The sequence below is a fragment of the Adhaeribacter arboris genome (assembly GCF_003023845.1).
GTDB lineage: Bacteria > Bacteroidota > Bacteroidia > Cytophagales > Hymenobacteraceae > Adhaeribacter > Adhaeribacter arboris.
The window spans coordinates 921100-1151785 of sequence record NZ_PYFT01000001.1; the positions used below are offsets into that span (position 1 = coordinate 921100).

At 41.9% G+C, this 230686-nt stretch carries 167 protein-coding genes and 2 pseudogenes (2 of these 169 running past the window's edge); 85 read left to right on the top strand and 84 right to left on the bottom strand.

What is annotated here, in order from left to right; genetic code table 11:
• The 3 genes from AHMF7605_RS03970 to AHMF7605_RS03980 all read left to right on the top strand — a co-directional run.
• Positions 1 to 1157: the final stretch of a DUF5916 domain-containing protein gene (locus tag AHMF7605_RS03970; protein WP_106926658.1), read on the top strand. Its footprint begins 1507 nt before the window's first position; 1157 of the gene's 2664 nt are visible here — the last part of the coding sequence; the start codon falls outside the window, past its left edge; its stop codon occupies positions 1155 to 1157.
• A 444-nt stretch (positions 1158 to 1601) separates the two neighbouring features.
• A complete protein-coding gene (locus AHMF7605_RS03975) occupies positions 1602 to 3398 on the top strand; it encodes a glycoside hydrolase family 9 protein (RefSeq protein WP_106926660.1) in 1797 nt (598 codons plus the stop codon).
• Positions 3399 to 3714: 316 nt separating this feature from the next.
• The gene (locus AHMF7605_RS03980; RefSeq protein WP_199200192.1) at positions 3715 to 5205 is read left to right on the top strand and encodes a glycoside hydrolase family 43 protein; all 1491 of its coding nucleotides are present in this window, start codon (positions 3715 to 3717) and stop codon (positions 5203 to 5205) included.
• Positions 5206 to 5383: 178 nt separating this feature from the next.
• Here AHMF7605_RS03980 and AHMF7605_RS03985 read toward each other — a convergent pair whose 3' ends face one another.
• Together AHMF7605_RS03985 and speD are read right to left on the bottom strand one after the other, a co-directional pair.
• Positions 5384 to 6229 (bottom strand): phytanoyl-CoA dioxygenase family protein, encoded by an 846-nt coding sequence (locus AHMF7605_RS03985; RefSeq protein ID WP_106926662.1) that lies wholly within the window; start codon positions 6227 to 6229, stop codon positions 5384 to 5386.
• 230 nt (positions 6230 to 6459) lie between these two features.
• Positions 6460 to 6870, bottom strand: coding sequence for an adenosylmethionine decarboxylase (speD, locus tag AHMF7605_RS03990; protein ID WP_106933338.1), 411 nt, complete (start codon positions 6868 to 6870; stop codon positions 6460 to 6462).
• A 346-nt stretch (positions 6871 to 7216) separates the two neighbouring features.
• Here speD and AHMF7605_RS03995 point away from each other — a divergent pair, with 346 nt between their 5' ends.
• The 8 genes from AHMF7605_RS03995 to AHMF7605_RS04030 all read left to right on the top strand — a co-directional run bounded on the left by AHMF7605_RS03995 (position 7217) and on the right by AHMF7605_RS04030 (position 17006).
• Positions 7217 to 7885, top strand: a complete 669-nt coding sequence (locus AHMF7605_RS03995; protein WP_106926664.1) for a DUF4178 domain-containing protein — start codon at positions 7217 to 7219, stop codon at positions 7883 to 7885.
• Complete coding sequence (locus tag AHMF7605_RS04000) at positions 7872 to 9176, top strand: DUF4178 domain-containing protein (protein ID WP_106926667.1); 1305 nt, start codon at positions 7872 to 7874, stop codon at positions 9174 to 9176. The genes AHMF7605_RS03995 and AHMF7605_RS04000 overlap by 14 nt, the downstream gene beginning before the upstream one ends.
• A gap of 6 nt (positions 9177 to 9182) precedes the next feature.
• Positions 9183 to 9371: a hypothetical protein gene (locus AHMF7605_RS04005; RefSeq protein ID WP_106926669.1), complete on the top strand. Its 189-nt coding sequence runs from the start codon at positions 9183 to 9185 to the stop codon at positions 9369 to 9371.
• An 8-nt stretch (positions 9372 to 9379) separates the two neighbouring features.
• Complete coding sequence (locus AHMF7605_RS04010) at positions 9380 to 9598, top strand: DUF350 domain-containing protein (protein ID WP_106933339.1); 219 nt, start codon at positions 9380 to 9382, stop codon at positions 9596 to 9598.
• Between the two features lie 9 nt (positions 9599 to 9607).
• Positions 9608 to 11119 (top strand): polyamine aminopropyltransferase, encoded by a 1512-nt coding sequence (locus tag AHMF7605_RS04015; protein ID WP_106926671.1) that lies wholly within the window; start codon positions 9608 to 9610, stop codon positions 11117 to 11119.
• A 4-nt stretch (positions 11120 to 11123) separates the two neighbouring features.
• Positions 11124 to 12761 (top strand): NAD(P)/FAD-dependent oxidoreductase, encoded by a 1638-nt coding sequence (locus AHMF7605_RS04020; protein WP_158267450.1) that lies wholly within the window; start codon positions 11124 to 11126, stop codon positions 12759 to 12761.
• Complete coding sequence (locus tag AHMF7605_RS04025; RefSeq protein WP_106926675.1) at positions 12754 to 13842, top strand: hypothetical protein; 1089 nt, start codon at positions 12754 to 12756, stop codon at positions 13840 to 13842. Before AHMF7605_RS04020 ends, AHMF7605_RS04025 begins: the two co-directional genes overlap by 8 nt.
• Positions 13843 to 14372: 530 nt before the next feature.
• Entirely contained in the window at positions 14373 to 17006 is a 2634-nt protein-coding gene (locus AHMF7605_RS04030; protein WP_106926677.1) for a DUF7133 domain-containing protein, read from the top strand.
• Between the two features lie 554 nt (positions 17007 to 17560).
• On the opposite strand, the gene AHMF7605_RS04035 is transcribed toward AHMF7605_RS04030, so the two are convergent.
• From AHMF7605_RS04035 to AHMF7605_RS04045, 3 genes are all read right to left on the bottom strand, one after another.
• Positions 17561 to 19735, bottom strand: a complete 2175-nt coding sequence (locus AHMF7605_RS04035) for a TonB-dependent receptor (RefSeq protein ID WP_106926679.1) — start codon at positions 19733 to 19735, stop codon at positions 17561 to 17563.
• A gap of 71 nt (positions 19736 to 19806) precedes the next feature.
• The gene (locus AHMF7605_RS04040; protein WP_146153512.1) at positions 19807 to 20133 is read right to left on the bottom strand and encodes a DUF6660 family protein; all 327 of its coding nucleotides are present in this window, start codon (positions 20131 to 20133) and stop codon (positions 19807 to 19809) included.
• A 148-nt stretch (positions 20134 to 20281) separates the two neighbouring features.
• Positions 20282 to 22549: a heavy metal translocating P-type ATPase gene (locus AHMF7605_RS04045; protein ID WP_394336187.1), complete on the bottom strand. Its 2268-nt coding sequence runs from the start codon at positions 22547 to 22549 to the stop codon at positions 20282 to 20284.
• Positions 22550 to 22739: 190 nt separating this feature from the next.
• Between AHMF7605_RS04045 and AHMF7605_RS04050 the strand changes: the two genes are divergently transcribed.
• Together AHMF7605_RS04050 and AHMF7605_RS04055 are read left to right on the top strand one after the other, a co-directional pair.
• The gene (locus AHMF7605_RS04050) at positions 22740 to 23825 is read left to right on the top strand and encodes a sialidase family protein (protein ID WP_158267451.1); all 1086 of its coding nucleotides are present in this window, start codon (positions 22740 to 22742) and stop codon (positions 23823 to 23825) included.
• A 41-nt stretch (positions 23826 to 23866) separates the two neighbouring features.
• Complete coding sequence (locus AHMF7605_RS04055) at positions 23867 to 24196, top strand: hypothetical protein (RefSeq protein ID WP_106926685.1); 330 nt, start codon at positions 23867 to 23869, stop codon at positions 24194 to 24196.
• Between the two features lie 91 nt (positions 24197 to 24287).
• Here AHMF7605_RS04055 and AHMF7605_RS04060 read toward each other — a convergent pair whose 3' ends face one another.
• Both AHMF7605_RS04060 and AHMF7605_RS04065 read right to left on the bottom strand, forming a co-directional pair.
• Positions 24288 to 25136 (bottom strand): transglutaminase-like domain-containing protein, encoded by an 849-nt coding sequence (locus AHMF7605_RS04060; RefSeq protein WP_106926687.1) that lies wholly within the window; start codon positions 25134 to 25136, stop codon positions 24288 to 24290.
• Between the two features lie 209 nt (positions 25137 to 25345).
• Positions 25346 to 26089 carry a peptidase gene (locus AHMF7605_RS04065; protein ID WP_106926689.1) on the bottom strand — a complete coding sequence of 248 codons (744 nt, stop codon included), beginning with the start codon at positions 26087 to 26089 and terminating at the stop codon, positions 25346 to 25348.
• 444 nt (positions 26090 to 26533) lie between these two features.
• Between AHMF7605_RS04065 and AHMF7605_RS04070 the strand changes: the two genes are divergently transcribed.
• The 5 genes from AHMF7605_RS04070 (at position 26534) to AHMF7605_RS04090 (ending at position 37218) form a co-directional block, all read left to right on the top strand.
• Positions 26534 to 28276, top strand: a complete 1743-nt coding sequence (locus AHMF7605_RS04070; protein WP_106926691.1) for a GMC family oxidoreductase — start codon at positions 26534 to 26536, stop codon at positions 28274 to 28276.
• 31 nt (positions 28277 to 28307) lie between these two features.
• Complete coding sequence (locus AHMF7605_RS04075; RefSeq protein ID WP_106926693.1) at positions 28308 to 29015, top strand: gluconate 2-dehydrogenase subunit 3 family protein; 708 nt, start codon at positions 28308 to 28310, stop codon at positions 29013 to 29015.
• Between the two features lie 100 nt (positions 29016 to 29115).
• Positions 29116 to 30831: an FAD-dependent oxidoreductase gene (locus AHMF7605_RS04080; RefSeq protein ID WP_106926695.1), complete on the top strand. Its 1716-nt coding sequence runs from the start codon at positions 29116 to 29118 to the stop codon at positions 30829 to 30831.
• 174 nt (positions 30832 to 31005) lie between these two features.
• On the top strand, positions 31006 to 34122 hold the full coding sequence (locus tag AHMF7605_RS04085; protein ID WP_106926697.1) for a PQQ-dependent sugar dehydrogenase: 3117 nt from the start codon (positions 31006 to 31008) through the stop codon (positions 34120 to 34122).
• Positions 34123 to 34263: 141 nt separating this feature from the next.
• The gene (locus tag AHMF7605_RS04090; protein WP_106926699.1) at positions 34264 to 37218 is read left to right on the top strand and encodes an ELWxxDGT repeat protein; all 2955 of its coding nucleotides are present in this window, start codon (positions 34264 to 34266) and stop codon (positions 37216 to 37218) included.
• 87 nt (positions 37219 to 37305) lie between these two features.
• Here AHMF7605_RS04090 and AHMF7605_RS04095 read toward each other — a convergent pair whose 3' ends face one another.
• The 7 genes from AHMF7605_RS04095 to AHMF7605_RS04125 all read right to left on the bottom strand — a co-directional run bounded on the left by AHMF7605_RS04095 (position 37306) and on the right by AHMF7605_RS04125 (position 44593).
• Entirely contained in the window at positions 37306 to 38184 is an 879-nt protein-coding gene (locus AHMF7605_RS04095; RefSeq protein ID WP_106926701.1) for a PhzF family phenazine biosynthesis protein, read from the bottom strand.
• A 197-nt stretch (positions 38185 to 38381) separates the two neighbouring features.
• Positions 38382 to 39026, bottom strand: coding sequence for an NADPH-dependent F420 reductase (locus AHMF7605_RS04100; protein WP_106926703.1), 645 nt, complete (start codon positions 39024 to 39026; stop codon positions 38382 to 38384).
• Between the two features lie 103 nt (positions 39027 to 39129).
• The gene (locus AHMF7605_RS04105; RefSeq protein WP_106926705.1) at positions 39130 to 39666 is read right to left on the bottom strand and encodes a sigma-70 family RNA polymerase sigma factor; all 537 of its coding nucleotides are present in this window, start codon (positions 39664 to 39666) and stop codon (positions 39130 to 39132) included.
• 208 nt (positions 39667 to 39874) lie between these two features.
• Complete coding sequence (locus AHMF7605_RS04110; RefSeq protein WP_106926707.1) at positions 39875 to 40903, bottom strand: S41 family peptidase; 1029 nt, start codon at positions 40901 to 40903, stop codon at positions 39875 to 39877.
• 89 nt (positions 40904 to 40992) lie between these two features.
• Positions 40993 to 41805 (bottom strand): hypothetical protein, encoded by an 813-nt coding sequence (locus AHMF7605_RS04115; protein WP_106926709.1) that lies wholly within the window; start codon positions 41803 to 41805, stop codon positions 40993 to 40995.
• A 132-nt stretch (positions 41806 to 41937) separates the two neighbouring features.
• Positions 41938 to 43638: a serine hydrolase domain-containing protein gene (locus AHMF7605_RS04120; protein WP_106926711.1), complete on the bottom strand. Its 1701-nt coding sequence runs from the start codon at positions 43636 to 43638 to the stop codon at positions 41938 to 41940.
• Positions 43639 to 43750: 112 nt separating this feature from the next.
• Positions 43751 to 44593 (bottom strand): LytR/AlgR family response regulator transcription factor, encoded by an 843-nt coding sequence (locus tag AHMF7605_RS04125; protein ID WP_106926713.1) that lies wholly within the window; start codon positions 44591 to 44593, stop codon positions 43751 to 43753.
• Positions 44594 to 45001: 408 nt separating this feature from the next.
• Here AHMF7605_RS04125 and AHMF7605_RS04130 point away from each other — a divergent pair, with 408 nt between their 5' ends.
• Positions 45002 to 46432: a tail fiber domain-containing protein gene (locus AHMF7605_RS04130; RefSeq protein WP_106926715.1), complete on the top strand. Its 1431-nt coding sequence runs from the start codon at positions 45002 to 45004 to the stop codon at positions 46430 to 46432.
• A gap of 87 nt (positions 46433 to 46519) precedes the next feature.
• Here the strand turns inward: AHMF7605_RS04130 and AHMF7605_RS04135 are convergent, their stop codons facing one another.
• The 6 genes from AHMF7605_RS04135 to AHMF7605_RS04160 all read right to left on the bottom strand — a co-directional run bounded on the left by AHMF7605_RS04135 (position 46520) and on the right by AHMF7605_RS04160 (position 53517).
• On the bottom strand, positions 46520 to 47257 hold the full coding sequence (locus tag AHMF7605_RS04135; RefSeq protein WP_106926717.1) for a head GIN domain-containing protein: 738 nt from the start codon (positions 47255 to 47257) through the stop codon (positions 46520 to 46522).
• 226 nt (positions 47258 to 47483) lie between these two features.
• A complete protein-coding gene (locus tag AHMF7605_RS04140) occupies positions 47484 to 48371 on the bottom strand; it encodes a Cif family virulence factor (protein ID WP_106926719.1) in 888 nt (295 codons plus the stop codon).
• Positions 48372 to 48635: 264 nt separating this feature from the next.
• The gene (locus tag AHMF7605_RS04145; protein WP_106926721.1) at positions 48636 to 49667 is read right to left on the bottom strand and encodes a S41 family peptidase; all 1032 of its coding nucleotides are present in this window, start codon (positions 49665 to 49667) and stop codon (positions 48636 to 48638) included.
• 21 nt (positions 49668 to 49688) lie between these two features.
• Complete coding sequence (locus tag AHMF7605_RS04150; protein ID WP_106926723.1) at positions 49689 to 50525, bottom strand: hypothetical protein; 837 nt, start codon at positions 50523 to 50525, stop codon at positions 49689 to 49691.
• A 117-nt stretch (positions 50526 to 50642) separates the two neighbouring features.
• Positions 50643 to 52154, bottom strand: a complete 1512-nt coding sequence (locus AHMF7605_RS04155; RefSeq protein WP_106926725.1) for a S41 family peptidase — start codon at positions 52152 to 52154, stop codon at positions 50643 to 50645.
• 103 nt (positions 52155 to 52257) lie between these two features.
• Positions 52258 to 53517, bottom strand: a complete 1260-nt coding sequence (locus AHMF7605_RS04160) for a helix-turn-helix domain-containing protein (protein ID WP_106926727.1) — start codon at positions 53515 to 53517, stop codon at positions 52258 to 52260.
• Between the two features lie 278 nt (positions 53518 to 53795).
• Here AHMF7605_RS04160 and AHMF7605_RS04165 point away from each other — a divergent pair, with 278 nt between their 5' ends.
• The 6 genes from AHMF7605_RS04165 to AHMF7605_RS04190 all read left to right on the top strand — a co-directional run bounded on the left by AHMF7605_RS04165 (position 53796) and on the right by AHMF7605_RS04190 (position 59357).
• The gene (locus AHMF7605_RS04165; protein WP_106926729.1) at positions 53796 to 54509 is read left to right on the top strand and encodes a sulfotransferase-like domain-containing protein; all 714 of its coding nucleotides are present in this window, start codon (positions 53796 to 53798) and stop codon (positions 54507 to 54509) included.
• A gap of 2 nt (positions 54510 to 54511) precedes the next feature.
• Entirely contained in the window at positions 54512 to 55414 is a 903-nt protein-coding gene (locus AHMF7605_RS04170; RefSeq protein ID WP_106926731.1) for an aminotransferase class IV, read from the top strand.
• Between the two features lie 204 nt (positions 55415 to 55618).
• Positions 55619 to 56326, top strand: coding sequence for an orotidine 5'-phosphate decarboxylase / HUMPS family protein (locus tag AHMF7605_RS04175; protein ID WP_106926733.1), 708 nt, complete (start codon positions 55619 to 55621; stop codon positions 56324 to 56326).
• Positions 56327 to 56484: 158 nt separating this feature from the next.
• Entirely contained in the window at positions 56485 to 57510 is a 1026-nt protein-coding gene (locus AHMF7605_RS04180; protein ID WP_106926734.1) for a zinc-binding dehydrogenase, read from the top strand.
• Positions 57511 to 57512: 2 nt separating this feature from the next.
• A complete protein-coding gene (locus AHMF7605_RS04185; protein ID WP_106926737.1) occupies positions 57513 to 58328 on the top strand; it encodes an SDR family NAD(P)-dependent oxidoreductase in 816 nt (271 codons plus the stop codon).
• 135 nt (positions 58329 to 58463) lie between these two features.
• A complete protein-coding gene (locus AHMF7605_RS04190; RefSeq protein WP_106926739.1) occupies positions 58464 to 59357 on the top strand; it encodes a sugar phosphate isomerase/epimerase family protein in 894 nt (297 codons plus the stop codon).
• Positions 59358 to 59832: 475 nt separating this feature from the next.
• Here AHMF7605_RS04190 and AHMF7605_RS04200 read toward each other — a convergent pair whose 3' ends face one another.
• Entirely contained in the window at positions 59833 to 60954 is a 1122-nt protein-coding gene (locus tag AHMF7605_RS04200) for an acyltransferase family protein (RefSeq protein WP_106926743.1), read from the bottom strand.
• A 323-nt stretch (positions 60955 to 61277) separates the two neighbouring features.
• Between AHMF7605_RS04200 and AHMF7605_RS04205 the strand changes: the two genes are divergently transcribed.
• The 4 genes from AHMF7605_RS04205 to AHMF7605_RS04220 all read left to right on the top strand — a co-directional run bounded on the left by AHMF7605_RS04205 (position 61278) and on the right by AHMF7605_RS04220 (position 65057).
• On the top strand, positions 61278 to 62342 hold the full coding sequence (locus AHMF7605_RS04205; RefSeq protein ID WP_106926745.1) for an oxidoreductase: 1065 nt from the start codon (positions 61278 to 61280) through the stop codon (positions 62340 to 62342).
• A 241-nt stretch (positions 62343 to 62583) separates the two neighbouring features.
• Positions 62584 to 63351 (top strand): type I methionyl aminopeptidase, encoded by a 768-nt coding sequence (map, locus tag AHMF7605_RS04210; protein ID WP_106926747.1) that lies wholly within the window; start codon positions 62584 to 62586, stop codon positions 63349 to 63351.
• 331 nt (positions 63352 to 63682) lie between these two features.
• On the top strand, positions 63683 to 64336 hold the full coding sequence (locus AHMF7605_RS30900) for a DUF1801 domain-containing protein (protein WP_106926749.1): 654 nt from the start codon (positions 63683 to 63685) through the stop codon (positions 64334 to 64336).
• A gap of 130 nt (positions 64337 to 64466) precedes the next feature.
• Positions 64467 to 65057 (top strand): hypothetical protein, encoded by a 591-nt coding sequence (locus tag AHMF7605_RS04220; protein WP_106926751.1) that lies wholly within the window; start codon positions 64467 to 64469, stop codon positions 65055 to 65057.
• Between the two features lie 64 nt (positions 65058 to 65121).
• On the opposite strand, the gene AHMF7605_RS04225 is transcribed toward AHMF7605_RS04220, so the two are convergent.
• From AHMF7605_RS04225 to AHMF7605_RS04235, 3 genes are all read right to left on the bottom strand, one after another.
• Positions 65122 to 66036 carry a sugar phosphate isomerase/epimerase family protein gene (locus AHMF7605_RS04225; protein WP_106926753.1) on the bottom strand — a complete coding sequence of 305 codons (915 nt, stop codon included), beginning with the start codon at positions 66034 to 66036 and terminating at the stop codon, positions 65122 to 65124.
• A gap of 84 nt (positions 66037 to 66120) precedes the next feature.
• Positions 66121 to 66855, bottom strand: a complete 735-nt coding sequence (locus AHMF7605_RS04230) for a YqjF family protein (RefSeq protein WP_106926755.1) — start codon at positions 66853 to 66855, stop codon at positions 66121 to 66123.
• Positions 66856 to 66883: 28 nt separating this feature from the next.
• Positions 66884 to 68305 carry a Gfo/Idh/MocA family protein gene (locus AHMF7605_RS04235; protein WP_106926757.1) on the bottom strand — a complete coding sequence of 474 codons (1422 nt, stop codon included), beginning with the start codon at positions 68303 to 68305 and terminating at the stop codon, positions 66884 to 66886.
• A gap of 333 nt (positions 68306 to 68638) precedes the next feature.
• On the opposite strand from AHMF7605_RS04235, the gene AHMF7605_RS04240 reads away from it, so the two are divergent.
• Positions 68639 to 70087: a Gfo/Idh/MocA family protein gene (locus tag AHMF7605_RS04240; RefSeq protein ID WP_106926759.1), complete on the top strand. Its 1449-nt coding sequence runs from the start codon at positions 68639 to 68641 to the stop codon at positions 70085 to 70087.
• A gap of 4 nt (positions 70088 to 70091) precedes the next feature.
• On the opposite strand, the gene AHMF7605_RS04245 is transcribed toward AHMF7605_RS04240, so the two are convergent.
• Positions 70092 to 73064 carry an AsmA-like C-terminal region-containing protein gene (locus AHMF7605_RS04245; RefSeq protein WP_106926761.1) on the bottom strand — a complete coding sequence of 991 codons (2973 nt, stop codon included), beginning with the start codon at positions 73062 to 73064 and terminating at the stop codon, positions 70092 to 70094.
• A 303-nt stretch (positions 73065 to 73367) separates the two neighbouring features.
• On the opposite strand from AHMF7605_RS04245, the gene AHMF7605_RS04250 reads away from it, so the two are divergent.
• Positions 73368 to 74531 (top strand): hypothetical protein, encoded by a 1164-nt coding sequence (locus AHMF7605_RS04250; protein ID WP_106926763.1) that lies wholly within the window; start codon positions 73368 to 73370, stop codon positions 74529 to 74531.
• Between the two features lie 610 nt (positions 74532 to 75141).
• Entirely contained in the window at positions 75142 to 76788 is a 1647-nt protein-coding gene (locus AHMF7605_RS04255; RefSeq protein WP_158267452.1) for a PAS domain-containing sensor histidine kinase, read from the top strand.
• Between the two features lie 193 nt (positions 76789 to 76981).
• Here the strand turns inward: AHMF7605_RS04255 and argH are convergent, their stop codons facing one another.
• From argH to AHMF7605_RS04305, 10 genes are all read right to left on the bottom strand, one after another.
• Entirely contained in the window at positions 76982 to 78316 is a 1335-nt protein-coding gene (gene argH, locus AHMF7605_RS04260) for an argininosuccinate lyase (RefSeq protein WP_233218936.1), read from the bottom strand.
• 160 nt (positions 78317 to 78476) lie between these two features.
• A complete protein-coding gene (locus tag AHMF7605_RS04265; protein WP_106926769.1) occupies positions 78477 to 79544 on the bottom strand; it encodes a M20 family metallo-hydrolase in 1068 nt (355 codons plus the stop codon).
• Between the two features lie 113 nt (positions 79545 to 79657).
• On the bottom strand, positions 79658 to 80482 hold the full coding sequence (proC, locus tag AHMF7605_RS04270; protein ID WP_106926771.1) for a pyrroline-5-carboxylate reductase: 825 nt from the start codon (positions 80480 to 80482) through the stop codon (positions 79658 to 79660).
• Positions 80483 to 80622: 140 nt separating this feature from the next.
• Positions 80623 to 81417 (bottom strand): acetylglutamate kinase, encoded by a 795-nt coding sequence (gene argB, locus AHMF7605_RS04275; RefSeq protein ID WP_106926773.1) that lies wholly within the window; start codon positions 81415 to 81417, stop codon positions 80623 to 80625.
• An 8-nt stretch (positions 81418 to 81425) separates the two neighbouring features.
• Complete coding sequence (locus AHMF7605_RS04280; RefSeq protein WP_106926775.1) at positions 81426 to 82379, bottom strand: Rossmann-fold NAD(P)-binding domain-containing protein; 954 nt, start codon at positions 82377 to 82379, stop codon at positions 81426 to 81428.
• A complete protein-coding gene (locus AHMF7605_RS04285) occupies positions 82376 to 83518 on the bottom strand; it encodes an aspartate aminotransferase family protein (RefSeq protein WP_106926777.1) in 1143 nt (380 codons plus the stop codon). Before AHMF7605_RS04285 ends, AHMF7605_RS04280 begins: the two co-directional genes overlap by 4 nt.
• A 187-nt stretch (positions 83519 to 83705) precedes the next feature.
• Positions 83706 to 83867: a four helix bundle protein gene (locus AHMF7605_RS30435; protein ID WP_233218937.1), complete on the bottom strand. Its 162-nt coding sequence runs from the start codon at positions 83865 to 83867 to the stop codon at positions 83706 to 83708.
• Between the two features lie 76 nt (positions 83868 to 83943).
• The gene (argC, locus tag AHMF7605_RS04295; protein WP_106926779.1) at positions 83944 to 84930 is read right to left on the bottom strand and encodes an N-acetyl-gamma-glutamyl-phosphate reductase; all 987 of its coding nucleotides are present in this window, start codon (positions 84928 to 84930) and stop codon (positions 83944 to 83946) included.
• A gap of 1 nt (position 84931) precedes the next feature.
• Positions 84932 to 86119: an argininosuccinate synthase gene (locus tag AHMF7605_RS04300; RefSeq protein WP_106926781.1), complete on the bottom strand. Its 1188-nt coding sequence runs from the start codon at positions 86117 to 86119 to the stop codon at positions 84932 to 84934.
• Between the two features lie 113 nt (positions 86120 to 86232).
• Positions 86233 to 86883 (bottom strand): GNAT family N-acetyltransferase, encoded by a 651-nt coding sequence (locus tag AHMF7605_RS04305; RefSeq protein ID WP_233218938.1) that lies wholly within the window; start codon positions 86881 to 86883, stop codon positions 86233 to 86235.
• Between the two features lie 607 nt (positions 86884 to 87490).
• On the opposite strand from AHMF7605_RS04305, the gene AHMF7605_RS04310 reads away from it, so the two are divergent.
• The gene (locus AHMF7605_RS04310; RefSeq protein WP_106926783.1) at positions 87491 to 88342 is read left to right on the top strand and encodes a prephenate dehydrogenase; all 852 of its coding nucleotides are present in this window, start codon (positions 87491 to 87493) and stop codon (positions 88340 to 88342) included.
• A gap of 133 nt (positions 88343 to 88475) precedes the next feature.
• Here the strand turns inward: AHMF7605_RS04310 and AHMF7605_RS04315 are convergent, their stop codons facing one another.
• Positions 88476 to 88907, bottom strand: a complete 432-nt coding sequence (locus tag AHMF7605_RS04315; protein ID WP_106926785.1) for a QcrA and Rieske domain-containing protein — start codon at positions 88905 to 88907, stop codon at positions 88476 to 88478.
• Between the two features lie 428 nt (positions 88908 to 89335).
• Here AHMF7605_RS04315 and AHMF7605_RS04320 point away from each other — a divergent pair, with 428 nt between their 5' ends.
• The 7 genes from AHMF7605_RS04320 (at position 89336) to AHMF7605_RS04350 (ending at position 102121) form a co-directional block, all read left to right on the top strand.
• Positions 89336 to 89560 (top strand): hypothetical protein, encoded by a 225-nt coding sequence (locus AHMF7605_RS04320; protein ID WP_146153513.1) that lies wholly within the window; start codon positions 89336 to 89338, stop codon positions 89558 to 89560.
• 80 nt (positions 89561 to 89640) lie between these two features.
• Positions 89641 to 92178 carry a DNA gyrase subunit A gene (gyrA, locus tag AHMF7605_RS04325; RefSeq protein WP_106926789.1) on the top strand — a complete coding sequence of 846 codons (2538 nt, stop codon included), beginning with the start codon at positions 89641 to 89643 and terminating at the stop codon, positions 92176 to 92178.
• Between the two features lie 41 nt (positions 92179 to 92219).
• Positions 92220 to 93356: a tetratricopeptide repeat protein gene (locus AHMF7605_RS04330; protein ID WP_106926791.1), complete on the top strand. Its 1137-nt coding sequence runs from the start codon at positions 92220 to 92222 to the stop codon at positions 93354 to 93356.
• A gap of 374 nt (positions 93357 to 93730) precedes the next feature.
• Positions 93731 to 95776 carry a M13 family metallopeptidase gene (locus AHMF7605_RS04335; protein WP_106926793.1) on the top strand — a complete coding sequence of 682 codons (2046 nt, stop codon included), beginning with the start codon at positions 93731 to 93733 and terminating at the stop codon, positions 95774 to 95776.
• A gap of 249 nt (positions 95777 to 96025) precedes the next feature.
• Positions 96026 to 97408: a c-type cytochrome domain-containing protein gene (locus AHMF7605_RS04340; protein WP_106926795.1), complete on the top strand. Its 1383-nt coding sequence runs from the start codon at positions 96026 to 96028 to the stop codon at positions 97406 to 97408.
• A 10-nt stretch (positions 97409 to 97418) separates the two neighbouring features.
• Positions 97419 to 100661, top strand: a complete 3243-nt coding sequence (locus AHMF7605_RS04345; RefSeq protein ID WP_199200193.1) for a DUF1553 domain-containing protein — start codon at positions 97419 to 97421, stop codon at positions 100659 to 100661.
• Positions 100662 to 100672: 11 nt separating this feature from the next.
• Entirely contained in the window at positions 100673 to 102121 is a 1449-nt protein-coding gene (locus AHMF7605_RS04350) for a DUF1501 domain-containing protein (RefSeq protein ID WP_106926797.1), read from the top strand.
• 117 nt (positions 102122 to 102238) lie between these two features.
• On the opposite strand, the gene AHMF7605_RS04355 is transcribed toward AHMF7605_RS04350, so the two are convergent.
• Complete coding sequence (locus AHMF7605_RS04355) at positions 102239 to 102724, bottom strand: DUF6702 family protein (RefSeq protein ID WP_106926799.1); 486 nt, start codon at positions 102722 to 102724, stop codon at positions 102239 to 102241.
• A 68-nt stretch (positions 102725 to 102792) separates the two neighbouring features.
• Between AHMF7605_RS04355 and AHMF7605_RS04360 the strand changes: the two genes are divergently transcribed.
• Both AHMF7605_RS04360 and AHMF7605_RS04365 read left to right on the top strand, forming a co-directional pair.
• Positions 102793 to 103380: a HupE/UreJ family protein gene (locus AHMF7605_RS04360; protein ID WP_106926801.1), complete on the top strand. Its 588-nt coding sequence runs from the start codon at positions 102793 to 102795 to the stop codon at positions 103378 to 103380.
• A gap of 16 nt (positions 103381 to 103396) precedes the next feature.
• Positions 103397 to 105751, top strand: a complete 2355-nt coding sequence (locus AHMF7605_RS04365) for a M1 family metallopeptidase (protein WP_106926803.1) — start codon at positions 103397 to 103399, stop codon at positions 105749 to 105751.
• A gap of 113 nt (positions 105752 to 105864) precedes the next feature.
• Here AHMF7605_RS04365 and AHMF7605_RS04370 read toward each other — a convergent pair whose 3' ends face one another.
• A complete protein-coding gene (locus AHMF7605_RS04370; protein WP_106926805.1) occupies positions 105865 to 106392 on the bottom strand; it encodes a dihydrofolate reductase family protein in 528 nt (175 codons plus the stop codon).
• Between the two features lie 347 nt (positions 106393 to 106739).
• Here AHMF7605_RS04370 and AHMF7605_RS04375 point away from each other — a divergent pair, with 347 nt between their 5' ends.
• From AHMF7605_RS04375 to AHMF7605_RS04390, 4 genes are all read left to right on the top strand, one after another.
• Positions 106740 to 107792 (top strand): NAD-dependent epimerase/dehydratase family protein, encoded by a 1053-nt coding sequence (locus AHMF7605_RS04375; RefSeq protein WP_106926806.1) that lies wholly within the window; start codon positions 106740 to 106742, stop codon positions 107790 to 107792.
• A 59-nt stretch (positions 107793 to 107851) separates the two neighbouring features.
• Entirely contained in the window at positions 107852 to 108619 is a 768-nt protein-coding gene (locus AHMF7605_RS04380; protein WP_106926808.1) for a glycosyltransferase, read from the top strand.
• On the top strand, positions 108612 to 109310 hold the full coding sequence (locus AHMF7605_RS04385; RefSeq protein ID WP_106926810.1) for a lipid-A-disaccharide synthase N-terminal domain-containing protein: 699 nt from the start codon (positions 108612 to 108614) through the stop codon (positions 109308 to 109310). The genes AHMF7605_RS04380 and AHMF7605_RS04385 overlap by 8 nt, the downstream gene beginning before the upstream one ends.
• 70 nt (positions 109311 to 109380) lie before the next feature.
• A complete protein-coding gene (locus AHMF7605_RS04390; protein ID WP_106926812.1) occupies positions 109381 to 111027 on the top strand; it encodes an ArnT family glycosyltransferase in 1647 nt (548 codons plus the stop codon).
• 10 nt (positions 111028 to 111037) lie between these two features.
• On the opposite strand, the gene AHMF7605_RS04395 is transcribed toward AHMF7605_RS04390, so the two are convergent.
• From AHMF7605_RS04395 to AHMF7605_RS04405, 3 genes are all read right to left on the bottom strand, one after another.
• Positions 111038 to 111895 carry an AraC family transcriptional regulator gene (locus AHMF7605_RS04395; protein WP_106926814.1) on the bottom strand — a complete coding sequence of 286 codons (858 nt, stop codon included), beginning with the start codon at positions 111893 to 111895 and terminating at the stop codon, positions 111038 to 111040.
• Positions 111896 to 112309: 414 nt separating this feature from the next.
• Positions 112310 to 112618 (bottom strand): hypothetical protein, encoded by a 309-nt coding sequence (locus AHMF7605_RS04400; RefSeq protein WP_146153514.1) that lies wholly within the window; start codon positions 112616 to 112618, stop codon positions 112310 to 112312.
• A 186-nt stretch (positions 112619 to 112804) separates the two neighbouring features.
• The gene (locus AHMF7605_RS04405; RefSeq protein WP_106926818.1) at positions 112805 to 113608 is read right to left on the bottom strand and encodes a phosphatidylinositol-specific phospholipase C/glycerophosphodiester phosphodiesterase family protein; all 804 of its coding nucleotides are present in this window, start codon (positions 113606 to 113608) and stop codon (positions 112805 to 112807) included.
• 440 nt (positions 113609 to 114048) lie between these two features.
• Here AHMF7605_RS04405 and AHMF7605_RS04410 point away from each other — a divergent pair, with 440 nt between their 5' ends.
• The 13 genes from AHMF7605_RS04410 (at position 114049) to AHMF7605_RS04470 (ending at position 135240) form a co-directional block, all read left to right on the top strand.
• Positions 114049 to 114897, top strand: a complete 849-nt coding sequence (locus tag AHMF7605_RS04410) for an Rpn family recombination-promoting nuclease/putative transposase (RefSeq protein ID WP_106926819.1) — start codon at positions 114049 to 114051, stop codon at positions 114895 to 114897.
• A gap of 300 nt (positions 114898 to 115197) precedes the next feature.
• Entirely contained in the window at positions 115198 to 117969 is a 2772-nt protein-coding gene (locus tag AHMF7605_RS04415; RefSeq protein ID WP_106926821.1) for a hybrid sensor histidine kinase/response regulator transcription factor, read from the top strand.
• A gap of 706 nt (positions 117970 to 118675) precedes the next feature.
• The gene (locus tag AHMF7605_RS04420) at positions 118676 to 120010 is read left to right on the top strand and encodes a sugar porter family MFS transporter (RefSeq protein ID WP_106926823.1); all 1335 of its coding nucleotides are present in this window, start codon (positions 118676 to 118678) and stop codon (positions 120008 to 120010) included.
• A gap of 133 nt (positions 120011 to 120143) precedes the next feature.
• Complete coding sequence (locus AHMF7605_RS04425; RefSeq protein ID WP_106926825.1) at positions 120144 to 121022, top strand: carbohydrate kinase family protein; 879 nt, start codon at positions 120144 to 120146, stop codon at positions 121020 to 121022.
• A gap of 59 nt (positions 121023 to 121081) precedes the next feature.
• Positions 121082 to 124234, top strand: a complete 3153-nt coding sequence (locus AHMF7605_RS04430) for a SusC/RagA family TonB-linked outer membrane protein (protein WP_106926827.1) — start codon at positions 121082 to 121084, stop codon at positions 124232 to 124234.
• A gap of 21 nt (positions 124235 to 124255) precedes the next feature.
• Positions 124256 to 125986 (top strand): RagB/SusD family nutrient uptake outer membrane protein, encoded by a 1731-nt coding sequence (locus AHMF7605_RS04435; RefSeq protein ID WP_106926829.1) that lies wholly within the window; start codon positions 124256 to 124258, stop codon positions 125984 to 125986.
• A gap of 475 nt (positions 125987 to 126461) precedes the next feature.
• The gene (locus tag AHMF7605_RS04440) at positions 126462 to 128165 is read left to right on the top strand and encodes a glycoside hydrolase family 32 protein (protein ID WP_106926831.1); all 1704 of its coding nucleotides are present in this window, start codon (positions 126462 to 126464) and stop codon (positions 128163 to 128165) included.
• A 375-nt stretch (positions 128166 to 128540) separates the two neighbouring features.
• The gene (locus tag AHMF7605_RS04445) at positions 128541 to 130145 is read left to right on the top strand and encodes a glycoside hydrolase family 32 protein (RefSeq protein ID WP_106926833.1); all 1605 of its coding nucleotides are present in this window, start codon (positions 128541 to 128543) and stop codon (positions 130143 to 130145) included.
• Between the two features lie 121 nt (positions 130146 to 130266).
• Complete coding sequence (locus AHMF7605_RS04450) at positions 130267 to 131349, top strand: DKNYY domain-containing protein (protein ID WP_146153515.1); 1083 nt, start codon at positions 130267 to 130269, stop codon at positions 131347 to 131349.
• 203 nt (positions 131350 to 131552) lie between these two features.
• Entirely contained in the window at positions 131553 to 132533 is a 981-nt protein-coding gene (locus tag AHMF7605_RS04455; RefSeq protein ID WP_106926837.1) for an alpha/beta fold hydrolase, read from the top strand.
• 175 nt (positions 132534 to 132708) lie between these two features.
• A complete protein-coding gene (locus AHMF7605_RS04460; RefSeq protein WP_146153516.1) occupies positions 132709 to 133404 on the top strand; it encodes a hypothetical protein in 696 nt (231 codons plus the stop codon).
• Positions 133405 to 133514: 110 nt separating this feature from the next.
• On the top strand, positions 133515 to 134378 hold the full coding sequence (locus AHMF7605_RS04465) for a DUF433 domain-containing protein (RefSeq protein ID WP_262512381.1): 864 nt from the start codon (positions 133515 to 133517) through the stop codon (positions 134376 to 134378).
• Between the two features lie 259 nt (positions 134379 to 134637).
• Positions 134638 to 135240, top strand: coding sequence for a hypothetical protein (locus AHMF7605_RS04470; RefSeq protein WP_199200195.1), 603 nt, complete (start codon positions 134638 to 134640; stop codon positions 135238 to 135240).
• A 334-nt stretch (positions 135241 to 135574) separates the two neighbouring features.
• On the opposite strand, the pseudogene AHMF7605_RS31075 reads toward AHMF7605_RS04470, so the two are convergent.
• Positions 135575 to 135718: pseudogene (locus AHMF7605_RS31075) on the bottom strand (hypothetical protein); the annotation flags it as partial.
• A gap of 73 nt (positions 135719 to 135791) precedes the next feature.
• On the opposite strand from AHMF7605_RS31075, the gene AHMF7605_RS04475 reads away from it, so the two are divergent.
• The 3 genes from AHMF7605_RS04475 to AHMF7605_RS04485 all read left to right on the top strand — a co-directional run bounded on the left by AHMF7605_RS04475 (position 135792) and on the right by AHMF7605_RS04485 (position 138327).
• Positions 135792 to 136367: a DUF1572 family protein gene (locus AHMF7605_RS04475; protein WP_106926845.1), complete on the top strand. Its 576-nt coding sequence runs from the start codon at positions 135792 to 135794 to the stop codon at positions 136365 to 136367.
• Between the two features lie 140 nt (positions 136368 to 136507).
• Positions 136508 to 137029, top strand: coding sequence for a DinB family protein (locus tag AHMF7605_RS04480; RefSeq protein ID WP_106926847.1), 522 nt, complete (start codon positions 136508 to 136510; stop codon positions 137027 to 137029).
• A gap of 281 nt (positions 137030 to 137310) precedes the next feature.
• Positions 137311 to 138327 carry a GntR family transcriptional regulator gene (locus AHMF7605_RS04485; RefSeq protein WP_106926849.1) on the top strand — a complete coding sequence of 339 codons (1017 nt, stop codon included), beginning with the start codon at positions 137311 to 137313 and terminating at the stop codon, positions 138325 to 138327.
• Positions 138328 to 138496: 169 nt separating this feature from the next.
• Here AHMF7605_RS04485 and rhaM read toward each other — a convergent pair whose 3' ends face one another.
• Positions 138497 to 138811, bottom strand: coding sequence for an L-rhamnose mutarotase (rhaM, locus tag AHMF7605_RS04490; protein WP_199200196.1), 315 nt, complete (start codon positions 138809 to 138811; stop codon positions 138497 to 138499).
• A 659-nt stretch (positions 138812 to 139470) separates the two neighbouring features.
• On the opposite strand from rhaM, the gene AHMF7605_RS04495 reads away from it, so the two are divergent.
• A complete protein-coding gene (locus tag AHMF7605_RS04495; RefSeq protein WP_233218940.1) occupies positions 139471 to 142206 on the top strand; it encodes a c-type cytochrome in 2736 nt (911 codons plus the stop codon).
• Between the two features lie 465 nt (positions 142207 to 142671).
• On the opposite strand, the gene AHMF7605_RS04500 is transcribed toward AHMF7605_RS04495, so the two are convergent.
• Positions 142672 to 143550 (bottom strand): hypothetical protein, encoded by an 879-nt coding sequence (locus AHMF7605_RS04500; RefSeq protein ID WP_106926853.1) that lies wholly within the window; start codon positions 143548 to 143550, stop codon positions 142672 to 142674.
• 331 nt (positions 143551 to 143881) lie between these two features.
• Here AHMF7605_RS04500 and AHMF7605_RS04505 point away from each other — a divergent pair, with 331 nt between their 5' ends.
• Positions 143882 to 144769, top strand: coding sequence for a DUF7133 domain-containing protein (locus AHMF7605_RS04505; RefSeq protein ID WP_106926855.1), 888 nt, complete (start codon positions 143882 to 143884; stop codon positions 144767 to 144769).
• On the top strand, positions 144745 to 146136 hold the full coding sequence (locus AHMF7605_RS04510) for a DUF7133 domain-containing protein (RefSeq protein ID WP_106926857.1): 1392 nt from the start codon (positions 144745 to 144747) through the stop codon (positions 146134 to 146136). The genes AHMF7605_RS04505 and AHMF7605_RS04510 overlap by 25 nt, the downstream gene beginning before the upstream one ends.
• Positions 146137 to 146339: 203 nt before the next feature.
• On the opposite strand, the gene AHMF7605_RS04515 is transcribed toward AHMF7605_RS04510, so the two are convergent.
• The 10 genes from AHMF7605_RS04515 to AHMF7605_RS04560 all read right to left on the bottom strand — a co-directional run bounded on the left by AHMF7605_RS04515 (position 146340) and on the right by AHMF7605_RS04560 (position 165158).
• Entirely contained in the window at positions 146340 to 147308 is a 969-nt protein-coding gene (locus AHMF7605_RS04515) for a 6-bladed beta-propeller (RefSeq protein ID WP_394336231.1), read from the bottom strand.
• Between the two features lie 322 nt (positions 147309 to 147630).
• Positions 147631 to 149097, bottom strand: a complete 1467-nt coding sequence (locus AHMF7605_RS04520) for a DUF1501 domain-containing protein (protein WP_106926861.1) — start codon at positions 149095 to 149097, stop codon at positions 147631 to 147633.
• A 237-nt stretch (positions 149098 to 149334) separates the two neighbouring features.
• On the bottom strand, positions 149335 to 151839 hold the full coding sequence (locus tag AHMF7605_RS04525; RefSeq protein ID WP_106926863.1) for a DUF1549 domain-containing protein: 2505 nt from the start codon (positions 151837 to 151839) through the stop codon (positions 149335 to 149337).
• Positions 151840 to 151929: 90 nt separating this feature from the next.
• On the bottom strand, positions 151930 to 153435 hold the full coding sequence (locus AHMF7605_RS04530) for a RagB/SusD family nutrient uptake outer membrane protein (RefSeq protein WP_106926865.1): 1506 nt from the start codon (positions 153433 to 153435) through the stop codon (positions 151930 to 151932).
• Between the two features lie 11 nt (positions 153436 to 153446).
• Positions 153447 to 156506, bottom strand: coding sequence for a SusC/RagA family TonB-linked outer membrane protein (locus tag AHMF7605_RS04535; protein WP_233218941.1), 3060 nt, complete (start codon positions 156504 to 156506; stop codon positions 153447 to 153449).
• 542 nt (positions 156507 to 157048) lie between these two features.
• Positions 157049 to 159223, bottom strand: a complete 2175-nt coding sequence (locus AHMF7605_RS04540) for a c-type cytochrome domain-containing protein (RefSeq protein WP_106926869.1) — start codon at positions 159221 to 159223, stop codon at positions 157049 to 157051.
• Between the two features lie 107 nt (positions 159224 to 159330).
• Positions 159331 to 159564 (bottom strand): hypothetical protein, encoded by a 234-nt coding sequence (locus tag AHMF7605_RS04545; protein ID WP_146153517.1) that lies wholly within the window; start codon positions 159562 to 159564, stop codon positions 159331 to 159333.
• A gap of 280 nt (positions 159565 to 159844) precedes the next feature.
• Positions 159845 to 161299: a DUF1501 domain-containing protein gene (locus AHMF7605_RS04550; protein WP_106926872.1), complete on the bottom strand. Its 1455-nt coding sequence runs from the start codon at positions 161297 to 161299 to the stop codon at positions 159845 to 159847.
• Positions 161300 to 161302: 3 nt separating this feature from the next.
• Positions 161303 to 163618 carry a PSD1 and planctomycete cytochrome C domain-containing protein gene (locus AHMF7605_RS04555; RefSeq protein ID WP_106926874.1) on the bottom strand — a complete coding sequence of 772 codons (2316 nt, stop codon included), beginning with the start codon at positions 163616 to 163618 and terminating at the stop codon, positions 161303 to 161305.
• Between the two features lie 367 nt (positions 163619 to 163985).
• Positions 163986 to 165158, bottom strand: coding sequence for an FG-GAP repeat domain-containing protein (locus tag AHMF7605_RS04560; RefSeq protein WP_106926876.1), 1173 nt, complete (start codon positions 165156 to 165158; stop codon positions 163986 to 163988).
• Positions 165159 to 165646: 488 nt separating this feature from the next.
• Between AHMF7605_RS04560 and AHMF7605_RS04565 the strand changes: the two genes are divergently transcribed.
• Entirely contained in the window at positions 165647 to 166432 is a 786-nt protein-coding gene (locus AHMF7605_RS04565; protein ID WP_106926878.1) for a 3-keto-disaccharide hydrolase, read from the top strand.
• Positions 166433 to 166942: 510 nt separating this feature from the next.
• On the opposite strand, the gene AHMF7605_RS04570 is transcribed toward AHMF7605_RS04565, so the two are convergent.
• The 10 genes from AHMF7605_RS04570 to rhaT all read right to left on the bottom strand — a co-directional run bounded on the left by AHMF7605_RS04570 (position 166943) and on the right by rhaT (position 183732).
• A complete protein-coding gene (locus AHMF7605_RS04570) occupies positions 166943 to 168106 on the bottom strand; it encodes a Gfo/Idh/MocA family protein (RefSeq protein ID WP_106926880.1) in 1164 nt (387 codons plus the stop codon).
• A gap of 6 nt (positions 168107 to 168112) precedes the next feature.
• Entirely contained in the window at positions 168113 to 169189 is a 1077-nt protein-coding gene (locus AHMF7605_RS04575) for a sugar phosphate isomerase/epimerase family protein (RefSeq protein ID WP_106926882.1), read from the bottom strand.
• A gap of 165 nt (positions 169190 to 169354) precedes the next feature.
• Entirely contained in the window at positions 169355 to 170578 is a 1224-nt protein-coding gene (locus tag AHMF7605_RS04580) for a class I mannose-6-phosphate isomerase (RefSeq protein WP_106926884.1), read from the bottom strand.
• Between the two features lie 15 nt (positions 170579 to 170593).
• The gene (locus AHMF7605_RS04585; protein ID WP_106926886.1) at positions 170594 to 171664 is read right to left on the bottom strand and encodes an aldose 1-epimerase family protein; all 1071 of its coding nucleotides are present in this window, start codon (positions 171662 to 171664) and stop codon (positions 170594 to 170596) included.
• 360 nt (positions 171665 to 172024) lie between these two features.
• Positions 172025 to 173521, bottom strand: coding sequence for a RagB/SusD family nutrient uptake outer membrane protein (locus AHMF7605_RS04590; protein WP_106926888.1), 1497 nt, complete (start codon positions 173519 to 173521; stop codon positions 172025 to 172027).
• Between the two features lie 55 nt (positions 173522 to 173576).
• A complete protein-coding gene (locus tag AHMF7605_RS04595; protein ID WP_106926890.1) occupies positions 173577 to 176666 on the bottom strand; it encodes a SusC/RagA family TonB-linked outer membrane protein in 3090 nt (1029 codons plus the stop codon).
• 719 nt (positions 176667 to 177385) lie between these two features.
• Positions 177386 to 178705, bottom strand: a complete 1320-nt coding sequence (locus AHMF7605_RS04605) for an FGGY-family carbohydrate kinase (protein ID WP_106926893.1) — start codon at positions 178703 to 178705, stop codon at positions 177386 to 177388.
• A 60-nt stretch (positions 178706 to 178765) separates the two neighbouring features.
• The gene (locus AHMF7605_RS04610; protein WP_106926895.1) at positions 178766 to 180049 is read right to left on the bottom strand and encodes a TIM barrel protein; all 1284 of its coding nucleotides are present in this window, start codon (positions 180047 to 180049) and stop codon (positions 178766 to 178768) included.
• Between the two features lie 229 nt (positions 180050 to 180278).
• Entirely contained in the window at positions 180279 to 182411 is a 2133-nt protein-coding gene (locus AHMF7605_RS04615) for a bifunctional aldolase/short-chain dehydrogenase (protein ID WP_233218942.1), read from the bottom strand.
• A gap of 250 nt (positions 182412 to 182661) precedes the next feature.
• Positions 182662 to 183732 carry an L-rhamnose/proton symporter RhaT gene (gene rhaT / locus AHMF7605_RS04620; protein ID WP_106926897.1) on the bottom strand — a complete coding sequence of 357 codons (1071 nt, stop codon included), beginning with the start codon at positions 183730 to 183732 and terminating at the stop codon, positions 182662 to 182664.
• Between the two features lie 513 nt (positions 183733 to 184245).
• Between rhaT and AHMF7605_RS04625 the strand changes: the two genes are divergently transcribed.
• Entirely contained in the window at positions 184246 to 184806 is a 561-nt protein-coding gene (locus AHMF7605_RS04625) for a hypothetical protein (RefSeq protein ID WP_106926899.1), read from the top strand.
• 387 nt (positions 184807 to 185193) lie between these two features.
• On the opposite strand, the gene AHMF7605_RS04630 is transcribed toward AHMF7605_RS04625, so the two are convergent.
• The 3 genes from AHMF7605_RS04630 to AHMF7605_RS04640 all read right to left on the bottom strand — a co-directional run bounded on the left by AHMF7605_RS04630 (position 185194) and on the right by AHMF7605_RS04640 (position 191125).
• Positions 185194 to 186267, bottom strand: a complete 1074-nt coding sequence (locus tag AHMF7605_RS04630; protein WP_146153518.1) for a LacI family DNA-binding transcriptional regulator — start codon at positions 186265 to 186267, stop codon at positions 185194 to 185196.
• 183 nt (positions 186268 to 186450) lie between these two features.
• Complete coding sequence (locus AHMF7605_RS04635; RefSeq protein ID WP_106926903.1) at positions 186451 to 188043, bottom strand: SusD/RagB family nutrient-binding outer membrane lipoprotein; 1593 nt, start codon at positions 188041 to 188043, stop codon at positions 186451 to 186453.
• A 7-nt stretch (positions 188044 to 188050) separates the two neighbouring features.
• Positions 188051 to 191125 carry a SusC/RagA family TonB-linked outer membrane protein gene (locus AHMF7605_RS04640; RefSeq protein WP_233218943.1) on the bottom strand — a complete coding sequence of 1025 codons (3075 nt, stop codon included), beginning with the start codon at positions 191123 to 191125 and terminating at the stop codon, positions 188051 to 188053.
• A 736-nt stretch (positions 191126 to 191861) separates the two neighbouring features.
• Between AHMF7605_RS04640 and AHMF7605_RS04645 the strand changes: the two genes are divergently transcribed.
• The 5 genes from AHMF7605_RS04645 to AHMF7605_RS04665 all read left to right on the top strand — a co-directional run bounded on the left by AHMF7605_RS04645 (position 191862) and on the right by AHMF7605_RS04665 (position 197443).
• Positions 191862 to 193301, top strand: coding sequence for an alpha-L-fucosidase (locus AHMF7605_RS04645; protein ID WP_106926907.1), 1440 nt, complete (start codon positions 191862 to 191864; stop codon positions 193299 to 193301).
• Positions 193302 to 193393: 92 nt separating this feature from the next.
• Positions 193394 to 194266 (top strand): ROK family protein, encoded by an 873-nt coding sequence (locus tag AHMF7605_RS04650; protein WP_106926909.1) that lies wholly within the window; start codon positions 193394 to 193396, stop codon positions 194264 to 194266.
• A 200-nt stretch (positions 194267 to 194466) separates the two neighbouring features.
• Positions 194467 to 195489, top strand: coding sequence for a carbohydrate-binding family 9-like protein (locus tag AHMF7605_RS04655; RefSeq protein WP_146153519.1), 1023 nt, complete (start codon positions 194467 to 194469; stop codon positions 195487 to 195489).
• 282 nt (positions 195490 to 195771) lie between these two features.
• Complete coding sequence (locus AHMF7605_RS04660) at positions 195772 to 196800, top strand: N(4)-(beta-N-acetylglucosaminyl)-L-asparaginase (protein WP_199200197.1); 1029 nt, start codon at positions 195772 to 195774, stop codon at positions 196798 to 196800.
• A gap of 226 nt (positions 196801 to 197026) precedes the next feature.
• Complete coding sequence (locus AHMF7605_RS04665) at positions 197027 to 197443, top strand: response regulator (RefSeq protein ID WP_106926913.1); 417 nt, start codon at positions 197027 to 197029, stop codon at positions 197441 to 197443.
• 16 nt (positions 197444 to 197459) lie between these two features.
• Here AHMF7605_RS04665 and AHMF7605_RS04670 read toward each other — a convergent pair whose 3' ends face one another.
• The 10 genes and pseudogenes from AHMF7605_RS04670 to AHMF7605_RS04715 form a co-directional block, all read right to left on the bottom strand.
• Complete coding sequence (locus AHMF7605_RS04670) at positions 197460 to 198347, bottom strand: ATP-grasp domain-containing protein (protein ID WP_106926915.1); 888 nt, start codon at positions 198345 to 198347, stop codon at positions 197460 to 197462.
• A gap of 52 nt (positions 198348 to 198399) precedes the next feature.
• Entirely contained in the window at positions 198400 to 199185 is a 786-nt protein-coding gene (locus AHMF7605_RS04675; protein WP_106926917.1) for an SDR family oxidoreductase, read from the bottom strand.
• Between the two features lie 31 nt (positions 199186 to 199216).
• Positions 199217 to 200263, bottom strand: coding sequence for a patatin-like phospholipase family protein (locus tag AHMF7605_RS04680; RefSeq protein ID WP_106926919.1), 1047 nt, complete (start codon positions 200261 to 200263; stop codon positions 199217 to 199219).
• 842 nt (positions 200264 to 201105) lie between these two features.
• Entirely contained in the window at positions 201106 to 202206 is a 1101-nt protein-coding gene (locus AHMF7605_RS04685; RefSeq protein WP_106926921.1) for an AMP-binding protein, read from the bottom strand.
• Between the two features lie 222 nt (positions 202207 to 202428).
• Positions 202429 to 203252: pseudogene (gene menB / locus AHMF7605_RS04690) on the bottom strand (1,4-dihydroxy-2-naphthoyl-CoA synthase).
• 183 nt (positions 203253 to 203435) lie between these two features.
• Positions 203436 to 203951 carry a DoxX family protein gene (locus AHMF7605_RS04695; RefSeq protein ID WP_106926923.1) on the bottom strand — a complete coding sequence of 172 codons (516 nt, stop codon included), beginning with the start codon at positions 203949 to 203951 and terminating at the stop codon, positions 203436 to 203438.
• 41 nt (positions 203952 to 203992) lie between these two features.
• Positions 203993 to 204430 (bottom strand): DoxX family protein, encoded by a 438-nt coding sequence (locus AHMF7605_RS04700; protein WP_106926925.1) that lies wholly within the window; start codon positions 204428 to 204430, stop codon positions 203993 to 203995.
• A gap of 75 nt (positions 204431 to 204505) precedes the next feature.
• Positions 204506 to 206203: a 2-succinyl-5-enolpyruvyl-6-hydroxy-3-cyclohexene-1-carboxylic-acid synthase gene (menD, locus tag AHMF7605_RS04705; RefSeq protein ID WP_106926927.1), complete on the bottom strand. Its 1698-nt coding sequence runs from the start codon at positions 206201 to 206203 to the stop codon at positions 204506 to 204508.
• 2 nt (positions 206204 to 206205) lie between these two features.
• Positions 206206 to 207417, bottom strand: a complete 1212-nt coding sequence (locus AHMF7605_RS04710) for a chorismate-binding protein (RefSeq protein WP_233218944.1) — start codon at positions 207415 to 207417, stop codon at positions 206206 to 206208.
• 221 nt (positions 207418 to 207638) lie between these two features.
• Positions 207639 to 208109, bottom strand: a complete 471-nt coding sequence (locus AHMF7605_RS04715; RefSeq protein WP_317046495.1) for a hotdog fold thioesterase — start codon at positions 208107 to 208109, stop codon at positions 207639 to 207641.
• Positions 208110 to 208126: 17 nt separating this feature from the next.
• Between AHMF7605_RS04715 and AHMF7605_RS04720 the strand changes: the two genes are divergently transcribed.
• The 3 genes from AHMF7605_RS04720 to AHMF7605_RS04730 all read left to right on the top strand — a co-directional run bounded on the left by AHMF7605_RS04720 (position 208127) and on the right by AHMF7605_RS04730 (position 211450).
• The gene (locus AHMF7605_RS04720) at positions 208127 to 208750 is read left to right on the top strand and encodes a histidine phosphatase family protein (RefSeq protein WP_106926931.1); all 624 of its coding nucleotides are present in this window, start codon (positions 208127 to 208129) and stop codon (positions 208748 to 208750) included.
• Between the two features lie 276 nt (positions 208751 to 209026).
• Positions 209027 to 210766 (top strand): pyruvate dehydrogenase complex dihydrolipoamide acetyltransferase, encoded by a 1740-nt coding sequence (locus AHMF7605_RS04725; protein WP_106926933.1) that lies wholly within the window; start codon positions 209027 to 209029, stop codon positions 210764 to 210766.
• A 138-nt stretch (positions 210767 to 210904) separates the two neighbouring features.
• Positions 210905 to 211450 carry an NADPH-dependent FMN reductase gene (locus AHMF7605_RS04730; RefSeq protein ID WP_106926936.1) on the top strand — a complete coding sequence of 182 codons (546 nt, stop codon included), beginning with the start codon at positions 210905 to 210907 and terminating at the stop codon, positions 211448 to 211450.
• Positions 211451 to 211500: 50 nt separating this feature from the next.
• Here AHMF7605_RS04730 and AHMF7605_RS04735 read toward each other — a convergent pair whose 3' ends face one another.
• Positions 211501 to 212040: a hypothetical protein gene (locus AHMF7605_RS04735; RefSeq protein WP_106926938.1), complete on the bottom strand. Its 540-nt coding sequence runs from the start codon at positions 212038 to 212040 to the stop codon at positions 211501 to 211503.
• A 50-nt stretch (positions 212041 to 212090) separates the two neighbouring features.
• Positions 212091 to 212318, bottom strand: coding sequence for a hypothetical protein (locus tag AHMF7605_RS04740; RefSeq protein WP_106926940.1), 228 nt, complete (start codon positions 212316 to 212318; stop codon positions 212091 to 212093).
• Positions 212319 to 212402: 84 nt separating this feature from the next.
• On the opposite strand from AHMF7605_RS04740, the gene hslV reads away from it, so the two are divergent.
• The 6 genes from hslV to AHMF7605_RS04770 all read left to right on the top strand — a co-directional run bounded on the left by hslV (position 212403) and on the right by AHMF7605_RS04770 (position 218614).
• Entirely contained in the window at positions 212403 to 212951 is a 549-nt protein-coding gene (gene hslV / locus AHMF7605_RS04745; protein ID WP_106926943.1) for an ATP-dependent protease subunit HslV, read from the top strand.
• Positions 212952 to 213078: 127 nt separating this feature from the next.
• Positions 213079 to 214050 (top strand): deoxyhypusine synthase family protein, encoded by a 972-nt coding sequence (locus AHMF7605_RS04750; RefSeq protein ID WP_106926945.1) that lies wholly within the window; start codon positions 213079 to 213081, stop codon positions 214048 to 214050.
• 98 nt (positions 214051 to 214148) lie between these two features.
• The gene (locus AHMF7605_RS04755; RefSeq protein WP_106926947.1) at positions 214149 to 215429 is read left to right on the top strand and encodes an outer membrane beta-barrel protein; all 1281 of its coding nucleotides are present in this window, start codon (positions 214149 to 214151) and stop codon (positions 215427 to 215429) included.
• Between the two features lie 196 nt (positions 215430 to 215625).
• Positions 215626 to 216915, top strand: a complete 1290-nt coding sequence (locus AHMF7605_RS04760) for an outer membrane beta-barrel protein (protein WP_106926949.1) — start codon at positions 215626 to 215628, stop codon at positions 216913 to 216915.
• A 34-nt stretch (positions 216916 to 216949) separates the two neighbouring features.
• A complete protein-coding gene (locus tag AHMF7605_RS04765) occupies positions 216950 to 217519 on the top strand; it encodes a YdeI/OmpD-associated family protein (RefSeq protein ID WP_106926951.1) in 570 nt (189 codons plus the stop codon).
• Between the two features lie 102 nt (positions 217520 to 217621).
• Entirely contained in the window at positions 217622 to 218614 is a 993-nt protein-coding gene (locus AHMF7605_RS04770) for a glycosyltransferase family 2 protein (protein WP_106926953.1), read from the top strand.
• A gap of 114 nt (positions 218615 to 218728) precedes the next feature.
• Here AHMF7605_RS04770 and AHMF7605_RS04775 read toward each other — a convergent pair whose 3' ends face one another.
• Both AHMF7605_RS04775 and AHMF7605_RS04780 read right to left on the bottom strand, forming a co-directional pair.
• A complete protein-coding gene (locus AHMF7605_RS04775; RefSeq protein WP_106926955.1) occupies positions 218729 to 219991 on the bottom strand; it encodes a glycosyltransferase in 1263 nt (420 codons plus the stop codon).
• A 467-nt stretch (positions 219992 to 220458) separates the two neighbouring features.
• On the bottom strand, positions 220459 to 221016 hold the full coding sequence (locus tag AHMF7605_RS04780) for a 2'-5' RNA ligase family protein (protein ID WP_106926957.1): 558 nt from the start codon (positions 221014 to 221016) through the stop codon (positions 220459 to 220461).
• Between the two features lie 218 nt (positions 221017 to 221234).
• Between AHMF7605_RS04780 and AHMF7605_RS04785 the strand changes: the two genes are divergently transcribed.
• The 3 genes from AHMF7605_RS04785 to AHMF7605_RS04795 all read left to right on the top strand — a co-directional run bounded on the left by AHMF7605_RS04785 (position 221235) and on the right by AHMF7605_RS04795 (position 226364).
• A complete protein-coding gene (locus AHMF7605_RS04785; protein ID WP_106933347.1) occupies positions 221235 to 223178 on the top strand; it encodes an ABC-F family ATP-binding cassette domain-containing protein in 1944 nt (647 codons plus the stop codon).
• Positions 223179 to 223225: 47 nt separating this feature from the next.
• Positions 223226 to 224584, top strand: a complete 1359-nt coding sequence (locus tag AHMF7605_RS04790; RefSeq protein WP_106926959.1) for a type IX secretion system plug protein — start codon at positions 223226 to 223228, stop codon at positions 224582 to 224584.
• A gap of 121 nt (positions 224585 to 224705) precedes the next feature.
• Positions 224706 to 226364: a S8 family peptidase gene (locus AHMF7605_RS04795; RefSeq protein WP_106926961.1), complete on the top strand. Its 1659-nt coding sequence runs from the start codon at positions 224706 to 224708 to the stop codon at positions 226362 to 226364.
• 165 nt (positions 226365 to 226529) lie between these two features.
• On the opposite strand, the gene AHMF7605_RS04800 is transcribed toward AHMF7605_RS04795, so the two are convergent.
• Positions 226530 to 226922 (bottom strand): VOC family protein, encoded by a 393-nt coding sequence (locus AHMF7605_RS04800; RefSeq protein ID WP_106926963.1) that lies wholly within the window; start codon positions 226920 to 226922, stop codon positions 226530 to 226532.
• Positions 226923 to 227248: 326 nt separating this feature from the next.
• Between AHMF7605_RS04800 and AHMF7605_RS04805 the strand changes: the two genes are divergently transcribed.
• Positions 227249 to 228967 (top strand): Kelch repeat-containing protein, encoded by a 1719-nt coding sequence (locus AHMF7605_RS04805; RefSeq protein ID WP_106926965.1) that lies wholly within the window; start codon positions 227249 to 227251, stop codon positions 228965 to 228967.
• Between the two features lie 89 nt (positions 228968 to 229056).
• Here AHMF7605_RS04805 and ychF read toward each other — a convergent pair whose 3' ends face one another.
• Positions 229057 to 230154 carry a redox-regulated ATPase YchF gene (ychF, locus tag AHMF7605_RS04810; protein ID WP_106926967.1) on the bottom strand — a complete coding sequence of 366 codons (1098 nt, stop codon included), beginning with the start codon at positions 230152 to 230154 and terminating at the stop codon, positions 229057 to 229059.
• Between the two features lie 262 nt (positions 230155 to 230416).
• On the bottom strand, positions 230417 to 230686 hold the 3' portion of the coding sequence (locus AHMF7605_RS04815; RefSeq protein ID WP_106926969.1) for a hypothetical protein. It continues 168 nt past the right edge of the window; the window shows 270 of its 438 coding nt (coding positions 169–438); its start codon lies off the right edge, out of view; it ends in the stop codon at positions 230417 to 230419.

A 230686-nucleotide genomic window follows, 5' to 3' on the forward strand; every position in this document is an offset into this window, starting at 1 on the left:
GACCCAATGCCCGCGAAGTAGCCGTAGATAGTAACCGCACTTCCCTGGCGGGCACGGGAGGTACTTTCCGGTTTGGTAAAATTGGCGGTAAAACGGGTAAAATGGGCCAGGTATTAAGATTTGAAACCGGCGTAACCTTGCGCTCGCCCGGTCTGGAACTAAATGATATTGGATTTATGCTTACCGCCAACGAAATTAATCATTTTACCTGGGCGGGGCTTCATTATCAAAAACCGTTTTCTATTTTCCGGAGTGCCCGTTTAAATTATAACCATTGGGCTCGCTGGGATTATGGGGGTAAGTTTATTTATCAGGCTTTTAATTTTAATTCGCACGCTACCTTTAAAAATTACTGGCAAACGGGTATGGGTTTAACCTGGAATACTTTTGATATATCCAATAACGCCCTGCGAGGAGCTTCCTCCATTCGTCGCCCGCCTGGTTTAGGCAACTTCTTTTACGTAGTTTCCGACACCCGTAAAAAATTCTACACTGTTTTAGAAACTTTTAATTTCTGGGGATTTGGCAATACAGTGAAAGGAAATAATATAGATTTAACCACTACTTTTCAACCCATAAATGCCTTGCGCATAAGTTTAAGCGGCAGCTACTCGTATAACTGGCGCCGGCAAGACCAGTACGTGAGCGATGTAACCTTTCATAACCTCAATCGCACCATTGTGGGGCAAGTAGCCCAGAAAACCCTGCGTTTTACCGGCCGCATCAGTTACAACATTACTCCAGATTTAACCTTGCAATATTACGGACAGCCCTACATTACTCGCCCGATTTACGACAACTTTGCCTATGTTTCTAATCCATTGGCCCGCCAGTACGATGATCGTTTTCAGGTTTTGGATAGAAGCCAGATGAGTTTTAAGGACGATGAATACCAGGTAGACGAAGATAAAGACGGAACCCCGGATTATAGTTTCAGTAAACCGGATTTTAATTTTGTGCAGTTTCGCTCTAATCTAGTGGCTCGCTGGGAATACCGGGCCGGTTCCGAATTATACCTGGTTTGGTCGCAGGGTAATACGCCGGATGCGGACGCCGATTTAAATACTCCCTTGGCTAATAGTTTATGGAACAATGCTTTTGCCGAACAGTCGCGCAATATTTTCTTAATTAAATGGACCTACCGGTTTTTACGTTAGAGTAAATTAGTTCTTTTTTCGACTTTAAGTTACTAAGGTGAACTAGTAATTGAATAAGTTTTAATTTCTTGAAACTTAACAAAAGTATCCATTATAATATTGAACCTGTTTATAAATAGGATTAATCAAGTGAAGTTCACCATTCAAAGTTGCTAAGTTTTAAATATATCGCGAGCGTCTTTGCTCGTGAGAAATATCGTCTGGCCTCCCCGAAATACTGCGGAATTTGCCACTGGCCGGTAGAAACATGCTCTGAAGTTTTACAAATAGACTTTTGCGCTCGCCCGGCCAGAGGCCTACCAAACGGTTAGGCACGAGCGAGGCGTGCTCGCGCCAGCTTATATTACTAGAGTTCAGGGAGGAAGATATGAAACAAAAATTCAGATTGAATACTACCAGTATTTGCTTTATTTTTTAGATTGGTGCTTCACCCAAAAAACACCCATGAACTCGCCGGTACAGAAAAGACTTTATTTTATTCTTTTTTTCCTCTCAATTTTTCTGATAAATGTAACGACTGCCCAGGCGGAAGAGCAAACCTGGATCCGGATTAATCAGTTGGGTTATTTGCCGGAAGGCGTTAAAGTAGCCGTATGGTGTTCTAAGCAAAACCAGGAAATTAATGAATTTGAACTGGTAAATGCTCGCACGAATAAAGTAGTTTACCGGGGTGCCGCTGGTAAAGCTTTTGGCGCCTATGGACCTTTTTCGCAAACGTATCGGCTTTCCTTCTCTGATTTTAATAAAACGGGCCGGTATTATTTACGAGTGAATCAAGCCCGCTCTCCGGCATTTAAGATCAACAAAGACGTATATAAAGGCACCGCTGATTTTTGTTTGCGTTATATGCGGCAGCAACGTTCCGGTTTTAATCCCTTTTTGCAGGATAGTTGCCATACCCACGATGGTTATACCTTATATGGTCCCATGTCGGACAGCACCCACGTAGATGTAGTAGGCGGCTGGCACGATGCCAGCGATTATTTACAGTATGCCGCTACTTCGGCCAACGCTACCTACCATTTGCTCTTAGCATACCGCGATTTTGCGCCGGTATTTACCGATCATTATTTAGCCAACGGCTTAAAAGGTAAAAATAAACAAGCGGATATTGTCGACGAAGCCCGGTGGGGTTTGGATTGGCTCTTGAAAATGCATCCTAAAGCTGATTGGATGTTTAACCAGATTGCCGACGATCGCGACCATTCTGGCATGCGCCTCCCGAAAGAAGATAGTGCTTATGGGAGGGGCTACGAACGTCCGGTTTATTTTATTAACGGCGAGCCGCAGCAAAGAGGAAAATTTTTAAATAATACCACCGGTACTTCTTCTACCGCGGCTAAATTTTCGGGCGCTTTTGCTCTCGGCGCTCAAGTTTTCCAGCAAAAAGATCAGGTTTATAGTCAGCTTTTAAACCAAAAATCTGTATCGGCTTATGCTTTTGCTTTAAAGAAACCAGGAGTTACCCAAACGGCTTCCGTTAAGGCACCCTACATTTACGCCGAAGATAATTGGGTAGATGATATGGAACTGGCCGCTACCTGGCAAAACCGTTTAGAAGATGCCTTCAATTACGCGAAGCAAGAACCTATTACGCCCTGGTTGGGCACCGATACGGCTAAGCATTACCAATACTATCCGTTTATTAACCTAGGGCATTATGAATTAGCTAGTCGGCTTCCAGAAAATTCCCAAAAAACTGTAATCGGGTATTACCAACAAGGCATTAACCGGGTGTGGGCAAAAGCGCAGCACAATGCTTTTTACCGGGGAGTACCCTTTATTTGGTGCAGCAATAATTTAACTACTTCTTTTGCGCTGCAATGTTATTGGTACCGGAATTTAACCAACGACGCTCAATTTTTAGAATTGGAACAAGCTAATATTGACTGGCTTTTGGGGCTAAATCCCTGGGGAACTTCCATGGTGTACGGCTTGCCGGCTAAAGGCGATACGCCCGTAGATCCGCATTCGTCCTTAACCCATTTAAAAAATTATCCCACTGATGGCGGCTTGATTGATGGTCCGGTTTACGGTCAGATTTTTAAAAATCTTCTCGGCATTCAACTGTACAATCCCGATGAGTACGCGGCCTTTCAGAGTGACCTGGTGGTGTACCACGATGATTTTGGTGATTATTCCACGAACGAACCCACTATGGATGGAACCGCTTCCCTGGTTTATCTTTTGGCTGCCCAGGAAAGTGAAGGGAAAAAAGCAAAAAGAAGAAATCGAAAATAATCAATAGAAATGCTGGAAGGAGTTTTGGAGAGTTGGAATTGAAAACGTAACAATTATTAGAGTATGTTTTGAATGATTGGTTTCTTCACGGATGAGTTTAGCCTATTTCAGCCAGCTAATAATTTATTTCTACGTAAAGAAAAACTAAATCGAACCTCAAGTTCAACTTCAAATTATCAGAGCAGGTTGCAAATTCGTGCAACCTTATTTAAAAAATAAAGCTTTTGTTAAGCCGCAATGTTTTTTCAGGGAAATAGAATTTCTATTTAAAATCCTGATTTTGGCCGGAAAACTTATTGGTTAATCTTGATAAAAAATGCAGCTGCAAGAAACAAGCTCCGCAGACAAAATTTCCGAAATAAAACTGACTTCTCCCGCTGGAATACCCTTTCCTTTTACCATCCAAATAAGGGAAGAATTAAACGCGCCTACTAAACTGTTTTCCTTTACGGTAATCGGGCAAGATTCTTTAACCAACGAAAGGAAAACCTGCCATTACCAACTAGACGAGCGAAACCATAAAGCGTATTTAAACTTTTTTGAAAAATTAGCCTTGGATTTCGGATTACGTTTGCCCCAGAACCGCCAACAGGTGAAAGCTAATCCTCAGTTTAAGGCGGCTTACCGGGAGGTGTTAAGTAAAAATTTGCACCCGCAAATGCTGTATGGTTTCGGCGATCCGGCGGTAATCCGGGTGCCGGAGCAATCTAATCCAGCGGAGGCGCTTTATTACCTGCTTTCAACTTCAAACGATGCGCCGCACGCTTTTCCGATTATTCGCTCGCGCAATTTGCTGGATTGGGAATTCGTGGATTTTGTTTTTCCGGAAGACCAGAAACCTAACTGGGCGGCAAACGACGAATTGGTGAGCGATTATTGGGCGCCGGAAATGCACCACATTAGCGGAAAATTTCACGTTTATTTTGTGGCCCGTGACAAAGAAACCCGGGAACTTTGCATTGGCGTAGCCAAATCTTCCTTACCTGAAGGTCCATTTGTGGCCGATGCTAAACCGGTGATAAAAGGAAATGTGATTGACCCGCACGTTTTTGTGCAGGACGACGGGACGGCTTTTTTGTTCTGGAAAGAAGATAATAACGATGTCTGGCCCGGTAAATTAATTAGTTTTCTTCAGGAATATCCCCTTTTTATACCGGCCTTATTTGAGGAAAAAGAAGACCAGATTACTGCTTCTTTTATCGCCTCCTTGTGGCCCTGGGTGCGAAAGCTGGAGCCCATGGAGCGTTTTTTATTTAACCAGGTATTCATTGAAGCGGTAATTGCCAGGTATTTGTTTTTCTACGATCGTCTTACGGTTTTACGAGCGAATCAGTCCGAGCCTATCCAGGAGCAGATACAAACCATTCAACAATTCATGAAAACGCCCATGTTCGCTCAGCCTTTATCGTCGGATGGTTCCAGCCGGGTAGGAGAACGAACTAAAATTATCGAGAATGATCTGGCCTGGGAAGCGCATTTGGTGGAAGGAATGTGGGTGACCAAGCACCAAAATAAGTTTTACCTGTTTTATGCCGGCAACGATTTCTCCACCGATCAATACGGAATAGGAGTGGCCATAGCCGACTCACTTTTAGGGCCTTACCGGAAAATGCCGCAACCTTTTCTTCAATCTACAACGGAGTGGTGGGCGCCGGGCCACCCTTCGGTAGTACTTGCCCCGGATGGTAAGCCGCACCTGTTTTTGCACGCGTACTTCCCGGAAAAAGCCGGCTATAAACAATTCCGGGCGCTGCTTTCGGTGCCCATAATTTTTGAAGGAAACCGGGTAGTATTAGGTGCGGTATAAACCAAAAAACTGCCGGCAACAGAAAAATATTAATTCTTTTTTCAGCTATTTCTCTGGTTAATTCATTTAATCTAATTGGAAGAAATAGCCTTAACTTAATTTACCGATAATGAGTCATATATAAGAGTAAGTCTAGTATCTGAAATCTTGATACTAGTAGCTTACTACTTAAATCTGTTTAAGCTTCGCCCATCATTAAACCTTCAATGGTATGAGCCTGGTAAATAGGTTCCAGTTTATCTACCAGTCGGTAAGTAAGATGTTCCTTTAAACTTTCCGGTATTTGTTCGAAATAAGCTCTGGTAATTTGTAAATCATGGCGTTCGGCATTTCTGGCGGTAGGAGAATCGACGCCTAACACCAAAGCGGGCCGTGGCTTATTTGAATAATTAGCCGTTCCGCGGTGAATAGTTAAAGCCGAACGAGCGGAAATATCCCCCATTTGCGGCATTTTCCGTTGCGCTCGCTCTTTATACCGGGCATAGCTTGCTTTCGAAGGAAACATTTCGTGCTCAAAGTTAATGGGCAAATCCCACTGGGTGCCCGGCGCAATTTCAAACGGTCCCATGTCTTCGGTTACATCAACGGTAGTAAGATTAAAAGCCAAAGAATTTAAACGACGTCCGATAATGGTATCTTCCGGGGCCGGAAAATCGCGGTGCCAGGGTTGGTCCATGGCTCCCGGATTAGGAATATCAAAGCCAATTTCCACAATTTTGTAGTCCGGACCTAGGACCGCCTCACTAACGGCGGTAACCCAAGGGTGCGTCGCCAACTCCACAAAGCCCCGGATATCTTCCGGGTGAATCTCCACGTAATGTCGCTTCGGGCCGCGCCCAACCGCCCCTCCGGGGCGCTTTAAAGCAGCCTCGTACAAGGGCCAAATATCTTCATCTAATTGCTGAACCCATTTCCGGCTAAATGCCCCTTTTAAGGCAATAATCCCATCGCCGTACAAACCTCCCATTATCTGGGCGACATCGTATTTTGCCACTGCCGGGTTTATAACTTTTTCTGCTAGCATCCTCTAAAACTTTAAATTTTACAACTAATCAGCTTTCCATTCACCTTAGGTTCCCGGAATATTTTACAACGCTACTTTTTTAACGCCGCTGTATGGCTTAGGTTACGAGTAACATAATCTAAAACCGGCCGGAAAGTAAATGGTGTCCGGATAAAATTTCGTTCAGAGCACTGCGGGTAAAAGATGTTTTAAAGAAAAAAGTGATAAAAATGTGCCCGCACCAGCTTTTATTATTTTTCCGGTATTCGGGTAATTACGGCCGCTTCTTGTTGGTGTATACTTTCGTTTTGGTTATAAACGCGCCGGCTTATTTCTTCTGCTTGCAGCAAAACCAGGTTAGGAAGTTTATTTTGTAATAGTTGGATAATGGCAGATAAGTTGATTTTCCCTTTGCAGGTGAAAATATCGATGCAGAATAATTCTTTTTCCGGCCACGTATGAATGCTGATATGCGATTCGGCCAACAAGAGCATGGCGGTAAGACCCTGCGGATGAAATTTTTTGTAATTACGGCTAATTACCTGAAAGTCGCATACAACCCTAATATCTTCCAGCAGCTGCAAGGTAAACTCCGGGTCTTCTAACTTCTGAAAGTCAGAAACACTACAATCCAATAAATATGTAAGAGGTTCAAAAGCCATTAATTGAGCGCGCCGAATGAAGAACAAATATAAATTATTCTGCCGGAAGACGGCGGTATTTTAATATTTTTATGGTTCTATGTTCTTAAATTAAGTATTTTGTTATTTCTTACAACAAAAATCTTTGGTTAAGTAAGTTGAAATTCATTTTTTTGAAAGATAAGAGAATGGAAAACCACTTTCTCATTATCACTTTAAAAACGAATACAAAGGGTAACAATTCATATGAAATAAGATTATTTAAATCTAATGTTCCGTCAACTATAATAGGACGAGTTGTTTAACCTATAATAGGCGGATATGCATGAAATTACAACTGTGAACTGTGAACTGTGAACTATGAACTATGGACTATGAACTAAATACTAGTATGTTTTACCAGACCAAAGTACCTTTTTCGTGTTCGCAATGTGATCGCCCGCTCCAGTTTAAATCGGAATTTAGTGTTGGCCTTATTTGTCCGGAGTGCCAAACGGTTTCGCGGCGGGTACAATTAGAATCGAATACCCTGGATAAAATGGAAGCCGTGCGCGAAGATATGAGTGTAATTCGTTTGGGTACCACGGGTAGTTTTGAGGAAACAAGTTTTGAGGTTATTGGCCGGATACAGTACTTTTTTCAGGAAACTTACCGGAATCATTGGTTTTTGCATTTTAACAACGGTACTTCGGGTTGGCTGGGCGACTGGGCCGGGAATTATAGCATCTTTAAAATAGTAAAAGAAACGCGGCAAACTTTTGAGAATCCGGTAATAACCAAAAAAATACAAATTAATAATTCCGATTACTTTCTGGAAAAAATTGATGTTAGTTTTAAGGTGATGGCAGAAGGAGAACTACCCGGTTTTTATTTAAATAACGAAAAATTTATTCGCCTGGAGTTTAACAATTTGAATGGCGGATTGGCTTTGGCGCACGTTTTTACCAAAAACCAACTAGAGGCTTTTACCGGCCAATACGTAGAAGTAGGCGATTTACAATTTCAAAATTTCCGGCAGCATCATGATTGGGCATGAGGTAAAAGATCAAGATCAGCTTCCCGGGCAAATGACGATAGCCTGTCCGCATTGTCAGCAACCAGTCAGGTTGGTGACCTATGCTCAAGCTATATACGTAGCCTGCGGTTCCTGCCACAAATTATTTCGGACCCGGGAAAAAACCTTGGTGGTGCAGAAGCAATTTCAGTCTAAAAACGAGAAAATTCCGCTTTTGCCTCTCCGCAAAAAAGGCCGTTTAGCCGAGGTAGTTTACGCAATAGTGGGTTTTGTTAGCTACAAAGAAGAAAATTACGCTTATTACTGGCGGGAATACGTGTTGTTTAATCCGGTGCACGGTTATGCTTTTTTGGCCGAGTACGATGGGCATTGGAATTTTTTCCGGTTTATTTCCGATTATTCGCACGGTAAAACTCACCTGTATTCTTTCTATTACAATGGGCATGAATTTAAATTGTACAATAAATACAAGACCCATGTGCTATACGCCGAAGGAGAGTTTTTCTGGGATCTTATGGATGAAAGCGGCCATTACACCGAATACGTGGCTCCGCCTTATATGATGACCCGCCTCATCGCGAATAATGAAATAACCTGGTTGTTGGGCGAGTATTTAGAGCCGGAAATGGTGAAAGAAGCATTTAATCTTACCCATGATTTGCCGGTTCCAGCGGGAATTGGCGCTTCGGAGCCTTTTTCCAGCAGTTTTTCGTTTAATTTTTTAAAAGTAATTGTATTAGTTACTACTCTATTTTTGATTTTCTGCCAGGCTATCATCGTTAAAAGCAGCAAAGAAGTAGTGCTCGCCGATACCACTTTTAACTTACCCGAATCTTATGTAAGCAATACTTTAACGCCGCTGGCGGGTCCTACTATTACCATAAATCAAAATTGGGCGGGTACGTCTAACCTGGAGTTCACGCTTTATGCGCCGGTAAGTAATAACTGGTTATCAACGGGTATTACTTTAGTTAATACCCGAACCCACCAGGAATATGATTTCGAGATGGGGGTAGAGCATTACAGTGGTTACGAAGGTGGAGAAAGCTGGTCGGAGGGCAGTCAGCAGACTAAAAAATTGATTTCGGCTTTACCGAATGGCACCTACCAAATTATTATTCAACCTTACCGCGAGAATTACACCACCGTAAATTTATTTAGCTTAACCATTGTGCAGGATGTACCCATTTGGTCTAACTTCTGGATTGTTTTAGTCTTGGTTTTAATTTTTCCGGGCATTCAATGGTTCCGGAATTATACTTTTGAAAAACGCCGCTGGATGAACAGTGATTATTCCCCCTATACCGATTAAAACCCAATGAAAAAATTTAAATTTTCCTTACCTAACTTGTTTCTTCTGTATCTGGGAGCAGTTATGTCTTTCTTTATTTACGCGGGGGTAACGGGTACGCGCATGCTCGGCGACGATACCGAAAAATTTGACCCGAACGGACCCGGTAGCCGGGAAAATACCAGAGTCAGAAGTTCACGCTTTTATCATAAATGATTCGCTGCATGGAAAATTACCTTAATTATAAGTACATTATTTCTTCGCTGGTTTACTCCATTTTGGGTATTGGAATTTTGTTTGCTGCCTTCTGGATTATTGAAATGGTAACGCCCGAAAATCTCTGGAAAGAAATCTTGGAAAAACAGAACATGGCCTTAGCTATTTTGTTTGCGGCTTTCATGCTGGCCATTGCCATTATTATTGCCTCGGCCATTCACGGGTAAATTTCGGGTATGCGCATTCAAGTTCCGTTTTTATTGCTATTTTCTGTGTTTGTGGTAGCCACCTGCGGCTTAATTTACGAGCTGGTAGCGGGCACCTTGGCTAGTTACCTATTAGGCGATTCGGTTACCCAGTTTTCTACCATTATTGGCGTATACCTTTTCTCGATGGGGATTGGCAGTTACTTGTCTAAATTTTTTAACCGGAACCTGGTAGCCTGGTTTATTCAGATTGAAGTGCTGGTGGCGCTGGTAGGTGGCTTTAGCTCTACTTTGCTTTTTTTGCTGTTTGATAGAGTGGAGTCATTCCGGTTAGTTTTGTACTTGCTGGTTTCTTTAACAGGTATTTTGGTAGGCTTGGAAATTCCTTTAATCATGCGCATTCTGGAAGGGCGCTTTGAATTTAAAGATTTGGTTTCCAAAGTATTTACCTTCGATTACATCGGTGCTTTATTGGCTTCTATTATTTTTCCGTTGCTGTTAATGCCGCAACTAGGCATTTTGCAAACTTCTTTTTTCTTCGGCTTATTAAATGCGGCAGTAGCTTTGGCGCTTTGTTTTTATTTTAAACAAGAACTGCAATGGCCCGCCTACCTGAAAGTAACTTGCGCGGTAGTAATGGTTTTACTCACGTTAGGTTTTGTGACCAGCGAACGAATTTTGGCCTTTACCGAAAGCCTCACCTATCCCGATAAAATTGTGTATGCCACTTCATCGCCTTACCAGCGGATTATACTTACCCGCAACTCCCGCGATTTCCGGCTATTTTTAAACGGCAATTTACAGTTCAGCAGCGCCGATGAATACCGCTACCACGAAGCTTTGGTGCACCCAGGCCTGAATGCTATTTTGAACCCCAAAAAGGTATTGGTTTTAGGTGGCGGCGATGGTTTAGCGGTTAGGGAAATATTACGTTATCCGAGCATTAAAAAAGTGGTTTTGGTCGATTTAGATCCGGAAATGACCCGGATTTTTTCTTCCCACGCTTCGCTTACAAAATTAAACCAGGAATCGCTTTTATCTAAAAAAGTAAAGGTATTAAATGCCGATGCTTTTCAATGGTTAAAAAATTCGACCGATTTGTTTGATTTTGTGGTGGTAGATTTTCCCGATCCTTCTACTTATTCCATTGGTAAATTATATACGAATACTTTTTACCGTTTACTCCAACAATCATTAACTCCAAATGGCTTAGTAGTAATTCAGGCAACTTCACCGTTTATAGCACCAAAATCATATTGGTGCGTGGTAAATACTTTAAAAAGTGTGGGTTTTACTACCTTGCCTTATCACGCGCACGTTCCTTCTTTCGGCGACTGGGGATTTGTGTTGGCTGGTTCAAGTTTACATTTGAATGTAAATAAAGAATTTTCTAAAAAACTGCGGTTTCTGGACAATCCTACCTTTCAGCAAATGCGCGTTTTCCCGAAAGATATGCCGGCCTTACCAACGGAAATCAATAAACTAAATAATCAAGCCTTGGTCCATTATTTCGAGGAAGAATGGGCGCATTATTTAAATTAAATTTGTGGATCAGCCGGGGAGAAGAAAGTTTATTTTTAAGAGTGCCTTACTGGCAGCAGGTTTTCCTTTTTTAGGCTCATACCTTACCAGTTGTCAGCCAACTAAACTAAAATCCATTAAAGGTAGTTTAGCAGGCCCCTCTTCTAAAGCCGGCCATTTACTGCGGACAGGTATTTCCATTGTTTCGGAGGATATAGAAGAAGCAGAGGTAGTAATTATCGGTGGCGGAGTAGCCGGGTTAGCGGCCAATCGGTGGCTCCATCAAAACAGTGGTAAAAAAGTAGTATTACTGGAATTAGAAGATCAAACCGGGGGCAATGCGGCAGCGGGTAAAAACGAACATACGGCTTTTCCGTGGGGGGCTCATTATTTAACTTTACCCAATAATAATTTAACAGAATTATTAAATTTTTTAAAGGAAGAAGGGGTAATTACCGGATATGATGAAAAAGGATTACCCATTTATAATGAATATTACCTGTGCTTTGACCCCGAAGAACGCTTATTTATCAATGGCTACTGGCAACAAGGATTGATTCCAAATTGGGGAGTTCCAGAGCCGGAGCTAAAAGAAATTGAACGTTTTTTGGCCCGCATGGAAATTTTCAGATGGGCCAAAGGCAGCGATGAGAAATACGCGTTTGCCATTCCAATTACAACTTCTTCTTCCGATGAATTTTACCGCCGGTTAGATAAAGTTAGAATGCAGGAATGGCTACAGCAGGAAAATTTTACTTCGCCGCATTTGCGCTGGTATTTGAATTATTGTTGCCTCGATGATTACGGTTCCCGGTTGGAAGATACCTCGGCTTGGGCCGGTATTCATTATTTTGCCGCCCGTAAAGCAACCGGAGCCAACACCGATTCGGACCGGGTGCTTACCTGGCCGGAAGGAAACAATTGGCTGACAAACCGCCTTCGGAAAATAGGGGAAGAAAATATTCGCACGAATTCTTTAGCCTATAAAATAAGTTTCCTGCACGACCGGGTTGCCATTGATTACCGGAATGTAACTACTAACCAAGTGCATAGGCTTTTAGCTCGGCAATGTATTCTGGCTACTCCCCAGTTTGTAAATGAACGCTTGTTGAGCAATTTGCCTTTAAAAGAACCGAGACCTGTAAATGATTTTACTTATTCTACCTGGTTAGTGGCAAATATTACCGTTAAACAATTACCGTTAGGGCGGGGTACTCCTTTGTGTTGGGATAATGTTATTTATGGCAGTCCGGCTTTGGGTTACGTATACGCGAATCACCAGCAAGTGCAACTGTATCCACCGAAACAAACCATTACCTTTTACTATCCGCTCACCGGGCAAGACCTGAGAAAAGTCCGCGGCGAAGCTTACCAGAAAAGTAAAGAATATTGGCAGGATTTGGTAGTAACGGAACTCGAAAAACCGCACCCCAATATCCGGTCGCAGGTAGAAACCTTAGATTCATGGATTTGGGGCCACGGAATGATCCGGCCAACGGTAGGTTTTATTTGGGGCGAACAACGCGAAAAAGCAACGCAGTCCATTCAAAATAAAATTTTCTTTGCTCATTCCGATTTAAGTGGTATTTCCGTTTTTGAAGAAGCCTTTTACCAGGGGATAAATGCCGCCCAGCAAATTTTAGAAAGGAATCAAGATGCTTAAAGCAAAGCAGCCTTGGCTGCATTCGGCAGCAGTTGATTTACTTTTTATTGTGTCGCCGCCATTTCTGTGTTTATTAGCCATTATAGCTTTTCCGGATTTTTTCCAGCAAAACAAAGATATGCCGGTAATTGCTTGGGTGGTGCTGGTATTACTCATTGATGTAAGCCATGTATACAGCACGCTGTTTCGCACTTATTTGGATAAAGAAGCTTTTCAAAAACAAAAATCCTTAATGATTCTGGTACCGTTGCTTGCCTGGGTATTAGGTATGCTTTTATACGGGTTAGATGATATGCTTTTCTGGCGTGTGCTGGCTTATTTAGCGGTTTTCCATTTTATCCGGCAGCAATACGGTTTTCTGCAACTTTATTCCCGCAAAGAGCGCGTAACCAAATGGCAAAGGCAAATAAATGTAATCACCATTTATACGGCTACTATTTACCCAATTTTATATTGGCATTTAGAAGGTAAACGGCTTTTTAACTGGTTCATGGCCGGCGATTTTATTTCTATTTCTTACCCAGGGTTGCTGCCTATTCTTACCGTTGTTTATATATTCATCATTCTGGTTTATGTAGTAAAAGAAGTCTGGTTTATCTATCAAAATAAGACAACCAATATTCCCCGTAACCTGGTAGTATTTGGCACTTTGCTTTCCTGGTACCTGGGTATTGTGTATTATAACGGCGATTTAATTTATACCACTTTTAACGTGGTTTCGCACGGCATTCCTTACCTGGCTTTAGTTTGGATTTACGGTCAGAAAAAGCAGATTCACGCCAGTAGAAATTGTCAGCCGGTGGCCAAGCTGCACAAATTAATTTACCGGAATACGGGCATTATTTTATTTGTAGGTTTGGTTACTTTGTTAGCGTATCTGGAGGAAGGACTCTGGGATGGGCTGGTGTGGCGGGAGCACCGTCAGGTATTCTCTTTCTTTTCTCTATTACCCCAATTGCAGGATACTGTTTTGCTGACCATTGTGGTGCCCTTGTTAGCCTTGCCCCAAATAACGCACTATGTGTTAGATGGTTTTATCTGGAAAGTTTCCCGCGACGAAAACTTACATCCCTTAAAATAAAGCTCTTCCTGATTGTAAAATCTTGCTTTATATAATTTAATAATACCAAATTAAAAAGGCGTATTTGTGATAGGCAGTAGCTAAGAATAAACGATATCAGTTAGGCGGTGGAGGGCCTTCTAAGGTTCCGGTGCCGACGCCTGTCAAGATTCCGACGTGTAGGGGCGTGCTGCGCACGTTCCCACCCGCCCGAAAGAGCCTAACGAGGCCCGCCGGCCAGGAGGCAAACTGGTTACGGTTCAAATAAGATAGCACCGCCGCCTAGAGGCGGGCACCGGCTCCACAGATAAACAGCTATAATACGTCTTTTTAGTATAATTTTTAGCTTTACCGTTTCTTTATTATACATCTTGAAATTTTTAATCAATAAGAATTTGAAATTGTTACGCATCGTTTGAGTGAACCCGTAAAATGAGTAACTTTGATGAATGTAGTTATTTAAGCAATGATTCAATTAGTTAAGTTGACTAAACTCCAATAATTTTATCCCGGTATTCATCACTAAATTTTGTATTTTATTATAGAGAAAAATGTTAAAAATCTCCTTAAGCTTATTTTATCCTTTTTTGATAGTATTTGGCTTTATTCAAAAATTGGATCAGCCCCATACACTAAAAAGTAAACCTGCTTCGACTATTAGCCAGGAAGGACCTGCAGAAATAAAAATCAGCAATTTTGCCGGACCCGATTTAACTCCCAGTCCGGCTTGTTTGGCGGTTGCCCCAACCGGCGAAGTTTATGTCGGCGTAGATATGATTGGTTCTTTGGGTAAGGAGCCGGGAAAAGGTAGTATTGTACGTTTAGTGGACAGCAATAACGATGGTAAAGTAGATCAGCATACCACCTTTGCTCAAGTGGATGACCCTCGGGGAATAATTTCCGTAGGTGATCAGCTGTTTGTGATGCATACAACTTTTTCGAAAGAAACCAAGAAAGCCAGCGGCATGGATTTAGTGGTTTTCGAAGATAAAAACCACGACGGAATAGCTGATGGTCCTTCTAAGCCGCTGATACAAGGTATTAGTAATCCCAATTTTTTGCAAAGCCGCGGTACGGACCACGCCACTAACGGCATCCGGATGGGGATTGATGGCTGGATTTACATTGCCGTGGGCGACTTTGGTTTTCATGATGCCGTGGATCGTTCGGGTAAAAAACTTACGATGTTGGGCGGCGGAATTGTACGGGTACGGCCGGATGGCACCGAAATGGAAGTGTATACCCACGGTATGCGTAACATCTACGATGTAGCCATTGACCCGTACATGAACATTTTTACCCGGGGTAATACCAATGATGGAGGAGGTTGGAACATTCGGTTCAGTCATCAGATTCAGTCCGGCGAATATGGTTATCCCGTGCTGTTTCAACATTTTACCGACGAAATTATTCCTGCTTTGGTAGATTTAGGTGGTGGCTCCGGAACCGGATCTTTGTTTTTGGATGAGCCTACCTGGCCCGAGAAATACAACCACTTTCCTTTAATGGCCGATTGGGGAAGAAGCATGTTATACGTGCACCGGGTAACTCCGGACGGACCTAGCTTCCGGCAAAAAGACGAAGAATTTATCAAGTTACCGCAAATTACCGATGTAGACGTAGATGGCTCTGGGCGGATGTATCTTTCCGCCTGGGATGGAGCTGGTTATTCCGGTAATCCGGACAAAGGTTTTATAGTACGGGCTGTACCGGCAAATTGGACCTACAAACCATTTCCGGACCTTAAGAAAGCCTCATTAAACCAATTAACAGATTTGTTAAAATCAGAAAGTGCGGTAGCTCGTTTATACGCGCAACAAGAACTGCTTACCCGGTCCGGTAAAAAAACAACCGAAGCTATTTGGAAAATAACCGCGAATAAAAGTTTGCCTTTATTTGCCCGGGTGGCCGGTTTGTATACCTACGCTCAGGCCGCCGGCGAAAAAGGAACCGCCGACATAGTAAAACTAACCCAGGAAAACGACCTGCGTGAGTTTGCCTTGCGCGCACTTAGTGATCGTAAAACCCGGTTGACCGGAGTACCTACCGAGCCATTTTTGCAAGGATTAAAAGACCCATCTGTAAGAGTGCAAACTGCAGCTATTGTAAGCTTAGGTCGTTTAGGTCGTCCGGAAGCAATTCCTGCCTTATTACAAATAAAGGTACCTGATTCCTTTGGGGCGCCCGAAAAAAATACCGAAGGACCCCATGCCACTCCCAATCCAGCCATTATTCCGGCTCATTTAGCCGTTCGGGCTTTAGTAAGTTTACATGCGGTAGATGCCTGCGTGAAAGCAATCAGCACCGAGAACTCCACTTTGGCTTTATGGACATTGCGTTATCTGCACGACCCGAAAGCAGTAGATGGTTTAATTAATGCTTACCAACAAACGAAAGATAAAAAAATAAAAAATCAAATTCTGATTACTTTGTCCCGGCTTTACAAAAAAGAAGCACCTTATGATGGATCCTGGTGGTGGGGTACTCGCCCCGATTCGCACGGACCTTATTACAAAGCTATTACTTGGGAAGCTTCCCCTAAAATTGAAAAATTCTTAAAAGAGGAATGGAGTAAAGCAGATGCAGCGGGCAAACAGTTATACGCCGATTTAAACAGCCGCCACCGCATGGAAATTACGGAATTTGGCGGGGAAGATTCCGTAGCCGCTAACGAAGTGGTTAAAGTTGATTTAGATAAAATCCGGAATCAAAAAGGGCAAATTGGAAAAACTTCCATTGAAGACGTAATGCTGGCAATTGCCAAGATTAAAGGTGACCCAGTTGTAGGTAAAGGTCTTTTTGCGCGGCAAGGTTGTGTGGCCTGCCACAGTATAAAAAAAGGTGAAACGTTAAAAGGTCCATTTATGGGTCAGATTGGTTCTATTATGAACCGGGAGCAAATTGCCGAATCTATTCTGAAGCCCAATGCTTCTATATCGCAAGGTTTTGCTACCGTTACCATTACCGCCAAAGGAGATAAAACGTATACTGGGTTTGTATCCGAAGAAACCGCCGATAAGGTAGTCATGCGCAATATTGCCGGGCAAGTTTTCACGATTAAAACCAGTGACATTGTATCCCGCAAAGAAATGGAAACTTCTATGATGCCCAGCGGTCTGGCAAACGCGTTATCGTACGAAGAATTTGCCTCGCTGGTAACTTTCTTATCGGAACAGAAAAAGTAATCTATTGCTTGGGTAAATTAAAAATTAGGAATTAAGAATTAAAAATGAGGGCTAACTGCTCTACCAATTATCTTAACAATCAACATTGATTTGATTATTACCTTAATCGAGCATTAGTTTAAATAAAATTGTGATAACTTTTTCATTTCCTATTATGCATTTTCTAATTTCAAAATAAAATAACTGAAAGTCAGAATATAAAAGAGCCAACTTGTTCAAAACAAGTTGGCTCTTTTATATTTCACTAAAATTTCAATTAAATAAATAGCTTGAATCAGCAGGCTGCCAGCTAAGAATAAACGACAGCAGTTTGGCGGTGGAGGGCCTTCTAAGGTTCCGGTGCCGACGCCTGTCAGGATTCCGACGTGTAGGGGCGTGCTGCGCACGTTCCCGCCCGAAAGAACCAAACGAGGCCCGCCGAGCAGGAGGCAAACAAGTTACCGTTCAAACTACATCAGCACCGATCCATGGAGACTGGAAAAGACTCCAAAGACAAACAGTTCAAAGTATATCTTGTTAATTATTTAATAAAAAATTAAAAAACGGTTACCTTTTTATAATCTAACCTTTATCCCTCCATTCACTACAAAACCATCTAATGGAGCATAAATATCCAGGAATGTTGGGTTGATGATACTACCAGTATAAATATTATCAAATCTTGTTTGCCGCACGTCCAGAAAATTTTCAAAATTGAGGTAAAAAGAAAATTTTTCGAATAATTTTTCGGCCATAAAACCAGTAATAACATAAAATTTACCCGTGGTACCATCCGTAAGTCTTTGTTTGCTGAAATAATAAGACTCTAAACCAACTTTCCATTTTTCTTCTACTTCGTACATGAGTACCGCATTAATTCTATGCTTGGGGGTTAATGGATTAAGCGTTTTGCGGTTACTCTCGTGAATAATAGTATGCGTGAAAGTATAACCCAGGAACAAGTTAAAATCTTCGTATCCAATTTTGACGTTTGTTTCCGTGCCTTTGGTATCCAAATGGCCCGTATTATTTTGCAGGGCGTAAGTATTGTTGCCAAAGTTACGCAAGGTTAATGGGTGGTTTAAAAAAGTGTAGAAAAACAAATGGTTTACGTTAAAGCTAATGGCTTCCTGGGCAAAGGCAGTTCGATACGTAAAATCCAGGTTAGTGCCATAGCTGCGTTCTAATTGGTGATCATCCGGATTTAAAGGTAAAATACCCCGGTACTGCAGGCGTTCTGTTTCTTCCGTGAAAATAGTAGGTGCTTTATACCCGAAGCCACCACCCAGGCGGGAGGTAAAATTAGGTTTAATTTTAAAAAGCGCCGACACCCGGGGCAACCAGGCAAAGCCGTAATCCCGAACATAATCATTTCTTAAACCTGTTTCCAGGTGCAGCCAGTTTTGTACTTTCCAGGTATTCTGGACAAAAGCGCCGAAAGTAGTTTGATTATAATCCCGCCGGATAGAATTATCAGAAGGATTTTCCCAGAAATTTTCCGTCCATAAATTTAAACCCGTTACCCAATCCCATTTTTCACTTGCGTAGGTATAAGTAGCTTCACTAAAGGTGTTTACCTGCTCGCCGTTAAAGGAATACGCCGGAATTTGCAGGTTGCGGTTAAAGTAACTAACACTATTTTTGAAATTAAGTTGACTGCCGGAGTTTAAGTGATGATTGATACCCAACTGAGTAGAATAACGCTTGGTTTTATTCCGTTCAAAGTACGAATGGTTATTGTCTTTTTCACCTTTAATATAATGAATATCTCCGCCCAAACGATTTTCTAAAACCGAGTTAAGGCCTAAATTCAAATGCGTTTTTGGAGATGGATACCAGAATAAGCGAGGATTGAACGTATAGCGACTAAATTGAGGAATGGCCGATAAATCGGAATGAGAAGGATCATAGGCGTAGTTACTGTTGCGCGCCCCGAACATTGTTAAACCAATTCTTTGCCACCGCTTACTATAATAGCCATTTACATCCAGACCGCCTGCCGTAGTACCATTTAGTAAAAACCGGAGTTCGGGTTCTTCCTGGGGAGTTTTAGAAATAAGATTAACCAAGCCGGCAATGGCTCCTCCGCCGTATAGGGTAGACGACGAGCCTTTCACAATTTCTACTTGCTTTAAATCCAGAGGAGGTGTTTGCAAGAGACCCAAACCACCCGCATAGCCCGAATATAAAGGAAAGCCGTCTTTTAAAATTTGAGTATACCGCCCATCCAATCCTTGAATACGAATACTGGCGTTGGCCGAAGTAGCCGAGGTTTGTTGGGTTTGTATACCCGTACTTTCACTTAAGATCATCCGGATATCCCCGGGTTTCATGTTTCCTTTTTCTTCCAGTTCTTCGCCGGCAATAAATTCTACTCGGGTAGGTATATCCTGAATGGTACGGGTACTGCGGGTAGAAGTAATTTCTACTGTTTCCAGTTCTTCGCCACTACTTTGCAGTAAAATGGTTAGTGGTTCGATACTGGACTGGGGAAAAGAAATTACCTGGTTTATTTCGGTGTAACCTACGTGGGAAAAGCGAAAAGTATGGGTTCCGTTGGGTATATTATTAATTACTACCTGCCCTTTATTATCAGTAGTAGCCCCCAGATTAGTGTTTAGTAATACAGCAGTAGCGCCAATTAATGGTTCTTGCGTTTCGGCATCTTTTAAATAAGCAGTTAAGGTATTTTGTCCGTAAGCAATGGCCGCGCTGAACCAAGCTAGTAAGAACAGCATTACATTCTTCATTTCTTTAAGAATAACAATTGTAAAATAAAATAAGATATTGCCTTACCTCTAAAAAAGGTAAGAACACAGCTTTAAAAAATGAAAGAAGTAATTTTAGGCGGTTGCCAGATAGAAGACGAATATACCGAAGCAAAATTTTGCTGGTACCAAGTATTCGCCTGAATTTGGGGGTAAGTAAGTATAACTAGCTTGTAAGTAACAGGTAAGAAAGTAAAACCCGGACAACCCGGACAACTGACAAACGGAGAACAAAGGCCATCTTCTTTGTCGGAATCGCTGTTTTTCTTTTTAGCTTGTTCCGTAACCGGCTTTTCATTCGGACAATTATCGGCCAGGCAACAAGGAATAATTGCTAATACCAACACCAGCACCGCTAATAGAAAGGCCAATCTCTTCACGCCGCAAATATAATCCTTAATCTTAAATACTTGAACCTAAGTTTTTGAAGTATAAACTGGAAACTTCTAAAAAAGTAGTGCCGGATAAATAAATTCAGCCTAATACAATTATTGCCTAAATCATTTACCCGGCAAAAGAATTAAAAATTTAAAACTTTTTCGCTTTCAACCTCAGGCTATTAGTTACTACCGATACCGAACTTAAAGCCATAGCCGCTCCGGCAATCATGGGGCTCAGCAGAAAGCCAAAGGCCGGATAAAGAATACCCGCTGCTACCGGAATACCAATCAAATTATAAATAAACGCCCAGAATAAATTTTGCCGAATGGCTTGTACGGTTTGCCGGGACAATTTTATGGCTTTCGGTAGTAATTGTAAATCCGAAGTAATAAGGGTCATCTTAGCGACATCAATAGCAATATCCGAACCTTTGCCCATCGCAATACTTACATCAGCTTGAGCCAGGGCTTGCGAATCGTTAATACCATCACCTACCATACCCACTATTTTACCCTGGCTTTGCAGTTTTTTAACAAAGTCGGCTTTATCGCTGGGCATCACTTCCGCCTGGAAATGAGTAATACCTACCTGTCGAGCTACCGAAGCTGCGGTCCGGGTATTATCGCCGGTGAGCATGTACACCGTTAGGCCTTGTTCCTGTAAAGTTTGAATAGCCTTCGCAGAAGTTTCTTTTACCTTATCGGCGATTGAAAGAATTGCCACTACTTGCTGTTCTTCGGCCAAGAAAATTATGGTTTGTGCCGCTTCGGCCCAGGTATCAGCTAAATCCGAAAACTCAGTAGAAAGATGAATTTTTTCTGCTACCATAAAAGGCAAACTACCAATACGATAAGTTCTGCCTCCAAAATCGGCCTGTAATCCTTGACCCGTAACACTATTAAAATCAGTTAGAGGAAGGGTTGAAACCGATTTCTCGCGCAGGTAACGCACAATAGCTTCGGCTAAAGGGTGTTCCGATTGCTGTTCCAGGGTGAGCAAAATGGATTTTAACTCTGTTTGCCGGGCAAGAGTTTCTTGAGCCCAAATTAAGTTACTAACAACTGGTTTGCCTTCGGTAATAGTGCCGGTTTTATCTAAAACCAAGGCATTCAATCGGTGCGCTTGTTCTAAACTTTCAGCATCTTTTATTAAAATTCCTGATTCTGCTCCTTTGCCTACGCCCACCATAATAGCAGTAGGGGTTGCTAAACCTAAAGCACAAGGGCAAGCTATTACCAGAACGGTAACAAAAGCCAATAACCCTTGGGTAAAACCATTGGTGCCACCTAAGACCAACCACATAATAAAGCTAAGCAAAGCTAATCCAACTACCACCGGAACAAAAATTCCGGCAATTTTATCTACCAGTTTTTGTACCGGGGCCTTGGAACCCTGGGCTTGTTGTACTAGTTTAATAATTTGAGCCAGTAAAGTATCACTGCCTACTTTTTGAGCAATAAACCGGAAACTGCCTTTTTGATTAATGGTGCCGGCAAATACTTTATCTCCCACTTGTTTGGCAATGGGTACGGGTTCCCCGCTAATCATAGATTCATCCACAAAGGAAGAGCCAAAAGCAAGTTGGCCATCAACGGGAATTTTCTCCCCCGGACGTACCAGCAATAATTGACCAGGCTGAATATCGGCAATAGGTACTTCGCGTTCCTGGTCGTTTTCTATTAACCAAACTGTTTTCGGCTGCAAGCCAATTAATTTTTTAATAGCGGAGGAGGTGTTCGATTTTGCGCGTTCTTCCAATAATTTACCTAGCAAAATAAACACAATTATCATGGCAGCAACCTCGTAATAAACGTGCGGCTGCAAACCACGGGCTTGCCAAAACTCTGGAAATAAGGTATTGAAAACACTAAAGCTAAAAGCGGTTCCCGTACTTAAAGCTACTAAGGTATCCATGTTGGCTCTTCCGTGACGGGCTTGCTTGTAAGCGTTCCCAAAAAAGTTTCGGCCAAATAGGAATAGAATGGGAGCACAAAGTGCCATCATTATCCAATTACTGTAAGGCAAATGAATGAAAAACAGGCCTACGGTTGCCATAGAAGCAGTAAGTAAAGCAGCAAATAATAATTTCTTTTTGAGCGATTGATAATGATTTTGTTGGGCTTGTTCTTGCTTTTCCCGAGCATTCTCAGCATCTATAATTAAGTCGTACCCAATGGATTTAACAGCTTTTCGCAACTCAGATAACCGAACTTTTTTGGAATTATAAACAACTTGTAAATTCTGGGTAGCATAGTTAACGCTGGCTTTTTTTACTCCTGGTATACCAGCTACCATGGACTCCACACTTCCGGCGCAGGCAGCGCAGGTCATGCCGGTAACGGGTAGCATTATTTCTTTATTTTTATCATTATCCTTTTCCACGGAAGTTGGTGAAGGTTGAATCCTTGTTTCCATACCAGTAATTCTTTATTCTTTATAATAAGACAAAGGTAGTTCTGCATTCAGCCCGAAGCGTTACACAATTTTTGAAAAGAGTAATAAGATTGTGCTTCTAGTATAGGTTAAAACCGTAACTTAGATAATTGATATAGAAATTTTATGCCTCTTTATGTTAAAAATAGTTACTAGAGTGATATTACCCAAAATGAAAAATCGGAAGTACTCTTTTTTAGCTGTTTGTTTAGCTCTCTCAGCTTCGTGTATATTCTTAAGTTTTAAAAATAAAAAAGTAGCACCGGAAATTGTTACGGTAAGCACATTTGGCAAACAACCAGCCGTGGCAGTTGATCCAAACAACACCATTAAAGTAGTATTCGGCCAGGCCGAAGAAATATTTTATACTACTTCCACTAATAATGGTGAGACCTTCACCCCTCCCCAAAAAATAGGAAAACAAAAGCAATTGGCATTAGGTATGACACGTGGTCCTCAGTTAACAACTACGAAAGATTATACGGTGATTGCCGCTGCCGACCCTACCGGCAAAATAATGGTATACCAGTTAAAGAATAAATCAAATCAATGGGGCAAGCCCGTTAACTTACTAGACCAGGATACCACCGCTAAAGAAGGATTTGTAGCTTTAGCTTCCGGAAAAGATAATACCGTACACGCCGTTTGGCTGGATTTACGATTAGGTAAGAAAAACAATATTTTCACTGCTTCTTCCAAAGATGGGGGTAAAACCTGGTCAAAAAATAAACTGGCATATACTTCGCCCGAAGGAGGAATTTGCCCTTGCTGCCGGCCTTCTATTACTGCCGATGCCAAAGGGAATGTGTATATAATGTTCCGTAATGAATTAGAGGGTTCCCGGGATATGTACCTGGTAACTTCTACCGATAACGGACAAACCTTTGGTCCGGCTAAAAAACTAGGTATGGGTACCTGGGTATTAAAAGCCTGCCCGATGGATGGTGGAGCTTTAGCTTTAAACAAACAAGGCAAACTGGGTACAACTTGGCGGCGGGAAAACACGGTTTATTACGCGGAACCCGGTGCTATGGAAAGAAAAGTGGGAGAAGGCCGGGCCAGTTCTTTAGTGAAAAACGCAAAAGGTAATTATCTGGTTTGGCAGCACGGTAACCAGATTATGGCCTTAGCTCCGGGAAAACTAAGTCCGGAGGAAATAGGTACAGGCACTTATCCGCGTTTGGCCGCTTTAACTAATCAACAAGTTTTAGGTATTTGGGAATCGGAAGGAAAAATTCTGGCGAGGATTTTACCGTAAATTTGTTCTGTAATTACTTGAAGTTGAGAATAAAATTATAAATGCTTAAAAATTTTATTACTCTCCTTAACTGTTTAATACTTAGTACATGGTCATTAGCAATGGGTTTTTTAAGCTTATTATCTATAGGGACAATTGAAGATCATGAAAGGTTGGTAAGAGAACCATTCAGAGCTTTTTTATTAAGATTTTCAGTTGTTGGACTTGTTGGATTATTTGGAATTTTAATTCTAATTTTTTTTAATTTTTTGTTAAATAGATCTCTGCTGAAAAATAGTCAGCCAGTTAACCTCAAAAAATATTTTATTACAAGTTTTGTAATTACATTATCTATTTGCCTTGCTGGAACTCTATTATTTATTTTAAACTAGGTGTTTAATGATGGAATTACTTTGCCCAACATGGTGGCTGCTATGCCTAACCTATAGCTAATTCAATCAGAAAACTTCTTTTATAACTACCTTACTCATAAGATAATGCTTTTAATTCCTTACTATCGTAGAAAAAAGGTTCAAAGTTTTCTTCCAAAACTTCGCTGCTTACCTGCATAGATTGGCAAACAACATTGCCGAAAATACTGGCCACTGCGGCATCGGCGGCATCGCGGCCATTGGCAATCTTAACCAAACCATTCAGCGGCGCCAGTTTAGTAGCATCAAAAATAATCCAATGTCCACCAATGTAAGCTTCGAAACAGGCGTGAAAATCGGGTGGGTTCAGGTTATAGGCGTAAGCCGTAAAATAACGAGCCGGAATAGATAGTGCCCGGCACAAAGCAATACCCAAATGCGCGAAGTCGCGGCAAACCCCCGCCCGTTCGGTAACGGTATCGTAGGCAGACGTTTGCGAATCGGTGCTGCCGCTTAAATACTCCACATTCTCGTAAATCCAATCCGTAATGGCTACTACTTTGGCAAAGGTATTTTCAACTTTTCCGAATTTGTTATTCGCCAGCCGCTGTAACTTATCCGATTGACAATACCGGCTCGGGAACAAATATGGAATAATGTCTCCGTCTAACTGCACTACCGGAACAACTCCTTTTTCTTGCTTTTGATCGATGACCCGAGTTAGGGTATCCACGGTGGCTTTATAAGTTATTTTAAAATTCATGGGCTCCACCACCTCCAGCCGGATAAAGCGGTTGGCGTTTTGAGCCGAACTAAACTCTTCTACCCGGAGATAGGGATCTACCACCAACGACTCTTCCAATATTGTTTGCGTGGAAGTCCGGAGAGCATGAATATCTAAAATGAAGGTGCTGGGTTGCAGCACCTGGTATTGTATTTCGCTATTAACCTGAAATTTCATGGATACGTTGATAAGTACTTCGACGGAATTAGTTTAGAAGTATAATTTATTAATAAGTAGTTGTTCGGTATAAGTAGTTGGTTGTTCGATTAAAAAATTCTTAATAATCATAAAATTAACGTAAACCGCAGTGTAGTTCATTTCGTCAAAGTACTTAATCCTTTGATAACTTACTTAAGCAATCGAACAACTAGCAACGAACAACTACTTCATCCGGCTTGATTTTCAATTTGAGGCATTTTATCAAAGGCCAATTCCATCCATTCTTCCGGTATGGCATCTAAAGCTGATTTTAATTTTTGGGCCCAAATCTCGGAAATTTCTCCTAAGTCTTTTTGCTCATAACGATAATCTACCAATGAAAAACTATCTTTTTTGTATAAAACAACGTCTATCGGAAATTCCACGTCGTTGTTGCTCACCCGCGTAGAATCAAAAGAAAGAAAACCGGCTTTTAAGGCTTGCTTCATGGTGCTGTCGGCATGTAATACCCGGTTTAATATGGCTTTTCCCTGACCAGAATTTCCAATGATTATATAAGGAGCGCTTTCGTCTAACTCCACCCAATTTCCTTCGGAGTACAGCAAAAACAATTTATGTTCCGCGTCGTCCCGCAGCTGACCACCCACAATAGTATTTAAGTTAAATTTAAAGCCGGCACTTTCTAAAGCCGCTTTATCTTCCGTGGCAACTCTTTTAACCTGTTCCCCGAAGGCGCTAACTGCTTTGTATAGCTTGTTGTATACGGCTCCTTCTTCGAGCAATTCTTGAAAATAAAGAATGGCTTTATCGCGCACCGAACGAAGGCCACTGGTCATTATAAAAAGCGAGTGATTTTCTTTTTGGTTAACAAATATCTTTTTTTTAACGGTGGTATTGGTTCCGGCAGTAATACGGGTATCCGCAAGGGCTACTAATCCTTCTTTCACCTTAATCCCTAAACAGTAAGTCATAAATATTCGAAATTGTTTATTCTTCGCAAATTACACTTTTAACGGTGATAAAAAACATACTCGCCAAAGCAAAGGAAAATTTATGTTTTGGTTGCGTAAGGGTGCTTAATGAAAAAACTGTAACGCCGGTAATTGGAAATGGTTTACGATCTGTTTATTTAAAATTTATATAAAAATCAGGGAACGGAGAAAGAAATAAGGCGATGCAGGAATTTGCTTTTTCTCTGAAACAGTTAATCGAAAAGAAATGCCTTGATTACCAATTATTTTAAGTGGAAATGCTTCCTGAAAAGTGGAAATACAAAAGAATATAAGTACATTATCCGCCGAAAAGAAGAAGGCTTGCCGAATAATTGGAAATAATGCTGCCTAAAGATTTTGCCGAGCATCTTACCCGAAAACCGGAATTCTTAAACCAACTGTTCACTTTATATAACCCACCTTATGGCATTTCAAATTAAAAAGAAAGGCGAATTATACGACGTTGTCATTGTAGGCTCGGGAGCCGGCGGCGGCATGGCCGCTAAAACCCTCACCGAAGCAGGTCTGAAAGTAGCTTTATTAGAAGCCGGTCCGGATTACGATCCTGCCAATCCGGGTCAGCAAACGCAATTAATGTGGCCTTACCAGTCGCCGCGGCGGGGTGCCAACACCACGCGGGCTTTTGGCGATTTTGATGGTGCTTACGGAGGATGGGAAATCGATGGTGAGCCTTATACGCGCCAGGAAGGAACGGAATTTGACTGGTTCCGTTCCCGGATGATTGGGGGCCGGACGAATCACTGGGGGCGAATTTCTTTGCGTTTTGGGCCGCATGATTTTAAACGGGGCAGCATAGACGGATTGGGTGATGACTGGCCGATTGGTTACGAAGATTTAAAGCCGTACTACGATCGGGTAGATAAAATGGTGGGAGTATTTGGTACCAACGAAAATTTACCGAATGATCCGGATGGTTATTTTCTGCCGCCTCCCAAACCACGTTTACACGAACTAATGATCAAAAAAGCGGCTACCAGCATTGGTATTCCCGTTATTCCGGCAAGATTATCTATGTTAACCCGGCCGGTAAACAAAGACCGGGGTGCTTGTTTCTTTTGTTCGCAGTGCGGTCGTGGTTGTTCGGTTCACGCGGACTTTGCGGCCTCTACCGTATTAGTAAAACCTGCCCGCAAAACCGGCAATGTAGATTTGTATGTAAACGCCATGGCCCGAGAAGTTTTAACGGATAAAAACGGCTTGGCAACGGGCGTTTTATACACCGATAAAACCGATTTACAGGAATACCAGGTAAACGGCAAAGTAGTAATTTTAGCGGCCAGCGCCTGCGAGTCGGCCCGGCTTTTACTTAATTCCAAATCAGCCCAGCACCCGAACGGATTGGCGAACTCCAGCGGCGTGGTAGGAAAATATTTGCATGATTCTACCGGCGCCTCACGCAGTGCGTTTGTACCTAAATTAATGGACCGCAAGCGTTACAACGAAGACGGAGTGGGAGGCATGCACTTATATGTTCCGTGGTGGCTCGAAGGAAATAAAAAATTGAATTTTTCCCGGGGTTACCACATCGAATTAGGTGGTGGTTTGGGAATGCCTTCCTATGGTTTTGGTTCCGGCATTGAGCGTTTAAATGGTAAATACCCGAGCAAAGACGGCAAAGTAAAAGCGGCCGGTGGTTACGGCGCTTCATTAAAAAATGATTACCGTCGTTTTTATGGCGCGAACGTTGGTTTCTCCGGACGGGGCGAAAGTGTGCCGCGCGAATATAACCGCTGCGAAATTGACCCGAACGTAGTAGATAAATACGGTATACCGGTGCTTAAATTCAGTTATAAATGGACCGATCAGGAAATCAACCAAGCCAAACACATGCAGGATACTTTCGAAGAAATTATTCACGCCATGGGTGCCATACCAAACGGGGAAAAACCGGGCGCGGATGAGCAATACGGTTTAGCGGCTCCCGGCCGGATTATTCACGAAGTAGGAACGGTACGGATGGGCAATAACCCGAGTAAATCGGCCTTGAACAAAAACTGTCAGGCGCACGAAGTAAAGAACTTATTTGTGGTAGATGGTGGTCCGTTTGTGTCGCAGGCCGATAAAAACCCGACTTGGACGATTATGGCCTTATCGATGCGGGCTTCCGAATTTATTATTGATAATCTTAAAAAGCAGAATATCTAGCGGCTATTATTTAGCTTAAAAAGTAAATATTATGGACAGAAGAGAATCCCTGAAAGTTTTAGCCATTGGGTCGTTAAGTGCCAGCGCCTTGTTAGTAGGCTGCGAAAAAAATTACGGCGAAAAAGGTGACGAGAAAAGTACCTCCGAAGTAAAAGACGACGCCAAAGACGATGGATACGGCCGGACACCGGAAGAAAAAGAACGGGACGCCAAACTCATGAAAGAGCAATTTTTCACGAAAGAAGAAATGGCGACCATTGCGATATTATGCGATATTATTATTCCCAAAGATGATCACTCCGGCAGTGCCACGGATGCCAAAGTGCCTGATTTTATAGAATTTATGGCCAAAGACCAGCCGAGTCACCAAACGCCTTTACGGGGCGGATTGCGCTGGTTGAATATTAAATCGACGAAGCTGTTCGATAAGCCTTTTGCCGATGCGACCGAAAAACAGCAAATTCAACTGGTAGATTTAATTGCCTATCCCGAAAAAGCCGCGCCAGAAAATGCGCAAGGGGTGGCCTTTTTTACCTTGATGCGAAACATGACGGCGACTGGCTTTTTCACGAGTAAAATCGGCATTGAAGATCTGCAATACAAAGGAAATCAGCCCAATGCCTGGGATGGGGTACCGGATGATGTGCTAAAGCAATACGGTTTGGAATACGACCAAAAAACGCTGGCTCAATGCCTGAAAAACGAGGATCGAGGCAAAATGATGACTTGGGATAGTTAATTCTTAAAGTTTTCTTTATAAGTAAAGCCGGATCAGAAAATCTAATCCGGCTTTTTTATACCTGAATATTTTCCTATTTGTAACAACTTATTCTTCTGGTATGAACCGACGAAACTTCGTCCAGCTATTAACAGTGGGCAGCGGGGCAGCCGTTAGTGGCCTGCAATTATCTTTTAATGGTAGTTCTGTGGCCGCAACTAATTTACCGAATAGTCATGCCCAAGAGCTACGGGCGGATGTGGTAATTGCCGGAGGTGGTTTAGGGGGTTGTGCGGCCGCGCTGGCCGCTTTGCGTAATAATCTTATTGTTATTTTGACCGAAGAAACCGATTGGGTAGGCGGTCAGCTTACCCAGCAAGGCGTACCGCCCGATGAACATCAATGGATAGAAACTCATGGAGCTACGCAACTCTACCGTAACTTCCGGAAGGCCATTCGGGAATTTTATCTTCAGAACTATCCGCTTACAGAAGCAGCTCGCTCTCAGCAATATTTAAATCCGGGAAATAGCGCCGTTTCCCGGTTAGCGCATGAACCACGGGTGGCTTTAGCGGTTTTGTTCAATATGTTGGCGCCTTATCTCAGTTCAAAAAAACTTACCCTACTCTTAGAACATAAAATTACGGGCGCCGATGTAACTGGAGATAAAGTCCGGAGTTTAAAAGCTAAAAATTTAAGAAATGGGAAAGAAGTGGTATTAACCGCCCCATACTTTGTAGATGCCACTGAACTCGGCGATTTGCTACCTTTAACCAAAACCGAATTTGTAACCGGCGCCGAATCCCGCCAACAAACGCACGAACTACACGCTCCCGAAAAAGCTGACCCGAATAATCAGCAGGCATTTACCATTTGCTTGGCCATGGATTATGTTCCTGGCTCCCATAATATCATTGATAAACCCAAGGATTATGATTTCTGGCGCAATTTCACTCCGAAAATGAATCCGGCCTGGTCAGGCAAGTTGCTTAATTTGAACTACTCCGATCCGAAAACCTTAATCCCGAAAGCACTGGGATTTCATCCGGAAGGGATGCCTACCGGGCAGGCGCTTAATTTGTGGAATTACCGCCGGATTATTCATAAAGACAATTTTTTACCAGGTACCTACGCCGGCGACAGTAGTATTATCAACTGGCCCCAGAATGATTATTTTTTAGGCAACTTAGTTGGCGTAAGCGATTCGGAATTTAAGAAACACGTAAACCAAGCTAAACAATTAAGTTTATCGCTTTTTTACTGGCTCCAAACGGAAGCTCCCCGTCCGGATGGTGGACTGGGTTGGCCAGGTTTACGGTTGCGGGGTGATATTCTGGGTACAGAAGATGGTTTGGCCAAATATCCTTATGTCCGGGAATCGCGGCGGATTCAAGCTGTTTTTACCGTATTAGAAGAACACGTAGGTGCGGATAACCGGGCTTTAATAACCGGAAAAGAAAAAGATAATACCGCCGCCGATTTTTATGATAGTGTTGGGATAGGCTATTATCACATCGATTTACACCCTAGTAGTAACAGCAATAACTACATAGATTTCGCTTCTTTACCCTTTCAAATTCCTTTAGGGGCGCTTTTGCCGAAAAGAATGGAAAACCTTTTGCCCGCTAATAAAAATATTGGCACTACTCACATTACCAACGGCTGTTACCGCTTGCACCCGGTAGAGTGGAGCATTGGCGAGGCAGCAGGTTTATTAACGGCTTTTGCTTTAAAGAAAAAAGTACTACCCCAAACGGTGCGCGATAAGTTAAATTTATTAGAGGAGTTTCAAAAACTAATTCGTTCCCAAGGCATAGATACGCATTGGCCTAAATGAAAAAAGTAGGTTACCGATTCTATCTTTATTTATTCATTCATTTATCAAGTAAATAGGTTAAAATTGAAAAACCGCCTTCTTTTTTTAAATAAACTTGAGGCGATAACTAAAATTTATAGTTAAAAATTATTCTTAAATTGAACAGGTGTTTCTATTCTCTTTCCTAACAACCTTATGCGTTTACTCTCGCACCTACTATTCTTATTTACATTCCTGTTTTTTCTTTCCTGTACCAACAGAACCAACACCAGTGGTAAAACAACTTCGAAACTTCATCCGCGCATGTTGGTTTATAGAAATGCGGCTGGCATGGATGCACAAGGAATAGTCGGAACATCAACTAACTGGCAAATAGTAAAAGCAGCCGATAAAAGTTACCTGGTGGAAGACTCTTTAAAAAAATTTCCTCGGCTTTTAACTTCTACCTCGGCTCTTTCCCAAATGGATCACCGGCAGATTACTTCTTTAAAAAGGTTTTTAGAAGCGGGTGGAGGAGTTGTTGCTTTAAAAGATTCCAGTGATGAGGTTACAACCCGACCTTGGTTAAATGCTTTACAGGGTTCCCAGCAAGACCAAAAATTAAAACAGGAAGGAGGAAAACTTATTATTTTAGGTGCTAATCCATCAAGAGAAGAAATCCAAAAAGTGTTTGAAATAACTCCCGCTGCAATTAACCTTCCGGATTATCACTGGGCAGAAACATTACCCGTACCGGACTCCAGTAGGTATACGTACCAGGTTTTAAGTCAAGGTATGAACGAGCCGATGCAGATGGCTCTTCTGCCGGGTAATAACGTGTTGTTTGTAGAGCGAAAAGGGGCCGTAAAGCTTTTTGATGCCAGTACCCAACAAACTAAAATTATTGCAAACATCGATGTATTCAGCGGAATTGAAGATGGATTGTTAGGAGTAGCCGCCGATCCGGATTACGCCCGAAATAACTGGGTATATTTCTATTATGCCGTACCCGGGGAAAGAGTCGTAAATCGCTTAGTCCGCATGGAACTTCGGCAAGATATTCTGGACCGGAGTACCGAAAATGTTTTACTTGAAATTCCTACCCAAAGAAAGTATTGCTGCCACTCGGCGGGTTACCTGCATTTTGGTCCGGGTGGTTTGCTGTACCTGGCTACCGGGGATAACACCAACGCCGAAGAAACAGAAGGCTATATTCCCATTGATGAAAGACCCGGCCGGCAGTTAGCCGATGATCAGGCCACGGCTGCTAATTCCAACGATTTACGCGGCAAAATTTTACGTATTAAACCCGAACCGGATGGTACTTATTCTATTCCAGAAGGCAATCTCTTCCCGGTAGGAACTCCTAAAACCCGCCCCGAAATTTACACCATGGGGCACCGCAATCCTTACCGGTTTTCGGTAGATCCTAAAAACAACTTTGTTTACTGGGGCGATATTGGTCCGGACACCAAGGTACCCGCTTCGGAAGGCACCTTAAGTTATGATGAAATTAACCAGGCCCGAAAACCCGGCTTTTTTGGTTGGCCTTACTTTCTGGGTAACAACGAGGCATTTCCGTATTACGATTATGCCACCAAAAAATTCCGCGCGCAAGTTTTCAATCCGCAAAAACCCATTAACAATTCCCCGAATAACACCGGAATAAGAGAATTGCCACCGGCCCAGCCCGCTATGATTTGGTACGGCGATGGTATTTCTAAAAAATTTCCCTTAGTAGGCAAAGGCGGTGAATCAGCCCTCGCCGGACCGGTATTTTACTCCGATCAATTTAAGAATGCTAAGTACAAATTACCACCCTATTACGACGGCAAACTGTTTATTTACGATTGGGTAAGGCGCTGGTTTATGGCGGTAACCTTCGATGAAAATAAAAATTATTTAAGAATGGAGCCTTTTCTGGATCATATAACTTTTACGGCTCCCACGGATATGCAATTTGCGCCGGATGGAGCCATTTATATTTTAGAATACGGCACCAACTGGTTCGCTAAAAATAATGATGCCCGTTTAATTCGGGTGGAATACGCCGAAGGGAATCGCAAGCCGGTAGCCAATATTAAAGTCGATAATGTATACGGGGCGGCACCATTACCGGTAAAGCTTTCGGCCGCTGGCTCCAAAGATTACGACAAAAACGATAAACTGAATTTCGAGTGGCTAATAGAAGGCAAGTCCATAACCGGAGAACAAATTACGTATACTTTTATTAAAGTTGGTACCTATAATATAACCTTAAAAGTAAGCGATAACCACGGCGAAAGCAGCACTTCCACCGTTCAGGTGAAAGCTGGTAATGCGCCCCCGGACGTAATGATTGCCACCAAAGCTAACCGAAGTTTTTACTGGGATAATACCGAATTGGATTACCAGGTGCAAGTAAAGGATGCGGAGGACAAAATAATCGATTCTAAACAGGTAAAAATATCTTGGAATTACATGCCGCAAGGGAAAGATGTGGCTGTAGCGCTAACCCGTTCTCCTACTTCGGTAAACGTACAGTTTGCGAAAGGCCAGTACTTGCTCGCTAGCTTGGATTGCAAAGCCTGTCATTCTCAGAATCAAACTTCCGTAGGGCCGGCTTACGAAGCTGTAGCGGCGCGTTATGCGGGTAAAACCGGAACAATAGACAAATTAGCCAGAAAAATTATTACCGGCGGGAGCGGCAATTGGGGACAACGATCCATGTCGGCGCACCCGGATTTGGCCGAGGCAGATGCCAAAGAAATGGTGCAGTATATTTTATCTTTAAAGGAATCGGCGAAAGAATTACCCATGCAAGGCATCTTATCTTTGAAAGACCATCCGGGAAAAGGCAAAGAAGGCTCTTACCTGCTAACCGCCCTTTATACCGATAAGGGCGCCAACTCCATAGAACCCTTAACGGACCGCGATTACATCTTTTTGCGCAACCCTTTGGTGCAGGTGGAAGATTACGACGAAGGCAACGTGAAACTGGGCACCATAACCACCGAATTTTTAACTTATGCTACTGGCATTAACCATAAAAGCTTTGTTAAATTTAAAAATATAGATTTAACCCACGTAAAAAGTCTTACTTATCGGGTACAAACCAATGGTACCGGCGGTAATATAGAAGTACACCTCGATAAACCCGATGGCACCTTGGTAAGTACCGTAGCAGTTCCGGCACGAAAAAGCTCCGAATTAAAAAGCAATTGGCCAGAAGTAAGTACACCCATCAACCAAAAAACAACCGGCAACCACGACGTATATTTTGTCTTTACCGGCTCGTTGCCTAATCAACAAAACCTGTTTAACCTGGATTGGATTTATTTTTCGAATAAGTAAACCCATTCCATCTTTCATAATGCAGAATTTTATTCTTATTGAATAGAGGAATTAAAAGCTTATCAGGAAGTTAAAATTCAGGATATATTGAACTTTTAGTATATCCGAATGATTTAATTTACTAGGCCTTAATCTCTCCGTATGAAAAAAACTCTACGTCTATTATTTACTTTTTCCCTTGTTCCATTCATTCATTTACATGCTCAGACGCAATTAACCGATTTTAGAAACCGGGCCGATGATAAAAGCTCCAGCCCGGTGGGTTTTGTTAGCTTTAATAACAAGCTATTCTTTGAAGCCACTACCGAAAATGAAGGTAGGGAAATTTGGGTAACAGACGGAACGGACACGCACATCCTAAAAGACATTCACCCGGGAAATAACAGTGGAATAATACCCTCCTTACATACGCTTAAACAAGGTTCGGTGGTATTGAAGGATAAACTGTATTTTATTGCCAGCGATGGGGAAAATGGAGCTCAAATATGGTCAACTGAAGGAACCGAGCAAAGTACGAAAAGAGTAACCAATCTTTCTGATCTTAATACTTCCACCTTAACGTTAGTGAATAATTTTATTTACTTTGTAATCAAGAAAAACGAACAATTGGAAGTTTGGAAAAGTGATGGCACTAACGAAGGAACGGTTTTAGTAAAAAAAGACGTGCCCACCGCGAATGCTCCTTCCTTTGAAGGAACCGTAAATAATTTATATTTCTTTACTATCCAGACTCCCAAAACCAATACTTCCACCCTGTGGCGCAGTGACGGTACCGATGCAGGTACTTTCCCGATTACCGATGAGTTAGAAGGAAATGGGGCCGGCGGAGGAACTGCGAGTCCGACGCAATACATAGCATATAAAAACGAGTTGTACTTTGTGGTCAGAAGTTTTACGCATTTCCAATATCCGGTTACGGTTGGCATTATGAAAACCGATGGCACCTGGGAAAATACCAAACCAGTAAAAGCCGTTCACGAAGGTAGCCTTAAACTACTTAGCTTTGCCGATGTCATCCAAATAAATGATAAGTTATACTTTTCCTTTTTTGAAAGAGAAGATAGCCGGCTTTTTATTTGGGAATCGGATGGTACCAATATGGGCACTAAAAAAATTTATGATGAATTAAGTACCAGTTATTTTGCCCCTAGTTACTTAAGTTCTCAGGGAAACAATTTAGTGTTTACCGGTAAAAGTTCTAAAAACGGCACCGCTCTGTTGACTTTAGATTTAAAAAATTACACACTTACAGAGATTAAAGAATTAGCTCCGGGCATTGAAAAAGCGCCCTACAGTTTTTTTTACGATGTATTTTCCTTCCACCAATTAACCAACAATAGTTTTCTGCTTTTTGAACCTTACTTTTTAGAGAATAAAACCTGGAAAACCGACTTAACCGGATTGAATACGGTTGCCGTAAGTAACCTGAAATCTGTAAAAGAAGCAATTAACTTAGGGGAATACGTTTACTTTCATAATTCCACGGAGGAAGCAGGTATGGAATTGTGGAAATCGGATTTAGCCTTAAAAAATCCACGTCAGGTAACTAACATCAATAAAGCCAAGTACGGTTTAGAATACGCTGAATTTGGTGTTGTAAAAGATAAGTTAGTTTTTAATGCGGAGGACGGGGCGACTGGCAATGAACCGTGGGTTTATGATAATTCTACGAATCAAACAAAGTTATTGAAAGAAGTTATCCCCGGTAAAAATCAAACTTACCTAGGTAATTTTACGAATGTGAACGATCGTTTATACTTTGTAGTAAACAATAAAGAGTATACCACCAACCTCTGGCAAACGGACGGCACCGAAGCAGGAACATTTAAAATAAAAAATTACAAAGAAGATATCCCGTATATTTCGGTTCAGTATTTAACTAAAAAGAATAATCGGCTATTCTTTTTCGCCACTTTAAAAGACTACCATCAGGTATTATGTTATATTGAAGGACTGAATACCGTAAAAGTTAAAGACCTGGGGGTAAATATGTATAATGTGGCAGTGCGAGCTACCAATATGGTACTTGCGGATGATTACCTGTATTTTACCACGGATGGTGCCGGTGGCGAATTATGGAAAAGTGATGGCACGGAAGAAGGTACTACGAAAGTAAAAAGTTTTTATGCTATCTATAATTTAACAGCCGTAAAAAATAAAGTTTACTTTTCTGCTGCGCAAGGCAACCAAGATGAGTATGAATTATGGCAAAGTAATGGTACCGAGGCGGGTACTATACTGGTAAAAAATATCGGAAAAAATTATTCTTCTTACCCGGAGCAATTAGTTAATTTAAACGGAGTTTTGATTTTCTCGGCCGCTACCCAAGAGTTTGGGCGAGAATACTGGAAAACAGATGGAACTGCGGAAGGAACCGTTCAAATTGCGGACATAAACCCAGGACCAGCTACTTCTACGTTTAACTCCATCTCGAGTATTTATTATTCTTATGCTCCCATTGTTTCCAGTTACACCATATTTAATAATTATTTGTATTTCTCAGCTAACGATGGTTCTCACGGCACCGAGTTGTGGCGAACCGACGGCACAACTAGCGGCACTAGTTTAGTGAGTGATGTGAATCAAGGTCCAATTGGCTCGTTTCCTCAGCCTTTTACTTCAAATAACGGCAAAATTTATTTCAGCGCCTTTTCTGCTAGCTACGGAACCGAATTATGGTCTACGGAAGGAACAGCAGCTACTACAAAACAGCTGTTTGATTTAAATAATGGACTACCTGGCTCTTATCCCACAAAGTTTTCCTTTATTAACGATAAAATATTCTTTATGGCGGGAAAAAATGATAGTGGCCGCCAATTATGGAGCTACTCCAAAGATAATGTTACCGCCGTAAAAGAATTTAGGGAAAATAGCTCATTTAAAGTATACCCCAATCCTACCTACGATTATTTACACTTAGAAACCGGAAATAAAAAAGTACAATCCTTAAAACTGTACAACTTACAAGGAAGAAATTTCCCCATCGAGAAAAATCAGGCAGATAAAGTGTACGTGGGTAATTTACCTTCCGGAATATACCTGTTAGTTACAGAAATGGATAATAAAATAATTACCAGGAAGTTTATCAAAAAATAAAAGCAAAATCTAAATTCAAACTTATAAGCTATTCCAAGCTCGAATTAAGTTCGAATTTAGATGCTCTTAGGTAAGAAGTGTAAATACTTAGATTTCTATTTTTATCTTTTTTACGGGTATTCCTTTGCCACCAGCCATGAGCCCCTGAATTTTATTTTCCTTTAAACGTAAATCCACGATAATCAAACTGGGAGAAGGTTTAGCCATAAAATACCCTTGTTGAATCAAAAATTGGGTTTTATGCACTTGCATAATGTCAAAGAGGTAACAAGCTAAGGGGCCGGCTGCCATACCCGTGGCGGCTTCTTCGGGAATGCCGTAGCGCGGCGCGAACATGCGGGTATGCACGTCCCTTACGTTGCCGGTTTCGGTACTAAAAACATAAAAGCCTACCAAATCCAAAGCATCGCTTAGTTGGGCAATCAAAGTAAAATCGGGTTGAAGGTTTTGCAGAACGGCGGCATTTTTAACCGGAATAATGATAAAAGAGTTGCCGGTATTTACGCGTAATAGTGGTGCCTGATGAATTAAATCTTGTTCCGTTAAGCCTATTGATTTTAAGATTTGGTTTTGATAAGAAGTTACCTCGGTGTATTGCGGGGCTTTTTGTTCCATAAAAGCTAAGTCTCCCCGAAGGATGATTTCTCTTCGTCCGTCTATAGTTTCCTTTGAAGAAAATTTACTCTTAATCTGATGGGTTTGGGCTAGATAGGAAAAAGTAGCAATGGTAGCGTGCCCGCAATGCGCTATCTGGCGGGTAGGAGTAAAAAAATCAAGTTTAAAATCGGCCAATTCAGAATGCGCTACAAAGGCCGTTTCGTTTAAACCGGCAATTTGGGCAATAGCCTGTTTTTGTGCGGAAGTTAAAGCATCGGCGTTTAAAACAACACCGGCGGGATTACCACCTTGTTCCTGATCGACAAAGGCGTTTATAATTTGCACTTCTACGGCTTGCATTAAGTCCATGATGAAAAGACTATTTTTTATAGGTTAATTGCCTACTATAGACGCGTCTACAGGTAAAAAGACGCAGGTACTCTTGAAATTTTTTTGTAAGGCTTAACTAAGGAAAAATATACTAATTTTTGTTCCGGCGTATTGAGCGAAACAAACAATGTAAATACCGTTACTTATGTTAAGTTCCTAATAATAGTAAAGCAGCTTTATAAACCTTCGTGTTCCAATCCCCAGAGGTTATAGGAAATTCTTGGATGGCTTCCGGCTTTGCGGGCAAGCTCACCGGAAAGCAGCGTCATTCGTTCGATGGTACGGTTGTTCTTTAATAAACCAGCATCTAAAACCCGGAATGGCAATGGTCTTAGTAAATCAATTATTTGTTTTCGGACAAACTCATTATCTGATGTAACATAAACATCGCTTTTTATTCCTTGCAAAATGGGTTTATCAAAAACTACCCAATAAGTATTTTTAAATGCTCCCACCACTGTACTTTCCGGTATTGCTTTCTGTAATTCTTCGGCTGCTGAAGTACCATAAGGCGTAGTAAAATCGTCGAAATTGTCGTTAAATGGATTAACTATATCCAACACAATTTTACCTTTTAATAAGTCTCTATACTTTTCAGCCCAAGGTAAAAGATCTGTAAACCATAAAGTAGGGATAATTACATCGGCTTGTAGAGCCTCTTCTATACTTTTGGCCGCTAAGTCCAGCTGCAACTCCTGGACCACACTTTGAGTTTGTTCTTTCTTCCGGCCGCTAAAGCTAACCTTTTGGGGATAGTATTGGTAAAAGGTTTTGATTAGTCCTTTGCCCATCCGGCCCGTACCAATTATGGCAATATTCATCTTTTATGAAATTTAAAATCCTTCATAGATCTAAAGGAAATGGATATTAACTACAAGTCATTTGTAGTATTTTTCTAAAACTCGCTTTCCAATGAAACCAGGTTTATTGACTGTTACCCTGGAAATCCATTAACTTTTTTACCTTATCGGTTTCCACGTTAGGACAGTCTAAAATCATTATTTTAAGCTTGTCTTTGGCTCGTTGTACTCTCGATTTGGCACCGGAATAAGATATGCCAAAATAGTCGGCTAGTTCGAGTTGGGAGTAATTCTGAAAAGTGGTTAACAATACTGCTTGTTTATAATCTTCGGGTAATTTCTCGATTTTAAAATGGATGCAGTTGCTTAACCTTGAATATAGTTCTTCCTGCTTTTCCTGCTCCGGTAAGTCAAAGGAGTCATCTATAACCTGGTAGTTTTGTAAACGACGAAAATGATCGGCAATAGCATGGCGGGTAAGCTGGTATACCCAGGAAGTTAATTTTTTATAATCCCGAAGCGTATGAATTTTAGAGTGAATTTTTAAAAATACTTCCTGCAGGATGTCTTGGCTACTATCGGCATCTTTTACCTTTTTGAAGATAAATTTTTTTAATTCCTGATGCAGATCTAACCAAATAGCGTGGATAGAGTGATTCATAAAATCATGGTTATGTATGTCCGAAAAAATTAAATATAAGAGGAATAAAGATGCAAGTATTCGTACAAGGGAATCGGCATAGCGTAAGGTATTCACTAATGGATGCGTATGTCTCTGCTAGCTTAAATGAGGCAGTAGTAAATTATAAACCAAGTTGTTTATTTAGTTAAATTCTTACCTAAAGCAACTTGGTCTTCTACTCTCCGTATTAATCGATTAACTCAATTGCTTTTTCCAGGGCAGCATCTTTGCCGGCTTTTAACTCTTCTTTTTTATTTTTGATTAAAATAGTAGGTGCCATTCCAATACCTTCGTAGGATTCACCATTGGGTCCTCGTACATCCGCAATCGGCACCCGGAACACCCAACCGTTTGGTAATTCCCGGCGCATAGCATCGGGCACCGCACCACCGGTTGAATCGCCCACGAAAGTTACATTTTTGTTTTGTTTCATGGCCAGTACAAACGTTTCGCCGGCGCTGAAAGTAGCCCGTCGGGTAAGCACCACTACGGGTTTGGTAAACTGAAAATCTCCTTCCGGTTGGGTATAAAACTTTAATAATGGGCCAAAATCCGAATGCTTGGGACCGTTGCGTAACCGCGAAGTAAAAGATAAATGTTTCTCCGAGGCAAACCGGTTCGCGATATACTGACTTACCCGGTCTTCGCCGCCATCATTCTCCCGCATTTCAATTACAATTCCTTTGGTATCCCGCAATTCCTTTAATATTTTCTCTAGGGCTTTCACATAGAAGAAATAATCGTTTTCGAAATGTAAAAGATTGATATAGCCAATACTAGCCGATAGTTTACCGTAAACAATAGCATTGCCATGCGTCTTCTTTTCAATCAGGTATTTTTCCGCTACCGATTTATCGAAATCTGTAAAGGTTTTTCTACCCAAGATGCCGCCGCTGAACGGGGGTAAGCCGGTGCTGCGCAAAGGCCGCAAAAATATGTGATTGTCATCCAGCGGCGTAAGCATATTCACCATAATCTGGTATAACTCGGCTTCGGTTGTTGTGGATTTCACTTGCGGACGATATTGGTGGTAAACGGCGGTCCAATTTATTTGCTTTACTTCAAAAGAGCCATAAAGCCGGTCGAATTCCTGCCATAATTTTTCAAAATTTTCTTCCGGATTATTAGGTGATGGTGGACCCACGAGCGCCTCTTCGCAGGCGGCCATTGCAAATGCAAGTGCTAGAACAAGGAAATAGTTAATTAGGGATTTCATAATTTAAGTTTGGATTGATTTTAAGATTAGGTTGATTGAGAATAAAAGCGAGCCATTTGAACAATATTTAGCTACTTATTTTTTAAAGATTAATTTTTGAATTTAAACCGATAGCTGGTTTGTAGTAACAAGGCTTGAGAGTAGGACCGGATAGGACGTGGATCGGGATAATGGAACCAGCTAAATTGGTAAAGGGCTCCTAAGCCAAACCGGCGGCTTAATTGATAATTGTATTTCGCTTCCAGATTTATTTGCTGTAATTTATTCAGGGTTACCAAATCACTGCCTTGGTGAAAGAACTCCGTTAAGTTGGTGCCGTGCGTCGATTTAGCATAATTAGCGTAGTTGGCCCTTGACACAATAGCTAGGGCCGGAATACTTACCTGAGCCGTAAGGCTATGTTGCCGGATGGGTTGCCACTCTGCTAAAACAGTTGCGTTTAAGCCGGCCAGGTTCGTTGCCCAAAACGTGTTCGCAATTTGATCCGATAATAAAAACCCATTACTTAATTCTGCTCCGACAAACAATTGCCAGTTAGTAGAAGATAATGCTGCGTTTATTTTGCGGAGATAGGCTAATTTTAACTGAAGAGCATACAAAGTAGGGGTAATAGAATAAACATAATTGTCGTCGCCGTAAGTCCGGGATTTAAACCGCTCGGGAGAATAAGAACCCCACCCCGAATGTAACTTAAACTGGAACCGCGATTTTGTTCCCCGGTTTATTAAATAAAAAGCGGCCGAATTGGAGTTATGCGTTTTATATAACAGGGGCGAAGCTTGGGCATCCAGGGTAGCCTGATGATAGGGACCAAACATCAGGCTAATTTCTTTTGCTCTCTCTTGGGCATACAATTGAGGCAACCCATGTAGGCAAATAATGAGAATTAAAATTTTTTTCATAGAAGTAAAAAATTGGCTTGTTAGTTTTAGAAGATTAATAAGGAGATGATAAAATTTTAGAGATAAACCGAGCTGCTTTTCAACTTTTTAACTTTGGTGCTGACAAGCAAGAGGAGGTAATTACCGATTGATTTATTTCTTCCGGGTAAAGGTGAGGTTGGTAATAGCTTCCCGGTTGAAGGTAAAACCTACCGGAACTCCGGCATCGTTCGTGTTAAAGATCAGGCAGTTGTTGCCTTGTAAGTCCGCCAGAAAACGGTTGCCTTCCATAGGTTGAAAAGGAATAAATAGTATCCCAAATAAACGAAGACCCAACTTTCCTTTTCGTACTACCAAATGGTAAGTTTTCTTTAATTCCGGACTGTAATATTTTCCCGAATAAGTTTTTAGTTGCGATTTAGTTAAATGAACCGGGTTGATTTTCTGCAAAGTATAGCCATCTTCCCGAATGGGTAGGTGGTGCAAAGTATTTATTTGGCCATCTTCGGCACTGATAAAGCGGAGTTCATATTCTTTTAAGCCTTGATTCTGAAAATCCTGTGCGCCTAATGGCGTTAAAGGAGCTTTGTAACCATAGAGGGAAGTAGCCGCATACAGCTTGTCTTTTTCTTGAGTAATTATTCTTACATCCTGATTATTAGCTAGGTTTACATAATATCCCGCTAACGCACTTAAGTCACTATTGGTGACAGGCTTATCGATTGCTACTTTAGCAATTACTTTAGCTTTAATAACAGTTTCGCCCACGCTAAATAATTTGGGGGTAAGGCTATACATGTCGTTGGTATTTGCCAGACATATTACGGTTACGCGTTGTTCCGGAAACCGGACCATTTCGGCGGTATAACCCGGATCGCTACCGCTGTGGCTGGTAGCCAGAAATTCTTTGTAAGGCGCTATTTCCAGACCGTAGGCATACTTGCTCCACTGGCCATTATTTAAAGTAGCCGGAGTTAGAATTTTATTTATGAATGTCGGACTACCTTTACCCAGTTTATTGTTATAAAAGTTTTCGTTCCATTTCATTAAATCCTCCAACGTCGTAATTAAACCGCTGGAGCCAACGGTATTGCCTTTAAACTCACTCCGGCGATACCGAACCTTACCGTTTTTATAATTAACGCCGTATCCTTTGGCTAAGCCCGGAATAGTTTCCTTTAAATTACCGGAGAACCGGGTGTGTGCCATACCTAAAGGCTGAAAAATGGCGCGTTGCGTAAAATCATAGAAACTCATGCCACTTACCCGGGCTACAATTTCAGCCAACAAAACATACCCGCCATTCAGGTATTCGTACCGCTCACCGGGGTTAAAATTTAAATTATTTTGCCGGGCCATAGCCGCCAGTACATTTGCGTTGGTATAATGTTTTTCGCCTTTAAAAGTTAATCCTACCAAAGTAAAGCCATCGCGCAAGCCGCTGGTATGGTGTACCAGGTGGTGTAGGCGGATGGTTTTGCCTAAATCAGGTAATTCCGGCAGGTATTTACGGATATCATCGGAAGCGCATAATTTTCCTTGTTCTTCTAATAAAGCCACACTCATGGCGGTAAATTGCTTTGCCATTGAGGCTACCCAAAAAGAATGGTTAATGGTGAGAGCTTCTTTTTTCGCTACGTCGGCCATGCCGTAGGCTCGTTGGTATAATACTTGGCCATCTTGGATGACAGCTATTACTGCTCCTGGCGTTTTAGTTGTATTCCAGGGAATAAAAAGAGAATCAATATGTGCCTGTAGTGGTTGGGCTAAGGATTGCGCCCTAAGTTGGTTAAAAAAGCTGGTCGCTAAGAAGAAGATTTGACTCCAGATTAGCCCTAATACTAAGCGTTTCATACATAAAGTTTGTTTGGTTAAGAGGTACAAAACAAAGCACGAAAGGCCTTTTTCCTGCTTAAAAAAGAGGATTTGCCACTGAATCGCCAGTAAAATAAGGATGAATTGTAAGTTAACGTTTCAGCCAACGCCGAAACGCCGGTGCTTTGTCGCGGCTGATGGTAAAGTTTTCGGGCAATTTTGGATGGGAAATAAGTTGCACTGTAAGTTTGCCGTGCGTTTCGGTGGTATAGCTTTGTACGAGATGGACGGTGAGAATAAACTTGCGGTTTGCCCGGAAAAATACACTTGCGGGTAGTTGTTCTTCCAAGCGATCCAGGGAGGAATCCAGCAGGTACGTTTTATTGTCGATGGTTAATAAGTACGTTTCTTTCGCTTCGGAATAAGCGCAACTTATTTCGGAATAAGGTACCCGAATTTCTCTTTTCCCTATTCTTACCAGTAAATGTTCGTGGTTGCCGGTTGTTTCCTGCTGCAACTCTTGCACTAATTTATATTTCTCGGTTTGGCTTTGCAAGTAAGAGTCGTAGAAGTATAAGCCGATGTAAATACCGTTAATAAATAATAAAAAAATTAGGGCAATTATTACATCAAAGCTCCAGAAATGCTCTATTTGGTAAGGCCGGATGAAACGATATTCCAGCAGAACTAGAAAACTAAGGGTTAAAATTCCTACGACACAAGTACTTATAATTTGAATAATCAGCCGGAAAATTAAGTGTTTGTGCCAGGAATAATTTTTATCTAACCGGATTATTACAGCTCTTACTGCCTGCCATACCAGAAAAATCTTAAAAGCGTCGCTTAACACTTCGTACACAAACCACCGGTTTAATTTAATATCATCGTAGGTGAGATAATAAGCAAAAGCCGTGATGACGGGAATGCCAATTATTTGGATCCATTTATCGTAGTATACCGGAAGGGAGCGTGATGGAATTGACTCAGCAGACATAATGTACAAGCTCTTATTCTACTTACGAAGATAGTAGCCCCCTTATAAATTAGAAATTACTTTTTAGAAATAGGGACCTCAAGAAATAATTAGCCAGCAGAAATGGACCGGATTTTTTATAATAATTTTTAATAAAAATACTTTCTAACCTCAATTCTATAGCGAATTTTTCATTATTCGAATAAACAATTATATTTATTTAAAAAATATAGTTTTTAATTCATAGGTTAAATAAAATTCATACGGAATTTTTAAGATAATTATCCAGCTTTGTGTCCAATAAAGTTATATGTGAGGTGATTTCCCTATATAATGTTCTGCCCGGTTAGTTATTTGAAAAAAGATAAATAATGGACTTATTGTAATTTTATTTAATCAATTAATTCACACCATAAAATTTATTATACGATGAAAAAAAGTTTACTTCTGCTGGTGCTTAGTGCCACTTGCTTCGTTACCAGTGAATCGTGGGCCCAACAAAACTGGGTAGAGGGAGGTAATAACCTTACTGGGGTAGGCCGAATAGGATCGAACACCAATAACTCGGTTATTTTTGAAACAAATAATTTAGAACGCGCCCGGGTTACGGCTGCTGGTTTGTGGGGTTTTGGCACAGAAGAACCTAACGCGAAAGTTCACATTAACAGCAGCCTGGAGCAAATTCCTTTTCGAGTACAAATTCAAAACACGACTAAATTGCTGGTATACAAAAATGGCGGGGTTTCTATCGGTACCTTCGTTAATCCACCCACCAATGGTTTGTACGTAGAGGGTCGGGTAGGGCTGGGAGCTTCTCTTCCGTCGGCTAAACTGCACATTAAACACAACAGTACCCGGAGTGCGCCGCATTTGTTCTTGTACGAAGATGATTCGGATTATGTTAGAATAAACTTTGGCAATACCAATACCACCAATTACTTTGCTCTAGCTGCTTTACCGGCGGCGTCTAATGCGGCAGCTAAACTCAATTTTCGCTACAGTAATACCGACGATATTTTAACTGTTCAGGGCAATGAAAAAGTGGGGATAAACAATAACAATCCGCAAGCTGACTTGCATGTAAGGCACGGGCTTGGTTCCGGAACTACTAATGGTTTAAGATTGCATAACGCTGGCCCAAATAATGAAAACTGGAATTTATACGTATTAAACACCACCGGAGCCTTAGAACTTTACCAAAACGGCGAGTTCAGGGGCTCTTTCGACGATGTTTCCGGGGTTTACACCGCTGCCTCGGACATAAAAATGAAAAAAGATATTCAAAAATCAGATGCTGTTTTACCTAAAGTGCTGCAACTTGGGGTGAAGAAATACCATTTCCAGAAGAATGTTTCTACGGATACTAAATATTACGGCATGATTGCCCAGGAAGTAGAAAAGATTTTCCCGGAAGTGGTGCACCACCGCCAAGCGGACGACGGTACCGAACATTATACCCTGGATTACAGCGCTTTTGGAGTACTCGCGGTGAAAGCAATTCAAGAACAACAGCAAACAATTGCTTCCTTAACCGACCGAATTGCTAGATTAGAAGCTGCCATTGGCACTAATAATGTTTCCGGTTTAAAAGATATCGATTTAGCTGGAGTATCGCTGGAGCAAAACCAACCTAATCCTTTTAATCAAGTTACTACTTTCCGGTACACCTTACCGGTAGGTACCAATGGAATGCTTAAAATTTACGAGGCTTCTTCCGGTACTTTAGTAAAAACATTACCTGCTCCGGCTATCGGTCAGGTTCAGGTAAACGCTAATGATTTTAAGGCGGGAACTTACGTGTATACTTTAGTAGTAAACGGAAAAGTAGCTGCTTCCAAACAAATGTTGATTGTGCAATAATTTATTCGATTAAATAAAAAAGCTGGCTGTTGTAACAGCCGGCTTTTTCATAGATAACAATTGTTTATTTTAGTTATAAGTTATTTTTTACTCATGAATTACTTTGCCGGAACCACTTATCCGGGTATTTACCGTGGGATTACCACGATAGTAAACGGTGCCGCTACCCGCTAAATCTACATCCAAGGTTTTACTGGCCATTACCTGCGTTTTACCGGAGCCAGCTACTTGAACACTTACGTCTTCAGCAGTTAAGTCGTAGGATTTTACTTTTCCTGAACCCGCGATATGTATGGTTTGCTGTTTGGCCGTACCGGCTAGTTCTATTTCGCCGGACCCCATTATTTGGGTAATTACTTTGGTGGCCGCTAAATCAGCTTCAATTTTTCCCGAACCGTTTACAACTACTGAAAAGTCGGTAGCTGTTAATTTATTTTGCCCGCTTATCTGCCCGGAACCATTCAGGTACAATGAATTTACTTCGGGCATTGTCAAGTACACTTTTACGGTTTTACTCCGCCGGATACAGTCGTCGAATTTTATTTTCCATTTGCCGTTCTGTACTTGGGTATTTAATTCATCCAGAATGTTTGGTTCTCCTTTAACTTCTATTTTTTGGGGGGAGCCTTGGGTGACGTAGACCTCAAAATCCCCGTTCACGTCAATTTCTTGGAAAGGCTGCAGTTGAAGCGTGCGGCTGGTTACATCGCCTTCCCCTTTGATACAAAAAGCTCCGTGGTCGGTACAGGCGGCTAAAGTGAACCCGGCAATGACCCAGGTTCCCCAAGAGAGAATATTTTGTTTAATGGTTACTTTCTTTTTCATAGTTAAAAAATGGTGGATGGATTAGAGTTTAAATGATTAATATAATTTTTTGGGTTATGTATAATTGGGATTAAGTAGATTAATAGATTTTAAGAAGTTGAAAATAGTAGTAGGAGGAGCTTCAGCTATTTACAAATTTATTATTTCGAAGAATGTAGGCACCGCAGTACCAGGCTGCTGGTTAAAGCAGAATTTTAAGTATTGACTTTGTTACACGAAGAGTTTTTTAGTTGCTCGGTTTCTGTTCGCCGGAAGGAGCGGGTGGGTGAACACTGATGCTTTCATGTAATAATTGCCAGCCTTTAACGGGATCTTTCCGCCAGACGTGCATGTAAACTCCTTTTTGTTCCGCGTTAGCACCAGCGTCCGATCTAACAACGAAACAGGAGCCATACACCACTCCTAAATCCTGGGCAGCCGCTAGTTTGAACCCTTCCGGAGTAAATTTCAGGTTCGTATTTTCGGCGAATAAAGCCTGCTTTTCAACTTCTGAAATGTAAGGCGCTTTACCCCGGCGTAAGATCCGGGCTTCGGGATGCAATACCTCTTGGTAACCCGCCGCTGAACCCGGTTGTATTTTGGCGGCCAGGTTTTGATCTATTTTTATTAAATCAGCTTCTTCTTTTTTCCGGCTTTTAACCAGAGCCGGAGCAATGGTTTTTACGTCATTTAGTTTCCAGGTGGTTGCCGTAGAAGCATGGGAATTACCTAAATCAATAACAAATTTCCATTGCCCGTCGGGTTGTTTTTCCCATACCGTAGCAAAATCGCCGAAAGCCACATCTTTTCCCTTTACTTGGTATTTGTAAGGACCAGAGGTATAGCCTAAATCTCCGGAAGCAGAAATACTAGCTACCGCCGGATCCCAAATTAACTTACCGGTAGTATCCGGCGGTAAGTTTTGATAAATAGGCCGGCCTTTTTCTAATTTACCCTTATTCTCCAGCAAAGAATTTTCCGACATATTCGCTAAAAAAGCAGCCCTGGTATCTTGCGTAATGGCCATTTTAGCAAAAGATCTTTCCGCGTTAATTACTTCCTGTACCTTTACCTGAGCCTGGGTATAAAAACCAGTGATTAATAAATGTAAGAACAAGTAAAAAGACTTTTTCATTTGTATAGATTAAACTAGTTTTATTATTCCGCTAAAGTTCAACTGCTATGCCAGAGCTAAAAAGGTGCATTTTATCATTTAAAAACCCATATTCGGAAAATCCTGCTTCAAAAAGTGTCCGTTTTTAAAAACAAGTGTCCGCTAATAGAACAGATTTCTCTAGGAATCTATCCGGAAAAACAACCTGTGCATTCTATTACTCCAACTAAATTTCTTCTCTTCTTAACGGGTTAAAAGGATAATAGTAAAAGGAAAAATGGGAAATTAATGAACAAGGGTTAAAGCTTTTTCCAAGGCAGCATCTTTACCAGCTAGTACTTCGGCTTTCGTATTTTCTACCAGAATGTCCGGAGCAATGCCCATTCCTTCGTAGCTTTTGCCGTCTATTGCCCGGATATCATTAATACTGATGGTATAATACCAACCATTCGGTAATTCGCGGCGAGCTTGGTCGGAATAGGCTCCCAGGGTAGTATCGCCAACTTGCACCAGGGGTTTAGAAGCTTTTAGCGCCCAAAGTAAAACTTCCCCGGAACTAGCCGTCCACCTATTCGTTAGTACTACCAAAGAGTTCGTATATTGATTTTTGCCTTGTGGTTGTACGTACCACTTTACGGGAGCCGTAAAGTCGGTGTATTTTGGTCCGTTGCGTTTGCGGCTGGTCATGAACAATTTTTTAGCGGTGGCAAACCGACCGGCAATGTAGGCGCTGTTTTTATCATAGCCGCCTTCAAAATCCCGGAGGTCCAGCACTAAACCATCTGTATCTTGTAAATAATCTAACATCGTATTTAAGGCTTTGGTGTAATAAGCAACGTCTAAGCCCGAGTCTTTTAAGTAGATATAACCAATGTTAGGCGCCAGTTTACCGTAGGTGATGCTAGGGCCATATTCTTTTTTTTGGATTAAATAATGCTCTTTCACCACTTGCAAAGAAAAATCTTCGTGTTTTAAACGACCCGCTAAGCCGCCATCGTAACGCATACCCGGAGTTCCCGGTGCGAGTAAGGTTAAGTGACTATCATCTAAATGAGCGAGCATTTCGGTAAAAATTTTAAATAATTCCGCCTTGGTAGTAGTGGTTTTTACCTGGGGCCGGTATTGGGCATATAAGGCATTCCAATCTATATTTTTAATCGAGAGAAAAGCCGATAATTGGTCGTACTCCCGCCAAAGCTGTTCAAAATTCTGCTCCGGATTATCTGGAGTAGCCGGCCCGACTAAAGTATCTTCACAGGCCGAGAAGCTCAGCCAGATAAATACCAGTAAGAAAGAGTGAACAAGAAGTTTTTTCATGGTTTTAGATAAATAAATAGTTTAAAATAAATAGTTTACCTGAGCGCTTACCGCTTGCTGATAGGCCCGGATGGAACGAGGTTGGGAATAATGCTGCCAATTGAAATCATAAGCCAGACCTACTTGCCAGTGGTAATTTAACCTAAACTGATAAGCAGCATCCAGGTTAATGCGTTGGTATTGCGGCACAAAAGTCAGATGACTACCTTCGGCAAAAAAAGCGCGAAAATCACCTTTTTCCGGATCTGAAATACTGTTACTATAAGGCATCCGGGAAACTAAAGCCAAAATTGGAAGAGAAGCCCCAATTCTAAATTTCTGGTTAGGGAAAAAAGATTTTTCGTATTGCAGGACGGCGTTTAAAGCCAGGGAATTCATACCCCAGGTACTCCAAAAACCAATATTATCTGAGTAACCAATCCATTCTTGTAAACTGATACCCGCAAAAAGCTGATTATTACCTTTTACCTGTAAGCGTCGCAAATAACCTGCTTCTAACTGGCCCAGGTAAAGAGTAGGAGCGTGTAAAACCGAAACGGTAGTCGTTTCGCCGTAAAAATCAGTGTTGCTTAATATAAATTCGCGGGCACCATGTTCTTTGGGTAAAGCCGTACCCAGACCTGCCTGAAACTTAATATACCTTCTGGATTTTGGCGCCGTATGTTCGTAAGCGAGCGCTATGCCGTTTAAATTGGCATGGTACACCAACGGCGAGGCTTGCTTATCTAAGAATCTAAAAGTACTGCGGGTATAAGCAATCTGCAAAGTGCTTTTCTTCAGGTCCTGCGCCGGGAGGATTCTAGAGCTTACCAGGAGAAGTAAAGCTAGCATTGTTCTGGAATAATAAATTCTTTTCATAGGTTTTATTTAAAAAATTGAGATAATAGGATAGCATGCCAGCTTGGAAACCGGTTTAAAAAAAGTAGATAAGGTTTTAATGAGTGCCAGCTAGATACCTGCTGGCTAGAGAACTTGCTATTTAGCGGCGGAAGAAATCTTTTTTTTCCGGATTATATCGAGCGTAAATTCCAGATCAGCGTCTCGTTTCTGCAAAATATCTTCTATGGTAGGCACCACTTCGTGATCCGGCAAAACGCCCCGGTCCGGGTAAGGATAACCTGCTACGGCCATGTGGTAATCCCATTGCGGCGTAGCAATTTCAATACCCGTATGGGGCAAAACGGTCACTACAAAAAAGCCGCTGGTGTTGCCGTAATAACCGCCGCCGGTTTCGCGGCCCACAAAGGTAGCCCGTTTATTATAATGCGCGATGGCCGCAAACTCCGCAGTAACCGAAAAACTATACCCATCCGTTAAAATATACACGTCGCCTTTAAAGGGACTTTGCTGCGGTTTTTGGGTTTTCAAAGCTTTTTTATAAGGAAATACATACTTCCCATTTTTGTCTTTCCGGATGAACAAACTACGGTAAACAGGAAACATTTTGGGCACCCAGGCAATGTGTTCGCCAAAGCTAAACTTTTTCTTTTGCGCCACGAAAATCTTATCGTAGTACCGGAAAGGTTTATCCGATAAGTAGGAGTAAAGCAACGAACCCCACCGATCCATGCCGCCTTCGTTGCCCCGCACATCAATAATTAAATTTTGAATGTTTTTCGCCTTGAGCTGCCAAAACGTGTCTTTGTAGAATTTTTTAACGTCCATCTGATCTTTATAGACGTTGAAATTATCAATGGTTAAAATGGCCGTTCTGTTTTCTTTGTATTGCAGCCGCATGGGAAGCCGGGGAGCAGGCTGATCTTCTTTTTCTAATTTTTGCAGGGTAGCCAGGTTAATGGCAGGTACGGTTATTTTATTCGTGCTTGAATTATTTTTTTCTTGAAAAGTAATTTCGTAAGCGAACGCAGCGCCCACGTAAGTACCGTAGTAAAAAGGAAAAAACTTGGTCAGAGATTGGTATTTAACCGCCTGACTATTGCCGTCCGCAAAATAAACCGTAGGCAGTAACTTGTCTACTAGTTCTTGTACCGAAATCCCGTTTATAGCTATTATCTCAGAACCCAAAGGAATATTATTTGAGCCGGAATTATTACGCACTAAGAAAGCCTGTTTCCCCGCCGGAAAATATAAATCTAGCGGAAAGAGCTGATCCAAATTATAATAATACTGCCAATGCGGGCGCACGTGGGGCATGTATTTTACGTGACCATCTTTTAAAGCCACAATAAGGGGAGTGGCGGCTACGTAAAACTCTTGCTGGGTCATAGGCCGGTTCAAGGTTTTCCCAATGCTGTCGAATAAAACCTCGAAACGGGTTTTGGAAGTGTAGCGGTACATTCCGGGATGCGACTCTTCTAAAATAGTACGCATCAACTTTAGATCGGCTTGCAATTGAGTTGGCGTAAATTGCTGGTTTACATCTACTGCCGCGGAAGTTGCCGGCTGGGGTTGGCTCATGCCCCGGTAGGAGCCGAACACCAACAAGGAGGATAGTAAACAACGTTTCAAGAGACTTAACTTTTTCATGGTTTTAGAGGAAAGGAACGTTGCAAATGTATCGTCGTAAAAAGCCGCTGTCGTCTTAACCGCTAAGTTCAGACCCTTTTTGGGCTAAAATAAGGGCAATCCGCTAAGTTCGGACATTCTGGGCCTGGCTCCGCACGTATTCCGAGGGCGTTTGGCCGGTTTGTTTTTTAAATACCGCATTAAAAGTAGCTTTGGAGTTAAAACCGGCTTCTTCGGCAATGGCTAAGTTCGTTAAATGTTTGAATTTAGGATCGACCAACAATAACTGCGCTTCGGCTACCCGGTACTGATTGATAAAATCGTAAAAATTTTTATCTAATTTATTGTTGATGATTTGTGATAAATGGTGTTTGGGAATCTGGAGAAGCGCCGCTAAATCCTGAATGGTAATATTACTTTGCCGGTAAGGCTTTTCTGCTTCCATATAATCCAGCAAACGATTCAAATAATTTTGGCTTTCTTCCGATTTTAAACTCGACTTTTGGTATTTTGGCACAGATTCCTGCGTTGTCTCCAAATTATCCGCATGAGGAGATTGGGTTGGTAAAGGGGCATCGTTTGAAGAGGAAATGGGTGCTTTCTGGTCGTAAGTAGATACCTGGTTTGGAAAAGAAGCCGGTAAAACGGGTCGGTTGACAAAAACCTGGGGTTGGGCCAAGGCTTTGTACCCAATCCAATAAACCAATGCCACCATCATTAAGTAATGTAAGTGGTAATGATAAATTTCGGTAAGCACGGGTACGTACCATTTTTTGGCGTAAAAAGCAATGGCTGCCACAAAAAAGATACTTAAAATGGCATAGATAAATTGCTTTAGCCACTGTAAACGGATTTTTTCCAGCTCCGAAAAAGTATCTAAAATTTTCTTTTCGTACCGATACAAAGCCTTCAAGGAATAAACCAGGTAAAAAAGTATTTGAAATAAAGTCGCCTGGCCTAACAAACCGAAATCGTCTTTACGGGCCGTTTCAAAATCATTTAAATAAGCAATTTTCTCAGCGGTAGATTGTAAATAATAAGGTAACAGATAAATAAAAGTTACAATTGCCGGTATAAAGTGAATCAAGTCCGTGCGCCTAAACCGGGGAGCCCGAGAGGTAATTTTCCGGGTAAAAAGATATAGCAACGGACCAAAGAACAAAGGATTTAGCCAGCCAATTTTACTTAAATGCGGAAGAGTAATAAAAAACTCCCGAGTGTCGAATGCTACCAATATCGATTGAATAGACACCAGAAAAATGAAAGCTCCCAGCAGCCGGTTAGCTAATTGGTTGGTTTTACGGGTAAATAAAAGAACAGCCAGCAATATTCCCTGTAAAGCTCCACCTACCAGGATCAACTGCATTATTTGGGTAAAATTCATAATTAATCAGCCAGTAATGCTACAAATTTAGTAAATGTATGGCTTAATGCCGCTGTACTTTGCTTTTACCAATAATCATTTCACTTATTTTTAACCTTACTACCTATTTATTTATAAACGTGACTCCATATAAGGGAAAGATTTACGGGTTGATATTAAAACTTCTTTCGAATAAAATAATTTAGACCTTACCCTGATTTGAGTATATTGGCGCCGAATAAAATGAAACTGGAAGGTTATTTTCGTTTCCAGTTTCATTTTAAATCTAAATAAAATGTATGGTAATTCATTTAATTTCCGGACCCCGTAATATTTCTACGGCCTTGATGTATTCATTTGCTCAACGAGGAGATATGAAAGTAATGGATGAACCGTTTTATGCTTTTTACCTGATTTTAACCGGTTTAGAACATCCCGGCAAAGATGAAATTTTAAAAACTTTAGAACCCGATCCGAAAAAAGTATTTACCCAGATAAAAAGTTTAGAACAAAAACACGGCAACGTATTTATCAAAAATATGGGGCATCACCTGCAAGGCTTTGATTATAGCTCTATCGTGTTATTTCAAAATGTGTTTCTCATCCGCGACCCCGGCCAAATGCTTTTATCGTACGCCAAAGTAAGAGAACAGCCTACTTTAAACGACATTGGTTTAAAGCAACAAGCCGAGCTTTTTGCCTGGTTACAAGCCGAAGGACAACAACCAATCGTTCTAGATGGCAACGAACTCCGGAAAAACCCAAGTGTTATTTTAGAAAAATTGTGCGAGCAATTAGGCTTACCATTTACCAAGGCTATGCTTTCCTGGCCGGCTGGCCCTCGGGCAGAAGATGGTTGCTGGGCTCCTTACTGGTACACCCAGGTACATCAGTCCACTAATTTTATGCCGCCCGAACCAGATACTACTTCATTACCAAACTATTTGCTCCACACGTACGAAGAAGCTTTACCTTATTATACTACCTTAAAAAATTACGCCCTTAAAGCCTGATTATGCTGCAACAATACGATCCCCGGAATGCTGAAATAAAAGTTTGGGTCAATGGTTTATGTTCCCGGCAAGATGCCCGCGTTTCCGTTTTTGATAGTGCGGTGCAAGGCGGCGATGCGGTTTGGGAAGGAATCCGGATATACCACGGTTATGCTTTTATGCTGGAGCAGCACATAGACCGCTTACAGGAATCGGCCCATGCTTTAGCATTTGCCCACGTGCCCACCAGGGAGGAAATCAAAGAAGCAGTATTTGCTACCTTACAAGCCAACAGAATGAAGGATAACGCGCACATCCGGTTAACGCTAACCCGCGGCGAAAAAATAACGTCGGGCATGGATCCCCGGTTAAACCAAAAAGGTTGCACCTTAATTGTACTAGCCGAACACAAACCACCGGTTTATGATAATTCTGCCGGAATACGGTTAATTACCAGCGGTATCCGGCGCAACAATCCGCAGTTTTTGGATTCTAAAATTCACCATAACAATTTACTAAATAATATTTTAGCCAAAATTGAAGCCAACGTAGCCGGAGCCGACGATGCTTTAATGCTGGATGGACAAGGTTTTGTGGCTGAAACCAATGCTACAAATTTATTTATGGTAAAAAAAGGCATTTTGTATACTCCACTGCCAGATGCTTGTTTACCCGGTATAACCCGTAAATTGGTGCTGGAAATGGCGGCAGAATTAAAAATACCTGCCATGGAAAAAAACGTATCTCTTACCGAATTTTACAATGCCGATGAGGTATTTGCCACCGGAACCATGGGGGAACTAACGCCCGTGCAAGAGATTGATGGCCGCAAAATTTTAAACCGCAGCCAATCTGAGGTTTTAAACAAATTGAAGCAGCATTTTACGACTAAGATTGAAGTATACGGTGTTAAACTTCCTTTTTAAAATAATTACGGGAGATGCTTTAAAAAGTAAATTTAATCTGATAAAATCTGTTTGTTTTTCTTCTTATATCTGAGTAACCTAAAACTTTAGTTTCTATTTTCTGGGTAATTATTCATTAAATTTCCTATTTTACCCGTCTTTTATTTGTGCTCACCTGCTTGCGCGGGTTTTTGAAAGTTTTTGTACGTTTTTCACGCTGCGCTCATGAAACCTATTGTACAAATCTCCCTTGACCTTACTAATATGGAAGAAGCTCTCCAAACGGCCGCTCTAGCCCGACGGGCCGGAGTAGATTGGTTAGAGGCAGGCACTCCCTTAATTTTAGCCGAAGGATTACACGGGGTGCGGCAATTAGCGCAAAATTTTCCGGGAGTTCCTATAGTTGCCGATTTAAAAACCATGGACGGTGGTTACCTGGAAGTAGAAATGATGGCAAAAGCGGGCGCTACCCACGTAGTGGTAATGGCGAGGGCGCACGAAGAAACCATTAAATGCGTGGTAAAAGCCGGTCGTGATTTCGGAGTTAAAGTAATGGGCGATAATATGGTTTGTCCCGATATGGTGGCAGGAGCCAAGTGGCTGGAAGATTTAGGTTGCGATTACGTCATTCATCACATTGGATACGACGAAAGGCGGGGAATTGCGGCTCAAGGCAGATTAATGCCTAGTCCATTGGACCAGTTGCGGGAAGTAGTGCAAGCCGTTTCTATTCCGGTACAAGCAGTAGGTGGCTTATCCCTGGAACAAGCCATTCGTTGTCCGGAATACGGCGCTCCTTTGGTAGTACTCGGTGCGCCTTTAACCATTGACGCAGATGCCTTTAAAACGGCTGATGGCGATCTGGAAAGCTCTCTACGACTAATTTGTGATAAAATCCACGCCTACGGTGACGTTCCGGTAGGTAGAATTTAAATTGGAAGTTGCAAGTTGCAGGTTACAAGTTAGAGAAGTTGAAATTTGTAGATTTTAGCTTCTATACGCAGCTACTATTTTACTTATTTTAAAATACTTTTTAATTTTCTAACCTGCAACTTCTTACCTAAAACCTAAAACTTACTACTAAAATAAATATGAAATCTGCTGCTGTTGTAAATTTTGCGCCGGAGAAAGGATCGGTGGAAGTACGGGAAATTGCCGAACCTACCATTGGGGAGGAAGATGTATTGCTGGAGGTAGCCAACGTAGGGGTTTGCGGTTCCGATTTGCACCAGTGGACCGCCGATCATTCCTGGCCGGTCAATTACCCGGTAGTATTGGGGCACGAGTTTGGTGGACATATCGCCGCTTTGGGTAGTAAAGTAGTAGGCTGGCAAGAAGGAGATCGAGTTGTAAGTGAAACAGCAGCGGTGATTGATCCGAACAATCCCATGAGCCGGAGCGGTTTGTATAATCTCGATCCTACCCGGAAAGGCTTTGGTTACGGCGTAAACGGGGCCATGACCCGTTTTGTGCGAGTACCCGCCCGCTGCTTACACAAAGTACCCGATAAATTAGCCTTTGAAGAAGCCTGTTTAACCGAACCTTGCTGCGTAGCCTTTAACGCCTTAGTAGAAAATTCCCGGATAAAACCAGGCGACCGGGTTATTGTGCTCGGACCCGGTACCATTGGTATTTTGTGCGCGGCAGTAGCCAAGCTTTGCGGAGCCGAAGTAGCGCTGGTGGGTTTAGAAGCCGATCGGCACCGGTTACATATTGGGGCACAATACGGTTGCGAAGCTATTGTGGGAGATGCGACCCCTTGGGCCCAGGAACGCGATGGTTTAGGCGCAGATTGCGTGATTGATGCCGCCGGCGTGAGCGCTACCTTAAAAATGGCTTTACAATTGGTGCGTCCGAATGGGCACATAGCCAAAGTAGGGTGGGGTCCGCAACCTTTAAATTTTTCGCTCGATCCTTTGGTGCAGAAAAATGTAACCCTACAGGGAAGTTTCAGCCATAATTGGCCCGTGTGGGAACGAGTTATTGCTTTACTGGCCAGCGGACAATTAAACGTGAAGCCTATTATTGGCGGGGTGTGGCCTATTACCGAATGGCACGAAGCTTTTGATAAGATGCACCGCGGAGAAGTAGTAAAAAGTGTGCTAAAACCAGTTTAACCATGCGGCTGCAAAACAAAGTAATAATTGTTACGGGCAGTTGTACGGGCATTGGCAAAGCTATTGCCGAACGCTGCGTGGCCGAAGGTGCCCAGGTAATTATTCACGGTTTAGAAAAAGAATTAGGGGAGGAGGTGGTAGAGCGTTTGGGCTCCTGTAATGCCACTTTGCACATTGAAGACCTGACTTCTCCTGGCGCTTCGCAACGATTAGTAAACCTTGCCCTGGAAGTTTTTGGCCGGCTGGATGCCATTGTTAATAATGCCGCTTGGGTTATCAGCTCCAACATTCATACAACCGACGAAGCTTTTTTACGCCGGGTTTTAGAAATAAATACCATAGCGCCGTTCGCCTTAATTAAAGCCGCTTTGCCGCACTTAAGCCAGGTTAGAGGTTGCGTGCTGAACATTGGTTCGGTAAATGCCTACAGCGGCGAGCCTAATTTAATGGCTTACAGTGTCTCCAAAGGGGCACTTATGACATTAACGCGCAATTTAGGGGATACGCTACATCGGGAAAACGGGGTGCGGGTGAACCAGATTAATCCGGGATGGGTACTTACCGAAAACGAAGCGCAACGCAAACACGAACAAGGCCTACCAGAAGATTGGTACACCGAAATACCATCGGTATTTGCTCCGGCCGGTCGGATTTTGTGGCCGTCTGAGATGGCCGCGGCGGCCGTTTACTGGTTAGCCGACGAAAGCGGCCCCATTAGCGGACAGGTAGTAGATTTAGAGCAACATCCCTTTATTGGCCGTAACCCACCAAAAGATACTTCCACTATTCCCAATTCGGTTAGAGAAGAAAGTAAGTAAAATGCACATAACTAACTTAAAAACTTTAGCTTAAGTACTTCGACGAACTTAGTTTAAACTATCATTTATACTAAGTTATTAATTATCAATAATTTACTAATCGATCAACAAACAACTAATAACTAATAACCACTCATGCCCCAATTAGCTGCTTTCCCGAAAGCTTTTATGCAAGCGCTTTGCCAGGACGGCACCATGCGCGTTTCCGAATGGATTGAACTTGCCGTAAAATTAGACATTGATGGCTTGGAGTGGTACGCGGGTTTTCTGGAAATGGCCGATGAATGTAACTGGTCCCGTTTCCGGCAGCAGGTAGAAGATCATGGTAAGGTAATTCCCATGCTCTGCTGCTCCCCGGATTTTACGCATCCGGATGTAGCCTTTCGGCAGAAAGAAATGGCGAAGCAGAAGAACTGGATCGATATGGCTCATACCCTGGGCTGCTCGTATTGCCGGGTACTTTCGGGGCAAAGGCGGCCGGAGGTAAGTATGCAGGAAGGAATCAATTTAGCGGCGGAGAGCATAGCCGCTTGTTTACCCTACGCTCAGGAACGAGGGATTACTTTAATTTTGGAAAATCATTATAAGGACGACTTTTGGGAGTATCCGGAGTTTGCCCAGAAAATGGATGTATTCTGGGCTTTAGTGCAGCAAGTCCAACATCCTAATTTCGGGGTAAATTACGACCCCAGTAATGCTTATCTGGCCGGTGATGATCCATTGGAGTTGCTCCGGTTAGTAGCCAAAAGGGTAGTTACCATGCACGCCAGCGATCGTTATTTAATGGAAGGCACCTTAGAAGATTTACGGAAGGAAGAAGGTGGTTCCGCTGGATACGCTAAACGTTTACGCCACGGCGAAATCGGTAAAGGTTTAAACGACTACGATGCTATTTTTTCCGAATTAAAAAAAGTAGGATTTAATGGCTGGATCAGCATCGAAGATGGGGTAGAAGGAATGGAACAACTGGAACGCAGCGTAACTTTCCTCCGCCGCAAAATGGCGGAATACTGGCCGGCGGATAAATAACAAATTCTTTAAATGGCGAGATTTAATCTAAAATTAAGCTTAGGATGGAACTTTCGACATCCTCTTACTTTGATTTATAATTGGAGGCATTAACCAATGGTAATACTGTAATTGAAAAATTGTTAGGTCAACAGAATTAAAAATTTTTCTATACGCTATGACTCTCGGTTCTTTACTCTCTTATATAGGCCATATGCAATCATAATAGAGCCCGTTAAATTACCTAAGAGCCATAATTCCAATAAGGCAACACTTGCATGACCAAAATCTAAGTAAATACCTATAACTCGCAAGAACTGATGTGTTTTATTTACTAATTCAATGATTAAATAAATACTAAAGAAATAAGCTGGAATTAGCATTAAAAACCAACCTTTATTTACAATTTGTATAAATTTAAAAGTATAAAAAGAACTTATTAAAATCACTGCATAAGCAGATGATAAAACAAATAATTGTTTCCTTATAACTGCTCCTAAACTCTTATATATACCTTTCTTTTATCTAACAAATACCCGACAAACCAGCAAATTAACATAAAACTTAAGGCAAATAAAAGCGAGCCCATGTAACCGCCAAATGGGGAGAATACTGTTTGATAGATGGCTTCGTACAAACTTCCTTCCCCGCTTCGGAAAAAGTATAACAGAATGGCCAAAACTTCAGAAAGCAGGTAAATAAACAGCGGGTTGCGGCCAAAAACTTCGAAAAAATACGTCCATCGGATTTTATGTCGCAAATCAATTACGTACACCAACATCGCCAATAATATACAATCAATGGCAACGGTAAGAACCACGAATGAACTCGTCCATAATTTTTTATTAACCGGAAAAGTTAAATTCCAGGCGTAAGCGATAAATAAAAGCAAACAGCCTGTTAAAAGAAGTTTCGCCAACGCTTCAAACGTTTTGCCTTGCTTTTGTAAGAAAAAGCCGGCGGCGTATCCGGCGGTTACGTTGGCTATGGCCGGTAAAGTACTTAATAAGCCTTCCGGGTCAAAAGGTACTCCTTCGCCCATGTATAAATGCGAGGGGCCAATCAGCCAATTATCTAACTTTAAAACCGCGTTGCCGTGCAAGGTTAATTGGGCGCCGGGTTCTCCAAAAATTAACAGTAAAGCCCAGTATACGAAAAGTCCGATAATGGAAACGAGTAAAGCTTTTCTCCATTGCAAGTAGTAGACTAAAAGCGCTGCTATCCCAAAGGCTAAAGCTATTCGTTGCAAAACCCCGAAAATACGGGTGTTTTCTATGGGATTGCCAACTAAATGTCCTTGTTCATAATGCACAAAAGGAAACCAGTACATAAGGTAACCCAGCATGAAAATGATAAATACTCGCTTTAGAATTTTACTAACTACCTGGCCTTGCGTCATGGTGCGGTAACGCTGCATCACAAAACTTAAAGCATTGCCTACCGCAAAAAGGAAAGAAGGAAATACTAAATCGGTGGGGGTGAAACCGTGCCACTTGGCGTGCAGCAAAGGACTAAAAGTAGTAGCCCCATTCCCGGGAGTATTCACAATAATCATAAAACAAACCGTCATTCCCCGGAAAACATCCAGGGCGGTAAATCGTTGGGTAGATAGGGCCATATTTTTCTTTACTGGTATAGGTGCGTCAAGAATGAAATCAATTAAGCGGAATAAGCCAGAAGTAAAAAGACCATTTTATAAGTGAAGGAAGCCTTTATACCTAATCATTTTTATATATGGAATGTTTCTTCCGGCGCACTCAATATAGTAAATTTATATAGTATGCCAACCAGTACTTAATTTTAACTTTTAGAAGAAATAAAAGACACTTACTAGTTTAATCCATTAAGACTAGAAGATATCAAATTCGTTTCTTTTTAGATTTAAGTTAGTAGTTTTACTCGCATAAAAAATTCCACTTTTAAAACCAATCCAGATTAATTATGGCCAAAGAAATAAAAGTTGGTTTAATCGGTTACGGCATGGCCGGTCAGGTATTTCACGCGCCTATTATTACGGCCGTACCGGGTTTGCAACTCGTTAAAATCAGGGAGACTAAACTAGATAATATCCGACTGGCGCAAACCCGCTATCCCAACGCGGAAATTGTTCCTGATTCCGAGGCTATCATTTCTGACGAGAAAATTGACCTGGTTGTTATTGCAACGCCGAACAATTCGCATTATCCGCTCGCCGAAAAAGCCTTATTGGCGGGCAAACACGTGGTGGTAGACAAACCTTTTACCATTACCGCAGAAGAAGCCGATAAATTAATTAATCTGGCGACCAGCCAAAATAAATTATTAACGGTACATCATAACCGGCGCTGGGACAGCAATGCCAAAACCATCCGGAAGATTATAGCCCAACAAATGCTCGGTCGCTTGGTAGAGCTGGAAGTTCATTTTGATAGGTACCGGCCTTTTTTTAGAACGGGTGCCTGGCGCGAAGAAAATACGCCGGGTTCCGGCATTCTGTACGATTTAGGCGCCCACCTGATCGACGAAGCGCAGTGTTTGTTTGGCTTACCGGAATTTATTATCGCTGATGAACGCATTCAGCGAACCAACGGCAAAACCATTGATAGCTTCACCGTAATATTGGATTACCCACAACTGAAAGTAACCTTAAAAGCCGGTATGCTGGTGCGCCAACCCGGACCCGTTCATGTGTTGCACGGGGAAAACGGCAGCTACGTAAAATACGGCATGGATGTGCAGGAAGCCGCTTTAAAAGAAGGATTACACCCACTACATACCCCTAACTGGGGAAAAGAACCGGAAGCCAATTGGGGAACCATTAATACCGAGTACCAGGGGCAACATGTAATAGGTAAAATAGAAAGTGAACCAGGCGATTACCGGGAATTTTACGTAAATGTTTACCAAACTCTTTGTGGGGAAGCTAAATTAGCCGTTACGGCCGAACAAGCCCGCCAAACCATCCGGATGATTGAACTAGCCCGCCAAAGCAGCGCTGAGAAACGGACTATTCCTTTTAGTAAATAGTAGAAAAAGCATTTGTCCGGATTTACTAATTTAAAATATTTGCAAGAAAGTAGAAAGTTTTAAGCTGTTCGTCTTTAACTTACTCTACCTATTTTACAATAACCAAAACTTGTATTTCCTTCTAATTAAATACTGTAGACCTCAAATAGAATTAATTTAAAGTATTTTACCAGTTTATTTGCTGATTTTTTGATGCTTAAAATTCAACAACGAACAACTAATAACCAATAACTACTGATTTATGTCGATCTCCAAAGAATCTGAATTGGTTGGGATGCAAAATGCCAGCGAAGCCGTGGCGTTTATCTTAAAAGAAATGAGAAATTACACCCAACCGGGTAGGACAACGAAACAAATTGATGAATACGGCGGCCAGATTTTAAAGGACTTAGGAGCAAAATCGGCACCCCGTTTAACGTATAACTTTCCGGGTTGGACCTGTATTAGCCTGAATAACGAAATTGCCCACGGTATTCCTTCAAATCAGAAAATTGTGAAAGAAGGAGATTTGATTAACATTGATGTATCTGCGGAGCTAAATGGTTTTTGGTCCGACAATGGGGGATCATTTGTTTTGGGCGAGGACATTCACCAGCATCAACCCTTAATTCAAGCTTCTAAAGAAATTTTGCGGAAAGCTATTTTTGCCATTAAAGGGGGCGTGCGAATTTCCGAAATTGGTTACTTAATAGAAAACGAAGCCAAAAAAGCAGGATATAAAGTTATTCAAAATTTAACCGGCCACGGCGTTGGGCGCAGCCTGCACGAAGAACCCCACGAAATTGCGAATTACCGGGATACGTATAATTTTAAGCGATTTAAGAAAAACTCGGTAGTAGCGGTAGAAACGTTTATTTCCACGGCCTCTACCCAAGCCGTTACCCAAAAAGACGGCTGGACTTTAATCGGTAACAAAGGCGGTTTTGTGGCGCAACACGAACATACCCTTGTAATTACGGATGGCAAACCCATTATCCTTACCGAAATGAATCAGATTTGGGAAGAATAAGAGTTGATAACGGCTGAAAAGCTAAATTACCCTTTAAAATTTTCTTACCCGTTCAGATATCAAAAGCATTAGTTAAAAAATACTTTATAATGTGTTTGTTGAAAGTTTACATGAAAATTAGCTAGCCTTTCTAGGCGCTTAATTTGCTTTTATTTATAACTTCAAACAATTTCTAATGAGTCATTCAGTAGAAATTGTTTGAGCTGCTTAGCCAAATAATTTTTTTGCGGTTAAATAGTAAATCTAGCTTAAAACAGTACATGAATTAAATTATTGTTAAGTAGTAATTGCTAGATTATTTTTAATCAGAATACCTTATAATTTTACTTTCATGAAGCCCCAATCCATGAACAATTCTGCGAACATCGACCAGTACATTCAAGATTTTCCCCCGGAAATCCAGGAGAGATTGCAACAGCTTCGGACAACCATTAGAGAAATAACCCCCGAAGCAGAAGAAAAAATCAGTTACGGCATTCCTACCTTTTATTTGCAGGGTAATCTGGTGCATTTCGGCGCTTATAAAAACCACATTGGCTTTTATCCGGCACCTTCCGGTATTCAAGCTTTTCAGGAAGAATTAGCAACATACGAAGGTGGTAAAGGCACCATAAAATTTCCTTTGAATAAACCCCTTCCTGTTGATTTAATTAAGAAGATAGTAGCCTATCGGGTGGAGAAAAACCTGGAGAAAGCTACTTCTAAGAAAAATTTAAGAACTTGCCGCAACGGGCACAAATACTATAAAAGCAGCGATGGCCCCACTTGCCCAATTTGTGAACAAGAACGTAAACCGCAAGATGATTTTCTTTCCTTGTTAGTTGCACCCGCCCGCAGAGCTTTGGAAAATAAAGGTATCACCAACATTCAAGAACTCTCAAAATATTCCGAAGAGGAAGTTTTAAAATTACATGGGTTTGGTCCAAGTTCCTTACCTAAACTCCGGCAGGTTTTAGCGGACAACAAACTTTCGTTTAGGCAATAAATAAACTTTGTTTCACACTAAAAAAGTAAACAAATTCCTCAGCAATTCCCTACTTGAAGCGCATCAATTTGATAAAGAAAATTTTTAAATACTTATCGAAAAATACATGTACCATCTAAAATTTAGAAAAATGAGATTACCTAATCCTGCCTTAGAAGTTAATTGGCTAATAAACTCGCTTTCTTTTATAAAAAAGCATTTCGTAATTATAATAGCCTTAGGGCTAATTGCCGCTTTTGGCCGGGTTATTCAACTTGGTGGATTTGGTAAAATACCCACTTGGTTACACCTTGTTTTAGAAGTCATAATTGAAGGAACACGACTTTTGTTGTTTGTTTACGTGCTTGGTTTGGCAAACCTGAAAGCCGGATTATTAAAAATCAAACAGGTACTAACGCAGAAAAATAATCGTCATCAACTTTTAAACGCAGCTTGGCGAAAAGCGAAGAAGCAATGGTTAGCTATTTGGTTAAATTTTATTTGTTTCTTGCTAATAGCGGCTTGTATCAATTATTTAATTGAGCTATTAGCTTACGAAACCTGTCTTTTACTCTCTCTAAAGCAAGGTGGTATTTTAACCAACACCTCCTCCGAATGGACAATTATGCTGTTTTTCAAAAATTTATCGGTCATTCCATTTACGCTGGTATTCGAAGCCATCTTTTTATTATGGCTTACCGATAAACTACAAAATTCGCATCCCGGAAAAGTAATTGGTTAAGGGAATGAAGTTACTATACTTATAAAGAGAAAGCCTTCCCGATTTAGAGAAGGCTTTCTCTTTATTATTGGAAGCCCCACTTTTTAACCATCGCTAAATCTTCTTTCACGCAAACCAACGGATCTTTGCCCTGATAGGATTCCTGTTCAATGATAAACTGAGTAGTGCCGCCCATTTTTCGGCCTAATTTCATAATTTCTTCCACCGGAATAACCCCCATCGTTAAAATGGTACTTTCGTAACCACCCATTTCACCTTTTTCACTTTTAATTTCATCTTTTACGTGCATGGATTCAAAGCGGCCCGGGTAGCGCTTCATAATATCTAAGGCCCGGCCACCGGCCCCGTACATATTTCCTATATCTAATTGTTGCGCCACCAATTTTGAATCTGTGTTTTGCAGAATAATATCGAATAAAGTTTTATTATTTAGTTTAGAAGAAAATTCAAAATCGTGGTTATGGTAGCCGAATTTTACCCCCGCTTTTTTACAAAGCTCGCCGCATTTGTTAAACCCATCCAAGAAACGCATTAAGCCATCCGCATCTTGCCGTAAGCTCTCATCCATCCACGGGCTGATCACGTATTGCTGACCAACGGTTGCGGCATCATCCACGGTTTTTTTCCATTCATCGGTAAATTCTTTGGTGGCAGCGTCGTAATGTTGTTTGCCCAAAACCGAATGGCCACTCGGCATTTTCATCCCTAAATCATTCAGAATCTTTTTAAATTCATCCGGCGCATAACCGTAAAATTTACCGTTGGTATAACCAGCGTGCTCCACGTTTTTATAGCCTATTTTAGCTATTTGCTGCAAGGTTTCCAATGGATTGGCTTTCATTTGGTCCCGCACCGAATACAATTGAATACCTACAATTTCTTTCGGGTTTTTGGCGGCAAAAAGCTGTTTACTCCAGAGAGCGGAACCAGCTAAAGCAACGGCGCTGGTTTTAATAAATGTTCTGCGGGATGTTTTCATAAAAGACAGGCATTTTTAAGTGAAATAAAGAATTTTGGTTTTATTAATGGCTCTTTGATAAGGATTACATTAGTACAGTACATTTCATTTTGCGTAAGCTCGGGCGTTAATTTTTATTTCTAATTTCTTCTCCACCGATATTTCAGAACCTTCCGCCAGCATCACCGATGTTGGTTGATAGTCCGTTAAGAATTTAAATTTAGCACCATAAACAAGAGCAAAATCTACTTCTAATTTGTAATCTATAATTGCGTATTGTACCCATTTGGGATGCTTTACTTCGTACTCATTGCTTTGTTGCTGATTTACGTGCGCGTAACCCCAGTAATGTTCGGTAATAAATTCAGCCTCGCTACCCACCGGAATGAAACTAGCTATTTTCTCTGCTTTTATATGAATTTCTTGCCACTTAGAACTCTTTTTCCAACGGTATTTTACTTCCCTATCAACTTCATTCTCTTGCCAACTATGCTGCATGGGCATGGTTTCATATTTTTCGTTGTAAAAAGTACTGGCCACGAAAGTAATGGCTGGTTTAGGTACAATTTCTTTTAAGAAAACTACTCCCCGCCGCCAACCATCGGGTACCTTTCTTTTCACGTAAAACCGCAGATTTACCTCTTCAAAATTTACGTGAAACGAAATCTTAAATCCTAGCACACGAGTATTCACAAACCGAAGACCGACTAGGCTTATATAACATTTATTTTCGTAGAAATCCAGTTCGGTTCCAAAAGGAACAAATTCTTGCAAAACGGAGGGATCTATTACGTAATTGATGAAAGCTAACTTCCGCCATTCTGCTCTTAAAAAACTCATGTTTGTTTCCCGATAGTTGAATTAAGGATTAGGTTTTAGATTTTTTACCTTCTTTCACTACTTTCATGTTCACCGGATCCCAGTTGATTATCTTTTTCTCGAAATAACTGTCGTTGCAAGCCAAGCTGGGAGCCGCCGCCCGGAAGCCAAACGCGGCATCTTCTACAATAGGTTTGTTGTTCCGTACGGCTTCATAAAAATTGGTAACGTGGGCTAAATGCATATCGGTGCCGCCGGGGGTTTGATAGACAAAGGAAGTTTTAAGGCCCGGGCTCTGATCCTCGGGCGAATATTTTTGATTATACTGCTGCCTAATTTTATCTTGCATAGCCTGCGGATACGTTTGCAAGGCGTCCCAGCCGCCAAGCCCCGGCGCTTTGTTCATTTTATTATGGCGTACGGTAACCGAATTACCGCCAATTTCCATTACTCCTTCGCTGCCTACAAACCGGGAAGTACCCGATTCGCCCATGCCGCTCACAAAATTAACCCGCAACATAACTTCGAAAGCCGGGTGTTCGGCCGTTTGCGGATACTCCATGATAGCGGTCATTACATCGGGCACATCGCGCCCATCTTTCCAGTAAGTTAAGCCACCCGTCGAGAATATTTTAGTGGGTCCTTTTGAATCGAGTACCGTATGAATAGTAGATAATAAATGCACGAATAAGTCGCCGGCCATACCGGTTCCAAAATCGCGGTAGTTGCGCCACCAGAAAAACTTTTTCGGATCATAAGGCATTTTCCCCATCCCGGCAATGTAACGTTCCCAGTCTACGGTTTCCGGCGAAGCATCCAAAGGCATGGTATATTGCCAGGCTCCCAAGGCGCTCTGGCGATCGGTGGCCGCTTCAATAACGGTTAGTTGCCCAATTTCTCCGGCTTTATAATATTCGCGGGCTTTCTGCACCGATAAACCACTTACCCACTGGCTGCCGATTTGCAAAGGTTTACCCGTACGTCGTTGGGCTTCAATTACCGGTAATCCTTCGCTAATTTTTTGCACCATGGGCTTTTCGCAGTAAACGGCTTTCCCTTTATTTAAGGCATCAATGGTCATGCGGGCGTGCCAGTTATCACTTGGGGCGATAATAACGGCATCAATATCGCTACGTTCTAAAATTTCGCGGTAATCGCGGGTGGTCATCAAGTTAGCGCCGAATAATTCTTTAGACCGTTCTAACCGGCCGGTATATAAATCGCAGGCGGCCACCAATTCTACCCCCGGCACCTGTAAGGAGGAGCGGACATCGTTAAAGCCCATTATGCCCATGCCAATGCAAGCAATGCGGATGCGGTCGTTGGCCGCTATTTTTTTATCGGCCGCCAAAATTCGCTGTTCTACTAAATCTTTTTGCTCGGCTAATGCCGGTATAGAGCCACCTGCCAGAAGTAAAGAAGAAGCTCCCAATTGCTGAATAAACTTTCGACGCGAAGAAGATATTGCCATGGTTAATACGATTTTTTAGGTATTTGGTAAAAAGATTCGAGAGCTAGTTTTAATTAAACTCTTCACAGGCTTTAAATGCCTAATATAAGAAGATATTTAACATGAAATTAAGAATATTTGGGCTTAATCTAAATTTAGAATGGCAGAAGGAAGTACAAAATGAAAGACTCAGAAAAAGCAAGTCTGCTTTCGAATACGCGGGTAAATTTTTTATCTTATAAAAACAGTAGCCGCGTATTTTAGAAATTTTCCTTTACCATTTAGTTAAATAAGTGTACATTATAACGTTGCTATTATCTATACTATAACCAAGCTTATCTCATCCAGAACTTTATGGCTGCTGCACCGCAAGAAACTAATTTAAACCGCCGTTCTTTTCTAAAATCCGGCTCTCTGGCCGTAGCCAGTTTTATTATTGTACCCCGCTATGTTTTGGGCGGGCCGGGTTATATTGCCCCCAGCGATAAGTTAAATATTGCTTCGGTGGGAGTAGGAGGCAAAGGTTTGGTTGACTTGGAACGCTCCTTCAATAATGGCAGCGATAACATAGTTGCTTTGTGTGATGTAGATGCCCGCCAAGCTCAGGAAGCTCGCTTGAAATGGCCACAAGCCAGGTTTTACCACGATTACCGCCGGCTGCTTACCCGCCCCGAAGTAAAAGATATTGATGCCGTAATTGTAAGTACACCCGACCACATGCACGCGCCCATTGCTATGGCAGCCATGCAATTAGGCAAACACGTTTACGTGGAGAAACCGCTTACCCACGATATTTACGAAGCCCGTATGTTAACGCAAGCCGCTAAACGCTACCAAGTAGTAACGCAAATGGGTAACCAGGGCAGCAGCGGCAATGATACCCGCACCATTGAAACCTGGATTCAGCAAGGTTTGATTGGCGAGGTGCATACGGTTCATACCTGGACGAACCGGCCGGTTTGGCCGCAAGGTATTCCTACTCCTAAGCAAGTCATGCCCGTGCCCAGTACCGTAGATTGGAATTTATGGTTGGGTACGGCTCCGGTTCGGCCTTACCACGAAGCGTACATGCCTTTCCGGTGGCGGGGTTGGTGGGATTTTGGTACCGGCGCTTTAGGCGATATGGCTTGCCACATTATGGATGTTCCCTTCCGGGCCTTAAAATTAAATTACCCGGAATCAGTGGAATGCAGTGTAGGGTCGGTTTACGTTGATTTTTTTGAAGAAGCTCATTTTGCCGATAGTTGTCCGCCTTCTTCGGTTATTTATTTTAAATTTCCGGCCCGCGATAACTTACCGGCCGTAGATTTTAGTTGGTCCGACGGGGGCATTTTACCGAAACGACCCGAAGAATTATTACCTAATGAAACCATGGGAGATAAAGATGGCGGAATGATCTTTATTGGTACTAAAGGCAAAATAACCGGAGGTATGTGGGGTAAAAACCCAACGCTACTGCCCACTTCCCGAATGCAAGATACCAATTTACCCCCGGTTACGGTGCCTATGGTGGAAGGCGGACCGGAAGGTCATCAGCAGCAATGGGTAAAAGCCTGCAAACAAGGACACGGGGCTTATACTAGTTCGCCCTTTGAGGTGGCCGGACCTTTAACCGAAACAATTTTAATGGGCAACCTGGCGGTACGCAGCTATAGTTACCAACAACCTACCGCCGATGGCAAAGATTACATAAATCCCGGCCGCAAAAAATTACTCTGGGACGGCCAAAATATGAAGATTACTAATTTTGATATTGCCAACCAATTTGTAAAAAGAAACTACCGGGAAGGGTATAGCTTGTAAAATATTACTGGTTAGTTGCTCCATGGGTAGATACTCCCTTTTCACGATTCAAGGTAAATAAAGTATCAATCCGGTGCTGCTGCAAAATATTGTTAAATTCTTCCCGTAAGGCCTTGTTATTGGCGGCCCGGTCTTTACGGTTGGTAAGTCTTACTTTGTATTTCTCCTGTTCCCGGGTTAAAAGTAAGTGTTGCATATTCCCGTTATCATCCGTTTTAGTTGAATCATCCTGGATTTTCTCGATGCGCTTTTTATTATTGCCGAACAAAACATTTAAAACGTTTATATCCATATTTAAGTTAGCGCCGCCGCCCATAATGTATCGGCCGCTTAATTCAAAATCGGTTAAGTTGCTGTTCATGCTCAGTCGGGGAGTAATAAACTGATTGTTCTCCAGGATAAATTTCGTGGTAACATCATCAAAATACAAATGCTCGGTGCGTTGCTTACGCAAAAAACGTAAGGCATTCTGAATGGGAGCCACCTCAATCAATTCCATATCCCGAAAAGTAGCATTCGCGTACGCCACGGTTCTATCCAGCGACGGAGAGAATGTTTTATCTAAATGGGTAACGAACGAAACATGGCATTCTACTTTCCCTTTTACATTTTCGCTCTTCAACACATCCATATTCATTTGATTTGCTACCACAAACACCTGTTGCAGATCAATTCCGGTTATTTTTGCCTGAATGCGCATGGGATAGGTTCCACCCGGATTTCGTAACAACATGCTACCGTGGCTGTTTATTTGGCCGTTGAAAGCTTGCAGACTCAGTTCCGTTAAATTTGCCTCCTCTTTATTAATATTGGCCCGCAGAATTAAGTTAGAACCTTTTAAATATTCGTATTGAACGCGCTTGGCGCTGGCATTTAATTGCAGCCAAAAACTATTTTCCCGGATAGCGGCCCGGCGGCGGCGTTGGGTCCTCGTTAAAGGCTGATTTGATTTTGGCGCTAAATCCTTTAATTCGGCAATATGTTGCATAAAGGTTTGCAGGTTCAAATAATCGTATTGCAAATTAACTTTTAAATAAGGAACCTGAATACCCGCCTTGGTTAATTTAAAACCGCCGGAAGCCGTGGCTTTTCCTTCGTCCGGCGTAACAAAATGCATGTTGGTAAGCGTTACCCGCTGCCCCAATTGGTTTACCTGGAATCGCAACTGCCGTAGCGCTTCTTTCCCGGATAAATTTAAGGTACCCACCCGAACGTTTAGCTGCGAGCTGGCAACGTTTAATAAAGATAAAAGTACCCGGTTCACCTGACCTGCGGAGGATGCTGGTTTTACGGGTTTAATTTTTGCACGCAAGCCGGTTAATACATAAGGTTTGGAGGTAGGAGTGAACGATACCTGTTTTTTAATTTCAGAGTTGGTATTCGTAGAATTATTTGCGTATAAATTTCCTTGCACCCAATCAGAATGTAATTTTTCCGCTCTAAAATCTACCTTGGCTTTTAATTTTCCGGGTTGACCGAACAGATACGGTAAATAGTTTTGGATAGCCGCTTCTATTTGAAAAGGATGGCCGTCTATAAGGCCGCCAACATTTTGAAGTCGAAGGTCTTTATCCGAAAATTTAAAGTTGCCATTCACGTTGCGCCACATTACGGAGAACCCGGCCGGCTGAAAAACAGCTTTTTGTAATTTAATATCACCCTGGCCAAAAATGGTGGGCGTACTTCTGCGCAGCGAGTCGGGAAATACGCCACTCAATTTTAAATTTCCCGCAATTAAACCTTGTTTAGCTTGGGTTAAAGGCAAAGGAAGCAATTGAGTTAAAGTAGTTAAATCAATCTGGCCGTTTCCCTGGAAGGTAAAAGCTGGTTGCGTAAAATTTTTAAGGCTGAGTTGCATTTGAATAAAGCCAGTTCCCAGGTGGGCCCGAATGTTGGATAGCGTTAATGCACTGGTTTCAGGTAAGTGTTTAGGTCCGTTATCGAGCCTGCCCACCAACGATACGCCGGTTAATAAACTTTTATTATCGGGTAAATATATCTGTCCGTTTTTCAATTGAAATTGGATCGTACTGCGAGGGCGCAAACGTGGACCACTTATACCATTAAACCTGCAAATTAAATAAACCCGGCTGTTAGATTTCATTTTCGCCAAAGTTGGTAGCGCAGTGGGGGGCATAATTTGCCGGAAAATAGGCAATACCGGCTGATACCCCGAGACGGTAATATTTAATTGGGCGCCTTCGCCGGAGGGTAAACGGGTATGCGATCCTTTTATTTGTAAAACACTATTATTTACCAGCGCTTTTGCTTGCTGAAAAGTACCTTGCTTCGTTTTTAAATTAAAAGCATATCCGGCCTCTAAACGAAAAGTTTGATTCTGAAATAGTCGCCGCCGGTTAGACCCAAAATAGTTGATTTTCCCCAGCAAGTTTCCATTCACTTCCAGTTGTTGTTCGCCTCTTTTTACCCTTAAATCAGTCTGATCGATTTGCAGAGAAAGCGCCGTTCTTTTAAATAAATTTTCGCTGATAAACCGGCCATTTGTAATGCTTAGTTTTTTTATTCTGAAAAGTAATTTCCGGCCAGTGGTATCTACGTTTTGAACCTGACGGAAACGCAAGCCAATTTTATTACCATTTTGGTCGATTCGTTGGTGAAAAACAAAATCTTCTAAGTTTATCCGGGATATGCGGATATTACGCCAACTAAATTGCACCAGAGGTATTACAACTTCGGCCTGTTTTATGGCTAACACTTGTAAAGGAGCCGGGCCGCTGGTATCGACTAAAGCAACGTTTTCAAACGTAAAAGTTAATCCCGGAAAGTGCTTCCAAGCCGAGAAAGAGGTAGTGAACGATTGTAAAGCTAAATCGGACTTTTGGCTGAATTGTGTACGGAAAAATTGCTCGGCTTTATTCGAATAAATTCGGGCCAGGATTTCAAAGGCAATACTTACCAAAACGGCCAGCAGCAGAACAATAAGGAAAGCTTTTCTATAATTTATATGTAGGCGCATGGTGTAAGGGTGCCGCTTTAAGGCGTTAACGGCAAGCAGTTTCAGTATTTTCTAATTCTTATAAACTTATATAAATAAATAAAGTTGAGTTTTCACCTCAGAACTTCAAAGAAGGGTGAAAACCTTACCGCCAGCGAGAGGTAAATGCGAATTAAGAACTACGGATGCAGTTTGGTAAAAATATATTTCTATAATTTACCGCCGCTCAGAAAGTAAGTTTTATTAAATTTTTACCCGTTATTTGTTCCCGAAAGCTTGCGTTAGAATACGCCATTCAATTTCAGATTTATCTATTTACTCGAAATGCAACTCGTTGAAGTAACTACACCCGCGCTGGCCCAAAAATTTATTCAGGTAGCCGTTGATTTGTATAAAGATGATCCCAATTTTATTCGGCCCTTAGATAAGGATGTGGAACAAGTATTTGACCCAAAACAAAATAAATTTTTCCGGCACGGCGAATGTACCCGCTGGCTTTTAGTAAACGATCAAGGAAAAATCATTGGCCGGGTGGCTGCATTCATCGATAAACGAACCGCCTCCAAATTTGAACAACCCACGGGTGGTATGGGCTTTTTTGAGTGCATTAACGACCAAACTGCGGCAAATTTACTTTTCGAACAATGCCAAACTTGGTTAACGGCCCGCGGCATGGAAGCCATGGATGGTCCCATTAATTTCGGTGACCGCGATAAGTGGTGGGGTTTGCTCGTGGATGAATTTTCGCCGGCTTCTTACGCTACTAATTATAACTTCCCGTATTATCGGCAACTTTTTGAAGCCTACGGCTTTCAGGTGTATTTTAAACAATTTACGTATTACCGCAAGGTGATGGAACCGCTTAGCGAACGGTACATCACCAAAGCCAAAGCCATTTACTCCCATCCCGATTATGCCTTTCGGCATTTAGAACGAAATAAACTTACCCAATACGCCGAAGATTTTCGGAAAGTCTACAATTTAGCCTGGGGCAAGCACCAAGGCGTGAAAGAAATGAGTTCGGCGCAGGCTATGGGAATTATGCAAAAGTTAAAACCTATTTTAGATGAACGCATCATGTGGTTTGCTTACTATAAAAGCGAACCAGTCGGATTTTTCATTTCTATCCCCGAATTAAATCAATTGTTTAAATACGTAAACGGTAAGTTGGATGTAGTAGGTAAAATTAAGTTTGTATACCATAAATGGAAAGGGAGTTGCACGCGCATGTGCGGCATTGTTTTCGGTATTTCCCCGGAACACCAACGCAAAGGAGTAGAAGCCGCCATGATTTACGCCAGCAGCACGTATTACCGCAGCCAATTCAACTTTCCGTACCAAGATATTGTCATGAATTGGATTGGCGATTTTAATCCTAAAATGATGCGGGTAGCCGAACAAATAGAAGCCCAGATTTTTAAAACGCATTTTACCTATCGCAAACTGTTCGACGAAGCAAAAGAATTTAAACGGGCTCCTATCATTTAAATACTTAAACTTTAAAGTTTTTTAATTAAACCTCGAGCTAAATATAGCTAATCAACAATTTAGATTAGGAAGAATGAAGGAAAGAAATATAAACTTAGAAGCAAGTGAGCAGGTTTTAATTATTTTTAGTATTAATTCCGCATTTTTACGTACTAATACGCGTATGCCGCTACTTATAACCGCCTTAAATTTAGATTCATAATCTAGTATACTTAATTTTCTATCTAAATAATCTAACGTGAAGATTAAAGTAAATAGTTGGCGGTTATTTAACTAATAAATTCCTCCGTTTTAATATTTGAATGCATTAATTAGACAAATTTATTCAATCAGAATGCATAATTCTCATTTGTAGAAATAGGCCAATAATATCTATGTATTTTATACTTCGAAGAGTATGATTTCAGAATACAGCTATTGGAAGAAAAGTATTTTTGAAATAATTTACTTATAAATTTAATTTTATTAACTTTTAACTGGCTCTCCTGGTAATAATTTAGTAAATTACTTCAACTCAATTTACTAATTATTTATTTAGAAACTTTTATATAGACAACGTACCAGCACTTTTTATTTCTTCTAAAGCCAGAACTTAAGCTATATGGCGGTTATGCAGTCTCTACAAATCGATGGTAAATTCCGGTCTTTAGTAGAAAACACACCTGATACTATTGTTATAGCGGACGAGTTTAACAAAATTATTTTCAGTAATAACAAAATATTCTCCACCTTTGGCTATCAACCGGAAGAAGTATTACAACAACCTTTAAATATACTTTTGCCGCCTACCTACCGGGATATTTACGAGGTTGAGTTTAGCCGCTTTATCAAAAACTACAAAACGGGCGGCTTTAATCCAATTACGGAAGTGCCTGGCTATTGCAAAGATGGTACTATTATACCCGCCGAAATTTCGTTATCCGTTTGGCATGAAAACGGTCATACCTTTTCCTCGGTTATAATCCGGGATATATCGGAACGAAAAAAGTGGGAGCACAGCCTGGAAAGTGAACGGGAATTTCTGAAAGGTGTATTGGACAGCGCCGAAGAAGTAATTATTGGCTGTGACGAAAAGGGTTTTATTAATTTTCATAATCAAGCTGCCCGGCTAAAACATTTAATTCCGCCTAATCAAAACGGACTTTACCATTACCAGGATAGATGGATAGAAGGATTTCATTATTATCATCCGGATGGAATTACGCCCATGAAATTGGAAGAATTACCTTTGTACCGGGCTCTTCAGGGCGAGATAGTTAAAAATCAGGAAGTATTTTTTAGAACGGAAGAAGAATCCTACGTATTAGTGGCCAACGGTCGCCAGATTGTGTGTCAGGAAGGTTTAAAAGGAGCCGTGGTGGTCATTCACGATATTACCACTCTTCGCGAAAACACGGGTAGTATTCTGCAAAAGAACCAGCAGCTACTGCAAGCTTATAATGATCTAAAAGAAGCCGAGAGAAAATTAATTGAAGCCAATAATTTACTCGAAAGCCGGGTGAAATCCCGTACCGAAGAACTTACCGCCAAGAACCAAAAATTAAATTATTACAATAAAGCTTTACAAAAAGCAAACATCGACCTGGATAATTTTATTCATATTGCTTCCCATGATTTAAAAGTACCCATTGTAAACATGGAAGCATTGCTTAAAATTTTAAACAAAGTTGTTCCCGGTGAAAATGAAGATGCTTTAAGCTTAATAGACAAGCTGGAAATATCGATGCAGCGCATGAAAAAATCCATTCAGGCCATTTCAGAAGTTGCCAAGGTTCAAAAACAAATTGAATATCGATTCGAAACCATTGACTTGCCCGAATTACTGGTTGAAATAACCGAAAGTATGGCCGAGCAGATAAAGACAGAAAATGTACTCCTGGAGTACGACTTTTCGGAAGTACCCGCCATTCATTTTTCTTACATTAACCTGAAAAGTATTTTGTATAATCTCATCACCAATGCCATTAAATATAAAGCGCCTGACCGAAATCCTCAGATTAAAATTGTTACTCACCGGCAATTAGATGGCGTAGCTTTGCAAGTACAGGATAATGGGTTAGGAATAGATTTAGAAAAAAACGGCGCTAAACTCTTTACCATGTTCAGCCGGTTGCACGATCACGTAGAAGGTTCCGGAATTGGCTTATACATTATCAAGCGCATTATTGAAAATGCCGGTGGCACCATTGAAGTAAGCAGCCAATTAGGCCTAGGCTCCACCTTTACCGTGTATTTTAAAAATCAGAGCATTCAATAGTCCCTAGTCGATATTCCACGGATGATTGACCATAGATCGATTATTAGATGGTTGAATGCTGAAAGTTGTATTAAAAATAATATGTGAAACTTTGGTTGGTTTTAGAAAGTTTCTTTTCATTCATTAAAAAACGAACCATCCGATAATTTACTTATAGTCAATCGTCTATGGACTGTGGACTATGGTCTGTCAACTATGGTCTATAATCAACCACTAAGCGTTCAATGGCTGATTGTACCTTTTCGAAGTTAAAAGTTGCCAGCGTTTGGTTCATCATTTCCCGTATTTGATCATTTTGTAAATTCCCCATGCTGCCTTCGTGGGTGTGATTTACTTGGCGCGGCGGATTAAAATTACCTTCTTCTATGGCTAGACCTACGTTACGGTAGGCTTCCCGGAAAGGCACTCCGTTCAGCACTTCGTTATTTACCATTTCCACGCTAAACAAGTATTTATATTTTTCCTCGTCCAGAATATTTTCTTTCACAATCAGGTTCTGCAGCATAAAAGTGGCCATTTGCAAACAAGATTTTAACTCTTGAAAAGCAGGTAAAAAACTTTCTTTTACCAATTGCAGATCGCGGTGGTAACCCGAAGGTAAGTTGGTGATAATTAACGCAATTTCGTTCGGTAAACCTTGTAATTTGTTGCACTTGGCCCGCATAATTTCAAATACATCCGGATTTTTTTTGTGCGGCATTATGCTGGAACCGGTAGTTACATTATCGGGTAAACTTAAAAAACTAAAATTCTGATTCAGGTAGAGGCAAACATCCATCGCCATTTTACCTAAAGTTGCGGCTAAGGAGGCAAGGGCAGAGGCAACATTGCGCTCGGTTTTACCGCGACCCATTTGGGCATAAACCACGTTGTAGTTTAAAGAGTCAAAGCCTAATAAATCGGTGGTGAGTTGCCGGTTTAACGGAAAAGAAGAACCATAGCCCGCGGCCGAACCTAAGGGATTTTTATTGCTAATCCGGTAAGCAGCTTGCAGCATGAGTAAGTCATCTACTAAACTTTCGGCGTAAGCCCCAAACCACAATCCAAACGACGACGGCATAGCCACCTGCAAGTGCGTGTAGCCGGGTAAAAGTTTATCTTTATGTTCCTCGCTTAAAGCCAATAATTGTTCGAACAGTTCTTGTACCGCTACAACTGTTTTCTGAATCTCGCTCCGGATAAATAATTTTAAGTCGAGTAATACCTGGTCGTTGCGTGAACGGCCGCTATGAATTTTTTTTCCGGCCTCACCTAAACGTTGAGTGAGCAATAATTCTACTTGGGAGTGAACATCTTCTACGCCCGGTTCTATCCTAAATTGACCTGCCTTTATTTCACGGTAAATTACTTTTAACTCCTTTTGCAAAAGCTTTAATTCGGAAGTTTGTAGTAAACCGATGCTTTCTAACATTTGAGTGTGAGCCAAAGAACCTAATACATCAAATTCCGCGAGCAGCACGTCCAATTCACGATCTCGACCTACGGTAAATTTCTCCACTTCTTCTTTCGTAGCGGTATTTTTTGCCAAAGCTTCATAAATTTTTGGTATCAGGTATTTAGTATCAAGTATCAGGTAATAAGAACTAGCCAGTAAGATTATACTTAATTTGGTAAGGATTAATCAAATTTCATCTAAAATTAGTAATTCAGATCTAAGATAATTCCCCTGCCCAAAATCTTGCTACTTGCTACTGATACAGTATTTTATTTAATATTTTAATGTATAGTTCAATTCCTTCTTTAATTTCAGCAAGGTAAATAAATTCGTCGGCCGTATGCGAACGGGCAGAATCACCCGGTCCCAGCTTAAGCGAAGGTATCGAAAGTAAAGCCTGGTCGGAGGTAGTAGGGGAACCGTAGGTGTTCCGGCCAAGGGCAATACCCGCCTGCACAATCGGGGCATCTTTACTCATGCGCGACGGTTTTAAACGAACTGACCGAGGCATTACCTCGCAGGATACCTGAGATTTAATAATTTCTACAACTTCTTCGTTGGTGTACGCATCGGTAACCCGCACATCCACGGTAAATTCGCATTGGTCGGGTACTACGTTGTGCTGGGTACCCGCTTTAATTATAGTTACACTCATTTTTACCGGCCCCAAATATTCCGATTCCTTGGGGAACCGGTAATTTTGAAACCATTGAATATCCGGTAAGGCTTTATAAATGGCATTTTCCCCTTCTTCGCGGGCAGCGTGCCCGGACTTTCCATGAACTAGGCAATCTAAAACAAGTAAACCTTTTTCGGCAATGGCCAAATGCATTTGCGTAGGTTCTCCCACTATAGCAAACTCTACAGAACCAAATTCCGGAAAAATTAATTCTAAGCCATTTTTACCGGAAATTTCTTCTTCGGCAGTAGCGGCAAAAAGCAAATTGTAGCTTAAATTTTCCTGCGGATAAAAGTGCAGAAAAGTAGCCAAAAGTGATACCAGGCTGCCCCCGGCATCGTTGCTACCCAAGCCAAATAGTTTACTATCTTCTTCCAGAGGAGAAAAGGGATCTTTGGTCCAGCCTTGGTTGGGTTTTACCGTATCGTGGTGCGAATTAAGCAGAATAGTTGGTTTTTCGGGGCTATAGTGCTTGTTAAAAGCCCATACATTATTTAGCTCGCGGTAAGTTTCAATGCCGTGTTTCTGAAGAAATACATGCATAATTTCGGCCGTATGTTCTTCCTGCCGGCTGAAAGATTCTGTGGCTATTAAAGATTTTAACAATACTACAGCTTGCTGATATAATTCTTCTACCGGCATAGTTTATCTACGAGCTAATTTGAACAGCTTCATCTGCAAGATTTGTAAGTAATCTTAAACTTTCGGGCATTTTATTCTGACATCAAGAACATCTGGCAACTAACAACTAACAACTAATTAGACTTAGGATATAAATCTCCGGCCTTCTGCGCCGATAACCGGATACCTTTAATCATAGCGGAGCTAAAACCCGCGTGTTCCATTTCGTTTAATCCGGCGATGGTGCAGCCCTTGGGAGAAGTTACTTTATCAATTTCGCCTTCCGGATGGTTACCAGTTGCCAGCAATAAAGCGGCGGCACCTTTGGCGGTTTGGGCCGCCATGTGCAAAGCTTCAGCTGCATGAAAACCTATTTCGGTACCTCCTTGGGAAGCAGCCCGGATAGAACGCAGAAAAAAAGCAATACCGCAGGCACATAAAGCCGTAGCGGAAGTCATGAGTTCTTCGTGAATTTCAATAGTTTCGCCTACCGTATCAAACATGTCCTTAACCAAAGCTAAATTTTCTTTGCTGGCATTAATCGAAGCCAGGCAAGTCATGGATTCCTGAATGGCAATTGCCGTATTCGGCATGGCTCGCACTACTTGTACCTGCTTGCCCAAGCGATTGGTTATATCGATTACACTTACTCCCGAAACTACGGAAATTAATAAATGATCCTCGGTTTTTACTTCGTCTCTAATAGTATCTAAAAGGCCATCTAGTTGCTGGGGCAACACCGCGATAACGGCAATTTTAGCTTCCCGCACTGCTAACGAATTGTTATCGGTAACCTGGAAACCTTGCTCAGTTAAATCTTGTAATGCCCGTAAATTTCGGCGGGTAATGGTAATCTGGTTGGTCTGGTATTTTCCGGATTTTACCAAACCCTTAGCCAGAGCAACTCCCATGTTGCCGCCACCTAAAATGGCAATAGTATTCTGATTTGTAGTTGTCATAATAGTAGAATATTTACGTAAGCAATAGTTTTTTAGAAAAATACCGAAGGCTTAAAAACTGACTTACCTAGATCTAATGAAGATTATTTAATTTGATTTTTACGCGCTCATTTCAGCGAATCCTGTAAAACTATATTAAGTTATAAATGTAAAACAGTGCCCGCTGGTTTTTGTTGGTTGGTAATAATTAGCATATCATCAGCGTGAGAAATATAAACAGCTTTCACGCCCTGTTGTAACGCTTGCAAGGCATTATCCATTTTAGGAATCATACCCTGGGCAATTACTCCATTTTCGCGTAACTCCGGGTAAGTACTGGGTGATATTTCCGGAATTAAACTTTCTTCATCATTCACATCGCGCAATACGCCTTTTTTCTCAAAACAATAGATTAACCGCACATTATAATAAGGGGCTAAAGCTACCGCCAAGGTAGAAGCGATGGTATCGGCGTTGGTATTGAGTAAATTTCCGGTAGTATCGTGGGTAATGGGGGCAAATACCGGGGTAAATCCATTTTGCAGCAGCATTTGCACGTTCTCCACATTTATTTGGGAGGCTTCAATATCGCCAACAAAACCATAATCAATAGCACCAACCTGCCTCTTCTTCGCCGGAATACAATTACCATCGGCTCCGGTTAAACCAATCGCATTGCATTGCGCCGCCTGCAACTGCGCCACAATGTTCTTGTTAATCAAGCCGGCATATACCATAATAACCACTTTCAAAGAATTCGCATCCGTAATCCGGCGGCCCTCTATTAATTGCGGCTGAATACCTAAAGATTTACTTATTTCCGTCGCAATTTTACCACCGCCGTGAATGAGGATTTTAGAACCTGGGATTTGGGCAAAATCATTTAAAAATTGCTTTAGTTTACCGGCATCATCAATAATATTCCCCCCAATTTTAACGATATACACTGTTTCCATTAGCCTAATTAAAAATTAGCTTCTAAGATTCTTTTTAAAACTACCTGGGCAGCGTACACCCGGTTGGCAGCTTCCGGAATAACCAAAGAATTTGGTCCGTCCAGTATTTCGCTGGAAAGCTCCAGGTCCCGGCGTACCGGCAAGCAGTGCATTACTTTCCCTTGATTGGTAATTCTTAAACGTTCGTTCGTAAGCAACCAACCTGAATCAGTAGTTAAAATTTTTCCGTAATCGTGGTAAGCCGACCAGTTCTTCACATAAATAAAATCGGCATTTTGCAAAGCCTCATCTTGGTTATAAGTTATGGTAGCGCCTTCGGTAAAGTTTTCGGCCAATTCGTAACCATGAGGGTGCGTAATTACAAAATCCACATCGGCTTGGCACATCCATTCGGCAAAGGAATTAGGTACGGCTTGGGGCAAAGGTTTTACGTGGGGCGCCCAGGTAAGCACTACTTTAGGGCGCGGTTTTGCAGTACTATGTTCGGTAATGGTAATTAAATCCGCCAGGCTCTGCAATGGGTGCCGGGTTCCCGATTCCAAACTTACCACCGGAATTTGCGCGAATTTGATAAATTTTTGTAAGATGTCCTCGCTGTAATCTTCGTCGCGGTTTTGTAAACCAGGGAAGGAGCGAATCCCCAATACGTCAAAATATTGTCCCATTACGGCAGCAGCTTCCCGGATATGTTCCACGGTAGTACCATTCATTATTACACCATCGCGGGTTTCTAAAGCCCAACCTTCCTTATCCATGTTCATCACAATGACTTCCATCCCCAAATTTTGTCCTGCTTTTTGGGAGCTTAACCGGGTGCGGAGGCTGGGATTTAAAAAAATTAATCCTAAAGTTTTGTTTTTACCTAATTGCGAAAAAGCATAAGGATTTTTTTTAAGATCCAGCGTTTCGTTTACCAAAGCGGATACATTGGTTACGTCGGCTACCGAAGTGAAATTTCTCATAGTGCGTAGGTTTTAGCTAGTACCGCCTGAAAAGCTTCCAGGAAAATGTCTGCCTCTTGCTTTTGCAGGTTTAAAGCCGGTAATATACGGATGGTATTTTTATTTGAAGAAGAACCCAGGAAAATATGATATTCTTCGAGCAGTTGCTTGCGGGTAGAGGCGGCATTATCGGGTAATTCTACCCCAATCATTAAGCCCTGGCCTCGAACTTCCGTAATGCCGTCCATTTTAATTAAATTATCCATCAGGTAATTACCCATCGCGGTAGCGTTAGCGAGTAAATTTTCTTCTTTAATCACATCCAATACCGCAATTGCAGCGGCGCAGGCCAGGTAATTACCGCCAAAAGTAGTGCCCAGCATACCATGTTTTGCCTGGAATTTCGGGTGTATTAACACGCCGGCCACCGGAAATCCATTCCCCATACCTTTGGCTACGGTAATGATATCGGCGGCTACGTCGCTATGCTGATGGGCGAAAAATTTACCGGAACGTCCGTAACCCGATTGAATTTCATCTAATATCAGAACTGCATTGTGCTCATCGCAGAAGGAACGTAAGGCCTTTAAAAACACCGGACTTGGAATGTTAACGCCGCCCACTCCTTGAATTCCTTCGATAATTACCGCGCAAATTTCTTTTGGATTTATTAAGTTATGCAGGGCATCTACATCATTAAAAGGTAAAAACGTTACCTCATGGTTGGCATTTAGCGGCGATAGAATAGAAGGGTCGGGAGTAGCGGCTACCGCGGCCGAAGTCCGGCCATGAAAGGCTTTAGTAAAAGCTAGCACTTTTTTACGGCCGTTGTAAAATGATGCCACTTTCAAAGCATTTTCATTCGCTTCGGCTCCCGAGTTTATTAAAAATAAATTATAGTCGGGGTAGCCACAAATAGCCCCTAACTTTTCGGCCAATTCCTCCTGTTGCGGAATTTTAACGGAATTAGAATAAAAACCTATCTGGGCAAGTTGCTCGGTGATTTTCTGCACGTAGTGCGGATGGCTATGGCCAATCGAAATAACGGCGTGGCCTCCGTATAAATCTAAATATTTGGTACCCGTTCCATCCCAAAGATAAGAACCTTGAGCTTTCACCGGAGTTATATTAAATAGCGGATATACGTCGAAAAGATTCATAGTTTTTAGGTTATAGGTTGTAAGTTATAAGTATAAAAATCAACCTGAATTTCTAACTTTATTAATTAAGTTTATAAACATAGCTTTCACCTCATTAATATGACGATCGAGTAATAAGTAATGTTCTACTGTTAAGTAGTTTAATTCATTAGCTAAAAAATAAGATAATCTGTTTCATTTGCCGATCCTAAAGCAATCTGCAAAAATTAGCAAAATCAGCGCTTGTAAATTTACCACAACCTTCCACAATATCGGTTGGATTAGAGGCAGATGATCGACGCATTTGACTAGTTAAACCATATAGTTCTTCCCTTGGAAAGTTTTTGGTTGCTTTGTAAATAGTTACCACCAACTCGTGTGAACGCTACCAAACACGTAAATCTTTATAGTTTTGCATAACTAACTTACAACCTATTACCTAATACTTAAAACCCAGATGGTTTTAAGAGTAAACCGGTAGTTTCTGGTAACCCAAACAGCAGATTCATGTTTTGCACCGCTTGGCCGGAAGCACCCTTCAACAGGTTATCAATCAGGCTAATGATGACTAATTGATCTTCGTGCTTTTCGAGGTAAAGCAGACATTTATTGGTATTTACTACTTGTTTCAAATGCGGATTTTTATCGATTACATGCGTGAAAGCTGCGTTCTGGTAAAAACGTCTGTAATTCTCGTAGGCTTCTTCCAAGGTCCAATTGCAGGTGAGATAGGTAGTACACAAGATACCACGGGTAAAGTTGCCGCGATAAGGCACAAAATTTATCCGCGGAACAAGGGAATTATTTTGTAGAATACCCAAAGTCCGGCGCATTTCTTTTAAGTGCTGATGATTTAGTACCTTGTAAGCCGAAATATTGCTATCACGCCAACTAAAATGGCTGGTTTCAGAAAAGCTCTGGCCTGCCCCGGTAGAACCGGTAATACCGCTGATATGAATATCTGAACGTAATAAACCGGCTTCCGCTAAAGGCAATAAAGCCAATTGCATAGCCGTAGCAAAACAGCCAGGGTTAGCAATGTGCTTGGCTTCCTTTATTTTATCCGACCCTAATTCGGGTAAGCCATAAATAAAAGTACGATCTTCAAATTCAGGATTTACTCGAAAGTCCTGGCTTAAATCAATAATCTTAATCTGCTCCGGAAAGGAATTCTGAGATAAAAACTTTTGCGAATCTCCGTGCCCCAAACATAGAAAGAGCACATCCATTTCACCATCCATATCCGTGCTGAAATTTAAATCAGTTTCTCCGGCTAAATCAGTGTGCACTTCGTGAATAGGTTTACCGCCACTGCTATTACTATGGGCGAAAGTAATGGAAGTATTTGGATGGTGAAGGAGCAAACGCAGTAATTCACCACCAGTGTAACCAGCCGCGCCTACAATACCTACCCGTATTTTCTGATTGTTCATCTTAAAGACTGTTTACTTTATGATGAATCATGGTTTGGTTACCAAATATTTTAGAGAAACCTTTTACATCTTCACCGGTCCAAGCATTGTTCATTTCGCCGTATGAACCAAATTTAGCCGACATTAAGTCATGCTCCGAAGATATGCCAATTACGTGGTAGCGGTACGGCGCTAAAAACACGGTTACTTTACCCGTTGCGGTACTTTGGGTATCCGCCAGAAATTTTTCAATATTTCGCATTACTGGGTCCAGGAACTGCCCTTCGTGCAGTAAATTACCGTACCACACCGCTAGCTGATCTTTCCAGTACAATTGCCATTTGGTAAGCACGTGTTTTTCTAAAGCATGGTGCGCTTTAATGATTAAAATAGGAGCCGCCGCTTCAAAACCGACCCGGCCTTTAATACCAATGATGGTATCGCCCACGTGAATGTCGCGGCCAATACCAAAAGGAGCCGCTATTTCGGCTAATTTCTGAATAGCCAGTACCGAATTTTCAAAAACCTCGTTGTTTATACCTTTTAATTCGCCGTTCACAAAAGTAAGAGTTACCTCTTCCGGATCTTGCTTGGTTACCTGGGTAGGCCAGGCTTCTTCGGGTAAATAACCGTAAGAAGTTAACGTTTCTGCTCCTCCCACCGAAGTACCCCATAAACCTTTATTAATCGAGTATTTAGCTTTTTCGAAATTCATCTCTACGCCATTACTTTTCAGATAATCGATTTCTTCCTGACGCGAAAGTTTATTATCCCGGATGGGGGTTAAAATTTGAACACCCGGAATTAAAATATTAAAAATCATATCGAAACGAACCTGGTCGTTGCCTGCCCCAGTACTGCCGTGCGCCACGTAATCGGCACCTACTTGCTTGCAATAACCAGCAATAGCCACGGCCTGCGATACCCGCTCCGCACTAACCGATAAAGGATAGGTGTTATTTTTTAATACATTCCCAAAAATCAGGTATTTAATGCAAGACTCGTAATAATTATCGGTTTCGTCGAGTACCACAAATGATTCAACGCCTAAGGCATAGGCTCTTCTTTCAATTTCCTTTAATTCTGCTTCGTTAAAGCCACCCGTATTTACAATGGCGGCGTGTATCTCCAGATTCAGGGTCTCGGCTAAATATTTTACGCAATAGGAGGTATCTAAACCGCCGCTGAAAGCTAAAACTACTTTTTTCATTCGTGTTATTTTGTTGTTAGTCAGAGTTAGAGGTATAAACTAAAATTATTTAAGTTAAAGAGAGCTAATGCGACGAGAGCAGCTAAATCAGCTGCTCTCTTGCGTTTTTTAGATTAAATATCCGTTGAGGAGTCTTCTATATCGCTGAGTAAATTTTTCGGCTTGCGTTCTTTTTCCTGCGCCGGATCGTAAAGCATAGCGGTGCACAAACAGTTTTTACGCTCCTTCATCGTTAAAATTTCAAAATTTACGCAACTGCGGCAACCTTTCCAGAATTCTTCGTCATCGGTTAGTTCGGAATAGGTAACCGGCCGGTAACCCAGGTCCGAATTTATTTTCATTACCGCCAAACCGGTTGTCAAGCCAAATATTTTAGCTTCCGGGTATTTCCGACGGGAAAGGGCAAAAACTTCTTGCTTGATCCTTTTGGCTAAACCTTCTTTCCGAAATTGGGGAGCTACAATTAAACCGGAATTAGCCACGTATTCGCCGTGTCCCCAGGTTTCAATATAACAAAAGCCTGCCCACTCCCCATCTTTGCTGAGTGCAACAACGGCTTTTCCTTCCAATATTTTTAGTTTGATGTATTCGGGAGATCGTTTGGCAATACCGGTGCCCCGTGATTTAGCCGAAGCCTCCATTTCGTCGCAGATAGTTTGGGCCCAAACGGTATCTTCGGCGGTGGCTACTTTTATTATAAACTGATCGTCTGGCCCAGAAAGATTATTAACCTGAGGGACATCAGTTTTTTTATCTTCAATCATTATCATGGTGATTTAAAAAGAATTAAAAATGAAAAATCCTGCTTAAAGATTTAAAATTTGTACAATAAATTTAGGATTGAAAAAGGGCTTACCACGTAAGTTACCCAGAACAGATTACGCCCTTACGGGGAAATCCTGTCTACAAGCAGGCCTAAATAATGGAGACGCAACAACCACCGCTACCGGAAGGGTAGGCAGCGTAGAAGTGGCGAGCGTGTAAGAATAATATTTCTCCATTTTTTTAATTCGATGCAAATGTAATTAAAATACTAAAATTGCAAAGTTTTGGTTCGAAATTGTTTGTAAATTTATTATTAAGTTATCTATAATAACGAAGGCTTTAGTAACAATTTTCTTGCCTGATTTTATGTCTTTTTAGTAAAAGTTAAAACAACATTATTATTCTAATTTTTGTCTGTAAAAGCCTCATAATAAAATACTTAATTGTAAAACGGTATCTAAGAACTCTTTTTGCATTGTTCGCTTAAATTCCGTGTTTATTCCCCTCTAATAGTTTGGTTACTTTATTAATTATAATATTAAAAGGTAAAAGCTTTAATTTGGCGGTCAAAAATTTAATGCCGGATCTCTACCGGTTTTATTAAGTATGAAACTTTGTATTATAGGAATTGGCTTACTCGGGGGGTCGTTTGCTTTAGGTTTAAAAGAAATCTTACCTGATTTAACGGTAGTAGGAGTAGATAATAATCCGGAGCACGCGCAAAAAGCCATTGAACTTAAAATTGTAGAGCAAATTTTATCAATGGATATAGCCGTGGCGGAATCAAACTTAATTGTTTTAGCCACGCCGGTAAATGCCATTATATCTTTGCTGCCTCGGGTTTTGGATTTGGTATCCACCTCCGCGGTGGTGATTGATTTGGGTTCGACTAAAGAACTGATTTGCGCGGCGGTGCAGAACCATCCGAAAAGAAATCAATTTGTGGCAGTACATCCCATTGCGGGTACCGAATATTCAGGACCGGAAGCGGCTTTTACTACTTTGCTTAAAGAAAAAACCATGATTATCTGCGAGCAGGAAAAAAGCCATCCTACCGCTGTAACCTTAATAGAAGATTTGTGCCGGAAATTGGAAATGCGTATTAGTTACATGGATGCTGCTTCGCATGATTTGCACTTAGCGTACGTTTCGCATCTCAGCCACATTAGTTCTTTTGCGCTTGGAATTACGGTATTGGAAAAAGAGAAAAATGAACAAAATATTTTTGATATGGCAGGCAGTGGTTTTTCCTCCACGGTACGATTGGCAAAAAGTTCGCCGGATATGTGGGCGCCCATTTTTACCCAAAACGGCAAAAACATTTCCGAAGCTCTGAGTAGTTATATCGAAATACTAAAGCATTTTAAAAATACTATTGACAACCAGGACGAAAAAAGCAGCTATGCGCTCATGCAGGAAGCTAATGAAATCCGCCGGATTCTGCAGGGGATTAAATAAGTTTAGAAGTTGTCAGGTTCAAAAATTGGATAGTTTCAAGGGTAAGGATTACTTGTATAAAGCGGCAAATACTTGTTTACAATCCATAAACTTTTAAATGTTTACATCCTACAACTTCTAAACAACTTACCATCTACTCAAAAATCCGGAGCATAGTGCCCGTTAAAGAAGTTTTATACTGCTTGAGTGCGGTTGCGGCTGGCCCGTTTACTACTTTACCATCTAAGGCAAATTTGGAACCGTGTACCGGGCAATAGAACTGGTTATTCGGAGATTCAAAGGTTATTTGCCCTCCTTGGTGCGTACAAACGGAAGCAACAGCAATATAATTTCCCGCGCTCGTTTTGGCTACGATTACTTCGTTGGTAACCAAGTGACCACCATTCGTTTGCAGGGCAGCGTTGGCCGGAGCATTTAAGTCTAAAGTAAAATCTTTTTTGTTGGAGGTGCCCGGGTTATTGGGAGAAGGGTCATCTTCTTTTTTAGAACAGCCACCCATGCAAGCCGCAAAAACTACCGAGGCGGCCCCCGAACCTAATAAAGCCAGAAATTCTTTTCTTTCCATAACTGATTCATATATTTAAAAAAAGTAAATAGCGCTTCTGCTGAATATGATCTTTAGCCCGCCTTATTTTATTGGCTATAATGAATTTTGAGTATATTGTTTAAACAGGCAATATTTTGGTACCAGCACGGAGAAAACTTAGGGATAGTTGCTTGTAGTTGAAATAATTCTTAGCCAGAATTATATTGGGTATAATGCTACTTAGATAAGGTTATAATCCTAAAAATAGAGTAGTAACTGAATTATAAAATCCTCTTATCTGTTTCTATAATAGTGGCTTCTTGTTAAATAAATCAGAAAAAATACCGTTACTAGCTTAGGCTTTTTTCCAGATACTTAAGCCAGGAAAGAGATAATCTAAATATTGTTACTTAGTTTTGAGTTATTTTAAAAAGTCTTTTATTTACCTGTATTCAGATTTAACTACCATGTTCTTCCCCAACCGGCTGGGATTATTTCTTGTTGTTTGTTTTTTATTTTTTGGTTGCCGACCGGCTTGTCATATTGCTTCCTGCGATGTACGCAAAGTACACCACCACGGCGGTAAAATTTATCGGGGTCAGCCCATCTGGAAAAGACAAAACCCGCATATTGGCCAAGGAATACCCCGGAATATAAAGGAGAATCCCCAACACAAACGGAAGAAGCAATAAGAAAACTAGACAAAAACCTTAAATTTTCTGTAACTTGCCGGCCACGGTTTCTTACTAGAATACTACCATTTTAACGAAAAATGACAGAAGGCGAAAGAATAATACCAATAAATATTGAAGATGAAATGCGGGGAGCCTACATCGACTACTCCATGTCGGTAATTGTTTCCCGGGCTTTACCCGATGTACGCGATGGCTTGAAACCGGTACATCGCCGCGTGTTATACGGCATGTCGGAATTAGGGGTAACGTATAATAAAGCTTATAAAAAATCCGCCAGGATTGTTGGCGAAGTATTAGGTAAATACCACCCGCACGGCGATTCTTCGGTGTACGATACCATGGTGCGGATGGCCCAGGATTGGTCCTTACGTTACCCTTTAGTAGATGGCCAAGGTAACTTTGGTTCCATCGACGGCGATTTCCCGGCAGCGATGCGGTATACAGAAGCTCGGTTAAAGCGGATTGCGGACGAACTTCTGGGGGACTTAGATAAAAACACCGTAGATTTTATTCCTAATTTTGACGATTCTTTAAAGGAGCCGAGCGTGATGCCGGCCAAATTACCCAATTTACTGGTAAACGGTACTTCCGGCATTGCGGTGGGTATGGCTACTAACATGGCTCCGCACAATTTAAACGAAGTAGTGAATGGCATTATCGCCTATATCGATAATCATGAAATTACTATTGCGGAGTTAATGCAGCACATTACCGCTCCCGATTTTCCTACGGGCGGTACAATTTACGGTTATGAAGGTGTTCGGGCCGCTTATGAAACCGGAAGAGGGCGCGTAATAGTACGGGCGAAAGCTACCTTCGAAACCACTCCCTCCGGGAAAGAACAAATTGTGGTTTCAGAGATTCCTTACATGGTAAATAAAGCGGCTATGATTGAAAAAACGGCCGCTTTAATTAACGAAAAGAAAATAGAAGGTATTTCGGACTTGCGCGATGAATCGGACCGCGATGGCTTACGCGTGGTTTACGACCTGAAACGCGATGCCATGCCCAATGTAGTTCTGAATAACCTCTATAAATACACGCAATTACAGTCTTCCTTTGGCGTAAATAATGTGGCTCTCGTTAACGGGCGTCCTCTAACGCTTAATCTGAAAGAATTAATTCGCTATTTTGTGGAACACCGCCACGAAGTAGTCATTCGCCGGACAGAGTTTGAATTAGGGGAAGCCAGAAAGCGGGCCCATATTCTGGAAGGCTTGCTTATTGCGCTCGACCATCTGGATGAGGTAATTAATTTGATTCGTTCGTCGCGCGACCCGGACGTGGCTCGCGTTGGTTTGATGGAACGTTTCCAATTATCTGAAATCCAAGCAAGAGCTATTCTGGATATGCGGTTGCAGCGATTAACCGGTCTGGAACGAGATAGACTTACGAAAGAGTACGAAGAAATTAAGCAGTTAATTACCCGTTTAGAAGAAATTCTGGCCAGCGAAGAACTGCGCATGCAAATAATCAAAGACGAATTAACTGAAATTCGGGATCGGTACGGAGATCCGCGCCGCACCAACGTGGAAATGTCATCGAGCGATTTCTCGATGGAAGATATGATTCCGGATGAGAGCATGGTAATTACCATTTCACACGAAGGTTACATTAAACGGACGGCTTTAACCGAATACCGTAGCCAGAGTCGGGGAGGAGTAGGTTCCCGGGGAGTAGCTGCTTCCAAGCAAGATGATTTTACGGAGCATTTATTTATTGCCAATACCCATAATTATATGTTGCTTTTCACCGAATCCGGTAAGGTATTCTGGTTGAAAGTTTATGAAATTCCGGAAGGTAGTAAAACTGCCAAAGGTCGTGCTATTCAAAACCTGATTAATATTGAAAAAGAAGATAAGGTACGCGCCGTAATTAACGTGCACGATTTAAAAAATCCGGATTATATACTCAACAATTTCCTGATTTTCTGTACGGAGCAAGGTACCATTAAAAAAACTCCTTTGGAAGCTTATTCCCGTCCTCGTTTAAACGGAATAAATGCGATTACCATTAACGAAGGCGACCGTTTATTAGATGTACGCTTAACCAATGGTTCTAACGATATTGTGCTGGCGCTTAAATCTGGTCGGGCGGTACGCTTTAACGAAGATAAAGTTCGTTCCATGGGCCGGAATGCGGCCGGAGTAAGAGGAGTAACCTTAGCCAACGAAGCAGACAAAGTAGTAGGAATGGTTTGTTTGAGCGATCCGAATATGAACTTGCTGGTAGTTTCGGAGAAAGGCTTTGGCAAACGCTCACCGCTGGAAGAATACCGGATTACCAACCGGGGTGGAAAAGGCGTTAAAACCCTGAATATTACCCCCAAAACCGGCCAATTAGTAGCAATTCACGGCGTAACCGACACCGATGATTTAATGATTATTAATCGCTCCGGTATTACCATCCGTTTGCGAGTAAGCGACTTGCGGGTTATTGGTCGGGCTACGCAAGGAGTTCGTTTAATTAAAATCAACGAAGGCGATGAAATTTCGTCGGTAGCCAAAATTGAATACGAAGATAAAACCGAAATCGTCTTAAATCAGTCGGAATTACCCGCCGATGAATCTCTCAACCCCGATCTGACGGATCCGGACTTAATCAACGAAAACTAATTAATAAACCCTAACTTAAACTAAAAGAGTAATTTATTTGTATGAAAAAACTTTTGTTAACTACCGTTGCCCTGGTGAGTATGCAGTTGGCAATGGCCCAAAAATCTGAAGTTACTAATGCGATTCTGTCTTTGAAAAACGGGACCTTAGATAAAGCTAAAACTTCGATTGATAAAGCTGTTGTGCACGAGAAAACAGCGAACGACCCCAAAGCCTGGTTTACCAAAGGAGAAGTTTACGCCGCTTATATTGATAATCCTATTTTTGGCAAACAAGTACCTAATGCCGTAGAAGAAGCGTATCAGGCTTATGACAAAGCCATTGCTCTAGATAAAGACGGGGAGTGGGGCAAGCAGGCAGCAGCTAAAAAAGATAATTTATACGCCGGAGCTTTTAACAATGCGGTAAACGCCTATAACGATAAACGTTACGACGAAGCTATAAAAGCGTATACCATGGCGCAGAATATTCGTCCGCAAGATACCACGGCGTATGTTTATGCAGCCTACGCAGCAGAAGCTAAGCAAGATTTCCCGTTAGCCAAAGAAAATTACAAGAAGTTACTGGCCATGAACCACAAAACGCCGATGGTTTATAACCGCTTGATTTACTTTGCCAAAGAAGTAGATAAAAACGAGACGGAAACGGCCGCCTTATTGGCAGATGCGGTAAAGCAATTCCCTAATAATAAAGATTTTATGTTGGAAGAGCTAAATACTTACATTAAGGCGGGTAAAGGCAAAGAAGCTATTTCCAAAGTAGAAAATGCGGTTAAAGTAGATCCCACTAATGCTAATTTATATAACGTATTAGGTTCTCTTTACGATCAAACCGGTGAAAAAGAAAAAGCCCGCCAGAGTTATGAATCGGCTCTTAAAATTGATCCGGCTAACTTCGACGCTAACTTTAACATGGGCGTTTACTATTACAACAAAGGAGCCGATACCAACAACAAATTAAGTAAGTTGAGCGCCGCTAATCAGCAGAAATCCGGAGCTAAATATGCGGCCGATAGCAAGCAAAGCTTTAATGCGGCTATTCCTTACTTCGAAGCCGCGCATAAAGCGAATCCGAATGACGCCAGCACGATGGAAACCTTAGCGAAAGTGTATATTCAAACTGGTCGGACGAAAGATGCCGAAGCCATGAATAAGAAAATGGACGCGGCTAAAAAATAATTAAGTATTTAAATCTTTAAAAAGGGAGGCTATAACAGCTTCCCTTTTTTATTTCCTTTCAGCTAAAAATTTTTAAATTATGCTCAAATTATTCTTTCAACTATCTAGATTTTAAAACCTACGAGCGCTAATACCTTGCTTGCAATGGTAATAATCCATATCAACTATTTTACTTAAGTGCTTGGTAAAATTACTTATGTTATTAAAGCTTAATAGTACGTTAGTTCTTATACTTTAATTACAAACTTCATGTAAGTCCTTGTATGAGTAAAAAAATCTTTCTTGTTTTTACCTTTTACTTCGTTGCAAACAAAGTAACTTTAAACTGGAGCACTTTTAAAATCTTTAAATAAACAATCAATCTAAGGTAAACTATGATAAAACGCACCACTAACTATTTCGGGATTGCCATTATAACCCTTGCCACTCTTGTTAATACGAGCTGTAATAAGTCCGGGAAAAAAGAGCAGCCGTTAAGCTCCGGTATTATCCGGGAAAATATGGATACAACGGTGGCTCCTGGTAATAATTTCACGGCCTATGTAAATGGGGCTTGGCTGAAGAAAACCATGATTCCGGCAGATAAAGCTTCGTATGGCGTTGGTCAGATGTTAAACGATAAAGCGCAGGAAGATGTAAAAGCCATCATTGAAGGCGCCGCCGCGGGTAAATTCGCGGAGGGCACGGAAGAGCAAAAAATTGGTGATTTCTACGAAGCTTATCTAAATTGGAAAACGCGGGATTCTGTAGGCTTAAAACCTTTAAACGAGGAATTCAAGAAAATTGAGTCGATTAGCAATTACCAAGATTTAGCTAAGTATTTTGCCTACGCGAATAAATATGGTAATACGGTGCCCTTCAGCATTAACGTTACCGAAGATTTTAAAAACCCAAAGCAATACATGCTTCTTACCTGGCAAAACGGGATAGGCTTGCCGGAACGCGAATATTACTTTTTAACGGATGCCAAATCAAAAGACATTCGCAATAAATACGTAGCACACATCGAAAAAATGCTACAGCTCGCTGGCATTCCGAACGGTAAAGAAAAAGCCGCGCAGATAATGGTCCTGGAAACACGGATGGCTGCTCAGCACATGAAGAAAGAAGATACCCGCAACACTCCGGCACTTTACAATAAATTTGCGGTAGATAAGCTAAACACCTTAATGCCGGATTTTGATTGGAAAACGTTGCTGCAAGAGGCGGGCATTAAGCAAGACAGTATTGTAGTGGCGCAGGTAGCCTATACGAAAGCTTTAAATGATATTATTAAATCGACCCCACTGGATACCTGGAAAACGTATTTGCAATGGAGTTTGATTAATAGCTCAGCTAGTTACTTAACTTCTAAACTGGATGCGCAAAATTTTGAATTTTATAATAAAACACTTTATGGTACCGAAAAGCAACGACCGCAATGGCGCCGGGCGGTAGATGTGGTAAACGGTAGCCTAGGTGAAATGGTAGGTAAAGTGTACGTTAAGAAACATTTCCCGCCGGAAGCCAAAGAACGCATGCTGGCACTCGTGAATAACTTACTAAAAGCCTACGAATCGAGTATAAAAGAGCTGGATTGGATGAGCGAAGAAACCAAAAAACAAGCCTTAGATAAATTAAGTAAATTTACTCCGAAGATTGGCTACCCCGATAAATGGCGGGATTATTCTACCTTAAAAGTAGTGAAACACGATTTGTACGGCAATATGATGCGGGCAACGGAGTTTGAATACAAGCGTAACGTAAATAAGTTGGGCAAACCAGTAGATCGGGGGGAGTGGGGCATGACCCCGCAAACGGTAAATGCTTATTATAATCCGCCACTAAACGAAATTGTTTTTCCGGCGGCTATTTTGCAACCACCCTTTTTTGATAGGAACGCGGAAGATGCCGTTAATTACGGCGGAATAGGTGCGGTTATCGGTCATGAAATTGGTCATGGTTTCGACGATGAAGGCAGTACTTTTGACGGAAACGGCGTTATGCGCAACTGGTGGACCGAAAAAGACCAGCAGGAGTTCAAGAAACGAACCAGCGCTCTGGTAGCCCAGTACAACGATTTTAAAGTTTTTAAAGATTTAAATGTAAACGGTACCTTTACGCTCGGCGAAAACATTGGCGATTTAGGTGGTTTAAGTATTGCTCTAAAAGCTTACAACACTAGTTTAAATGGCCAGCCGGCACCGGTATTAGATGGTTATACCGGCAATCAACGCGTATTCATTGGCTGGGCGCAAGGCTGGTTAAACAAAGCCCGGGAAGAAGCCCTCCGAAATCAAGTAACCACTGATCCGCACTCGCCGGCGAAATTCCGGGTAAATGGGGTAGTCCGGAATATTCCGGAATTTTATACCGCTTTTAACGTTAAACCAACCGATTCTTTGTATTTAGCGCCGGATAAAAGAGTAAAAATCTGGTGATGATCTTATTTTGTCATTAATTACAAAAAGACCTGTTTATTCGTTTGAACAGGTCTTTTTAATTTTATCAACTTTATTCTTCCTCTATAATAAATCTTCTTTCCTATTCTTCTAACTACTAGTTTTTAATTAACGGTAAAACTATAAGCTTAGCAGTGTTTATTAATTCTATTAATTTTTTGTAAATTATCCTTTATGTTTTGCTTTTTTTCTAAATTAAAACTGTAAAATAGCCAATTAGTTAATCCAATGTTAGAAAACCTAGTTCAGTTTCTTGGTCGCTTACACCCTTTAATAGTGCATTTGCCCATTGGCATTCTTATGCTGGCCATTGCTTTGCAATGGTTAGTTGTTTTTCCTAAGTACGCCCGGTTCCGGGACTTATTGCCTTTGTTATGGTTTGCGGGTTTTATTTCGGCGGTAATGGCCTGCCTTGCCGGCTTTTTACTTAAACAAGACGGCGGGTACGACGAAGAAGCAGTAGATTTACACCAATTTCTAGGTATTGCTTTGACGCTAATAACCGGCTTTGTTTTCTTAATACAGAGTCAGCGTTTTCCGCAAAAATTGCTCTTACCTGGTGTTTTACTGGCTACTTTCTTTCTTATTGGTACCGGCCATTACGGCGGCAATTTAACGCACGGCGAAGATTACTTATCCCAGCCTTTATCCGCTTTAATGGGCCAAACGCCCGTTAAAAAAGTGCGAAAACCCATCACTAACTTAAATGAAGCCATTGTTTACGCCGATTTGGTGGAGCCTGTTCTCGAACAAAAATGCTATCAATGTCACAGTTCTAAAAAACAAAAAGGTGATTTAAGGCTCGACTCGCCGGAATCTTTATTGAAAGGCGGCGAGCACGGTAAAATTATCACGGTCGGTAAAGCCGATGAAAGTGATTTGTACAAACGTCTCATTTTACCCGCAGAAGACGACGACCGCATGCCCCCGAAAGGAAAACCGCAACTTACCGAATCCGAAATTCAGCTTATTCATTGGTGGTTAGACCAGGGAAGGGGTGATTTTACCAAAAAAGTGGCCGAGGTTCCCCAAGACGATAAAGTGAAAATACTATTATCCAGTATAACCAAAGGTGCTCCTTCGGAAAATGCATCCACTGAACCTTCTGAAATTCCTACGGCTAAAGTCAAACTTCCGGATGCTTCGGTTCTTCAAAAGATTAAAGAATTAGGAGTAGTGGTAAGTCCTCTTACCCGGGACAATAGTTACATAGCCCTTAATATGGTAAATGCTCCTAATTTCTCGGATGCAGATTTATTTTTACTGGCAAAAATCAGCGAAAATATTATCTGGTTAGATATGTCGGAAACTACCATAACCAATAAAGGTTTAGTGCACTTAAAAAAATTCAATAATCTTACTCGTTTAAGCCTTGATCAAACAGGTGTATCGGATGTTGGTTTGGCATCTATACAAACTTTACCCAAATTAAAATATTTAAACCTTTATGGCACCAAAGTTTCAGATCAGGGGTTAAAACTATTAGCCAATTGTAAGAGCTTGAAATCTATTTACTTATGGCAAACTAAGGTAACACCGCAAGGGGTAGCCGCCTTGCAGAAGCAAGTAGGCAAACAAGTTGAAATTAATTTCGGTATTGATACTTTATAACCTTCTGACCATGAAAAAAAAGCATTTTTTACTAGGGGTTTCAACCGTTTTGTTGCTGTCATTGGGCAGTTGCAGCGAGCCGGATTTGCCTCCCGAAGTAGAAAAAGCTATGGCCCAGATTCCCGCCAAAATTGATTATAATCTGCACGTAAAACCTATACTTTCCGATCGCTGTTTTGCTTGCCATGGCCCCGATAAAAACAAGCAAAAAGGCGGATTACGGCTCGATTTAGTTTCGGCCTACAACAAAGAAAATAAGGATACCGGTCGTAAAGCCTTAGTTCCGGGAAACTTAGCCAAGAGTGAAGTATTTCACCGGATCATTAGTACCGATCCAGAGTATTTAATGCCTACTCCCGAATCGCATTTACAGTTAAACCCGGAAGAAAAAGCCATTTTAATAAAATGGATAAAAGACGGGGCTGAATACAAACCGCATTGGTCGTTGGTAATGCCCCGGAAAACGGCTTTGCCGGCAGTGAAGAATAAGAGTTGGGTTAAAAATTCGATTGACCACTTTGTTTTAAGTAAATTAGAAGAAAAAGGTTTAAAACCTAATCCGGAAGCTTCCAAAGAAACACTTATCCGGCGAGTATCTTTTGATTTAACGGGTTTGCCACCTACCATTTCTGAAATAGACGCTTTTCTGGCGGATAAATCGCCACAGGCTTACGAACGGGTAGTGAACCGCTTATTACAATCGCCGCACTTTGGTGAGCGCCTGGCGGTAGATTGGTTGGATGTGGCCCGCTACGCCGATACCCACGGTTATCAGGACGATGGTTTACGCAATGCTTACCCCTGGCGCGATTGGGTAATCTCGGCTTTTAACCGCAACCTACCTTACGATAAATTTATTACCTACCAATTAGCCGGTGATTTACTCCCGCAACCTACCCGCGAACAATTAATTGCCACCTGTTTTTTACGGAATCATCCGCAGAGTCAGGAAGGCGGGATTGTGGACGAAGAATACCGGAGCGAATACGTGGCTGACCGGGTGAATACTTTCGGGAAAGCTTTTTTAGCGCATAGTACAGAATGTGCTCGTTGCCACGACCACAAGTACGATCCCATTTCGCATAAAAATTATTACGAACTATCCGCTTTTTTTAACAGCAACAACGAAACCGGAGAAATACCTTATACCGGCGAAGCTAGCCCGAGTTTAATCCTTACCAAACCTGAGGCCGAAGAGAAGCTACGCTTTATTCGGACGCAGTTAAAACCCCTGGAAAATAAAGAGTTACAAACAAGCAATTACGAGCAGAATTTTCAGAAATGGTTACTTTCTGCCCAAAAAAATCCGGCTAAAGCCGCAACTTCCCAAGTAGGTCTTTTAGGTTATTTTTCATTTGACGAGAAAGAACCCAAAAACAAAATAAAATCGGAACTGAACGCCCATTATACCAGCGGCGACAAAGACCGGAACCCGACGGCGTACCCGGGTAAGTTTGGGCAGGCGGTTAAAGTAGATGGCGACATGGGGGTAGAGTTTAGTAAAGAACTAACTTTCGACCGGCATGAGCCATTTAGTATTAGTGTGTGGGTGAATGTTTTGAAACCAGGTGAGTCAGGTCCACTATTTAATCGCACGAACGGCGAACTAGATAATTGGCGGGGCTACCTGTGTGGCTTAAATAAAGACGGTACCTTATCTCTGAAATTTGTTCACGTTTATCCGGCTAATGCCATGGAGGTGCAAACTGTTCAAAAACTAACTCCTCAAACCTGGCACCATTTAGCGCTTGTATACGATGGCAGCAGCAAAGCCAAGGGTATAAAATTTTACCTAGATGGTAAACGTACCGAGGTTAAAGTAATTAATGATGACCTGAAACAAAGTTTGTTGTATGCCAAAGACAAAACTAATTGGGGAATTCAAAATTTTAAATTGGGTCAGGCTTCTATTAAATCTATTTCGAATGTTGCTTTTGATGAATTCCGAGCTTATAAACGCCAACTTGCGGCTTTAGAAGTAATGCAATTAGCCGGAGACAAAGATGCTATTCAGAGTTTATTGAAAAATCCGGTTGCCAACTTGAAAACTAAGCAAAAAGATCAACTGCGGGAATATTACTTACTAAACTTCGATCCGCAATATGCCGCGCTGCAAAAAGAATTGAGGCAAACCCGCAGCCAGGAGAATGAGGTTCTTACGAATCAGGAAGAGGTAATGGTATACAAAGAATTACCAAAAGCCCGCGCCACTTTCATTTTAGACCGGGGTGCTTACGACGCCCAAAAACAACAAGTACACCCGAACACTCCGGAGAAAATATTGGCTTTTAGTAAAAAACTACCTCCCAACCGGTTAGGATTAGTGAATTGGTTATTAAGTGAGCAACAACCTTTATTCCCAAGGGTGGTAGTAAACCGTTTCTGGCAACAATGCTTTGGCCAGGGGATTGTAAAAACGGCCGAAGATTTTGGTAATCAGGGCGATTTACCTACTCATCCGGAATTGTTGGATTATTTAGCCGTTACTTTCCGGGAAAGTAACTGGAACGTGAAAGCTTTGTTAAAAACAATAGTACTATCGGCTACTTACCGGCAATCATCGGTACCTACAACAGAAAACAAAACGAAAGATCCCGATAACAAATTATACAGCCGGGCGCCTTCTTACCGGATGTCCGCCGAAATGATTCGCGACAATGCTTTAGCGGCGAGTGGTTTGTTAACGCAAAAAGTAGGGGGAAAGAGTGTATTCCCTTATCAACCTGCCGGAATATGGGAAGCTTTGGCCACTCGAAATGCTACCCATTACGAAACCAGCAAAGGGCCGGATTTGTACCGGCGGAGCTTATATACCGTTTGGAAACGGAGTTCTCCCCACCCGGCCATGATTAATTTTGACGTACCCGACCGGTACATGTGCAGCGTGCGCCGCCAGAAAACCAGTACGCCTTTACAAGCTTTGGTGCTGATGAATGACGTACAGTACGTGGAAGCTGCCCGCATTTTAGGGGAGAGAATGATACGGGAAGGAGGCTCTAAGCCGGAGCAACGCATTACGTATGCCTTCCGGGCTTTAACTAGCCGCAGGCCTAGGGCGAATGAATTAGCTATTTTAGAGGATTTATATCAGCAAGAATACGCTGATTTTGCTAAGGATCAGGAGCTTACGGAAAAATTGCTACGGGAAGGAGAGTACCCCCGTGATAAAAAATTACCGGCCGCGGAGGTAGCTACCTGCGCTGTGGTGGCTAATACTCTCATGAATTTTGATGAATTTGTAATTAAGCGTTAAGTATATCGGCTATGTGTCATTACCACCATCACCAGCAAGTTGCCAGCCAGATGAACCGGCGGGAATTTTTAACCCGCACTAGTTTGGCCGGAGTAGGACTAGCGGCACTATCCTCGCTGCTGCCGCAGAGCGTTTTTGCTGATACCAATCCGAAACCGGTTTTGCCGCATTTTGCTCCTAAAGCGAAGCGCATTATTTATTTATTTCAGAGTGGCGGTCCCTCGCAGTTAGAATTATTCGATTATAAACCTAAGCTGCAGCAGTTATTTGGGCAAGAATTACCCGCTTCTATTCGGGGTAACCAGCGCTTAACGGGCATGACTTCAAACCAAAAATCATTTCCCTTAGCCATGGGTAAGTTTGAATTTGCGCAGCACGGTAAAAGCCGCGCCTGGGTTTCGGACTTGTTGCCGCATACGGCTAAAATAGTAGATGAGCTCTGCTTTATAAAATCCATGCACACCGAAGCCATTAACCACGACCCGGCCGTTACCTTTATTCAAACGGGTAGTCAGCAAGCCGGCCGGCCAAGTTTTGGCTCGTGGCTGAGTTATGGTTTAGGTAGCGAAAATCAAAATTTACCGGCTTTTGTGGTATTATTATCCCGGGCCAGAGAAGGAGATCAACCGTTGTATGCCAAACTTTGGGGCAATGGATTCTTACCTTCGGAACACCAGGGGGTTATATTCCGATCGGGCGATAATCCCGTTTACTATTTGAACAATCCGGGCGGTATGGATAAAGTAAGCCGCCGCCGCATGCTCGATCATTTGGCCAAGTTGCACCAAGCGCAAGTCAAACACGTACTCGACGAGGAGATAAATTCCCGGATTTCGCAGTACGAAATGGCCTACCGAATGCAAAGTTCGGTACCGGCTACGCTGGATATTAGCAAAGAACCCGAGTACATTTATAGCCTATACGGCGAAGAATCGAAAAAACCCGGCACGTTCGCGGCTAATTGTTTGCTAGCCCGTCGGCTCATTGAAAAAGATGTGCGCTTTGTGCAATTATATCACCAAGGCTGGGATCAGCACGGCAATTTACCGAATGATATAAAATTAATGGCTAAATCCGTGGACCAAGCTTCCGCAGCACTTATTCAAGATTTAAAACAACGCGGCTTACTGGATGAAACTTTGGTCATCTGGGGCGGCGAGTTCGGGCGAACCAATTACTCCCAAGGGAAATTAACGCCTGAGAATTATGGTCGCGATCATCATCCCCGTTGTTATACCATTTTTATGGCCGGTGCCGGAATAAAAAAAGGATTTACTTACGGCGAAACCGATGAATTCGGTTATAATATCGTGAAGAACCCGGTTCATGTGCACGATTTTCAGGCTACGGTTTTGCATTTATTAGGTATTGATCACGAGCAATTAATTTTCAAAAACCAAGGCCGCCGTTACCGCCTGACGGATGTAGCCGGGAAAGTAGTAAAAGATGTTCTGGCTTAAGTAAGAAGTTAAGTTTCTAATTATAAACAAAGAAGTAGGAAATAAATAGTACTTACTTCTTTGTTTATATCTACCTTGAAGATTATTGTTCAGGATTAGTTTAAATTGAATCCATCTTTAAAAAGTAAAAGTGTAGCGGCTTTCCGGGTTATCCAGCTTTGTACTCTGCCGCTGTTTGCCAATGGTTACGTGTACCAAGTTTTGCTGCTCCGGATGTTGGTCAAATAGAATAGCATCTTGAATTTCCAATCGTTTAACCGGTGTCGTTTGAGGTGCTTCCAGGTAACACCAGGCGGCATCTTCTTCAATTTCATAACCCAAGTACTTCAGCTTTACTAATTTGCCGTCAACCCGCAGTTGCAGTTGTTGTTGGAGGTAATCCGCTATTAAATTATTTATTTGTTTTTGGTCGGTTGGTTTTAGAATGTTAATCTGAACTTTGTATTTTTTTTCCAGAGTTTTTTCTAAATCATCAAAAAATATCCGGCTGCTGATTTCCAGATTTTTGCTTTTTTCGTTTTGGCGGATCTCGGTTATACTCACGAAAAAAGGATGAAAAACAGAACTTAAATAAAGGAAGGAAACATAAATATACGATAGCATAGCCCAAGCAAATCCGGGAAAATACCGGCATTCTCTTTAATTTAACGCCAAAATACGAAAAGAAATTCATGCAGGATTTTTCTTTATACTTCTCGTTAGGCTGGGAGCATATTTTAGATTGGCAAGGCTACGACCATATTTTGTTTGTATGTGCTTTGTGCGGCATTTATGTTTGGCGCGATGGGCGAAAAGTTTTAGTACTGGTTACTGCTTTTACCCTGGGTCATTCGGTAACATTGGCCTTAAGCGTGTTAAATATCATCCGGATACCAACTGCTCTTATTGAATTTCTGATTCCGGTTACGATTGTAGCTACTTGTTTGGGTAATATCTTCCGAAAAAAAACGTCGGCTTGGTCCATTCGGTTCAACTACTTTTTGGCTCTATTTTTCGGTTTCATTCACGGTTTAGGTTTTTCCAACTATTTAAAAAGTTTATTGGGTCGTAATTCCAACATTATCGCGGAATTATTTAGTTTTAACCTGGGTTTAGAAATGGGTCAACTAATTATTGTATTTACAATTCTCTTTTTATCTTTTATCTTTACCGAAGTCGGGAAAGCACCCCGGCGGGAATGGAATTTATTTTTATCATCGGCTATTTTGGGGATTGCATTCACCATGGCCCTGGAACGTCTGGCCGTTCTTTTGAATTAACTGCTTATCCAATTAAATGAAAAATTGCTTTTTAACCTTACTCTTTATCACTGGTCTGAGTGTACCAGTCTGGGCACAAACGCAGAATAATCCGGAATCGAACCACGGGAACAAATTTGAACAGCTCGGCACTATTATTCAGGACCCGAATATGTACCGTTCGGCGTCTGGCGCTCCCGGCCCCCGTTATTGGCAGCAACGCGCCGATTACGAAATAGACGTGGCACTCGACGATGAAAAACAACGGATCACGGGTTCTGAAACCGTAACCTACTACAATAATTCTCCCGACCCGCTTACTTACATCTGGCTGCAGCTCGACGAAAACGAGCATAATCCCAAGAGCGACAACCAAAAGTTCGACGAGAGTAGCATGAAAGACAAAATGTCGATTGCGGATGTGCAAGCCATTATGGGCCATAATCAGGATTTAGGGGTAAAGATCCAGAAATTAACTGATGGCAGCGGTAAAGCTTTAAAATATACCATCAACCAAACCATGTTGCGCATTGAGCTGCCGAAAACTTTGAAACCCGGCGAGCGCTTCAAGTTCAAAGTAAACTGGAATTATACTATTTCGGATAGGATGACCATTGGCGGCCGCGGCGGTTACGAGTATTTTGCCGAAGATGGTAATTATTTGTACACCATTGCCCAGTGGTACCCACGCTTGGCGGTTTATTCCGATTTTCAGGGCTGGCAGAACAAGCAATTTACCGGCCGGGGAGAGTTTGCTTTAACTTTTGGTAATTTTAAAGTAAATATAACCGTTCCCGCCGATCACGTGGTAGGCGCTACCGGTGAATGTCAAAATTATAGCAAAATATTAACTCCGGCGCAATACAAACGCTGGAACCAAGCTAAATCTGCTACCTCGCCCATTGAAATAGTTACGTTAGCTGAAGTAAAACAAACCATGAAAAGCAAATCCCAGAAGCAGAAAACCTGGACTTACGTGGCCAGTAATGTGCGGGATTTTGCCTTTGTGTCGTCGCGGCGGATTGTATGGGATGCTATGGGCACTAACGTAGAAGGTAAAAAAGTTATGGCCATGTCTTACTATGGTCCGGAAGCTTACCCGCTTTACAACCGTTATTCCACCAAAGTAGTGGCGCATACCTTAAAATCCTATTCAAAGCACAGTATTGCTTATCCGTACCCGGTGGCCATTTCGGTAGAAGCGGCCAACGGCATGGAATACCCGATGATTTGCTTTAATTACGGCCGGGCCGAAAAAGACGGCACCTATTCCGAAGCAACAAAATACGGAATGATCGGGGTAATTATTCACGAAGTAGGTCATAACTTCTTCCCGATGATTGTGAACTCCGACGAACGGCAGTGGACCTGGATGGACGAAGGTTTAAACACCTTTTTACAATATTTAGCGGAACAGGAATGGGATAACAACTACCCGTCGCAACGCGGGCCGGCGCATAAAATTGCCGATTACATGCGCTTACCCAAAGATCAGTTAGAACCCATCATGACAAACTCCGAAAACATTGTGCGTTTCGGACCAAATGCGTACGCTAAACCCGCAACAGCTTTAAATATTCTGCGTGAAACGGTAATGGGCCGCGAGTTGTTCGATTACGCTTTTAAACAATATGCCCGTCGCTGGGCCTTTAAACATCCTACCCCCGCCGATTTTTTCCGGACCATGGAAGATGCTTCCGCCGTGGATTTAGATTGGTTCTGGCGGGGCTGGTTTTACGGCATTGATCCGGTAGATATAGCTATTTCCAATGTAAAGTATTACCGTCTGGATACTAAAAATCCGGAAGTAGAGAATCTGGAAGCAAAAGTTACCCGCGAAAAAACCGAATACAACATTGGCCGCGAGCGCAACCGCCAGGAGGGAACCAAGTTTGCCGTAGAGCAAGATACATCGTTACAGGATTTTTATAATAAATGGGATAGATTTGCGGTAACGCCAGCATCCCGTTCTGCCTTTAACGAGTTTTATGCCGGCCTTACTCCCGAGGAAAAAGCCTTGTACGACAGCAAAACTAACTTCTACGAAGTAGAGTTTACTAACTTAGGTGGTTTAGTAATGCCGTTAATTTTGGAATGGACTTATGCTGATGGCAGCAAAGAAACGGAACGCATTTCAGCGTATATCTGGCGCAAAAACGAACAGAAGATTACAAAGGTATTTGCGAAAGCTAAAGAAGTGAAAAGTCTGCGTTTAGATCCTTATCGCGAAACCGGCGACATTGAAGAAAACAACAATGCCTGGCCCGCCGAGTACACACCTTCTAAATTTGAATTGTTCAAGCAGAAAACAACTCCCCGTGGTTCTTCAACCGGACCAAATCCTATGCAGCAGAACAGCCAAAAACCTACTCAAAACCAGGTAGGTCAATAAAGAAAGCCTTTCCATTAGAATAATTAAAAAGCTCCCGCTCCGAAATTTTAAAATCTGGGCGGGAGCTTTTTTTAAATGGAAGCTTCCTTGAACTGTTAATGGAGTTCTTTTAATTAAGAAGATACTTTTTCTAAATAAAGCATTACTAACCCGTTTTCATAAACTTGGTGCTGCGTTAATACTAAATTTTGCTGCTTCCGAACTTCCGGTAATAACTCAATTCCTTCCCCTAAAATTATAGGTATAAAGGCTATATAATACGAATCTATCAAACCGGCATCGTGCAGTAAAGTATTTATTTCACCGCCACCCACTAACCATATATCTTTACCTTCTTGTTGAAGCAAATCTTTTACAAATTCTACCGGGTTCTGACTAATTAGTTGTACCGCCGGAATCTGCGGCTTGGTTACGTCGCGGGTAAAAACGTAGGTTGTCTTACCCTCATAGGGCCATTCTCCTAGCTTTAAGCAAACTTCGTAAGTTTTGTAGCCCATTACCAAGGTATCTATTTCCGCTAAGAAATTCTGATAGCCATAGTCTTCCCCAGCATTTGGGTCAGGTAACCAATCTACGGAATCATCCTTACGGGCAATTTTACCATCCAGGCTGGTAGCAATATACAATTTCAGTTTTCTCATAAAAGGGTTTACGTTTAAGATTATGCAAAATCAAATTGCAAGCTTTTTATAAATAATTGATAGTCAAAATTTAAACAAGAAGTACAAGTGGTTCATTACAGATATTTGTCTTAACAATTTTAAAATTTTATTATATTGAGGCTTAATAATTTATTTTTTATTGACGGCTACCCCAACTTTAGAAAGCTATAGCTGTTAAAATGCAGGAGTGAGTATTTGTTGATACAATCTATTCTTGTGATTTGGGAGCTATTCGTACTATTTACTTATTCTTGGTTGAAAATATAGGTGCTCTTACACTAATAAATGCACAGCTAGTTCTCCCAGCTAAGCTGTTACCCTAAAAAATGAAAGAACCGCAGCGTATTTTAATAACCGGAAGTGCTGGTTTTATCGGTCATCACCTTTTGCTCGCTCTCTCTGATTTGCCGGTATCAATTATTGGCCTAGATTCTCTTAATGATTACTACGATCCGCAACTTAAAGCCGGGCGCTTGCGCCGGCAAGGTTTTGAACCTGATTCTATTGAATATAATATTTTAATTAAAAGTCAGGAGAGAGTTAATGTTTCCTTTATTAAACTGGATATAACCGATGAGCCTGCTTTAACTACACTCTTTCAGGAAAATTCTTTTGATGTAGTTATTCATTTGGCGGCTCAGGCCGGAGTACGACATAGCCTGAAAGATCCGCAGTCGTACGTAGCCAGCAACTTAGTAGGTTTCGCCAATATACTCGAAGGTTGCCGTAATTTTAAAATTAAACATTTACTGTTTGCTTCATCTAGTTCGGTTTACGGCAACAATCAAAAAATACCATTTGCCGTGAATGACCGCACGGATGCACCGGTTTCGTTTTACGCGGCTACTAAAAAGGCCAACGAGGTAATGGCGCACAGTTACGCGCATTTGTACCAAATCCCAATTACGGGCATGCGTTTTTTTACGGTTTATGGTCCGTGGGGCCGACCCGATATGGCTTATTTTTCCTTTGCCAAAGCAATTGAAGAACAAACGCCCATAAAAATTTACAATCACGGCAATATGCTGCGCGATTTTACTTACGTGGAGGATGTTATTCAAAGTATTATCCGACTAACAGGTTTGCCGCCTAAAATTCAAGAAAGCCAAAGAGCACCTTATAAACTGTATAATATTGGTAACAGCCAACCCGAGCATTTAATGGAATTGGTTACTATTTTAGAACGCTTACTGCACAAAAAAGCCATCTTAGATTTGCAGCCCATGCCGCCCGGCGATGTACCCGCTACTTATGCCGACGTGCAGGATTTAATGGAAGCCACCGATTTTCGACCTCTTACTTCCCTCGAAACCGGTTTGACTCATTTTATCAATTGGTATACCAGTTACTACCAAAAGCAATTCCTGCCGGTGAGCTAAGTAATATTGCTTACCTTTACAGGAAAAATAAATTGCCATCCGATTACCCAAGTACTATTATGAACCTAGCCTCACATCTACGGGCCAAACCATCTTTAACCATTATTGTTCCGGTATTTAACGAGGAAGAATGCCTGCAACCGTTTAGCGAAGCCATGGACCCCTTCTTAGAAAAATCGCCCATGCCCACTCAGGTGCTTTTTGTGAACGATGGTTCGCGCGATGCCAGCTTAGCGAAGATTAAACATATTTGTGCCAATAAAACGGGTTACACGTATATTTCGCTGGATAAAAATTATGGACTAAGTACGGCTTTTAAAGCCGGAATTGATTACGCTACTACTACCTACATTGGCTATATCGACGCTGATTTGCAAACCTCACCGATGGATTTTTTGCTTTTCTTTCCTTTTTTACCCGAATACCAAATGGTGAACGGCATCCGGCAGAAGCGCAAAGATACCTTTGTAAAGAAAATTTCTTCTAAAATAGCGAATAGTTTCCGGCGTCGCATGATTCAGGATGGCATAGCCGATACCGGTTGTCCTTTAAAAATAATGGATGCAGCTTACGCGAAAAGAGTGCCTTTTTTTACGGGAATGCACCGGTTTTTACCGGCTTTGTTTCAATTACAAGGCGGTAAGGTAAAGCAAATTCCGGTGCAGCATTTCGAGCGGTTAGCGGGTTATTCTAAATACCACTTGTTTAATCGGCTTTGGGGACCGTTGCAGGACACTTTTGCTTTCCGGTGGATGCGTAAGCGTTATATCCGGTATCAGATTACCGAACAGTTACCAAAAGAAATCCTGCATTCGTACCATGACTAAAACTGAATATTTCATCTATGGTATTGGTTTATTAGCCCAATTATTATTTTCTGCCCGGCTTTTACTGCAATGGGTTCAATCAGAAAAAGCGGGTAAGGTTTTATCGCCGGCCTCTTTCTGGACTACCAGTATTCTAGCTTCTATTCTGTTAATGGTTTACGGGGCTTTACGGGAAGATGTGGTAGTAATTGGCGGACAGGTTATTTCTTATTTTATCTACCTGCGTAATTTAAAGCTGAAAAATATTTGGCAGGAGGTGCCTTTTGTTATTCGTTGGCTGGCTATTCTCTTTCCTTTCTTTACGTTTGCCTGGTTGCTTTTTTATGATAATGCTACCTGGACTTCTTTGCTGGAACACAATAAAATTTCGGGCGCTTTAATTGCCTGGGGCGGGCTGGGGCAGGTAGTTTTTACCTTGCGTTTTGTGTATCAGTGGTATTTTTCGGAGCGGTTGCAACAATCAATTATCCCAAATGGCTTTTGGTTAATTAGTTTAGTGGGTAGTCTCATGATTATGTCGTACGCAGTTATTCGGTTAGACCCGGTTCTTTTCCTCGGACAGATTTTTGGGGTAGTCGTGTACGTGCGAAACTTTATTCTGGGTACCCGGGAAAAAGCGCGTTCGCAAGTTAAGCCAAAGCAAAAAATGGTTCCGGAACCAACCGAGTCAGCTAAAAAAATTATTACGTAGGTTTAAATAAGAACCAGGTTAGAGAAAGCCCGCCCGTTAATTTTTTAAATTTTGGTTTATTTCTTATCAAATGCCGCAAACGCTAAACCAAACGCCTAGTTTGTTACAAAAGACTTCCGTTCAGGTAGTACTGCTTTTTATTCTTATATACGCTACTTTTTTTCAAAATCTGCAAGCCATAGAGCCTTCTTTAATGGAGGCGCGAAATTTTATTACCGTCCGGGAAATGACTCAACACGGAAATTGGCTAATTCCTACTTTAAACGGAGAGCCCCGCTTGGCAAAACCTCCTTTGCCCACCTGGTTAACCGCTATTTCGGTGTTAGCCACCGGCGATTTGTACAATTTAGGTGCTTTGCGATTTCCAGCCGTTCTAATTTCGGGTTTAGCGGTTTATTTTCTTTATCTGCTCACCCGCCAACTTACTACTGACCGGCTTTTGCCTTTTTTAGCCGGCGCCGTTCTGGCTACTTCTTTTTCTTTCTTTAACATTGGGCGGCAAGGCACCTGGGATATTTATTGCCATGCTTTCATGATGGGCAGTATTTGGTTGCTGGTAAAAGGTATGCAAGCAAATAGTAAAGCCTTTGGTTGCTTTGTAGGGAGCGGTATTTTGCTCGGTTGCTCTTTTCTAAGTAAAGGGCCCGTGGCTTTCTATGCTTTGCTATTGCCTTTTTTGCTGAGTTACGGCTATGGCTATGGCGCAACTGCCTTCAAAAAACATTGGTTTGGCATTTTACTCGCCTTCTTTATTTGTATGGTAATTAGTCTGGCCTGGCCCATGTACGTGTATTTACAGGAACCGGCCAAACTGGCGACGAATATCACCAATGAGAGTACCGCCTGGGTAAACCGGCACGTTAAACCTTTTTGGTTTTATTTAAGCTTTCCGTGGCAAGCCGGTATTTGGGCCATTTTTGTGGTAGCCGCCCTTATTAGTCCTTATGCCCGGCAACGGATTGCGCCTTACGGGAATTACCGTTTTTTTAGTAGCTGGATTTTTATCGGCTTGTTTTTATTATCGGTCATTCCGGAGAAAAAAGAAAGGTATTTATTACCCTTACTTCTTCCAATGGCTTTGATCACCGCTTATTATATTCGCTTTTTATTAGATGCTTTTAACCGGCGAAATACCACCAGAGCGGATCGTTTTGTTTTTAGGGTGAATGGCATTTTATTCATTCTTATTGCTCTGGGATTACCCATTTTACTCTATCAAAAAGCTTTTGCTAAGCACAGTATTAATTTGAATGTATTTGTTGTTAGTAGTATTTTTTATTTGGTATTAGGTATTTGCTTTTTAATAGCTGTAAAGAAGAGAAATTTCGGCCTGTTTCTAATTGGGGCTATTGGCGTCCATATTCTAACTATATTTATTCTTCTGCCCAATTACCAAAACATGCTTTATCCGGTAAATAACTACGTGGGATTAGATAAAGTAAGAGCGCAAAAGAATTTAGATAAATTGCCTTTTTACGCCTTACACGAAATATCGCCGGAACATATTTGGGAAATAGGAAAAAAAGTGGATACCATTACAGTAGTGAATCAGAAATTAAAACTACCTACTACTTTTCCTCTAGCTCTTTTTTCGCGCGATTCGCTTTCTGCTGCTATGTTACCTGAATATAACTTGCGACTAAAACCGTTAGCTCAATATCAATACGACCGCCGTCATCCGGAAAGGGTTTATTATTTATACCTTATTTCACGATGATTTTTCCGGATTAAACCTTTTCTAAAAACTTACTGCGAAACTCTCCGGGGGTTAGGCCATAATACTTTTTGAATAATTTGTTTAAATGGCTGCCATCCGTAAAACCGTATTCGTAGGTAATCTGGGCAATGCTCCGGTCGCTGAACTGCAAGCGATTACGAATCATTTGTAATTTGTATTTTAAAATATATTGCTGCAGCGACTCCCCGGTTTGCCGTTTAAAAAATATGCTCAAGTAAGTAGGTGAGTAATGGAACTTCTCTACTAATTGCTCCATGCGTAATTGGTCCGGCTTCTGAATATTCTGGCTGATATACGATAAAATTTCCTCGATGAGTAAGCTGCTTTTCGGATCTTTCACTTCAATTCCTTTTTCATGAACTACGTTACGGGCCAGAATTCCCAGAATAGCCTTCATAATGCCGTTCATAATTAATTCGTACGAACTTTCGGTCCGTTGCTCGTATTCGTGCAACAATACCAGCAATAAGTATTCGAGTAAATCTTTTTCTTTGGCTTCCTTAACAATCGAACCACTAGACTGATACGGTGAATTCAGAAGCATTTTTATTGTGCGAAGCCAAACGGGCGATTGAGATAAAGCGGGATCTTTTACAAAAGCTTCCGTAAACCGCAGATAACAAAAAGTAGTTTTTTCCTCAATTTGAAAATAATGGTAATCTTCCGGTCCCAATAAAAATACATCGCCGGCAGAATAAGTGAACGTGTTGCCATTAATAAAATGTTTTCCTTGGCCTTTTCGGATAAATATAACTTCAAAATAGCTATGCTTATGAACCGGATGCTGCCATTCACTGGCCGAAAATAAATAAATATTAAATGGTTCGTATTGAATGTACCGCTTCATAAGCTAAAGCTACCTTTTTGTCGTAATTTATTGCCCTAACTAATTTGGGAATTTATTTCTATTTTATACAAAAGCCATCCTTTATTTAAAAAGCGCCATTAAGTTTAACCCGTATCTTTCTAAGTAATTAAATTTTAGAGGTTGTTTAGAAAGCAAGCCAGTCCGGTGAATATTGAATCATTTAAATTTAACTGGGTTCAGTACCGGCTGTTCTACCCTTTTTTAGAAGATTTAAGAAGAAAGGATTAATAATACAGTATACTAAAGAATTAAATTTAAGTAGATAAGAGAATATATTTATTTAATTACATCTCTAAAAAGCAGGTAAATATTGGCAGGTTTTGGAAAGTAAATTTATTGCTAATAGAAGTTAGATTAAAATAACTGATAATTTTTGGGGTAAAACTTGTCTATTCAGTGCGTTAGGTTCCTTTTCTTTAAATAATCAAGCAGATTATCAATGTCGTTAAGAGCTTGTTGTTGAGCTAATACAAAGTTATCTGGTAAAAGCGCTTCGTGCTTAATGGCCGCTTCCGATAAATATTTATCAACGTTGCGCGACAAATTAATAAAAGGACTATTCCCTTCTAGTTCCTCTTCCAGAGGGTCAAATAATTGAAGGGCGTCCTCAATTAAACTCCGCAAAACTACAATATTGCCCCGGCTGTAACGTAAAAAATTTATTTGATATTTTATTCTTTCTATTTCAGCGTCCTTTTCCATAAATACCGCATTTTTACTCAATATAAACAATCTACTGTTAAAAGGAGAGAAAATTTAAAACTTAAAATTAAAAAATACTATTTTGTATGTATTTTCCTTCCGGAAAACATGTATTCTCCACTGATTTCCGGAAATAATTTTAGGTTACCTATGTGATTTGCGGGAGGTTCTTTACCGGAAGTTATTTTAATTTTTGCGGGGAGAGTTATTTTTATTAGTTGGTAATTTATTTAGATAAGAAGTAAGGCCAGTTACATCGTCGGTGCCAATGAAATCTACTTTGAACTGCATTAAAGTTTGCCAGGTGTTTGCGTTATCGGGAGTGGCCCAAAATCGCCATTTTTTATTTAACTGATGGGCACTGTCAATCGCTTGCCGAATTTTTGCTTCTGCAGCAGCCTCTAAGCTACCTTCACCGTTCCATTGACTGTAACTCCGGAAACTGGCGCTAAATAGTCTTATTTTTTTAAGTTGTTCAGCGGTATAATTTACGCCGGGGGTTGCATCGAAATAAATGTAGCTTGGATACTTGCTCCAGGTTTCGGGATTGGGTCGCTCCCCACTAATTACCAGTTGAATTGTTGGGTTATTCCTTATTTCGGGGTAATTAGCTAGTTTTCGCATTAAAACCGGTAGGGTAGTAGTACCATTTGTTTTTAAATCTATTAAAATTTGCAGGATGGCGGTGGAGTGGGGGTAAGCCGAACCCTTATTCTTTTTAATTTGAGCTTGTAAAGGTTGTAAATACAGAACGTCCAAAGTGCGCTCGGGAGAAATTTCTTTGGCTTCGTGCGCCACATAAAGCTCGTTATCCTGCAAAAACAAATCCGCTTCGATGGAGCCCACCTGGTGGGTATAAGCGTTAAAAAAAGGAAGAGATTGCTGGTAATCGTTGTGGGCGTGTACATTAGCTGCGGTATATACCCTTTGCGCCCGCAAATGCTGATCAATAAAAAGTAGAAAAAATAAAATAATAGTGGATTGCCTCATATAAATTGTTGCGAACGAGTGAGAATACTTTTTAATTCTTCATCTGCAAACTCCGGATTAAGTACAAAGTAGTGTTACGCAAGTAAAGGAAGCTACCCGCATTGTACTAACGGCTACCGGTTAATTGCCAGCTAATTAGTTACCGCTAAGCAAATGGAAGCAGTTTAAATTTTGTAAATAAATATTTGCTCATAGGCTGGTTTCTCCTTGCACCTGACGAAAGAAGTTTAAGACTAAAGAACGATAAAATCGAAAAAACTGGTTTATTGTTTTCATAAATGGCTGTTTATACTAATATGTCTATAATGCTACTCACGGATACTCTCCTCACCTTGGTATGCTAAGGTAATAGTCACCCGCCCCATCCGCTACTCCACAACTGAAAAACAAAAACAGACTACTTGTAAAATCTGTATCTTTGAATAAAGATAGTACTTGCCATGGCCGAATTTACAGAAAAATACATAAATCCTTTCACTGATTACGGCTTTAAGAAAATGTTCGGAGAAGAACCGAACAAAGACTTGTTGCTCGACTTTTTAAATGTGCTTCTAAAAGAAGAGCAAGGCGAAATTAAAGATTTGGTTTACTTAAAGAATGAGCATTTAGGAACGGGCGAACTGGATAGAAAAGCCATTTTCGACCTTTATTGCGAAAATGATAAAGGCGAAAAGTTTATTGTAGAACTGCAAAAAACCAAACAGAACTTCTTCAAAGACCGAACGGTTTATTATTCCACTTTCCCGATAAGAGAACAAGCTAAACGGGCCGACTGGAACTATGAATTAAAAGCGGTTTATACGGTAGCTATCCTGGATTTTGTGTTTGACGAAGATAAGAATGACCAAAGTAAATTTCGTTACGATATTAAGTTAACGGATACCGAAACTAAGGAAGTGTTTTACGATAAGCTCACTTTTATTTACCTGGAAATGCCTAAGTTCAACAAAACCGTAGAAGAACTGGACACCCGGTTTGACAAGTGGCTGTATGTGATCCGGAACTTGAACCGACTAGATAAGGTACCGGATAAATTACGCGAGCGGGTGTTTGAAAAACTTTTCGAGACGGCCGAGATAGCCCGGTTCACGCCGGAACAAGTGCGTTCTTACGAAGACAGTTTGAAGTATTACCGCGACATGAAGAACTCTCTGGATACAGCTAAAGAAGAAGGCAGAGAAGAAAGAGAGCTAGAAATTGTCAAAGAAATATTACGGGCCCATGAGCCTATTGAAAAGATAATTCGATTTACAGGTTTATCACTTAAACAAATAGAAAGATTGCAATAACTTGTCTTAGGCAATATCCCGTACTATTCAGGGTAAGCCGGATTATACATTTTACTTGCGAGGTGGTACGTGCTACAATCGGCCCACAGCCTAAATTCCTTATTTTTTATTTTCAAATGTACAATAGGCTTACTAAAATCTTGTCCGAAGTTTTACTTGCTGTTTGCTAAATTCAAGGATAATGAATAGCGGTAGTATAATTCTGAATTTTTAAAAAAATAACGAAATGTTACTGCTTTAATTTTTTATCTTAGTTAGTTCTTTGGGTTAAGAGAGTTGCTTCGCTTATCATTTTAAACCATGTCTTCACGAAACCAGTATGTTCTTCTATTGCTGTTATTTTGCCTCCTGACGGGTTGTAAAGAGCAAGAAGAACCTAAATTCACCATTGGTTTTTCGCAGTGCACCGGCGACGATGCCTGGCGGCGGGATATGCTGCGTGGCATGCAGCGCGAATTGGCTTTTCACCCGGAAGTAACCTTTTTGTACCGCGATGCCAAAGGAAATAGTTCGAAACAAGTAGATCAGATAAAAGAATTAATTAGTACCGGCATTGATCTTTTAATTGTGTCGCCTAACGAGGCGGAACCGATCACGCCAGTGGTAGAACAAGCCTACCAACAAGGATTACCCGTAGTGGTAGTTGACCGGAAAACAGCTTCTTCTTTTTATACCGCTTACGTGGGAGGAAACAATTATGAGGTAGGTAAAACGGCCGGTCAGTATATCGGGGCTTTACTAAAAGGGAAGGGGAAAGTAGTCGAAGTTACGGGTTTGCCTACCTCTTCGCCGGCCCGAGACCGGCACAATGGGTTTTTAGAAGCCATCCATAAATATCCGGGCATTCACCTTATACAAACAATTTCCGGCGACTGGGAAAAAAAGATTGCCAAACAAAAATTGACTGCTCTTTTTGATTCCATTAAAGGTGCGGATCTGGTTTTTGCTCAAAACGAAGTAATGGCTTTGGGCACGTACGAAGTCTGGAAAGAAAAAGATCTTACGCCGCGCGTAAAAATTGTGGGGGTCGATGGCCTAGCCGGACCATTTGGCGACATTCAAATGGTGAATGATCAGTTAATTGATGCCACTCTATTATATCCTACCGGCGGCGAAGAAGCTATTCGGGTAGCCATGCAAATCTTGCAGAATAAACCTTTTACGAAAGAAAACATTTTAAATACGGCCGTAATTGATTCTTCTAATGCCCGCATGATTAAAATGCAAACCGATAAAATCTTAAGTCAGCAAGAAGATATTGAACGCCAGCAACAACGCAACGATGACCAACTAAAGGTTTATAAAAATCAACAAATAATATTATACGTTCTTTCGGGTTTATTTATTATTTCTATTGGTTTAGGTTCCTTGGCGCTGTATTCCCTAAAAGAAAACCAAAGCATCAACAAAGAATTAAAAGCTAAAAACGAAGAAATTGTCGGGCAGCGCAATAAAATTCAGGAAATGGCGGAAGAGGCTCAAGCGGCTACCGAATCTAAGTTCCGGTTTTTTACCAATATTTCGCATGAGTTTCGCACGCCCCTCACTCTTATTTTAGGCCCCATTGACGGACTATTGCACGGGAAAAGCGACCACTTGTTTGTGAAACAAAACTTAAAGCTTATTCAGAAGAATGCCCGCCGTTTACTCTGGCTGGTTAATCAGTTAATGGATTTTCGAAAGCTGGAAGGCGGCAGAATGCACGTTCAAGCATCGGAAAACGACCTGATTGCTTTTATGAAAGAACTGATGTTATCGTTTGAGCCCATGGCGAAAAAGCGGAACATGGAATTTAAGCTTATTACTCCACTTCCCCATTTACCTGTTTGGTTTGATGCCAATATGCTCGATAAAGTCTTCTTCAATCTATTATCCAATGCTTTTAAATTCACGAACGATTTCGGGCGCATTCACATTCTGATTACGGCGGATCTGGAAAATAATAAAGTACAAATTAAAGTAAAAGATAGCGGCATTGGCATGTCGGAGGTAGAAGCGGACCGGGCTTTCGAAATGTTTTACCAGGCAAATACCACTAGCGCCAAAGGTACGGGTTTAGGATTGCCCTTATCGAAAGAATTTATTGACTTACATCACGGGGAGATGGAAGTAAGCAGCGAACCACAACAAGGTACAACTTTCACGGTTAGTTTACTGCTGGGCCATAAACACCTGACCGATGCCGAAAAAGTACCCGATAAAATTAAAGTCAATGAACTGGCCAATAAAGCCCAGTTAGAAGACGCTAGCCCTGTTTGGGCGCTAAAAGAAAGTCCGGAAAGTAAAAGCAAACGTATTCTGCTCATCGAAGACCATCCGGATTTACGCCATTTCTTGCAATATACCTTACAGGATACCTACCAGATCTTACCCGCCTCAGCCGGTCAGCCCGGACTAGAAACTGCCTACGAAAATATTCCGGATTTAATTATTTGCGACCGCATGCTGCCGGACTTAGACGGATTAAAAGTGGTAACCGCTTTAAAATCCGATATTCGGACCTCGCATATTCCGGTAATTATTCTTACGGCGCAAAGTGAACTAGAGCAGCAAATTGAAGGCATGCAAGTAGGAGCCGAGTTATATTTAACCAAGCCCTTTAGCACGCAGGTTTTAAAAGAAAGTATTAGGAGCATACTGACCAACCGGCAATTAGTGAAAGATTATTTTACCCATAACGAAGCATCTATCGTCCCGCTTCTTTCCAATCCCGCTATTTCTAAGCTAGACCAAAAATTTCTGGCAGATTTTAAGAAAATTATCGACGCCAAACTTTCGGATACTAATTTAAGTGTGGATTATTTGAGTCGGGAAATAGGCTTATCGCGGGTGCAATTGTACCGGAAAATCAAAGCTTTGCTGGGTGGTAACGTAAATGATTATATTCAAACCGTGCGGTTAAATAAATCCTGCGAGTTGTTGCAAGTTTCCACTGCTTCCATTGCCGATGTAGCTTGCCAGGTGGGTTTTTCTTCGGCTACCTATTTTTCTACCGCCTTTAAAGCCAAGTTTGGTATTTCCCCCACCGATTACAAGAATCATAAAGGTTCTCTGAAAACCGAAGTGGTTTAATTTTTAAAGGGCGGTACCTAAACTTTAACTCAAAGCAAAGGCTAAGCGAGCTAACCTCAAAATCTTTTCTTCGTCCTCCTGCAAGGATCTAACCGGAAGAAAAGAAGAACCTGTGAAAAGTGTATGGGGTAATTATCTACTTAAACCATTAAAGAACTTTATAGGAATTGCACTAGCAGTCGCTTTGAACTGGTTAGATCCTTTCAAAAGACCGTAAGGGTAGGTACGCTTGAAAAGGGGTTAATGATTCTAAACCTACGTTTAGAATGAGAACACTGATTATTGAAAACATACCCAAATGTTCCACTTCATTTGGAAGCTAGTAAAGGATCAATAATATAAACTGATTAACAAGAACAGGTTAGTCGGCATGGAATTCTGGTTCGGAGTAATTTAGCTTTTCATCGCTCCCTAAGGTGAGCTAAGATCCTGCCGCGCTGTTTTACGCGAATCCGTATTATTTCTCGCCTTTATTCCAGCTTCTTTAAAATTCAACTTAGAAACACCCTATAAAACCATTGTATCATTATTTAAAATCACGTTTCAAATTTTAAAATTAAGTAAATTTAATATAAAGTTAAGCCATTGATTTTCAATTAATTAACAGTTAATTCTGCCTTGTATCAAAGTTTAATATTTATTGATACAATCCTTAACTCCTTTTTTGGTGTTAGCGCCTACTTTAGACAAAAAATAACTCTAAGCAATGGCAAACACAAAAGTCTTTTTCTGGTCAATTGTAGTAGCGCTCGGCGGCTTTCTATTTGGCTTTGATACCGCGGTGATATCGGGAGCCGAAAAATCCATTCAACAACTATGGCAGTTAACTACCTTCGAACATGGTTTTACGGTGGCTATTGCTTTAATAGGTACGGTATTAGGGGCTTTGTTTGGCGGCATTCCTTCTGACCGTTTTGGGCGCAAAACGACTCTCTTCCTGATTGCCGTTTTATACCTGTTGTCTTCTTTAGGTACGGCATTGGCGCCATCCTGGGTTATTTTTCTTATTTTTCGTTTTTTAGGTGGCATCGGGGTAGGGGTATCATCGGTAACGGCGCCGCTGTATATTTCCGAAATTGCTCCGGCCAAATCGCGGGGTAAGCTGGTCGCCATGTTCCAGTTTAATGTGGTGTTTGGGATTCTGGTCTCTTATTTATCTAATTATTTATTTGCTGGTAGCGGGGAGCAAGATTGGCGCTGGATGTTAGGTATTCAGGCAGTGCCTTCGTTTATATTTTTGGTCACGGTATTGTTGGTGCCGGAAAGCCCCCGGTGGCTCATTATTAAAAAAGGTCGGCTGGAAGAAGCCGAAAGAACTTTAAAAGTTGCCAATCCGGAGGCGAATACCAAACAAATGGTGGCGGATATTTTATCTTCCTCGCAGGATGCCCAAGGCAAACAGATTAAATCGTCGCTTTTTTCCAAAAAATATTCTACGCCCATTACCCTAGCTATATTGTTTGCTTTTTTTAACCAGGTGTCGGGGATTAATGCCATTATTTACTACGCCCCCCGCATTTTTGAAATGGTGGGTTTGGGCAAAAGTTCGGCTTTACTTTCTTCGGCCGGTATCGGCTTAGTAAATTTTCTTTTTACGTTGCTGGCTCTCAATTTTATCGACCGTTTCGGCCGGCGCACCCTCATGCTGATTGGATCATTTGGCCTGATTGCTACACTCGGGTTAGTCGCGAAAGCCTTTTACTTTAAAGAATTTAGCGGTATTGCGGTACCTATTTACCTGTTCGTGTACATTGCCTTTTTTGCCTTTTCCCAGGGAGCCGTTATCTGGGTATTTATTTCCGAAATATTTCCGAACCAGGTCCGGGCTTCCGGACAAGCGCTGGGTAGCTTCACCCACTGGATTATGGCGGCTATTATTGCGTTTTCTTTTCCTTACATCGCCGAAACTTTAGGTGGAGGTAACACTTTTCTCATTTTCACCGGCATGATGGTGCTGCAGTTGCTATTTGTGTGGCGCGTAATGCCCGAAACCAAAGGCACTTCGCTGGAGCAGATTGAACATAATATGGTTTTACATTAGTCCATAGACGATAGTCCACAGTCGACAGTTGTAATTTTTATTTATCCACTCGCTTAAGTTAAAATTTTTCTTCGTGTATAGTTGACGGAATAGTAGCCTTTTTAGATTTTTTACTTTCTAAATAAATACTTTTATGACGCATAGAATTATCTGTTTCGGGGAAACTTTATGGGATATGCTGCCCAGCGGCCACATGCCCGGCGGAGCGCCCATGAATGTAGCCATTCATTTAAAGTACAATAATTATGACCCCATTGTCGTCAGCCGCGTAGGTACCGACGATTTAGGCGAGGCCTTGTTAGACTTCTTAAAAAAGAAAACTGTCTCTACGGAGCACATCCAGGTGGGCAAAACGCATTTAACCGGGGTGGTAAAAGTGAATGTAGATGATAAAAATGAAATCACCTATAAAATAGTAGAACCGGTTGCCTGGGATTACATTCAATTCGACGAGGATACTGCTTCTTTAGTAGCGCAAAGCGATGTTTTTGTTTATGGCAGCCTGGCTGCCCGCGGTCAAACTACCCGGGATACACTACTCCAATATTTACCTTTAGCCAAGCAGAAAGTTTTTGACGTAAATCTGCGCCCCCCGCATTACACGCCGGAGCGAATAGAACAGTTGCTGCAGTTCGCGGACGTTGTAAAAATGAACCACCAGGAATTAGAATTGATTTCGGGCTGGTTGGAGGTGGCCGGAAACGAACCACAGCAATTAGAACAAATCCGGCAAAAACTCAATCTGCAAATGGTCATCTTAACGCGCGGCGAAAACGGCGCCGCGGTATTAACCGACCAAGGCTATCTGCAACATCCGGGGTATAAAGTAGAAGTAGAAGATACCATTGGCAGCGGCGATTCCTTTTTAGCTACTTTTCTCAGTAATTACCTGCAGCAGCAACCCCTCGCCGATTGTTTAAGAAAAGCCTGCCTGGTGGGGGCTTACGTGGCTTCCTGTAAGGGCGCCACCCCAACTTATGACCCCCAACTCCTGGAAGCCGATTTTGCCTAAACCCAGGCCCATTCATCCGAAATACCTACTTTTTATTTCTCACAATAAATCTAAAACGAATGAAAAGAATTTTGTACTTAAGTTTGTTGCTGTTTTGGGCTGCGCCTATTCTGTACGCCCAAACCAACATTAATGTAACCGGGAAAGTCTCATCTGAAACGGGAGAGGCTATGCCGGGTGTAAGCATCGCAGTAAAAGGAACGAACAATGGCACTACTACCAATACCGATGGTTCTTTTTCGGTATCGGTACCTAATGCAGAGGCGGTGTTGGTAATTTCCTTTGTGGGTTACCTGGCCCAGGAAGTAGCCGTTCGTAACCAGACCACCCTAAATGTTACCCTACAACCCGACGTGAAAGCGTTGGAAGAAATAGTAGTAACAGGTTATCAGACCCAGAAAAAAGCCGATTTAACCGGGGCCGTAGCCGTAGTAAACCTCAAAGAAGTAAAGGATATACCGGTTGGTAATCCCATGCGGGCTTTGCAGGGGCGGGTTCCCGGGCTTTACGTAGAAGCAACGGGTCAGCCCAATGGGGGCAATAACCGGGTGTTAATCCGGGGCTTAAATACCCTCGGAGACCCCAATCCCTTGTATGTTATTGATGGCGTGCCAACCAAAGATGCGCAGGCATTTGCCAGTTTAAACCCCAGTGCCATTGCTTCCGTGCAGGTTTTAAAAGATGCGTCCGCCGCGTCCATTTACGGGGCCAGGGCCTCTAACGGCGTTATTATTGTAACTACTAAAGAAGGTAGAGTAAAAACCGGGCAGGAAAAAGTTAGTGTCCAATTCAACTCCAATGTATCTATCCAAACCGAAAAGCCTTGGCGGGAAAAAGTTTTAAATGCCGAAGACCGGGGCCGAGCCTTGTGGCAGGGAGCCGTGAACGACCGGACCGATCCGGCGGTGCATAAAGCCCTTTATACCTACGACTGGAATGGCGATTACAACAATCCGGTATTGAACAAAGTAAACATAGTCCCTTTTGTAGGCGGCGATCCGCTGCAGCCGGTGGGCAACACCGATTGGCAAGCGGAAACGTACGAAAGAGCGATTGTTACCCAACAAGATCTGACTTTAACGGCCGGAACCAATAGAAGCAGTTTGCTCATTAATCTGGGTTATTTTAAAAATACCGGCATGTTAAAGTATACCAACTTCGACCGGTATAGTACCCGCATTAATGCCTACACTACTTTTTTAAACGGTAAAATTAAGATTGGCGAAAATCTACAGCTCGCCCGTACCTCCGAAACTCTACAGGCCAATGATTTAGGTGGCGCCGCCACTACCGACCTGTCCATCACGCTGGCGCCTACTTTACCTGTTTTCCGGACCGATGGCACCTACGCCGGCCCGATAGGGGCTGGTTACTCCGACCGGAACAATCCCGTGCACATGCAATACCTGAACCGCTGGGATAAAAACAACCGGATAAATGCCTTAGGTAATGTTTACGCCGAAGTAACTCCGCTGAAAGGTTTCGTGTTGCGCACCAGCCTGGGAGCCGATTATTCGAATGCGCTTTCTAAAAACATTGAACCTGCTTTTCAGGAAGGCTTTTTGGGTAGAAACATTAACAGTTTAGCCCTGCAGCAAGGCAACGAGCTTACCTTAACCTGGACCAATACGGCTAATTATCAGTTCGAAATCGGCAGTCATAGAATTAGTGCTTTGGCGGGTACCGAAGCTATCCGCAACGATTTTCAGGGTTTCGGCGCGTTCCGGGAAGGCTTTGCCGAGGAAGATGAAGATTATTACGTACTAAATGCCGGCACTGGCCGCAGCACGAATAATGGTTTGGTTACCGGTTACCGCTTGTTCTCTACCTTTGGAAAAATTAACTACGCCTTTGCCGATAAATACCTGGCTTCCGCCACCCTGCGGCGGGATGGTTCTTCGCGGTTTGGTTCTCAAAACCAATATGGCTTGTTCCCGGCCTTTACCTTAGGATGGAGAATTAACGATGAAAACTTTTTCAAAGGAATCAAAGCCGTTTCCGATTTAAAATTACGGGCCGGTGTGGGTCGGGTAGGCAACCAGGAAATTGGCAACATTGCCCGGTTTGGCTTGTTTCAGCCTAATTACGGCACCTTGTTTAATAATGGCATTGGCTTTCCGGGCCAGTGGCTAAACGTAGGTACGGCTTACGATTTAAGTGGCGCGAACCAGGGAACCTTACCCTCCGGCTACGTGCAAATTCAGGGCGAAAACCAAAATCTGAAGTGGGAGTCAACGGATGAGTTAAACGTCGGGGTTGATTTTGGATTTCTGAACGATAAAATAGTGGGTTCCTTTGATTATTTTACCCGGAAAACCAAAGATATCTTAATTCAGCCACCAGTAGCCAGCGCCATTGGCGAGGGTAGAGTAAAGTGGCTGAACGGCGCTACCAAAAGTAACAAAGGCTGGGAAGTACTGTTAACCTATCAAAATTCAACTGCTAGTGGTTTCAATTACAGCATCAGTGGCAATGCTTCGCATTTCAAAGATAAAATAACCGAGTTACCGCCCGAAGTACGCACGGCTTACCCCGGCAACGTCGAAAAAACCATTATCGGACAATCGCAATTAGCGGTATTTGGCTATAAAACCAATGGCATTTTCCAGAACCAGGCCGAAGTAGATGCCCACGCCGCCCAAACCGGCAAAGGTGTAGGCCGCATCCGCTACGTAGACTTGAACAACGATGGAACCATTAATGCCCTGGACCAGGATTGGTTAGGCACCTTTTTACCAACCCTGGAATATGGTTTACGCATCGACGCTAGTTATAAAAACTTTGATATTTCCATTTTTGGATCGGGGGTAGCCGGCAAAACGGGTTTGGACCCGGCCCGCCAGTTTAATTCTTTCCTTTTTGTTAACCAAAACAACGGACCGGGCGTGCTGGATGCCTGGACACCCCAGAATTCTGGCTCCAATACGCCGATGCTTTCTCTGGTAAACAGAAATGATGAGTTCCGGAATTCCGATTTCTTTTTGGTGAATGGCTCCTATGCCCGCATGCGGAATGTACAACTAGGTTATGCTTTACCCACCGATATAGTTTCCAAATTAAGAATGGAAAGCCTGCGTTTTTACCTGATTGGTCAAAATTTGTTTGCGATAAAGAGCAAGGATTATTTAAGTAAAGACCCGGAAAGAATCGGTGGCTTTGGCAATTGGCCGCAGCCTACCACTTATACCTTTGGCGTAAACGTAAACTTTTAACCAAAAGCAAAATTAATAATCATGAAACGAAATATAGGTAAAGTATTTATCGTCGCGGCCTTCATCTTGGCTAGTGGCTGCAAAGATTATCTGGATTATGAGCCCCGGGGAACTCTCACCGCCGATCAGCTTACTACCCCCGATAAAGTAGATCAATTAGTTACTGCCGCCTACGCCGCTATTGGCAATGATTTCTGGGATGGTTCCATTACCAGTATGTGGACCTACGGCAGTGTCCGCTCCGATGATGCGTATAAAGGTGGCGGTAGCGTGGGGGATGTGGGCGAATACAATAATTACGAACAATATAACCTGGTTACGCCTACTACCGTGGGCAATGCCAACAACACCTGGGCCCGGGCTTACGGGGCTATTTCCCGAGCCAACTTTGCTTTACAAGCACTTAATAATTTAACCGATGCCCAATTTGCGAATAAAAAAGTACGCCAGGGTGAATTACGATTTTTGCGGGGCCACCTGCACTTTGTGCTGAAGGTAATATTCAAAAACGTGCCGTACATTGACGAAACTCTTTCGGAAGCCGATATATTAAAAGTATCTAACCGGCAGTACACCAATGATGAGTTGTGGAACAAAATTGCCGAGGATTTTCAAGCGGCCATTGATAACTTACCGGATACCCAACCGGAAGTAGGACGGGCCAATAAATTGGCGGCTAAGGCCTATTTAGCCAAAGTGCGGCTTTACCAGGCTTATCAGCAAGATGAAACCCATAAAGTTACCAGCATTGATCCGCAAAGATTAAACGAAGTAGTCGCTTTAACCACCGATGTCATCAACTCGGGTAAATACAGCTTACAACCCGATTTTGCCGAAAACTTTTTGTATGGGTATGATAATGCCCCCGAATCCGTGTTTGCCGTACAGTTTTCGATCAACGATGGCACGGCTATTGGCCGCTTGAGCATGGCGACGAGTTTAAATTATAGTTTGGCGCCGCAATATGGTTGCTGCTGGTTTCATCTCCCCTCGCAAAACATGGTGAATGCCTTTACCACTACTAATAATGGCCTACCCCAATTCGATACTTTTAACGATAAAGTAATAACCGACGCTGACCTGACACCGACCGGTGTGCCGGTGGACCCTCGCATTGACCATACCATCGGTATTTTGGGGCATCCCTTTAAATATAATCCCAGCATTTTGTATGACCATAGTTGGGAACGCGTATCGGCATTGTACGGTGGTTTTGGTAACATGAAAGAGCAGCAAGAGGCAACCAGCCCCAGTTTCAAAAAAGTCGGTCCTTTTTACGGCAGCGCTAAAAACATTGATATTATCCGGTACGCCGATGTGCTGCTATGGCAAGCCGAAGCGTTGATAGAACTAGGTCGGCAAAATGAGGCTTTACCGCTCATTAACCAAATCAGGGCCAGAGCCAAAAACAGTACCGGCAGAACCCAATTAGCCAACGGCAAGTCTCCTTCTAATTACAATATCAGCGAATACGCAAATGGGACCAATATCACCTGGACCCAGGAAAATGCTCGTAAAGCCTTGCAATGGGAGAGAAGACTGGAATTTGCTATGGAAAGCCCCCGGTTTTTCGATTTGGTGCGGTGGGGCATTGCGGCCGAGACTTTAAACAAATATTTAGAGGTAGAGAAAACCAGACGAACCTTTCTTTCGGCCGCGGTATTTACCAAAGGCCGCGACGAGTATTTCCCCATTCCGCAACGAGAAATTGATTTTACCAAGGGCCTGTACGTCCAGAATCCTGGTTATTAACTACACACTAGTAATTAGAAGTTAGATGCTAGATAGTAGTTATTGGATTTATAGTTTAAGGTTTAGTAAGTCTATAGCAACAAACTACTAAGATCATTTTAAAGCTACCCGTTAAGTAGAGACAATTCTGGCGCGAGGCTCCGGCTTCGCGGCTATTATCTGGTAGGCCTCTGGCCGGTTTACGGATAAACTTTTATTCGAAGGAAACACCGGTTCTCTACTGGCTAGAGGCCAGATAATACGGCTCACGAGCGGGACGCTCGCGATAGATACTAAGAACTAAACGGCTTATAATTGGCGAGATCTAAATTTACAGGGGATTTTCCTCCAGCTAGATAAAAACTAGAAAAGGCAGGAGAAAAGAGTGTTTGTTAGTAGGTTGGTTTAGTAGGTAGTTAGAAAAGAATGAAACCAGCTCCAAATTACAGTCTTCGACGGACCATTAATTAAGTGCAAGGAATAAAATCAACGTAAAATGAATAAACGAATAAATTTTATCTTGACTTTCATTATTCTGATCGGTTACCAAAAATCGTTAGCCCAGGCAGATAAGCCCCCTTACGTTTCGGCGGTTCCTAAATTTACTTACGCAAAAACGCTTCCGGAGCAAGAACAACAACTTAAAACCAACCCCTTGCTATTGCGGTTTATAGAATCCCGTAAAAAGATGGCCAGCGACAAGTTCCGGCCTATTTACCATTTTATCAGCCCGGAGAGTACCATGAACGACCCCAATGGGCTATGTTTTTGGCAAGGCAATTGGCACCTTTTTTACCAGGCTTATCCCCCCGAAGATTCGCGGCAGCACTGGGGACATGCCATCAGTAAAGATTTAATTCATTGGCGGGATCTTCCTTATGCCATTTATCCCAGTCCGGAACGAGCCGTGTTCTCCGGCTCTACGCTGGTGGAAGATAACCGGGTTATTGCCATGTACCACGGCACGGCTGTCGGTAATATGGTAGCCTTATCCAGTGATCCTTTGCTATTAAACTGGGAGAAAGTTACCGGAAAAGCCGTTATTCCTGCCAAAAGCACGACCGGTTCCAGTTTGCCTTATAGTGTCTTCGATCCGTCTATCTGGAAGAAAGATAATATGTACTATGCCCTTTCGGCCGGAAGAACTTCCACCGGACCGGGAGGTAGGCCCATTAGAGCCGATTATCTTTTCCGGTCCAAAGATTTGGCGCATTGGGACTATTTGCACGAATTTGTGCAAGACGACCGGTTTACTTTAATTGGGGATGATGGCGCTTGTCCTTACTTCTGGCCCATTGGTGACCGGTATATCATGAATTTTTTCAGCCACATGAGCGGAGGGCAATATTTACTGGGCGATTATGACAAGCAGAAAGATAAATTTATAGCTACTTCCGCAGGAAAATACAATCAGGGAGCGGTAAGTCCATCCGGCGTACATGCCCCTTCTGCTGCTCCCGATGGCAAAGGTGGGGTAGTCGTAATCTTTAACATGAACCCAGGCCGACCAACCGAAGGGTGGAACCAAATAATGACCTTACCTCGCCGTTTGACCTTGCTTTCAAAAGAGGAACTAGGCCAGGAACCCGCGGGAGATATTACTTCTTTGCGCTATAATAACCAGCATATCGGAACTAGGATTCTTCCGGCCAATAAGGAAATAGTTTTGGAGAACATAAAGGGAAACGCCCTAGAAATCTCGACGGAAATCGATCCGAAGAATGCCCAATTGATTGAACTAAATGTTTTACGCTCCCCTAACAAAGAAGAATATACCCGGATTATTTTCTTTAAAGAAAAAGGATTTAACAAAGGATTAGAATACCGGTCCGGATCTGGAACCGCAGCTATGCCCGCCGACCTGGTACGCTTATTTACCGGCGAGCCGCCGGCCCCGAGAACGCCAACCGTGCCCGCCAGTTTAATAACTATTGAATCTTCTTATTCCTCCACGCTGCCGGACGCTAAAATACGCGCACCGGAAACAGCTCCGGTTTTTTTAAGCCCCGGAGAAACAATAAACTTGCGGGTTTTTATCGACAAAAGCGTAGTAGAAGTATTCGTGAACGGCAAACAATGCGTGGCCATGCGCGTCTACCCGGGCCGCGACGACAGCACGGGATTTTCCATTAGAGCGCAAGGGCAGGAAGCCGAACTGAAATCCTTAGATGCCTGGCAGATGAAAAACATTTATGAATAGTCAAGATTTTCAGAATTAAACTACTTTATTTATTAAAGGTAAGGCATTATGTTCTATTTCTAGCGCGAGCGTCCTGCTCGTGAGCAGTATCGTCCGGCCTCTTGCCGATAGGAATTTTACCTGAATACTTTTAGGAGAAGTAAATTGGTTAGCCCGGCCAAAGGCCTACCAAATAGTAGACACGAGGCAGAGCCTCGCGCCAGCTATCATTTTTAATTTAATATGGGAGACCTTAAAAGCTCTTACCTTCGGAGCAGTAGGCCGCAAGGTTTTACAAGTTTTATAGAAAAAGTACTGATTAGTAATCGAAATTTATTACTGGGAATTTTAAAGTGAGTAAAAAAGCGTTCCTGTTTACCTAACTCCATTTTCTATATGAAAAAATTATTGTTTAGTATTGTTTTAGGCGCCTTCCTGTACAGCTGCAACTCCAAACCATCGGCCACCGAAAACACCCGTGTCTCTACTGAAAAAACTGGTGAAACTGCCGATAGCGCCAATGTGAATGACAAGTATACCGCGGAACAGCACCGGCCCCAGTTCCATTTTTCGCCGCCTCAAATGTGGATGAACGACCCGAATGGAATGGTGTATTACGCCGGCGAGTACCATCTTTTTTACCAGCATTATCCCGATAGTACCATTTGGGGACCCATGCATTGGGGCCATGCGGTAAGTAAAGATATGGTGCATTGGCAAAATTTACCCATTGCTTTATATCCGGATAGTTTGGGCTATATCTTTTCGGGAAGCGCCGTGGTAGACGAAAATAATACGGCCGGTTTTCAGAAAGGAAATGAAAAAACCTTAGTGGCCATTTTCACGCACCATAATCCCAAAACTCAAAAACAAGTGCAAAGCTTAGCCTATAGCAATGATAAAGGCCGAACCTGGACCAAATACGCTAATAATCCTGTTTTACCTAATCCAGGTATTTCTGATTTCCGCGACCCGAAAGTTTCGTGGTATGCGCCGGAGAAGAAATGGGTTATGACCTTGGCCGTTAAAGACCGGGTGCATTTCTATGGCTCGCCGGATTTAAAAAAATGGCAACTTTTAAGTGAATTCGGAAAGGGCAATGTGGGAGCGCACGGTGGGGTTTGGGAATGCCCGGACTTATTTCCGCTTACGGTAAACGGCCAGCAAAAGTGGGTTCTATTTGTAAGCATTAACCCGGGCGGGCCCAATGGCGGCTCCGCGACGCAATATTTTATTGGGGATTGGAACGGGAAAGAATTTAAAAACAGCAACCCGCCGCAAACCACGCTTTGGGTAGATCAGGGTTCGGATAATTACGCCGGCGTAACCTGGTCGAATATTCCGGCTTCGGATGGCCGTCGGTTATTTATGGGTTGGATGAGTAATTGGTTTTATGCCAATCAGGTTCCTACTCAAAATTGGCGTAGTGCCACAACGGTAGCCCGGGAATTAACCTTGCAAAATACGCCGGCCGGTATCCGGTTAGCCAGTACTCCGGTCAAAGAATTACAACAACTTTGGCAAGAAACCAAAACGATTAAAGCCCAGGAAATAAGTTCTACCTTGGATTTAAGCAAAGAATATAACTTAACTTCCCCGTTAATTGAACTTAATTTAAATTTTGATGTCGCAAAAAGCAGCGAGTTGTTGCTGACCTTCTCGAACACCAAAGGCGAGTATGTAAACATAGGTTACTCAGTTCCGGCAAAGCAACTGTTTATCGACCGGACGCACGCTGGCAAAACGAACTTCGAACCCCGTTTTGCTAAAAAACACGTGGCTCCGCTAATTCTCCAAAATGGTAAATTAAACCTGCATTTATTTCTGGATGTAGCTTCGGTAGAGGTTTTTGCTAACAACGGTCAATTAGTAATGACGGACATCTTCTTCCCGAACGAGGATTTCACGCAGGTGAAAGTTTCAACAAAAGGTGCCGCACAGTTACTGGAGAGCCAAGCCTATCCCTTAAAGTCTATCTGGAAAGAAGCCTTAAAAGAGTAAGCCTTTAAATCACTATCTTATTTTGCCTGGTGCTAACAGCGAAATAAATATTGTCATACTTAAATAATTCCGGCTTTTAAATTATAGTAAAATTTTGAAGAAATTTTGGTTAGAATAGCCTGTGGAGTGTACCATTAAAAAAACCATAACTAGAACTTGTTCCGGTTATCGGTTATTTTTGGTGGATATAGGAAATAACTCCGTATATCTAATAGTTGGTGGAAATTATAATGGACATCCTACAATGACAATACAACAAGTAATAACTATAGTTTTGACTGTTTCAATTTTGACCAGTTGTAGACATGGTTACAAAGTTGAAGGCGACAAAGTTTATTATGAATATTGGAATGAAGGAAGTGGACAAAACAAGCGATTAATTGAACAAGCAGACGCAAAGACTTTTCAAAACTTGACTTTTGACTGTGATTGCGATTTTGAGTTTGGTAAAGATAAAAATCACTTGTTTATTGACGGAGAACTTATAAAAAATATAGACCCAAACACGTTTAAGTTTATTGGAAACTACATTTTCCGTGACAAAGACTCAGCTTATTTTTTTGGATTTTATAACAACATAAACGATTGTGTAATTAAAGGAATTAATCCAGACGAAATAAAATTAATTAAGTACCCTTGGGCAAAAGTAGATAATTTTTTAATTCACGGTAGAGACACAGTCAGCATTACCGATATTAATGCATTTGTTCCTATTAACGATGATTGGGGAAAGACAAAGCACTACATCATAAATAAGAACCAAATTCTATACGGAGCAGACGTAGAAACTTTTAAAGTTACAAGTTCTTTTCAAGGAAATGACAAAAATTACAATTACGAATTTGGGGCTATTAGTGAAGATGATTTTAAAAAAACAAGTTATAAAACCTTTGATTTTTATAAGAAAGATATTTGTGTAACTGAGCCTATTGTACTTGTTGATTTTTACGACAGTTTAGTTTCATATATGGACGATAAAAATAAGCCCATTGAGATTGTAGAAAAACTGAAAGGAAAGAATTTTGCAATAAGTAATATCAGATATTTAAATTGGGTAGGAGAATCAAAAATTATCAGGGTTTCTATGACAAATACTAAATGTAATTGTATTGTTGAGAAACTTTACCGTTACGATTATTCAAGACCTTCTGAAACAAAAAACATATTTAAAGTAACAGAAAGAATACACTGTGAATCGAAATAATAAATAACTGCCACCAACATTGTATTGGCAATAGTGGGGCAGACAGTTGTAAACTCAACATTTGTACTTCTATTAGGCATTTGTAAAAATGTTGGGCTGACGTTTTTACAAATTCCCCACTATCGTCAATGCGTGAACCGTTGGGCTTAATTTGGAATAATGTTTAAGGCAATAGTACAAAAATATTTATGTATTATTAGGTAATGAAAAAAACCATTCTTCTGATTTTAATTGCCCTTGTTGGCTTTTTAGAATATAGTAGTGCCCACCCCCTTGGAAAAACGAAAGCCATAGATACCACTGAAATTGTAAGTATTTCTAATAGTAATCAAGTCATCCGGATAAAGGGCCATAGTTTAGAAAACCCCTTACTACTTTATCTAAATGGGGGACCAGGCGATTCGGTACTCGACCAAATGGACAAAATGTTTAGCGAGCTTCAAAATGAATTCACCGTTATTCTTTGGGACCAGAGAAATACGGGCAAAACGGCGGCGTTAAATAAGGTTAAGGAACCCCTTACGCAAGAGCTTTTGAAGAAGGATACTTACCAGTTGGTGCAGTACCTTCTGCAAAAATTTGATAAAAAGAAAATTGTTCTGGTAGCTCATTCCTATGGCACCACGCTCGGTTTTGATCTGGCAAAAAACCACCCGGAACTCTTACACGCCTATGTGGCTACTAATCCCTTAATCAACCAAGTGGAAAGCGAGCAGCTAACTTTAGCCATGCTGAAAGCCCAGGCGGAGAAAAATAAAAATGCTAAATCTTTAGAGGAACTTGCCCAAGTTACCATCCCATTTAAAACGGGAGAAGAATTATATTACGCACGAAAATGGCTCTTTGACTTGGAAGGTAAAAGTTTTGCCAGGCAAAAAGCATTTAAAACAACAGTCCTGTCTTGGTCTGAAACGTGGTTGGAACTTTTTAATGAGTCTATTCAGGAAAACTTGTTTGAGTCAACAAAAGAAATACATTGTCCGGTTTTTTTTATCATAGGGCAAAGAGATTATCAGACCAATTCTGTACTGACCGAAAAATATTATAATTTGTTACAAGCTCCGCAAAAAGAGATATATTCTATTGAAAAGGCGGGGCATCTTATTCCGTATGAGAATGGAAGGGAATTTCAAAAGGTCATTACCCATTACCTCCTTTCAACCATAAAAAGCAATACCAACTAAGCACAACGTTTGGTATAGTCCATGCGGGTTTTAATAATTTTCAAAGGTAAAAATAGGCCAGCGTAAACGGATAAGAAATCGCTGCGTAATCCATCACAACATCCTACTATACACGTTAGGCATAAGCTGAAAAATGAAAATTAAATATTTGTTTTCTATATTTTTAGTAATAACCATGACTACTCAGATTAGCTGTAAGTCTAAAAAACAAAAGAAAACAAAAGAGAAGATAGTAAGCCAGCAAGGAATAAAACCGGAATCGTCCAACAACTCCATACAAGAAGTTGGCTCCAAAGAAGTGAGTTTATCTAATGGATTAAGGATTAAAGCAAGCGAGGAAGAGGACTTTGGTGACTTCAAGACTTATACTCAGATTGATATCCTCCATAATAACCAAGTAATTTACTCCGACTCAACCCAAGAATATGAATTTGGAAACAAACTGTTTCCTATTTTAAACCAGATCAACCCAACCGCATTTGAAATTTTACTTGAAGTTAACGATAGACCCAGTAAGAATAAATTAAAGTACCTTCAAATTCAAGGAAATAAAGTGACCAAAGAAATGGAAATGCCCACTTTTATTGCTGAGGCAGCTAATTTAGATGAGGATAATATTCTGGAATCTGCTGGCTTTTGGGATTACCCGCAAATGGAAGAAAGCGGTAAAAGTGTTACTACGGCGTATAATCCTATTCTTTATTATGAATGGACCAAGAATGGCTTACGCTTGGATTCAACTTTAACGATTAAAAAGAATACTCAAATATATGGTACATTCCATGGATTTAACTTTAGGGAAGAGGTACAGATTCCGGTAAAACAAGCAGAATTACTAACGAAGGAAATAGAAAAAATAGAAAGAAAATAATATGCTAGTGCTTAACAGTTAGTACATTTATAAAGTAAAGCCGTTTTTCAGTTATTTTTCATACTTAAAAGCAAAAACAAAGCAAGAAGAACTCTTAAAATAGGATAAGGATAGATTTATACATTTTCCATGGTAAATCTACTATTCGGGGATTACAGTATGCAATGGACAATATGCTTGAACTTTTAGCTTCTGGTACTACAGTAGAAGAACTTCTGAAAGATTACCCAGATTCAGAAAAAGAAGCTTTTCTGGCTTACCTTCCATATATTGGGCATTGCCCGTCGTTTATACCAGTCCTTACAGGGTGTCTGAAGAAAATAAGGAAACAGTTAGTATACATATTGGCCTTGGTTTTAGGTTTATGGAGCTGCAATAGTCCTATAACCGAAAAAAAGAAAGATAAAGTTACAGCCAGTAAGACTCAAACCCTTTCAGCTGAAAAAGAGCAAGAAAAGATGCCTAAAGTAGATAACCCTACGTACGACCAAATCTTTCTTAACGGCTTTTCGGATTATAATGAACCCTATACGCTTAGGAACAATTTCATAATTACTGGCCAGGACACAACATTATTTCCGGAAGATCTTCCGATAAACCGGAAAACGACTTTTAAGGGAGTAGAGGATAGTAAAAGTTTCCTGCTGACCGTTACCCGTACTAACCTTACAAATTTGGCTTACACCTTTGAACTAGCAGATAAGAGCAAGAAAACGCTGGAAACCAAATCAGGCAAGGCAGTATTAAGTTCCATGTTCTTCCTAGCCTCAGAAACGGACGAAGATTCTGAAACAGGCGACAGCTATGGAAGTTCAGAGTATTGGGATAAAACAAATGACTGTTGGCTCTCTATAAGAATTGGAGTTGGTTTAGATGATAACGGGAAACAAAGGGCGATGCTGACTTACGGTTGTGAAGATAAAAACAAGCAGACCCTAAGTTTAGATGAATGCCCTACTCTTCGAACTGAATAAAATCTTCCTATAAATAAGATATAAACCTCCTGCTACGGCGGACGTCCTTACCTGTTATTTATATTCAAACCGGTAGCCAAAAATCAAAGAAATGAAAATCACAAAATTTATCTTCCAGATTCTAACTGTTTTGCTTTTTTCATCTTTTAGCCTGTATCAAGAACCTAGTTTTATTGATTTTACTAATAAGATTCAATCGTACGACTTAGGGATAGTATTCGTTACCGACAGCATTCATGTAGGCGACGAGCGAATAAAAGTGAACAAGCAAGAACCCTTAGGTTATATCGGCGATAACTACCAACGATTTTACATTCATTTCACCTCGGTCAAAAAGAACCCAGAAAATCCATTACAATACTTTTTATCTGGCAAAACAAGAGTAAAAAACAATATTTGCGACTTTAAGGGAACCATTACAATCGTGAGCGCCAAACTTAGAAAAGGAAATAGCCAGCTCGCAAACAGGCAAGGTTTTGCAATTGGTAAATACAAGTTTTATGAGAACTCCCAATTACCAGCTACGGGCTTTTTGGAAGGTAAAGTAACTACTAATTTTTATCTGGACAAAAGGCAGAAAATGGTCTATGATGACCTAGAATCCTTTTCCGATAATTTCGCTAATAACCAATTTCAAGGTACCTGGACAAGTTACAAAACAAGAGTAACCAAGAAATGTAACTGGGGCGACTACAGAATTCCCGCTAGTAATGATTTGGATATGGGAGTAGCTGAGTTCATGGTTCACCAAAAGTATAGGAAAAACGGGTGGGAAAATTACCTGAATGCATGGAACGGGGAGGCTAATTTGCCTGCAACAAAAATAGCCAGGCAGGAAGAAAATGCTAAATGGTGGAAATAAAAACTTGGGCATTAAGGCATAAACGTACTGCTACGGCCAACAAGCGGCTGCACAACCCAAATAGTATAATCAGCAAGGCTCTAAAAATAGGAGAAGAGAATAATTACCTTTGCGGAACATGAAAAATGATGTATACCTAGTACCTGATTATTTAACCGGTAATAAAAAGTTAGAATCGCATATCATTTTCTACTCCACGGATAAATCATCTTTAAAAAACAAAGTAGTTTACAACCAATATTTAATTTGCTTTTTGTTACAGGGAACCAAAGAAGTTTTTTCTTGTAATTGACGGCTTCTTGTATTTAGAACTGGGTAAAAGTATAAAGTTTGGTTAAGTTGCTACTACTGGTTCCAATTGTTTATTCTGGGCTAACTTTACAGGAGCCATTCCGCCCAAGGCATTATCGGACCGGAGATGGTTATAACCCTGCACCCAAGCGGTTGTAATTTCTCTTACTTCGTAGAGGTTTTCAAATAAGTAAGCATTCTTTTAAAGCAACCGGTAATAATGAAAGCATTCCTGGTATTTTACTACAAAAGCTAAATGTATGAAAACGGACTATTTAGAAAGCGTCATCAAGCAATTTGAGTACTACAAAATGTTAGGCGAAAAAACTTTTGATCAAATTCCGGCCGAAAAGCTATTTTGGCAATACAATACGGATAGTAACAGTATTGCTATTATTGTTAAACATTTATGGGGAAATATGCTGAGCCGCTGGACCAATTTTCTTACCACGGACGGCGAAAAAGAATGGCGCAACCGCGACGCTGAATTTGAAAATGACATTGCTTCAAAAGAAGAAATGCTGCAAAAGTGGCAGGAAGGCTGGAAAGTATTTTTAGATACCCTTTATGCCCTTTCCGAAGCAGATCTGGCGCAAACCATTTACATTCGTCACCAGGGGCATTCGGTAATGGAAGCTATCAATCGACAGTTGGCGCATTATTCTTATCACGTTGGTCAGATAGTTTTTATTGGTAAAATGTGCGCCGAACAATGGAATTCACTTTCTATACCGAAAGGAAATTCGAAACAGTACAATGCCGACAAGTTTTCTCAACCCAAACACCAAGAGCATTTCACGGATGAATTTCTAAGAAAATCTGAGAATAACGCGTAGCTAAAAAAGCAACTCTTTCTCAGGGGTACAGGTTGATTTACTTTGTCAGAAATATTGTACTTTCATAGAACGAATAAAACCTTTCCTCCCGGCAAAATAGATTTCATTGAATCATTCAGGATAAACTTAGAAATAATACCATGGCACAAGTAAAGTGGTTTGAAAGAGAATTCAATTTTAATAGCAACCAGAATATTTTCCCTTCTATCATAGAACGGCTAGCGGGTACCCCGGTACGCTTGGAAGAAAAGTTTAAGTTTATGCCGGAAGATATTTTATCGTTGAGAGTGGATAATACCTGGACTATAAAGCAAAATGTAGGGCATTTAACCGATCTGGAGCCGCTCTGGCAAGGCCGCCTGGAGGATATTAAAAAGGGCGCAGTAGTATTAAGACCCACGGATTTGCAAAATACCAAAACTACCTTGGCGGGGCATGATGACCAGCCATTAGAAATTTTATTGCAGAACTTCCGGAAAATTAGAGAGCAAACCGTAAAATTGCTGGAAGTTTTAGATGAAGAAACTATCTTAAAGTCGGCGCTGCACCCGAGGCTCAAAACGCCCATGCGAACGCTGGACTTATTTTTATTCGTAGCCGACCACGACGATCATCATTTAGCCAGAATGACGGAATTACAGAAAATTTTAAATTTTAAGTAATAAAAAGCCTTTGCTACGAAGAAAATTTAAAATTTATCCCCGTCAAACAAGCTTTTCGATTTACCCAGTCTACTAAGCTAGCCAGTAGCATTTGTTCAGGTTGAAAAATTTATTGGTAGAAGCATTATTCGTAAAAAAATAATTATAGAAATACTTATAAATTTGAAATTTTTCTAAAAACTAGTAGAAATACGGATTAGCGATATGAATCATCTAAATAAAATCTTAAATTAGAGGATACTTACTGGTTATTTTATAAAATTTTCTAGCTAATCTACTTTATGGAACTTCTGGATCGCATTGTGGAACATTCAACCGTTCCGAAATATATTCAGGTGGTAAATGCCGTTATTTCCGATATTGAGACAGGCATTTTAAAACGCGGGCAACGGATTCCCTCCATTAACGAAACCAGCGAAATGTATTACCTGTCGCGCGATACCGTGGAAAAGGCTTATAAAGAATTACGCGAAAAAGGCATTATTACTTCGGTACGCGGCAAAGGAAATTACATCTGCCAGAGCTTCTCGACCGATAAAATCCGGGTTCTACTGTTGTTTAATAAACTAAGCGCTTATAAGAAAACCGTTTATTATTCGCTGCTTAAATCTTTTGGCGAGGATGCCATTGTAGATTTGCAGATACATCATTACGACGGTAAAATTTGCGAAAACCTAATTCAGGAGAATTTAGGCAAGTACCACTACTACGTGGTAATGCCGCATTTTTTTGAGCATACCGAAACCATTATGCAAACCTTACAAAAAATTCCGCCGCATAAATTGGTTTTCCTCGACAAAAATTTAGCCCAGTATACCGGCGATTGTGCGGCCGTTTACCAGGATTTTGAACGCGATATTTACAGCGCTTTGCATTCGGGTATTGATTTATTATACAAGTACCAGAAACTAGTGCTGGTATTCCCGAAAGATTTAAATTACCCGCCCGAAATAGTAAAAGGTTTTCAACGTTTTTGCCAGGAAACTTCGTTCTCATACTCCATCGTAGATGGCATCGAAAGCGAATGCATTACTCCTAAAACTGCCTTTATTGTGCTGGAAGAATCGGATTTGGTAGATTTAATTAAACATAGCCGCTCCGAGAACTGGGTTTTAGGAAAAGACCTTGGCATTATTTCGTACAACGAAACGCCTTTAAAAGAAATTCTGGCGAATGGCATTACCGTTATTTCCACCGATCACGCCAAAATGGGCGAAACCGCCGCTTACATGATGCTGCACAAACGAAAAGGCAAAGTAATTAATCCATTTACTTTAATCCGGCGCAACTCTCTGTAGGGTTTTCAGAAGGATAATGCTTTTGGATTCCTAAATATTTACTTGAGAAATAAGTAAGTAATAATTTTATTTATAAGTTCTTACGTTTTAATTTCTGTTAAAATAGTTGCGGGGTATCCGAAGGCATTAGCTCGTATCTATTGGAATAGGTTAATAGCAACGAAAGTAATTACGGCAAATAAAATACTTCCTGTAAAGGCGTAGTTACCGGCGAATTATCCGGGTTGGTATCCATGATATCGGCCATGTACGCCCACCATTTTTGAACGATAGCCAGGTTGCCCAAATCCTGCGAGGATTGCCCGCTTAATTTCTGTACCGCAAATAAAGTATTTGTTTCTTCATCTAAAAAAATGGCGTAATCACTTATCCCGGCGGCTTGCAGCAATTGCTTTAATTCCGGCCAAATAGCGGCGTGGCGCTTTTGATACTCTTCTTTAAAACCAGGCTTTAATTTCATTTTAAAGGCCACTCGCTGCATCATACTTCTTCCATTTATTTCTGTGTACCACTTAATTTAACTGTAAAACTAACTCATTATAAACTTACTGTATTTCTTAATTAAAGCTCGACCCAAACTAAAGGAATGCCATCCTGCGGTATCCTGGGAAAGGAATAGCAGGGAAGTTAATCATTTCTTAAACTTTTTAGCTAGTTATAATTTTACCGAACAAATGAACAAAAGATAAAAAGATTACGAATAAAAACCTTTTCATCTGCTTCCATTTGGCGAGCTGTCTTTTTTGTTCCACCGATGCAACCCCGTATTTCCTACCCGCCTTAACGCTTCATTTCTTTTTCGATTAAAAAAGTACTCTTTACAGGATAGTGCAGGATAGGTATTTTAACCAGAATGACTACATTAGATAATCCTTAGTTAAGGAGGTTTGGTTATAAAATGTTAGTTAAATTTCACTTGAATCAGTACTTTCATTTCTTCGCTTTTACTCACTTTGGTTGGCAGAATAAAGTAACGGATCAAAAATTATCTATTCTTTAATATAAGTAAAGTAAACTTATCAGGCATCAGAACAACAGAAGAAAATATTTAACTTTAATGCTACAACTCACTTTTTATCAAACTTTTAAACGTTCACTTATTCAGCTTATTTACTAACTATACTGTTCTTCAAAATCAGTCATATGAACAAAAGTACATCTGGAATTAAATTGTTGCTCACGCTCTCGGTCTCCTTTATGGTGGGAACCTCTTGTCGAAACGCCAAAGAAGCGGAGACCCAGGCGCAGGCGGCGGCTACCACCGAAACAAAAGCTGTTCAGGTAACCAGCCCTAAAGTCGAAAAATTAAAACTGCCTACTGGTTTTCAGGCCGAACATTTATACAGCCCCTCGGAGAACAAGCAAGGCTCTTGGGTGGCCATGGCCTTCGATAATAAAGGCCGGTTAATTACCTCGGATCAATACGGCTTTTTATACCGCTTAGAATTGCCGGCTATGGGCACGGGCGGCAAACCCAAGATAGAGCGCTTAAACGTGGGCATTGATAATACGGTTAGTGCCGATACCACCAAACCAAAAGTAGGCATGGGTTACGCGCAAGGCTTATTATACGCTTTTAACAGCCTGTACGTAATGATTAACCACAACAGCGATCAGAATTTTGAAAAAGGCAGTGGTTTGTACCGCCTGCAAGACATGGATGGCGATGATCAGTACGAAAAAATTACTTTAATAAAATCGCTAAAAGGAGAAGGAGAACACGGACCGCACAGCATAAAATTATCGCCCGACGGCAAGTCTTTGTACGTGGTGGCCGGTAATTTTACCGACATTCCGGAAATGAATGCTTACCGTTTACCAAAGGTTTGGGGCGAAGATAATATATTACCTTTAATTACGGATCCCCGCGGCCACGCTACCGACCGGATGGCGCCGGCTGGTTGGATTGCTAAAATAAATCCGGAAGGAACGGACTGGGAACTAGTAGGCGCTGGTTTGCGCAATACCTACGATATTGATTTTAACGAAGCCGGCGATTTATTTGCGTACGACTCCGATATGGAATGGGATTTTGGGATGCCCTGGTACAAGCCTACCCGGATTTTGCACGTTACCAGCGGGGCCGAATTTGGCTGGCGCACCGGTAATAGCTCTTGGTCGCCGACTTACGCCGATAATTTACCTCCGGTGTTAAACATTGGTCAAGGTTCGCCTACTAACTTTATGAGCGGTAGCAAAGCCAAATTTCCCGAGAAATACCGCCAGGCCATGTTTGCCTTCGATTGGAGCTTTGGTATTATTTACGCCGTGCACTTAAAACCGCAAGGTGCTTCGTATACCGCTACCGCCGAAGAATTTATTTCCGGCTCGCCGCTGCCTTTAACCGATGGCACCATTGGTCCGGATGGGGCGATGTACTTTTTAACCGGTGGCCGCCGGCTCGACTCTGATTTGTACCGGGTATATTACACCGGCAATAACGCTATTACCACTGCGGCTTCTCCTAGTTCATCGGTTGCGAACGACCCTTTGCATCAGCTTAGAAAGAAACTGGAACAATACCACGGCGAACCACAAGCCGGTGCCATAGAATTTGCCTGGTCTAATTTAAAGCACAGCGACCGGTTTATCCGTTACGCCGCCCGCATTGCCGTGGAACACCAGCCAGTAGCAGAGTGGCAGAATAAAGCTTTAAAAGAAATGGATCCGGTAATTGCTACCCAAGCGGGTATTGCTTTGGCTCGTAACGGTGACAAATCCTTGCAAAACCGCTTGCTTACTAACTTAACGAAAGTTAATTACAACCCACTTTCCGAAACGCAACAGTTAGAATTACTGCGCGCCATCGAATTAACTTTAGCGCGGATGGGGAAACCCGATGCTTCCATGAGTGCCCGCCTGAATTCATATTTAAACGCGCATTATCCGGCCCAAAACAACGATGTAAACCGGTTGATCTGTAAAATTTTGGTTTATGTTGATTCGCCGACGGTAGTCGCTAAAACCATGGACATGTTCGATAAAGCCAAAGATGATAATTCAAACCAAAAAACCTTTACCGAATCATCCGATTTGATTTTACGGAACCCGCAATATGGTTTGGATATCGCTAATATGCTGGCCAAATTTCCACCGGCTCAGCAAATGTACTACGCTACCGCGCTAAGTGCTGCTAAAAAAGGCTGGACCCCGGATTCGCGGGAAAAATACTTCTCCTGGTATGCTTCCGCCTTTAAAAATTATGCGGGTGGCAGAAGTTTTGTCGGCTTTTTAGACCGGTCCCGGAAAATTGCTTTGCAAAACGTACCGCAAAATAAAGTAGAGTACTACAATAAATTATCCGGAAGCGAATTGCTTACCAGTTCTGGCTTGGATATGGCCACTACCGGCGTGCAGCCAAAAGGACCCGGTAGAAACTGGAAATTACCGGAAGCCGCTGCTGCGGTAGAAGGTAAATTAGAAAACCGAAATTATGAGCAAGGAAAAGCCATGTTTGCCGCTAGTATGTGCATTTCCTGCCATAGCATACGGGGCGAAGGGGGGGCCGTTGGTCCGGAACTAACGCAATTAGGCACCCGCTTTTCGGTCAACGATATGCTGGTCCACATCATTGATCCGAACAAATACGTTTCTGATCAGTATGCTTCCACCGTATTTATTTTAAAAGATGGCACTTCGGTTTTAGGCCGTTTGGTGAAAGAAGACGCCAATAAATACTCGATTTCGCAAAACCCATTTGCCCCGGAAACCCTGCGGGATATTCCTAAATCGGAGGTTGCGCAAACCAAACTCTCTAATGTATCGATCATGATGCCGGGTTTGATCAACCGCTTAAACGAGGAAGAGTTAAAAGATTTAATTGCCTATTTGATGGCGGGCGGTAATAAAGAACATACCGTTTATGCCGCGAAAAAGTAAAAAATAATTGATCTGAAATAAGATCATACAAAATAGCAAACCTTGGAATTGGGTCAGTTGGAGGAAGGTAGTAACCTTGCCCGCTGGCCCTATTTTTTTGTTGATTTTTTTATTATACTCCATTAAAAGGAATAAGACGTATGGGTAAAAGTAATAGTAGCTGTTTGTCTTGGGAGTCTTTTTAAGCCTCCAAGCATTGGTGCGGATGCAATTGAATCGTAACCCGTTTGCCTCCTGGCCGGCGGGCCTCGTTTGGCTCTTTCGGGCCTTCTAAGCTTCCTTCTCTCCTCCGTAGAAATGCCTCGTTCCTCGGCACCGAAACCTTAGAAGGCCCTCTCTAGCCAAACGGCTGTCTTTTATTCTTAGCTACTGCTCCTTACCCATACTTCTTTAAATACCTATTCAAACAAAAAAGTCCACTTACCTAAGTGGACTTTTTTGTTTTTCAAATTTTCTGATGATTAACTATTTACAATTATAAGTTAAAGTAGAAATTTCCGCCTGACTTCCGGTTTCGGTAGAAGTTACTTTGGTGGGATATCCATTGCTATTATATTCGTACACATTAGTGGTTGTATTGGTGGTGGCGCCGGTTTCATCCTTTTCTACCTTAGAAGTGATGTTGTTAGTCGAAATGGTAGAAGCATCTTGGAACAAGAAACCAATGGGTTTGGCCGGATTCTTTTTATCATCAAACTGGTATTCGGTGCTGCCGGTAAGCAACATGTGGTTCATAAATTCGGCCACTGTTGGAATAGAAGCTGGGTTAATTGTTTGTAAAAACGCTGGATCAATAGAATAGTCCATTGTCTTCGTAATGTTGCCATTTGCGGAAGTATAACTGGTATAACTAACAGGAATGGTTGCTTGAATAGGTAAACCAAGGGCTGCCAAGTTAAAATAAGTTGTTGATTTACTTAAAACTTTATTACTATACTCCGAGGTTATAGATAGAACATTAACCGGAGTAGTGCCGCCGCCTTGATTCGTAAAGAAATTAGCTCTGCCAACTAAATTATCCGCATTGTATTCGTAAGCTATATAGCCGGTAGCGGCATTATTACCATCGAACTGGTTAGCTTTGGTAATTTGATTAGAAGCGTTACGATCAAAAGTAAAGTAATTATCGTTGGCAGTACCGGCGCTATCGAAAGAAGCTTTGGTGAGTAAATCGTTGGTATACGTAAAACTGGTGGTATTGCTGCCTTCCTTTATTTCGGTAACCACGCAATCTTGGTTGCCATTTCCTCCCGGCGAAGGATCATCATCGTTGTTATTACACGCACTAACCAAAAACAATAAGGCCAAACATAAGCCGGTAAAGGAGTTAAATTTTTTTTTCATGGATAATTAATTTGGTGAATGGAAGTGGTAAAGTTTGTTTATTTTAAAGTACTAGAGTCCTAAAAAGTTATTAGAGTTGCACCGCTCCAAAAATAATTAAGGTAAAAGTATTTTATTTTTAAAATGATTTGCTGCTCTATCACCTTCTGTTATTTTTTGGTAAAAACACTTTCGGGTATTAATCCGATATTTCTCTTTGAGAACTTATCCGGAGTCAAAAATGCTTTCATACATTTATTCCCTTTTTAACACAGGTAAAGATAGAAAAATCTCTCTTTGTTCTGCACCATCCGTTTCATTTACATGACCTTATTATTTTATTTGATTAAAGATGAAAAGCAAAATCTGGGCGATCAGTGCCTTTTTATTATCGCTGGTTTTTACTTGTAAAACTCCCAATCCTGTATCGCAAACCAGCCCGTCGCCCCACCGGTTAGTAAATAAAGATCCCCCGGCTGTGCCTTTATCGCCGGAAGAAAGTATGAAAAAAGTGCAGCTTCCCCCCGGTTATCACCTGGAGTTAGTGGCTTTGGAACCCATGGTGCAGGAGCCGGTAGCCATTGCCTGGGACGGCAACGGACGGATGTTTGTGGCCGAAATGAATACCTATATGCTGGACGTGTACGGCACCGATAAATACAAACCTATCAGCCGGATTAAACTACTGGAAGATATCCATAACGATGGCAAAATGGATAAAGCCACCGTGTACATTGACAGTTTAGTCCTGCTCCGCATGATTTTACCGCTGGATGACCAACTCATTGTGAACGAGACTAACACCAATCATTTGTGGAGTTACCGCGATACTAATGGCGACGGGGTGGCCGACGAGAAAAAACGGATATACGAAAATAACCTGGTGGATACCCGCAACCTGGAACACCAAAAAAGTGGTTTAATCTGGAATGTAGATAATTATATTTACGTTTCCCGCGACCGCATTCGCTTCCGGTATAAAAATGGGATGATGGAAGCCGATTCGTTAATGGAAGACCCGGGTGGACAATGGGGAGTGGCGAACGATAATTATGGCCGCTTGTTTTTCTCAGCGGGTGGCGCCGAGCGGCCGATCGTTTCTTTCCAGCAAAATCCGGCTTATGGCCGTTTAGATTTAAAAGATCAATACAACGAAGCTTTTTTATCCACCTGCCGATTATTGGTACGCTGGATGCACAGGGTGGTCCCAAGCGAATGCGGCCGGAAGATAATTCTTTAAATCATTTTACTTCTAGCGGGGGGCAATCTATTTTCCGGGGCGACCGGCTTCCCGCCGAATTGCAGGGAGACTTCTTCACTCCCGAGCCGGTTGGGCGTTTAATCCGGCGGGCTAAAGTTATTAATCAGAATGGCAAAGTTTCCTTGCAAAACGCTTACCACCAAAAAGAATTTATCGCCTCCTCTGACATGAATTTTCGGCCGGTGAATACGGCAACCGGGCCGGATGGTTTGTTGTACATTGTGGATATGTATCACGGCATTATTCAGGAAAGTGAATGGACCAAAGAAGGCAGTTACATTCGGCCGCAGATATTAGCCCGCAGATTAGATAAAAACAATGGCCTGGGGCGCATTTACCGGGTGGTACACGATGATTTTAAACCCGATTTCCAAAAACCTCAATTACTAAATGCCCCTTCCCGTACTCTGGTTTCTTATTTAAATTACCCGAATGGTTGGTGGCGCGATAATGCTCAAAAACTTTTAATTGTACGAGGTGATAAATCAATAGTGCCCGCCTTGAAAGAAATGCCAGTTAAGCAACCTTCTTTCTGGCAAAAACTATTTTCCCGGCCAGCTAAAACGGAACATCTAACTAAAATTCACGCATTATGGACATTGGAAGGATTAGAGGCCATTGATAAAAACACTTTATTTCAGGCTTTTAAAGATGAAAATGCCCAGGTAAGAAAAACGGCGGTGTGGATCAGCGAAAAATTCCTGAAGCAAAACGATTCCGAAACACTCCAGCAATTGCAAACATTACAAAATGATCCAAATCCGGAAGTAAAAATTCAGTTAGCTTTATCCCTACGGGCTCTTCCGGATAACCTAGGAAATTTGCTGGTGCAGGAAATAATCTCTAAAAATCCAACTATTCCTTTGTTAGCTGAATCGGAGAAAAGCCGGTTTAAAACCGCCGAGGCTATTGCCCGCAGAAAAGAAGAATTCCATAAATTAACTCCCCTGGACAGAGCCTTGTTAACGAAAGAATCGGTTATTTTCCAGCAGGTTTGTGTTGCTTGCTATGGCCAGGACGGCAAAGGAATTGCCTTGGGCAGCAACGATATGGTAGCACCGCCCTTATCCCGGTTAAAGCGAATTAACGGCGACAAAGCTACGGTTATTCGGATTTTATTAAACGGCTTATCCGGCCCGGTAGAAGGAAAAACATACCCGGATGTAATGCCGGCTATGGGCCACAACGACGATGAATGGATTGCCGCGGTATTAAGTTATGTGCGTAACGACATGTACAACAAAGCTCCCATTATTCGTCCGGAAGAAGTAAAAGAAATCAGAGCCCAAACTGCCAACCGGCAAAAATACTGGACCTTAGATGATCTGGAAGCTTCGGCAAAGTGATGGTCTTACCAAGCGTTACATATGCATCAGGGTAAAACCTGATGCTTTTTTATTTTAATAAACCTCAAATATAGCGCGGAAGTTACTTCCATGCCTTTCGCGCTCACTCCTTAGAAATATTTAAAATAATTGGTACTATGCAGATAAGGCACGGAAGTAACTTCCGCGCCATAGTGCCTTTCTCTCCAGAAAGAATTATAAATCTAAACCCGTTCTAATTTTATGGGATAGGTTTTCTTTGAAGCCCATTGGGGCACGTATATGTTCTCATCGGAATCCACGCATACATCGTGGGGGTGCATAAAGCCCATGAACGAACGGTCTTTTTGCTGTTCCTGTAAAACATTCTGCACGTACTTGGGTTCCGTGCCGCCCGGCGTAGATATTACCCGGTCTTTCTCATCGAAAATAGTGATGTATCCGGAATTGGGATATTCCTGGGAAGTACTGCGATAAACGGCGGCGTACAAATTTTTTCCTTTTAAAACCGGCCGGCAAATAAAGGAGCCCGGTACCGGAATGGTACTGATGTATTTGCCATCCAGCGTGAATCGTTTCAAACTCATGTGCGACCGGTCGGTTATGAGTAGAGTAGGATTTTTAGAATTTCGATTATCGAATAATACGCCATGGCAGCAATCAAAGGTTTCGTTGGCGGTACCTTTACCGCCGAAGTGCCGGATGTATTCGCCTTTGGAATTATATTGCGTGATAAAATTTAATCCGTAACCATCCGCCACGTAAATATCGCCATTGTTAGGGTTAACGGTAGTTTCGGTGGGTTTAAACTCGCCCGGGTGGTTGTAAGATTTATTTTGTCTCGGATAGTCAATTTTAAAAATTTCCCGGCCTTTCAAGTCCGTTTTAATTACTTGGTTCCGGTCGGTATCGGTAATAAATAAAAATTGTTGCCCGCCTTCGTTGCTTAGAGTTAAACCGTGCGCCCCAGGATAGCTGGTACCCCAGGCATCTAAAAGCTTCCCGGATTTATCGTAAATCAAAACGTTGTTCTTGGTTTCGTTGGTGAGTAATAGTAACCTTCCCTGCGCATCTTCTACCATTTCGTGGCAATCGTTCACCGGATTTTTTCCGGCATCTAAAACTCCCCAGCCTTCCACTACCCGGTAGCGGTGCGAATTATGGCCTAAGGTAGTAACGTTAGTTTGAGCCATACCTTTTTTAATCCAGATGTTCGGGAACACAGAACTGACTACTAAGGCGGTGCCAGTTTTTTTTAGAAAATCGCGTCGGGAAGTATTATCAATCATTTTAAATATTTTTTGCGTAGTTGTTTTTCGAGATAATGGTTGAAGCCTTTTAAGTCTCCAGGTGGCACTGCTAACTATTTTACGAGTTCGTGTTTGCCTCAAGCCCTGTAGGGCCCGTTTGGCTCTTTTAGGCTGGTTTAAGCTTCCTTTTTCTCCTGGGGTCGGAATAGCTAACAAGTTTTACTTGCCCGATAAATAGCCCAATAAATTACTAAATAGCTCCGCATTAAGCAAATAATTCCATTACCGGTTTTCCTAAACCATCGGGAGTAGTGTAAAAAGGTCGTTCTTCAATGATGGCGTGAGCGTCTTCGGCGATGCCTAAAGCATGATAAATGGTCTGGTGAATTTGGTCGATTTTAATGGGTTTTTCTACTGTCTTGCAAGGCCTTTCATCCGCCGTTCGGCCGTAAACGTTACCTTTTTTCAAACCACCCCCAAACATCAAAATAGAGCAACCATCGGTGAAATGCCGGTGCATGCCGTAGTTTTTAATGTCGTTGATAATGGTGGGTTGATCTACCTGGTGCTTTACTTCCGCTCCGGGGCGACCTTCCAGCATCATATCGCGGCTAAATTCGCTGGCTAAAATAACAATGGTCCGATCTAAGTGGCCGGTTTTATCTAAATCTTTAATCAGTTGAGCTACCGGACCATCAATATGCTTCTTCATATCCGCAGCCCGGGTATGGCCGTTTTCGTGGGTATCCCAACCTAAAAAAGGCACGTATTCGGTAGTAACACTTATAAAACGGGCACCTTTTTCCGTAAGCCGACGCGCCAATAAACAGCCTAAACCAAACTTGCCGGTATTATAAATAGCATAACTTTCTTTAGGTTCGGTGCTCAAGTCAAAGGCTTTGGCTTCCGGCGAATTGAGCAGCCTATACGATTGCTCCATCGCCCGTTTCAGCGATTCTTTTTGGTAATCACTCCCGAATTCCCCGAATGCGCTTTGGCTAATTAGTTCGTTGTATAATTGGTTGCGTCGCTCGAATCTTTTATACGACATGCCTACCGGTGGTTTCACGCTATCTAAACCGCTGGTCGGGTCCGCAATCATGAAAGGTCCGAATTCATTACCCAAAAAGCCGGAAGTATGAAATGCCTTTAATTCTTCGCCTTCGCCTAAAGTTAAACGTTGTCCGATATCAATAAAAGCGGGAATAACCGGATTTTTAGGTCCTAGTTCTTTGGCAATCCAGGCGCCAATATGCGGGGCGGCTACCGATTGGGGTGGTTCGTAACAGGTGTGCCAATGGTATTGATGCCGGGAATGCAGAATAAAACCCAAATCGGCGGCCACGTACGACCGGATTAAAGTACCTTTGTTCATTACCTTCCCAATCGATTCTAAACCTTCAGAAAAGTGAATGCCATCTAAAACGGTAGGTACGGCTTTAAAGGTGCTCAGTACCCGGTTGGAATCCATGCCTTTTTCAAAGGGAGTGTATCGTTTGGGGTCAAAAGTATCCGTATGCGCCATGCCGCCCGCCATCCACAATAATATAACGGTATCTGCTTTTGTTTGCGCGATTTTGTTTTTAACCGCTGCTGATTCCAACACTTTTTGGTTTTTATCCCGGCTGCAAGAAGTTAATAAACCACTCAAAGGAGCACCAGCTGCCAAAGCAGATAAGGTAGCAGCACTCGCGTTTTTTAAAAATTCTCGTCTATCCCATTTGGTTTTCATCATGGTTATTAGTTGCAAGTTATAGATTGCAATTTATAAGTTACAAGTTTGTAAATTATTCTATTTTAGTAATCTAAGTGTTCCTAATTAAAGAATATCTTTCTCATTATTAGCTTCAGTACACTACTATCAAATTTTCCAAATAAAGCTGGAAGTAATTTGAAATCTGAGTTACCCTTGGCTTTAACAAGGGAATTGAAAGCTATGGTCTATAGACCATGGACTATCGTCTGACATCTAAAATATAAACTGAAATTCCGGCAATAATACAATGGCCCACAAGAAATCCTGAACCGACTCGGATTGGGGTGTAGGACCTAGCATTTTTTTGGCTACCATGATTTCCCGGGGAAGTGGGTCCCTCCCAAAGGCTTTCCGGTAAACTTCCCGGATGATAATTTCTGATTCTTTGTACTGCGAAATCCAATTATCTGCCCCTTTTTTTAAAACCTCGTTAAATTTTTTGCCATTGGTAAGTTCCATGGCTTGCAGCAAGTTCGCCTGCGACTCGCGACCCGTAATTACGGTTTCGCGGTTAGGCCGGCCTAAGGCCGTTAAAAAACCATCATTTTTCACCAGGGAAGCCCGGACGAAAGGCGTTTTTAAAGGATTTGGTTTTTCTTTACCGGCCGGATTGTATTGCAGCGACGAATCGGCGTACACGGGTTGAATGGTACGGCTAACCGCATCCGCAAATTGTTCCGCGGACAAGCGCCGCCGCAACATACCCGTAAATTTGTAATCGGTAGTATTTAATTTATTTACATCTTTGATGCCTACCGACGGCAATTGGTAGGTTTTAGAAGTGGTAATCAGGTAAATTAATTCTTTTACGTCGTAACCGCGGGCTACAAAATCCGAAGCCAGCCAATCGAGTAAATCCTGGCTCCAGGGTTCGTTGTCCATGGCATCTACCGGAGCTACCATGCCGCGGCCCATTAATTGGCCCCAAACCCGGTTCACTAAAGTCCGGTACAAACGGCCATTTTGCGGCTTCGCCATGTTTTCCGCCAATTGCTTCAATTTTACTTCTACCGGTGCATTTTTATCAATCGTACCCAGTTCTTTCCATAAGATTTTTGTGTCGGCCATTTTACCGGTAGGCACATCGCAACGATTAATTTCCAGGGTAGTATCGGCAAATACATTGGCAAAGGCATACGCATCGGCTAGTTTCCAATCGCTCACGAAACTGTCGTGGCAAGAGGCACATTTTAAGTTTAATCCTAAAAATACCTGCGATACATTTTGCGCCGCCTGCATTTCCACTCTTTGACTGGCGTTCACCACCCCCCGCCATTGAATACCGCTGATAAAGCCTTTCGATTCTTCGGTAGGATTTAATAGTTCTTTTACAAACTGATTATAGGGTTTATTGCTTTCTAAAGATTTATAGAGCCAATCCGAAATATTATAGCGTCCGTTGGTAATATAACCGGTGCCGGAATAATCGTTCCGCAGGGCATCGTTCCAAAACGTAAGCCAATTCAGGGCATAATCTTCTTTGCGGTTCAATAACTGTCGTACCCAAATAGCTCTTTTATCCGGCCGGGTATCCTTGATAAAAGCTTCCAGTTCTTCCGGGGAAGGCACAATGCCGATGATATCCATGTAAATCCGGCGCAGGTAAGTGCGATCGCCCACTACTTTCGGCCAAACTATTTTATTTTTGGTAAAATATTGGTTTACCCACAAATCCACCGGATTTTGCAGTTCTTTGGTAACAGGTGGTAAGGCAGGTAAACGGGGTTTTAGCTCGGCTACCCGGTAAATACTTTTCTGTCCTTTGTCCGGCCACGGGGCGCCTTTTTTAATCCAGTACGTAATCAAAGCAATATCCTCGGTACTTAAAGCCTTTCCTTTGCCCGGCATCGATTCTTTGTGACTGCGGGGTAGAGTAATACGCCGGATCAGCTCACTTTTTTCCGGTTGTCCCGGAATAATAATAGGCCCTGACTTGCCACCTTTAAATACTAAATCTTTCTGATCAAGTCGTAGTTCGCCTTTAATTTTGTCGGAACTGTGGCATTTGTAGCAACTATGGGCAAAAATAGCTCTTACCTGAACGCTTAATTCTACTTCTTTGGCAGGGTCTAGTTTACCACCTTCCTGCAACGAAACTAAGGTGAATTTTTTCTCACCCGCCGGCGTGTTTTCGTAATCGTCGGTCCAGGGCATAACGCTGGTTAAGTAAACATCGCCGTGGGTTAAAGAAGCACCATAATGGCCGGCGGCGGTAACCCCAACCGCCGTAAAAATTAAAACTCCGCGGTAGACTTTAATTAATTTCCAGCGCTCCTTTTTTTCAACGATGTACAAAACAAAAGCGGTGAGTACACTCAGAACTGCCGTGGCTACACCGGTCCAGCGATGAAGCGCTAATAGGTCACCGGAATAATCTTCCTGACCGGCCAGCAATAAACCCAAAATAGCTGCTATAACTGCACCGCCCGCACCAATGAGCACGAGTAAATCAATGCCTGGCCGGAGACGGGAAGTAAAATTTCGGAGAGTGGCGACTTCCAGGATGGCGGCCAAACAAAGTAAGGTTACCGGAAAATGGACGGCTAAAGGATGTAAGCGACCGAGCAATTTCCAGAGCCAGAAGCCACCGTTGCCGCTAGTTGTAGCCACTATTGGTTCGGCAAACCCGTACGCTAAACAATCGGGTAAAAAGTAACAAATTAGAATGAAAATACTAATTTTAAAGAGCTCGGTTCTGGGAAAAAGATTCTGCTTCATAAACTAAATTGGTAATAATTGCCGAAACCAGAGAACTAGAAAGGAATTATCCTTTTCATAATCAACTAATTAAGGTACCTAATCATTCCATTAATAACCAGGATTCTGGGTTAATTTATCATTAATCAGAATTTGTGGCGCCGGAATGGGTAAAACATATTCATTATCGGTGTATACATAATCCAGGGCATTAAAGGCCACGCCGCCTCGGTCCACAGTTGGGCTGGCTTTTTCTTTGGCGGCATACTCGTTCATAAACTGGGCAAGTTCGGCGGGAGTTTTCGTTCTTTTTAAATCAAACCAACGGTGGTTCTCAAAAGCCAGTTCCACTCTTCTTTCCTGCAAAACTTTTTCCCGGAAAGTTTCTTTGTTTAATCCGTTTAACTCCGCCAGTCCGGCCCGTCTCCGTACTTGGTTCAAATAATCATAGGCTTCGACCGTTGGACCGGATTGTTCATTCAGCGCTTCGGCCAGCATTAACAATACATCGGAATAGCGGAGAACCGGCCAGTTATTATCCGTACGGCCGGCAATTGTATGCGGGTAATGGTACTTGTTTACATAGGGTATCGCTACGAATTCTCCTTTCGCATTGGTATAGCCGGTTTTTAAAGAAATATCTTTCCGTAAATCACCCGTTTCGTAGGCGGCAATCATATCGTTGGTAGGTATGTTACGGCCAGCTGGAGCAACGCTAGCAAACCCGGTAATAACCCCCTGAGATAAACGGGGAGCAAAAGTGTACATAAAACTGCTCCACTCGCCTAAGTCGTTACCACCCTGGTATTGTACTTCAAAAATTGATTCCATGCCGTTTTTTTTCTGCGGATCAAAGTTGTCGGCGTAATTGGCGTATAAAGCATAACCCAGCGGTAGTACCTGCTGGAGGGTTGAAATGGCTTCCGGATATTGTTTTTTAGTCAGGTACACTTTGCCTAATAAACTTAAAGCTGCTCCTTTCGTCACTCGTCCGGCATTAGCCGCATCGTAGCTATTGGGCAGAGCAGTTACTGCCTCTTTCAGGTCAGTTTCTATCTGCGTATAAATTTCGGCTTCCGGCGACCTTACCAAATCAAAGGCTTCGTCGGGTTTTTCCAAAGTGGTGGTAACTAAAACCACATCCCCGAAGTAGCGCACCAGATTAAAGTAATAATAAGCCCTAATAAATTTAAGTTGACCTTCGATAACAGTTTTAGCGGCTGGATCGATGGTAGTGCTGGCAGCTAGTTTTTCAAGGGTAAAATTAATATTATATAGACCGGCGTAGTACGTGTTCCATAAATTGGATATTTCGCCGTTGCCGGAATTTACCGTCGAAAACTCAAAAGCTTCCCAGCCAGCGGCTCCCCCCCGGTCCAGCGGGTTAAAATCCAGGGTAGTATTATCGGAAGTAAACTCCTGGAAAATATACGCATTATTAGAAATCGTCTGAAGTTGGCCGTAAACTCCGTTCAAGGCTTGTTCCACCTGTTTCTGGTCTTTGTAAAAAAGGTCGGTGCCAATGCGGGTAGGATCGGTGGTTACCAAAAAGTCGTCGTCGCAGGAAACTTGAATTAGGCTGAGCAGAATAATACTGATAGCAGTTATTTTTTTCATCTTGCTTAGATTTAGAAGTTAAGACTAGCACCTACGGAGAAAGTTCTTGGCACCGGATAAGATTCATCGTCATTATTTAGTTCGGTGCCGCCCCGCACACCGGCATCGGGGTTATTGCCCGGATAGTCCGTAATCAAAAACATGTTGGAGGCATTGATAAATATCCGGGCGTTAGTTAAGACAGATTTTATTTGCGGTAGAGTATAACCCAGAGTAATATTTTTCACCCAGATATGGCTGGCATCGTACACATAGCGTTCGCTGCTTTCCCGCGACCATTTAAAGTAGTTGGTGCCGCCCTGCGAATTTTTAGCATTGGGGTTAGATCCCGGATTTTCGGGGGAGCGCCAGCGGTCTTTGGCTTTATCTAACACATTAAATACGCCATCCATATTCATGGTAGAAGCCTCAATGTTCCGGTAAACATCGTAGTTCTGAGCGCCGGTAAATAAAATATTAAAATCGAAGCGCTTGTAATCGGCGGCAAAGGTCCAGGCCCAGGTAAAAGCCGGATTAGGATTGCCAATCTCCACCATGTCTTTGGTATCGTAAGAAATTACCCCGTCACCGTTGGCATCAAAAAACTTCATCCCCCCCGGAATAACCCCGTCTTGTTTAGGTGCCGCATCAATTTCGGCCTGGGTATTAAAAATGCCTAATTTTTTATAACCGTATATCATCCCAATCGGGCGACCCACTTTCTGCACGTTGTAGCCGCCGTAAAAGCCGCCGTACCAGAGCATATCATTGGCTCCTTTTATGGCCAATATTTTACTCCGGTTAAAGGTTATATTCGGGCTGGTACGGAAATTAACGGGGCCAATAGCAGTTTTAAATTCCAGTCCAAATTCAAAGCCTTTGTTCTGCACCTTTCCAATGTTGGCTAAGCTGGTAGTAAACCCGGAAACCGCCGGAATGGAAATAGGCAGTAACATATCGTTGGTAATCTTTTTGTAATACTCGGCCGTTAAGACTATTTTATTATTCAGCAACGCTAAATCCAGACCCAGGTCTAACTGATTCGATTTTTCCCAGCCCAACTCCGTATTAGCAAAAGAACTTACTATTTTACCCGGGGCAAAAGCGTTCCCCAATATGTAATTATTGGCATTCATAAAAGCTAGGTGCGAATAATTACCAATATTGTTATTACCGGTCATCCCCCAACTAGCCCGCAGTTTTAAATCGTTTAACCAGGTAAATTTGGGCATAAAAAGTTCTTCGGAAACGCGCCAGCCCAAAGAGGCCGCCGGGAAATTACCGTATTTATTTTTCTCCCCGAACCGCGAGCTTCCTTCCCGCCGCATGGAAGCCGAAAATAAGTATTTATCTCTAAAGGAATAATTTACCCGGCTCAGGTAAGCCAGTAAGTTCCAGCCGTATTCGTAGGAATTAGACGAGCGGATAGAAGCCGCCCCCAGATAAGGCACTAAATCATCGGGAAAAGTATTGCCCGAACCATCCACTCCCCGCACTTTTTCTTCCTGGGCTGTAAAACCAACCAATACATCCAAATGGTGATTAGCGCCTAATTCGGGTGCGTAGGTAAGCAGTTGATCCGTAGAAAGATTGTACAATTGTTCGGTAATTTCCCGGGCCGTAGCGGTTTTAGGTGGCGCACCTGCCGTTCCGGAACCCAGAGCCGAGCCAATGGTAGACGGAATATACTCGTTGTAGTTATTATAATTTAATTTCGCGTTTACGGAGGAACGGAATTTCAAACCCTTGAACAAGGAGAGCTCTACGTACCCGTTCGATAAAACATCGGCAATGTTTCTTCGACGGGTAATATTTTTTAAGGCAAATACGGGATTAGGATAGCCAAAAACACCGTCGGCGCCGCCAATGTAAGGCCTTAAAGAACCGTCTTCGTTATACATGGGCTCCCGGGGGTCCATAATCAAGGTAGAACCCACCAGGGCATCTCGGCCATCGGTATTGGCTACATTTTGTTTGGAGTAGCTGCCATTAATATTAAAGCCAATGGCGATAAATTTATTTACTTCACCAGCCAAATTAGCCCGCGCCGAAATCCGGTCGTAATTGGTTTCAATAATAGAACCTTGCTCTTTAAAATAACCCACTGACAGAACCGATTTTATGGGTCCTTTGCCGGACGAAAGCGTTAGGTTATAATCTTGATAAGGAGCATTATTATTTAGAATTTCGTCGAACCAGTTGGTGGAGTATTTGGTTTGTTCCGGAAAACGGAATCCAATCGGCACTTCGGAAATATCCGGTTCGCGTTTTTGAAAATACCGGATATTATCCATGAAAACTTCTTTCTTGAATTGAGCAAATTCTACTCCGTTCAGCACCGATACTTTCCGGGAATCCGGAATATTCTGAATGCCGTAATCGGCAGTAAAGGTTAAGCCAACTTTGCCTTCCTTCGCGCTTTTAGTCGTAATTAAAACTACGCCGTTAGATCCTCGGGCACCATAAATAGCCGTTGAGGCGGCATCTTTCAGAATGGTAATACTTTCAATATCGTTGGGGTTTAAATTTTGCCCCACATTGGTTCCTACCGCAAAACCATCTATTACGTACAAGGGGTCGCTGCCGGCCCCCAAGGAACTAATGCCCCGTACCCGTACTTCAAACTGACTACCGGGCGTACCATTTTTTTGTTTTACCGCTACTCCGGGTGCCTGGCCCTGAATTAATCGGGTGACGTTAGAGGCCGGAACTTCCCCGATATCGCCCATATTTATATTAGATACCGCCGAAGTAATATCCCGTTTCCGTTGCGTGCCGTAGCCTACTACTACCACTTCTTCCAAAGCCTTCACATCGGCACCCAGCGTAATGTTAATAGAGTTGCGGTTATTAATGGCAACTTCCTGGGTATTATAACCAATAAAAGAAATTACTAAGGTGCCTTCGCCATTGGGTACAGTTAAACTATAATTACCCGATGGGTCGGTTGAGGTACCGTTGGTGGTTCCTTTGAGCAACACGGTAACGCCAGGTAGGCCTTCGCCTTTATCTCCCGTGACCTTACCGGTAACCGCGATATTTTGCGCCCAGGCTTCGGTCGTGGCCATTAGCAACAGCAGAAATAGAAGCATATACTTCCGCTTTTTTGGTAAATAGTCTTTCATAAATAACATCATTTAGCTGTAGATGAAATAATTAGAACCTGTATAAAGAGTAAGCAGATAAAATTTTTAAAATAGTCTGGCCCATACTAGTAGTAATATACCCAGGATAAAACCAAGGCAGAATACCTGTTATAGGTTGACAGAAATGAATGTACTTTACATGAAAACTTACCTATTAATATGTCTAGAGATACCTCTATATAATTAAGACTCGTCCGGTTCAGCTGGAAGCTTATTTAGCCGTACGTGCGGCTTTACACCTGTGTGATTTTTTCTGAAAGCATATACTTTATCTTTCAGCCTTATAAATTTTGCAGGTATATTTTATAAGGTAAAATTTATTGAATTAAATAAAGGGAACTATCCTGTTGTATCCTGTGCTGGAAAGAATTATGTAAAATTTCCAATATTGCTACCTATTTAATTGAAAATTTATGGAGAATCCAGATTTAAGCTGCAGGTATTTCTAAAAATGCAAGGAAAATTAAATCTATTAGCTGAGAAGCGTTTTAATTTAAAAATACCTCATCGATTAAGAGCAAAGCGGGGCTTCCTTTACTCTTGTGCCAACCAGGTAATTGTTTTACGGGCTTCGCGACAATTTTTAGATAAGAAACCGGGTGGGGCTTAAATTTACTCTCCAATAATTGAATAACGGGTTTGTTCACCTGGGTGGGTTGTTTTGGTTTTAAGGTGGCTAATAGCTGTAAATGGTCTTTAGTAGTACCGCCCCAAACTTCTACGGTACTTGGCGGGAATATATTATTTTCAGATTCAATCAAGGTATTCAGGGCGACTGCCGAAAGCAGAATGGGTTGCTTAAATTCCGAAACGAGTTCCATTTCATTTTTATAAAAACCGGCCCAATTATTTGCCCAAGCCGGACTGTTCGCGTTAAAGGTACCTAATTCACCGTCGAAGAAAGTTTTAGCGCCGCTGGCCTGGTGTACCCGGTTCAGAGGATAAACCAATCGAACGCTATCCGGTTTATAATTACTACGGTACAGGTTGAAAACGGCTACTTCACTGCCCAGCCAACCGGTTTTGTAGGCTCTCGCTTTTAGAGTCGTCATTCCGGCTAATATCGTTCCGCTCTTAAAAATTAATGATTTGCTACTATCGGGCTCGCTGCCATTTAAGGTATACCGGATCGTAACGCCTTTAATGGGATGAAATAATTGCAAAGGCAAAGTTTCCCGGAAAATGGGGGAGCTGTTTTTAAGCTGCGGCGGGTTTAGTTTGATCAGGCGGGTACCATCGTCTTTAAAACCAGCGATAAAATTTATGTTCTTATAGGTACGCTGTAATTGTTGTATTTCCGTATCCGTTAAACCGGTATTCCACAAAGTAAGCGTATGCAAATTTTTAAAACCAGGTAATTGTTTTTGTAAATCTTGGTAATGCAAATTAGTACCGGATAGGGATAAGTTTTCCAGGTGTGGCAATGGCGATAATTCCGTTAGTCCTTTCCCGGTGATATCCGTGAAATTCAGATTTAAGCGGCGCAGATTTTGAAACTGGCTCACTGTTTTTAAATCCGCATCTTTCACCGGTAACTTGTTAAGCTCCAAAGAAACAATTTGTTGCTTAACCTCTTTTAAATCGGCTAATGTTTTAGCGGTAAAGGCTTGCTTATTATAAATGTTTACGGCCAATGCCGGGGATTCTTTAGCAAGGGGGGTAACTACGCGGTAATTTGTATTTAGCTTTTCAATAGTCTTTTCGTCAGCTGCCGCAAAATTATATTCTGGTGGAGCATCGGAATCAGGCTTTAAAAAAGTTGTGGCTAATAACCGCAACGAATCATTAGCTGGTAAGTCTATTACTTTTTCACTAAAATCAGCATTTGCTTTCACCCACAGGTATAATAACGCAGATTCATTAGGAGTAAGCTGCGTTTTACCAGCGGGCGGCATGTGCTTTTTATCTTCTACTGGCAAATGAATGCGTTGGAGCAATAAACTTTTTTCTGGCTTACCCGCCACGAATAACTTACCAGTTTTGCCTCCTTTCTGAATGGAGGCGGAATCCGTTAGAATTAATTTGCCTTTAATTTTATCGGGATTATGACAGTTACTGCATTTTTTTTCAAAAATTGGTTGTACTACGTGTTCGAATACTACGGCCTGCTCCAACGGAATAGCAGGAACTTCCGCAATGGTAATGGGTTCCAGAATAAAATTTTCGCCGTGCGTTAATATTGCGCCATAATGCCCGACAAATATGAGGGTGAATGTGGTAACCAACGCACCAAATTTAGCCGTACGGTCGTTGTACCACTTAGTCTGTTGAATCCAGTAAAAGATGGAAGTAAAGAATAAAATACTTACGCCTAACCATTTGTGCCATTGTAAAATAGAACCATCATAACCCTCTTCTTTCGATAAAAACAAACCCATTAAAATCGTTACCGCCGAAGTTAAAATACCGGCTAGAAATAAATTAGACGTAAAGCTTTGGTAAAATTCCTGAGTGCGGTACTTAGAGTTAAACCTAAAAAACTCCAGTACCATAGCCAACAGCAAAATGACGATGGGAAAGTGCAAAAGTACCGGGTGCATTCTGCCGAGGGGTTGCAGCCAGAATGGAACGGATAGGTATTTTTCAAAAACCAGAAAAAAAAGGATGAATACGTTAAAAGCAAAAACAAGATTTTCGGCGTAACCTTTCAGGTTGCTTTTCATGGTTGAGGGAGAAGGATTATTTAAATTTTTTCTTGTTTTACCTCGCTTAATAAGCATTATTATCTCGGTTTATTAGAATTTAGGCATGACAAAGGATATTGTTTAATCTAGCGTTGTTCATTGGAGCCGGTTCCCGTCTCTGGTGCTGATGCGGTAGAACCATACCCTGTTTGCCTCCTGGCCGGCGGGCCCCGTCGGGACGCTCGGTCGGGCTGCTCTTCCTTTGCTCCTGACGTCGCAATTCCTCGTACCTCGGCACCGGAAAACCAACGCCCGCCCTCGCTGCCCCGACTGCGATATCTTCCAATAGCTACTGCTTGCCGGCCAGTAACTTTTCCCATAAGTTATTTCTCAACAGGAGTGCCATAATCATAGCCTTAACTAAGCAAGGAAGCCTTTACATACATTTGTATCAACCAACTATGCAACAAGCAGCCTAAGGTCAGTGCAGAGCCCGACGATTTTGTGTTTGAGCGCAGCGAGTTAAAAATTGTCCTGACTTTTTTGGTTCTAGGGGTAGGGGCCCTCTTACTTTGTGTCAAGACAAAAAGGACAAAGACTTAAGCAATGAAACAACTCAACCAGAAATCATAAAGAAAGTCATCTATGCGAACAATATATTTATATCAAAATATCTTTTACTACTTTCCCCGCTACATCCGTTAACCGATACCGGCGACCTAAATGTTTGAAAATCAGCTTTTCGTGGTCCAGCCCTAACTGGTGCAGAACGGTGGCTTGAAAATCGTGGACGTGGACCGGGTCTTTAATAACGTTGTAACCAAAATCATCGGTATCGCCGTACACGATGCCAGGTTTAACCCCGCCACCCGCCATCCAGATACTAAAGCAACGCGGATGATGATCGCGGCCGTAATTATCTTTAGTTAGTTTGCCCTGGCTGTAACTGGTACGGCCAAACTCACCGCCCCAGATGACCAAGGTTTCGTCGAGTAAGCCCCGCTGTTTTAAATCGGTAACTAAAGCCGCCGAAGCTTGGTCTACATCTTTTGCCTGACTGGTAATCTCGTAAGGTAAGTTGCCGTGTTGGTCCCAGCCCTGGTGATATAGTTGCACAAACCGGACGCCATTTTCCGATAATTTACGCGCCAGCAAACAATTAGCGGCAAAAGTGCCCGGCACTAAACATTCCGGACCGTATAATTTTATTACATCGTCGGGTTCTTTGGAAAGGTCCATCACTTCGGGCACGGCGGTTTGCATGCGGTACGCCATCTCGTATTGCTGCACTTTAGTGGTTATCTCGGGGTCGCCAAATTCGTCGTAAGCCAGTTGATTGAGGGCCGATAAGTTATCCAGCATTTTGCGGCGCGCCTGCCGGTCCATTCCTTCCGGGTCTCTTATATAAAGTACTGGGTCTTCGCCTTTACTAAACTGTACCCCTTGGTGAATAGAATCCAAAAAACCATTCGTCCAAAGTTTGGAATAAACCCCTTGCCCGTTACCAATGCCCCGGGAAAGCAACACCGTAAAAGCCGGCAAATTTTTGTTTTCGCTACCTAATCCATAACTCAGCCAGGCACCCATGCTGGGGCGGTTACCCTGCTGCGAACCGGTTTGTACAAAAGTTAGGGCCGGATCGTGGTTAATGGCTTCGGTAAACATCGATTTCACAATGCAGATATCATCCACAATTTTGGCCGTATGCGGAAATAAATCGCTCACCCAGGCCCGCGACTCACCGTATTGTTTGAAATCTATAAATGAACCGGCCAAAGGAAAAGAATCCTGGTTGGCCGTCATGCCGGTTAAGCGTTGGTTGCCCCGCACCGAAGTGGGCAATTCCTTGCCGTTCATTTCTCGTAGTTTGGGCTTATAGTCGAAAGATTCCAGTTGCGAAGGGGCGCCGTTCTGAAACAGGTAAATAACCCGCTTGGCTTTGGGCGCAAAATGAGGAATACCCGCATTCAAACCAGACTCATCCAAACCACTACCTTTAAACAGGTCCGGTATCAATAAAGAGCCTAAAGCTACGCTGCCCAATCCTAAACTTAACTTAGATAAGAAGTGGCGGCGGTTAAAACTAAAGCCGTGTTCCAGAATCTCTTTTTCCATGATTTAAGTTTTTGAAAGGGTTTCTTCTAAATTATAAATAGTGGTTACTACCTGCATCAAGGCGGCGAGCTTTATTTTATCGGTTTTTGCTGGTAAGGGGTACTCGCCTACCGACAACCTTTTTTCTGCTATTGGCTTGTTTAAGGTTTTAAGCTCGTCCTGGTAGTAATTGCTTAGGAGTTGCATTTCCTTTTTATTAGGCTGGCGGCAAACTATTGTCCGGAAAGCCTTTTGGATTTTATCATTGGCCGGGCTGTTTTCCTGCAACAGTTTGGCGGCTAATACTCGCGAGGCTTCCAGTACGGTTGGGTCGTTCATCATAATTAAGGCCTGCAAAGGGGTATTAGTATTTAGTCTTTTGACTTCGCACTGGTCGCGGTTGCTGGCATCGAAAATACTCATGCTAGGCGGAGGAACAGTTCTTTTTATTAAAGTATACATACCCCGCCGGTAGAGGCTGGTGCCATGGTCTTGCTTATATACCGATAGCAAACCACGGCCAGAGGTGGCACCTTCCCATAAACCCGGCGGTTGATAAGGCTTTACGCTGGGTCCGCCAATGGTTTTATTTAACAAGCCACTGCTTGCCAAAACTAAATCCCGGACAAACTCAGCCGGAATCCGGTACCGGGGAGCGCGGGCGAGTAAAATATTATTGGGGTCAGTTTTTAATTTTTCGGGAGTTATTACCGCCGACTGCCGGTAGGTAGCGGAAGTAACCAGTTGCTTTACGAGTCGTTTGGTATCCCAACTGTGTTCCCGGAAATCTACCGCCAGCCAATCAAGCAAGGCCGGGTGGGAGGGAAGTTCGCCCTGCATACCAAAATCGCCGGAAGTTTTAACAATGCCTTTCCCGAAAAACTCCTGCCATACCCGGTTTACATAGACCCGGGCCGTAAGGGGGTTGCGTTCATCAAATAACCATTGCGCCAAACCTAAGCGGTTCTTAGGATATTTTTTATTGAAGGGCAAAATGGCTTTGGGCGTACCCGGTTGTACTTCCTTGCCCGGTGCATCGTAAGCGCCCCGGTTCAGGATATGGGTTTTCCGTAAGGTATCTAAATCGCCCATTACGGATACAATAAGCCGGCTGGTATCTTGTTTATTGATAAAAGTGAGAATATTCTTTACTTCTTCGTTACTGATAGTTATCAGCGGTTTCTTCGCGTAGGTTTCCGGGCCACCAATTACCGATTCTATTCCCACTTCTTTTACGTTATTAAAAAAGGAGTAGAGCTGATAATATTCTTTCTGCGAAAAAGGATCGTATTTATGATCGTGGCAACGGGCGCATTCGGTAGTAACGCCTAATAAAGCTTTGCCAAAGGTATCGCTGCGGTCGGTTACGTACATTACCCGGTATTCTTCGTCCACCACGCCGCCTTCTTCGGTAATTTTATGATTACGGTTAAAACCGGTAGCCAATAACTGTTCTTTAGTGGCATTTGGCATTAAATCGCCGGCTAACTGCCAGGTAATAAAATCTTTATAAGACATGTTCCGGTTCAGGGCGTGGATTACCCAATCGCGCCAGGGCCACTGGGTACGGTAACCATCGTCCTGAAAACCGTGCGAATCGGCGTAACGGGCGACATCTAGCCAATGGACGGCCATTTTTTCACCGTAAGCCGGATTTCGCAGCAGCTCATCCACTATTTTTTCGTAAGCGTTAGCGCTGGTATCAGCCAGAAAACGATCCATTAGCTGCAGGCTGGGCGGCAAGCCAATCAGATCCAGACTAACCCGCTTTAACAAACGCTCTTTATCCGCTTCGGGGTTAGGGGATAGACCTTTTTGCTCTTGTTTCTCCAGAATAAAATAATCAATTTGGTTTCGAGCCCAGTCTTTTTGTTTTATTAAAGGCAAGGCGGGTTTTTTAGGAGCGACAAAAGCCCAGTGAGGTTCGTATTTAGCTCCTTGTTTAATCCATTTTTGAATGAGTTGTATTTCGCGGGTAGTTAATTTAAGGTTAGAGCCCGCTGGCGGCATCACCATGGCGGTGTCCGGACTGGAAATGCGCTGGTATACGACCGATAATTCGGGTTTTCCCGGTACCAGAGCGTGGGCAGTAGGATTTTCTTCGAGGGCTTTATAGGCTTCTTCGGCAATATCCAAACGTAGTCCAGCTTCCCGTTTGTTCGCATCCGGACCGTGGCAGGCATAACAATTATCCGAAAGTATAGGCCGGATATCAAAATTATAACTCACCTGATCGGGCAATGACCCGGCCGAAGAGTTAGAGTCAGACCCAGAAGTGCAAGCTTGCAGGAAACCGGCAGCGGTTATAAATGCCATCCATAGAATTTGTTTCTGGGTCATAGAAATCTTAATTTAATAAAGTAAGAGCAGTTGAGCAATACCAAATACAAGGGTTAAACTTTAATATAAAAGGCAATCATTTAAATACTTTCAACTGCTAATTTTCTTTGATAACCAAAAAGATACGAAATTTGTAGCGCATTTTTACTAACCGATGCAAACAGAATTTTTGGAATGATAAATTTGCTTGTCCGGATTTAATAACTGCAGGTTAACAGAAAAATAACGAGGAATAAAGTTTCGGTCAATTTGGAAATCAAGATCAGGGTAATTTTCCTTATATCCCGATAATCCGGGCTGAATAAACCTTAAATTATTATGTTACCAGTATCTATTTGCCTAATTTTTTATCATTTTGCTATCTTTTTTACTCACTCCCTTGATTAAAAAATACATAAAGCCCGTCTTTCCCGGCTACAATAATATCTTTTCTTCCCGAACCGGTCAGGTCGGTAACGCTGAAATAAATGCCCGCGCCTTTGCCTTCACCGAATGGCCCATAACTCACAATTTGTTTCGTGAATGATTCGCCGTTCCATTTGTAATAATAAATTCCTAAAGGATCAAATTCGCCAGGGTCGTTGCCGTTATGGGCGCGATAACGTTTGCCGGTTATTAATTCTTCCTGCCCATCGCCATCTAAATCGAGCCAATGCATGGTATGAAACTGCGAGTTGTTTAAGTCGATGGCGTGTTTTAGCCAAGTAGATTTTTTTGATTTTTTATCTTTTTTCTGCTCGTACCAGTGCAAACCGTAACCGTGCCCCTGGCCTACAATCAGGTCATTTAAACCATCTTTATTGACATCGGCCACCAGAATCGGTACACTGGAAGTTCCCAGTTTAAAATCTTCGTGGAAATTCCAGGTTTGTTTAAACGGCTGAGCCGGCGCTTCGAGCCAGCCATTCTCTACCAGTAAGTCGCCCCGGCCGTCGTTGTTTACATCCCCAAAACCTAAGCCGTGGCCGTGTTTCCCCATTATCCGGTGCGGCTCAAAGCGACCGGTTCCTTTGCCCTGGCTATTTTTAACTAAGCGGTAAATAACCAAAGAATCATTGGGGGTATTCGGAATAATTTCGGGTACACCGTCGCCATCTACGTCCCAGGCGCGGGTAGTTTCTATGTTACCAGCTTCGGCAATTCGGTGTTCCGGCCATTCTTGTCCGTTACCCGGATTTTCGCGCCAGGTTAAAGTTTTACCGAACCAGCCGCCGGTAACAAAATCTATTTTGTGGTCGCCGTTTACATCTAAGGGTACCGTCGAAAAATCGTCCCAGTATTCGCCAAAGCGTTTTACTTCGCCAATGTAATGCCGGTTTAAAAACTTCGGACCTTCGTACCAATAAGAACCCGATACAAGGTCGGGTATTTTATCGTTATTCACGTCAAACACATCCACCGATTCAAAGCTTTCGGCCGCAATTTGCTGTTTAACAAATTTCAGCGGTTTGCTGCCTGGCGGCGCTTTTTCTTTAGACTGACCCGAACAGATATTTACCAGTAAAACCAGCGCTAAGGCAGGAACGAAAACTTTTGGCATGAGGCGCATTTTAGGTATTTCTTCACTCTTTCTGAGTAACCGCAAAGTATTTATAGTAATTTCCGGCTGGTAAGCCGAATGGTTCTACAATTGGAACTAGCTCTTAAATTATTTTCTTTTTATGTTTTATTATCCTGCCGTGTCCTGTTTTAAATTAAGAGCAAAAAAGCCAATTGTTATTTGCCGGTAATTTCAGGAGAGATTATTTATTTTAAAATGTAAACTGCCGCAGGAAGAAGAAAATTATATTAAAAAATTTAATCAGATTCGAGGGAATTTTATTTTAAACTTTTAAACTTTTTAATGAATTCAGACAGGATACGACAGGATAGAAAGCCCTTTCGCATTAAATAAATTAGCCATTACTAAACGGTCTTCACATTCCGGAAACCAGGGTAAATTGTGGGATTATTCGCTACATTTACTAGCTAAATACCTGATTACCGGGGAGTTTTATCTTACTAAATCGTTCCTAAACCAACAGCAAAATGCATAAAAAATCGTTTTTTTCCTGTATCCCGGTGGCTATCCTGTGTGTGGGCTTATTAACCGGTAATTGCCAGAATAAAAATATAAACAAGAGCCAACGCGACAAGGAAGGGTTTACTTCCATATTTGATGGCAAAACTTTAAAAGGCTGGGAAGGGGACCCGAAATACTGGCGCGTAGAAAAGGGCACTTTGGTGGGCGAAATTACTCCCACTACGCTCTTAAAAACCAATTCGTTTATTATCTGGCGCGGCGGTACTCCGGCTGATTTTGAATTAAAAGGTTCGTTCAAAATAACTACCGACGGCAACACCGGCGTCAATTACCGCAGCGAACAACTAACCGATATTCCTTTTGCCTTAAAAGGGTACCAAGCCGATATTGACGGAAAAATCCGGTATACGGGGCAAAATTACGAAGAGCGCGGCCGCACCACTCTGGCTTACCGCGGCGAAATTGTTACTGTAAATACCCAGGAAAATGCAGAAAACCCGGAGTCGTTCCGGGCCAACGTTAAAAATAATGCCTGGCAGGCGCGCCAGGTTACCGGCTCTTTGGGCAAAAGCGATTCACTGCAAACCTTGATAAAAAGCGACGACTGGAACGACTTTCACCTCGTGGTAAAAGGCAACCGGTTGCAGCATTACGTAAACGGGGTTTTAATGAGCGATGTAACCGATAATGATACCGCTAACCGTAAAATGAGCGGTTTACTGGGCGTGCAAGTACACGTAGGCCCACCCATGAAAGTACAGTATCGTAACTTACGCTTGAAGCAGTTATAAGCGACTAGTATTCTTTATTATCAAGGGGAACATAAAGGAACCTTAATTATTTTACTTGTTGCTTTTACCAGCACTCTCGTAAGCTGGCTTAAAGGTAAGTAAGGTAATTAAGGTTCTTTTTTCAAGACAGATTCTTTGGTTTATCTTTACCCAGTCCTGAATAGATTGTTTGCAATGCCTTTTAATGATGAAGCCTATTCTACCATGCTTTTGCCATACTCTAAGATTTAATTCCTTATTTGTACATTTTCCAGCAGCACTTCTACGCGAATACAGCTAACTCTGAATTTTTTGGCCGTATAATTTATGAGTTCCTGCACAATCCGGTAAACAGCAGTATAAAGAATTGGCCAATATTATTTTTTAAGGATACAGACGATTTTATTTGCTAATTCTAGTACTAATCGTTTAGCAAGCCGTATTTCTTTAGATTAAAAATAAAAGTGGCCAGAATAAAGATTACGGATTAGGTAAACTGTACTCTGACCACCCTAAAAAACTTAATTTAACTTACTTAACCAATTCGCCGATTCCGGTACTTTTCCAGCTACGGGTTGCTGCCGATTCAAGTACGGCTTCGCAAACTTTTTGGGTTTCCAAGGCTTCCTGGAAGGTAGGGGAGCAAGGTTCGCCAGTCTCCAGGGCTTTCAAAAAGTCAGCTACCTGATGAATAAAGGAATGCTCGTACCCAATAGATAAGCCAGGCACCCACCATTTATCCATGTACGGTTGGTCCCCATCGGTAACGTGAATAGAACGCCAGCCCCGCACAATCGATTCATCGCGGTGATCAAAATACTCCAGCCGGTTTAAATCGTGCAAATCCCAGCGGATGGAGGCATGCTCGCCGTTGATTTCAAAGGTATACAAGGCCTTATGACCGCGGGCATAGCGGGTTGATTCAAACAAACCCAGAGAACCGTTTTCGAAATGACAATGGAAAATACAAGCATCATCAATACCTACTTGTTGTTTCTGACCGGTAAGAGCATGGGTTCGTTCTTTAACAAACGTTTCCGTAACCGCCGATACATCGGTAATGCCTCCATTCAGCCATAAGGCCGTATCAATGCAATGCGCCAGCAAATCGCCGGTTACGCCGGAACCAGCTGCTTCTACATCCAGCCGCCAGGTACCGGCTCCTCCTTGGGGAACATCGGCACTAATGGTCCAATCCTGCAAAAAATTTGCCCGGTAATGAAATATACGGCCTAGTTTACCTGAATCAATAATATTTTTAGCCAGGGTTACGGCCGGTAAACGGCGGTAATTGTACCAAACCGTATTTGGTACGCCAGCTTTTTCAATGGCATCTACCATTTCTTGCGATTCGGCCAGAGTACGAGCCAAAGGTTTTTCGCAAAGTACCATTTTACCGGCTTTAGCCGCCGCAATGGCAATTTCAGCGTGGGTATCGTTAGGCGTACAAATATCTACAGCATCAATATCGTCGCGGGCAATTACCTGGCGCCAATCTGTTTCGTACGATTCATAACCCCATTGCTCGGCAAAGGCTTTTACTTTGGCTTCGTTGCGGGTACACACAGCCTTTAAAACGGGCCGGTGCGTTAATTCCGGGAAAAAGTCGCTCACGCGTTTATAGCCGTTCGTGTGCGTGCGTCCCATAAAACCACCGCCAATTAATCCAATTCTTAGTTCTTTTTTATTGCTCATAAAGGTTTAACCGATTAAGGATTCTTCGTTTACTTGTACCGGTTCGTGCCACCCGTGGGCTTGCCGCACTTTAATCATGGTAGCCAGAATGTCGTTCCAGGTTTGCTGGTTCATCATGACATCGTTCGGGAACATGCACCCATCCCAGCAGATATGTTGCACCGCTTTAGTTAATTCCCCATTTTCGTCGCGCAACCAGAAACCGGCATCTTGAACGATGTCGAGTTTGCCGTTAGGATCGGTAGCCAAACAATGCCGGCCGGTTTTGTCATGAGAACCGGAGCCAAATACGGTGCTGTCGTTTTGCGCTACGTGGAAGTCGATGGTCCAGGGCCGCAAGGCATTGGTGATAGTTTTTAAGCCTTCGGTTAAGACGGAACGGTCGCTCCAGTCGTAATTTTCCGGTAAAATACGGTCTTCCGGGTGATTGTAGCCTAAAAGGTAAAGTAAGGTGTGCGCCATATCCGCCTGAAAACCCATGTTAGGGCGATTAACGGCTTCTAAGGTTTGTACCATCGTGCGCCAGCTATGCATCCCACCCCAGCATATTTCGCCTTCCGCGGCTAAACGTTCACCGTATTCGGCCGCTACATCGCAAGCTTCCTGGAAAGTTTGGGCAATCAGTTTCGAATTGTTGACCGGGTCTTGTTCCCAGGATTCCGGCGAACTGGCAGAGTCGATGCGGATAACGCCGTAAGGCCGAACGCCGCGCTCCCGCAAAACTTTACCAAACTCGCAGGACCGACGAACCATATCCACGAAAGTGGCCCGTTCTGCCGCGCTGCCCATGGCCGGACCACCCCAGATTGGAGCGACCAAGCTACCTACATTTAAATTATATGCCGCAACTTTATCGGCTACCTCTTCGGCTGCCCGCCGAATATCTTCCAGACTGCCTTCCAAATTAATGTGCGGGTTAAACAAACCAAGGTCCACTCCGTCGAATTTAATACCATCCATTTCAGCGGCGGCGGTCATTTGGAGCATGGTGTCGAAAGGAATTACTGGCTCCGAATCGGGACCTTTTCCCACAATGCCCGGCCAGGTGGCATTATGGATTTTAGGATAATTATTTTCAGGCATAGCAATTAAATTTAGTAGCTAATTTATATTAAGTAGTTGTTTGTTATTGGTTATTAGTTGTTTATTAAGCGACTAATAAATTTCTAAAATGGAAAAAATAACTTGTACTTTAAACTAATTTCGTCTAAGTGCTTAAATGGTAAGAGGGTATTACTTAAAATTGTGTTACAGTACCAAATCCGGATTTCCCGGTCCGAAATGTTTTAGCATTACAATAGGGTCGGAGGTAGATGGATTACTGATGGTAATACCTTCGGAGGCAGCTTTTTCGCTGACAAAAAATTCGTCGTTGGTTAATTGCCCGTAACGAATTAAAGCGGGAGTTTCAATATCCCATACGCCCATTTTGCCGTGGCCCTGCATGACAATTAACCCGTAAGCGGCGCTGTCCTTAATGGTAACGGTTTGACCCGGCAGTACGGTTAATTCTTTCGCGCTATACGCTTCGTTTTTGTAGCAAATCCAGTTTTCAACGTAGCCTTCGGCCTGCATCTCGGCTAAATCCCTTACCGGTTTAGGCCGCATAAAATGATTCTGCATAAAATTAGGATCCACGTTGGCTTCCCAATCAATCACCTCCACTAACAAATCATAATCACCTTTACGGTCTTCGGGAGTACCATTCCAAAGTAACTCCTCCGGTATAATGGCTTCATTTACCAGAGATTGGTACATGGCAAAAATATCAGAAGCTTTTTGGGGCTCATACGTACATAAACTGCCGGGGGCGTGTAATATTCCGGGCGGCACATCCCAACCCGTACCTGGCTCTAAGCGGTAAGCCGAAGAGTAGTTCGTTATTTTATTATCGCCTTTGGTAAAGTTTTCCAGGCATTCTTTAATTTGTTCTTTGGTAGTACCCGGGGCAATACCGAAGAAGGTATAAGGAAAATCGCCGCCGTGGTTGTTGAGTTGCGGCGGGAAATAATAGGCTTCTGGTTTCCCTAACTGGCCCACCATAGCCGCGTACTCATCGCTGTGATGAATGTGGTGGGGCAAGGGTCCCATATTATCAAAAAACTTGGAATACATGGGCCAGGCCTGGTACTCGTTCCACAGACGCTCGCCAATTATTTCTCCTTTTAATTCGCTAATCGCGTCTTTCAACAGAATTTGCTGGTCCTTGGCACCATCATTAAACACAACGGCGCTAAGGCCCTCGTTTTCGCCGGTAAGCGGACCGTTTTTAGCCGGGGTAGTAGAGGATAACCACCTTTCATCAATTCCTCCCCGTTCGCCGCCGAGCACATAATAATCATCGGGGTGCAACTTAATTCTGCGGCCGGGTACGCAAAAAGAACGAGGCACCCAGGTGGGGGCTAACCGTAATATACCTTTACCTTGTTCTAATGCTTTTGCCGCTAAACTTAATTTTTCCTTAGTTTCCATAAAAAATTGGGTAGGTTAATCCGCTGAGATATTATTTTGTAAAAATTTTAGAATGCTGTCGGGGCTGGTAAATACTTCTATCTCCAGCTCGTAATGCCGGCTTTCGCCGGGGTTGATAAATAGGAGTTGTTGCTGTTCCCGAGCTTTGGCTTGTCCGATAGGAGGATGGGTGCCCGGTTCGAGGCCGGTAACGTATTCGTTTTTTCCCCAGTGTTGCCAGTTAGTAAACCAGGGAAGCTGCGCTTTTTGAAATCGTAAAGCAACCGCTAAATTTAAACGGGCATTATGTAAACCGGTAGTACACCATCCAGCGGCATCCGGCGTAACCTGAATAAAGGCTACTTCTTCGCCGCTACCCGCGTGGGTGTCTAAAGGCGGGGAGCACTTCCGGAAATTATTTCCTTCTCTGAATATTTTGGTACTCGTTACCTCACCCGGCGATTGCCACTCACCATTCCAGATTATATCGGTGCCTTCGTCTACTAAAGGCCAGCCAAAATTACAGTGGTAGAGCAGCATGTGCGGCGCGGGCGTATTGCCCCGGTTGATAACTTCATCTTTTATCCGGATGCTTGCTCGACCAAGAGTGCTGGATAGGTTTCGTTTCAATTCTAAGCTCGGCCCCAATACCTGGGTTTGTTTCATGCGACCGGTAATACTCATTTCCATTTGGCCGGTAAATGGATCGGGTTGAATAATAGATTCTATTTCAGCCGGGATATTACTGATTTGGCCGTGTAAGCCGCGTTCGCCGGTAGCATCTTGCTCGGGTCCACCCACGTGCGATAAGCCACAAGTGGTAATTAAACCGCCGCCGAAAGTTCGTAGCCATTCCAGGCCATGGTTCGAAAAAGGTTCCGGGGCCGTAATACCACCGTGACTGATCCAAGCCAGGCTATGTTGGTTGTAAAAGGCATCGGCAATATCCATGGCCCGGTCCAGCACTACTTTATACCGGAGACCGGTGCCGGTATTGATCCAGGCAATCCGGGTTCCTTTACCGGGACCATTGTCCAACACGGCGGTTTCAATGCCACCCAGTTGAGTTGGGTGAGAAATTTTATCTTGCCAAGGTTGTGGTATCAAGTTGTTCTTTTTACAAATAGGCTTAAAAACTAGAAAGAAAAATGATTAAATAAAAACGAATTAACTACTTAACAGATCTAAAAACCCACTGGAACGTCAATAAAAGTTAATTTTTAAAACAGATATTTTGAATTTTAGATAGTTTCCTTAATTACTCATTCAGCAAAACTTAGTAGTATTTGCTAAATTTTTATTTTTTAGATTTCATTCTTTCAAAAAGTAAAAATGTACTCTTAGCTAATAGCTACGAGGCCGAAGCCTCGCCAACCTGTTTCTATATCATAGTTTCATTCTAAGCTATCAGCAGCATGAAACAAAGCAGCACCGGTTCTTTGTGGAAGCCAGCGCTGCTGGCAAATTTTAAAAATAAGGGCTTAAAGCCGCTTCATCGGCCGGTAAAGCATAGGTTAAAGTAATATTGCTAAAAGCGTGGCTACGAGGCTGACTGCCTTCCGGATAATAATAAGCTACCGGATTAGCTTTAACCCGTTGGCCATACGCCGTAATGACATCTATGGCCCGACCGGTCCGTACCAAGTCGAACCAGCGTTTATTTTCAAAGGCTAATTCTACGCGACGTTCCTGGTAAATAGCTTCGCGCAAGTCGCCCTGAGCTTCGCCTAAACCTGCCCGGCTGCGGACCTGGTTCAGAAAAGTAGCGGCATCCCCGGTTTTTCCTTGTTCGTTTAAAGCTTCGGCTAAGAATAGTAAAACTTCGGAGTAACGATACACGGGCCAGTTGGTACCGGTATTGTTATGCAGCGCGTGCGGTTTAGCAAATTTTTTAATATACGGATATACCTTGTTACTGCGGGCGCTACCACTTAACGTAATGTAGCCAATAGAAGCATCTTTACGAATATCACCGGTTTCATAGGCCGCAATAATATCCGGAGTAGGAATGTTGTTGCCTTCGGCATCCAAGGGTTGCGGATTAGAAGTGCCCATAATCGTTACTACTTCGGTAGCGGCCATGGGGCGCGGCATAAATTGGTAAATAAAATTACCGTTTAACCCGGCCGATCCTTCCAGGAATTGCACTTCAAAAACCGACTCCTTATTATTCTTGTTACTGGTGGAGGTAGAGAACACATCGGCGTAATTGGGAATTAACGCGTACTCGTTGCTGGTAACTACTTCCCGTAACAGCGTTTCGGCTTCGGCCCATTTCTTTTGATTAATGTATACATTCGCTAATAAAGTCCGGGCGGCTCCGGAGGTAACCCGGCCAGCTTCTTGTTTGGATTTTGCGGGCAGCATCGGAATGGCCTCGGTGAGATCTTTTACAATCTGAGTGTATAATTCTTCCTCCGAAGACAGAGGCAAAGCCGCTTCTTCCCGGTTGGTAACCGGCGTTAAATGCAAAGGCACTTTGCCAAAATAGCGCACCAATTCAAAATAGGCAAAAGCTCTTAAAAATAGGGCCTGACCTTTTAAATTATTCTTCGATTCGGCCGCAAAATCTACCTTATCAATCGTAGACAAAACTTGATTGGTCCGGGCAATAATTAAATAATCCTGGCGATACTGGTTCAAAACGTGCGTATTGGAAGTAACTCCATTTGCCGTTGGTATAGCAAAATCGGCAATATCTTCCTGTTGCTCCGTGGCGCCAAAAAGCGGGTTACGAGCATAATAGGTGTTATCCGAATGCATTTCTCCCAAGAGCCAGGCCCGGTCGTTAAAAATAGTGCGCAACGGAACGTAAGCTGCGTTAACCGCCTGTTGAAAATCAGCCTCTTTGGTGAAGAAAGTTGCCGAACTTAATTGCGTTTCCGGCACAATGGTTAAAAAATCATCCTTGCAGCTGCTAAGCATCGAACCTACCAGGAAGGTGAATAGGATTGTTTTTTTCATTCTATTTATCAATTAAGAATTTTAAAATTGGACCATTTAAGCTTTCCGGAACGGCTTAGAAATTGACGTTAATACCCAAGGTATAGGTGCGCGGAACCGGGTAATTAGAAAGGTCGATACCCTGACTTAAATTACCGCCGTTGCCGTTTCCATCGCCTTGAGCGCTGGTTTCCGGATTAGGACCGCCTTTGTATTTGGTAAATACATAAGCTTGTTGTATTGCAGCGTAAATCCGGGCCGAACGGAATACATTTTTAACTTCGCCGAGGGTGTAACCCAGGGTAATGTTTTTAATGGTAAAGTAAGAAGCATCGGCAATAAAATGGGTGCTCATCCAATCTCTTTCAATACCGGTAACATTACCCCCGCCAACGGTAGTACCAAACATGCCTTTACCGGGATTTTCGGGCGAACGGAAGCGGTCTTTTACGCCACTCACCATGTTAAATACCCCATCCAGGTTAGCGGTACTGTATAAGTGGCGCATTAACAATTGATTTCCGTAAGAACCAGAACCCACAATGGAGAAGTCGAACTTGCCGTAGCTTAAGTTATTAGTAATACCGTAAATAAAGTCCGGGAAGGGATTACCGATAATGGTCCGGTCATCGTTATCGCCGCCGTTGGTAATAATACCATCGCCATTGATATCTTTTAATTTAATACTCCCTACGGTAGAGCGGCCGGGAACCTGGGGTGAATTATTCAGGTCTTCTTCATTCATGTAAAGTCCTTCCTTAATCAAACCATAGAATTGACCGAAGGGCTCCCCTACTTTGGTAATGTGGAAAGTGCCGTAAACGCGGTCAATACCTTCGGCTAAAGAAATTACTTTATTGCGGTTGAAGGAAATGTTGGCATTAGTAGTCCAAATTAATTTACCTTCGGTATTACGGGTATTTACCGCAAATTCATGACCCCAAAAGTCTACTTGGCCAATGTTATCGTTAAAGTTGGTAAAACCAGATTCCTGCGCTATTTGTACGTTGTATAACAAGTTGGTCGTTTTCTTTTTATAGAAATCGTACATGAAGGTAATGCGGTCGTTGAATAAACCTAAATCCAAACCGGCATCAAATTGCTTGGTAGTTTCCCAGCTTAAATTAGGGTTAGCGAGGGAAACAACTGCTGAACCAGGCGCCACATTATTACCAAAAGCGGCATTAACCGTGTTGTTAATGAGAGCGTAAGGAGTATAATTACCAATATTATTGTTACCGGTTACCCCAAAGCTGGCTCTAACTTTAGCAAAAGAAATTTTAGGAATACTCCGCATGAATTCTTCGTCGGATACTACCCAGCCCACGGAAGCGGAGGGGAAAGTACCCCAGCGATTTGCCGAGCCAAAGCGGGAAGAACCATCGCTCCGCACCGCAGCGGTAAATAAATACTTGCCTTTGTAATTATAAGTTAACCGGGATAATAAGGAGGTTAAGCTCCATTCCTGTACATCGCTGCTGGTTTGGCCGCGGTTGATATTTAAACCACCCTGGATAGTGGGTAGGCGGTCGTCGGCATAGGTATCGGCTTGAATGCGACTGCCATCAAATTGAAAACGTTGGTTCGTATAACCGCCTAAGAGCTCAAAATGATGATCGTTGAAACTCTTGCTGTAGGTAGCCAAATTTTCGTTCAGCCAGGTGAAAACCTGGGTGTTGTTCCGGATAGATACCGCTGTGGTAGGGATAGGAGTATTTATAGCGCTGGTAGCGGTAGAAGGATTAAAGAAAAAGAATTTGTTATTATACAGTTCGGCGTTAAAGGTTGTTTTGAGTACTAAATCTTTAATCGGCCGGAATTCCAGGAAGGTATTACCAAGAATGTTTACGCTTTTATTTTCGTTCACCAACTCTTTCGCGGAACGCACCCAGTTCGGATAATCGAAAATATTACCCGTATTGGCCGGGAAGCGGTTAAACTTGGTTAACTCGCCATTTTCATCGTAAATAGGCATAACCGGCCAGGTATGCAAGGCATTGAATAAAATACCGGTTCCCCGGTCGCCATCGGTACGCGGGGTATTATCAAATATATAAGAAGGAGCTAGGTTAAAACCAAGCCGGAATTTATCGGATGCATCGTACGTAGTATTTAACCGTAGCGAATATCTTTTGTATTCGTTATTCAAAACGACTCCTTGCTGATTGAAAACCCCGGCTACTACGGCGGTATTTACTTTTTCTTTGTTGGAGGTAATGGTTAAGTTATAGCTTTGCATAGGGGCGGTACGCAGCAAAGCGTCGTACCAATCGTTGTTTTTACCCCGGTACTGCGCGGGGTTCTGAAAAGCTTCCGGTACCGGTTGACCGGCATCTTCGTAATATTCTTTTTTGAATTGCGCAAATTCTTCGGCGTTCAACATTTCAATCCGGCCCCTTTCTGGTACTTTCTGGATGCCCACGAAAGAACTAAAGCTTACGTTAGTTTGCCCGCTTTTTCCTCTTTTGGTGGTGATTAATACTACCCCATTGGCGGCCCGTGAACCGTATAAAGAAGTAGAAGCCGCATCTTTTAGAATAGAAATATCTTCGATTTCGTCGGGGTTTAGGGTGCTGATACTACCGGTAATCGGGAAACCATCCACCACGTACAAGGGATCGCTGCCGCCTAATACGGATAATTGCCCCCGGATACGAACCGAAATACCCTGACCCGGTTTACCGGTAGCTTGGGTAATTTGCACGCCGGCTAACCGGCCTTGTAGTTTTTGGGTTACTTGGGAAACGGGAATGTCCTTAATTTCTTTGGCCGTAACGGTTTGTACGGCGCCGGTTACTTCTTTTTTAAGCTGGCTGCCGTAGCCTACTACTACCACTTCGTCTAAGGCTTTGGTATCGGGTACCAAAGTTACGTTAATGGACGCGCGGTTATTAATGGCAACTTCCTGGGTGGTGTAGCCGATAAAAGAAACTACCAAAGTACCGGTGCCATTGGGGGCATTTAACGAAAAAGCGCCCGTGCCATCCGTAGCAGTACCATTCGTGGTGCCTTTTACCAGAATAGTTACCCCCGGTAAACCTTCGCCTTTATCGCCGGATACTTTACCCGTAATAGTTAAACCCTGGGCATTGGCGTGGCTCCAGGAAAGGAAAATCAACGGCAGCAGACAGGCATACTGCATCATTTTAAGTAATCTGTGCTTCATAAGTTTGAATGTTAGAAATATGAGATTTAAAAGTCCATTCCAAGTTTGAATACCAGCTCGGTGGAGGAGCTTTCATTCTTAATCACTGGTTCCGGGGAAGCGTACTGCGTTCATTCTTTTTATTATTTTAAATTTACCGGCAAAAAAATAGCAGACTATCCTGCACTATCCGGGCAGGTAAGTTTATATTTTAAAAATTTCATAAAATTTACTTAATCGGTTAAGCTACCAGCTAAATGCCAAACGTTTGTTTCTGAATTTTAAATAGAACTGGATAATTTTTCGATTTTATTTAATCCGAAGAAGCGGATTAACAATTAACCCTAAAGTAAATTCTCAAACTTTACTTAAGTGGTGCGTGCTCCTAAGAGAAAGCAGGCAAGTATTGCAGGTTATAGAAACCTGCGGGTGGGAGGTAAATAATTCAAAATTGGTTTTTTTACTAAAAAAAACGTTAAAGTCAAAAATTTACTGTGCTGTAGCAGGCAAGAGTTGTATAAAAGAACGGATTATTGAGAAAAGTAAAATCAAACGAGTTGAAATTGGTATAAGTAACTTTTGCAGGACGGAGCAGGATAGCCAAATATTTCATCTACCTACTAATATTAAGGTAAAACAAGGAAGAAGGCGATGCACTTCTTTTACCAAATACCAGCATTTATAGTTTAAGTAAAAATTACAGGTTTCACTGACGATCTGCTTTTTCGTATAATTCGTAGTTACCAGATATTCAGTATCATGGCGGCACCCAGCGCCGTACCTTGAGAATTCTCCGAAACTATTAGTTGTAAGTTAGGAAAAGCCTTTTGTAGTAAACGCATGAATACTTTGTTTTTACAAAAACCACCGTCTACCAGCAAATTTTTAAAAGTATTTAATCTGTATTCACCGGCCAGGTGAATGGCTTTAATTTGAGGTTCCGTAATGTTTACCAGTAAAGCATGGTACGCTTCCTCGTAGGACGTATACAAACTGCAATCTAAGGCAATGCCCAGTTGAGGATTAACTTGCGTGGAAGTAGGATTGGAAGGGCTTTGGTTAACTTCCGCTATCGTTGGCCGAACCAATTTAGGATTATAAACAACGGTCTTGTAATAATCATCCGGTTTGTTAAAATAGGAAGCTAGTTTCTTGGTTTGAACTTCGTGTTCGTTGCCGATAAATACCCGGGAAGCCCGGACGGGTTTTCCATCGTAAGTAAAATAGTTCAGGCAATCCTGCTGCAACATTTCTTCCGTTAATGGCTCCTGCGCAAAGGGGTTTAAGGTAATTCCCCAGGTACCCGTAGAAAGCAGCAAAAAAGGTTCGGTATATTTTTTTAAATACGGAATTAAAGCGGCGGAACTGTCGTGTAATCCAATACCGGCCGGAATTCTTTTTTCCCGAAAACGAACATCGAAAGTGGTCTGGTGTTCGGTAATTTGGGGCAATAAGCGAATAATATCTTCCTGGTATACCCAGCGGTGGTAATGGTTACTCGTAAAATCCCATAAACCGGTGTGGCAACCTATACTGGTGTATTCCGATACTTTATGACCCGTAAACAAAGAAGCACAAAACTGGGGTAAGTGCAAGGAGGTTTGGATCTGTTTAAATAATTCCGGCTTTTTATATTTAAGCCAATACAATTGCAACCCCGAATTCAGCATACCTAAGGGCGGTGAAGCAGTTTGGGCGGCAAAAGCCAGCACCGAACCATATTGTTGGTGAAATTGCTCGTGCAAGTCTTCTGGGTACGGCTTTAAGTAAGAATATAACGGCGTAGCCGGTTTATTTTGCGCGTTTAGGTGCACGAAACTGGCTCCGTAGGTAGTAAAATTAAGCCCGACAATGTTAAAACGCGTATCGGCTTCGAGGTTTTGCCAGGTAATTTTGAGCCAATTAATCAAAGAGGTCAAATCCTCGGCCGGTTCACCATCATCGTCTAAAATCTCCGGAAAGCGGGTTTCAATTTCGTGTACAATTTGATAGGAAGAATCAAAAAGAACGCATTTCTTGTTCGTTTTACCAATATCAAAAATTGCTACACAAGGCACCATTGCTTTTTAGTTGAGAGTTATGAGTTAAGAGTTATAAGTGGTAAATGGTACTTGGTAAATCTACAGCCCGGTAGAATAAGTTTTTACTCCTCTTTGATTAATCAACTCTTGCCGGATTTTGTTTTGCCGGTAAAAAGCAAGAGGATCAATGGCGGCTCCACTTTCCAGCCGGGCTTGCGCCAACAAAGGCCGCACATCGGTCCGGAATGCGTGCTGTAAAATTTCCTGGGCTGTAGTGGTATCGTTTTGTTCTTGAGCGTTTTCTAATTTTTTGCGGTCAACAATAAGGGCCTGAGCTAAGGCTATTTTAATGGCTTCTATGGATTGCAGTAAATCTTCTAAAGGATCTTTCACGTTATGGCTCGCATCTATCATCCAACTTAAGGCCGGATTTTGCACTTCCTGGCTGGCCATTCCTTCGACTAATTCGTTAAAAATTAAAAATAGCTGAAACGGCTGCATGGCGCCTACGGTCAAATCATCGTCGCCGTACTTGGAATCGTTAAAGTGGAATCCGCCCAGTTTGCCTTCCATTAAAAATCTCGAAACAATCTGCTCAATGTTGGTATTCGGTAAATGGTGACCCAAATCCACTAAACCCAGCGCTTTTTCGCCCAATTTTTGGCAGAATAGGAGGGAAGTGCCCCAATCAGCTACCACGGTAGAATAAAAATGCGGTTCGTAAGGTTTGTACTCAATAAATACTTTCCAATCTTCGGGTAAAGCATCATAAATCTGCTGAAAAGAATCTAAGGTACGCTGAAAGGAACGACGGAAATTTTGCTGGCCCGGAAAATCGGTACCATCCGATAACCAAATGGTTAAAGCTTTAGAACCTAAATCAATTCCGTGTTTAATTACTTCTACGTTATGCGCAATGGCTTGGTCGCGAACCTGCTTATCGGTGTGCGACAAAGAACCAAACTTATAAGAATAATTCTGATCGTTTTGGTCCTGGAAGGTATTCGAATTTACCGCATCAAACTGTAATTCAAAAGAAGCGGCTAGTTGTTTTATAGCCGTTGCATTCTGGGGAATATCCCAGGGAATGTGCAACGAAATGGCTCCACTCGATTGATTAAGAGCGTGCAATAAACCTACATCTTCCATTTTCTCTTCTAAGCTACGCGGTTCGCCACCACCCGAAAACCGGCCAAAGCGCGTGCCGCCGGTACCCAAAGCCCAACTTGGTATGGCAATCTGAAAAGCCGCTAATTGCTCCAGCAGGGCGGTTACATCGTGCCCCTCATCTTGCAAAGTAGCCTTCAGAAAGTTAAATTTCTTTTGCTGAGTAGCCGCTAGCTGCTCGTTATATTGCTGAATCAGAGATTTATCTAAAATCATTTTCTTTTGTTAAGCATTTGATAAAGAAGGGATAAATAGCAGAATGTTCTATCGCGAGCGTCCACGATCGTGATGCGTATCTTCCCGCCTCTGGCCGGTAGGTACTTAACTGCAATGGCTTATAGGAAAGTAAATCGGCTCGCCCGGCCAGAGGCCTACCCGCTAGTAGACACGAGGCCGAAGCCTCGCGGCATAAAATATTGTTTTACCTAAGAGTAAGTTTCAGAAACTACCGTACGAAAGCGGCCGGAACACCCCCATCCACGTTCAGCACGTTACCGGTACTTTTATTCAGCAAGCCCCCCACGTATAAAAATACCGCATTCGCCATGTCTTCGGCCAGTAGTTCTTCGTTCAGCACGGTACGTTTGGCGTAATAAGCCGGCAATTCAGCAACGGTAATACCGTAAGCCTTCGCGCGGCCTTCGGCCCAACCGCTTTCCCAGATTTTACTGCCCCGGATTACCGCATCCGGGTTTACCACGTTCACCCGTATTTTATCCGGACCTAACTCGGCTGCCATTAACCGCGACATGTGTAATTGAGCGGCTTTGGCGGTACCGTAGGCCACATTGTTGGGTCCGGAAACCAAGGCGTTTTTACTCACAATATTTACAATGTCGCCGCCCAATTGCTGCTTGCGCATAATGCGAATACCCTGCTGGGATACTAAGAACTGACCTTTTACCAGTACATCCTGTAAAATATCGTAATCGGTCTCGGTGGTTTCCAAAATAGGTTTGGAGATGGATAAACCTGCGCAATTCACCACAATATCTACTCCTCCGAAATTTAAATTAGCGGTCCGGAAAGCATTACTAATCGCTTGGGAACTGGTAACATCTACCACGGAGGTTGCCGCCGTATCACGGCCAAACTTTTTCTTAAATTCGGTATGGGCTTCCTGCAAATCATTTTCCCGCATATCCACCATTACCACACACGCGCCTTCTTGCGCCAGCTTATCAGCAATGGCTTTTCCAATACCACCGCTACCACCCGTAATTAAGGCAACCTTGCGCGATAAGGGTTTTTCTTTGGGCATACGCTGTAATTTTGCTTCTTCTAAAAGCCAGTATTCAATATCAAAGGCTTCCTGCTCCGGTAAACCCCGGTATTCCGAAATGGCTTCGGCGCCGCGCATGACATTAATAGCATTGATGTAGAACTCGCTGGCTACCCGGGCGGTTTGTTTATCTTTAGCGAAAGAAAACATACCTACTCCTGGGTAGATTATAATTACCGGGTTGGCATCGCGCACGGCGGGGCTGTTGGGGTGTTTACTTCTTTCGTAATAAGCCGTGTAATCGGCGCGATACGCTTCAAACTGTTCGGTTAATTGTGCTTTTAGCTTTTCCGGTTCGGAAATGTCGGCATCCGGCGATAGATTAAGTACTAAAGGCCGGATTTTGGTGCGTAGAAAATGGTCCGGGCAACTGGTTCCTAAAGGCGCTAAAGTTGCTAAATCGTTGCTGTTGATATATTCCAGTACGCGCTCATCGTCGGTAAAATGCCCAATCATGCGGTTTTGGCTCGAACACAAGCCCCGCAATACCGGTATTATTTCACTAGCTTTATTTAATCTTTCTTCAGCGGGTAAAGGGGTAAGTTTGGCGCCGCCAAAAATTGCCCGTTTTTTACCGTAATTTTGCTGCAAGAATTCCGATGCTTTTTCAATAGTTTCCAGGGTATTCATATAGCTTTCGTAAGCGGTATCGCCCCAGGTAAATAAACCGTGACTGCCCAGAATAATACCCGTAATGCCGGGATTGTCTTGTACCGCTTTTTCCATTTGCAGTCCTAAATCAAAACCGGGCCGTTGCCAAGGCACCCAGGCTATTTTGCCGCCGAATAATTCTTTCGTGATTTGCTCTCCCTCTTTGGCCGCCGCGATGGCAATAATAGCATCCGGGTGCAAGTGGTCGATGTGTTTAAACGGTAGAAAAGCGTGTAAAGGAGTATCAATGGAAGGAGCTTTCGAATCTAAATCGTAAATACAGTGGTTAAACAGCGCCACCATTTCGTCTTCATGGGCCAAACCCCGGTACCGGTTTTTCAGGCTGTGCAGTTTATCGACGTACAAAGCGGCTAAACCGCTTTTCTTTAAGGTTCCCAGGTCACCGCCGGAACCTTTTACCCACATTACTTCTACATCTTGCCCGGTTAAGGGGTCCGGTTGATACACCTTGCAACTGGTATTGCCCCCGGCGTAATTAGTTAAACGGAGGTCAGCCCCTAGTAAATTAGACCGATAAATTAATAAAGCTACCTCGTCGTTCTTTAAAGCGCTTGCTTCTTGCTCGTCCCAAAGATAACTTACGTATTTAAAAGTGGTAGTTGCGGCCGCATTATCCATATTCATAGGTGTTTTTAGTGTGAATGCAAAAGATGGGTTACTTGGTAAGTATTACGTAAATAATATTAGAAGTAAAAAGTACCTTGTTGGAAGCAATTTGTTTCAAAAATTTAAATAAACAAGCCACTGGAACAAGGAATAGGTGAATTTAACCAGAGCTAGTAACATAGCCATCCTGTACTATCCGGAAAAACCAGCTAATTAGTTTAAAATTTTATAAATATATTAGGTTTTATAAAATCTTAAAATCAACGGACTACGAAGCAAGGTAATTGCCGTATCCTACAACCATGGTGGAGGCAATTACGGTTACTATTCCTAAAATAATTACCCGCATGGTTCGGGGACTGGCGCCTTTCCATTCGTTAAAGTAAATGCCCCAAACATTGCTCACGATGATAATAAAAGCCATGTGCAAAGTCCAGCTAGAAAAACCCAGACCGTTGGCCGAGAATAAGCTTTCGCCCATGCCGTAAAAAAAGAATTGTAAATACCAGGTAGTGCCCGCAATGGCCGAAAACAAATAATTACGAGCCAAGGGAGTACCGGAATTTATATAATCGCCTCCTGTTTTATTCCGGATATTTAAGTACAAACACCAGATAAAATTAGTAGTTAAACCTCCTAATAAAATTACGACTAAAGTGGGATTGTTTTGCCAAAGCGGGTCGATGCCGCGGGCCACGGTAGCCTCGGCAATCGGTTTGCCGGTTTCGTAACCAAACGACATAAAAGCACTTAGCACTCCCGAAAAAATGGCCACAATCAATCCTTTCGGAAAGTTAAATTCTTTAATATTGGCAGTTTTTTGTTCGGCGGATAGCTCTTTTTCTTTTAAAGTACCGGCTTTGCCGCAAATAGCAATTCCCGCTAAACACAATAAAACGCCCGCAAAAATGACTAGTCCGGAAGTAGTGCTCAATAACTCGGTTATGGTTTTCGCGTTACCGGACCTTCCAAAAAATTCGTAAAAAATGGGCGGAATAAGCGTACCGAAAGCCGCGCAAAAACCCAGTACAATCGCCATCCCTAACGACAGCCCCAAATAACGCATGGTTAAACCAAAGGTTAAACCGCCAATACCCCACAATAAGCCCATTAGGTAGGTGTAGAACAAAGTAGAACTCTCGGTATTGGCTAAGGTTATAAAATAACCGGGAGCAGTAAGCGCGGCCCCGAGCGGCGGCACAATTAACCAGGAAAAAACGCCCCCCACTAACCAATAACTTTCCCAGGCCCATTTTTTTACTTTACTAAAAGGAATATAGAAACTACCTGAAGCAAAACCACCGATAAAATGATAGAGGAGTCCGAGAATAACCTGCATGTGGGAGCGCGTTATAAGAAATGTTGATTAAAGAGTTATAAAATTATGTTGTAAGTAAATTTAAAATAATAGAACATTCGTTAAACCTGCTCTCGGTAAACCAACTTTGTTCAGCCTGCCCTATTTTTCCACCCCAGTCCTTAGCCTGTTGTAACTTTAATAAATAGTATAAACTTATTTTTAAAATGGAAGCTTACTTGAATCAAGTTCAAAAGTAAATTACTAAATCAGCTTAGCAATGAAAAGTAGATGATTTGCTATCGGAAACTATCCTGCTCCATCCTGTTTTAACTTTGTAGGAAATAAAGCCCGATGGGCCTAAAATAGATTTTTATAGTTGATGCATGTTTACTATTAGTGCCTTCTTGTAAACTTTTGCTTACCGTTTTGCTTTGGTTGCGTATAGCCAAATTAACATTCTGAAGAAAACTTATTATTCACACCAACAGGTTTAAAAAAAGTAAATCTTGTTAGCGAACTTTAACGAACTATACCTAAACGCAAATTAAAACTATGAAGCTACCTGTTACCGCCGCTCTTTTTAGCTTACTATTTTTTGGTTGCACGCCACAATTTTTAACCAGTAACCAATATAAGAATGAGGAATTACCTTTATCGATTATGTTGCCGGAAAGCAAAAATCCTTTGCCGCATAAAAAAAGTCTGCAACGGTTTACGAATAAAAAGTTTAAGCAATACGCCGCTATGTTAACGGAGCAGCCGCCGCAAAAAATTCTGTTTTACAGTGGAGGAAATGATAATCCGGACCAGATACCTTATGCGGCTATTGGTAGCGTAGTGAGTTTAGCGGATACCACCAAAGTTAAAAATGCGGGGTTTGCCAACCGTAAAGCAAAAGACCAACTTTATCTGCATAAAAGTACCATCGACAAAACAAACCGGGTGGTGTCTTCGGAATTCCTCGTGAAAATGCCCACGGATTATTTTTATCTTTTTGCTTCGGCTCCGATTAATAAAACCATTATTCAAAACGAAGAAGCCATGATTATTTTACAGGATAGTTTAAACCGCAAATACTCAGCAGCCATCGGCACCATAAAGTTTGAGAAGTAATTCTAGTGTTTCGTCCCTAGTCTATATTCGACAGACGATAGTCCATAGGTGTTGATGGTATGGTAACAGGTTTTAGGGGGAGCAACCCGCCATTTTACAGTTGACGGAATACTAAGTACATTCAAGAAAAGCGACATCCTCTATATTAGTCGGTACCGCTGCTATCTTGAGTGAGAGATAAAAATAAGGTTTCTGCTGGGTATACGTCCAACAAAACTTACTGGTTTGTACTGAGCAAAAACTTATTAAAATAATAACTCATCTGGCGCTTGGCAGCAAAATTAGTAGATGTTAAAATTTAAAACCGAATAAGCTTTACTTTTTAGCGCCGAAAATGCCTCGTCTCGCTTGGCCGCTTAACGGCCGAAGGATAATAAAAAGCAAAACTTAAAAATGAGGCACTGCCGATCGTAAGTAGGAGCATAGATTTTCGCGGGTAATTATTTCGAGGGGCAGGAAATTATGTGCCAGCGGTTCTTTTCTTAAAAATAAATAATTGGCTAATTGCTGAATACCTAAAAAAGTCTGGTGTTTGGCGTTTTGATTAATCAAAAAACGGATGGTGCCCGCTTCCAGGTATTTAATATTTTCCGGCAGTAAATCGTAGCCAATTAGCCTTAAATCCACGCGGTTTAGTTTTTGAAGCAATGCGGCAATAAAAGAAACCCCTTTAGAAGTGGTAACGTACACTCCCTGCAGTGTTTCATCCTCCAAAAGTTCTAAAATACGTTTTACTTCTTTTCCGTTTTCACTATCCTTAATATTAAGAACTTTTATTTTAACTCCGGTTAAGTCTTTCTCTTTTATATACTGCTGAAAGCCTCTTTGCTTATCTAAAAGGTGGATGGAGTTGACACTGTCTTCGTTGATATGCAACACCGCCAAAGTACCAGTCTTTTGATGCCCTAAACACATTAATTCGGCGGCAACCCGCCCGCTTTCGTACAAATTCTGACCAATAAAGCTTAAAGGTCGGACTTCCCGGATGTCGGTATTAAAAATGGTAAACGGAATTTTATAGGATTGGCATTGCTGCAAAAAGGGTAAAGCTTCGTGGTAAAAAATAGGCGCTATTACTATTCCATCGGGTCTAGCTTGAAGAACAGCGTGGGTTACTCGCAAAAAAGAATCTTTATGATATAGGTCGAAAAAGTAAGTTTTAATTTGAACGTCGTATTGATGCCAGTCATTAATGGCTTGTTTTATTCCTACTTCGGATTGAGCCCAGTACTCGTCCTGCGAAGGGTCCGGAATAAGAACGGCAATCCGGAAAGTTTTTTTAGTGCCTAAAGTCCGAGCAATTAAATTGGGTTTATAATCGATTTCTTTTAGGGTTTGAAGAACCTTCCGCAACGCTTCTTCCGAAACTTTACCCCGGTTGTGCAATACCCGGTCCACTGTGCCGCTGGAAACGCCGGCTAATTGCGCAATATCTTTAATTCGAATATTCTTCTTTTCCATGTAAAATTTATTAGACAGTTTGCCGGACAATATAAATAATCTGCATTAAAAATGAATTAAATATTTGCTATAAGCTATACAATTGCTCATAAACTTTTTAAAGTTACTTTCAAATGCCCTATAATAAAACAAGACTACTGTAAGGAGTAGTCTTGTTTTATTAATCAGAGGGAAAGAAATGTATTATTTATCCCACCATACCCGCGAGGTAAGTAAATCGCCGCCTTGCAAGCTGGCAATTCCTGATTGTAAACCACTCGGGTTATTAGAAATTTCGGAGGCCGGGTAAATCATCCGGCGCGGAATGGTAGCGTTGGTAACATTGCCCGGATAATTTACCGGTACCAACTCGGGGTAGCCCGACCGCCGCCAGTTAAACCAACCTTCAATAAAGTTAAAAGTAGTAGCGGTCTCGGCCCAGTACTGTTCGTTGATTTGTTTCTGCGGATTAGCCGGGCTCAACGGATTGGCGGTAACGTAAGCGGCAAGGCTGGCTTCGTCGATGGCAGCTGCAGCATCGATTTGAGAAAGCGATTGTAAAGCGCCCCGTAAACCATTCGCAAAATGCTGAGCGGCACTAGCGCCCACGTTCCAACCGCGTGATGCAGCTTCGGCGAGTAAAAACTCGGTTTGGGCGTAAGTCAAAATAAAATTCGGCGCATTCCGTTTCATGTAAACGTTTACTCTGGGCCGGGAATAATTACCTAAGGGAGCCATATCGGTACCAGTACCCGTCCCGCCCGGATATTGTGGGTGTTTCCGGATATCGAATGCTCCACCGGATAAATCATAACCATTAGGCATGCCCACCTGAACCGCGGCCGAAGTATTACCGGTTAAAGATTGGTTGGCATTATTTACGGCGCCGGGTTGCGGAATTTCCCCGATAACGCCTAAGCGAGGATCGTTCTGTGCGCGCAAGAAATCAATTAAAGTTTTGCTCCATCTTACCTCCCGGAAATCGTCGGGAGTAAGTAAGGCGCCGGTGGTGCTGTTTTGCGTATCACCGTTAGCGGCATCGGTCTTAACCAAAGCATTATCGGTATAACTGGCCAACGTACCTCCCGCGGCCGCTTTCTCCGTCCAGGATTGGGCAGTGGCTGGGTCTACTTTCGTTAAGCGCATGGCTAACCGAACCATTAGGGAATAACCGAATTTTTTCCATTGCGCTACATCGCCCGCGTAAAGTATGTCGCCGGTAGCTTTAGGGGCTGCTGCATCTAAGCTGTTAATGGCTGCTTCCAACTTAGGCAGTAAATCGCTGTAGATAGCCTGCTGCTTGTCGTATTTAGGTGCCGTTATACCTTCCGCTGCTTTTAAAGCTTCGGTATAAGGTACGTCGCCGTAGGTGTCGGTGATGCGCTGAAAAATAAGGACTCGCATAATGTTGCTGATAGCAATAACATTTTTAAAACGAGTAGGGTCCTGAGTATTCGCAATTAATTCAGCCTGCTGCAAGCGGCTTAGGGCGGTATAACCGTCGTTAAAAATACGACCTTGGTAATCGGTAAAGTTACCGGCGTTCACGTATTTATCGCCGTTGCCGTAATAATTATACGTGCTGGCCAAAGCCTGAATTCCCGTTGCCTGATACAGTAATTGCGCATAGCCCGTATTAGAAAAACTCAACTGAGCATCGGTCAATAAAAAGTTGGGATTAAACTGGGAAGCATTCGCCGCATTCGGGTTGGTATTTACTTCATCTAAATGGTCCTCGGAGCAGGCCGGGGCCAAAAGAACCGAGGCAAGTGCTATATATATAAAAGTCTTTTTCATCAGAAAATTATTTGAATTTAACGTTTACAGTAAAGCCGTACGTTCTGGCAAATGGCAAGGAACCACCCTCTACCCCCGCGTAAGTAACTAAGGAAGAAATCGTGTTTTCCGGGTCAATGTTATCGGTATGCTTCATGATCGTAAATAAGTTACGACCTACTAACGACAGACCAATGGACTGGAAAGGAGTTCGGCTTAACAAAGTGGGCGTAAAGGTATAACCCAAAGTTAACTGACGGAACTTAATAAAGCTACCATCCAGCACCGAAACCGCCGAAACGTTATTGGCTAATTGCGGATAATAGATGTAAGCCGGTACTACCGTTTCATTCACCGAACCATCTTCTTTTACGCCGGCTGCTACCACGCCGGTCTCCCGACCCACTAAAGTTGCTTTATTTAAGCCCCGAACGTAAGAATAATGTTCGGTTGCCGAAAGCACCTTGTTGTTGTATTTAAAATCGATTAAAAACGATAGGTTGAAGTTTTTATATGCGAAATCGTTATTCCAGCCGCCGTATAAATTAGGTAAACCTGAACCCATTGGTTTTAAATCGCCGCGTAAGGGTACGCCGTTAGCCCCAATAATTACGTTGCCGTTCGCATCACGCTTGTAATCGTAAGCCATCACCTGCGCAATTGCCATTCCTTTTACAATCGAGATATTGCCGTTTAACGGACGGTACGTACCGGTTTGCAGTGGGGAAGGATTTGCGGATTGGTCAATATCTAAGACTTCGTTGTGCAGTTTGGTAAAGTTAAACGAAGTATTCCAGTTAAAAGCCGACCGGATGGGCGTACCCGATACCATTAATTCAACCCCCCGGTTTAATGTAGAACCTAAATTAACCGAACGGCTGGTAAAACCAGTAGAGGAAGACAAGCTAGCGGAAACAATTTCTCCTTCCGTTTTGCGGTTAAAGTACGTAACATCTAAACCTAAACGGTTATCTAAAAACTTCATTTCCGTTCCAACTTCAAATTCGTTCAAGCTGAATGGTTTTAGATTAGCGTTCGGCAACTTCGCATCAAAGGAACCGCGGGCGGTGCCGTTAATCGGGTTGTTTACGTTATAGTAGAACGCCGTTTGGTAAGGCTGAGCCGGCTCACCGCTGGTTTCCGCGTAGGACACCCGCAATTTACCGTAGTTCAAAGCCGGAGAATTCAGCAAATCAGAAAATACAAAGCTTGCGGATACCGATGGCGTGAACAAGCTCCGGTTGCCCCGTGGTAACGAAGAAAAAGTATCGTAGCGACCAGTGGTGCTCAGAGTTACATATTTGTAGCTAAAATCAGCAGTATAGTATACGGACGGGGTTTCTAAAGCCGTGTACAAATACTCGGAGTTCCGGGTACGCGTGTTGGTTGGGGTATACAAATAAGGCACAATAAACTGACCACCGTATAAACGGGTACTTTCGGTATTGTTGCGGCGGAAGTTACCCCCTACGCTGGCATCAATCGAAAAATCCTCGTTAATGTTTTTGCTGAACGACAATAAGGCATCGGTGTTTAATTCTAAACGGGTTCCTTGGTACAAAGCTTCCAGAGATCCTTCGCCGTTAGAAGAGAACAAGGTGCCGTACGGGTTAACAGTAAAGCGCCGGTCGCTGGAGAAATCATAACCAATCCGGGCTTGTAAGGAAAGAAAATCAAAGAATTGATAACGGGCCGATATAGCCGAAATTATACGACGACGGGAGATATCATTTTTAAACTGATTCACCACAAACCAAGGGTTAGTCGCGTAAATATCATCGCTCCAAGCTCTTTCTAAACCATTGTTGGCCGCATCGAAACCAGGAGCCAGGCTCGCCTGATCGACGTTGGTAGCTAAGAACACAATGTTATTGGCGTTCATGGGGGCATCGCTCAAATACGGACGGTTTTTATCTTTTTGGTCGATGTAATTAGCCATTAAGTTAAAGCTTAACTTTTTGGTAAGTTCGTAAGAGGTATTAAAGTTGACGGTTTTCCGGTCCAGGCCGCTGTTGCGTAATATTGACTGACCATCCAAATTAGAAAGCGATAAGCGGTAAGTACCTTTATCGCCACCACCCGAAATAGCTACGGTGTTAGTCCAGGAGGCCGCGGTGCGGTAAAAGTCTTCGATATTATTTTTTACGGCGGAGTAAGGATGCAATTGGCCATCAGATTGAATGGTGGGTACGCCATCTAAACGCTCCCCCCAAGAGTTACGTCCGGATAAAGCGGCGGAAGCCACATCCACGGGTCTTTTGCCTTGCGTACCTTGGCCGTATTCGTATTGCCAATCGGTGTTATCAACGGCTCTATCAAATTGCAAGTTGGTATTGTATTCAATGGTAGTTTTTCCTTTTATCCCGCTTTTGGTGGTAATCTGAATAACCCCGTTCGCCGCCCGGGAGCCGTACAAAGCCGAAGCCGTAGAACCTTTTAAAACCGTCATGGTTTCCACATCGTCCGGATTAATGTTGCCGATACCATCTCCTTGGTCGGCGCCTCCCCATTCGCCGGAGCTACCCCGGTTGCTGTTATCCATTGGTACGCCATTAATTACAATTAAAGGAGAAGAACTACCCGAAAACGAAGTTACCCCCCGTATATTAATCCGGGCGGAAGAACCAGGTCCGCCGCTGGTACCGGCCACGTTTAAACCGGAAACCCGCCCCGATAAAGAATTGGCTACATTGCTCTCACGCGCTACGTTTAACACTTCGCCACCTACTTTTGATACGGAGTAACCTAGTTTACGCTCTTCTTTTTTAATACCCAAAGCCGTAACCACCACTTCTTGCAAAGCTGTTGCATCCGATTCTAGGGTTACATTTACGACGGTGCGGTTATTAACCGGAACCGTCTGGTTTTTATAACCGATATAGGAAAAAATAAGCGTACCGTTGCCGGGTACCTCGAGGGCGTAGTTGCCCTCCACGTCTGAAATAGCACCTTGCGTGGTTCCGTCGATCTGAATACTTACGCCCACCAAAGGACTATTATCCGATCCGGTTACCTTGCCGGTTACTTTAGTACCCTGGGCAAAGCCATACCCATAGCTTAGCAGCAGCAGTAGTACAAACAAGTGTAAGGTTTTTTTCATCATAAATTAAAGTTTAAAAAGTGGAATAAAACATTGGGTAAGCTTAGCTTTTTTCGGCCAAACGGTAGGGTCAAATTAATCTGCGTGAATGAACGGGACATTTTAAACTTTCAAGTAGAAAGCCTAGTGAACAGTTCCTTAAATTAAGCGGGAGTTAAGTACAGAATTTCGGTTTTTTCTATTATATCACTTAAAATTTAATCTAACTATTGATGATTTTAGCTGATTTTACTAAAAACTACTTTTGAATAAAGCTGCTTTAACAAAAGACAAATAAAATGATATTTTATATATCAAAAAATAATTTTTAAAGAAAAAATTATAATATTCAGTAAAACGCTTGTTTTTAGGTCATTAAGAATTACTCTATTTGTGTACGGGCACATTTATTTATTGTTCAGTATGTGCCCGTACACACAATGAAATTTAAAAATTTTTTTTTGAATTTCTTTTTTCTATGTTTGATCATTAATCAAAATAATGTAGTTTAAGTACAATAAACCTATTTCTTTCTAAATAGGGTAGAATTGGCTAGTGCGGGTTAATCTATATTTTAGATATAGTGGCAGAATAAATAAATATAAATGAGGGTTTACCAACTGGCATTTTTATGACTATCTTATTCGTAAATCTATTCTTAATCAAAAGCTTTATTCTTTATTAATGGCCATTTAGCCGGTTGTTGAATCATTCACGAAACTCTAGTATAAATTAAATTATAAATCGCACGTTAACTGAAATGAGAAAACTTTTTACCGCCTTGCTTTTCTTCGGTTACCTGTTGACTAGTTGGGCCCAGCAACATAACACTTCTACCAAGTACGTGGCGCCTACCGACCCCAAAGTACGGGCCAAGTTGGCGGCCTGGCAAGATTTAAAATTCGGCATTTTCATGCATTGGGGCACTTACAGCCAATGGGGAATAGTGGAAAGCTGGAGTATTTGCCCGGAAGACGAAGGCTGGACCCAACGAAAAGGACCTTACGCAGCTGATTATAATACTTATAAAAAAGCTTACGAAAATATTCGGACCGAATTTAACCCGGTAAAATTTAATCCGGAAAAATGGGTAGCAGCTGCCAAAACCGCCGGAATGAAATACATGGTTTTTACCACCAAACACCACGATGGCTTTGCGATGTTCGATACGAAACAAAGCGATTATAAAATCACCGATTCCAAATCAGCTTTTGCTGCTAACCCCCGCAGTAACATTACCAAAGAAGTTTTTAACGCTTTCCGGAAAGAAAGCTTTTTAATCGGAACGTATTTTTCGAAACCCGACTGGCATTCGGAGGATTACTGGTGGCCTTATTTTCCGCCGAAGGACCGTAACGTAAACTATGACCCAACTAAATACCCCGACCGCTGGCAAAAATTCAAAGATTTCACGTACAACCAAATCAGCGAGTTAATGACCGACTACGGTTCGGTAGATATCTTGTGGTTAGATGGAGGTTGGGTTCGGCCCAAAAACACCATTGACCCCACGGTAGATTGGCAAAAGGCTATTACATTTGAGCAAAATATTGATATGGCTCGCATTGCCGGCATGGCCCGCGCAAAACAACCTGGTTTAATTGTAGTAGACCGGACGGTGGCCGGCGAGTTTGAAAATTATACTACGCCTGAACATACCGTGCCGGATACTCCTTTATCTTACCCCTGGGAAACGTGCATGACGATGGGTGATTCGTGGAGTTACGTACCCAACGATAAATACAAGTCCACGAACCAGCTCATTCAACTACTGGTAAAAATTGTAGCGCGGGGTGGTAACTTTTTACTTAATATTGGCCCAAGCCCCGCAGGAGATTGGGCACCCGAGGCGTATGATCGCCTGCAGCACATCGGGGAATGGATAAAAGTAAACGGCGAAGGAATATATGCTTCTCGTTCGGTAGCGCCCTACGAACACCAGAATATTTACTACACCCAAGCAAAAAACCACTCTATCATTTACGCTTTTTGGTTATCGGATAAAGATGAGGTTACTTTACCAGCCACGGTGCAAATTCCTTTAACTAAAGTAGCTCAAGTAAAAAATGTTCGTTTACTCGGCCGGTCCGAAAAACTTACCTGGCGTTATCAAGGCAATACCTTGCACATTCAAGTGCCGGCTAAGCTGCAAAAAAATAATGGATTACAGCAGGCAGCTACTTTTAAAATTGAATATTAATTTGGAAAAGCGTTTTCGTTTACATAAAAAGATTAGCAGCACGCAAAGTATTTCAATCTTCATCAGCTCCTAAAGCTCGAATTGTACTTTATATGAACTTGGAACATAAAATAATAGGCTTAGATATTGGCGGTACCAAAATTCACATGGGCTTAGTGGAAGCAGGAAAAATTACCAAGGAAGTTAAATTACCTACGGCAGCGCAGTCTTCCAAAGACCAAATACTCCGCCAACTTATTCAGGGCATTGAACAACTAATAGAGCCTGATATTATGGGCATTGGAGTAGGAGTTCCGGGTTTGGTAGACGAGGAAAAAGGAATAGTTTGCGACGTACAGAATATTCCGGACTTTACCGAGATTCCTTTAAAAAAATACCTCGAAGAATACTTTCGGAAACCCGTTTACCTGACCAACGACGCTAATAGTTTTATATTAGGCGAAAAATTATACGGTCGTGCCCAGCCTTTTAAAAATGTAGTAGGTTTAACTTTAGGCACCGGCTTTGGCGGCGGCATTATCTTAAACGACCAGCCTTATTCCGGCGCTTTTTCTAGTGCGGGCGAGTTTGGGGGTATTCCTTACCTGGATAAAACTTTGGAAGATTATTGCAGTGGTAAATTCTTCCGGGATAAATTTAATTTATCCGGTCAAGAGGTTCATTCTGCCGCGGTAAAAGGTGATGATCAGGCTTTGGAAAGACTGCAGCAATTTGGCGAGCACCTCGGGGAAGCCATTAAAATGATTTTATACGCGTTAGCGCCGGAAGCTATTTTTTTAGGTGGTTCCGTGAGTAATAGTTATTCTTTTTTTAAAGAAGCCATGCACCAGCGAGTAGAGCAGTTTCCTTTCGAACGGGTGAAAAAGCAATTACTAATTGAAAAATCGCGTATGCGCAACGGAGCCATTTTAGGCGCCGCCGCTTTGGTTCAGATGAAAAGTAAAGTATTATCGCCGTCACTTTAAAATTATTTCCGGATAATTACCCTTTTTAAAGAATATTTTGGCAAAATCTTTTATTTAACGGTAGCTTTCTCGTCCAAATATTGAATCATTTTCATAAGAATTTTAATTACGTGCGATTTACTAAAATTAAGGGTATTTATTTATTCAGTTATTTTTTATTGCGGCAAGTTTTGGTTTGCGCTCAACCATCGCCATTGAACATGGAAAGCCTTTTTACTCCGCCGCAACAGTATATCACACCCTTTACCTCCGAAGCGCCCAAGATCGACGGAAACGTAAACGAAGAAATATGGCAATCTGCTGCTTGGACGAATTATTTCATGGATATTGAAGGAACTACCCACGCCAAACCTACCTGGAATACACGGGTTAAAATGTTGTGGAATGACACCTGTTTGTTTGTTGCCGCCGAACTGCAGGAGCCGCACGTATGGGCCACCCTAAAAAAGCACGATGCCATAATTTACCACGACAATGATTTTGAAATATTTATTGATCCGGACAATGACACCCACCATTACTACGAGATTGAAGTAAACGCCTATAACACCATTTTTGATTTGTTTATGACCAAGCCGTACCGCAATAATGGCCGGGCTCTGATCTCCTGGCAGGTGGCTAGATTGCGTTCGGGGGTGCAAGTGCAGGGAACTCTCAATAACCCGAATGATACCGATAAAGGCTGGACCGTGGAAATGGCTATTCCTCTGCGGATGCTTGCTATCAACAGTAAACCTATTCCTCCGGCAGAAGGCACTACCTGGCGCATTAACTTTTCGCGGGTACAATGGGACGTAGCCATTCAACAAGGAAAATACGTCAAGAAAACCGGCGCCAACGGAAAACCTCTACCGGAACACAACTGGGTTTGGTCGCCGCAAGGCCTCATAAACATGCATTATCCCGAACGCTGGGGCTACCTATATTTTACCCGTAAAGCTGCCCTTCAGGATTCAGCTTTTTCTTTGCCCTACGCTGAAAAACAAAAACAACAGCTGTGGCGTCTTTATTACCGCCAAAAAGAATACTTTCAAAAACACGGGCAGTACGCCAAAGATTTAACGGATTTAGGAGTTAATAATAACCAAGTTAAAATTGAGAATCAGGTAAATCAATTAAAGTTAGAAGCCAATACACATCAGTTTATGGCTTTTATTCAAGAAGCCGATAAAATAATCTATTGCATAAACCAAGATGGTCTTATTCAAACTTGTAAAAATTAAGGAGACAAAATTTCTTAGAATCTAATATTTGAAAACTTTATCTATTTTTTAAGTCATCGAAACAAAGAGAAAAAAGAAGGTAACACCCTGACTATTCTAAGACAATCTAGATTCATAATACTTTTTAGCTTTAAACAATAATGATCTGCAAACAAGTGACAGAGGCAGGTAGTCTAATGATTTTACTATTCAGGGAAACCTAAGGTATAGTAAGCAGTTGCTGTTTAAAATTTAACATTAAATTACTCTTCCAGTTCTCTTTGTCATTTTAAAATTGAAAATATGTCTTTACTCGGCCGTCGTAAATTTATCAAAGCTTCTTCACTAGGAATGTCCCTGTTGGCTTTTGATCGTTCTGTTTTTGCCTCAGCTTTGCCCGAAAATAAATTTGCTCCTCTGGCACCCATTGTAATTTCTACCTGGGATTTCGGTATTCCCGCCAATCAAGCCGCCTGGAAAATTTTAAGTCAGGGCGGCCGGGCCTTAGATGCGGTTGAAGCCGGGGCCCGGATTCCGGAAGCAGATTTAAATAATCACAGTGTGGGTCGCGCCGGCTATCCGGACCGGGATGGCTACGTAACCTTAGACGCTTGCATAATGGATGAACAAGGAAATTGCGGGGCGGTAGCCGCCCTGGAAAATATTGATCATCCCATTTCCGTGGCCCGGCTGGTAATGGAAAAAACGCCGCACGTTTTTTTAGTAGGCACGGGTGCCACCCAATTTGCCCTAGAAAACGGCTTTAAAAAAATGAAATTACTTACGCCCGAGTCAGAGAAAGCCTGGCGCGAATGGTTAAAAGAAGCGAAGTATAAACCAACCATAAACGTCGAAAACAAATTGTACCGGCCGGATAAATTACCCGGCAATAAATTCAACCACGATACCATTGGCATGTTGGCCCTGGATGCAAAAGGTAATTTATCGGGCGCTTGTACTACAAGCGGAATGGCTTTTAAAATGCACGGCCGGGTAGGAGATAGCCCCATTATTGGCGCCGGATTGTACATCGACAACGAGGTGGGTGGCGCTACTTCTACGGGGGTAGGAGAAGAAGTAATCCGGAACGTAGGCAGCTTTTTAGTAGTAGAATTAATGCGGCAAGGTTACTCTCCCGAAAAAGCTTGCCAAACCGCGGTGCAGCGAATCATTAACAAAAAACCGGAGAAAGCGAAGGATCTGCAGGTAGGATTTCTGGCGTTGAACAAAAAAGGAGAATACGGGGCTTATGCCATTCAAAAAGGATTTTCTTACGCGGTTTGCACTTCCGAAAAACAAGATTTGCTGCTGCCAAGTAAAAGTAATTTTTAAATATCGAACAAGAACGTAATGTTGTATTAGAATAAGGTTAAAGTGGATTAATAAGGTTTAAATAGTCGTAATATATTGTTATTCTATATTGTAAATACTATAGAATACGGGCAAAAATTTAGCTAAATATTAGAACATATTATGAGTTAATGGTTATTATCCGGATATTTGTATCTATTGATATTCTTCTGGATAGTCTTTGTAAAAGCATTGAACCGAGTACCTTATGAGTAAGCTGAATTCTGTATTATTAGTGGATGATAACGAAACAACTTGTTTTATTAATCGCTTATTACTGGATAAATTAAATATTGTTCAAGAACTCCTAACTGCCCGCGACGGCCGTGCTGCTTTAGATTTACTACAGCAACGTTTAAACGCGGGTCAGGAATTACCCGAACTTATTCTGCTGGATATTAAGATGCCGGGGATGGATGGATTCGAGTTTTTTTCGGAATATAAAAAACGGCCGGAATTTGCTTCCAGTCTTATCGTCATGCTCACTACTTCGCAAAACACCCGCGATCTGGAACAAGCTAAATCCCTGGGTATTCCTTTTTACTTAACTAAACCTTTAACCCCGCAAAAAATTACCGATATTGTTAATTCTCATTTCAAAATGAAACAATCTAATAGTATTTAGTCTTTCCTTTTCGAATTTAGGTTTTACCAGTTAAATTTTGCAGCGCCTGGTAATAATTATCTAAGGAATTTTCGCAGGTAAATAAAAACAAAAAGGGCTCAATCAATTCGAGTTCCATCAACATAAAACTACCATTTACCTCTAAACCATCTACCCGGGCATAGAGGCAGTCTTTGGCAAATTTTTCCACAATTCCGCTGGCTTCCAGCAGCAAGTGCGCCGGCGGGTCGGTCGGGAAAATGCTGCCGCCCAAATAGTGCTGCACCCGAAAGTCGCCTTCTTGGGGAGTTTTTAATAAACAATGGCTGAAGCTCCCGTCAAAATAAATAAACGACCACTCGCCCTGCGTTTGTACTTCGGCAAGAAACGGTTGCGCCAGAAAAGCTTCCTGCGCAAATAAAGCGTTTAATTTGATGGCTTGTTCTTCGGCGGTTTCGCGGGTTACGGCAAAGGTATTTTTTGCGCCACCGCTCACGCAGGGTTTGATAATGATTTTATCGGTGCCAAACTGCCGGAAAAGCTTATCTATTTTAAAAGCTTGACCCGGTTCAATCCAAACGCTGGGAGTAATGGTAAAACCAGCTGCCGCAATTTCGTGCAAGTAATGTTTATCGGTGTTCCAACGCACGGTTTTCAGCGGATTCAGCATCCGGATATTTTTTTGTTCAATCAGATCGAGCCAATCTCTGAAATCCAGAATATAATCAAAATAATCCCAGGGCGATTTTAAGATTAACAAGTCGTACTGTTCCCAATTTACCTGCGGATCGTTCCAGACTTCGAAAGTAAGATCCAGCCCTTTACCTTTTAAGAAATTAAATAATTCCGTGTCTTCGTTTTCTACCGAAGACGTATATTTTCCCTGATCGTTGTAGGTTATAAGCGCTATTTTAGAAGATGACATATTCGCTATGAAGGATAAATAAACATTTGAAGCTAAGTAGGTTTCAATAATCCTAAAACCCGTACACCGAAAAGCCGCCATCAATGGCCAAGCATTGCCCGGTAATGTAGCTGGCAGCGGGCATACATAAAAAAGCGGCGGCCGCAGCTACTTCGGCGGGTTCACCTACCCGTCCCAGGGGCGTGCGGCTGAGTACATCTTTTAAATAATCCTCGTTTTGCAATACCGCGTCGGCTAATGGTGTCCGAATATACCAGGGTGCCAGGGCATTTACCCGAATGTTATCTCCGGCCCACTCCACCGCTAAATTCTTGGTTAACTGAATCATCGCGGCTTTGGTCATGCCGTATATGGCACCCGTACGAAGGTGGTTTAAACCAGAAACCGAAGATATTTGAATAATATTGCCTTGCTCGGCTTGTTTCAGGGCGGGGTATAATAACTGGCTTAAATGAAAAGCGGAAGTAAGATTAGTATCTAATAATAACTGGTACTCTTTCTCAGAATAAGCAACGGTTTTCTTCCGGATATTGGTGCCTACGTTATTTACTAAAATGTCCAGCTTGCTCCAACTAGCCATGATAAACTGAGTAAGGCGCAAACGGTCTTCGGAGCGGCTTAAATCGGCAGCTATTCCCTTAACGGGCAAATTTTGTTCATTCCATTCGGCTAATAAACTATCCAACTCCGCTTGTTTTCGAGCAACAATTAATACTTCGGCTCCTAAATGTAAAAACTCTTCGGCTATGGCACGGCCAATGCCTTTGGTACCCCCGGTAATAAGCGCGCGCTTACCCGTTAAAGTCCAGCGGTTATTCTTTTTAAGTGTATTATTCATTTTGGGCAGAAATTTAATAATTATTCTTATTCTACTTGTTCCGAAAAAACTGCTGTACTCCTTCGTGGCCGCTGGTCAATAAAATAACTTTATCTTTCTCGGATAAACGCCGGATGCGGGCTCCATAGCCTTTAGTACTAACGGAAATGGTGCGTTCCCAGTCTTCGGGTTGCAATTGCGGCCGGTTTAAACTTTCGATAACCATAGTATAAAAGGCGCTTACGTATTCCGTAAAATTTAGGACGGGTAGAGGAGCCAGTCCGGATTGCGTTTGATCATAGGCAATCTGCTGATCGGTATCTAGGCGCAGACCTAAAGTTTCTGGATTATAAAAAGGTAATTTCACCGGTAAATCGGTACCTGTAAAGTATTTAGGCTCGTCGAATAAGTTAAGCGGGTAATTCGCAATAATGCCGCCATCTACAAGTATATCAGCGGACTGGCCCTTTTTAGGATTGGGAATAATGTTGCCGGCGGAATCCACAAATACGGCTTGGAAAAACAAGGGAATAGACATGGAAATACGCACGGCATCGCTAATTTTCATGTTAGGTGAAGTTTCATGAGAAAATATTTCTACTCGTTGTTTCGTCAGGTTGGTGCCGGTGGCGTAAAAATCCCGGCAATTATTTATGCCTGCCAGTAGGTGCAACTGAGCAAAAGTAAGGTGCGGGTTACCCGTTTTAGCCGCGATTAATCTTTCTAGCCAGGACTTAAACTTTTCGCCCCGGTACCAGCCGTACCGGTTACGCAACCGGTGAAATCCACCGAAAAAGATAAACCGGCCATCGGTAAATTTCTGAATGGGAGTTTTAAAAGTAATGTCGGAAATTTCTTTCGGGGAATAGCCAACGGCTAAAAGCACGGCTTGAATTGCTCCAGCCGACGTACCAGCTACCCGGATTATCTGCGGTAAAATAGCTCGCTGTTCCAGTTCGGCCAACGCCCCACCGTAAGCAATGCCTCGAATGCCGCCGCCTTCCAGAACTAAGTTTCGGTAAACGTAAGGTGTTTGGGCGAAGGTAAAGGCATAAGTAAAACTAATAAATACGAATACAAGCAGGCCAAAGCGAATCATCAGATAAAACCAAATTATAAAATAATTTTCTCGAAAAAGTAAGTTACTAGTTTACAGCCAAATAATTAAAACTAATACTTTAATTCGGGAGTTATTTTAATGGCTTGTTCCTGAGGCGAAGAAGACTTCCGGATTAATCCAACCATAATCTTCGTCGTACAATTTGAAATTAGTAAAAGAAAGATGCCGTTCGCCGGCGGCAATGGCGTGCCGGGAGCGGCAGAATAAAACTAAAGTTTGCGGACCGGAGGCAATAGTGCCTTGTAATTCCGGTTCATTGCTTAGGATAATTTCGAGTTCGGTAATTCTGCGGCGGATAGCGTTTGTTTCGGTGTAGCTGCTATATATAAAAGCCGGGATTGTCCATTAATACAATCCGGACGATGGGGGATGTTACTACCTGGTTCTTAGCCGAGCTCGTGTCTATGTCCAGCCGAAGATTTTCTTTATTCGAACTTAAGACAATATCTTATAACCGGCTCCCAATAAGAATTTCCATAATATTTTGCAAAGTAGCAGCCGGGTTTCTAGGGAATACTAATTCTGTGCTCCTAACAAGCCTAGCAAAACTAAATACTACTATTTACCTCAAGGCAGATACTTCAGAAAAGCAGTGATTGTTTTATATTTTAAAGCTTTCTGGTTAGTTGCTGACCTACACCCTAAAATCAATATTGGGCTTGAATCAATAAATGAAGCAAGAGGTAAATTATTTCGCTACTAATATTTGAATAATTTTGCCTCGTTTAATCTCATAGTCTTTCGTAGACGAGCGATTTTCTTGTTTGTTGATTTTTAAGGTGCCGGGAAGAGTTAGGCTTAGTAAGTATTCAAAACAAATCTTAAAGTAAATTTTTTAAGGTAGCGGGCTTATCGATTTTACCAGTTGGTGTGGTACAAAAATCAGAAATATATTGAAATGCTTTCGGTACTTCGTACTTATTTAAAACCTGATTGAGGCGCCTCTTCAGCGCTTCTTCTTCGGTGTTATTCAGTTTTTCACCTTCCAATACTGCCACTACTCGTTGGCCTAATTTATCGTCGGGCAAAGCGGTTATAAACGAACGTTTGTCGAGTTGAAGATCCAACAGGGCCTGAGCCAATACTACTTCTACTTTTTCGGCTTGTACTTTAATTCCCCCGCTATTTATGGTATTATCCACCCGACCTAGCCATTCAAATTCATGTTTTGAAACCAGGTTTACCAGGTCATTGGTTACTATGAGTTGATTAGCGGTAAGATCGCCGGTAATAGTTAAACAACCCCGACCATCGGTGCCTAGTTGTACGGAACTAGCTGCCCGAAAATAAGCATCGGGCTGGCTACCGTTTAAACGCTTTAAAGCAACATGCGACGAAGTTTCGGTCATGCCGTAAGTATGGTAAACCGGCGCCTCAATTGCTTGAACTTGTTTAATTAAATCTTTACTAACTGCCGCACCTCCTACCAAAATAGCTTTCATTTGGTTGAGCAAATATTTTTTTTCCGGCGACTCAGCTATTATTGCTTGCAGCTGCATGGGTACAAACGATCCAAACTCAAATTTATCCGGACCATTAGGAGGTAAATATTTAACAGGATTTCCAATGGGCTCGATAATGGTTAAATTTAAATTCCCCACAAATCCCCGGACCAGCATCATCATGCCGCCAATGTACTCGGTATTCAGGCAAACCAAAGCCCGATCGTTTTTTTGTAGATTCAGTGCCTGTAAAGTATAACGGGCACTGGCTTCCATTTGGACCCGGGTTAAGGTAATTAGTTTTGGAGCACCCGTAGAACCCGATGTATTAATGGCAATTTCCTGCACGCCGTTGAGCCAGTTCCGACAAAATTCGAGCGTGGTTACTTCGTAGCCGTTTAAAGGTATGCTGTTCCGAAAAGAGTAATTAGCAATCTCTTCGTAGTAAAACTTTTTACCATTCAGCAGCAGGTGATCCATGAGTCGTTGTTAGTTGCTGATTGTTAGTTGTTAGTTATTGGCTAAATGTTTATTAGATTAGTTTTAAGAACAGAGAAAAACTACATAAAGTAAAATCAATTTCTTTCCTTTTATTTAAGAGAAAACAGTATTTTTTAAATAAACTAATTTACTCGGCATACCTATTAGGTTACTATTCAAAATCCCAAACTAACAACCAACAACCAACAACTAGCAACTAAATCAAGGGAATTTAGGAAACTTAGAAAAATCGGGTTTACGTTTTTCCATGAAAGCATTTTTACCTTCTTTGGCTTCGTCGGATAAGTAATAAAGCAAAGTGGCATTACCGGCTAATTCCTGTATACCCGCCTGTCCATCGAGTTCGGCATTAAAGGCTGACTTTAACATGCGCAAGGCAATAGGGCTCTTTTCCAATATTTTATGGCACCATTCAACTGTGGTTTCTTCTAAATTTTCGAGAGGAACAACTTTATTTACTAAGCCCATCTCTAAAGCTTCCTGCGCATTATACTGATCGCATAAAAACCAGATTTCGCGGGCTTTTTTCTGACCAACAATCCGGGCGAGATAAGAAGCCCCAAAACCGCCATCGAAGGAACCCACCTTCGGACCCGTCTGGCCGAATCGTGCGTTTTCGGCAGCAATACTTAAATCACAAATTACGTGTAACACATGGCCCCCCCAATCGCCCATCCGGCTACCATGGCAATTACCGGTTTCGGAATGCGCCGGATTTGCATTTGTAAATCCAATACGTTTAAACGGGGCACGGCATCTTCGCCGACATAACCACCGTGCCCACGTACGCTTTGGTCGCCGCCGCTGCAAAATGCCTGTCCGCCTTCGCCGGTTAAAATAACAACGCCAACATCAGGATTTTGCCGGGCCAACTCCATGGCATCACTCATTTCCTGAACCGTGAGCGGGGTAAAAGCATTGTGCTTATGAGGTCGGTTAATACTTATTTTCGCGATACCTTGGTAATAGGAGAACAGAATTTCTTTGTATTCTTTTAAGATTTGCCAGTTGTACTTACTTTGCATAGGGTATATGAATTAGCTTACTCCGGTTGATAAATGCGCCCGAAGGTAAATTATACGCCGGAAAAATAAAATGAATAATCAGATATATATAAAACAAAAGCCACCGCTTAAGGTTGCGGTGGCTTTTGTTTTACTTAAAATAAGCACTATTAAAATGTTCGATTGCAGCGTTTTATTTCTGGCTCAAGTTTCTTCGTAATGTTCCAGATATTTATCAACCGACCAGGGTCCAGAACCAATAATAAAACTACTGATAAGGAGGATTAAGGTAAATAAAGCGGTCCACCATTCAAAAGTAGTTGTATTTAAATTGACTTCCGTCCAGACAAAGTTTATCCCCCCCTGAGCCATTGTATTACCAGCATCCATTCGCATGCCGGGCATCGTAAAAAGTACCGCTCCCAGCAGGATAGGAAGTTGGAAAAAAATGGCAATACGGGTAAGAAATCCTAAGGCGATAAATAAACCGCCTATAATGTGCATGTACGCAATAAACTGAACCAGTAATTGAGCATTCCAATTAACGTTAGTCCCATTTAGCGCGTTAATGTTAGAAATAAACATTTGCACGGAATCGATTTGGCTGAGAACAATAAAGCCTTTCACAAACAGAAAAACGCCTAAACCCATTCGCACAAAATCAAACCAGGCCGGATAATGCGTAGAGGCCCAGTTTTCAATTCTTTGAGTAATTTCCATAGCAATTTAATTTAAAATAATTAGCTACTTATAAGATGAAATTAAACCTCACGGTGAGTACGCATGTAATGGTCAATGGACCAACGGCCGGAATCGAAAATGAAGAAAACAATCAATAAGCATAGCGTTAATACCGAAACCCACCATTCGGTATTAATGGATCCGTATTCTAAACCAGGACGGACAAATAAAACCGCTCCAATAAGAATAGGAAGTTGGAATAGAACCGCAAGGCGGGTTACTAAGCCCATGGCAATGAGTAAACCACCCACCAAATGCGCAAAAGCAATGTAGTGCGCAAACCAAAAGGACGACCAATCCATGTTAATGTTTATCAGCAATCTTTCTAACACGGCAATGTCGCTGATAAATATCAGCCCTTTAACGAAGAGGAAGATTCCGAGACCAAGCCGGATAAAGTCGAGCCAAATGGGATGATGCCGATCTGCCCACAGGTTCATTTTGTGCGTTACTTCCATAATCCTGTTAATTTTAAAGCGTCTAATCAAATATACGATTTAAAATGAAACCATGACTAAGTTATTGAGACAAAGTTACTTACTTTTAAAAGGTGAGTGCTGGCGGTACAATTGAAAAAAATCCGCGTTTTTTTCACTTTGGGTAAATATTTCTAATATACCGGGCCCATTCTTCCAAAAAATATTCAGGTTTTCGGCTAATTGCTGCAAGTTCTCGCAAGGGTAATATTTCAAATTAAATTCCTGTGCGGTTAAACGGGCATCTAAAACCTGCTTTGTTTCGAAAAATTCAGCTAATTCCTGCTGCTGGCGCGGCCCGTCTATTAACCGGAAAATGCCGCCAGCGTGGTTGTTGAGAAGAATAATCCGCAAATTGAGCGGGAGATAATTATGCCACAAACCATTGCGGTCGTAGAAAAAAGCTAAATCGCCGGTGATTAAGGTGGTGATTAAATTTGTGCTGAGGGCGCTGCCTACGGTGGTGCTGGTACAGCCGTCGATACCGCTCGTTCCCCGGTTCGCAAATACGGTAATATTTTGTTCAGGTCTTAAGCTGATAATATTGGCATAACGCACGGCCATGCTATTGGCGAGATGCACTACGCTGTTATTTGGTAAATTCTCTAAAATGCGGGCAAAAGCAATAAATTCATTAAAATTGTTTTGGCCTAAAAATTCTTGCAAATAATTACTTGCTGTTTTTTCCTGTTCCAGCCATTCAGCCTGGTAAGTTTTAGTATTTGCCTCCTTGCCGTTTGGTATTAGGGAAAAAAAGCTTTGCGGGGTACACCGGATTACCCGCGTAAGGGACTGAAAGGGATCGGCTACTTCACCGGCTGCTTGCAAGTGCCAGTGTTCATGCGCTGGAAATGCTCTTAAAAATAGTTTTAAGTTTTTCGAAATATTGGATAACCCAAGAGTAATTAATAAATCAGGCTGTAATTCAGATGCTTTTTTAGTGGCATTCCCATTTAAGAATACATCGTGGTAGCGGATAACTTCTGGCAGGTTATGTTGGTTACTGATAATATCGGCTACTACTACCGCGCCCGTATTCCGGGTAAAATACTGTAAAGGTACTTGACAGACTGGATCTGGATAGTGCTGCCCGGCCACTACAAGTATTTTTGTAAAAGTAGTTAACTCTTCTTCCAATGGGGCTCGCTGCGTGTTGGTTAATTCATAGGCATTGCTCCATTCCTGAATAACTTTTACTTCTTGATTATATTCCAAAGTTTCGCCGGGTTTGGGGTAGAAAGGCTCCCGCAAGGGCACATTTACTTGTACCGGACCGGGGGGGTAGGCTTTTGTCTCCAGAATAGCTTCGGATAGGAGTCGTTGGGCGAACCAGTTAGCATCCGGATGTTGGGTATCCACGGGAAAAGAAAAGCTGCGTTTAATGTGCGCTCCGTAAATATTTTCCTGCCGGATGGTTTGGCCATCCAGTTGATCAATCCATTCGGCGGGCCGATCGGCGGTAAATACCAGTAAAGGAACTTGTTGGTAAAAAGCTTCGGCTACGGCCGGACTATAATTTAAAGCCGCCGTTCCGGAGGTACAAACTAAAACCACCGGTTGCCGGGTCGTTAAAGCCATACCTAGACCAATAAAGGCCGCCGCCCGCTCATCGCTTATGGTGCGTACCTGAATAGCCGGATGCCGCGCAAAAGCTAACGTTAAAGGCGCGCAGCGAGATCCGGGAGAAAGTATTACCTCTTTAACGCCGTGTTGCGCACAAATTTCAGCAATATTAAATACAGCTTGTAGGTTCATAATTATTCGGTGCGGAAAACCTGGCGCATGGTATCCATTTTCAGGCGGGTTTCGAGCCATTCCTTATCCGGTTCCGATTCAGCAGTTATACCCGCTCCGGCGTAGGTAAGCGCTACTTGCTCCAGTAATTGGGTGCAACGCAAATTCACAAAAATATTGGATTCACCGTTAATATTTACCGGCCCCAGAAAGCCGCTAAAATAGGCCCGGTCGTAACCTTCCTTTTGCCGAATAAAGTTGGTAGCGGGTTCTTTGGGCATGCCGCACACCGCCGAAGTGGGATGCAGCAGTTGTAACATTTGGGTTCCTAAAGTTGGAAAGGGCACTTGGTTCATATCCACGGTAAAATCAGTACGCAAGTGCATTAAGTTACCCGCTAAAACTGTCCGCGGACCTATTTCGTGGTACTCCCGGAGGCGAATACTTTTAAAGCAATTAAGTACGTAACGCTCCACCATCGATTGTTCTTCGATTTCTTTCTGCTGCCACATGGCTTTAGCCGGATTACTATCCGGAGTTAAGGCCTGGGTGCCAGCCAAAGCTACGGTCTTAAAAATTTTGTTTTTAGATACTTGCACCAATATTTCGGGCGAAGCGCCCATCCAGGTACCTGTATCCGGAATAGAAACCAGCGAAGTAAAAGCAGTCGGATACGTTTCCTGCAGGCGAATAAAGGTGTCCATTACATCAAACCCGGGCAATAATTCGGTCGCCCGAACCCGCGAAAGCACCACTTTTTCCAGTTGGCCCGCTTCAATTGCCTGAATACCTTCCTGAACCAGATTTTTAAAATCTATTTCGGGAGTTTGATGGGGTTTTACTTTCCGGCTCACGTGCCAGTTATTCGCCGAAGCGCTCTGTTTAATTTTATCGAAATAATCTTGTAACCGTTGTATCAAGGCCACATAATCCGGATTTTCGTTTAACTTAAAGTTAAACTTTAACTTAGCTGATAAACTGCTGTAAGTGATATCCGCTTTAATAAATTGAGCCGGGTACTTTTCGGAAACCTGAAACGGGTAAAAAGCAAAGCCCGAGATACCCGATTCCAGTTGCGGCACTTCGCAGGAAGTTTGGGCGGGGCGTAAAGATACGCATAATTTAATTTCGGGATTATTGCCGGGTAAACGCCACACCGCTACGGGTAATTGAAACCGGATGGCCGTAGCAAATAAAGCTTTTAAAATTATTCTAAAATCGCCTTCTAAATTCACTCAGTTGTAACCTAGTTCTTGTGTAATGTTGGTACCAGAAGTGTTGGAGTAAACTAACTTTGGTCCGTTCATTAAACTTTATGTAAGAAAATTTTTAATCTAAAACGAATCCCGCAAGTAGTAAAGAGGAATTGTTGTTCTACTCGCCCTTAACTTTTGGTAACTACACCTTATTAACAACAAATAATTAAACCTTTTGTCTTTTTATAAAACATACTTCATTATCTTTTTGCCCGGTCTAAAACCGCTAAAGTTAAACGGCTCACACAAACCAAATCACCGTTGCCGTTGGTAATTCTTATATCCCAAACCTGGGTTTTATTCCCAATATGTACGGCCGTGGCTTTCCCGTAGACAAAACCATTACGCACACTTTTTAAATGATTCGCGTTAATTTCAATACCTACACAAGCTTGTTTTTCCGAATCTACCTGCATTAACCCGGCTACGCTGCCTAAGGTTTCGGCGAGAGCTGCCGAAGCACCACCGTGTAACAGGCCCATGGGTTGTTGGGTGCGGTAGTCCACGGGCATTTTGCCGCATAAATAATCTTCTCCCATTTCGGTGAACTCCATACCTAGGTAGCCACCCATGGTATTTTGGTTCCAACTATTTAATATTTCAAGCGTATAATCGGCTTTTTTCATACCTTGTCTATTCGCATTCGGCCTGATATTCGTATTTTGCGCCAAACAAAAGTAGATTAAAATTGAGTATCAAAAAAGTTTACTTACTTCGCCACGGACAAACCGATTATAATCTGCAAGGTATTATCCAAGGCAGCGGGGTAGATTCATCGTTAAATGAAACGGGTAGGGAGCAAGCCCGGTTATTCTTTCAAAGCTATAAACACGTCGCTTTTGATAAAGTTTACACCTCGGTACTCCAACGCAGCATTCAATCCGTACAAGGCTTTATAGACTTAGGAATTCCGCACGAGAAACACGCCGGTTTAAACGAGATTTGCTGGGGCACGCGCGAGGGTACCCGGGTAACTCCTGAAGAAGATGCCTATTATTTCGAGGTATTACAAAAATGGCAGAACGGCGACATAAATTTAAGAATAGAGGGAGGGGAAAGTCCGCAGGATGTAGCTGACCGGCAGCAAAATTTCTTAGATGTGCTACTTTCCCGGCCCGAGGAGGAAACTGTTTTAATTTGCATGCATGGCCGGGCCATGCGCATTTTATTGTGTAAATTACTTAACTATCCGTTACACTGCATGGATATTTTTGAACACCACAACCTGTGTTTATATCTACTACAGTATACGGGCAGCTTGTTTAGCGTTCACCGGCATATGGATATTGAGCATCTAAGACCCATGTTTTGATTAGTCGATAGACGATAGTCCATAGACCATGGTTCATAGTTGAAGGTCTGTTTTTTAAGGTTGATAGTACGTGCCGATGGTTTTAAGTGAGGAATTATTGGTTTAAGCTGTCAAAACTTTTAGATTTTGTTTAAATATTATAACGAATTGGCACATTTTCTCCTAAAACTGTAGACCTTAGACTAAGGACTATGGACTATCATCTATCGACTAATATAAAACTTTGATTAAAATAATTTTCAATCTATTTTTGAACATCAAAAACAAAACATAAACATGGCCGAAGTTATAAAAATGCCGAAGATGAGTGACACAATGACCGAAGGGGTAATTGCATCGTGGCTAAAAAAAGTGGGTGATACCGTAAAATCAGGAGATATTTTAGCCGAGGTGGAAACCGATAAGGCTACGATGGAACTAGAATCATACGAAGATGGCACGCTACTCTTCGTTGGGCCGAAAGAAAAAGACTCTGTTCCGGTGGATGGCGTATTAGCCATTATCGGTAAACAAAATGAAGATATATCCGGCTTGTTAAGCCAAATCCAAGGTGGTGGAAGTGCACCAGCAGCGGCCGAAAAACCAGCCGAACCTGCTGCTCCTGTCGCAGAGAAACCTGCCGCCAGTCCGGCACCCGCTGCGCCCGCGTCGGCACCATCTGGCGCGCCGGTAAAAGCTTCGGTAATTACCATGCCGAAAATGAGTGACACCATGACGGAAGGTACCATTGCTAACTGGCTAAAAAAAGTGGGCGATAAGGTAAAATCCGGCGATATTTTAGCGGAAGTGGAGACCGATAAAGCCACCATGGAGCTGGAGTCGTACGAAGACGGCACTTTACTCTACGTAGGCGTGGAGGCCGGTAAATCAGTGGCGGTAGATGGCGTAATTGCTATTATTGGCGAAGAAGGTGCCGACTATCAGCAATTACTAAATGGCGGTAGCGGCGGAGCAGCTCCGGCTCTAGCTACCCCTAATCAAAATTTAGAGCAGGCAGATGAACAGATAGAAAATGCCCAAACGGATGCTCAGTTAAATAACAGTACACCTGCCGGTTCAAACCCCAATGTGAGTGTTCCGGCCCAGGGAGCAAACGGGCAATTTGCTCAGCCCGCCTCGGCAAATACCGGCGGACGGATTTTTGCTTCGCCATTAGCCAAGCGGATAGCGGAAGAAAAAGGGATTGATTTAGGTCAGGTTAAAGGAAGTGGGGATAATGGTCGCATTGTAGTAAAAGATGTAGAATCATTTACTCCAGCCGCCGCTCCGGTAGCTGCTCCAGCCTCGGCACCAACTCCAACTAAACCTCAACCAGTTGCTGCGGGTACGGCCAGTCAGGATTACGAGGAAGTACCTGTTTCGCAGATGCGCAAAGTAATAGCCAAACGTTTAAGTGAAAGTTTATTTACGGCGCCCCACTTTTATTTGACCATGGAGATCGATATGGACAAAGCTATTGAGACTCGTAATGCCTTAAATGAGGTAAGTCCGGTTAAAATTTCTTTTAACGATTTAGTAATTAAAGCTACAGCCGCCGCTTTACGTTCGCATCCGGCCGTTAATTCGTCGTGGTTAGGCGATAAAATACGGTTTAACAAACAAATTAATATTGGGGTAGCCATGGCCGTGGAAGAAGGTTTACTGGTACCGGTAGTGCGCCAGGCCGATCAAAAAAGCTTATCCCAAATCGCCGGGGAAGTAAAAGATTTTAGCGGCAAGGCAAAAGCAAAGAAACTGCAGCCCGCCGATTGGGAAGGAAATACGTTTACTATTTCTAACTTAGGTATGTTTGGTATCGAAGAATTTACCGCTATCATCAATCCGCCGGATGCTTGTATTATGGCGGTAGGTGGCATTAAACAAACACCGGTGGTAAAAAATGGCCAAATTGTGGTAGGCAATGTAATGAAAGTTACTTTATCCTGCGACCACCGGGTAGTAGACGGAGCAGTTGGCTCCGCTTTCCTGCAAACTTTCAAGAAACTTCTGGAAGATCCAATTCGTATTTTAGTTTAATTTTAATAAACAATAATAACCAAAAGCCTTTCTCAAACGAAAGGCTTTTTTTTGCGAACCTTTCAATTTAAGAAATAGCTATTCTGAACCTTTAGCCATAAACGCGTATAGTACAGTTTAATTTGAGGAATTTAGTTTATGAACATCGAAATTATATCGGGAAGTCCGCGTGCCGAAAGTGTTACATTTAGAGCGGCTCTTTACCTGCACCGTTTATTCACCTCCAAAACAAATCACCATATTGGATTAATCGATGTACGGGAACATGGGTTTGGCTTGTTGCAAAAAGTAATTGTATCCGTGGAGAAAGCGCCGGAAGAACATAAAGCCCTAGCCAAAAGAATGTTTGCAGCGGATGCCTTTATTTTAGTTACCCCAGAATATAATGGCAGTTATTCACCGGCGCTTAAAAACTTGCTCGATCATTTCCCGAAGCAAATCCATAAACCTTTTGGCATTGTTACGGGTTCCGCGGGGGTCATGGGAGGAATGCGGGCCAGCCAGCAAATGCAATTACTCATTAATGCCTTATTCGGGATAGCTTCTCCTTATATGTTGGTTATACCGTTTATAGATAAGAAAATAGATGCCGAAGGTAACTTGATCGAGGGTAGTTTTCAGAGTAATGTGGATACTTTCGTGCAAGAGTATGTATGGCTAGCCGAAAGAATTAGCGAAAAGTAATGGGTAAGCAGTAGGTTTTACGTTGAAAGTTAAAAATTAAATCCTATTACCTATTTTAAATAAAACCAACCACCCGCTGTATTATTAAAAGCAACTAAACCCATGTTTTGGCTATAATAAATTTCAATAAACGAAACTTGATTCGGCACATTATTACCGTAAATATGTAGCACGTTTTTATATACTTTGCCGTTTAAAGTAATTTCTTTTAAATACTGATCGCGCCAGTCGTTGGTAATATACAATTCCGAAACACTGTTAAATAAAGCTTCTACATTTTTGGCTGGCGGTTGCCGATAGTAGGAATTTAGCTTTACCAGAACGCCTTGCGTGAGAACTACATTGAATTGAAAAGAAGTATCCGCCTGATTAGTTAAGATGGTTTCTACGGTTTCAATCTGGTAATCACCGCAAACTTTATCCTGACCGGTTTCTTGCCGATGGATTTTTCTTATTCTAAAAGATAAAGAATCCTGGTTTTCGTTCTGAAATCTTATTTGTTGATTTGCCTGATAAGGTGCCCAGGAACTTATCTGGGCATCTAATTTCAAACTTTCGTTGGAGCAGCACGAACTTAGTACGAAAATCATCCAACCTATTATAGTACAATGGGTATGCTTATATAAAATATGGATAGAAATCACAAAATTAAATTAGGTATAGCTGAGCTTGTTTTAATCGAAACTAAATTTTTTAAATGAAATAGTTCTTGATTTTTAGCATGGGCAATAAGTAGTTTTCCAACCCAAATGTTAACTCCCTGCCCGCTGCAAATTAAACTATTTTGAATTAAGCCGGATAATGAACCAGAAATGGAATACAAAAAATCCTGCACTTCTATATTATTTAAATAGCTTTGCGCTTTCAATTGAACCCTTAATTAATCTAAAAGGAAAACCCAATTGCTGGTTTAGAAGTTGTACGTAATTATCAAGTTTTTAGAATTAAGAAAATGGCGCTCGAAAAAATAAGATCCACTACCGTTTTAGGGGTAGTCCATAATGGTCAGGTGGCCTTAGGGGCCGATGGCCAAGCCAGTATGGGCAATACCATAGCCAAAAGTAACGTAAAGAAAATAAGAAAACTGCTCGATGGCAAAATAGTTACGGGCTTTGCCGGTTCTACCGCCGATGCTTTTACCTTGTTGGAGCGTTTTGAAGAAAAATTAAATGCCTACAGCCAGAACATGAAACGTGCGGCTATTGAATTAGCTAAAGATTGGCGCACCGACCGTTATTTGCGGCGTCTGGAAGCCATGATGGTAGTAGCTAATAAAGACGAACTATTGGTAATTTCCGGTACCGGCGACGTGCTGGAACCCGATAACCAGATTGCGGCCATAGGATCAGGCAGTATGTACGCCCAAGCCGCGGCAACTGCGCTTAAAAAACACGCGCCTCATTTAACCGCCGAAGAAATGGTACGCGAAGGTTTATCCATTGCGGCCGACATTTGCGTATTTACCAATCACAATTTGATTATTGAAAAACCAACCGGATAAATTCTTCTTTAATTGAATTAAAATAGCTCGTTTATAGTTTGACCAATAGTTTTAAGAAAGCTTTAGGCAATAATTAAACGAGCTTCTTTTAAATCATTCATCATAAATTAAAAAGCTTTAACATAGAATGAAGGTAACGGAATTTTTAAAAAATCAATACAGGCATTTTAACGCTGCCGCCTTAATAGATGCGGCCGAAGGTTATAAAACCCACTTAGCGAACGGTAATAAAATGCTGGTAACTTTAGCCGGCGCCATGAGTACCGCGGAACTAGGCATTAGCTTAGCGGAAATGATCCGGCAAGATAAAATCCATGCTATTAGCTGTACCGGAGCTAACCTGGAAGAAGATATTTTTAACCTGGTCGCCCACGACTTCTATGAGCGCATTCCGCATTACCGCGATCTTACCGCTCAGGACGAAGAAGATTTACTGAATCGGCACATGAACCGCGTAACGGATACCTGTATTCCAGAAATGGAGGCCATGCGCCGCATTGAAGATACCGTATTAAAGTTTTGGGAAAAAGCCGATCAGGAATGCAAAGCTTATTTTCCGCACGAGTTTTTTTATCAGATTTTACTTTCCGGCGAGTTAGAGCAATACTACCAAATTGACCCAAAAAACTCCTGGATGTTGGAAGCGGCCAAGAAAAACCTCCCCATTTTTGTACCAGGCTGGGAAGACTCTACCTTAGGAAATATTTATGCGGGTCACGTAATTAGCGGCGACATCCAAAACGTGCATACCATGAAAACCGGTATCCAGTACATGATGCTGTTGGCAGATTGGTATACGCAAACGGCGAAAGAAGAATCTACCATTGGCTTTTTCCAGATTGGCGGCGGTATTGCCGGCGATTTCCCAATCTGCGTCGTTCCTATGCTGCACCAGGATTTACAACGTACCGGCGTACCCTTATGGGGTTATTTTGCTCAGATCTCTGATTCTACTACTAGCTATGGTTCTTATTCAGGTGCGGTACCTAACGAGAAAATAACCTGGGGTAAATTAGGCAAGGATACCCCTAAATACATCATTGAATCGGATGCTACTATTGTGGCTCCCTTAATATTCGCTATTGTATTGGATTTATAATATTAAAAATTTATTATATTTTAAGCCGGAGATATATAATTTCCGGCTTTTTTATTAATATTGCATAAAATATATATTTAATCAAGTTTATATACATTATGCAAAAAACTTTTACTTATTTACTTTGGGCCACTTTTTTACTGCTGGTTACTAACTTCAACACATTCGCCCAAAAAAACTTTACGCCTGGTTATTTAATTTCTTCGTCCCAGGATACTATAGCTGGTCTGATCGATAACAAAGAATGGGACCGGAACCCTTCCTATATTGATTTTAAATCAAATTCTGAAAGTACGATTCAACATTATACCATCCAACAACTAAACGGATTTGGCTTTGTCAACGGGGATGTTTACCGAAAAGCAGTAGTAAAGATTGACAAAACTCCGGTCCGGTTCGAAGAACTGTTGAATAACTCCAAACCTACTATTGTAAGTGATACCGTATTTTTATTAGAGCAGGTAAAAGGTTCTTTAAGCTTATATCACTTACTCGACGAGAAAGATAAAAGCCATTTCTTTATCCAAAAAGACGAAGGGCTTATCGATGAATTAATTCAGAGAAATTTTGTCTTTTATAAGAATAGTCAGCCATTGTTTGGCACTTCCGAGCAATATAAAGATCAATTAAAGTATTCTTACCTTCATGATTTTTCTGACTTATATTCGCAAATTACCAAAACCTCTTACACCAAAGCCGCATTAACTTCTTTGATACAAAAAGCTAATACGCGCTTAAATCCGGAGATTACTAAAACCATTAAAATAATTAGTAAACACGAAAGTAAATTTGGTTTAGTAGTTGGGGTAAATCTTACTCATTACCAATTTATCAGTGAGGGATATGAATACCTCACTAAAACGCATTTTACCTGGCAGAAAAACCCAATGATCGGTTTTTCGCACCAAATTATACTACCGCGCAACCGAAAAAAATATGCTATCTATAACGAGTTAGCCTGGAAAAGAAATTTCACGCAAGGCCAATTTGATATAAAAGATGCCACTTACTCTAGTACGGGTATCATTACCATTAAAGCCAATTATCTTGGTTTAACTTCGATGCTGCGTTACTCTTGGATGAATCAGAAATGTCAACCATTTATGAATGTTGGTTTAGCGGGTAATTATGCTACTTCGGTTACTACCCGCGTGCAAGCAAGCGAACAAGACCGTACAAACGAACAAACAACAGATAAATTTATTCTGGAACATCCCGGAAAATTTGAAGGAGGCATAGTAGTAGGCGGTGGAGTAAAAGTTAAACAAACAACCGCCGAAATTCGCCTGGAGAAAGGTACCGGTTATTTAAATCCGTATACTGAAATAGGTGCTCGTAAAACCATGCTCGCTTTTCTAGTAACGTACTACTTCAATTAAAATATAACCCCATCTTATATAAGATTTTAACTTAAATTATTGAATTTCAATTAGCTGATTTTTAGCTTACAAAAATAGAAAGGCAAACTTTATTACCGATTGACTTGGTAACAAATAACAGGAACTGCTGAATTTAGGTTTAAATAGTTTTCCTGCAAAAATAGTATTCATCCATTTACATCATTTCTAAAATCAAATGCAAACAAGATATACTTCCTTGTTTTGGATCAGCCTTTTACTTTTTTTACTTAGCAATAAAATTTATGGGCAAAGCAACTTTGTGAAGGCTTATTTAATTTTACCTTCGCAGGATACTATCCAAGGTTTAATTGATGATCAGAATTGGGCAAAAAACCCGAAGATAATCTCTTTTAAAAGAGGTGAAAACGCCACCATTCAAAAATATAAACCTGGTGAAATACGGGGATTTAGTTTGAATTCTGGTGAACAATACAACAGTCAAATTGTAACCATTGATAAATCGCCGACAGAACTTGCAACTTTAATAGAACAGGCTAAACTGGACAACAACTTTGTGGTAAAAGACACCGTTTTCTTAACGGTTTTGGTGAAAGGCTATGCCCATTTGTACTACTTAAAAGATGAAAATGCCAAAGTGCATTATTATTTACAAAAGCCAGGTATGTCTGTTCAAGAATTAATCCAACGAAAATCTATCTCTACCATCAAGGGCCAAAATTTGCTGGTTACTTCCGATATTTATAAAGGCCAACTGGTAAATATTTTTAGCGATTGTTTATCCTTACATTCCGAAATAAATAAAACGAATTACCGGAAAAATGAATTAATTCAATTAGCTCAAAAGTATAACAATTATAAAACCGGTGCTACAAGTCAAATAGTTAAAGGTAAACTTGATACAAATGTACAATTCGGATTGCTGGCGGGAATGAGTAAAACTAATTTACTTTTTTCGGGAAATCACACTAACTCTAAGTTAGCAGAGAGTAAATTTGAAACGAACGTAAACTGCATTATTGGCTTACATCTTGATTTTATCATGGAACGCAGCCGTAGGAAATGGTCAATGCATAACGAATTAGCCTGGAAACCTTATCAAACCAAAGCTACTTACCAGACCATTAAATCTGCGGATAATTACGAAAAAGGCACGTATACTTTAGCGTTTGGGTACGTAGGACTAACCAATTTGCTTCGTTATACCTTACCGTTTGCCAACATTAAACCTTTTATTAATGCTGGACTGGCGCAAAATTTTGCCCTTACTACCGTTAATAAGCACGCTAAAACCACACACTTTTACGCTCCGGATCAGGAAAGTACCGAAGCTGCCTTAGCGGACTACCGAAAATACGAGCAGGCACTCGTAATAGGTACCGGAATTACAGCTAATCGCCTATCCGCCGAGATCCGAATTGAAAAAGGTAACGGCATGTCTGCCTATACCGCCCTCAAATCTTCCAAGCAAATGATACTAGCCTTGATTTCTTACCGCATCCATTAAAACCTGTATATTCGTAAAGCAAATAAGAAAAGGTATGCTTACTCCGGCTGAAAAAATTAAAAATTACATGCAACAGGCACCGGCTTTTGCTCAACCTATTTGTTTTAAGTTACGGGAAATTATTTTGAAGGCGGTTCCGGATATCCAGGAAAGCTGGAAATGGTCGGCGCCGATTTACGAGAAGAATGGCCTAATTTGCGGGATAGCAGCATTTAAACAACATGTTAACCTGTCGTTTTTTTTAGGCGCTTACTTGAAAGATTCAGCTAATATCTTAATCGGCGAATCCAGCCGCAACATGCGAACCATTAAGTTCAGGGATGTTTCGGAAATTAACGCATCTATTATGGCAAATTACATTCAAGAAGCAGCAATTTTGAACCAGTCCAGTCTTGATCGTTCTTCTAAAACAATAGAAATTCCTGCCGATTTAGAACAAGCATTACATCAGCACCCCGTAGCATTAGCAATATTTGAAAAATTAGCTTTCACTCACCGTAAAGAATACGTACGCTGGCTCGAAGAAGCTAAGAAACCAGAAACTCGCCAACGGCGCCTGGAAAAAGCAATTGAAAGGATAGCTGCCGGAAAAAAGTACAGTTAAGCAAAGTCTCGGAGATTCAGCAATGATTAAATAAAAAAGTAAACTATAACTTCTTAAAACAAAGTAACATTATTGGTCGAATAACCGGAAAGTGTAACGTTTATGAAGTATTTAGACTATTCAACCGTTACCGGAGCTGCCAATTTATTATTAATGAAAGAACCATTCAGGGTATTGATAGCCATTATAACTTTTAAGCGACCAAGAGGACTAAAGCACTTATTAAAAACTTTGCAATCTCAAGAAGTGAGTGATGCTATACAGGTCGAGATTTTGGTGGTAGATAATGATTGCACCGGTGAAACCCCAAAAATTATTGCGGAGCTAGCGTCTACGGCATCTTTCAAATTAAATTTAGTAGAAGAACCGGAAAATGGCATTGTCTCTGCCCGGAATAAAGCTGTCGATTTTTTTTTGCAAACGTCCTTTCAGGCTTTAGTTTTTATCGACGACGACGAATGGCCCAGCAATACGACTTGGCTGCAAACCTTAGTAAATACTCAAATCCAAACCCAGGCCGATATTGTTACCAGCCTGGTACACGTAATAGCCAAAGATTCTTCTAAAAAATGGGTAGAAAAAGTTTTGGATTATGGCAGTCATATAAAAAAAAATGTAGGGCCGACAAACCGGTTTTACACTAACAATTTATTGCTAATGCGGCGGGTGTTAGAAGTTATAAATCCTGCTTTTGATATACGGTTTGCTTTTACCGGTTCCTCTGATCTTCATTTTTGTATTAAATGCCGACAAGCCGGTTTTAAGGCTGTTTTTACCCCGGACGCTCCGGTTCAGGAATATTACCCTATCTCCCGTTCCTCTTTGCGCTGGTTCTTTTTACGAGGGTATCGTGCTGGCGAAGGGGCCACCCGTGCCACGCTTTATGAAGGTACTTTCCCTTTTGCTTATTTTTATTGTTTAGCAATGAGTGGGGTCCGTTTCGTACGTGGTATTTTCAATATAGTAATTGGTCTTACTACAGTCGATAAAGCCATTATAGCCCGCAGTTTTCTGCAAGTTGGGTCGGCTTTAGGTACCCTAGGTGGTTTATTTGGCATGTCCTATCAGGAATACAAAACCATCCATGGTTCGTAGTTAATTAATTTTATCAAGAACTTAACTATATGATTTAAGATTAGTTTTTATTCCGTTTAAATGGCAGATTTCATAATAATTTATAGTTGGATGAAGAAAATTTATTTTAATATGTCAATTACTCCATCCTAAATTTTCTACATTTCTAACTACTTTTATGTATTTACCATACTGAACTGAATTTGTAAATTCAGTTCCTACTTCTTTACATCTACTCTTCATTTGCTGTAAATCACTATTTAACAGTAAAGTTATCGCGTTCACTAAAGAATCAACATCAGCGGCTTTATATTGATAACCTAGCTTTCTGGTAGTAACTAGATGTTCTAAATTTCTACCTAAACTATTGATTAAAGGAAGCCCCGCCGCAAAGTAATCATAACATTTAATTGGCATGGATACTGCCGATCCATCCGCATAGGTAGAAAAACCGAAATCGCAGAAAGAAAATAATTTGTATAACGTTTTGGTGGGTAAACTACCCAGGTAAATAATATTAGAACTAGCCTTAGCCGCTGATTTTACATTTTCTAATAAGGGGCCTTTGCCCGCAATCAAAAATTTAAGATTGGGCGCACTTACTTGCATTTTTTTTGCTGTTTCAAGTATCGAGGGTATATCGTATCCTTCTCCTAAAGTACCCGCATAAATTCCCCAAATATTACTTCCTTTTTCCGGCAAATGTAACTGAGTTAAAAGGCTACCATCGGCATCTTGCATTTCTTTTTCTAAGGAAGGTACATCACAACCCCAATAAACTACTTCTCCCGCAATTTTTTTATTGTACTGTAAAACCTGTTCCAGATAATCCGGAGATACGGCTGTAACAGCGGAGGCGTTTAAGTAAATATTTTTTCTCCTGTTGTAAAATGGCCAGAAAATTACTTTACTATACTTCCGTATCAGCTTAGGTAATTTTACTTCAAACGATTCTGGCCATAAATCAATTATATCTAAAATTAACTTAGCTTTAGCCTCTTGAATGAAGGATTTCAGAAAACTGTACATAAAAATTGCCGGCTCCTTCAGGATTACAATTGCGGGCGGCGGAATATTGTTAGGATTTGCTGCCACCCCTTTAGCGAAAGTTTGTTCATATTTGATTCGTTTAAACGAAATATGATGCTCATATCCAGTGGTTTCTACCAGTACAATATTTAAATTAGAATTAAGCCGAATTTGTTTTTGGTCGTTTACATAAGTTTTATCTTTATGGGAAAAATTTGATATAAATAAATGAACATTATAGCCAGCATTACTTAAAAATCTTGCTATTAAAAGATACCTACTGTCTCGCCAATTTAATTCCGGTATATCCGTATAAGGGTCAATAATCCAAATGCACTTCATATTTTTTGCTTTTTTCTCACCTGCCATGCTCGCTTATCAATAAAAGAATTAGTAGGCAAAAAAGAAAACTTAGGTACTAATTATTCCATCTATTTTATTAAAAGATTATGGATTAATGTCGTTTTCAATTTATTTAAGCGAAGAAATAATTATTAATGATTTAAAATTTTACGTAACAATTAAAAGCGGTAAAGTAATCCAGAATTGAAAATCAGGATCTTGCAGTACTATTTCAGATTATGTAACGGTGCAAAATTTAGTTTTTGCTCCGTAGCAACTATATTAGTAGTGCTTTACAAAAAATAGCGTGTAAAATTACAGTGAATAAAAAAGAATATCCCCGCCGCAAGCAGCGGAGTACCTGTTATAATTTTAGTTTGTTTCAACAAAAATGGTGGAGAATTAAACCCAAAAAGATTAAAGTATCTGCCGAAACCCGGAAAAATAAACGGGTAAAGCAGACTTTAATTCTTGTTTAGGTAATTTCGGTGAGATTAACTTATTTCTACTGGTTTAGAGTTGAACTGATACGTAGTATCCTGCCGGAACTGGTTATTTTCGCTCCTTAAAATACTAAAATTATTCAGTTCAATGTCCCAGTTATAGGTTCTTTGGTTTAGATAGGTAATTAAGGTGGGTAAAATTTCGGGAGTAGTATCGCGGAGGGCCAGAGATATATGCGGTACCCAATTTTCCGGATCGTAAAAATTGACAGTATGCCGGCTGAAAGCCCGAATACCCCGGTAAAGCTCGGCATGTACCAGGTTAAATCCATCCGCCCGGATAACCGGTACAAATATTACCGGGTGTTCGCCCGGAAAAATACCTAAACCGGTAGTCTTCACGCGAACGGATTTGGTTTGACCGGCAACCTCGCTTAAGTAAGTTTTTAATTGAGCTAATTTTTCTATTTCGCAAATCAGCCAGGTAACGTGCGGATCGGCCGTAATTTTAACCCCTTTTAAACCGAAGGTCCGTTCCAGATCGTCGATTATTTCATTCACCATTTGAGAATGCTCTGCATCCAATAAGGAGACAACCGCTACCATCATTTATTTTTAACCTGCAAACGAAAGAAAGTCCGTATTCGTTGTATTAGTTTTTAGTCCACAGTCCATGGACGGTAGACCAAAGTTGAGATTGTTAAGTTGCTAAATTGCTAAATTTTTTAAATAAATTAGTACAACCTTATAACTTTCCAACCTTAAAACCTACTGACTTGTAACTTGTAACGCATTTGCTTAGCTTTGCGTTTTTATTGCCTCCTTTCATGATTTCTATAAATAATCTCGATTTTCATTTCGGCAGCCGTACCCTTTACGAAGATGCCAGTTTACATATTAAACCGAAAGATAAAATTGGCTTAATTGGTTTAAACGGTACGGGTAAATCTACGCTGCTGCGCGTTCTGGTAGGGGAGTACAAGCCCGATAACGGGACCATTCAAATGAGTCGCGATACTACTTTGGGCTTTTTAAATCAGGATTTATTATCGTATCAAACCGAGGATAGTATTTTGCTGGTGGCCATGCAGGCATTTGAAGAAGCTTTGGTGCTGCAAAAGAAAATTGAAGAGGTACTACACCAGTTTGAAACAGATTACCGCGACGAACTGGTAGATGTATTAGCTAAGCTGCAAGAACAATTTGAAGCCTTGGATGGCTACAACATTCAGAATAAAGCCGAAGAAATTTTAGAAGGTTTAGGCTTTGGCACCGAAGAGTTACAAAAACCCTTGAAAACTTTTTCGGGTGGTTGGCGCATGCGGGTAATGCTGGCGAAAATTTTATTGCAAAAACCTTCTTTGCTCCTGCTCGATGAGCCTACCAACCACTTGGATTTACCTTCTATTAAATGGCTTGAAAATTATCTGGAAAACTATGAAGGAGCCTTGGTGATTGTATCGCACGACCGGGAGTTTCTGGACAAAACTACCAACACCACCGTTGAAGTAGCGCAGCAAAAATTAAATGTATACGCCGGTAATTATTCTTTTTACCTCGAAGAAAAAGAATTGCGCAACGAAATTCAGAAAGGAGCTTTTGAAAATCAACAATCTCAGATTCGGCAGGCCGAACGGTTTATCGAACGATTTAAAGCCAAAGCCTCTAAAGCCAAGCAAGCGCAAAGCCGCGCTAAAATGCTCGATAAACTGGAGCGAATTGATGATGTAGCCAGCGATGCTCCCAAAGTAAATTTTAAATTTCAGTTTACGGTGCAACCGGGCCGTCATATTCTGCGGCTGGAGCACATGAGTAAAAGCTACGGCGAGAAAATGATTTTCCGGGATACCCACGTAAATATTGAGCGAGGTGATAAAATTGCTTTAATTGGGGCGAACGGTAAAGGTAAATCCACGCTTTTGCGCATTATTGCCGGCGACGAACAAATTAATGGTAAGCGTCAGCTAGGCCATAACGTAATAATGGCCTTTTACGCCCAGCACCAGTTAGAATCTTTACACATTGAAAATGAAATTCTGCAGGAATTAATAGAAGCGGGCAGCAAACGTAACGAAATGGAATTACGCGGCGTATTGGGTTCTTTTTTATTTACGGGCGATGCGGTTTTCAAAAAAATTAAGGTTCTATCCGGGGGAGAAAAATCAAGGGTCGCTTTGGCCAAAACCTTAATTTCAGAAGCAAATTTTCTTTTGCTCGATGAGCCTACCAACCACCTGGACATGCAATCGGTTAATATTCTGATTCAGGCTTTAGAGCAATACGAAGGCACTTTCGTGGTGATTTCGCACGACCGTTACTTTGTAGAAAATGTGGCAAACAAAATCTGGTATATCGAAGATTATCAATTAAAAGAATATCCGGGAACCTACCACGAATACGAATACTGGCAAGAACAACGGGAGAAGAACAACCGCAAAAATGGAATTACCATAGAAAAGTCAGTAGCTAGTAAACCCCAAACTGTTAAAACCATTGCACCTACCGGCAACATGGTTAATTTGCAACAAGACTTAAAAAAATTGAACCAACAGTTGAAAGAGGTAGAAAACCAAATTGGTGAATTAGAAAATAAACAAGTAAACCTGGAAAACCAATTGGCTGATCCTAAAATATACGGTAACTCTTCGCGATTGCAGGAAACGACGCAGCAATTTGAAATTCTAAAAAAGGAACTTGAACGCAAAAATACGCTGTGGGAAGAAACCGTACAGGCCATTGATGAATTGGAAAGTCAAGTAAAAAAATCCTGATAAAATAAACCAAATGGGGGTGTCCGTTCGTTTTCTTACCTTTACGTATGATGATGAATAGACCCCCATTTTATTTACTCCTCGCTCTTTTCAGTTCTTTATTTTGGGGCCCAACTTGTGTTCCCGTGGAGCAAACCACTGCCTCATCGGGAGCTACTTCCGGGAAATCGGAATATTATGCCTCTACTGCGCTCCGCTACGAAGATTTCGTGTACGATCCTACCATCAAATCGGTGCAATGTTATGTGCAGACCGGTAATGCCGAAGAAGTATTTAATGCTCCGGTAGTGCCTCTGGTGCAAACTGAACCCATCATGCTGGAATTTGATCAGTTAAATACGCCTCAGCAACGATTTACGGTTAAATTTGTTTACTGCAATCTTGACTGGACCGAAGCACGCTTAACCCAAATTCAGTTTATGGACGAGTTCAATGAATTTTATATAACAGATGCTTTATCTTCTTACAATACCAAAGTACCCTACTTTCATTACCGCTTTCAGTTACCCCGCGTAAAACTTCCCGGTAACTACTTGGTAGTTGTAACCGATAGAAGCGGCAATCCAATTATTACCCGGCGCCTGTTGGTTTACGATAACCGGGTTACGGTGGCAGCAAAATCGGTTTTACCGGTAGGAACCGAAGAAAGGGCCACGAATCAACAAATAGATTTTAATATACTCTACCCGGAATATCCGGTTGTAAATCCTTCGCAGGAAATTAAAGTGGTGCTGCGCCAGAACAGCCGCTGGGATAATGCTAAAACTAACTTACGTCCTTCTTTTGTGCACGACACGCAAAAGCGACTGGAATATACTTTTTTTAACGGAGCCAGCAGTTTTCCGGGTTTAAAAGAATACCGTGGTTTTGATGATCGTAATCTACGAGGCCGGGGCTTTAACGTAGAAGCCGTTAGTTTAGAAGCAAACCCGGTAGAGGTAAAATTGTACCCCGAAAAAAATCGTTCCCGCGAAGTGTACTCCCAGGACGTAGATATAAACGGTAAAATGGTGTACGAGAACCGGCGATTTGGCAGCACCAATACCGGCGACCCCGATTATGTACTGGTAACTTTTGCCCTGGCAGCGCCTGATCCGGTTCCCGGCGATGTTTATGTATTTGGGCAACTGAGCGATTGGAAACTAACGCCGGAGTTTAAATTAACGTACGTGCCGGCTGCGCAGCAATACGCCGGGAAGATTATGTTAAAACAAGGATATTACAATTATTCCTTCGCGCTACAAGTGGCTAATCAACCGCAAAAGGCCAACGAAGCTTATTTTGAAGGCAGTCATTTTCAAACCCGTAATACTTACGATGTGCTTGTTTACTACCGTCCGCCGGGTACCCGCACCGATTTATTGATTGGTTATCAATGGCTCGAAACCAATGGTACCCGCCGTTAAAACTAGGTTAAATCTAATTTAATAATTTACGTATATTCTAAAAAGCTTTTTTCCTGTTTATAGAAAGTAACCACTAATTAGTCGGTTTTCTATTTTTTCTTCATCTTAAGTTTACAATTAAATGACTTTAAAATATTTAGCTTTATCTGGGTTAGTAGCCATTTCTACTATATCTAATACTGTACAAGCCGATACCGGCCACCGCGAGCTCCGCAAAAAATATCAAAAAACCTTAATTGCTGATTCGGTTGCTTTAAAAGCGCCGCATAATTGGTTTAACCTAGATTTTACTGATAATAAAGTGTTAGGCGTGAGTACCGAAAAAGCCTACGAACGTTTACAAAATCGCACTTCCCGCACGGTAGTAGTTGCCATTGTTGACTCCGGAGTGGACATTAAACACGAAGATTTACAAGGTATTATTTGGGTGAATCCCAAAGAAGTAGCCGAAAATGGGGTAGACGACGATAAAAACGGGTATGTGGACGATATTAATGGCTGGAGCTTTTTAGGAGGCAAAAATGGCCAGAATGTAAAAGACGATACCTACGAGCTTACCCGGCAATATGCCCGCTTGCGCAAGGAGTTTGAAAATAAGAAAAAGATTAAGCGTAAACAGAAAGAAGAGTACGCTCAATACCAAAAAATTAAAGCCGATTACGAAAAAGAAGTAAAAGATGCTCAGGCTCAGGCGGCCGATTTTCAAAAATTTTACGATACATTTAAACAAGCTGAATCCATTGTACAAAAGCACTTAGGCAAAACTGATTTTACTCCCAGCCAGGTAGAAGCCATAAACTCTTCGGATATGCGGGTAATGAAAGCAAAAGCTTTGCTGCAATACGCGTATGAAAATAATTTGGAAGAAGAAATTAAAAATGCGGCGGAGCATTTCGATTACGTTTTGAAAATTGGTTTGAATCCCGATTTTGATCCTCGCTCAATTGTGGGTGATAAATACGACGATATAAACGATAAATATTACGGCAACAACGACGTAATTGGTCCCGATGCCGACCATGGTACGCACGTAGCCGGTATCGTAGCTGCTAACCGTCGCAACAATCTGGGGATTAAAGGAGTGGCCGATAATGTAAAAATTATGGTAGTCCGCGCCGTTCCTAACGGCGACGAAAGAGACAAAGATGTGGCCAACGCTATTTATTACGCCGTAAACAACGGGGCCCAGGTAATTAACATGAGTTTTGGTAAATCTTACACTTCCAATAAAGAAGCCGTAGATGCCGCTATGAAATACGCCGAGAGCAAAGGAGTATTGCTGGTACATGGCGCGGGTAACGACGGGGAAAATCTGGATCAGGCGGCTAACTTTCCTTCTCGCACCCTGAAAAATGGTCAAACTTTACAAAATTGGCTGGAAATAGGGGCGACGGCTTGGGAAAACAATGAAAAGTTTGTAGCTAATTTCTCGAATTACGGCAAGCAATCGGTGGATGTATTTGCTCCGGGGGTAGATATTTATTCTTTAGGACCTAACCAAATCTACCAGGAACATAGTGGTACCAGTATGGCTTCGCCGGTTACGGCGGGAGTAGCGGCCTTATTATTTTCTTATTTTCCGGAATTAACGGCCGTACAAGTGCGGGATATTATTTTAAAATCTTCGGTGAAATACCCTGATTTACAAGTGGTTAAACCCGGCTTATACCAAAAAAAGGAACCTGGTCTGGTTCCTTTTGGGTCTTTGTCCATTACGGGTGGTATTGTAAATGCTGATGAAGCTGTGAAAATGGCAGAACAACTTTCCGCACAGAAATAATAAAAGAAAGTAACTGCGTAAAAGGCCAGCCATTTTAAGCTGGTCTTTTTTATTTAGCCGGTTTACTAAGATAAATATTTAAAGCTAATTCCACTCTATAGCTTAGCTAATACTTTTTTGTAGTAAATACGCAATAATAAAATTTTTACCAGTTAGAGGTATGATTTATTCATTGGGCTGAATGAAATCCCAGAGATTCCCGTATAAATCTTTAAATACGGTCACCATTCCAAAGGGTTCCTGCACCGGTTCCCGCACGAAGCTGATGCCTACTTGCTGCATGCTTTCGTAATCCCGCCAAAAATCATTGGTGTACAAGAACAAAAATACCCGGCCCCCTGTCTGGTTACCAATGCGGCTTTTTTGTTCGTCGGTGGTTGCTTTGGCCAGTAACAATCGGCATCCAACGGAACCCTTTGGAGCAATAATTACCCAACGTTTAGTTTCGGATAAAACAGTATCTTCTATTACAACAAAATTTAATTTTTGGGTGTAAAATTGAATAGCTTCGTCATAATCTTCTACTACTAAGGCTATTTGTCCTATTTGTTGTGCCATGCTGAAATTGAAATATTGATAATGGTTGAATTAGATAACAAATTAGATTTAATATGATATCTAATTAAAATAAACTAACTTAAACTTATATTAATACAAAAATTTATTTGTTGTGAAAAATTTTAGCGGTAAATACGAGCACTTCCGCATTATTTTCAATTCAATTTAAAAATAAATAATTCTTAACGGCGCGTTGATTCTGCTATTAGCTTACTCTGTATAGAACGAAGCAATTTATTTCATGGATGGCAAACATCTATATTAGATAATGAAAACTTGATTAAAAACCAGAATTTCTTTTAAGGGAATTTTACAACTTAATAGCTATGAAAAAAAACTTTAACTCCTTCTTTACTCAGAAAATTAGATTGGGTAGTGTTTTATTTTTAGCGCTATCTTTTACTTGTTTTGCATTTAGCAGTAGTACTCTAAAGACCGTTCATGCTGCGCTTGCCTCCACTGGAAGTTGGGTGTCGGTTAGTCCTTCTTCCGGCTCGGCTACTGCCCGGCACGAAGCCAGTTTTGTACAAGCCGGCAATAAGTTTTATTTACTAGGAGGCAGAGGCATCAAGCCGGTTCAGGTATTTGATCCCCAGAATAAAACCTGGACAAGCAAAGTAAATACGCCCATCGAGTTGCATCATTTTCAAGCAGTAGCTTTAGACGGCTTAATTTACGTAGTAGGAGCTTTTACGGGATCTTACCCACGTGAAAAACCGGTAAGTACCATTTACATCTATAATCCGGCCACTAACAAATGGATTACGGGGGCTACCATTCCAAGCGCCAGGCGACGTGGTTCATCGGGAGTTGTCGTTTACAATAAAAAAATTTACCTCGTAGCGGGCATCAAAGATGGACATTGGGCCGGTCACGTCAATTGGGTGGATGAGTACAATCCGGCTACTAATACCTGGCGAATCTTAGCCAACGCTCCGCGGGCCCGCGATCATTTTCAGGCAGGAGTAATTAATGGCAAAATATACATAGCGGCCGGACGCCGGTCTTCAGCTAGTACCAATCAAACGTTTACCCTAACTGTTCCGCAAGTAGATGTATACGACTTTGCAACGAATAAATGGGCTTCTTTACCCAGCAGCAGTAATATACCCACGCAGCGAGCCGGAACTGCCAGTGCTGTTTTAGGCGAAGAGTTAATCATAATTGGCGGTGAAAGTGGTTCCCATTCTACCGCCCATAAACATACCGAAGCCTTAAATGTAAGCACCAAAACCTGGCGCCGATTAGCCGATTTGAAGCAAGGCCGACACGGAACACAGGCCATAGTGAATAATAATAACATTTACATAGCGGCGGGTTGTGGCAATCGGGGTGGAACTCCGGAGTTAAATACCCAGGAAGCATTTTATTTTAATTCTCGCACGATACCAACCGGATCAGCTATTACCCAAAGCAAATTAGCCGTTCCCACCAGCTTAAGCTTTGGCACCGTAGCCGTAAATGCATCCAGCAGCAAAACTGTTACTCTTACCAATACCACGGGTAACCAAGCCGTTGTTATTTCTTCCGTAACTAAATCAGGGGCCAGTGCTTTTACTTTTAGTTCGCCTTACGCCTTACCATTTGTACTTGCTCCGGGTAAAAGTGTTAGCATCAATGTAAAATTTAGCCCCAAAGCTTCCGGAAGTCAATCAGGTAATTTAATTATTAAGCATTCTGGTCAAGTTGGTAGTGCAACCATTGCTTTAAGCGGAGCCGGTAAAAGTACAGCCGCTAAAATTAATCGTGAAAATGAGACCGAAAGCAGTTTTACCACAAAGGAAATTTTAGTTGCTTATCCGAATCCTATCACCAATCAACAATTTAGCGTAAATCTTCCGGAAAAAGTAGTAGGAGAGATGCCTTTTATAATCGTAAATTCTTCAGGCTCGGCAGTAGTTAAAGAAAAACTACATATTACTGTTCCCACTTCCACGTTACCATTTAACTTAACTAACCATTCTTTAAATTCCGGGATGTATTACCTGAAAATAAATGAAAATGGGAAAAACTATTTAATAAAGATATTAATAACTAATAATTAACCTGTCTTTATAAATTTAATGCTAAGCAAAAGAGCCAGCGTAAAGGTCTTACGTTGGCTCTTTGCTTAGTATTAGAAAATCTAAATTTCTTATACGTTAAATCGGAAGTGCATGATATCGCCATCCTGCACTACGTAGTCTTTCCCTTCTACCCCCATTTTACCAGCTTCCTTAATTTTAGTTTCGGTTTTGTACTCTTGGTAATCGGGTAATTTAATTACTTCTGCCCGGATAAAACCTTTTTCAAAATCAGAGTGAATAACCCCGGCCGCTTGCGGCGCTCTCCAACCTTTCTGGATAGTCCAGGCGCGAACTTCTTTTGGCCCAGCGGTAAAATAGGTAATCAAATTTAATAGATTATAAGAGGCGCGAATCAACTTGTTTAAGCCAGATTCTTGTAAACCATATTCGGCTAAAAACATTTCTTTTTCATCCGGGTCGGTTAACTCCGCAATTTGCGCTTCAATGGCCGCTGAAATAACTACTACTTCGGCATTCTCGTCTTTTACGTGTTGTTTTAGCGTTTCCACAAATTTGTTCCCGGACGTAATAGAAGCTTCGTCTACGTTGGCAACGTAGATAACCGGTTTTAAAGTTAATAATTGCAGATCGGCTACGGCTTCCAGGTCTTCGTCGGAGGCGGCTAAAGACCGGGCATTTTTACCACTTTCCAAGTGCGCTTTAAAAACTTGCAGCGAAGCGAATTCTTTTTTCGCTTTGGCATCACCGGCTTTAGCGGTACGTTCCACTTTCGCAATTTTTTTGTCAATAGATTCCAGATCTTTTAATTGCAGCTCCGTATCAATTACTTCTTTGTCAAATATTGGATCTACTCCGCCCGCTACGTGTACAATATTGGGGTCGTCGAAGCACCGTACTACGTGAATAATAGCGTCTACTTCCCGGATATTGGCTAAAAATTTATTGCCCAGACCTTCGCCTTTGCTGGCTCCTTTTACCAATCCGGCAATATCCACGAATTCAATAATGGTAGGAAGCACCCGCTCCGGATGCACTAATTCTTCCAGAATTTGCAACCGCTCGTCGGGCACGGTTACCACACCCACGTTGGGCTCAATAGTACAAAAAGGGTAATTTGCCGACTCCGCTTTAGCACTGGAAATGGCATTAAATAAAGTTGATTTCCCGACATTCGGCAAGCCGACGATTCCGCAACGTAATCCCATGAAAATAGTATATGCTAGGTTTTTAGTAACAAGTTTTCAGAAAAATAATAAAGCAGTTGAAACAAGATTGTTAATGAAATCTGTTTGATAAGATGCTGTTTACTTCTTTTCCCTTAATTTAAATTTGGGCGCAAATATAACTACAATTTCGTTAGCACACCTATAACTACCCAAATCACCGTTTTAAATCAGGATAAGAAAAAATTTTCTAACGTAAATAAGATGTAACGACTCGTACTATTTAACAGAAGTTGTACGGAAATTAAGTTAAAAACAGAAGGGCTAGAATCAGAAAACCCAGGGCATAAAGGCCATACACTTTTTTATCGGAGGAGGTAAAAAAGCCAATAGCGGCGGCAATAAAAGCAAAAACAGTTTGCAAGCCAATTATCCGGAAAAGAGCTGAGTTAATTATACCGTTTGTTTGCTGCCGGATAATAAAACCAGCGTCCATTTCCGGGTCATCTATGTATTTCCAACCCTTTTTTTTAATTTCCGCTTGTTTTTCGGTTTGTATTTCTTTATCAATTTT

What these genes read in the sequence shown, in the direction of transcription:
- AHMF7605_RS04125 (WP_106926713.1), bottom strand. Translation starts at nt 44,593, where the DNA reads ATGTCTGCTGAGTCAATTCCATCACGCTCCCTTCCGGTATACTACGAT.
- AHMF7605_RS04570 (WP_106926880.1), bottom strand. Translation starts at nt 168,106, where the DNA reads ATGAGCAATAAAAAAGAACTAAGAATTGGATTAATTGGCGGTGGTTTT.
- AHMF7605_RS04110 (WP_106926707.1), bottom strand. Translation starts at nt 40,903, where the DNA reads ATGAAATCCCTAATTAACTATTTCCTTGTTCTAGCACTTGCATTTGCA.
- AHMF7605_RS04760 (WP_106926949.1), top strand. Translation starts at nt 215,626, where the DNA reads ATGCAAACAAGATATACTTCCTTGTTTTGGATCAGCCTTTTACTTTTT.
- AHMF7605_RS04520 (WP_106926861.1), bottom strand. Translation starts at nt 149,097, where the DNA reads ATGAAAACCAAATGGGATAGACGAGAATTTTTAAAAAACGCGAGTGCT.
- AHMF7605_RS04240 (WP_106926759.1), top strand. Translation starts at nt 68,639, where the DNA reads ATGGCTGCTGCACCGCAAGAAACTAATTTAAACCGCCGTTCTTTTCTA.
- AHMF7605_RS04420 (WP_106926823.1), top strand. Translation starts at nt 118,676, where the DNA reads ATGGCAAACACAAAAGTCTTTTTCTGGTCAATTGTAGTAGCGCTCGGC.
- AHMF7605_RS04765 (WP_106926951.1), top strand. Translation starts at nt 216,950, where the DNA reads ATGCTTACTCCGGCTGAAAAAATTAAAAATTACATGCAACAGGCACCG.
- AHMF7605_RS04790 (WP_106926959.1), top strand. Translation starts at nt 223,226, where the DNA reads ATGATGATGAATAGACCCCCATTTTATTTACTCCTCGCTCTTTTCAGT.
- AHMF7605_RS04385 (WP_106926810.1), top strand. Translation starts at nt 108,612, where the DNA reads ATGACTAAAACTGAATATTTCATCTATGGTATTGGTTTATTAGCCCAA.
- AHMF7605_RS04610 (WP_106926895.1), bottom strand. Translation starts at nt 180,049, where the DNA reads ATGATTTTAGATAAATCTCTGATTCAGCAATATAACGAGCAGCTAGCG.
- ychF (WP_106926967.1), bottom strand. Translation starts at nt 230,154, where the DNA reads ATGGGATTACGTTGCGGAATCGTCGGCTTGCCGAATGTCGGGAAATCA.
- AHMF7605_RS04130 (WP_106926715.1), top strand. Translation starts at nt 45,002, where the DNA reads ATGAAAAAAAGTTTACTTCTGCTGGTGCTTAGTGCCACTTGCTTCGTT.
- AHMF7605_RS04680 (WP_106926919.1), bottom strand. Translation starts at nt 200,263, where the DNA reads ATGATTCGCTTTGGCCTGCTTGTATTCGTATTTATTAGTTTTACTTAT.
- AHMF7605_RS04010 (WP_106933339.1), top strand. Translation starts at nt 9,380, where the DNA reads ATGGAAAATTACCTTAATTATAAGTACATTATTTCTTCGCTGGTTTAC.
- AHMF7605_RS04625 (WP_106926899.1), top strand. Translation starts at nt 184,246, where the DNA reads ATGAAGCTACCTGTTACCGCCGCTCTTTTTAGCTTACTATTTTTTGGT.
- AHMF7605_RS04075 (WP_106926693.1), top strand. Translation starts at nt 28,308, where the DNA reads ATGGACAGAAGAGAATCCCTGAAAGTTTTAGCCATTGGGTCGTTAAGT.
- AHMF7605_RS04805 (WP_106926965.1), top strand. Translation starts at nt 227,249, where the DNA reads ATGAAAAAAAACTTTAACTCCTTCTTTACTCAGAAAATTAGATTGGGT.
- AHMF7605_RS04175 (WP_106926733.1), top strand. Translation starts at nt 55,619, where the DNA reads ATGAAACCTATTGTACAAATCTCCCTTGACCTTACTAATATGGAAGAA.
- AHMF7605_RS04480 (WP_106926847.1), top strand. Translation starts at nt 136,508, where the DNA reads ATGGCACAAGTAAAGTGGTTTGAAAGAGAATTCAATTTTAATAGCAAC.
- AHMF7605_RS04685 (WP_106926921.1), bottom strand. Translation starts at nt 202,206, where the DNA reads ATGGATCACCTGCTGCTGAATGGTAAAAAGTTTTACTACGAAGAGATT.
- AHMF7605_RS04775 (WP_106926955.1), bottom strand. Translation starts at nt 219,991, where the DNA reads ATGGCAGGTGAGAAAAAAGCAAAAAATATGAAGTGCATTTGGATTATT.
- AHMF7605_RS04245 (WP_106926761.1), bottom strand. Translation starts at nt 73,064, where the DNA reads ATGCGCCTACATATAAATTATAGAAAAGCTTTCCTTATTGTTCTGCTG.
- AHMF7605_RS04665 (WP_106926913.1), top strand. Translation starts at nt 197,027, where the DNA reads ATGAGTAAGCTGAATTCTGTATTATTAGTGGATGATAACGAAACAACT.
- AHMF7605_RS04410 (WP_106926819.1), top strand. Translation starts at nt 114,049, where the DNA reads ATGGCCGAATTTACAGAAAAATACATAAATCCTTTCACTGATTACGGC.
- AHMF7605_RS04660 (WP_199200197.1), top strand. Translation starts at nt 195,772, where the DNA reads ATGTCTTTACTCGGCCGTCGTAAATTTATCAAAGCTTCTTCACTAGGA.
- AHMF7605_RS03980 (WP_199200192.1), top strand. Translation starts at nt 3,715, where the DNA reads ATGCAGCTGCAAGAAACAAGCTCCGCAGACAAAATTTCCGAAATAAAA.
- AHMF7605_RS04250 (WP_106926763.1), top strand. Translation starts at nt 73,368, where the DNA reads ATGCAACTCGTTGAAGTAACTACACCCGCGCTGGCCCAAAAATTTATT.
- rhaT (WP_106926897.1), bottom strand. Translation starts at nt 183,732, where the DNA reads ATGCAGGTTATTCTCGGACTCCTCTATCATTTTATCGGTGGTTTTGCT.
- hslV (WP_106926943.1), top strand. Translation starts at nt 212,403, where the DNA reads ATGGCGCTCGAAAAAATAAGATCCACTACCGTTTTAGGGGTAGTCCAT.
- AHMF7605_RS04105 (WP_106926705.1), bottom strand. Translation starts at nt 39,666, where the DNA reads ATGAATCACTCTATCCACGCTATTTGGTTAGATCTGCATCAGGAATTA.
- AHMF7605_RS04280 (WP_106926775.1), bottom strand. Translation starts at nt 82,379, where the DNA reads ATGAGAAATTTCACTTCGGTAGCCGACGTAACCAATGTATCCGCTTTG.
- AHMF7605_RS04510 (WP_106926857.1), top strand. Translation starts at nt 144,745, where the DNA reads ATGCGGCCGGAAGATAATTCTTTAAATCATTTTACTTCTAGCGGGGGG.
- AHMF7605_RS04550 (WP_106926872.1), bottom strand. Translation starts at nt 161,299, where the DNA reads ATGGAAAAAGAGATTCTGGAACACGGCTTTAGTTTTAACCGCCGCCAC.
- AHMF7605_RS04235 (WP_106926757.1), bottom strand. Translation starts at nt 68,305, where the DNA reads ATGGCAATATCTTCTTCGCGTCGAAAGTTTATTCAGCAATTGGGAGCT.
- AHMF7605_RS04120 (WP_106926711.1), bottom strand. Translation starts at nt 43,638, where the DNA reads ATGAAACGCTTAGTATTAGGGCTAATCTGGAGTCAAATCTTCTTCTTA.
- speD (WP_106933338.1), bottom strand. Translation starts at nt 6,870, where the DNA reads ATGGCTTTTGAACCTCTTACATATTTATTGGATTGTAGTGTTTCTGAC.
- AHMF7605_RS04425 (WP_106926825.1), top strand. Translation starts at nt 120,144, where the DNA reads ATGACGCATAGAATTATCTGTTTCGGGGAAACTTTATGGGATATGCTG.
- AHMF7605_RS04340 (WP_106926795.1), top strand. Translation starts at nt 96,026, where the DNA reads ATGTTAGAAAACCTAGTTCAGTTTCTTGGTCGCTTACACCCTTTAATA.
- AHMF7605_RS04605 (WP_106926893.1), bottom strand. Translation starts at nt 178,705, where the DNA reads ATGGTGCCTTGTGTAGCAATTTTTGATATTGGTAAAACGAACAAGAAA.
- AHMF7605_RS04140 (WP_106926719.1), bottom strand. Translation starts at nt 48,371, where the DNA reads ATGAAAAAGTCTTTTTACTTGTTCTTACATTTATTAATCACTGGTTTT.
- AHMF7605_RS04460 (WP_146153516.1), top strand. Translation starts at nt 132,709, where the DNA reads ATGACTACTCAGATTAGCTGTAAGTCTAAAAAACAAAAGAAAACAAAA.
- AHMF7605_RS04370 (WP_106926805.1), bottom strand. Translation starts at nt 106,392, where the DNA reads ATGAGAAAACTGAAATTGTATATTGCTACCAGCCTGGATGGTAAAATT.
- AHMF7605_RS04355 (WP_106926799.1), bottom strand. Translation starts at nt 102,724, where the DNA reads ATGCTATCGTATATTTATGTTTCCTTCCTTTATTTAAGTTCTGTTTTT.
- AHMF7605_RS04065 (WP_106926689.1), bottom strand. Translation starts at nt 26,089, where the DNA reads ATGACTTACTGTTTAGGGATTAAGGTGAAAGAAGGATTAGTAGCCCTT.
- AHMF7605_RS04145 (WP_106926721.1), bottom strand. Translation starts at nt 49,667, where the DNA reads ATGAAAAAACTTCTTGTTCACTCTTTCTTACTGGTATTTATCTGGCTG.
- AHMF7605_RS04405 (WP_106926818.1), bottom strand. Translation starts at nt 113,608, where the DNA reads ATGAGGCAATCCACTATTATTTTATTTTTTCTACTTTTTATTGATCAG.
- AHMF7605_RS04310 (WP_106926783.1), top strand. Translation starts at nt 87,491, where the DNA reads ATGAAACTTTGTATTATAGGAATTGGCTTACTCGGGGGGTCGTTTGCT.
- AHMF7605_RS04035 (WP_106926679.1), bottom strand. Translation starts at nt 19,735, where the DNA reads ATGAAGAATGTAATGCTGTTCTTACTAGCTTGGTTCAGCGCGGCCATT.
- AHMF7605_RS04650 (WP_106926909.1), top strand. Translation starts at nt 193,394, where the DNA reads ATGAACTTGGAACATAAAATAATAGGCTTAGATATTGGCGGTACCAAA.
- AHMF7605_RS04655 (WP_146153519.1), top strand. Translation starts at nt 194,467, where the DNA reads ATGGAAAGCCTTTTTACTCCGCCGCAACAGTATATCACACCCTTTACC.
- AHMF7605_RS04345 (WP_199200193.1), top strand. Translation starts at nt 97,419, where the DNA reads ATGAAAAAAAAGCATTTTTTACTAGGGGTTTCAACCGTTTTGTTGCTG.
- AHMF7605_RS04155 (WP_106926725.1), bottom strand. Translation starts at nt 52,154, where the DNA reads ATGAAAAAGTTAAGTCTCTTGAAACGTTGTTTACTATCCTCCTTGTTG.
- AHMF7605_RS04160 (WP_106926727.1), bottom strand. Translation starts at nt 53,517, where the DNA reads ATGAATTTTACCCAAATAATGCAGTTGATCCTGGTAGGTGGAGCTTTA.
- map (WP_106926747.1), top strand. Translation starts at nt 62,584, where the DNA reads ATGTCGATCTCCAAAGAATCTGAATTGGTTGGGATGCAAAATGCCAGC.
- gyrA (WP_106926789.1), top strand. Translation starts at nt 89,641, where the DNA reads ATGACAGAAGGCGAAAGAATAATACCAATAAATATTGAAGATGAAATG.
- AHMF7605_RS04300 (WP_106926781.1), bottom strand. Translation starts at nt 86,119, where the DNA reads ATGAAAAAAGTAGTTTTAGCTTTCAGCGGCGGTTTAGATACCTCCTAT.
- AHMF7605_RS04095 (WP_106926701.1), bottom strand. Translation starts at nt 38,184, where the DNA reads ATGGACTTAATGCAAGCCGTAGAAGTGCAAATTATAAACGCCTTTGTC.
- AHMF7605_RS04770 (WP_106926953.1), top strand. Translation starts at nt 217,622, where the DNA reads ATGAAGTATTTAGACTATTCAACCGTTACCGGAGCTGCCAATTTATTA.
- AHMF7605_RS04055 (WP_106926685.1), top strand. Translation starts at nt 23,867, where the DNA reads ATGCTTAAAAATTTTATTACTCTCCTTAACTGTTTAATACTTAGTACA.
- AHMF7605_RS04455 (WP_106926837.1), top strand. Translation starts at nt 131,553, where the DNA reads ATGAAAAAAACCATTCTTCTGATTTTAATTGCCCTTGTTGGCTTTTTA.
- AHMF7605_RS04285 (WP_106926777.1), bottom strand. Translation starts at nt 83,518, where the DNA reads ATGAATCTTTTCGACGTATATCCGCTATTTAATATAACTCCGGTGAAA.
- AHMF7605_RS04000 (WP_106926667.1), top strand. Translation starts at nt 7,872, where the DNA reads ATGATTGGGCATGAGGTAAAAGATCAAGATCAGCTTCCCGGGCAAATG.
- AHMF7605_RS04670 (WP_106926915.1), bottom strand. Translation starts at nt 198,347, where the DNA reads ATGTCATCTTCTAAAATAGCGCTTATAACCTACAACGATCAGGGAAAA.
- AHMF7605_RS04485 (WP_106926849.1), top strand. Translation starts at nt 137,311, where the DNA reads ATGGAACTTCTGGATCGCATTGTGGAACATTCAACCGTTCCGAAATAT.
- AHMF7605_RS04730 (WP_106926936.1), top strand. Translation starts at nt 210,905, where the DNA reads ATGAACATCGAAATTATATCGGGAAGTCCGCGTGCCGAAAGTGTTACA.
- AHMF7605_RS04365 (WP_106926803.1), top strand. Translation starts at nt 103,397, where the DNA reads ATGAAAAATTGCTTTTTAACCTTACTCTTTATCACTGGTCTGAGTGTA.
- AHMF7605_RS04435 (WP_106926829.1), top strand. Translation starts at nt 124,256, where the DNA reads ATGAAACGAAATATAGGTAAAGTATTTATCGTCGCGGCCTTCATCTTG.
- AHMF7605_RS04165 (WP_106926729.1), top strand. Translation starts at nt 53,796, where the DNA reads ATGGTAATTCATTTAATTTCCGGACCCCGTAATATTTCTACGGCCTTG.
- AHMF7605_RS04025 (WP_106926675.1), top strand. Translation starts at nt 12,754, where the DNA reads ATGCTTAAAGCAAAGCAGCCTTGGCTGCATTCGGCAGCAGTTGATTTA.
- AHMF7605_RS04675 (WP_106926917.1), bottom strand. Translation starts at nt 199,185, where the DNA reads ATGAATAATACACTTAAAAAGAATAACCGCTGGACTTTAACGGGTAAG.
- AHMF7605_RS04335 (WP_106926793.1), top strand. Translation starts at nt 93,731, where the DNA reads ATGATAAAACGCACCACTAACTATTTCGGGATTGCCATTATAACCCTT.
- AHMF7605_RS04050 (WP_158267451.1), top strand. Translation starts at nt 22,740, where the DNA reads ATGAAAAATCGGAAGTACTCTTTTTTAGCTGTTTGTTTAGCTCTCTCA.
- AHMF7605_RS04505 (WP_106926855.1), top strand. Translation starts at nt 143,882, where the DNA reads ATGAAAAGCAAAATCTGGGCGATCAGTGCCTTTTTATTATCGCTGGTT.
- AHMF7605_RS04630 (WP_146153518.1), bottom strand. Translation starts at nt 186,267, where the DNA reads ATGGAAAAGAAGAATATTCGAATTAAAGATATTGCGCAATTAGCCGGC.
- AHMF7605_RS04060 (WP_106926687.1), bottom strand. Translation starts at nt 25,136, where the DNA reads ATGAAATTTCAGGTTAATAGCGAAATACAATACCAGGTGCTGCAACCC.
- AHMF7605_RS04200 (WP_106926743.1), bottom strand. Translation starts at nt 60,954, where the DNA reads ATGGCCCTATCTACCCAACGATTTACCGCCCTGGATGTTTTCCGGGGA.
- AHMF7605_RS04555 (WP_106926874.1), bottom strand. Translation starts at nt 163,618, where the DNA reads ATGACCCAGAAACAAATTCTATGGATGGCATTTATAACCGCTGCCGGT.
- AHMF7605_RS04390 (WP_106926812.1), top strand. Translation starts at nt 109,381, where the DNA reads ATGCCGCAAACGCTAAACCAAACGCCTAGTTTGTTACAAAAGACTTCC.
- AHMF7605_RS04135 (WP_106926717.1), bottom strand. Translation starts at nt 47,257, where the DNA reads ATGAAAAAGAAAGTAACCATTAAACAAAATATTCTCTCTTGGGGAACC.
- AHMF7605_RS04005 (WP_106926669.1), top strand. Translation starts at nt 9,183, where the DNA reads ATGAAAAAATTTAAATTTTCCTTACCTAACTTGTTTCTTCTGTATCTG.
- AHMF7605_RS04400 (WP_146153514.1), bottom strand. Translation starts at nt 112,618, where the DNA reads ATGGAAAAGGACGCTGAAATAGAAAGAATAAAATATCAAATAAATTTT.
- AHMF7605_RS04070 (WP_106926691.1), top strand. Translation starts at nt 26,534, where the DNA reads ATGGCATTTCAAATTAAAAAGAAAGGCGAATTATACGACGTTGTCATT.
- AHMF7605_RS04750 (WP_106926945.1), top strand. Translation starts at nt 213,079, where the DNA reads ATGAAGGTAACGGAATTTTTAAAAAATCAATACAGGCATTTTAACGCT.
- AHMF7605_RS04115 (WP_106926709.1), bottom strand. Translation starts at nt 41,805, where the DNA reads ATGAAAAAAATTTTAATTCTCATTATTTGCCTACATGGGTTGCCTCAA.
- AHMF7605_RS03975 (WP_106926660.1), top strand. Translation starts at nt 1,602, where the DNA reads ATGAACTCGCCGGTACAGAAAAGACTTTATTTTATTCTTTTTTTCCTC.
- AHMF7605_RS04045 (WP_394336187.1), bottom strand. Translation starts at nt 22,549, where the DNA reads ATGGAAACAAGGATTCAACCTTCACCAACTTCCGTGGAAAAGGATAAT.
- AHMF7605_RS04785 (WP_106933347.1), top strand. Translation starts at nt 221,235, where the DNA reads ATGATTTCTATAAATAATCTCGATTTTCATTTCGGCAGCCGTACCCTT.
- AHMF7605_RS04515 (WP_394336231.1), bottom strand. Translation starts at nt 147,308, where the DNA reads ATGGCTCAAACTAACGTTACTACCTTAGGCCATAATTCGCACCGCTAC.
- AHMF7605_RS04080 (WP_106926695.1), top strand. Translation starts at nt 29,116, where the DNA reads ATGAACCGACGAAACTTCGTCCAGCTATTAACAGTGGGCAGCGGGGCA.
- AHMF7605_RS04230 (WP_106926755.1), bottom strand. Translation starts at nt 66,855, where the DNA reads ATGAGTTTTTTAAGAGCAGAATGGCGGAAGTTAGCTTTCATCAATTAC.
- rhaM (WP_199200196.1), bottom strand. Translation starts at nt 138,811, where the DNA reads ATGATGCAGCGAGTGGCCTTTAAAATGAAATTAAAGCCTGGTTTTAAA.
- AHMF7605_RS04395 (WP_106926814.1), bottom strand. Translation starts at nt 111,895, where the DNA reads ATGAAGCGGTACATTCAATACGAACCATTTAATATTTATTTATTTTCG.
- AHMF7605_RS04725 (WP_106926933.1), top strand. Translation starts at nt 209,027, where the DNA reads ATGGCCGAAGTTATAAAAATGCCGAAGATGAGTGACACAATGACCGAA.
- AHMF7605_RS04640 (WP_233218943.1), bottom strand. Translation starts at nt 191,125, where the DNA reads ATGATGAAAAAAACCTTACACTTGTTTGTACTACTGCTGCTGCTAAGC.
- AHMF7605_RS04525 (WP_106926863.1), bottom strand. Translation starts at nt 151,839, where the DNA reads ATGAAGCAGAATCTTTTTCCCAGAACCGAGCTCTTTAAAATTAGTATT.
- menD (WP_106926927.1), bottom strand. Translation starts at nt 206,203, where the DNA reads ATGAACCTACAAGCTGTATTTAATATTGCTGAAATTTGTGCGCAACAC.
- AHMF7605_RS04150 (WP_106926723.1), bottom strand. Translation starts at nt 50,525, where the DNA reads ATGAAAAGAATTTATTATTCCAGAACAATGCTAGCTTTACTTCTCCTG.
- AHMF7605_RS04645 (WP_106926907.1), top strand. Translation starts at nt 191,862, where the DNA reads ATGAGAAAACTTTTTACCGCCTTGCTTTTCTTCGGTTACCTGTTGACT.
- AHMF7605_RS04330 (WP_106926791.1), top strand. Translation starts at nt 92,220, where the DNA reads ATGAAAAAACTTTTGTTAACTACCGTTGCCCTGGTGAGTATGCAGTTG.
- AHMF7605_RS04475 (WP_106926845.1), top strand. Translation starts at nt 135,792, where the DNA reads ATGAAAACGGACTATTTAGAAAGCGTCATCAAGCAATTTGAGTACTAC.
- AHMF7605_RS04545 (WP_146153517.1), bottom strand. Translation starts at nt 159,564, where the DNA reads ATGGGAAAAGTTACTGGCCGGCAAGCAGTAGCTATTGGAAGATATCGC.
- AHMF7605_RS04615 (WP_233218942.1), bottom strand. Translation starts at nt 182,411, where the DNA reads ATGAATATGGATAATGCGGCCGCAACTACCACTTTTAAATACGTAAGT.
- argB (WP_106926773.1), bottom strand. Translation starts at nt 81,417, where the DNA reads ATGGAAACAGTGTATATCGTTAAAATTGGGGGGAATATTATTGATGAT.
- AHMF7605_RS04415 (WP_106926821.1), top strand. Translation starts at nt 115,198, where the DNA reads ATGTCTTCACGAAACCAGTATGTTCTTCTATTGCTGTTATTTTGCCTC.
- AHMF7605_RS04535 (WP_233218941.1), bottom strand. Translation starts at nt 156,506, where the DNA reads ATGCTTCTATTTCTGCTGTTGCTAATGGCCACGACCGAAGCCTGGGCG.
- AHMF7605_RS04180 (WP_106926734.1), top strand. Translation starts at nt 56,485, where the DNA reads ATGAAATCTGCTGCTGTTGTAAATTTTGCGCCGGAGAAAGGATCGGTG.
- AHMF7605_RS04695 (WP_106926923.1), bottom strand. Translation starts at nt 203,951, where the DNA reads ATGGAAATTACTCAAAGAATTGAAAACTGGGCCTCTACGCATTATCCG.
- AHMF7605_RS04220 (WP_106926751.1), top strand. Translation starts at nt 64,467, where the DNA reads ATGAGATTACCTAATCCTGCCTTAGAAGTTAATTGGCTAATAAACTCG.
- AHMF7605_RS04380 (WP_106926808.1), top strand. Translation starts at nt 107,852, where the DNA reads ATGAACCTAGCCTCACATCTACGGGCCAAACCATCTTTAACCATTATT.
- AHMF7605_RS04085 (WP_106926697.1), top strand. Translation starts at nt 31,006, where the DNA reads ATGCGTTTACTCTCGCACCTACTATTCTTATTTACATTCCTGTTTTTT.
- AHMF7605_RS04700 (WP_106926925.1), bottom strand. Translation starts at nt 204,430, where the DNA reads ATGGAAGTAACGCACAAAATGAACCTGTGGGCAGATCGGCATCATCCC.
- AHMF7605_RS04015 (WP_106926671.1), top strand. Translation starts at nt 9,608, where the DNA reads ATGCGCATTCAAGTTCCGTTTTTATTGCTATTTTCTGTGTTTGTGGTA.
- AHMF7605_RS04590 (WP_106926888.1), bottom strand. Translation starts at nt 173,521, where the DNA reads ATGAAAAAAACAATCCTATTCACCTTCCTGGTAGGTTCGATGCTTAGC.
- AHMF7605_RS04780 (WP_106926957.1), bottom strand. Translation starts at nt 221,016, where the DNA reads ATGATGGTAGCGGTTGTCTCCTTATTGGATGCAGAGCATTCTCAAATG.
- AHMF7605_RS04360 (WP_106926801.1), top strand. Translation starts at nt 102,793, where the DNA reads ATGCAGGATTTTTCTTTATACTTCTCGTTAGGCTGGGAGCATATTTTA.
- AHMF7605_RS04205 (WP_106926745.1), top strand. Translation starts at nt 61,278, where the DNA reads ATGGCCAAAGAAATAAAAGTTGGTTTAATCGGTTACGGCATGGCCGGT.
- AHMF7605_RS04255 (WP_158267452.1), top strand. Translation starts at nt 75,142, where the DNA reads ATGCAGTCTCTACAAATCGATGGTAAATTCCGGTCTTTAGTAGAAAAC.
- AHMF7605_RS04225 (WP_106926753.1), bottom strand. Translation starts at nt 66,036, where the DNA reads ATGAAAACATCCCGCAGAACATTTATTAAAACCAGCGCCGTTGCTTTA.
- AHMF7605_RS04575 (WP_106926882.1), bottom strand. Translation starts at nt 169,189, where the DNA reads ATGCCTGAAAATAATTATCCTAAAATCCATAATGCCACCTGGCCGGGC.
- AHMF7605_RS03985 (WP_106926662.1), bottom strand. Translation starts at nt 6,229, where the DNA reads ATGCTAGCAGAAAAAGTTATAAACCCGGCAGTGGCAAAATACGATGTC.
- AHMF7605_RS04440 (WP_106926831.1), top strand. Translation starts at nt 126,462, where the DNA reads ATGAATAAACGAATAAATTTTATCTTGACTTTCATTATTCTGATCGGT.
- AHMF7605_RS04185 (WP_106926737.1), top strand. Translation starts at nt 57,513, where the DNA reads ATGCGGCTGCAAAACAAAGTAATAATTGTTACGGGCAGTTGTACGGGC.
- proC (WP_106926771.1), bottom strand. Translation starts at nt 80,482, where the DNA reads ATGACAACTACAAATCAGAATACTATTGCCATTTTAGGTGGCGGCAAC.
- AHMF7605_RS04375 (WP_106926806.1), top strand. Translation starts at nt 106,740, where the DNA reads ATGAAAGAACCGCAGCGTATTTTAATAACCGGAAGTGCTGGTTTTATC.
- AHMF7605_RS04315 (WP_106926785.1), bottom strand. Translation starts at nt 88,907, where the DNA reads ATGGAAAGAAAAGAATTTCTGGCTTTATTAGGTTCGGGGGCCGCCTCG.
- AHMF7605_RS04735 (WP_106926938.1), bottom strand. Translation starts at nt 212,040, where the DNA reads ATGATTTTCGTACTAAGTTCGTGCTGCTCCAACGAAAGTTTGAAATTA.
- AHMF7605_RS04100 (WP_106926703.1), bottom strand. Translation starts at nt 39,026, where the DNA reads ATGAATATTGCCATAATTGGTACGGGCCGGATGGGCAAAGGACTAATC.
- AHMF7605_RS04565 (WP_106926878.1), top strand. Translation starts at nt 165,647, where the DNA reads ATGCATAAAAAATCGTTTTTTTCCTGTATCCCGGTGGCTATCCTGTGT.
- AHMF7605_RS04320 (WP_146153513.1), top strand. Translation starts at nt 89,336, where the DNA reads ATGTTCTTCCCCAACCGGCTGGGATTATTTCTTGTTGTTTGTTTTTTA.
- AHMF7605_RS04090 (WP_106926699.1), top strand. Translation starts at nt 34,264, where the DNA reads ATGAAAAAAACTCTACGTCTATTATTTACTTTTTCCCTTGTTCCATTC.
- AHMF7605_RS04795 (WP_106926961.1), top strand. Translation starts at nt 224,706, where the DNA reads ATGACTTTAAAATATTTAGCTTTATCTGGGTTAGTAGCCATTTCTACT.
- AHMF7605_RS04560 (WP_106926876.1), bottom strand. Translation starts at nt 165,158, where the DNA reads ATGCCAAAAGTTTTCGTTCCTGCCTTAGCGCTGGTTTTACTGGTAAAT.
- AHMF7605_RS04540 (WP_106926869.1), bottom strand. Translation starts at nt 159,223, where the DNA reads ATGAAAAGCAACCTGAAAGGTTACGCCGAAAATCTTGTTTTTGCTTTT.
- argC (WP_106926779.1), bottom strand. Translation starts at nt 84,930, where the DNA reads ATGAACAATCAGAAAATACGGGTAGGTATTGTAGGCGCGGCTGGTTAC.
- AHMF7605_RS04580 (WP_106926884.1), bottom strand. Translation starts at nt 170,578, where the DNA reads ATGGAAACTAAGGAAAAATTAAGTTTAGCGGCAAAAGCATTAGAACAA.
- AHMF7605_RS04755 (WP_106926947.1), top strand. Translation starts at nt 214,149, where the DNA reads ATGCAAAAAACTTTTACTTATTTACTTTGGGCCACTTTTTTACTGCTG.
- AHMF7605_RS04305 (WP_233218938.1), bottom strand. Translation starts at nt 86,883, where the DNA reads ATGATTGAAGATAAAAAAACTGATGTCCCTCAGGTTAATAATCTTTCT.
- AHMF7605_RS04190 (WP_106926739.1), top strand. Translation starts at nt 58,464, where the DNA reads ATGCCCCAATTAGCTGCTTTCCCGAAAGCTTTTATGCAAGCGCTTTGC.
- AHMF7605_RS04800 (WP_106926963.1), bottom strand. Translation starts at nt 226,922, where the DNA reads ATGGCACAACAAATAGGACAAATAGCCTTAGTAGTAGAAGATTATGAC.
- AHMF7605_RS30900 (WP_106926749.1), top strand. Translation starts at nt 63,683, where the DNA reads ATGAAGCCCCAATCCATGAACAATTCTGCGAACATCGACCAGTACATT.
- AHMF7605_RS04030 (WP_106926677.1), top strand. Translation starts at nt 14,373, where the DNA reads ATGTTAAAAATCTCCTTAAGCTTATTTTATCCTTTTTTGATAGTATTT.
- AHMF7605_RS03995 (WP_106926664.1), top strand. Translation starts at nt 7,217, where the DNA reads ATGGACTATGAACTAAATACTAGTATGTTTTACCAGACCAAAGTACCT.
- AHMF7605_RS04500 (WP_106926853.1), bottom strand. Translation starts at nt 143,550, where the DNA reads ATGAAAAAAAAATTTAACTCCTTTACCGGCTTATGTTTGGCCTTATTG.
- AHMF7605_RS04430 (WP_106926827.1), top strand. Translation starts at nt 121,082, where the DNA reads ATGAAAAGAATTTTGTACTTAAGTTTGTTGCTGTTTTGGGCTGCGCCT.
- AHMF7605_RS04635 (WP_106926903.1), bottom strand. Translation starts at nt 188,043, where the DNA reads ATGAAAAAGACTTTTATATATATAGCACTTGCCTCGGTTCTTTTGGCC.
- AHMF7605_RS04530 (WP_106926865.1), bottom strand. Translation starts at nt 153,435, where the DNA reads ATGAAAAAAATAACTGCTATCAGTATTATTCTGCTCAGCCTAATTCAA.
- AHMF7605_RS04495 (WP_233218940.1), top strand. Translation starts at nt 139,471, where the DNA reads ATGAACAAAAGTACATCTGGAATTAAATTGTTGCTCACGCTCTCGGTC.
- AHMF7605_RS04595 (WP_106926890.1), bottom strand. Translation starts at nt 176,666, where the DNA reads ATGAAGCACAGATTACTTAAAATGATGCAGTATGCCTGTCTGCTGCCG.
- AHMF7605_RS04350 (WP_106926797.1), top strand. Translation starts at nt 100,673, where the DNA reads ATGTGTCATTACCACCATCACCAGCAAGTTGCCAGCCAGATGAACCGG.
- AHMF7605_RS04445 (WP_106926833.1), top strand. Translation starts at nt 128,541, where the DNA reads ATGAAAAAATTATTGTTTAGTATTGTTTTAGGCGCCTTCCTGTACAGC.
- AHMF7605_RS04265 (WP_106926769.1), bottom strand. Translation starts at nt 79,544, where the DNA reads ATGCCGGTAGAAGAATTATATCAGCAAGCTGTAGTATTGTTAAAATCT.
- AHMF7605_RS04170 (WP_106926731.1), top strand. Translation starts at nt 54,512, where the DNA reads ATGCTGCAACAATACGATCCCCGGAATGCTGAAATAAAAGTTTGGGTC.